We start from the raw sequence: 228,057 nt of genomic DNA, 5'->3' as shown, positions 1-228,057 counted from the left end.
CACCTCCGCCCGGTGGGAGGCGTTCGACAAGCCGATGCTCCAGGCCGCTCTGTCGGCCCAGGGCTTCACCGCCGACATCCAGAACGCCCAGGGTGACAACCAGAAGTTCTCGACCCTGGCCGACGGCTTCATCAGCCAGGGCGTGAAGGTCCTGATCATCGCCCCGTCCGACCCGGCCGTCGGTGCCGCGATCGAGGCCAAGGCGAAGACCGCCGGCATCCCGGTCATCGACTACGACCGCCCGAGCCTCGGCGGTTCGGCCGACTACTACGTCTCGTTCGACAACGAGAAGGTCGGCGAGCTGCAGGCCCAGGGCTTGGCGGACGCGCTGAAGGACAAGAAGGGTGCCGCGGTCGTCCAGATCGAGGGCGCCCCGACGGACAACAACGCGACGCTGTTCGGCGACGGGCACGACAAGGTCCTCAAGCCGCTGTACCAGTCGGGCGCGCTGACGCTGGTCCAGAAGCAGCCGATCAACGACTGGGACCCGCAGGTCGGTGGCACGACCTTCGAGCAGATCTTCACCCGCGTCGGCGGCAAGGTCGACGGCGTCGTCGCGGCGAACGACGAGCTCGCGGGCGCGGTCATCACCGTGCTGAAGAAGAACGGCCTCAACGGCAAGGTCCCGGTGACCGGCCAGGACGCCACCGCGGCCGGCCTGCAGGCCATCCTGCGCGGCGACCAGCTGCTGACGATCTTCAAGCCGATCAAGGAAGAGGCCGACAACACCGCGAAGCTGGCCGCCGCGCTGGCCAAGGGTGACAAGGCCGCGGCCGACGCCATCGCCACGGGCACGCTGCACGACCCGAAGAACAACCGCGACCTGAAGTCGGTTCTGCTCAACCCGACCCTGATCGAGGTCAACGACATCAAGACGGTCATCCAGCAGGGCTACGTCAAGGCCTCGGACGTCTGCACCGGCGACCTCGCCGCCAAGTGCACCGCGGCCGGCATCAGCTGATCCGCACCGCGTAGCACCAACCCAGCAGCCGGGCCGGGACGCGTACCCCGACGACGCGTCCCGGCCCGGTACCCACGCGAAAGAACAGCGAACCCATGAGCGAGCCCATTCTCGACATCAAAGGTCTGAACAAGAGCTTCGGCCCGGTCCACGTCCTCTACGACGTGGACTTCGCCGTGCGTGCGGGCGAAGTCACCGCGCTCGTCGGCGACAACGGCGCCGGCAAGTCGACGATGGTCAAGTGCATCGCCGGCATCTACCCGTCCGACACGGGCACGGTGACCTTCAACGGCAAGCAGGCCCACATCAGCAGCCCGAAGGACGCGGCCGAGCTCGGCATCGAGGTCGTGTACCAGGACCTCGCGCTGGCCGACAATCTCGACATCGTGCAGAACATGTTCCTCGGCCGCGAGCGCGGCAGCCAGTGGCTGCTCGACGAGGCCAGCATGGAGAAGGCCGCGCGCGAAACGCTGGCCTCCCTGTCGGTGCGCACCGTGAAGTCGGTGCGCACGCCCGTCTCAGCGCTTTCCGGTGGACAGCGCCAGACCGTGGCCATCGCCAAGTCGGTGCTGTGGAACAGCAAGGTCGTGATCCTCGACGAGCCGACCGCCGCCCTCGGTGTCGCGCAGACCCGTCAGGTCCTCGACCTGGTCCGCCGCCTCGCCGAGCAGGGCCTCGGTGTGGTGCTGATCAGCCACAACATGGCCGACGTGTTCGAGGTCGCCGACCGCATCGACGTGCTGTACCTGGGCCGTCTGGTGGCCGAGGTGCAGACCAAGGACGTGACGACCAACCAGGTGGTCGAGCTGATCACCTCCGGCCGGTCCGGTGACCTCGGCCTGGCCCGCCCCGAACACGTCGTGCTGTGAGCAACGAGAAAGAACCGGACAATGACTGAGACCCCTGCCAAGCCCGCCAAGCCGGACTCGGCGAACGCGATCGCCGACTTCGGCATCGACACCACGTCGATGTCGACCGGCGAGGCGATCAAGGACTACTTCGCGCGGCTCAAGGACGGCCAGCTCGGCTCCGTTCCCGCCGTGCTCGGCGTGATCGTGCTGGCGATCCTGTTCAGCTCGCTCTCGAGTGACTTCTTCACCCTGCGCAACATCGCGAACCTGCTCGCGCAGGGCGCGGGCCAGACGATCATCGCGATGGGCATCGTCTTCGTGCTGCTGCTCGGCGAGATCGACCTGTCGGCCGGTACCGCTTCCGGTGTGGCCGCCTCTCTGATGGCGCTGCACTACGTGCGCAACGGCAACCTGCTCGGCTCGATGGGCGGCGGCGTGTTCGTCACGTTCATCGCGGTGCTCGCGATCGCCGTGATCCTCGCCCTGCTGCAGCGGATTTGGGCCGGGGCCGCGGTCTCGCTCATCGGCATCATCGTGATCCTGATCGGAGCTCCGCAGAACGCGTGGCTCGAGATGGTCATCGCGATCACCACGGGTACCGCGATCGGCTGCATCACCGGTTTCCTCGTCTCGAAGATCGGCATGCCGTCGTTCGTCGTGACCCTGGCCCTGTTCATCGTGTGGCAGGGCGTGATCCTGCAGTTCATCGGTGAGGGCGGCACGCTGCCGATCAGCACGAGCGACACCCTCAACGCGGTGGCCAACGGCAACCTGTCGGTGCTGGGCAGCTGGATCATGTTCATCGCCGCCGCCGGTGGTTACGCGCTCATCGCGCTGGGGCAGCACTTCACCCGGCTCAAACGCGGCCTCGTGGTGCAGCCGACGCCGATCGTGCTGTTCAAAGTCGGCGTGGTGGTGGTCATCTCCGCCGTCGCCACGTACCTGCTGACGATCAACCGCTCGTCCAGCCAACTCGTGGTGATCGACGGTGTTCCGTACGTGGTCCCGATCGTGCTGGTGCTGCTGTTCGCGGGCACCTACGTGCTCAACCGCACGCGTTACGGCCGGCACCTCTACGCCGTCGGTGGCAACCAGGAAGCGGCCCGCCGCGCCGGTATCAACGTGGCGAAGCTGCGCACCAGCGTGTTCGTGATCAGCTCGACCTTCGCGGCGATCGGCGCGATCGTGTACTCGTCGAAGATCGGCTCGGTCAACCCGCAGTCCGGTGGTCTCAACACACTGCTGTTCGCGGTGGGCGCGGCGGTCATCGGCGGTACGTCGCTGTTCGGCGGCAAGGGCCGGATCATCGACGCGGTCATCGGTGGTGCCGTGCTGGCCATCGTGAACAACGGCCTCGGTCTGCTCCAGCAGACGGCGGCCGTGGTCAACATCGTGACCGGTCTCGTCCTGCTGCTCGCGGCCACCGTCGACGCGCTGTCACGGCGCCGAGCGGCTGCGTCGGCACGCTGACGCCCGATGCCACGTTCAAGCCCGTGACGAGCTCGTCCGTCGCACGACCCGACGAGGTGCGCCGGCACAACCGCACGACCCTGCTCCGGCTGCTGCACGTCGGCGGGCCGAGTACCCGGGCGACCCTGGCCGCGGAGCTGGGGCTCAATCGGAGCACGATCAAGACCCTCGTCGACGGGCTCGCGGAAGCGGGCGTCGTCGAGGAGAAGGTGCCGAGGCCGGGACGAGGGGCGGGCCGCCCCTCGCTCCTGGTCCTGCCCCAGCCGCACGCGGCGGTCGTGCTCGCGGTCGACCTGCAGGTCGAGCACGTGGCGATCGCGCTCGTGGGGCTGGGCGGCCAGATCCTCGGCCGCAACAGCTGGAACCTGCGCGGCCGGATGCGCGAGGCCGACGAGGTGATCACGCACGTGATCGAGTCGACCGCCGTGCTGGCCGGCGACCTCGGGGTCACGCCCGTGGCCGTCGGGGTGTCGGTGCCCGGGGTCGTGCGGCGCGCCGACGGTCACGTGCACGAAGCACCCAACCTGCGCTGGACCGACGTCGCCCTCGGTGAGCGCCTGTCCAGCGTGCTGCGCATCCCCGTGCTGGTCGGCAACGACGCCGAGCTCGGCGCCCTCGCCGAGCACCTGCGCGGCGCGGCCCGCGGGTCGTCCGATGCCGTGTACGTGTCCGCCGACGTCGGTGTCGGTGGCGGTGTCATCTCCCAGGGCTCGTCGCTGCGGGGCGGCGCGGGCTACGTCGGGGAGATCGGCCACATGGTCGTCCGCCCGGGCGGACGCGCCTGCTACTGCGGCAGCAGCGGCTGCTGGGAGACCGAGATCGGCGAGGCGGCCCTCTGCCGGGCCCTGGGACTGCCGGAGGACACCGCACGGGGCGCGATCCTGTTCGAGCTGCGGGAGCTGGCCCGCGACCCTGAGGCGGCGCTCTCGCGGCTCGAGGAGTTCGCCGAGTGGCTCACCCTCGGGCTCGTCAACGTGGTCAACCTGCTGGGCCCGCAGCTCGTCGTGCTGGGCGACCTGCTCACGGTGCTGCCGGACTCGGTGATCCGCGCCGTGGCCGCGGAGGTCCGCCGGCGCAGCCTGGTGAGCCGGGCCGTCGGCGGGACGCGGATCGTGAGCTCGGCGCTGGGCGCGGACGTGAAGCTGCTGGGCGCCGCCGAGGTGGCGTTCGAGGTTGTCCTCGACACGGTCTAGGCAGTTCTGTGAAGGGCACTTTGCCGGACTCGGAGTCCCTTGAGGTGCCCTTCACGGACTCCCCGGCGATTGCCCGCGGACAATAACCGAGTGTGGCGTTTGCCACGGAAGTACCCGGTATTCGGTTTCACCGCGGTTTCTTCTCCGGTGCGAACCGGACAGGAATTGTCAATTCAGCACCCGGTGCAAAACGTGAAGTTGCAAGTCACGAAGTCGCTGTGGTCTCGGTTTCACCGCGAATGAGTCTCGATACGCCGAAGGCGGCAGGTGCATCGGGCACCTACCGCCTTCGGGCCGAGTCGTGTGTCTCGGCGTGGTCTTCGAGACCCCTTACTTCTGGATCTCCGCGGCCAGTTCCTTGAGCTTGGCCTCGTGCTCACGGGCGTGGTGCCCGCAGAAGAGCAGCTCACCTCCGGAGCTGAGGACGGCGCGTACCTGAGCCGCAGCCCCGCACCGGTCGCATCGGTCGACAGCGGTCAATTCGGGGCGGGTGAGCGTGGGTGATGTCATGGGGGTCTCCCTCCGTCCCGGTACTGGTTGCCCAGTACCTCGATCCAGCTACGCCCACTTCGGAAGTGATGCCCTCGGCGGGATCGCCTCCGGCTCCGCGGTGTTCGTGCTTCCACTGTTCCAGACGTTTCGCGGCCCGCAAGTGTTCCCGCACCGGTGGGACCTGTGTCACGCCGAATTACCCCAGTTGCCGTAGTCCCGTCCCGCTCCTTAGGACAAGGGTGCCCGTGCGTAGCCGTTTTCCGAGGTCAGGCACCATGCGGGAGTGGGTTCTGTGCTATCCGGAAAACGTGCGACGGCCATTCCGGCCCCGGTCTTGTTCGTTCTCAGCGGAATTTCGATGTATGCCGGGGCGGCCATCGCGGTCGGGCTTTTCGGGCACGCCTCCCCCGCGGGGGTGGCGTGGCTGCGCTGCCTGGGCGCCGCCGTGGTGCTGCTCGCCTGGCGCCGGCCCGCCCGCGCCGCGTGGCGGGGACGGCGGTTCCTGCTCGCCGCCGCGTTCGGCGTGGTCACCGCGGTCATGAACGTGGCCTTCTACGAGGCCATCGCCCGGCTCCCGCTCGGCACGGTCGTGGCGCTGGAGTTCGCCGGGCCCGTGGTCGTGGCGGCCGTGGGGCCGCGTACGCGCCGCGACCTCGGCACGCTGGCACTGGTGGCCGTCGGTGTCGTCGCGATCGCGGACGTGCGGCTGGAGGGCAGCGCGCCGGGCGTCGTGTTCGCCCTGGCCGCCGCGGCCGCGTGGGCCGGGTACATCGTGCTCGGCAAGCGCGTCGCGGTGGCCGGCGACGGCGTGGACAGCCTCGCGGTGGGCTTCGCCGTGGCCACGGTCGTGCTCTCGCCGCTGGCGCTCGGCACGGGTGAGGTGTGGTCTTCGCCACGTATGCTGCTGCTCGGCATCGGCGTGGGCGTGCTGTCGACGGTGGTGCCCTACGTGCTCGACCAGTTCGTGCTGCGGCGCGTGGGCCAGGCCGGGTTCGCGGTGCTGCTGGCGCTGCTCCCGGTCACGGCCGGCGTCACGGGCTACGCGCTGCTCGCGCAGGTGCCGAGCCTGCCGGAGGCGCTGGGCACGCTCGCGGTGGTCGCCGGGGTCGCGCTGCGCCGCAGGGACGAGCCCGAGCCGGCATTCGCCGATGCCTCGCCCGAGCCGCGATACTGACCCGAACCCCCGGAGGTGGCGATGACCAAGGCGGCGGCGGCAGTCGCGAAGGACCTGGCCTTGTCCGGGGTGCGCGGGGTCCACCTCTCCTGGGCCGACAACAACGGCATCCCGCGCTCGCGCGTCGTGCCCATCCACGGCCTCGCGGGCGCTGCAGCCCGCGGCGTGGGCGCGACTTCGCTGTTCGCCGTGTTCGACAGCCACGACGCCATCACCTACGGCCACGCGGGCCTGGCGACGCCGTCGGGCGACATCCGGCTCGTTCCGGTGCTGGACCGCCTGCGCCGCCTCGCCGGCCAGCCCGCGCTCGCCTGGGCGCCCGCGCGGCAGGTCGCCGCCGACGGCTCGCCCTGGCCGTACTGCCAACGCTCGGTGCTGGAGCGCCAGGTCGCGGAGGCGGGCCGGCGCGGGCTGGAGTTCCGGGCCGGCTACGAGCTCGAGTTCGCCGTGGCACCCGCCGGCAGCACCGACGTCGTCGCGGCTCCCGGGCACCCCGGTCCTGCCTACAGCCCGCACGCGCTCGTCGGCCTCGACGGGTTCGTCGCCGCCCTGCTGCACGACTTCGCCGCCAACGGCCTGGAGATCGGCCAGCTGCACGCCGAGTACGGCGTGGCCCAGCTGGAGCTGTCGCTGGCGGCCACCGACCCCGTATCGGCCGCCGACGACCAGCTCCTGGCCCGCCAGACCATCCACGCCGCCGCGCACGCCCACGGACTCGCCGTGAGCTTCGCGCCGCTGGTCAGCCTCGCGGCCGCCGGCAACGGCTGGCACCTGCACACCTCCGTGCGCCGCCGCGGCCGCAACCTGCTCGCGGGCGAGGGCAGTCCCGTCGATCTCGCCGGTGAGGGCGCGGCCTACCTCGGCGGCCTGCTGCGCGACCTGCCCGCCCTGACGGCCGTCACGGCCCCGAGCGTGCCCTCGACACTGCGGCTGCGCCCGGGCTACTTCGCCGGCGCGTACGCGTTCTGGGGCGTGGAGAACCGCGAAGCGCCCCTGCGCTACGTGCCGGGCTCGGCCCTGCTCGGCCCGGACCACGCGAACGTCGAGCTCAAGACCTCCGACGCGTCCGCCAACCCGTACCTCGCGCTGGCGGTCGTGCTGGCCGCCGGGATGGCCGGCATCGAGGACGGCGCGCCGCTGCCCGAACCGATCGCCGAGGACCCGGGCGGCTGGACGGCGGGCGAGCGGGAGACCCGCGGCGTCCTGCCGCTGCCCGCGACTCCCGCCGACCAGGCCGCGGCGCTGCTCGCGTCGCCCCGCGTGTCCGGCGCCCTCGGCGACGAGCTGCTGGGCGCCTTCCGCGCGGTCCGCGCGTCCGACGCGGCGTGGGCAGCGGACCGCACGCCGGAGGAAATCGTCGCGGCCCACGCTTGGCGGTACTGACGGCGTGGCCGAGCTCTCCGCCGTGCACTGGCTGCCCGGCGCCGCGCGGCTCATCGCCGAAGCGCGCGCCGAGCTGCCGCAGAAAGACGGGCTCTCGGCTGCCTTCGCGGCGCTGGCCGTGCTGCGGGCGGCCGGCTGCGCCGTGGCGGACCAGGACGAGGTCGCCGTGGCCGCCGGCACCGTCCGTGCGCCGGGCGGACCACCGGCCGGGGCGGAGAACCGTGCCGACTTCCGGCTGCCCGTCCCGTGCGACGCCGCGACGGCGGGTACTGAGCCGGAGGCACTGGCCGCGGCCGTGGAAGCGTTGTCGGACAAGCGGTTGCGGGTTGTCCCGGCGACGGGGGAGTGGTCCCCCCAGGCGCTGGTCGACCTGCTGGTGGCGCTGTGGGACCTGCCGCGCGTGGCGGTGCTCGCGCGCCTGGACCCGGCCGAGCTGGGCTCGCCCGACACCCCGGAACGCGCGCTGCTCGACTACCTCCACACCGGCGTCCCTCCCTTGTGGACGAACCGGTGGCGCCCGCCGGGCCACCACCACGTGCTGGTGGCCGGCGTGCGGATCGGCGCCGAAGGCACGCTTCTGTCCGTTGTGGACACCTACGCCGCCTTGGGGGACAACGGGATCCACGACCAGCCGGTGGAATGGGTCACGGCCGCGCTGGCCGGATCGGGCGTGCTGCTGCTCGTCGCGGACGCGGCCCGCGCCGGTGAGCTCGCCGAAGCGGTCGCCGGCGCGGGCCTGCGGCCCGGCTTCGCCTAGAGCACGTCTGACAAAGCCTTGGTCCAGGTGATCACGGCGTGGAGGAGTACGGCGGAGCGGTAGACGATGGCCAGCTTGTCGAAGCGGGTGGCCAAGCCACGCCATTGTTTGAGCAGGTTGAAGCCGCGCTCGACGACGTTGCGGCCGCGGTAGTCGAGGACATCGAACGCTGGTGGGCGGCCGCCGCGTGAACCCCGGCGTGTGCGGTGCCCGACCTGATCGGCAGGTTCGGGGATGACGGCGGTGATGCCGCGGGTGCGCAAGTGCCCGCGGATCGCTCGCGAGGAGTAGGCCTTGTCGCCCCGGACCCGGTCGGGACGAGTACGTGCCCGACCACGCCCAGCCCGACGGATCCGCAGGTGCCGCATCAGGTGCGGAAACATCGGTGCGTCGCCGGCCTGACCGGGACCGACCAACGTCACCAGTGGTCGGCCGTTCCCGTCGACGAGGTGGTGGACCTTCGTGCTCCAGCCGCCGCGCGAGCGGCCGATCGCATGATCAGGCGGCTCGGCGAGCAGATCCGTGTAGTTCGACCCAGCCCCCTGTGACACGCCTGATGTTGGTGGCGTGCTGATGCGCCCGCGCGATCGTGGAATCCACCGACACCGCCCAATCCACCATCCCGGCCGCATCCGCAGCGGTCAGCAGCCGCTGCAACACGGTGTCCCACGTGCCGTCACCGGCCATGCGACGGTGCCAGGTCCAGATCGTCTGCCACGGACCGAACACCGCCGGCACATCCCGCCACGCGATCCCGCACCGATACCGGTAGATGATCCCTTCCACCATCGCCCGCGCGTCCGAAAACGGACGACCCCGCTTACCGGTACGCACCGGCAACAGATCCTCGATCAACACCCACTGCTCATCCGACAGCAACTCAAACCGCGACACGACCGACAGCATCCCAGCCGCCACACACGACGTTTGTCAGACACGCCCTAGGTGGTCGTCTCGGTCCGGTTGCCCGGCGCGAGGCGGGAGTGCTTTCGGCCGTAGAAGAAGTAGATCAGCAGGCCCAGCACGAGCCACGCGGCGAACCGGATCCAGGTGAGCACGTCGAGGTTCAGCATGAGGTAGAAGCACGCCACCGCGGCGATGATCGGCACCACGGGGGAGAACGGCACGCTGAACGGCCGCTTCAGGTCCGGGCGGCGCTTGCGCAGCACCGGCACGGCCACCGCCACGATGATCATCGCCGAGAGGGCGCCGATGCTGACCATGTCGGACAGCGCGGAGATCGGCACGAACGCCGCGAGCACCGCGATGAGAATGGCGCCCAGGATGGTCATGCGGTGCGGGGTGCCCCAGCGCGGGTGGGTTTCGCCGATGGCCTTGGGCAGCAGGCCGTCGCGGCCCATCGCGAAGCCGATGCGGCCGATGGTCACCAGTTCCACCATCATCACCGACGTCAGGCCGGTCACGGCGCCGAGCGAGATCAGCGCGCCCACCCAGTGCTGGCCGACGCTGTCGAACGCGGCCGCGAGCGGGGCGCCGGTGTCGATGTCGGTGAACGGGATCATGCCGGTGAGCACGATCGAGACGGCGATGTAGAGCACGGCGCACACGGCCAGCGCGCCGAGGATGCCCACGCGCAGGTCCTTGCGCGGGTTGATGGTCTCCTCACCGAGGTTGGCCAGCGCCTCGAAGCCGGTGTAGGCGAAGAACACCACGGCCGCGGCGGTCACGACACCCGCGATGCCGTACACCGACTGCTCGAGCCCGAGCGCGGCCTGCACCACCGGCTGTTCCAGCACGCCCGAGCCACCCGCGGGCGGCTGCGCCGGCGGGATGAACGGCGTGAGGTTGGCGCCCTTGATGAAGAACACACCCACCACGACGATGAGCACGCACACCGCGACCTTCACACACACCAGCAGGTTGGTGAGCCACGCGGATTCCTTGATCCCCAGCACGGCCACCACCGTCAGCACGGCGATGATGATCACCGCGCCGATGTTGACCTTCGCGTCCTCGCCGAACCACGTGGGCGACAGCCCGAGCAGGTTCGCCAGGTACCCGGACCACCCGCGCGACACCACCGCGGCGCCGAGCGCGAACTCCAGCAGCAGGTCCCAGCCGATGATCCACGCGAACACCTCGCCGAGCGTGGCGAACGCGTAGGTGTAGGCGCTGCCGGCCGTCGGCACACTGGAGGCCAGTTCGGCGTAGCAGAGCGCAGCGAGCCCGGCCACGATCGCGCCGATCACGAACGACAGCGTGACCGCCGGCCCCGCGTGGGTCTTGGCTTCCACGCCCGCGAGCGTGAAGATCCCGGTCCGGATGATGATCCCGACGCCGAACCCCACCAGGTCGCGGCCCCTGAGCCGCCGCTTCAGCTCGCCCGAGTCCTGGCGCTTCAGGACCTCGTCCACGTCCAACGTTCTCCGCACACCCATGGAAGAACGTTAGAAGCTCACGGGCCGGCCTGCAGATCGGCAGCTCGGCGCCGAATTCAGTCCAGCGCGAGCCCGGCTTCCCGGGCGAGGATGGCGGCCTGCTCGCGCGAGCGCAGGTCGAGTTTCGTGAGCGCGCGCGACACGTGCGTCTTCACCGTCGTCTCGCCGATGTGCAGGCGGGTGCCGATCTCCGTGTTGGACAGGCCGGCGCCGAGGCAGCCCGAGCACTTCGCGTTCGCGGTCGGTCAGGTCGTCGAGGCCCGAAGGCGCGGTGACGGGTTTCCCGGCCGACTGCGCGAACGCCGTGATGAGCTTGCGCGTCACCTGCGGCGCCAGCACGCCCTCGCCCGCGGCGACGAGCTTCCCGGCCTCGATCAGCCGCGGCGCCTCGACGGACTTGAGCAGAAAACCCGCGGCACCCGCGCGCAGGGCGGCGTGCACGTACTCGTCGAGGTCGAACGTGGTGAGCACGAGGACCTGCGCCAGCCCTTCGGCGACGAGCTCACGCGTGGCGGTGATGCCGTCGGTGCCGGGCATGCGCACGTCCATCAGCACGACGTCGGGCCGCAGCGCCCGCGCCGGCGGCCCCGTCGGCGGCCTCGCCGACCACCTCGATGCCCTCGGCGTTGCCGAGGATCAGCACGAGGCCCGCCCGGATCGCCCCGTGGTCGTCGGCCACCAGCACCTTGACCGTCACGCGTGTCCCTCCACCAGTGGCAGCTCGGCGCGGACCACCCAGTCCGAGCCCGACGGGCCCGCGCTCAGCGTCCCGCCCACGGCACTCGCGCGTTCGCGCATGCTCAGCAGCCCGTGGCCCGTGCCACCGGTGCGCGTGGCCGCGGAACGCAGCTCGTTGCCGATCTCGACGGTGAGTATGCCGCCGTCGCAGCGCAGGTCCACGAGCACCCGCCCGCCCGGCGCGTGTTTCACCGCGTTGGTGAGTGCTTCCTGCGCGATCCGGTACGCGGTGAGGTCGACCGCCGCGGGCAGGCCGGCGGAGGAGTCCACTGTGGATTCGACGACGACCTCCATTCCCGTGGCCCGCGCGGATTCCACGAGCCGCGACAGCTCGGCGAGCCGTGCGGGTGCGATGGTCTCGTACTCGTCGAGGCCGGATTCCGGGCCGGCCTCCGACGCGGCGCGCAGCAGGCCAATCATCGTGCGCATCTCGTCGAGCGCGCTCACGCTGTTCTCCCGCACTGCTTCCAGCACCGCGCGGGACGTCTTCGGGTCCTCGGCCATCGACAGCGCCGCCTCCGACTGGATCGCGATGGCCGAGAGGTGGCCCGCGATCACGTCGTGCAGGTCGCGCGCCATCCGCGCCCGCTCGGCGGCCACGGCGGCGCGCCGGTCGAGCTCGGCGATCTTCGCCAGCTGGTCGGCGTTGGCGCATTCGGTCGACGCGATGTCGCGCTGCTGGCGCACGTTCGCCGCCCACCACACCGGCACCAGCAGGAACGGCAGGATCCCGAGCGCGCCGATCACGGCCACGCGCCACTGCGCGGACACGGCCAGCGCGGCGACCAGCACACCCAGCGCGGCCGTGGCCGCCACGCCGATCATCACGCGGCTCATTCGCCGCGAGCCGTAGAGCGTCGCCGCGTAGAGGAAGTCGGTGTACACGGCCACGACCGGCAGCGACGGGCCCAGCACCAGGTCGACCGCGAGCACGCCCGTGGCCAGCAGCAGGCCGCCCGGCACCCAGCGGCGCAGGAACGACAGGCCGCACAGCACCGCGAGCTCGACGAGCCGCACCCACAGCCCGAAGTGGTCGGGGCCGGGGATCAGGCGGTAGACGTCGGTGAGGTAGAGCGCGAGGCCCACGACGAAGACGAACAGGGCGATGAGGCCGTCCTGCTGCCACGGGGGCAGTTCCCGGGGCTTGAACAGGGCCGGCGCGCGGGTTCCTCGCAGCGGCACGACCCCATGGAAGCACAGGGCGTACTGGTCGGCGTCCTACCAAGTGATGACCCCCCGATCGTGCCCTTCACCGATTCGCCCCAGTGTTCTTCGCGAGACAGTGGGGATCATGAACGCTATCGGGAACTACCTCGTCGACAACCCGGCGACCTGTTCATCGTCGGTGGTGAAGTGGCCTTCTGGGTCGTCCTCGTGGGCGGTCTGGTGGCGCGCTACCCGCTGAAGCTGAAGAAGTTCAGCACCGTGCTGCTGGCCGCCGTGCCCGTGATCGACCTGGTGGTACTGGTCGCCACCGTCGTCGACCTCGCGAGCGGCACGACCCCGAACCTCTCGCACGGCCTCGCCGCCGTGTACCTGGGCTTCAGCATCGTGTTCGGCCCGAGCATGGTCCGCTGGGCCGACGTGCGCTTCGCCCACCGCTTCGCCGGCGGCCCGCCGCCCACGCCGAAGCTGCGGGGCAAGGCGAAGGTCCGCCACGAGTGGCGTGAGTGGTACAAGTGCGTGCTGGCCTGCGTGATCGCCGCCGTGCTGCTGCTCGCCGCGATCTTCCTGATCGGCCGCCCGGGCCAGGTCGGGCCGCTGTGGGACTGGCTGCCGCGCCTCGGCGGTCTCGTGGGCATCTGGCTGTTCGCCGGCCCGCTGTGGACCGAGCTGTTCGGCAAGAAGGACGAGTCGGCTCAGCAGGAGAAGGTTACTTCGTGATCGAGCTCCTCGGCCTCCTGCTCGTGATCCAGGGGGCCGGCGGGCTCATCAACCGGCTCGCCGGCTCCACGAACCCCAGCTGGTTCGTGCAGCTGCACCTGCTGCCCCCGCAGCAGCACATCGCGGCCAGCGCCGTGCTGCTCGCGGTGGGCGCGGCCGTGCTGTTCGCGGGACAGGCCCGCAAACGCCGGCGCGATCACCTGTGACGCGGCTTACACTGGATGCGTGGCCGACGCGACCGGCAGCGTGGCCGGGCCTCTCGTCCTCTTCGCCGTGGTCAGTTTCGCCCCCTCGGCGCTCTTCTGGTGCGCGCTGCGCGTGCCCGCCCTTTACCGCTGGCTGCGCGAACGCCACCGCGGACAGCCGCAGCCAGTGGGCCCGCCCGTCGAACGCCTCTCCGCGGACCTGCGCCGGGTGCACCGCGTGCTCGCGTCCTACCCGCCCGGCACTCCGGCGGCCCGCCGCATCGGCACCCGCCAGGCCTACGACGAGCTGCTCCAGACCGCCTGCCGCGCGGTCGGCGTCGAGCACCGGCTCGAATCGCTGCCCGAAGGCATCGACCGTGACCTCGAACGGCTTCGCGTCGAAGAGTCGCTGAGGCGCGAAGGCCTGGCGGTGCCCTAGTGCTCGCGGGGCCTGCCAGGATGAGCCATGGACTTCCGCCCCCTCGACCGCCCGATCGGGGCGTTCCAGCAGCAGCTCGGCCCCGAGCAGATCGAAGCGGTGTGCCGGCGCGTGTTCGGCCCCGCCACCGTGGTCCGCGGCGCCACCGAGCTGGGCTGGGGCGGCTACAACACGACCTACCGCGTAGAGCTCGCCGACGGGCCGGTGATCCTGCGCGTGGCACCCGAGCCCGCGCGCCAGATGCGGACCGAGTGGCAGTTCATGCGCAACGAGTACGTCGCGGCGCCCTACTTCGCGCCCATCGCGCACCTGCTGCCGCGCACGATCGCGGCCGACTTCACCCACGAGGTGCTCCCGCGTGACTACGTGGTGCAGGCCGTGCTCCCCGGCCGCGCCGGGCCCGAGGTCCTCCCGGCGTACCCGCCGGCCGAGCGCGGGCCGTTCTACCGCGAGCTGGGCCGCCTGACCCGCCTGGTGCACGACGTGCGCGGGCCCGGCTTCGGCCCGGTCGCGGGGCCGCACTTCGCCACGTGGAGCGAAGCGCTGGTCGCCTTCTTCGCCGACAACGCGCTCGACCTGGCGGACCGCGACCTCGACGCCACCGACGTGCGGGAGATCGGCAAGCTCGCCGCCCGCGACTCGGCGCTGCTCGACGAGGTCACCGAACCGCGCTTGCTGCACGGAGATCTGTGGACGATCAATGTGATGCTCGCCGACGATCTCCGCGTCACCGGCGTCTACGACCACGACCGCAGCTGGTGGGGCGACCCGGCGGCCGACTGGCCGATCCACATGGCGCTGGCCAAACCCGGCGCCGAACGCGACGAGTTCTGGGAGTCCTACGGCCCGCTCGACGATTCACCGGCGGCCTGCCGCCGCGCCCTCTACTACCGCGCCCGCCACCTCGGCGCGCTGCGCCTGGAACGCCACCGTCTCGACCAGGCGGAGAAGCTCGCGGACTCCTACGACGAGCTGGCCGCCGTCCTCGCGGAGCTGGGCTCTTAGCGGCTTCCGCCCCAAGCACCCCACGCGGCGTTGGGTGCGTTGGGCGCAACCAACGCCGCATGGGGGGAGTCAGAGTGACGGATCGGAGCCGCGCAGCGCGGCCCACCAGAACCCGAACGCGGCGACGAGCACGGTGACCACGAGCCAGCCGTCGAAGCCGCTGCCGTCGACGAAGGCCCAGAACGCGCCGACGACGGGCGCGACGGCCAGCACCGGCAGGTCGGCGCGGAACTGGCGGAGCAGCGACACCGGGCGCGCCGCGGCGAGGGCGCGTTCCTCGTCCGGCTCGGCGGGGTTGTCGGTGCGGCGGCCACGCGGCTCGGTGGCCCGCACGGAGCCGGCCGAGTACAGCAGCTCGTCGCCCACCTCGACGGCGACGAGCCGGTCGCGGCGCACGTCGCCGCGGACCACGACCTTCGTCGGCGCGGGCAGGCCGATCAGCGTGGGGGAGAAGTACACCGGGATCCACCGCGGCGACGCCGTCTCGGTTTCGAGCCAGGACCGCGTGAGCACCCCGCGTTGCACCTTCACCCGCCGCACCGCGATCGGGGAACCGGCCGCCGCGGCCCGTGCGGGTCGGACGAAGCGCGTGAAGAACAGGAAGAGGTCCACGGCCAGCACCGCCGCGGCCGCGACCACGGTCACCGTGGCGTAGGTCGTCGCGCGGTCGGCGGTCACGATCGGGGTGGCGTCGCGGATCAGCGCGCGCGAGGGCCGCGCGGGGTCGTACAGCACGGGCACGCTCGTGCCGGTCTTCGGGGCCGAGCTGTCGAGCGTGGTCTCCGCCGTCGCGAGAGACCCACCGGCCACCGGGAAACGCACGGTCGCCGAGCCTCCGCCGCCGCGCACCACCGTGCCGGTGGCTTGCGCCGTGATGCCCCGGACGTCGGCCTGCGCGTGGGAGAACTCCAGCAGCTGCACCACGAACACCACCGCGCACGCGAGCAGCACCACGGCGCTCGTCACGAGGATGTGGCGCACCGGCCGCAGCCGCAGGAAACTCCGCATGAGTTCCACCTTAGGTGTCTACAAAGGAAAGAGCGGCGCGGGCCGGGGCCCGCGCCGCTCTCCCCGGGGGTATCGCGTTACTTAACGAAGCCGATCTTGGTGTAGTCGTACGGGGTGTTCGCGTAGCCGGGCGAACCGAAGTTGCCCAGGGTCTTGCGCACGGCGAAGGCACCCGGCGACTGGAAGATCGGGAGCTGGTGGCCCAGGGCCCAGATCTCCTTGTCGGCGGCGTTGATGTCCGCGGCCCGCTTGGTGTCGTCCAGTTCCTGCGCCGCGGTGTCGAGCAGCTGGTTCAGCTTGTCGTCACCGATGCGGCCGTAGTTCTGGTTGATGTTCTTCGGGTCGAGGTAGTAGATGCCCTTGCTGCCGCCGATCGGGAACGAGTTCGACAGCCAGCGGAACAGCGTCAGGTCGAAGTTGCCCACGTTGACGTAGTTCTTGAAGAACTCGGTGCTCGGCACGGCCTGGATGTCCAGCCCGACACCGATCGCCTTGAGCTCCGACTGCATGATCTGGCCGGTCTGCTGGCTGATCGGCGTCGCCGAGGGGATCACCAGGCGCAGCTTGAGCTGCTTGCCGTCCTTGGCGCGCAGGTCACCGGACTGCTTCCAGCCCAGCTTGTCGAGCTCGGCCTTCGCGGCAGTCGCGTCGAACTTGTACGGACCGGAGTTGTCCTCGTAGGTCTTGGAGCCCTTGAGGTACAGGTGGTTACCGATCGGGGTGGTGTCCTTCTGCATCTGCCCGAGGATCGCCTTGCTGATCCCGACGGTATCGATACCCTTCATGATCGCCACGCGCAGATCCTTGTCGGCCAGGATCGAGCTCGGCGCGCCGTTGAACGTCACGTGCGTGTAGTCCGGGTTGTTGGACTGGCGGATGACCGTGTTGGGGTCGGCCTGCGCGCGCTTGAAGGCGTTGATGTCGTTGTTCAGGTTGTAGAAGTCGATCTGGCCGTTGGCGAAGGCGTCCGGCAGCGCGGCGCGCTCCACGACCTTGTAGGTCACGGTGTCCAGCTTCGGCTTCGGGCCCCACCAGTTCGGGTCACGCTCGAAGACCGCGGTCTTGCCGGTCTGGTCGATGCTCTTGACCTTGAACGCGCCCGCGGTGATCGCCGGCTTCTGGGCCCAGGACTTGTTGAACGTGTCCGGGTCGGCGTTCAGTTCCTTCGGGTACAGCGGGCTGAACAGCGACTTCCACTCCGCGAACTTCTTCGCGAAGGTGATCTTCACGTCCTGGTCGTCGGTGCCCTTTTCGACCTTGGCGATGTCCTCGTACCCGGTCGTGCCCGACACCTGGTAGGCGGGGTTCTTGCCGTTGAGCACGTTGGCCTGCGCGGCGTAGTCCTCCCACGAGAACTGCCGGCCGTTGCTCCACTTGGCCTTCGGGTTGATCTTCAGCTCGACCACCTGCGGGTCGGTGCTGATCACCTCGGCCGAGGTGAGGTAGCTCGGGTCGACACCCACCGTCGCGTCCGCGTTCTGCGGGAACGGGTAGGGAATGATGGCGCCGAACATCCAGGCGCCGTCGGCGACCGTGCCGTCGACCTCGTTGTAGTTCCAGTTGTCGGGCAGCTGGTCGACCGGCCACTTGAAGTCGCCGCCGTCCTTGAGCTGGTCGACCGGCATCGCGTTGATGTCCGCGTTCTTGACCTGCTGGGTGCCGGCGTCCTGCAGTCCGCTGTTGCCACCACTGGAGGAGCCGCCGCCACAAGCGGCGAGCAGGAGCCCCAGAGCGGCAACGGGAGCCACGATCGCGGCCATTCTCCGTCGCATCATGTTTACCTTTCTTTCCCTGTGTGCCAACGGATGCGTGGCTACACGACTTCGCGGGTCTTGGCGTAGTGGCAGGCGACGTCGTGGTCGTCCGCGCGCGACTCGCGCGGCGGCTCGATGTCGATGCACTTCTGCTTGTCCTGTTCGGACAGTTGCGAGAACACGAAACAGCGCGTGCGGAACCGGCAGCCCGAAGGCGGATTCGCCGGGCTGGGCAGGTCACCGGTGAGGATGATCCGCGTCCGCTCGCGTTCCTTGACCGGGTCCGGGATCGGGATCGCGGACAGCAGCGCCTGCGTGTACGGGTGCTGCGGCGCGTCGAAGACCGTCTCCACGTCACCGATCTCGACGATCTTGCCGAGGTACATCACGGCCACGCGGTCGGCGATGTGCCGGATCACCGAGAGGTCGTGGGCCACGAACAAGTACGACAGGCCGAGTTTCGCCTTCAGCTCGTCGAGCAGGTTGATCACGCCGGCCTGGATCGACACGTCCAGTGCGGACACCGGCTCGTCGAGCACGATCAGCTTCGGCTCGAGCGCGAGCGCCCGGGCGATCCCGATGCGCTGGCGCTGCCCGCCGGAGAACTCCGCCGGGTACCGGTCGGCGTGCTCCGCGCGCAGGCCCACGAGCCCGAGCAGCTCCGGCACGCGCTTGGCGATGCGCGCCCGGTCGTAGCCGTGGGTCACCATCGGTTCGGCGATGATGTCGCCGATCGGCAGCCGCGGGTCGAGCGCGGCCATCGGGTCCTGGAACACCACCTGCAAGTCGCGCCGGATCTCCTTGCGCCCCTTGCCGTTCAGCTTCGCGACGTCCCGGCCGAGCACCGCCACCGACCCGTTCTGCGGGGCGGACAGCTCGAGGATCTCCATCAGCGTGGTCGACTTGCCGCAGCCGGATTCGCCGACCAGGCCCAGCGTCTCGCCCTCGACGATGTCGAAGCTGATGCCGTCGACGGCCTTGACCACGCCGGCCTTGCGCTTGAGCACCGCGCCCTTGGTGATCTGGTAGTGCTTCTGCAGGTCCTGCACGTCGAGCACGGTGGTGCGCTGGGTGCGCGGCAGCTTCGCGACCGGCGCCTCCTCGATCACCTCGGCGCCGTAGACCTCGGCCGCGTCGGCCTTGGGGCCGGCCAGCTCCTCGGTGCGGATGCACGCGGCCCGGTGCGTGGTGTCGACCAGCGCGTTCGGGTTGCCCGGGGTGATCGTGAACAGCTCGGGCTCGGCCTGGTGGCACGCGTCGATCGCCAGCGGGCAGCGCGGCGCGAACGGGCAGCCCGAGGGCAGGTTCACCAGCGAGGGCGGCTGGCCCTCGATCGGCACCAGTGGCTGCTTCTCGTGCGCGTCGACGCGGGGGATCGAGCCCAGCAGGCCCAGCGTGTACGGCATCCGCGGCTGGGCGTAGATGGTCTCGACCGGGCCCTGCTCCACGGCGCGCCCGGCGTACATGACCATCAGGCGGTCGGCGAACCCGGCGACCACGCCGAGGTCGTGGGTGATGATCACGATGCCGGCGCCGGTCACTTCCTGCGCGGTCTTGAGGACTTCCAGCACCTGGGCCTGCACGGTCACGTCGAGCGCGGTGGTCGGCTCGTCGGCGATGATCAGGTCCGGGTCGTTGGCGATCGCGATGGCGATCACCGCCCGCTGGCGCATGCCGCCGGAGAACTCGTGCGGGAACGCCTTGGCGCGCGCGGCGGCGTTGGGGATGCCGACGAGGTCGAGCAGCTCCACGGCCCGGTTGTTGGCCTGCTGCTTGCTCATCGAGCCCTTGGCGTGCACGAGCAGCGCTTCGGCGATCTGCGCGCCCACGGTGTACACGGGTGTCAGCGCCGAGAGCGGGTCCTGGAAGACCATCGAGATCTTCTTGCCGCGCAGCTTGGACAGCTCGGTGTCGGACTTGCCGATGAGCTCGCTGCCCTGGAACCGGATCGAGCCGGAGATGCGCGCCTGCGGCGGGAGCAGCCCCATGACCGCGAGCGACGACACCGACTTGCCGGAACCGGACTCGCCGACGATGCCCAGCACCTCGCCGGCCGCGACTTGGTAGGAGAGCCCGCGGACCGCGTGCACGCGGCCGGATTCGGACGGGAACGACACGTCGAGGTCGGAGACCTCCAGAACCGTGCCGGTGGGCTTCTCGGTCTCCGCGCCCAGCGCGAGCGAGGCGGTCATGCTGTGGCTCCTGTGGTGCTGGACGCGGAAGAGGTCTTCTCGGCTGTGTTTTTCAGAATGCGCTTGCGTTCCTTGCGGCGCGACCGGCTCGACGACGGGTCGAGCGCGTCCCGCAGGCCGTCACCCGCGTAGTTCACCGCGAGCACGGTGACCACGAGGAAGCCCGCCGGGATGTAGAACAGCCAGGGGAAGGTGCGCACCGCGTCGGTGCCGCTCGCGATGAGCGTGCCGAGCGAGACGTCGGGTGACTGCACGCCGAAGCCGAAGAACGACAGCGAGGTCTCGGTGATGATCGCGACGCCGACGTTGATCGTCGCGTCGATGATCAGCAGCGAGGCCATGTTCGGCACGATGTGCTTGGCGATGATCCGCCACGACGGCTGGCCCATGAACTTCGCGGCCTTCACGAACTCGCGTTCGCGCAGCGTCAGCGTCATGCCGCGCACGATCCGGGCGGTGATCATCCACTGGAACAGTGCGATCAGGCCGACCAGGATCAGCCACGTCTTGCCGCGGAAAGCCGGCGAGAGGATCGAGATGATCAGGAACGGCGGCAGGATCAGCAGCAGGTCCACGACCCACATGGCGATGCGGTCGGTCCAGCCGCCGAAGTAGCCGGCGGCCGCGCCGACGATCGAGGCGACACCGGTGGAGAACAGCGCGGCCAGCAGACCGATCGTGAGCGACTTCTGCAGCCCGCGCATGGTCTGCGCGAACATGTCGCCGCCGATCTGGTTCGTGCCGAACCAGTGGTTGCCGCCCGGCGGCAGCAGGTTCGACAGCGGGTCGAGCTCGTCGTACGACCACGGCGAGTACCAGGTGTAGGTGAAGGCCAGCACGTAGAACAGCACGATCACGGCCAGCGAGACGACCGCGAGCTTGTTGCGCAGGAAGCGGCGCAGCACGAGCTTGCCGCGGCTGGAGGACTTGCTCTCGGCCTCGTTGCCCGGGTCGACCGCCAGCACGGCGGAGTCGGCGATGTCGGCCTCGTTCACGGGAGCGGCCATCAGATCCTCACCCTCGGGTCGAGCGCGGCGTAGAGCACGTCGGCCAGCCAGCCGGCCAGCAGCACACAGATCGCGATGAACAGCGTCACGGTCGCGACGATGTTGGTGTCCTGCTTCTGGATCCCGGTCACCAGCCAGTCGCCCATGCCGTACCAGCCGAAGATCCGCTCGGTGAAGATGCCGCCCGTGATGAGCAGGCCGAAGCCGAACGCGAACAGCGTCGCCATCGGGATCAGCGCCGTGCGCAGGCCGTGCTTGAACAGCGCGCGCCGGCGCGTGAGGCCCTTCGCCTGGGCGGTGCGCAGGAAGTCGGAGCCGAGCACGTCGAGCATCGCCGAGCGCTGGTAGCGGCTGTAGTACGCCACCTGGGTCAGCACGATCGCCAGTGTCGGCACGATGATGTGCTGCAACCGGTCGACCAGCACGTTGCCGAAACTGCCGTCGATCCCGCTCGTCTCGCCCTGCACGATGAAGAACTGGTACCCGCCGAGCAGGTTGTCGTTCACCGACTGGGCGCCCGCCTTGAGGATCGTGGCGATCACGAAGACCGGGGTGGACAGCACGACGAACGAGAACGTGGTGGCCACGTAGTCGCTGATCTTGTACTGCCGGATCGCGCTCACCACACCCACGAGCACGCCGATGATGATGCCGATCGTGATGCCCAGCAGGAACAGCCGAAGGCTCACGCCGGCCCGGCGGAAGAGCTCGTCGGTGATCGGCTGGTCGGCGACCGTGCGGCCGAAGTTCCCCTGCAGCACTCCGCCGAGCCAGGTTAAGAAGCGCTCGGGGATGGGCTGGTTCAGGTAGAGCTCGGCCGCCTTGGCGTCGATAGTGGACTGCGGAGCCGGTGGGTTCCGCAGCTTCAGCGCGTCGAGCGGGCTGAAAGCCAGCGACGCCAAGGAAAAGGCCGCGAAGGTGGCGACCAGGCACAATGCCACGTAGTTGACAAGGCGGCGGAGGAGGAAGCCGATCACGGATTCCTCGATTCACCGGGAACGGAGGTTCCACTCCGTACCGACGGCCACGCCTGACTCTCGCCCGATTGAGTTTTCGTCGAAAACACTAGCCGGTGCTGCCTTCCGAATGCTGCTGACGCTCGTTGTCGGCGCAGCATAATCCGGAGAAGGCCCTCCGATCTTCGTTCTCAGGCAACCAAATAATCACGATTTTCGCGGCGGGCACGTGAAGGACCGACTTTCGGGTGTTGCGGTGGGCGGTGTCCGAGAGGTATTCACATCTGGCGGCTCGTCGCGGTGGGTGCGTGGGCGAATACCGCGGATCACGTTCCGGAAATGTTTCCGGGGCGGACGGAAATGGCGGGAACGGCCGCGGAACACTGGAAACGGACATACCGGTCATGGTTTGGACCTGTCCCCGGTGTCGCGACCCCGCCGGCGGAGGTCCAGTCCTGCGCGGGCCCTCTTCGTCCACAGTGGCCGGTCGGACCAGTGCTCCATCGATCCGTGCCCCATCGATCAGCGACCAGTGGATCTTCGCGCACAGCAAAGAACCCCGCCACCGGAATACCGGCGACGGGGTTCCTCGTCGAGACTGAGTGATCAGTCCAGGTAGTCCCGCAGGACCTGGGACCGCGACGGGTGCCGCAGCTTCGACATCGTCTTCGACTCGATCTGGCGGATACGCTCACGCGTGACGCCGTAGACCTGGCCGATCTCGTCGAGCGTGCGCGGCTGGCCGTCGGTGAGACCGAAGCGCAGCCGGACCACGCCCGCCTCGCGCTCGGACAGCGTCTGCAGCACCGACTGGAGCTGGTCCTGCAGCAGCGTGAACGACACCGCGTCGACCGCGACGACCGCTTCGGAGTCTTCGATGAAGTCACCGAGCTGCGAGTCGCCCTCGTCGCCGATGGTCTGGTCCAGCGAGATCGGCTCACGCGCGTACTGCTGGATCTCCAGGACCTTCTCCGGCGAGATGTCCATCTCCTTGGCGAGCTCCTCGGGCGTCGGCTCGCGGCCGAGGTCCTGAAGGAGTTCGCGCTGTATACGGCCGAGCTTGTTGATGACCTCCACCATGTGCACCGGGATGCGAATGGTGCGGGCCTGGTCGGCCATCGCGCGGGTGATCGCCTGGCGGATCCACCACGTGGCATACGTCGAGAACTTGTAGCCCTTGGTGTAGTCGAACTTCTCCACCGCGCGGATCAGGCCGAGGTTGCCTTCCTGGATGAGGTCCAGGAACGCCATGCCACGGCCGGTGTAGCGCTTGGCCAGGGAGACCACGAGCCGGAGGTTCGCCTCCAGCAGGTGGTTCTTGGCGCGCTCGCCGTCGCGCACGATCCACTTGAGATCGCGGCGCATCTGGGTGACGAGCTTCTCGCCTTCCTCCTCCGCGGTGCGCACGCGCTCGGCGGCGTAGAGACCCGCCTCGATGCGCTTGGCGAGCTCCACCTCCTCCTCGGCGTTGAGCAGCGCGACCTTGCCGATCTGCTTGAGGTAGGCGCGCACCGAGTCGGCCGAGGCGGTGAGCTCGGCGTCCTTGCGCGCCTGGCGCAGCGCCTCGGACTCCTCCTCGTCCCAGACGAAGTCGGGGTTGTCCGAGGCGGACTTCGGCCCCTTCTCGGCGGCTGCGTTGCTCCGGCGGCGCGCGGCGGGTGTCTCCGTCTCCTCGGCTTCTTCTTCCGAGTCGTCGGAGTCGTCGTCGGCGACCTCGTCGTTGACCGTCTCGTCGACGACGTCGACCTCGACCTCTTCCAGGTCGGACAGGTCCGGGCTGTCGAGTTCGGCCTCGTCGAGGTCGACCGGGCCGTCCGGGTCGCCGTCTTCGGTCTTGGACGCCTTGGTGGTGGCCTTCTTGGCCGGCGCCTTCTTGACCGGAGCCTTCTTCGCGCCGGCAGACCTGGTGGCGGTCTTGGGTTTCGCCGCGCCGGTGGCTGCCTCGTCGGCCGGCTCGCCGGCTGCGGTCGCTGTCTTCGTCCCGCTTCGGGTTGCGGTTCTTGCGGCTGCCACTTACGCCCTTTCGCAGCGGTCGATCATGACGAGCCGAGGTATCGCCACCTCGGCTGCCTCACATTCGGGGAACACGCCTCGGCCTGCGGTTTTCACTCCCGCAGCCGTGGGCCGCGTTCCATTGTAACGACGGCCGGGCAGTGCGTCGCGAAGCGATCACCCTCCGGCCTGCCGCACGGTACCCGCACGTGACCTTCCCGTGACCCGCGCGTGTGTTTTGCGGAGTTCACGGACGTGCGGAGCTCAGTGCTCGATGCCCTCGACCGCGGCCGCGGCGGCGCCGACGATGCCCGCGTTGTTCTGCAGCGAAGCCACGATCACCGGAGTCCGGACGTCCAGCAGCGGCACCCACTTCTCCGCCTTCTTGCTCACGCCGCCGCCGACGATGAACAGATCCGGCCAGATCAGGTTCTCCAGCACGGTCAGGTAACGGTGTACCCGCTTGGCCCACTGGTGGTAGCTCAGGCCCTCGTTGTCCTTCACCGACGCCGCGGCGCGCTTCTCCGCGTCGTGGCCGTCGACCTCGAGGTGGCCGAACTCGGTGTTGGGCACGAGCTTGCCGTCGTGGAACACGGCGCTGCCGATGCCGGTGCCGAAGGTCAGCAGGGCGGTGACGCCGGTGCGCGCGGCCTCGTCGCCGAAGCGGATCTCGGCCATGCCGGCCGCGTCGGCGTCGTTGAGCATCGCCACGTCCGCGACGCTCTTGCCGAGCCGCTTGGCGAACAGCGCGTCGGCGTCCGTGCCGATCCAGGCGTGGTCGATGTTGGCCGCGGTGTGCGCGACGCCCTTCTTGACCACCGCCGGCAGCGTGACGCCGACCGGCCCGTTCCACTCCGCGATGCGCACGATCTCGGCCACCACGTCCGCGACCGCTTCGGGGGTGGACGGCTGCGGGGTCTCGATCCGGTGTCGCTCGCCGATGAGCTGTCCCGTTTCCAAATCGACCAGCGCGCCCTTGATCCCGCTGCCGCCGATGTCGATTCCGAAACCTCGGGTCGCCGTCACTGACGTGGTCCCTTCTCGCACGATTCAGAAGTCTGCTGCGGAGACTTTAACCGGGTGTGGTGACATGTCGGACGTGGGAGCTGACGAGTCGTTGCTGAAAAGCGTTGCGGAGCAGGTGGCGGTCGAGGCGGCCGGGCTGGTGCGGGCGGCCTGGACCGCCATGCAGGCGGGCCGGGTGGTCCGCGTGGACACCAAGTCGGCGGACACCGACGTGGTCACCGCGATCGACAAGGAGTCCGAGGAGCTGGTGCGCGAGCGGCTGGCCGAGCTGCGCCCGGGCGAGCCGGTGCTCGGGGAGGAGGGCGGCGGCGCCGCGGCCGGGTCCGGCGTGACGTGGGTGGTGGACCCGATCGACGGGACCGTCAACTTCCTCTACGGGCTGCCGGCGTTCGCGGTGTCGCTGGCCGCCCAGATCGACGGGGTGTCGGTGGCCGGCGCGGTCGTGGAACCCGTCAGCGGCCGCCGCTGGACGGCCGCGCGGGGCCAGGGCGCCTGGCTCGACGGCCGGCGCCTCTCGGCGTCCTCGCCGACCCGCCTGGACCTGTCACTGGTCGGTACCGGGTTCGCCTACGCCCGCGACCGTCGCGTGCGCCAGGGCGCGCTCGCGGGCGAGCTGCTCGGGCACGTGCGGGACATCCGCCGCGGCGGAGCGGCGTCGCTGGAACTGTGCGCGGTCGGCGCGGGCTGGCTCGACGCGTACTTCGAGCACGGCCTGCACCGCTGGGACTGGGCCGCCGGGGCGCTGGTCGCGGCCGAGGCCGGCGCGACGATCCTCCTGCCGGGTTCGGCCGCCGACCTGGGCGAGGACGTGACCTTCGCGGCGGCGCCCGGCATCGCGGAGCCGCTGCGGCAGGTGCTGGCTTCGCTGGACGCCAAGAGCGTCTGACGCGCGCCCTGGACTCCCGCCCGGGGGTCCAGGGTCAGCAGGCGACGTCGCGGGCCGCGGCGAGCAGCGTCTGGTCGATCACCGGCGCGCCGGGGCCCGAGGACTGCTCGTTGCCGCCTCCGCCCTGGTGGGACTTGGACCAGTCGGCGAGCTCCTGGAGGATCTGGCGTGCCTCCGGGCGCGGGCGGATGTCGTCGAAGAGCGTGCCGGTGACGAGGTCGACGCTGGCGTCCTTGCGGTTGTCGCGCACGAGCTCGGCGCACGGCACCACGAGGCTCACCGTGCGGGCGGCCGCGGCGCCGTTCTCGCCGTAGCGGATCTGGCCGCGGCACTTGGCGTCGCCCTTGGGGTACGCCGGGTCGTTGGCCGGGTCGCCGACGGCGGTGAAGCCGAGCTCGCGCAGGGCCGTGGTCGTGATGCCGCCCTGGCCGCGCGTGGTGCTGGCGTTGAGGACCTTCAGCGCCACCTTGTCGGGTGGCACGGGGGAGCGGTCGTCGAGGCCGTTGTGGGCCACGGTCGTGTAAGTGGTGCCCGGTGGTGCGGTGGGAGCCGGCGTGCAGGCCACGGCCTCGTCGACGTCCCCTCGGCCGACCACGGCGTTCACCCACACGAACACCGCACCGAGAGCGAGCACCCCGATCACGATGAGCGCGGGCAGCGGCCGGTGCTTGCGATAGGGCCGCGCACCACGGTCCCCCGAGCCGTTCCCCGACGCCACCCTGCCCCGTCCCTTCCCGAACGCGGAAACCCCGTCCGCGGACCCCTCGCCGCGGGAACCTCACGACCCGTGGCGCCGCGCGCCCCGGTCGGTGTCGTCCCCCGGTGTCGTCCCCGGATCACCAGGCGACACCGTGCGGGCCGCCGTGGCGGCCCAGCCTAGGCGTTCCGTGCCGCGCCCGGTGGCGCGGGTCACCCTGTGCCCGCCCCGCCCCCGCCGAGGCCGGGCCGCGAATCCCCGGTCCGCCGATCGCACCACGGAGACCTCCGGGGGAGCAAGCGGACACCGCTGCCGGGTGATCTTCGCGACGCGCGGGCAACCTGACCGGACCGCAACCGTCTCACCTGCGGGTTCCCCCTGTCGGGTGACGAAATTCAAGCAATGTGCGACTCGGTGCGGAGCTCGGCGAACGGTGAGCTACCCTTCCCGGGCTCCGGCCGCAGGAAGAGGGGCACCTGGCTGAGACCTCGGTCACTGCGGGCGCCGGGCACAAACATGGGCGCTGGAACGTTGACCAGCGGCACGACCGGCTCACGGGCACGCCCGCGGGACCGGAAGAACAAGACAAGCTGATTCGCAGGGGTGAGGGACACATGGCTACCGACTACGACGCTCCGCGCCGCAGCGAAGCCGACGAGCTGGCCGAAGACTCGTTGGAGGAGCTGAAGGCCCGGCGGAACGAGAACCAGTCCGGCGTCGTCGACGTCGACGAGGACGCGAACGCCGAGAACTTCGAGCTTCCTGGTGCTGACCTTTCCGGGCTTTCCGGTGAGGACATGACCGTGAAGGTCGTGCCGAAGCAGGCTGACGAGTTCACCTGCTCGGTCTGCTTCCTGGTGCACCACCGCAGCAGGCTCGCCGAAGACAACGGCGGCCGGCTGATCTGCCGCGACTGCGCCTGAGCACAGCCTGCGCCTGACGGCGTACGGGGATCTCGTACAGGACTTCAGGGAAACACAGGTTTTTCAGGGGAAACACAGTCGCTGCGGTCCGGGGAAGCTCGCTCGCGAGCTGGGTAAAGGGGGTCGGCCCACCAGGCCGGCCCCCTTCCGCGTTCGCGGGACCGGTTCCGCGGGTTCACCGGGCGCGCTCGCTCAGGAACGGGCGCGCAGAAGTTCGGCGACGCGCTTCGGCTTGCGCGTGCTGAACAGCCAGTACGGCGTGGGGTCGGCCGGGTCCGTGAGCTGCACGCGGACCGCCGGGCCCACCCAGCCGCGGTGCAGGACGAACGCGGCCGGGTCGCCGTCGCGCCCGAGGGCGCGGCGCTTGTCGTCCTTCTCGAGGATCTCGACCACGCCGGCGAAGCGCAGCGGCAGGTGCGCGTCGCCGACCCACAGCTCCGGGTCGTCACCGCCCGTCACGCGCACGCGCGAGCGGCCGAGCGACAGGATCAGTGCCCCCATCACGACGATGGCGATGGGCAGCGGGATCCACACCGGGATCGAGGGGTACCCGAGATGGATCTCCACGCCGAGCAGGATCGCGCCGAGCATCGGCAGCGGCCAGCCCCACCACGGCACGTACAGCCGTTCGGAGTGCGCCAGTCCGCGCTTCACGGCGGTGTTCACGGTGTCAGCCACGCGACAAGGGTAGTCTCGCCGCCCGTGTCCAGCGTTCAGGTACTCCTCACCCGGCTCGACCCCGGCGTCCCGTTGCCCGCGTACGCGCGGCCCGGCGACGCGGGCGCCGACCTCGTCACCACCTCGGATATCGTGCTCGGGCCCGGCGAGCGCGGGGTGGTGGGAACCGGCGTCGCGATCGCGCTGCCGCCGGGGTTCGCGGGGTTCGTCCACCCGCGCTCGGGGCTCGCGGCCCGCGTGGGGCTTTCAGTGGTGAACACTCCCGGCACGATCGACGCGGGGTACCGCGGTGAGATCCGGATCTGCCTCATCAACCATGATCTTCACGAGCCGGTGGTGCTCGCGCGCGGCGACCGGATCGCGCAGCTGGTGATCCAGCGGGTCGAGCAGGCCGTGTTCGTGGAGGTCGCCGAACTCGGCGACACCGAACGTGGCGCCGGTGGTTACGGCTCGACGGGCGGGCACGCCACACTGGTCCCGGACGTGCCCGGCGCGGACGCGGGCACTGGGGAAGGAACGGAGAAGTAGTGGGGATCTTCGGACGCAAGCGCAAGTCCGACAGCACGGTCGACGGGGCGACCGAGCCCGGCGGCGGCGCGGCGGGTGGCACCCGGGCGGACGCCGACGACGCGATCGAACCCGAGAACCAGCTGTCGGAGACCGAGCAGGGGCCCTTCGACGTCGCCGACGCCGAAGAGGACGGCATTCCGCGCATCGACCTCGGTTCGGTGCGGGTCCCGGTCCCGGACGGCTCGCAGGTGCAGGTCGAGATGGACCCGGAGGCCGGTGGTGTCCGCGCGGTCCACGTGGTGACCGAGCAGGGCCAGATCACGGTCAGTGCCTACGCGGCGCCGCGCTCCGGCGGCCTGTGGCGCGAGGTCGGCACCGAGCTGGGCGACCAGCTGCGCGCCGACGGCGCGAAGGTCACGGTCGGCCGCGGCGAGTGGGGCCTGGAGCTGTCGGCCATCGTCGGTGACGTCGCGCTGCGCTTCGTCGGCGTGGACGGCCCGCGCTGGATGCTGCGCGGCGTGATCGCCGGCCCGCAGTCGCAGTCCGCACAGGCTCCCGACGTGCTGCGCATGATCGTGCGCCACACGATCGTCGACCGCGGCGACTCCCCGATGCCGGTGCGCACCCCGCTCCCCATCACACTCCCGGACGCCGTCGCGCAGCACATCGCCGAGCAGCAAGAAGGCTGACCGCCACGCGAGGACGGCCCCGGCACTCACCCGTGCCGGGGCCGTCTTCATTTCTTTTCACTACCACCGGCGGCGGCCGACTTCAGGAACGTGAACAGGGCCGCCCGGCCCAGTACTTCCCGGTGCCGCCCGAAGTCCGCCAAGCGCACAACTTGCAGCGCACCGCGCGGCAGTGCTGCGGCCCACTCCCGCGCCACCGCCACGGGATGCACCAGATCCCCGGCGCACCCGCCGATGCCGGCCGGCACGCCGACCGTCGCCAGCTCCGTCAGCGACGGCGCGCGCCGCTCCGCCGCGACCCGCAGCCCCGCCACCAGCTCGTCGCCGTGCCGTCGCCAGGCCCGCGACAGCTCGTCGACGAGCCACCCCGGGCTGCCGGCCGCCACCGCGGCCAGCGCGCCGTCGACCCCCTGGGAAGCCACCAGATCCGCTGAGGCGCGCGCCGTGACAGCGGCGGCCGCTGACCCGGGTTCGCCGTTCCAGGCCGGGAGCGCGCACACCAGCCCCTCGCAACGGCCCGGGTTCGCCACCGCCCATTCCGCGGCCAGGTGCGCGCCGAACGAGATCCCGCCGACGATCAGCGAACCGTGCACCCGCGCGAGCCGGTCTAGCTCCTCCAGGTACCCGTCCGCCAGCGCGGCGCCGGGCGGTGGGGGAGGCGCGATCAGCCGGGCGCCCACCAAGGCCAACGGACCGGTGAACACCGACTGAACGAACGTTTCGTCGGACCCCGTTCCGGGCAGCAGGACGACGGGGATGTTCGGGATTGCGGACGTCACGTTGCGATCTTGGCGCAAACCCGTTTCGCTGACGTGAACCACAGCTACGCTTGTTTACGCACGGGCCGCGAAGTCGGGGGCCCCGGAGCACAGGAGCACACCATGCCCGCCAAGGACGGCGGCTACTTCAGCCGGTTGGTTCGCAAGCTGACCAGCGACGTCGAGGACCTCGACGCCGACGAGATGTCCGAGAGGTCCGGGGCCGAGGGTGCTCGCCGCGCCTGTGACTGCCGGTCCGGCGAAGAGGCGACAGTGCTCGGCCGGCTGCGCAGCGTCGAGCTGTGCCCGAGCGAGGGAACTCCGACGCTCCACGCCGAGCTGTTCGACGGGACACAAGGCGTGACGCTAATCTGGCTGGGCCGACGCCGGATCCCCGGTATCGAGCCGGGTCGGACCATCAAGGTCCGCGGCCGGATGGCAGAGCGTGACGGCCAGAAGGTGCTGTACAACCCGTACTACGAACTCCAGAGCCCGGTAGGTTGATCGACTCCCGTGACTGAACCCGCTCCCCGCGACGAGAAGCACGTGCCCGAAGGCGGGGACGAAAAGCAGGACAGCGACCAGCACCACACCGACGACGGAACCGACACCGGAACCGACGCCGAGAAGCCCGAACCCACGTTGCTGGAGCAGATGGGCGGCGTGTCCGGTCTGTTCTACTCGTCGGTGCCGGTGATCGTGTTCGTGTTGGTGAACGCCTTCTTCGGGCTCACCGCGGCGATCTGGGGCTCGGTCGGCAGCGCCGTGGCGATCACGGTGCTGCGGGTCGTGCGCAAGGAGCCGCTGCAGCCGGCGATCTCGGGGTTCTTCGGGGTCGCGATCGCGGCGTTCATCGCGTTCCGCACGGGTTCGGCCAAGGGCTTTTTCCTCTTCGGCATCTGGGCGAGCCTCGCCTACTGCGGCGTGTTCGTGCTGTCGATCCTGGTGCGCTGGCCGATCGCCGGCGTGGTGTGGAGCGCGCTCAACGGCACCGGCCAGGCCTGGCGCAAGGACAAGCCCTCGCGCTACGGCTACGACGTCGCCACGCTCGCGCTGGCCGTGATCTTCGCCGCCCGGTTCGTGGTGCAGCGCTGGCTCTACAACAGCGACTACACCGGCTGGCTCGCGTTCGCGAAGATCGCCATGGGTTACCCGCTCTACGCGCTGGGCCTGCTCGTGGTCGTCTGGGCGGTCCGCCGCTCGGACAAGCGGCTCAAGGCGCTGGCCGAGACGGAGCCGAAGCCGGAGACCGACGCGGAGGTCGAGGCCCGGCTTCGCGAGAAGTACGCGCAGACGCCGACCCCGGAAGTCTGACCCGACCTTCCCCCAGACGCCGGAAAGGCCCCTCACACGCTCGTGAGGGGCCTTTCCCGTGTGGTCAGTATCCCAGGGCCGTGCGGATCTCCGGCTCGACGTCCGACGTCGCCACGAACAGCAGCTCGTCGCCGGCTTCCAGCGGGTCCTCCGGCTGCGGCACGATCACGCGGTCGCCGCGCAGGATCGTCACGAGCGCGGCGTCGCGGGGCAGTGCGATCTCGCTCACCGCCTTGCCGGCCAACGGGGTCTCCTCGGGCAGCGTGAGCTCCACGAGGTTCGCCTGGCTCTGGCGGAAGGTCATCAACCGCACGAGGTCGCCGACGCTCACGGCCTCCTCGACCATCGCGGCGAGCATGCGCGGGGTCGACACGGCCACGTCCACGCCCCAGGCGTCGGTGAAGAGCCATTCGTTGGCGGGGTTGTTCACGCGCGCCACCACGCGGCGCACGGCGAACTCCGTCTTCGCGAGCAGCGACACCACGAGGTTGGACTTGTCGTCGCCGGTCGCGGCGATCACCACGTCGCAGCGCTCGATCCCCGACTCCTCGAGGATCGACACCTCGCACGCGTCGCCGAGGACCCAGTCGGCCTGCGGCACGGTGTCGGGTTCGAACTGGTCCGCCTCGCGCTCGATCAGCATCACCTGGTGCCGTCCGTCGATCAGCTCGACGGCGATGGAGCGCCCGACGGCGCCGGCACCCGCGATCGCGACCCGCATCAGTTCTCCTCCTCCGGAGCGCGAGCGGCCACGCTCGTCACGTCGCTGACGGTGCCGGAGCGGGCTGCGACGTACACGACGTCGTCGGCCTGCACCATGGTCTTGTTGTCCGGCAGCACGCCGTTGCCGAACCGCATGATGAACGCGACGCGCGCGCCGGTGGCTTCCTGGAGCTCGCGCACGCTGCGCCCGACCCAGCCCTCGTTCAGCGGCAGCTGCAGCAGCGCGACGTTGCCCGAGGGGTCACGCCACACCGAGGCGACGCCGTCCGGCAGGAGGGTGCGCAGGAAGCGGTCGGTGGTCCACGGCACCGTCGCGACGGTGGGGATGCCGAGCCGCTCGTACACGGCGGCGCGCTTGTGGTCGTAGATCCGCGCGACCACGTGCTCGATGCCGAAGTTCTCGCGCGCGACCCGCGCGGAGATGATGTTGGAGTTGTCACCGCTCGAGACCGCCGCGAACGCGCCGGCCTGCTCGATACCGGCCTCGATCAGCACCTGCCGGTCGAACCCGACGCCGACGATCTGCTGGCCGTGGAAGTCGCTGCCCAGCCGGCGGAACGCCTGGGGGTTCTTGTCGATGACGGCCACCTCGTGGCCGAGACGCTCCAGCGCCGCGGCCAGGGATGCGCCGACCCGGCCGCACCCCATGATCACCACGTGCACGCCCTGCCTCCTCGTAGGTGGGGGTAAACCCGTCCGTAGGTACCCTCGCGCACCAGCGCCGAACCTACCGTGCGGGGTGGCAGTTAGTCTTCCGTGGTGTCGAAGTTCCCGACCGTGCTGAAGCGCCTGGTGCTCGGACGTCCGTTCCGCAGTGACAGCCTCGGCCACACGCTCCTGCCCAAGCGCATCGCGCTGCCGATCTTCGCGTCGGACGCGCTCTCCAGCGTCGCGTACGCGCCGGAGGAGATCTTCCTGACCCTGAGCTTCGCCGGGCTGTCGGCGTACGCGTTCGCGCCGTGGATCGGGGTGGCCGTGGCGCTGGTCATGCTGACGGTCGTGGCGTCGTACCGGCAGAACGTGCACGCCTACCCGAGCGGTGGCGGTGACTACGAGGTCGCCGGCACCAACCTGGGGAGCAAGTTCGGCCTCACGGTGGCGAGCGCCCTGCTCGTGGACTACGTGATGACCGTCGCAGTGTCCACTTCGTCCGGTGTCGCCAACATCGGCTCGGCCATCCCGTGGGTCGCCGAGCACAAGGTGATCACCGCTGTGGTGATCGTCGCGGTGCTGACCGCGCTGAACCTGCGCGGAGTGCGCGAATCGGGCAAAGCCTTCGCAATCCCCGTCTACGGCTTCATCATCGGCATCCTGGTCATGGTCGTGTGGGGGCTGATCGAAGCCGCGACGGGCACGACGATGCGGGCGGAGAGCGCCGGGTTCACGCTGCACTCCGAGGGCACGTGGACGGGCTTCGCGTTCGTCTTCCTGATCCTGCGGTCGTTCTCGTCGGGCGCCGCGGCGCTGACCGGGGTCGAGGCGATCAGCAACGGCGTGCCGGCGTTCCGGAAGCCGAAGTCGAAGAACGCGGCCACCACGCTGCTGCTCATGGGCGTGCTCGCGGTGGTCATGCTCATCGGCATCATCACGCTCGCCGTGATCACCAAGGTGAACTTCGCCGATAATCCGGCCGAACAGCTGCAGGGCGCCCCTGCGGGGTACCAGCAGAAGACGATCGTGACGCAGATCGCCCAGGCGGTGTTCGCCAGCTTCCCGCCGGCGTTCTACTACATCTCCTTCGCCACCGGCATCATCCTGCTGCTGGCGGCCAACACGGCGTTCAACGGTTTCCCGGTGCTCGGCTCGATCCTCGCGCAGGACCGGTACCTGCCGCGGCAGCTGCACACGCGCGGCGACCGGCTGGCGTTCTCCAACGGCATCCTGTTCCTCGCGATCTTCGCGCTGGTGCTGATCATCGCGTTCGACGCAGAGGTCACGCGGCTCATCCAGCTCTACATCGTCGGTGTGTTCGTGTCGTTCACGATCAGCCAGACCGGCATGGTCCGGCACTGGAACCGCCTGCTGGCCAAGGAAACCGACGGCGCGGTGCGGCGGCGGATGCGGCGTTCGCAGACGGTGAACGCGATCGGCCTCACGATGACCGGCACCGTGCTGATCATCGTGCTGATCACCAAGTTCCTGCTCGGCGCGTGGATCGCGATCGCGGCCATGGTGGCGATTTTCGTTTTGATGACGGCGATCCGGAAGCATTACGATCGCGTGGCCGAGGAACTGAAGGAACTCGGTGACACCCCGACGGTGCTGCCCTCGCGCAACCACGCGATCGTGCTGGTGTCCAAACTGCACCGGCCGACGCTGCGCGCGCTGGCCTACGCCAAGGCGATGCGGCCCGACGTGCTCGAGGCCGTGACCGTGAACGTCGACGACGCCGACACCCGCCGGCTCACCGCCGAGTGGGAGGCGCACAAGTTCAAGGTGCCGCTGAAGGTCGTCGAGTCGCCCTACCGGGAAATCACGAAGCCGGTGCTGGACTACGTGAAGCGCGTGCGCGGCGACAATCCGCGTAACGTGGTCACCGTGTTCATCCCCGAGTACGTGGTGGGCCACTGGTGGGAGCAGGTGCTGCACAACCAGAGCGCGTTGCGGCTCAAGGGAAGGCTGCTGTTCCAACCTGGTGTCATCGTCGCGAGCGTGCCGTGGCAGCTGGAGTCTTCGGCGAAAGCGGCCGAGCGCGAACGCCGGGCCCGACCCGCGGCCGGCGACGTGCGACGTGGATTCGCGGCGAGCGCCGGTGGTGCCGCGAAGCCCGTGGAAACCCCCAAACCGGCCAAGGAAACTGCTGAATGACGGAGAACTGGCTCGGCCGCGTGCTCGAGCTCGAGATCGGCCCGGTCGCCCACGGCGGCCACTGCGTGTCGCGTGTGGACGGACGAGTGGTGTTCGTGCGCCATGGGTTGCCGGGCGAGCGCGTGCGCGCCGAGGTGACCGAGGACAAGGGCGGCTCGTTCTGCCGGGCGGATGCGGTGGAGGTGCTCGACGCCTCGGAGCACCGCGTCACTCCACCGTGCCCGCTGGCTACGCCGGGTGGCTGCGGCGGCTGCGACTGGCAGCACGCCGACCCGGCGTACCAGCGTTCCCTGAAGGCGGCCGTGGTCGCCGAGCAGCTGGAACGGCTGGCGGGCATCACGCGCGACGTCGTGGTCGAGCCGCTCGACGGTGGCCCGCTCGGCTGGCGCAGCCGCGTGCGGCTCGTGGCCGGCCGTGACGGCCGCGCCGGGCTGCGCGCGCACCACAGCCACCGCGTCGTCGCGCTCGACGCCTGCCCCATCGCCGTGCCGGGCACGCTCGACGTGGCGCTGGCCAAGCGCTGGCGCCCGGGCACCGAGCTGGAGACGACCACCGACGGCGACGGGCACACGCACCTGCGGGAGCTCTCCACCGTCCACGGCCGCAACAAGTCCCGCCAGCTCTCCGGCGGCCTCGCCGTGCAGCACGCCGCCGGCCGCGACTGGCGCCTCGACGCCCACGGCTTCTGGCAGGTGCACCCCTTCGCGGCCGACACGTTCGCACAGCTCGTGCGCGAGTGGGCCGAGGCCCCGCGCGGCGGGGTGGCATGGGACCTCTACGCCGGCGTCGGGCTGTTCGCGTCCGTGCTGGCCGAACAGGTCGGCCCCGACGGGCGCGTGCTCGCCGTGGAGTCCGGCCGCCAGGCGGTGACCGACGGCGAGCGCAACCTCGCCGACCTGCCCCAGGTGTCGTGGCGCGCGGGTCGCGTCGAACACGCCCTGGAAGACGCCCCGAAGCCCGTCGACGTGGTCGTCCTCGACCCACCGCGCAAGGGCGCCGGCCGCGCCGTCGTGGACGCCATCGCGGCGGGCTCGCCCGACCGGATCGTGTACGTCGCCTGCGACCCCGCCGCGCTCGCCCGGGACCTGGCGACCTTCGCCGACCACGGGTACTCGCTCACCGACCTGCGGGCGTTCGACGCGTTCCCGATGACCCACCACGTGGAGTGCGTCGCGCTGCTGCAGTGATTTTGGCCCCGGCTCCGCCGGGGCGTGCGAGATCGCCTTTGAGCAGGCGATCTCGCGCTGTGGTGGCGTTGGTGCGGAGCCGAGCGAGATGCTGAGCGTGCTCAAGCTTTGATCGCGCCCGAGATCTTGGGCACGACCTCGTTCAGGCCGTAAGGCACGCTGAGCGCCGAGGGGAACGCCAGCGCGAGCGCGGTGGTCAGGTCGAGGGCGACGTACGAGCCGCGGCGGACGGCGGGGAGCTGCTGGAACAGCGGCAGCGCCTCGGTCTGCGCGCGGCTGCCCGGCGTGGTGTAGGTGAGCACGAGGACGTCGGCGTCGATGAGGTCCAGGCGTTCCGGGCTGATCTGTGAGCGGCCCGGGATCGAGGTCTGGGGCAGCGCCGTCACCTTCGGCGAGAGCACCAGGCCCAGCTGCGCGAAGAACAGGGCGGACGCGTCCTGGGCGCTGCTGATCGTGGTGATCGTGCCGTCGCCGGTGACCGGGCCGATGGTGAACGTGCGGCCGGCGAAGCTCGGGCTGGCGTCCTTCGCGGCCTTGATCTGGGCCTCGACGTCGGTGACGAGCTTCTCGGCCGCGTCGACCCGGCCCAGCGCGGTGGCGACGCGGCGCGTGGTGACCTGCCAGGTGTCCTTGTTGTAGCCGGATGCGGACGACAGCGTCGGGGCGATCGCGCTGAGCGTCTTGTAGTCCTGGGCCAGGGTGGATCGGTCGGTGCCGAGGATCAGGTCGGGCTTGAGCGCGGCGATGCGCTCGAACGGCAGCTGCGTGTCGGCGAACAGCTCGGGCGGGTGGGCGCCCGCCTTCACCTTGAGCCACGGCGACATCCCGCCCGGCAGGAACTTGCCCAGGTCAGGGGTGATGAGCGGCACGACGCCGAGCGCGATGGCCGCGTCCGAGTCGCGGTACTGCCCCACCGACACCACGCGCTGCGGCGGCCGGGGGATCGTCGTGGTGCCTTCGACGCCCTTCACGTCGACCGGGAAGCCGGGCGCGGCCGGACCGCTCGCGGCTGGGGTCTCGCCGGAGCTCGAACAAGCCGCCAGGGCCAGCCCCGCGGACACCCCCACCGCGGCTTTGAGTACCCCACGCCGCCCCACCAGAGCAGAAGTCATGCGCGGGATATTAGGTAAGCATTGCCTATTTTTGCAACGGCGTCAGCGGGCCCTGAGCGCGAAGCCCGCTGCGAGCCCCGTCACCGTCAGCAGCCCGCCGACACCGAGCAACAGCCACGCGCCCAGCGCCGGCCCGATGCCCGCGGCCGGGAACTCGTCCGCGAACGCCGGCAGCGTCCGCACGAGGTAGCGCACGGCGATCCCGGCGATGACGAGCCCGGGCAGCATCGCGAACGCCAGCGGCTCGTCGCTGTGGCGCTTGAGCGTGACCCACGCGAGCGCGAACGCGGCCGCCAGCGCCACCGCGCAGACGATCCTCAGCGCCAGGCTCAGCTCGGGGCCGAGGTCGTCGGCGGGCAGCCTGCCGGGCAGGGAGTGGGCCGTCGGCAGGACGAGGGCCACTCCGCCCGCCACGGCCGTGCCGGCCACCAGCACCGCCCGCGTCCTGCGCAGCGACCCACCGCTCACGACACCTCCACCAGGCCCGGGGACCCGAGTGTAGGGCGCCGTGACCGGTTCCACTGCCTCCGGACGGACGCTTGTGGTCGGGGCCCGCTCACCGGAAACCCGGCTCGCATGGTGATCTCAGGCGCGGTCCTGCTTGATCAGGTCCGCACATTTCTCGCCGATCGCCATCGTGGTGATGCATGGGTTCACCGTCACCAGGAACGGCATCACCGACGCGTCCGCCACGCGCAGGCCCTCGACGCCACGCACGCGCAGGCGAGCGTCGAGCACCGCGTCCGGGTCGCCGTCCGGGCCCATCCGGGCGGTGCACGCGGGGTGGTAGACGGTGTTGTGGGTCTTGCGGAGGTAGTCGGCGATCTCGTCGTCGCTCACGCAGTCGCGGCCCGGCGAGAGCTCGACGCCCGCCCACTCATCGAGCGCCGGCTGCGCGGCGATCTGGCGGGCCAGCTTCACGCCGTGGGTCATCACGCGCAGGTCGTGCTCGTCGGTGAAGTAGCGCGGGTCCACGCGGGGCTTGTCGCGGAAGTCGCGCGTGCGCAGGCGGACGGTGCCGCGCGAGCGGCTGCGCGTGACGTTCGGCGTGAGGCAGAAACCGTTCTCCGTGGTCGGGTAGCCGTGGCGCAGCGTGTTCAGGTCGAAGGGCACCGAGCCGTAGTGGAACATCAGGTCCGGCCGGTCCAGACCTTCTTCGGTGGTGGTGAAGATGCCGATCTCCCACCACTGCGTGGACTCGGTGACCATCGGCTGCAGCGCGTCCCACTGGACCAGGCCCTCGGGGTGGTCCTCCAGGTTCGAGCCGACGCCGGGGGAGTCCACGAGCACGTCCACGCCCACCTCGCGCAGGTGCCCGGCGGGCCCGATGCCCGAGAGCATCAGCAGCTTCGGCGTGTCGATCGCGCCGGAGCTCACGATCACCTCGCGTCGCGCGGTCACGGTCGTGTGGTGGATCAGGTCCGGGTGCTGCAGCTCGACGCCGGTGCAGCGACGGCCGTCGAACAGCAGCCGCTTGGCCCGTGCGCCGGTGCGCACCTCGAGGTTCTTGCGCGTGTCCAGGATCGGGTGCAGGTACGACACCGAGGCCGAGGACCGCACGCCGTCCTCGCGCGCGTTGATCTGGAACCAGTTGGCGCCGTGCGTGACCGTCTTGCCGGAGTTGAACTCCATGGTCGGGATGCCGGCCTGCTCGCACGCGGCGAGCATCGCGACACCCGCGGGGTCGCGCGGCGGCACGGACCGGATCGTCACGGGCCCGGAGCGGCCGTGGTGCTCGCCGGGGCCGTCGTTGGTCTCGAGCCGCCGGTACAGCGGGAAGATGTCGGCGGCCGACCAGCCCGGCAGGCCGAGTGACGCCCACTCGTCGAGGTCTTCGGCCGGTGCCCAGAACGCGATGCACGAGTTGTGCGACGAACACCCGCCGAGCACCCGGGCGCGAGCCTGGCGCAGGAACGAGTTGCCGGCCTCCTGCGGCTCCACCAGGTAGTCCCAGTCGTAGCCGGATTCCAGCAGCGCCATCCAGTTCGTCAGCTCGAGCACGGCGGCGTCGTCCACATCGGACGGTCCGGCTTCCAGCAGGCAGACGGTGACGTCCGGGTCCTCCGAAAGTCTCGCCGCCACCACCGAACCCGCCGTGCCGCCGCCGACCACCACGTAGTCGAACTCGTTCACCTGGACTCCTCCTTCTGAGACGACGGCACCGAAGCGTGGCCCGCGAGCACCCCGATGCGGTGGCGCTGCACGAACCAGTAGTAGGCGAACCCGCCGGCCGCGAACACGCCGACGAACAGCACCGAGCTCCAGCGCAGGTACCAGTGGAACGGCGGCGACGCGTTGTAGATCTCCGTGCGCGGCCACGCGAGGTTCACCGTCATCCCGAGGCCCCACAGCACCGCGAGCACGTTCACCGGCAGGCCCCAGCGCCCGAGCGAGAACCGCCCCGGCGGACAGTCCTTGCGCGGCCACTGCCCGCGCAGCCGCTTCACCAGCATCGGCACGGTCACCAGCAGATAGGCCACGTAGATCAGGATGATCGCGAGACTCGTCACCGCCGAGAAGATCTGCGACGAGTTGATGTTGACCAGCAGCAGCGCGATGGCGATCACGCCGATCACGATCGCCGGCAGCACCGGTGTGCCCGTCTTCTTGTTGACCCGTGCGAGCTTCGAGCCGCCGGGTAGCGCGTTGTCCCGCGCCATCGCGAACGCGATGCGGATCGCCGCCGTGTGCACGGCCAGCACGCACACCGTGATCGCGATGAACACCACGAACAGGAAGATCCGCCCGATCGCCGGCCCGAGCGCGTCGGTGAGCACGAACTGCAGGCCGACCGTGCCGAGCTCGGGTGCGTGGATGTTGCCGACGGCCATGAGCGCGAACAGGATGATCAGCCCGCCGAGCAGGAACGACGCCACCAGCGCGCGCATGATCGCCTTCGGCGCGTTGCGGTGCGGGTCCACCGACTCCTCGCCGAGCGAGGCCGCCGTGTCGAACCCGTACATCACGTAGGACGACGCGATGGCCGCGATGAGGAACGCGCCGAGGTAACCGCCCGCGTGCCCGGCGCCGGTGCCGTTCGTCTCCGTGACCACGCCGGGACCGCGCACGAAGTGGAACGCCAGGAACACCACCAGCAGCACCGCGAACAGCAGCTCGATGAACACGCCCGCGCTGTTGATCCGGGCCATCAGCTTCACGCCGAACGCGTTGACCAGCGTCGTGAACACGATGAGGCAGGCGGCGAGCAACACGCCGTTGGCCGCGTCGCTGGTGCCCGAACCGTCGCCGATGAACTGGAAGAACGAGGTGATCTGCGGCAGCGTGCGCTGGTAGGCCAGCGCCGTCGCGGAGATGGACACGATCGAGGCCAGCAGCATCATCCAGCCCGCCAGCCACGCCACGTGCCCGTTGCCGAGCTTCTTCGCCCAGTTGTAGACCGACCCGGCCACCGGGTACTGCGCGGCCAGCTCCGCGAAGCTCAGCGCCACCATGAGCTGCCCGGCGAACACCATCGGCCACGACCACCAGTACGCCGGGCCGCCCTCGGAGATCCCCAGGTAGGAGAGCTGGAACACGCCCGTGAGCACCGAGATGTAGCTGATGCCGGCGGCGAAGGTGTGGAAGCTGCCCAGCGTTCTCTTGAGCTGGTTGGTGTAGCCGAACTCGCCGAGTTCTCGGTCGCCGCTGTCGCTGGTGTCCGCGCCGGCGCGGCCGCCGGTGTCGGTGCTCACGGGCACTGGTCCTTTCGGTGGTTCTCGATCGGACTAGGGCTTGAAGGCGCTTCTCGAGGGCGCGGGTGTCAGCCTGCGAACCACTTCTGCGGGCCGGGACGCAGGTTCTGGTATATGTGCTTGGCCTCCGTGTACTCGGCCAGGCCCGTCGGGCCCAGCTCGCGGCCGAAGCCGGACTGCTTGTAGCCGCCCCACTCGGCCTGCGGCAGGTACGGGTGGTAGTCGTTGATCCAGACCGTGCCGTGGCGCAAGCGGTTCGCCACGCGCTGTGCCTTCGCCGCGTCGTAGGTGAACACGCCGCCGGCCAGCCCGTAGTGGGTGTCGTTCGCGATGCGCACGGCGTCGTCCTCGTCGGTGAAAGTCTCGACGGTGAGCACCGGTCCGAACGATTCCTCGACCACGGCGTGGCTGCCTTGGGCGACGTTGTCGAGGATCGTCGGCAGGTAGTAGAAACCGTTCCGCAGCTCGGGGTCGTCGGGCCGGTTGCCACCGGTGCGCAGGACGGCGCCCTCGGCCAGGGCCGTGGCGACGTAGCGCTCGACCTTTTCACGGTGGGCGGCCGAGATCAGCGGTCCCGTCTCGGCGTGCTCGTCGAACGGCCCGCCGAGACGGATCCGCTCGGCGCGGCGCACCAGCTCGTCGACGAACTCGTCGTGCCACTCCCGTTGGACGATGAGCCGCGCTCCCGCGGAGCAGACCTGGCCGGAGTGCAGGAACACGGCCGTGAGGGCGTAGTCCACGGCGGTCTCGAAGTCGGCGTCGGCGAACACCACGTTGGGGTTCTTGCCGCCGAGCTCCAGGGCCACCTTTTTCACCGTCGCGGCGGCGTTGGCGGCGATCACGCGGCCGGTGGCCAGACCACCGGTGAACGAGACCAGGTCCACGTCCGGGTGCTCCGAAAGCGGCGCGCCGGCTTCCGGGCCCGCGCCGAGCACGAGGTTGGCGACGCCGCCGGGCAGGCCGGCCTCGGTGAGCAGCTTCATGAGCAGGATCGACGTGTGCGGCGTCAGCTCGCTCGGCTTGAGCACGAACGTGTTTCCCGCGGCCAACGCGGGCGCGACCTTCCAGATGGTCTGGAGCAGCGGGTAGTTCCACGGCGTGATGAGCCCGCACACCCCCACCGGTTCGTGCACGATCCGGCTGAACGCCTCGGCGCTGCCGGTGTCGACCACCCGGCCCGCGTCGTTGGCCGCGAGCTTGCCGAAATACCGCAGGCAGGCGGCGATGTCGGCCATGTCGTAACGGCTCTCCACCAGGCGTTTGCCGGTGTCGAGCGACTCGGCGCGGGCGAAGGTCTCGGCGTCGCGGTCGAGCAGGTCGGCCGTGCGCAGCAGCAGGTCACCGCGGTGCGCGGCGGGCGTCGAGGGCCACGGGCCGGTGTCGAACGCGCGCCGGGCGGCGGCGATCGCGGCCTCGGTGTCCTCGCGCGTGGCCTCGGCCACCTCGGCGACGAGCGAGCCGTCGGCCGGGCACCGGATTTCGCGCCGGCCACCTGCCTTCGCGTCCACCCATTCGCCGCCGATGTACAAGTCCGCCATGAGGTCCTCTCGATCTTGGTCCGGTTCGGATTATCGGGGCCACTCGCGGTAGCCGCGACTTGGCCGAAGACTCCATGTTCACACCCGACCGTGGAGTTGCGCGGGGCGTCGGCGTGTGATCCGGGACGCGGGCGGCGCGGCGGTGGTGGCGCGGATCCGTAGACTGGCCCGAACTGGCGGGAGCGAAGGGAACCAGGCGAGGTGGAGCTGTGACGATGCTGGACTCCGTGCACGGACCGGCGGACCTGAAGCGCATGAGCGTCGAGGACCTCGACGAGCTGGCCGCCGAGATCAGGGATTTCCTCGTCGAGAAGGTGCGGCGGTCCGGGGGTCACCTCGGTCCGAACCTGGGTGTCGTGGAGCTCACGCTCGCGCTGCACCGGGTGTTCGATTCGCCACGCGACGCGATCGTGTGGGACGTCGGTCACCAGGCGTACGTGCACAAGATCGTGACGGGCCGGCACAGCGAGTTCGACAAGCTGCGCCAGCTCGGCGGGCCGACGGGGTACCCGTCGCGTGCCGAGAGCGAGCACGACCTGGTGGAGAACAGCCACGCGTCCACCGCGCTGTCCTATGTGGACGGCCTGGCGAAGGCGTTCGAGCTGTCCGGTGGTGCCCCGCGCCACGCCGTGGCGGTGGTCGGCGACGGCGCGCTGACCGGCGGCATGTGCTGGGAGGCGCTCAACAACATCGCGGCGAACCGGGACCGCCCGGTCGTGATCGTGATCAACGACAACGGCCGGTCCTACTCGCCGACCATCGGCGGGCTCGCCGACCACTTGGCGGCGCTGCGGCTGCAGCCCGGTTACGAGCGACTGCTCGACGGCGGGCGCGAGATCCTGCGCAACACCCCCGTGGTGGGCCGGCCGATCTACGCCGCGCTGCACGCCGCGAAGGCCGGCATCAAGGACGCGCTGAGCCCGCAGGTGATGTTCTCCGACCTGGGCCTGAAGTACCTCGGCCCGGTGGACGGCCACGACCTGGTGGCGCTGGAGAAGGCGCTGCAGAGCGCCCGCGCGTACGGCGGCGCCGTGATCGTGCACGTGGTCACCGAGAAGGGCCACGGGTACGCGCCCGCGGTGAACCACCAGGCCGACCAGATGCACCAGACCGACCCGATCGACCCGGAGACCGGCCTGCCGCCGGTGAAGGGTCCCAGCTGGACCGGCGTGTTCGGCGACGAGCTGGCGAAGATCGGCGCCGAGCGTGAGGACGTGGTGGCGATCACCGCGGCGATGCTGCGGTCCACCGGCCTGGAGAAGTTCTCCGAGAAGTTCCCGGACCGCTGGTTCGACGTCGGCATCGCCGAGCAGCATGCCGTGACGTCGGCGGCGGGTCTCGCGATGGGCGGCTACCACCCGGTGGTGGCGGTCTACTCCACGTTCCTCAACCGCGCGTTCGACCAGGTCCTGATGGACGTCGCGCTGCACCGCCAGCCGGTGACGTTCGTGCTCGACCGCGCCGGCATCACCGGCCCCGACGGCCCCAGCCACCACGGCATGTGGGACCTGTCCCTGCTCGGCATGGTGCCTGGCATGCGCGTGGCCGCGCCCCGAGACCCGGGCACGCTGCGTGAGGAGCTACGCGAGGCCGTCGCCGTGCAGGACGGCCCGACCGCGCTGCGCTTCTCCAAGGGCACCGTCGGTGCCGACCTGCCCGCCGTGGAGCGCCTCGGCACGGTCGACGTGCTGCGCCGCCCGCGCGAGTCCTGCACCCCGGACGTGCTGCTCGTCGCTGTCGGCTCGTTCGGCAAACTGGGCCTCGCGGCCGCCGACCGCCTGGCCGACCAGGGCATCGGCGTCACGGTCGTCGACCCGCGCTGGGTCGTCCCCGTGCCGGCCGAACTGGTCGCCCTCGCGGAACAGCACAAGCTCGTGGTGACGGTCGAGGACAGTGGCCGCCACGGCGGCTTCGGCTCCGCCCTGGCCGCCGTCCTCCGCGACGCCGACTGCGACGTCCCGCTGCGCGACCTGGCCGTGCCGCAGAGCTTCCACGACCACGGCTCGCGGGACGAGGTGCTGGACCGCGTCGGCTTGACCGCCCAGGACGTGGCGCGCCGCATCACGGAGTGGGCGTCGGGGCGGTTGGGTGTGGCGCAGGATGTACCGCTGGAGAATCCGCGGGGCTGAGTTTTTCTGGCCTGGTTTCAGGCGGTGGTGTCACGGTGATCTCCGTGGCGCCACCGCTTTTTTGTTGTCGCAACGACAAAATCGCCGGGTGAGGTTAGGGCAATCGGCTCATTGCACGAGCTCATTCGGGTCCACTTCGTCGGCCGCCGGTTGCCTTCCGCAATTGCTTCACCACAAGGCTAAGGTCCACCCCACACGGAGAGATCGCGAAGAACGTGATCGCCGTGAGCAGCGACAGGAACGAGCCGACGCAGCTGCCCACCACGCCGAAGTGCGCGCCGGAGGACACCGCGTTGTTCGTGCGCGTCACCGGGCCGTACACAACGCCATCGGCGCCAGCACGAGCCCGCCCAGTACCACGCCGGCCGCAGTCGCGGTGAGCGCGGCCCAGAAGCGCAGGCCGTACGCGTTGGGCAGTGTGCCAAGGATGATGTGGCGAACGTGTCGGCCCGCTCATCCGCACCTCATTGGAACCGGGTCATCACGTGCTTCACGCGGGTGTACTCGGCGAGCGCGTACGCCGAGAGGTCCAGCTCGCGCCGGGGTGGCCGAAGCCGCCGTGGGGCATTTCCGCGGTGAGCGGCCCGTAGTCCACACCGGACAGTGGTCATCGCTTTGTCGACTTCAGGGCGTGGGTCACCGCTTCTCCAGGTGGGTCGGGGCGAACATCTTCAGCACGGCCGGCAGCACGACCACCGACGGCCCCGGCGTGCGCACGGCCTTCGCCAGATCGGCGCCGACGGAGTCCGGTGTGGACCGCACGGCCGGAACCCCGAACGACTCCGCCAGCGCCACGAAGTCGGGCCGCGCCAGCTCGGTCGCGGTGGTCTCGCCGAACGCGCCGGTGAGGTACTCGCGCAGGATGCCGTAGCCGCCGTCGTCGATCACGAGCCACGTGACGTCGAGGCCGTGCTGCTTCGCGGTGGCCAGCTCGGCCAGGCCGTACATCGCACCGCCGTCGCCGGAGACGGCCAGCGCGGGGCTGCCGGTGGCGGCCGCGCCGAGCGCGCCGGGCAGCCCGTAACCGAGGCCGCCCGCACCCTGCGCGGTGTGGATCGGCGCGCCGTCCGGCGGCCACGCCGACCACGCCCAGTAGGCGGCGATCGTCATGTCCCAGAACGTCTGCGTGCCCTCCGGCACTGCCGCGCGGATGTCGTCGACGAGCTTGCGTTCGGCAGCCAGGTCCTGACTGTCCAATCGGGACTCGACCCGCGCGAGCAAATCGGCCACGGTGGCTTCGGCCCGTCCGTCCGCGGCCCTCGGCGGGACTTCCAGCGCCCGCAGGAACAGCCGTACGTCGGCGTGGATGCCCAGCGCGGGGTAGTTCGACTCCAGTTTCCCGAGGTCGGCCTCCACCTGGATCACCCGCCCGCGCGGCGCGAACTCGCGGTAGTTGCTCGACAGCTCGCCGAGCCCCGACCCGAGCACCAGCAGCACGTCCGCGCCGGCCAGGAACTCCGTGGTGTGCCAGTCCTCCAGCCACGAGCGCGCGGACAGCTCGTGATCCCACCGGAACACACCCTTCCCGCCGAACGTCGACACCACCGGCGCCCGCAACGCCTCGGCGAGCGCCGGCAATGCGGCGTGCGCACCGGATCGCAGCGCGCCACCACCGGCGAGGATCACCGGATTCTCCGCCGCGGCCAGCAGTTTCGAAGCTTCCGCGACCAGCTCCGGCAACGGTTCCAGCGGCACCGGCGTCGCGGTCACCTCGCGCAGGGGTGGCAACGAAGCCGGTGCCAGCAGCACGTCCTGCGGGATCTCCACCCACACCGGTCCGTACGGCGCGGTGGCCGCCACAGTCCACGCTTCACGCAGCGCCGTCGGGATCTGGCTGACGGTCCGGACCACGTGCACCGACTTCACGATGTCGCGGAAGCTCGCCTGCTGGTCGGGCAGTTCGTGCAGGTAGCCGTGCCGCCCGCCGCCGAGCCCGGCGACGGGGATCTGGCTGGAGATCCCGAGCACCGGCACCGATGCGGCCCGCGACTCCTGCAGCGAAGCCAGCGTCAGCAAGGCACCCGGGCCGGTCGACACGATCATCGGCGTGACCGGCACCGGGCCGCGGGGGTCCGCCGCCAGCCGCGCGCGGGCGAACCCGTCCGCGGCGAACGCCAGGTTGTTCTCCACCCGCGAGCTCAAAACGCGCACGTCGTCCGCGCGCCGCAGCGCCTCGAACAGCCCCAGCGCGTGCTGTCCCGGCAGCCCGAACACCGTGTCCGCGCCGAGTGCCCGCAGCGTCTCGACGACGACGTCGCCCCCGATGCGCGTCATTCGCTCTTCCCCAGCGCCAGCAGGCTCACGAGGTCGTAGGCCACGTGCGAGGCGGCGATGGCGGTGATCTCGGCGTGGTCGTAGGCCGGGGCCAGCTCGACGACGTCGGCGCCCACCAGGTGCAGCTCGCGCAGCCCGCGCAGGATCTCCAGCAGCTCGCGGCTGGTCATCCCGCCCGCCTCGGGCGTGCCGGTGCCGGGCGCGTGCGCGGGGTCGAGCACGTCGATGTCCACCGAGACGTACAGCGGCCGGTCGCCGATCCGCTGCCGCAACGCGTCCACGGTCTCGTCGATGCCGCGGCGCAGCACGTCGCCGGAGGTGACGATGCCGAAGCCGAGCCGGCGGTCCTCGTCGAGGTCGCGCTTGCCGTACAGCGGGCCGCGCGTGCCGACGTGCGAAAGCGCTGCGGTGTCGAGGATTCGTTCCTCGACGGCGCGGCGGAAGGGGGTGCCGTGCGTGTAGGGCTCGCCGAAATAGGTGTCCCACGTGTCGAGGTGCGCGTCGAAGTGCAGCAGCGCGACCGGGCCGTGCTTCTTCGCCGTGGCCCGCAGCAGCGGCAACGCGATCGTGTGGTCGCCGCCGACCGTCACCAGCCGCGTGCCGCCGGCCATCAGCGCTTCGGCGTCCTGCTGCACCTTTTCGATGGCTTCGCCGATGTGGAACGGGTTCGCCGCGATGTCCCCCGCGTCCACAACCTGCCGCTCGGCGAACGGCGACACGTCCAGCGCCGGGTGATACGGCCGCAGCAGCCGGCTCGCCTCGCGCACGGCGGCGGGACCGAAGCGCGCGCCCGGCCGGTAGGACACGCCGGAGTCGAACGGGACGCCGACCACGGCGACGTCGGCGTGGTCCACCTCGTCGATCCGCGGCAGCCGCGCGAAGGTCGCGAAGCCGGCGAAGCGCGGGACGCGCGACGAGTCGAGCGGGCCGATCGGGGGCAGGTCACTCACTGCGGTGTGCTCCTCGTGGTCGGGGGTGTTCAGGCCTGCGCGGCGGCGGGGGTCTCCCGCGCCGCGGCTTCTTCCTCGGAACCGTTCAGGCGCCGCGTCCAGACGGACAGGATGCTTTCGGGGGTGCGCCGCGTCGCGAGGCTCACCGCGACGTACACGATCAGGCTCGCGCCGAGGCCCCAGTAGATCGGGCTGTTGGCCGCGACGCCGTCGATGATCATGAACGCGACCACGAACACCGTGCCGGCCACCATCGACGCGTACGCGCCCTGCCGTGTGCCGCGCTTCCAGAACAGGGCGCCGATGATCGTGACCAGCAGGCCGCCCACCAGGATGTCGTAGGCGATGGTCAGCGCATTGACGACGTCGTCCACGATCATCGCGATACCGATGGCGACGATGCCCAGGATCAGCGTGGTGACGCGGTTGCGCAGCACCTCACCGCCCTTGAGACGATCTTGCGCAGCAGGTCCGACGTCGTGGTGGTGGCGCACGCGATCAGCGCGCCACTGGAGGTCGACATGAGCGCCGACAGCGCCGCGGCCAGCACCAGCCCACGCACGCCGGTGGGCAGCAGCCGCTCGGCGATGGTGGCGAACGCATCCTGCGCGCTGCCGAGGTCGGGGTAGAGCACCTTCGCGGCCGTGCCGATGAGCGCGCCGGCCACGCCGTAGACGAGGCAGTAGACGCCGGAGATGATGCCGCCGCCGGTCGCGATGCGCGGGGTGCGGGCGGTGAACACGCGTTGCCAGATGTCCTGCCCGATGAGCAGCCCGAAGGTGTAGATCAGGAAGTACGTGAGGATGGTTTCGCCGCCGATCGAGGTGAACTCGAAGTAGGTGGCGTCGAGCTTGTCGGCCATCCCGCCGAAGCCGCCGGCGGAGACGAGCGCGATGGGCAGCAGCACGAACAGGATGCCGATCGTCTTGATCACGAACTGCGCGATGTCGGTGAGCGTGATCGACCACATGCCACCCAGCACCGAGTAGAGCACCACGATCGAGCCGCCGATGGCGATGCCGGCCCAGCTCGGGATGGAGAACAGGACCTTGAAGATCGAGGCGAACGCCAGCGTCGAGGTCACGGTGAGCATGAGCGTGTAGCCCCACATGACGACCCCGGACACGGCGCTGGTGCGGCCGCCGTAGCGCAGGTCGAGCATCTCGCCGACGGTGTACACACGCAGCTTCACCAACCGCCGCGCGAACACGGCGTGGAGCACGAGGATGCCGACGCCGATGGTGACCACGAGCCACGCGCCCGAGACGCCGTAGGTGTAGCCGAGCTTCACGCCGCCGACCGTGGACGCGCCGCCGAGCACGACGGCCGACATCGTGCCGGAGTACATGAACCAGCCGAGCCGCCGGCCCGCCACGAGGTAGTCGGACTTCGTTTTCGCCAGGCGCAGGCCGATCCAGCCGACTCCGATCATGCCCGCGATGTACAGCGTGATCACCGCGTAGTCGCCGCCCACGGGGTCCTCCTCGGTTCTCTGCGGGGTTGTTCGGGCCACCGTAGGTTCGGGTGCCACCGCTGCGGCATGGGACGATCCATCCAGGAACCGTCGAAAGGCGGGATGAAATGACCCAGAACCTCGAGCGCGAGTGCGCGGAAGTGAATGTTCCGTTACGGACGGTCGTCGGCAACCCGGAGCTCGCGCTCGACGTCGTGCGGGAGACGCTGGTGCCGGGCGCGCTCGACGCGCCCGTGCGCTGGGCCCACGTGAGCGAGCTCGACGATCCCGCGCCCTACCTGCTCGGCGCCGAGCTGGTGCTCACCGCCGGCGTGAACCTGCCGCGCGAGCCCGGGCACTACGTTCGCCGCCTGCGCGACGCCGGCGTGACTGCGCTGGGCTTCGGCCTCACGCCGACCGTGTCCGAGACGCTGCCGAAGCCGCTGCGCGACGCGTGCGTGCGCCACGGCCTGCCGCTGGTGGTCGTGCCGCCGCGTACGCCGTTTCTCGCGATCAGCCGGGCCGTGGCCGTCGCGCTCGCCGAAGCGGGCCAACGTGAACAGCGCCGCACGGCGATCGCGCGGGAGGCTCTCACGCGCGCCGCGGGCGACGGCATGGGTGCGCTCGTGACGGCGCTGGCCGAGCGGCTGCGGGGCTGGGTGGCGCTCGTCGGGCCCGCGGACGCGCTCGTGGCCAGCCACGACGCACCGCAACCGCTGCCGCCCGAGGTCGCCGACCTGCTCACGACCTTGCGCGCGGGCACCGGCGTCCGCAGCGCGACCACCGAGCTGCCGGACGGTACGTACGTGGTGGCGCAGCCGGTGTACCCGCAGGCGACGGCGGCGCACCTGCTCGTGCTCGGGCGCCGGCGCCGGTTCGGCGGCGGGGACCGCGCGATCCTCGCCGTCGGCGCGGCGTTGCTCGGGCTCGTCGGCCGCGCCGGCTCCGACACCGCGGAGCTCGGGGCGGCGGCCACCGGTCTGCTGCTGGGGCAGGGCGGCGCGGACGTGCTGACGACGTTGCTGGGCACGGGGGAGTGCCGGCTCGTGGCCGGGGTCGCGCACCGCCTGGGCCCGGACGAGGTCGCCGTGCGCCACGACTGGCTGCGCGCGCGGCTCGACACCCCGCTCGTGCAGGTGCTGCCGGGGCCGCGGTTCCTGGCGGTGGTGGGTGCGTCGCCGGAGCTCGGCGGGCTGCGCGAGCACGGCTGGCTCGCGGTGGCGGGCTCGCCCGTGACCGCGGACGGGCTGCCGGGCGCCCTCGCGGAGGCGCAGCTGCTGCTGGCCCGGGCACAGGCCCTCGGCCGGCCGGTGGCGGCGGCGGATCCGCTGGGTTTCGACGCGCTCGTCGCGCCCGGTGCCGCGGCGGGGTTCGCCGAGCGGGTGCTGGCGCCGTTGCGGGAGCTGGACCGCGCGCACGACCGGGAGCTGGTGCCGACGCTGCGGACGTGGCTCGCGCACCACGGCGGCTGGGACCGCACGGCCGCCGAACTCGGGGTGCACCGCAACAGCGTCCGGCACCGGATCGGGCAGGCCGAACGGGCGTTGGGCGTGGATCTTGCGGACCCGGAGACGAGGATGCGGTTGTGGTTCGCGCTGCGCTGGTCGTGAGGTTTGGCGTGAGCTGCGCGTGAGGTGGCCCGGAGTGTCCATTCAGGTCTCTCAGGTGCTCTCAGGAAACTGTGGGATTGTGGTCTCGTGCGTGTTCTGGTAGTCGAAGACGAAGAGCCCTTGGCCGATGCGATCGCGCGCGGCCTGCGCCGTGAGGGCATGGCGGTGGACGTCGCGTTGACCGGTGACGACGGGCACGAGAAGTCGTCCGTCACCCGCTACGACGTGGTGCTGCTCGACCGCGACCTGCCCGGGATGTCGGGTGACGAGCTGTGCCGCGAGATCGTCGCGTCGGGTGAGCTCACTCGGGTGCTCATGCTCACCGCGAGCAGTTCCGTCTCCGACCGGGTCGACGGGCTGTCCCTCGGTGCGGACGACTACCTCGCGAAGCCCTTCGCATTCCCCGAGCTGGTCGCCCGCGTGCGCGCGCTCGGCCGCCGGGCGACCCCGGCCGCGCCGCCGCTGCTCACGGCCGGCGACGTGGAGCTGGACCCGGCGAAGCGCATCGTGCGCCGCGCGAGCGGGCCGATCGACCTGACGCGCAAGGAGTTCGGCGTGCTCGAGGTCCTGCTGTCGGCGTCGGGGTCGGTGGTCAGCAGCGAGGAGCTGCTGGAGCGTGTGTGGGACGAGAACGCCGACCCGTTCACCACGACGGTGCGGGTCACCGTGATGACCTTGCGCAAGAAGCTGGGTGAGCCGGGGATCATCGAGACCGTGGTGGGCTCGGGCTACCGCGTGCCGGTCGCGGACGCCGGCGCGTAGTGAACCTGCCCGGCATACGCAGCCTGCGGGCCCGGGTCACGATCCTCGCGACCGTGCTGGTGGCCGCGGCCGGGCTGCTCCTGCTGTGGCTGGCGTGGTCGCTCGTGGGCGACGCGGTGGACGCCGTGCCGCACATGCCGCCCGGCACGATCGTGCGGGTCGACGGGGTCGACGTCGACGCGTCCACGCTCGCTCAGCACCTGCGTACGCACGCCGTGAACCGGGTGCTGATCTTCGGCTCGCTGGCGTTCTGCTTCGTCGTCGCCGCGGCGGCGATCCTCGCGTGGACCTTCACCTCGCGCGTGCTGCTGCCGCTGCGCGAGATCACCGGCACCGCGCGGCGGCTGTCGGTGGAGTCGATGGGCGAACGCATCGGCGAGATCCGCTCGCGCGACGAGCTGGCCGAGCTGGCCCAGACCTTCGACGACATGCTCGACCGCCTGCAGGCCGCGTTCGACGCGCAGCGCCACTTCGTCGCCAACGCGAGCCACGAACTGCGCACGCCCCTTTCGGTCATCCGCACCGAGCTCGACGTCACGCTGTCCGACGAGGAAGCCGACGAAGCCGAGCTGCGCCGCATGGGCGGCGTGGTCCGCGACGCCACCGAACGCGCCGGCCAGCTCGTGAACTCCCTGCTGCTGCTGGCCCGCACCGACGGCGCCGGCTTGGTGATGCGCGAGCCGGTGGACCTGGCGGTGCTCGTCGGGCGCGCGTGGGCGGCCGTGCGCGCGGAGGCTTCGGCTCGTGGCCTGCGGGCCGAGTTCGCCACCGTCGCCGCGCCCGCGTTCGGCGACCCCGCGCTGCTCGAACGCATCGCCGGCAACCTCGTCGAGAACGCCGTGCGCCACAACGTCGAGGGCGGTTGGCTCGAGGTCACCACGACACCGGGCCCCCAGTGGTCCACCCTGCGCGTGCGCTCGTCGGGCGGCTTGCTCGACCCGGCGGCCGTACCCGAGCTGTTCGAGCCGTTCCGCCGCGCCGGCGTCGCCCGCACCGCGCGTTCGGGGGCGGGTTTGGGGTTGTCGATCGTGCGGGCCGCCGTCCAGGCCCACGGCGGCGCCATCTCCGCGGAACCGGTGGTGGGCGGCGGCTTGACGGTGACGGTGCACCTGCCGGCGGGACCGCAGGGGATTCCGGCGCTTTGAGCTCGTAACGTTCCCGCCCCGCCGGATGATGATCGTGCGTGGGGATTCGTTTGTGGCGCTGGCTGGCGCCGGTTCTCGTGGTCGCGCTCGGCGCGGGCGTCGGTTTGGCTTTCGTGGTCGGGATGGCGGTGCGGCCGGACCCGCTGCCGGTGGACCGCACGCCGGTGCCGCTCGCCGCGCACCAGCCGTGCCGGGATGTGCAGGTCTACTTCGACACCGACGAGCAGATGCGGCGCGCCGCGGCCTCGTTCCACGACGACCCCGACGCGCGGCTTGTCTTCGTCGAGACCAAACACGAGTCCTTCCTCGCACTGCGCGACGGCTTCAAGGACCACCCGGAGATGCTGAACGGCCTGGGCGGCGAGGAGAGCTCACCCGCGGTCGTCACCGTCCTGCCGCCGCCCGCTACCGACCTCGTCGCCTATACCGCCCGGCTGAAGGCCCGGTTCCCGCAGGCGCAGGAGGTCTACTCCATGGACGTCAACGCCTTCAACAAGATGTTCGGCAAACCCCGCGACGGCCGGACCTGCCCGCGCGCGGGCGAGTACTGATCAGGGCTGGGTGAAAATCAGGTGATGGGGAACCGCCTGTGGCGCTGGCTTGCTCCCGTGCTGGTGCTCGCGCTGAGTGCGGGCGTCGGTTTGGCGTTCGTCTTCGGGGCGGCCGTGCGGCCGGACCCGCTGCCGGTGGACCGGACACCCGTGCCGCCGGCCGGGCACAAGCCACAGGTGAAGCCGGTGGCATGCCGGCGGTGATCACCGTGATCCCGGTTCCGCACACTGCCTTGAGCGCCTATGCCGCCGAGCTGAAACAGCGGTTCCCGAACGCCGACGACGCGACTCCATACGACGTCGACTCGCTCGCGAAGACCCTGCCCGCGGACAAACGCGGGCCCGCCTGCCCTCCGGCCGGCGAACGCTGACCCCGGCTTCCGGGGCGAGAGGAAAAGACCGTGAGGATTCGTTTGTGGCGCTGGCTGGCGCCGGTTCTGGTGGTCGCGCTCGGGGTGGGGGCCGGGGCCGCTTTCCTGGTCGCCGGGTCGGTGCGGGCCGTGGCATTGCCGGTGGCCCGGCCATCGGCGCCGTCGACCGGGCGCCAGCCGTGCCTGGCCGTGCAGGTGTACTTCCGCGACGACGATTCGATGCGCCGCGCCGCCGCCGAGCTCGGGAACGACCCGAAAGCCCGCCGGGTCGACCTCGACCCCCAGGCCCTGACCTGGACGGAGTTCAAGAAGATCTACAAGCAGGACCCGGCGAAAATCGCCGCGACGAGTGAAAGTGCCATGCCGGCGACGGTGGTGGTGATTCCGGTTCCGGGCACCGATCTCAACGGTTACGCCGCCGAGTTGAAGCAGCGGTTCCCGGACGCCCGGAAGGTCCAACAGCTCGACGTCGAGGCCACGTGGAAGAAGTACCACCCGGGGGTGCAGGGCTTCGTCTGCGCGTAGCCACACCGCGAACGCTGACCGGGGACCAGTCCCGGCTCGGTGTGTGATGATCTGTCCATGGGGATTCGCATCTGGCGCTGGCTCGCCCCGGTGCTGGTCGTCGCACTGGGCGCGGGCGTCGGGCTGGCCGTTGTCGTCGGGGCGGCCGTGCGGCCGGATCCGCTGCCGGTGGACCGCACGCCCGTGCCGCTGGCCGGGCACCGGCCGTGCGCCGCGGTGGAGGTGTGGTTCGACGACGACCAGGCGATGCGGTTCGCGGCCGACCAGGTGCGGAACGACCCGAAGGCCCGGCGGGTGTACACCGAGACGAAGGCTGCAGCCTGGGTGCGCTTCAAGGAGATTTTCAAGGACGAGCCCGACCTGCTGGCGACGACGGATCCGAGCGCCATCCCCGGCTCGGTGACCGTGGTTCCGTTTCCGGGCACCGACCTGAAGGCCTACGCGGCCGAGCTCGGGCGGCGGTTCCCGAACACGCGACGGGCCGAGGACCTCGACGTCAACGCCCTGCGCGACAAGGTCCCAGGACAAGCGCGGCCCGGTCTGCCCGCGCGCGGGGGAGTTCTGATCGGGTGACGGGAAACCGAATGTGGCGCTGGCTGGCCCCGGTGCTGGTCCTCGCCCTCGGTGCGGGGGCCGGCCGGGCCTTCCTCGTCGGCGGCGCCGTGCACTCGGACGCGGTGCGGAAGACGTGTCACCGATGATCACCGCGTTTGCGCGACCGGGCACCGACACGAGCGCGTTGGCACGGCAACTGCAGGCGCAGATCCCCGCCGCACACAATGTGCAGGCCGTGCCGCCGGATTTCTTCCGGCAGATCTTTCCATCGGGCACTCGCGGCCCGTCCTGTCCGTGAAAAACAGGGCGGTGTGTCCACATCGGACACACCGCCCTCGGCCTTGATCAGGCGACCGGCACCGAAGCGACACCCGGTGCCAGGAACGGCTTCCCGTTCACCCGCTCCGACACCCCGGCCCGGTCCAGGTACGGCGTGATGCCGCCGTTCCAGAACGGCCAGCCCGCGCCCAGCAGCAGGCACAGATCGATGTCCAGCGCCTCCGCGACCACACCCTCGTCGAGCATCAGGCGGATTTCCTGGGCGATGGCGTTCAGCGCGCGGTCCCGCACCTGCTCGGCCGTGGACGGGTTGTCCCCTCGGGTCCACAGGGCGTCGACCTCCGGGTCGACGGACGCGGTGCCCGAGGAGTCCCAGGTCCACACGCCCTTCTTGCCCGCCTTCACGAACTTGGCGAGGTTCTCGCTCACCGTGAAGCGGTCCGGGAACGACCCGTGCAGCGTCTCACCCACGTGCAGGGCGATGGCCGGACCGACGAGCTGCATCAGGTTCAGCGGCGACATCGGCAGGCCCAGCGGCTCCAGCGCCGAGTCCGCGACCTCGAACGGCGTGCCCTCGTCCACGGACACCAGCACCTCGCCGAGGAAACGCAGCAGCAGCCGGTTGACGACGAACGCCGTGGCGTCCTTCACCAGCACGCTCGACTTCTTCAGCTGCTTGCCGACCGAGAACGCCGTGGCGAGCGTGGCGTCGTCGGTCTTCTCGCCGCGCACGATCTCCAGCAGCGGCAGCACGGCCACCGGGTTGAAGAAGTGGAAACCCACCACGCGCTCGGGGTGCTGCAGCTTCGAGGCCATCGCGCTGATCGACAGCGAAGACGTGTTCGTCGCCAGGATCGCCTCGGGCGACACGTGCTGCTCCAGCTCGGCGAACACCGCCTGCTTCACATCCAGTTCTTCGAACACGGCCTCGATCACGAAGTCGGCGTCGGAGAACGCGGCCTTGTCGAGCGAACCGGTCACCAGTGCCTTGAGCCGGTTGGCGCCGTCCGGCGACACGCGCTTGCGGGCCAGCAGCTTGTCGATCTCGTCGTGGACGTAACCCACGCCCTTGTCGACGCGCTCCTGGTCGACGTCGGTGAGCACCACCGGCACCTTGAGACGGCGCACGAACAGCAGCGCGAGCTGGCTGGCCATCAGGCCCGCGCCCACGATGCCGACCTTGTTCACCTTGCGTGCCAGCGACTTGTCCGGTGCACCGGCCGGCCGCTTCGCGCGCTTGTTCACGAGGTTGAACGAGTACAGCCCGGCGCGCAGCACGTCGGACATCAGCAGCTCGGCCAGCCCGTCCGTCTCGGCCGCGTAACCGCGGTCGAGATCGTTGTCCCGCGCCAGCTCCAGCAGCTCCACAGCCTTCGTCGCGCCCGGCGACGCGCCGTGCGTTCGACCGTCCACGATGGCCTTCGCGCGCGCGATCGCCGCGTCCCAGCCCGCGCCGCGGTCGATCTCGCGGCGCGCCGGCGTGATCTCACCGTTGACGACCTTCGCGAGCCACAGCAGCGACTGCTCGAGGTAGTCGGCCGAGCCGAACACCTCGTCGACGATGCCGAGTTCCGCCGCCTGCTTCACGTTGAGCATCTTGTTCTGCGCCAGCGCGTTCTCGATGATCACCGTGACGGCGGCGTCGGCTCCGATGAGGTTCGGCAGCAGCTGCGTGCCGCCCCAACCCGGGAACAGGCCGAGGAACACCTCGGGGAACGCGATCGCGGCAGTGTTCTCCGAGAGCGTCCGGTAATGGCACGACAGGGCCAGTTCGAGCCCGCCGCCCATCACCGCGCCGTTGACGAAGCCGAACGTCGGGATCGTCGATTCGGTGAGCCGGCGGAACACGTCGTGGCCGGTCTGCGCGATCTTCCGGGCCAGCGCCGGGTCCGACACGGCCTCCACACCGGACAGATCCGCGCCGACGGCGAAGATGAACGGCTTGCCGGTGACCGCGATCGCCGCGGGCTCGGCCTCGAACGCCACGTCCAGCGCCGCGTTGAGCGACACCAGGCCCTGCGGGCCGAAGGTGCTCGGCCGGGTGTGGTCGTGGCCGTTGTCGAGCGTGATCAGCGCGACGGGCTTGGCCAGCCCGGGCACCTTCACCAGGCGCGTGACGGCGGTGGTCACGACCTCGTCGGGGAACGCGGCCTTGGCCTCTTCAGCGGTGAAAGTCATTTACTTCGCCCCCTCGAACGCCGGGTTCTCCCAGATCACGGTGCCGCCCATGCCGATGCCGATGCACATGGTGGTCATGCCGTAGCGCACGTCGGGGCGCTCGGCGAACTGGCGCGCCAGCTGCGTCATCAGCCGCACGCCGGACGAGGCCAGCGGGTGGCCGCACGCGATCGCGCCGCCCCACTGGTTCACGCGCGGGTCGTCCTGGTCGATACCGAAGTGGTCGAGGAAGGCGAGCACCTGCACGGCGAACGCCTCGTTGATCTCGAACAGGCCGATGTCGTCGATCGACAGGCCGGTGCGCTTGAACAGCTTCTCCGTGGCCGGCACCGGGCCGATGCCCATGACCTCCGGCTCGACCCCGGCGAACGAGTAGCCGACCAGCCGCATCGCGGCGGGCAGGCCCAGCTCACGGGCGGTTTCCTCGTCGGCGAGGATCGACGCGGTCGCGCCGTCGTTCAGGCCCGCCGCGTTGCCGGCGGTGATGCGGCCGTGCGGCCGGAACGGCGTCTTCAGCTTCGCCAGCTGCTCCACGGTCGTGCCCGGCCGCGGCGGCTCGTCCTCGGTCGCCAGGCCCCAGCCCAATTCCTTCGACCGGATCGCGACCGGCACCAGCTCGGGGCCGATCTTGCCGGTCTTCACGGCCTCGGCGTAGTGCTCCTGGCTGCGCGCGGCGTAGGCGTCGGTGCGCTCCTTGGTGATCTCGGGGAACCGGTCGTGCAGGTTCTCCGCGGTCTGGCCCATGACGAGCGCGGTCGGGTCCACGAGCTTGTCGGCGATGATGCGCGGGTTGGGGTCCACGCCCTCGCCCATCGGATGGCGGCCCATGTGCTCGACGCCGCCGGCGATCGCGATGTCGTACGCGCCGAAGCCGATGCCGCTCGCGACCGTGGTCACGGCCGTCATCGCGCCCGCGCACATACGGTCGATGGCGAAGCCCGGCACGGACTTCGGCAGCCCGGCCAGCAGCGCGGCCGTGCGCCCGATGGTGAGGCCCTGGTCGCCGATCTGGGTCGTCGCCGCGATGGCGACGTCGTCCACCCGCTCGGGCGGCAGCTCGGGGTGCCGCCGCAGCAGCTCACGGATGGCGTTGACGACCAGGTCGTCCGCCCGGGTCCCGGCGTAGATGCCCTTGTCGCCCGCCTTGCCGAAGGGGGTGCGTACCCCTTCGACGAACACGACGTTGCGCACCCCACGCGCGGTCGGCGCAAGGGGCGGCGTTGCTGGTGCGGCCACGAATGCTCCTGAAGTAGACAGAAATCCTGTCCGCACGATAGCCCTTGTTACCCACGGGTAACCAGGGGAGTGGCCCGGACGAGTGGGCGACGGCACACTGCCGGGCGGCCCCGGCCCTCAGGAACGCAGGTGGGCGAGCCAGCCCCCCTTCGCGGAGATGTCCTCGGCGGCGGCGAGCGCCGCCGGCTCGCACAGGAAGCCCGAGACCTCCGAACCGGCGCGCAGGCGCACCCGCCCGATCGCCAGCGGCGCCGGGACCGCCGCCACGAACGCGCCGAAGCCGGCCACCGGGAGGTCCCACACCTCGGCCGCGATCGCGACGCCGCCTTCGGCCACGCGCACGAGCCCGGGTTTGGGCGGGGTCGTGGCCAGCGCGTGCAGCCGGTACTCGGGCGCGGTCTCGGTTTCGGCGACGAAGCGGCCGCCACGGGAGGTCAGCTCGTGGTTGAGCGGCTGCCCCCGCAGGTGCGCCCCGACGACGGCGAGACGGACGCGGTCCTCAACGCCGCGGGCCAGCGCGGCCAGCTTCGCGTCCGCGTTCGCCGGGCCGACGAGCATCACCCCGAACGGCCGCCCGCCGACCGTCCCGGCGGGCACGGCGAGTGCGGACAGGCCGAGCAGGTTGGCGAAGTTGGTGAAGCGGCCGAGCGCGGCGTTCGCGCCGACCGGGTCCGCGGCCACCTCGGCGAGCGTCGGGTGGCCGGTGGTGGTCGGCAGCAGCAGGGCGTCCACTGTGGAGAGCACGGCGTCGGCCTCGCGCTTGAGCTCGGCGAGCGTGGCCTGGTCGGCGAACAACCGGTGCGCCGGGAGGTCGCGGGCCGCGGTGATGATGGCGGAGACGGTCGGGTCGACGTCGTCGCGGTGCTTCTCGACGAACTCGCCGACGGCGGTGTAGCGCTCTGCGACGAACGAACCCTCGTACAGCAGCCGTGCCGCGGCGAGAAAAGGCGACAAGTCCACAGTGGTCACCACCGCACCGGCCGCGGCGTAGTCCGCCACGGCGGCGGCGTAGGCCTCGGCCCAGCCGTCCCGCAGCGGGCCCAAGGCGGCCGGGACGCCGATCCGGAACGCGCCCTCGTCCGACAGGCACCGCAGCGCGAGTTCCGCCTCGCCCACCGTGCGCGCGAAGATCGACACACAGTCGATGCTCGCGCACGCCGGCACGACGCCGTCCGTGGGCAGCAGCCCCGGCGTCGGCTTCAGCCCCACGATCCCGTTGAACGCCGCCGGCACCCGGCCCGAGCCCGCCGTGTCCGTCCCGAGCGCGAGATCCGCGATCCCCAGCGCGACGGCGACCGCGGACCCCGAGCTCGACCCGCCCGACACGTACGCCGGGTCGACGGCGTTGCGCACCGCGCCGTACGGGCTGCGCGTGCCGACCAGCCCGGTCGCGAACTGGTCGAGGTTCGTCGTGCCGAGCACCAGCGCACCCGCCGCTTTCAGTCGGGCGACGACGGGGGCGTCCGCCGCGGGCTCGTAGGCGTAGGCCGGGCATCCGGCCGTGGTGGGCAACCCGGCGACGTCGATGTTGCCCTTGACCGCGGCGAGCCGCGCGTAGAGCGGGAGCGGTTCCCCGGCGGCGAACCGGTCTTCGAGCGCCGCCGCTTCGGCCAGCAAGTCGGCCTCCGGCCGCAGGTCCACCCAGATCTCGGGCCGGTCGACCTGCTCGATCCGGCGGTAGGCGGCGCGCACGCGTTCGCGGATCATCCGAGCACCACCAGCGGGGTGCCGGGCGCGACCTGGTCGCCGGGGGACACGAGCACCTCGAGCACCTTTCCGTCGGCGGGCGCGGGGATGCGCGCCTCGGTTTTCATGGCTTCCAGCGTGACCAGCGACTGCTTGTGGTCCACCCGCGTGCCCGCCTCGACGTCCACCCGCCAGACGGTGGCGGCGAACGGGGCCTCGACGACGTGCCCGCCCGGCGGTGCCTGCACGCGGGCCGGCGGCCTTGTGACCGGCTCCGGCTTCGGGTCGAACTCGCCCGCGGCCGCCCAGGCGCGGCGTTCCGCCTCGAACGCCGCCGACTGCGTCGCGCGGAACCCGGCGATGCTCTCGGCGTTGTCGGCGAGGAACCGCTGGTAGTCGGCGAGGCGGAACTCGCCGTCGGCGATGTCGAGCTCGAGCTGCCCGGCCGAGCCGCGCGCCCGCAGGTCCAGCAGTTCGTCGGCCGACACCGGGTACCACGAGATCCGGTCGAAGAACCGCAGCAGCCACGGCGAGCCCGGCTCGAACGCGCCGCGCTGGTGCCAGCCGCTCCACACCTGCACGGTCCGGCCGACGAACTGGTAGCCGCCCGGCCCTTCCATCCCGTAGATGCACAGGTAGGCGCCGCCGATGCCGACCGAGTTCTCGGCCGTCCACGTCCGGGCCGGGTTGTACTTCGTGGTCACCAGGCGGTGGCGCGGGTCCAGTGGGGTCGCGACGGGCGCGCCGAGGTAGACGTCGCCGAGCCCGAGCACGAGGTACTCGGCGTCGAACACGGTGCGGTAGACCTCGTCCACAGTAGACAGACCGTTGACGCGGCGGATGAACTCGATGTTCCACGGGCACCACGGGGCGTCGTCGCGCACGCCCGTCATGTACCGCTCGATCGCCTCGCGCGTCGCCGGGTCGTCCCACGACAGCGGCAGTCGCACACCGCGGCTGGGCACCACCAGGTCCGCGGTGACCGGCAGGTCGCCCTCCAGCTCACGCACCAGGCCGAGGGCCTTGCCGACCGGCAGCGCGTCCGGGTCGACGTGCACCTGCAGCGACCGGATACCCGGCGTGAGGTCGACAATCCCCGGCACGCCCTCGGCGGCGAGCCGCTCCGCCAGCGCGTGGACGCGCATCCGCAGCGCGAGGTCGAGAGTCATGTCGCCGTATTCGACGAGCAGGTTGTCGTCGCCGCTGCGCCGGTAGGTCACCGACGGCTCGCCGTCCGCCGCGGTCCGCCGGGCGAGCACGCCGCCGTCGTCGAGGACGCCCCGGCTGGGGAGCAGCGGCACCGCCGGCCGCCGGCGCAGGGCCGCGGCATGGTCGGGATCGATCGGGACGAAGCGCACGGTGTCACCCGGGCGCAGCTGGCCCAGCTTCCAGCGTTCGCCGGTGGCGACCGTCGCCGGGCACACGAACCCGCCGAGGCTCGGGCCGTCGGGACCGAGCAGGATCGGCAGGTCGCCGGTGTAGTCGACGGCGCCGATCGCGTACGGCGTGTCGTGGATGTTGGACGGGTGCAGCCCGGCCTCACCGCCGTCCTCCCGCGCCCACTCGGGGCGCGGCCCGACGAGCCGGACGCCGGTGCGCGCGGAGTTGAAGTGCACCTGCCAGTCGGTGCGGTAGAAGGTCTCGATGTCGGCCTGCGTGAAGAACTCCGGTGCGGCGTGCGGGCCTTCCAACGCACCGATCGTCCACTGTGAACTCATCAGGGGTCGGTCCCCGATGGCACCGGCGACCGGGTCCGCGGGCTCCGGCCCGGGGGTGAGCACGTCGCCCGCCGCGAGCGCCCGGCCGCCGTGGCCGCCGAACCGGCCGAGCGTGAACGTCGCCGCGCTGCCGAGGAACTCGGGCACGGCGAGTCCGCCCCGCACGAGCACGTAGCTGCGCAGTCCGGCCGTGCCCGCGCCCACGTCGAGCGTGCCGCCGGCCGGGACCACGATCGGCGTCCACGTGGGAGCCGGGGCGCCGTCGAGGAGCACGGGTGCGGTGGCGCCGGTGACGCAGACGGTGGTGTCGGTGGAGAACCGCAGTGTGACACCGTCCACAGTGCACTCCAGGCCGGCCGCGCCCTCGGGGTTGCCGAGCGCCAGATTGCCGAGCCGCAGCGACAGGTCGTCCATCGGGCCGGACGGCGGCACTCCGACGTGCCAGAACCCGGTGCGGCCCGGCCACTCCTGCACGGTGGTCATCGTGCCGCCGCGCACGACGTCGATCCGCGGCTCGTCGTCGGTGACGCCGTCGAGCGTCGCGGTGTCGTGGGTGGCGCTGGTGAACGCGGGATCTCCCGCCGCGGCGCGGAGCTGACCGAGGTTGGTGCGCACGCCGCCCACGGAGGTGACCGCGAGCGCCGCCCGCAGGTTCGCCAGTGCGTCCGCGCGGTCGGTGCCCGTGCAGATCACCTTGGCCAGCAAGGGATCGTAGTGCGTGGTGACGGTGGTGCCGGCCTCTATCCACGTGTCCACGCGGACGTCCGGTGGCAGAGTCACGCCGGTGACCAGGCCGGCGCTCGGGCGGTGGTTCGCGCTCGGGTCCTCGGCGTAGACGCGGGCCTCGAACGCGTGTCCGCGCGGCTCGGGTGCGGTGGTGAACATCCCGCGGTCGCCCTGCGCCAGCCGCAGCATCCAGCCGACCAGGTCGACGCCGTACACCGCCTCGGTCACCGGGTGCTCGACCTGCAGCCGGGTGTTGACCTCGAGGAACGCCGCCTCCTCACGCACGGGGTCGTAAACGAACTCGACCGTGCCGGCCGAGCGGTAGCGCACCGACGAGCACAGCGCCACCGCCGCGTCGGCGAGCTGCCTGGGCACCGCGTCCGGCAGGCCCGGCGCCGGGCACTCTTCCACGACCTTCTGGTTGCGCCGCTGCAGCGAGCAGTCGCGCGTGCCCAGCGCGAGGACCTCACCGGCGCCGTCGCCGAACACCTGCACCTCGACGTGCCGGGCGCTCGTCACCAGCCGTTCCAGGAACACTCCGGAGCTGGCGAAGCTCTTGGCCGCGACGCTGCGCACGGTCTCCCATGCGTCGGACAGCTCGTCGGCCGACGCGCACGCGCGCATCCCGATCCCGCCGCCGCCCCCGGTCGCCTTGAGCATCACCGGGTAGCCGATCCCGGCCGCTTGGGCCAGGGCTTCGTCGAGGTCGGCCAGAAGCCCGGTGCCGGGCAGCAGCGGCACTCCGGCCGCGATCGCGGCCTCGCGCGCGGTGTGCTTGCTGCCGAACACCTCCAGGTGCTCCGGCGCCGGGCCGATGAACGCGATCCCGGCGTCCTCGCACGCGCGGGCGAACGCGGTGTCCTCGCTGAGGAACCCGTAACCCGGGTGGATCGCATCCGCACCGGTGTCGAGTGCGGCCCGGATGATCGCGTCGGCCCGCAGGTAGCTCTCGGCCGCGGGCGCCGGGCCGAGCCGCACCGCCTCGTCGGCCAGGCGGACGTGCGGTGCGGTGCGGTCGGCGTCGGAGTACACCGCGACGGTCGGGATACCCAGCTCCCGGGCGCCGCGCAACAGGCGTACCGCGATCTCGCCGCGGTTGGCGACCAGCAGTTTCACGCCGCACGCTCCGGTTCGGTCACGACCATCCGCACCGGCGTCGGGTCGAAGCCGTTGCAGGGGTTGTTGATCTGCGGGCAGTTGGACACGAGCACGAGCACGTCAGTCTCGGCGCGCAGCCGGACTTCCAGGCCCGGCGCGGAGAGGCCGTCGACGATACCGAGCGTGCCGTCGGCCTCGACGGGCACGTTCATGTACCAGTTGACGTTGCTCACCAGGTCGCGTTTGCCGAGTCCCCACTTGCTGCCCTCGATGAGGAAGTTGTCGGCGCAGGCGTGCTGAAACCGGGTGTGCTGGCCGTAGCGGAGGCTGTTGGACTCCTTGCTGCACGCGCCGCCGAGCGTGTCGTGGCGGCCGCAGGTGTCGGCGACGACGGTGACCAGCGGCGTGCCCTCGCCGGTGCGCAGCACGCTGCCAGTGGTGAGGAAGATGTTGTGCTGTGCGGCGACTGTCGCGGCGGCGCTGTAGCGCTTCGCGGTGTCCGCCGCGTCGTAGCAGAGGAAGTCGACGGCCTGGTTGCCGCCGAGGTCGATGATCGAGAGCTCCTGGCTGCGGCGCAGCACCGTGGAGAACGGCGCCCGCGCGGGGACTTCGACGTCGAGCACGGTCGTGGTCATGCGAGCCCCCGGGCGGTGAGGTAGTCGGCGGTGTTCTCGAAAGCCCGCTGCGCTTCCGGCGTGTGAGTCCACTCCGGACTGTCCGGAGTGGTGGGCCGGTCGCGCCAGGCGAGGACCCGCAGTGGGCTCACGGTGTAGTCCTCGCGAGGGTCGAGCGGGTGCGCGGTGTTGGCGAGGAGCACGACCACCGGCAGTTCGATCCGCAGGTCCACGGAAGCCCCGGCGCCCGCGGCGCCGGTGAACTCGAGCCCACCCTCCGCGTCGACCCGCACGCCCTGGAAGAACGACAGACTGGGCGGCAGATCCCGTGGCCCCAGGCCGTTTTTCGCCGCCGCCAAGGTGAACAACGGCATCCCGGCCGGAGAGGGGCCCTCGGGCGCGCCGTCGCCGTAGCGCTCGGTGTTGTGGTCCACAGTGGACGTTCCGCACAACGCGTCGTGCCGGCCGCTGGTGTCGGCCACGACGGTCGCGAGCACCCGCGCCTGGTCCGAGAGCAGCGCGACGGACTCGCCGAGGTAGGCGTTCCACTGCACCTTCACCGTGTCGGCGACATTGAGCCGTTCCCACGGCCCCTCGGCGTTGAACAACAGCAGGTGTGCGCAGGCGTCACCCTCGAGGTCGGTGAGCCGCAGCCGCGTGCCGCGGGCGAGGACCTTGTGCGTGTAGCCGCCGCCGGCCACGGTCTCGGCCCAGGTCAGCGCGGCCGGATCGACGCCGGGCGGTGCGGGCGCCCCGGTCGCCGGGATCGTCGGCATCGTGTCGACGACCGTGCCGGCTTGGGCGCGGGCGTGGTCGCGCGCGCCGTAGGTGGTTGCCGTGGTGCTCATGGACGTCCTCTCAGACCGCGGGTTCGAGGGCGGGGGCGGTGGTCTGGCGCAGCCGCAGCCAGCAGCACCAGCCGATCAGCAGGGCGGCACCGACGAACTCGACGGGGAACAGCAGCAGCCAGGGCGAACCCGAGCCGGCGAGGTCGTAGATCTCCGCCCGGGGCCAGGCGATGTTGACGATCATGACCACGCCGTAGGCGACGGCGGCGACGTTCACCGGGAGCGCCCAGCGTCCCAGCGAGAACAGGCCGGGCTCGGCGGGGAAGCGCCCCCGCAGCCGGCGCACCAGCAGCGGGCCGGTGACCAGCAGGTACGCGAGGTAGACCACGACCACCGACGTGCCGGTGATGGTGCTGAACAGGGTCGGGTTGCCGACGTTCACCCCGAGCAGCGCGATCGCCAGCGCACCGGAGACGACGGCGGGCCACAGCGGGGTGCCGGTGCGCGGGTTGACGCCGGACAGTCGTGCGGAGAACGGCAGCGCGTTGTCGCGGGCCATCGCGTAGATCAGCCGGATCGTGCCGGTCTGGATGGTGAGCGTGCAGACGATCACGGCGATCGCGACGTCGGCGAGGAAGATCCGGCCGAAAGTGTCGCCGAAGACCGCCGTGATCACGTACGGCAGGCCGTGCCCGGCGAGCTCGCCGTCGGTGAGGCTCGGGGCGGCCATGAGCGCGGTGAGCACCACGGCGAGGCCGCCGAGTCCGGAAACCAGGACCGCGCGCAGCACGGCTCGCGGGGCGGCCCGGCGGGCGTCGCGCGTCTCCTCCGCGACGGAGGCCGCGGTGTCGAACCCGTACAGCACGTACGCGGCCATCAGCGCCGAAGCGAGCACGCCGCCGATCCCGGCCGCGGAGGCACCGTCGCTCACCGGCACGCTGTGCACCACCACCTGCGGCCCGCGCACGGCGAACAGCGCCAGGCCACCGATGAGCACGGCGACGCCGATCAGCTCCGCGGCGACCCCGACGTCGTTGATCCGGGCCATCACACGGACGCCGGCGGCGTTGACCACCGTGGTGAACAAGATCAGCAGCGTGCCGAGCAACACGGCGTTGGTGGCGCCGGTCGGCGACGTCACCGACGGGTCGCCGCCGACGAGCTGGAACCCGCTCCACACCGAGGGGAGCACGATCTGCAGCGCGATCGCCGCGGCGGCGAGCGCGACCACGCAGCCGAGCAGCATCATCCAGCCCGCGAGCCAGCCGGCGAAACCGCGCGCCAGCTGCTTGGCCCACTGGTAGACGGATCCGGCGAGCGGGTAGCGGGCGGCCAGCTCCGCGAAGACGAGCGCGACGAGGACCTGTCCGGCGAGCACGAACGGCCACGACCAGAAGAACAGCGGGCCGCCGAAGGTGTAGCCGAAGCCGAAGAGCTGGAACACGGTGGTGAGGATCGAGACGAAGGAGAAGCCGGCCGCGAAGGCGGAAAAGCCGCCCAAGCTGCGGCGGAGCTCCTGGCGGTAGCCGAACTCGGTGAGGTCGTCGGAGGGGACCGGTGGCGCGGGCATGCGGGGCTCCCGTCTGCTGGCGGGGATTTCGATCGGTTGACCGAAATTAAGCCGCCGGTGGGTCGGTGCCGTCTCGCCCTCGTAAGGCGAGTGTTAACGGGTGTTTCCGGAAGGGGTGCTGGCGCGTAACACGGCCGGGCGCCTGGCAGGATCGGCTGCGTGGACGGGAAGGCGACGGGAGTGGGGCGCCCCCGCGCGAGCGGCGCGGCGGCGAGCCGTCAGGACGCGCGCGAGGCGGTGCTCGACGCGGCGGGGGAGCTGTTCACCGGCGCGGGGTACGCGGCGACCACCACCCGCGCGATCGCCGAGCGCGCGGGCCTGCGGCAGGCGTCGCTGTACTACCACTTCCCGGCCAAGGAGGACATCCTCGCCGAACTGCTGGCGGCCACCGTCCGGCCGTCGCTGGCGGTCGCGGTCGGCCTGGTCTCCTCGCCCTCGCTCGAGCCGGCGAGTGTGCGGCTGTGGGCACTGGCTTACGCGGACGTCCGGCTGCTGGGCGGGGCGCGGCACAACATCGGCGCGCTGTACCTGCTGCCCGAAGTCTCGTCGCCGAACCTCGCGGGGTTCCGCGCGGAGCGCGCCGAGCTCAAGGCCGCGTACGGCACGCTCGTGGCCGCCGCCCGGCAGAGTGTTTCGGCGATCCGCACCGACCTGGTGTTCGGCCTGGTGGAGAGCACCGCGATCACGCGCCGCGACGACCCCGCGCTCGACGTCGAGGCCCACGCCCGCGAAGCGGCCGACGCCGTCCTCCGCCTGGCCGGCGCGGGCGAGCCCGACGACCCGCTGCGGGCGGCGGCCCGCTCGCTGCTGGAAGTGGCTGGTCGGACATAATGCGCATTGTGGACACGTCGCTTCGGTGGTGCCGGTGAAGTTCTTCCGTTCGCGACCGTTCGACGAGGCAGCCGCGCTGCGCGGCTCGGCGGCGTGGTCGCGCGGCCGCGAAGGCGCGCGTGACCTGCTCCAGCGGTTCGGGATCGCTGTCCGCTTGGGCGAGCTCGGCGAATGGCGGGACGCGGAGCCGGTCTTCCGTGAGCTGATCCCGCCGATGACCGCGGAGTTCGGTCCGCGCAGCAAGGAAACGCTGGGCGCGTGGGTGCACCTGGCGCTCTCGTGGTCCGGTCAAGGCCGCCCCGACGAGGCCGTGCCGCTGCTGGCCGAGACCGAGGACGTCTACGAGCAGACCTGGGGCGCCGAGGCCGCCACGATCTGGTGCCGCCGCATGCTCGTCGAGGCCCTGAGCGTCGCCAACCGCGTGGACGAGCGCGTCGCCGCGTCGGCCTCCCTGGTCCGCTACTGCGCCACCGAACTCGGCGACGCGGATCCGCTGACGCGCGAAGTCCGCTTCGGCGACCTGATCGCGTTGTGCGACGCCGACCGCCAGGACGAGGCGCTGCGCGAGCTGGCAGAGAAGATCGTGCCGTTTTTGCGCAAACCGTTCGACCTCGACTGGGCGGAAGCCGCGCGCCTGGAAATCGGCGCCGAACAGGGCGACGCTGTTCTTGCGGTGCCACCCCTGCGCGAACTCGCCGCCCGGCACCCCCGGCACGGCTTCTTCCGCCAATGCCTCGCCGACGTGCTGGTCCTGACCGACGACCACACCGAGGCGGCCGCCCTGCTGACCAACCTGGTCGCCGAGTCGTGGAGCGGCTGGCGCCAGACGCTGCGCAACCGCGGCACGCTGGCCCAGATCCACCCGGACCCTCAGGTGGCGGCGTTCCATGCCCGCGCCGTGCTCGCGGCAGTGGCGTGGCCGGTGGGGCACCCGGAAGTGCTTGCTGCGCAAGAGGTTCTGGGCCGCTGGGGCTGACGCCCGGCAGACTGCTGCAGTGCCCAGACCGAGCGGCGGCGGCCTTGCTCCGCGCGGGGCGAAGCCGAGAAACCGCCGCCGTTCTGTGCTCGATCCTCGCCGGCCGCCCGGAACACTCCCGCGAGTCTCTGCTGGTTCGCACCTCGCTCGCCCGCGCCTGGCTGGAGACGGGCAACCTCTACGCCGCCGAACACGAAGCGGGCGTTGTGCTGACCGCCGGTGTCTGGCCGGCCGACCTTCCTCGGGCGCAGGCGACCCTCGCGCGCGTGGCCGCGCGCCGCGGCCACCACGAGGAGGCCCTTCGCGACCTCGAACCCGTGGTCGCCGCCCTCACCGCAGCCCTGGGCCCCCACCCACTCGCGGACATTCGAGGCCGCCGCCTGGCTCAACGAGATGTGACCCGCCGCAAGACCAAGGCGCGATGCTGCGAGGGGCCGCAGATACGGGAGCGGCCTTGGCCGGCCGCGCCAAGCCGGCGGAGGTGGTTCTCCTCGGCAAGCCGCGGGCGAATCGGGTGCCGCAGCCGCTGTCGACTCATACGGGTGTGTTCGATCCGGTGGGGAACCTGGACTTCCGGCGGTCTGGGTCCTGTTCCCGAACCGGTGCCGTCAGGCCGTGGCCGTCGTGTGCAACGCCTTGCTCAGCGCCCCCACTGTCAGCTCCACCTGCCACGGCCGAGCCCCGCCGGCCCGCAGCACTTCCTCCACCCCGTCTTCCGACAGGTCGGCGGGCGGGCGCCAGCAGGTGCGGCGGACGAGGTCGGGCAGCATGAGGTTCTCCACCGGCAGCCGGCGGTCCTCGGCGATGGCGGCCAGGGCCGCGCGCGCCGCGGAGAGGCGGGCGGCGGCGTCGGGGTCTTTGTCGGCCCAGCGGTTGACCGGGGGTGGGCCGTCGGAGGGCTGGGTGGGGCTGGGGAGCTCGCTCGCGGGCAGCGCCTTGGCCGCCTGCAGGTGCCGCAGCCAGCTGGCCGTGTACTTGCGCTGCACGCGGCCGCTGAACACCGGCAGGGCCTGCAGCTCCTCGACGGTTTTCGGGTCGGCGGTCACGGCGTTGACGATGGCGCTGTCGGGCAGGATGCGGCTGGGCGCGCGGTCGCGTTTGCGGGCGAGCTCGTCGCGGGCCTGCCACAGCTCGCGCACGGCGGCGAGGCCGCGCGGGCTGCGGATCTTGTGCACGCCCGACGTGCGGCGCCACGGCTCGGCCCGCGGGGCGGGCGGCGGCGCGGTGCGCACGGCCTCGAACTCCTGCCGCGCCCATTCGAGCTTGCCCTGGGACTCCAGCTCGACCTCGAGCCGTTCGCGCAGCTCGTTGAGGAGCTCGACATCCAGGGCCGCGTAGTTGAGCCAGTCGACGGGCAGTGGCCGCTTCGACCAGTCGGCGGCGCTGTGGCCCTTCTCGAGCGTGTAGCCGAGCAGCAGCTCGACGAGAGTGCCCAGCGCCACGCGCTCGTAGCCCGCCAGGCGGCCGGCCAGCTCGGTGTCGAAGAGGCTCTTGGGGTGCAGGTCCAGCTCGGCCAGGCACGGCAGGTCCTGGGATGCGGCGTGGAGCACCCACTCGGTGTCGTTGAGGACTTCGCGCAGGGGCGCGAGGTCGTCGGCCAGCGCTATCGGGTCGAGCAGCACCGTGCCGGATCCTTCGCGGCGCAGCTGCACGAGGTAGGCCTTGGGCCAGTAGCGGTAGCCGGACGCTCGTTCGGTGTCCACGGCCACGGCGCCGGTTCCCGCGGCGAGCCGCGCGCACGCCTCGGCGAGCGCCGCCGGATCGGTCACCACGGGGGGTGTGCCTTCTGCGGGCTCGCGTAGCAGCACGGGCGATCCGGCGTCCTCGGTGGTGGTCTCTCCGGTCCGGGCGCCGTCCGCCTGTGCACTTCCCATAGCTGACGACCCTACGGGACGGGCGTACCGCGCCTGGTCCGCCCGCCCCGCAGGGCCTCTGTCTGCCTTCGTCAGCGGATCACACCAGCGCGCATAGCCAATGCGACCATCTGTGCCCGGTCACCCGTGCCGAGCTTGCGCCCGATGCGGGAGAGGTGCGACTTCACGGTGAGCGCGGAGAGGGAAAGTTCCTCCCCGATCTCCTTGTTCGACTGCCCGTCGGCGACGAGCTGGAGCACCTCGACCTCACGGGCCGAGAGCTCACGCGGGGTGTTGTCGGTGCCCGCGACCCGCGTTCCGGTTGCCAGAACCGGAGCCACGCTCGGGTCGGCGTACACGCCGCCTTCCAGGACCCTGCGCACACCGTCGGTGACAACCACCGGCGAAGCGGACTTCAACAGGTACGCCTGGGCACCGGCCTGGAACGCCGACCGAACCGCGTACGGGTCGTCGGACGATGCGAGCACCACCACGCGCGGCCACCCGTGGCTACGGAGTTCCGTAACCAGCTCGATGCCGCTGCCGTCCGGCAGTCCGAGATCGAGGATCGCCAAGTCGCACGGGCCGGTGGCCTGTGCTCGCGCCCTCGCCTCGGCCACCGTGGCGGCCTCGTGAACCGTGCCCGCACCCATTTGTGCGAGTCGTGCTGCGATTGCCTCCCTCAACAGCGGGTGGTCATCGACCACCAACACGGAAAAAAGCTCTTCCCGCGGGTGCGGAACCATGCTCGCCGGCAAAGCACCGGCTGGCGTGGATCGAACGGCCTGAGATAAGCCGACGGTAGCCACGTCACTACCTCCCTGGAGTCGGTCGTGCCCCCCGACCGGCACCGGGACCTTCGGCCGTTCAGCCGCGCCAGCTTTAGACCGAAAGTGGTGTCGTCGAAGGCACTGTAGCCGCCCCAGGGCTGTTTCGGGGGGATCGAATGGGTATCTATCTGAAACGACTCGTCACTCAGGGCGTTCACCGTCACACGATCGGGCTAGTGCTGAGCCCGTTGTTAACGGAACGGCTTCCGGAGGCGATGCAACAGAGTTATCGAACCCGAAACGCCCGTGCAGGTGGGCCGTGCACCTGCGGGTGCTTCCGCCTGGACGTCTCGTGAGCAGTCCACCAGACGTCGGAAATCGGCCTCCGCCGGGGCAAGATCAACTTTCTTCACGTTTGCACAGTGGGGCTTCAAGGGGGTCTCCGTGGGGTCCGATGGGGTCCGTGGGGGTGCCCCGGGCACCTTGGGTGGCTTTGCGGGCGTGACCAGGGCATGACAGCCCGTGATCATGGGGTCTTCACGAACGTGGGCATCCGCGCGTGCTAGCGCGTGCGGTCCCAGGTGGACGGACGTGAACGGCTCTCAGAATCGCGTTCGGTCGACCGCCGGTGCCGTCAGTTGTCCAGACCACCCCAGGCGCTCCTGGGCGTGCTGAGGGCGCGGGAAAGCCCCGGACGGGCGGCCCGTCCGGGTGAACTTCGGTGGATCAGGAGCTCTGGCGCTGTTCGAACAGCGTGACGCCGACCGGCGGCAGCCCCACGACGCTCGCCATCACCTGGCAGAACGCGTAGCCGTGGGTGCGCAGCGCGGCGTCGGTGGGCGTCCAGGACGCCCGCAGCTCGAGGTCGTCGGTGCGCGAGGGCCCGGAGATGTCGCCGAACCGCGCCGACGAGGTTTCGGTGACCGTGCCGCCCAGCGCCGTCCACGAGGCGCCGGACGCTTCCAGCGCGTCGGTGAGCCACGACCAGCCGACGGCCGGCAGGAACGGATCGGTGGCCAGCTCGCGGTCGAGCTCCGCCCGCACGTACATGACCAGCCGTAGGACGCCGTCCCAGCCTTCTTGCCCGTCGGGGTCGTGCAGCAGGACCAGCCGCCCGGACGCCAGCACGTCGGACGGCCCCTCCACCTCACAGCTCACGGCGAACGACCACGGCGCCAGCCGCTGCGGCGCCCGCATGGTCTCCAGCCGCACCTCGGGACGCGGCCGCACGGACTTCAGCGCCGCGACGGCTTCGCGGAAGAGCTCGGGCACTGGCGTCATCGCGGTCACGCAACGACTGTAGGGCGGCGACGCCCCGTTGCGGACGCAGGCGCGCCGAGGGACGACCCGACCGGCCCAGTGGTCCACTGCCCGCCCGCCGACGGGACGCAGGGCCGGGCGAATCGGACGCGGAGGCTTGATCAGGCCGCTCGTGTGTGGGAGCGCTGGTCGCGGCTCCGACGGTCCAAGCGGCGGGCCGGGGCAGCGGCGGAGCCGACCCGGCGCGGGCGGAACGGAGCCGGGCGTTCGGGATCCGGAGGGCTGGGCACCGCGGTCACGGAGTGGCCCGCGGGCAGCAAGTCAGCCTGGCTTGAGCCGCCGTCTGCGGTGGGACTGCTGGCGACAGGGCCTGGCCCTCAGCCCACCGAGTGGCCCGCGGGCAGCAAGTCAGCCTGGCTTGAGTCGCCGTCTGCGGTGGGGCCGCTGGTCCCTCGGTGACAGGGCCTGGCCCCGAGCCCACCGACCAGCCCGCCACCCACGAGCGAAGAAGGACGAATACGGCCGAAGCGGGCGCGGGCACCGCCCCGGCCAGGCGGGAGCACCAGGCGTGGGACGATGGGCTTCGTGCCTGAGCTTTCGTCTGTGTCTGAGTCCTCCGCGTCCGAAACCGCCCCCGCTGCGCGGCGGGTGCTGGCCGAGTCGCCGTTCCTGGCTGCGGCGCGCGGGGAGAAGCCCGTGCGCACGCCTGTGTGGTTCATGCGCCAGGCCGGGCGGTCGCTGCCGGAGTACCGGAAGCTGCGCGAGGGCGTCGCGATGCTCGACGCGTGTTTCGACCCCGAGATGCTCGCCGAGATAACGCTGCAGCCGGTGCGCCGGCACGGGGTGGACGCGGCGATCCTGTTCAGCGACATCGTGGTGCCGCTGAAGGCGGCGGGCCTGGACATCGACATCGTGCCCGGCACGGGGCCCGTGGTGGCCAAGCCGGTGCGCGACGTCGCGGCCGTGCGGGCCGTGCCGCTGCTGGAAGCCGAGCAGGTCGAGCGCGTGGCCGAGGGTGTGGGCCTGCTGGTGGAACGCCTGGGCGACACGCCGTTGATCGGCTTTGCCGGAGCGCCGTTCACGCTGGCCAGCTACCTCATCGAGGGCGGCCCGAGCCGCAACCACGAGCACACCAAGGCGCTCATGCACGCCGAGCCCGAGCTCTGGCACGAGCTCGCCGGCCGCCTCGCCGACATCGCGCTCACCTTCCTGCGCGCGCAGCTCGACGCGGGCGCCGACGCCATCCAGCTGTTCGACTCGTGGGCGGGCGCGCTGTCCGAGCGCGACTACCGCGAGTTCGTCCAGCCGCACTCGGCGAAGGTGCTGGCCGGCGTCGCGGGCTACGGCGTGCCGCGGATCCACTTCGGCGTCGGCACGGGCGAGCTGCTCGTGGCGATGCGCGACGCGGGCGCCGACGTCGTCGGGGTTGACTGGCGCGTGCCGCTCGACGAGGCCGTGCGCCGGCTCGGTGGCAAGGCCGTGGTGCAGGGCAACCTCGACCCGGCGCTGCTTTACGCCGGCTGGCCGGTGCTCGAGGCCGAGGTCCGCCGGATCGTCGACGAGGGTCGCGCGGCCGACGGGCACATCTTCAACCTCGGCCATGGCGTGCTGCCGAGCGTCGAGCCCGAGGTTCTCACCCGCGTCGTCGAGCTGGTGCACTCGCTGTGAAGCACGTCGCCGTCGTCGGCGGCGGCATCTCCGGCCTGACCGCGGCCTACCGCCTGCGGACGCTGCTCGGCGACGCCGTCGCGATCACCGTCTTCGAAGCCACCCCAGACCTCGGCGGCAAGCTCCGCACCGCCGAGGTCGGGGGCGTGCCCTACGACGTCGGCGCCGAAGCGTTCCTCGCCCGCCGTCCCGAGGTCACGGCGCTGGTCGCCGAGGTCGGGCTGGGTGAGCACCTCGTCCACCCCACGAAGGCGCGCGCGAAGATCCACGCCGGTGGCACCGTCACGGGCCTCCCGCCCGGCACGGTCATGGGCGTGCCCGCCTCCGCCGACGCCGTGGCCGGCGTGCTCTCGGAAGACGGCCGCCTCGCCGTCGAAAAGGAACGCTCCCTCGGCCCCGTCGAGCTCACCGCCGCCGACCTGGCCCTCGGCCCGCTGCTGCGGGCCCGCTTCGGCGACGAGCTCGTCGACCGGCTCGTCGACCCGCTGCTCGGCGGCGTCTACGCGGGCGGCGCCGACGGACTGGGCCTGCGCGCCACCATGCCCGGCCTGGCCAAGGCCGTCGCCGAGGGCGCCGGCTCGCTCACCGACGCCGCGGCCTCCCTGCTGCCGAAGACCCCCGGCACCGCGCCCGTGTTCGGCACGCTGACCGGCGGCCTGACCACCCTGCTGGACCGGCTGCTGACCCTGTCGAAAGCAACTGTGCGCACCGCCGCCACCGTCCGCGCGCTGACCCGCACCGCGAACGGCTGGCGCCTCGACGTCGGCGCCGCCGCCCCGGCCCACGCCCCCGAGGACACCCCGGTCGACGTCGACGCCGTCGTGCTCGCCGTGCCCGCGCCCGCCGCACGCAAGCTGCTCGCCGACGTGGCTCCGGCCGCGGCGCAGGCGTTCGGCGAGGTCGAGCTGGCCTCGATGGCCGTGATCGCCCTGGCGCTGCCGCCCGGCACCGAATTGCCCGACGCGTCGGGGATCCTCATCGGCGCGGGCGAGCAGGACGCCGAGGGCGTGCCCTACGCGTCGAAAGCCTTCACCTTCTCCGCCAACAAGTGGGCTCACTACGGCGCCGCCGGGCCGGTGCTCGTCCGCGGCTCCGTCGGCCGCTTCCGCGAGCCGGGCGCGCTCAACGGCGACGACGAAGCCTTGGTGCACGCCGTCCGCGACGACCTCGCCCGCCTCACCGGCGTCACCGCCGAACCGCTCGACACGCTGGTCACGCGGTGGGGCGGCGGCCTGCCGCAGTACGGCGCCGGGCACCTCGAGCGCGTGACGCGGATCGAAACCGCCGTCGACGAGCTCCCCGGCCTCGCCGTGGCGGGCGCGACGCTGCACGGCGTCGGCCTCCCGGCGTGCGTCGCCACCGCCGATGCCGCCGCGAAGCGGATCGCGGCGAGCTTCACAGTGTGACGTGACGGAGGCGCTTGGCGCCCGAATGCCGTGCGGTGCGAGGATGGAGCCATGGCGCGGCTGAACTACAACGAGCTCAACGACAGCATCCGCTACACCGCCTGGTCGGTCTTCCGGGTCGAGCCCGGCCGCCTCGGCGAGGACCGCGGGACCGCGGGGCAGGAGACGGCGGAGTTCCTCGACGGGCTCGCCGACAAGGGCGTGGTGGTGCGCGGGGTCTACGACCTGTCGGTGCTCCGGGCCGACGCCGACTACATGGTGTGGTGGCACGCCGAGGAGATCGAGCAGGTCCAGGCCGCCTACAACGGCTTCCGGCGCACGCCGCTGGGCCGCGCGTCGACCCCGGTGTGGAGCCAGGTCGCGTTGCACCGCCCGGCCGAGTTCAACAAGAGCCACATCCCGGCGTTCCTCGCCGGTGAGGAAGCGCGCAAGTACATCTGCGTGTATCCGTTCGTCCGCTCCTACGAGTGGTACCTGCTGCCGGACGAGGAGCGCCGCAAGATGCTCGCCGACCACGGCAAGGAAGCCCGCGACTACCCGGACGTGCGCGCCAACACCGTGGCGTCGTTCGCGCTCGGCGACTACGAGTGGATCCTCGCGTTCGAGGCCGACGAGCTGCACCGCATCGTCGACCTCATGCGGCACCTGCGCGCGACGGAGGCCCGCCGCCACGTGCGCGAGGAGATCCCGTTCTACACCGGCACGCGCGTGGCGCCCGCCGAGCTCGTCGCGGCACTGCCGTAACCGCCGTGCAGGACGTGCTGGCCGGGGTGTGGCAGACGCTCACCGGCGAATCCCTCCCGGCCGTGTCGCTGACCGGCGACGAATCCTTGCTGCCCGGCACTTTCCGGGTCGAGGCCGCCGCGGCGGCGGGCATCGCGGCCGCCACCCTGGCGGCCGGCGAGCTGCTGCGCCTGCGCGGCATCGACCCCGGCACGGTGGGCGCCGACACGCGCCACGCCGCGGCCGCCGTGCGCAGCGAAGCCTTCCTGCGTGTGGACGGCGAGCTGCCGCCGAGCCCGTGGGGGCCGATCGCCGGCGACTACCTCGCTTCCGACGGCTGGGTCAAGCTCCACGCGAACTACCCCCGCCACGAGGCCGCCGTGTGCTGGTCGCTCGGCGTGCCCGCGCAGCGCGACGCCGTGGCGAAAACCGTGGCCGCCAAGACGGCCGCCGAGGTCGAGTCGGCCGTGGTGACGGCGGGCGGCGCGGCCGCGCTCCTGCGTTCGCGCGACGAGTGGCTCGCGCACCCGCAGGGCCAGGCCGCCGCGGGCCTGCCGCTCGCCGAGCTCCGGCAGATCGGCGACGCGCCGAAGAACACGCTGTTCGACTCCGACCGGCCGCTGGGCGGGGTCCGAGTGCTGGAGCTGACGCACGTGCTCGCCGGGCCCGTCGCCGGCCGCGTGCTCGCGGCCCACGGCGCGAACGTGCTCCACGTCGGCGCCGCGCACCTGCCGCGCATCCCCGCGCTCACCATGGACACCGGCCACGGCAAGCGGTCGGGGTTCGTCGCGCTCGACACCGAGGGCGGCCGCGCGCGGCTGAAGAAGCTCATCGCGCGTGCCGACGTGGTGCTGCAGTCGTTCCGTCCCGGCGCGCTCGCCCGAATCGGATTCGGCCCGGAAGAGATGGCGGAGCTGCGCCCCGGTCTCGTCACGGCCGACCTGTCGGCCTACGGCTGGGCCGGCCCGTGGGCCCGCCGCCGCGGCTTCGACAGCCTGGTGCAGATGGCTTCGGGCATCGCCGAGGAAGGCGCTCGCGTCGCGGGCACCGACCGGCCGACACCGCTGCCCGCGCAGGCGCTCGACCACACCACGGGCTGGCTCGCGGCCGCGGCGATCATGACGGCGGTGCGCCGCACGGTCGTCGAGGGTGGCAGCTGGCACGTGCGGTTGTCGCTCGCGGGTACGGGCCGGTGGCTGGATTCCTTGGGACGCAAGGAGCCGGCTGTGTCGAGTGAAGACACAGTAGATTTCAGTGACCTCGTCGAAGAAGTGGACAGCGACTTCGGCAAGCTCACGCGCGTGAAGATGTCCGGCGACCTGCCGGGCGCCCAGCCGCACTGGGACCACGCCTCGCACCTGCCCGGGGCGGACAGCGCGGTGTGGCACCCGGTCAGCTCCTGAACCAGCGCCGGCGCTTCGCGGGTTCTCGGTCGCCGACCCAGACAGCGAACGCGTCGGCGTACTCGCGCGCCCGGATCGTGTCGGTTTTCGGGTGCGCGGCGGCATAGGCGGCGAAGAGCGGGGCGAAGCGGTCACCCAGGCGTTCGGCCAGGTCAGGCCGCAGGTACGCCATGAGCCGGCGCCGTTTGGTGAGCAGCACGTCGGCCTCCACGCGCAGCCGGTCGGGCGCGAAGCCCGGCGGGGGCGGGGCGCCGGTGAGCAGCGCGTCGAGCAGCGCGGCCTGCCGGGCGGCGAGCTCCTCGCGGCTCACACCGTCACCGTCGCGCGCAGGGCCGCGAGCTCCGCGGCCAGTTCGGTGTCGGTGGGGTAGTCGTCGTCGCGCTCCAGCAGCACGCCCGGCGGGTCGGTGCGGCGGCGCAGCTCGGCGAGCAGGTCGAGCACCTCGGGCAGCACCGGGTGCGCGTGCGTGTCGTGGTAGACGCCGTCGCGCTCGACCCCGCCCGCCATGTGCACGTAGGCCAGGCGCTCCCACGGGATCCCGTCGAGGAACGCCACCGGGTCGGTGCCGACGTTGCGCGCGTTGGCATACAGGTTCGCCACGTCGATGATCAGCAGGCAGCCCGTGCGCTCGGTCAGCTCGGTGAGGAACTGCTCTTCCGACAACGTGTTCTCCGGCCACTGGAGCACCGCCGCGATGTTCTCCAGTGCCAACGGGACGTCCACAATGGACTGCGCCAGGCGGACGTTGGCCACGAGCACGTCGAGCGCCTCGCGCGTGCGGGGCAGCGGCATGAGGTGCCCGGAGTCGAGCCCGCCCGCGCGGACGAAGCACACGTGGTCGCTCGCGAGCGGCGCGTCGAGCGCCCGCGCCAGCTCGGCGAGGTGCTCCACGCGGTGGGTGTCCAGCGGTTCGGCCCCGCCGAGTGAGAGCGACACGGCGTGCGGCAGCACCGGCATGCCGCGCTGCCGCAGCGCCAGCAGGCTCTCGGGCAGGTGCGGCGCGTGGAGGTTCTCGGCGACGACCTCGACCCAGTCGACGCCCGGCAGCCGCGCGATCGACAGGTCCAGCTCGGCCCGCCAGCCGATGCCGACACCCAGCCGGTCAACCACCACAACCCCCGCCACCGCACGAAGAACCGCAGGAGGACCCGCTGCTGCAGGAGGATCCGCTGCTGCACGACGAGCTGCTGCTGCACGACGAGCTGCTGCTGCAGGACGAGGAGCCGCTGGACGACGAGCCACCGCCGGAACCGGAGAAGGGCTGCAACGGCGGCACCAGTGCCGCGCTCAGCTCGTGGTCCGGGTACATCGCGAGCCCGCCCAGCGCCACGGCCCCGGCTGCGCCGGCGAGCAGCAGGCCCAGCTGCCCCGGGTCCTGCGAGCGGCTCAAGACCCGCGCGCGTGTCAGAGCCGCGTGGCCCAGCGGCGAGATCCGCACGCGCCGGCGGCCGAGTACGACGCCGACGACGATCCTCAGCGCGATGGCGGCCAGGAGCAGCAGGACAAGCCAGCCGACCGGCCGGTCGCGCACCAGGCCCGTCACGAACCGCGCGACGCCAACCGCCAGGAGAGCCAAGTACACCAGGGAGATCGTGCGATCGAAAGCGCGCAGGTCCTCGCCGCAGGTCAGCAGGCCGCGGAGTCGGAGGTCGGCCTCGAGGTCGCTCATCGCCTTCGACCGCGCGGCCTTGGCCCGCAGGCTGCGAGTGGTGCCGCCGGTGGCACCCTTGGCGCCTTCGTGCATGGAGCGTTCGATCTTGTGCCACGGGCGTTTCCCCGCGGCGGTCACGAGCCCTTCGCTGTTCACCCGCAGCAGGCCGCGGTCCACCAGCGCCGCGATCGCCGTGTCGGCTACGCGCTCGGGCCCGCCGGCGAGGTACGCGAGCTGGTAGACGTCCGGCAGCTCACCGGTGTGCTCGACCGTCCGCGTGCGCGCGACACGCGGCCCCACCACCTGCACCACGAACACCACAGCCAGCGCGATTCCGTACCACGCCAGGAACTGCGGTCCCGAAATCCCCCAGGTTTCGTCCACGGTGTGCCTCCCTCACCCTCGCAGTCGCCGGACCCTACCGACCCGGTTCACCGGGTGGGTCGGCACAACTGACGCCGTCCGCGGCGCCTCGGTTCCGTCAGCAGCTGCCGGAGCCGCCGCCACATCCCGAGCCGCCACCGCAGCTCGACCCGCCGCCACATCCCGAGCCGCCGCCGGCCAAGCCTGGATAAAGCCAGCCACCGGCGGAGCCGGCTCCGCTGTGGTGCTGACCGGACCGGGTTTTCCGGCCGCTGCTGAAGGCGATCCGCGTCTCGCGGTCGGGATGGCTGCCCAGCCCACCGACCGCGACGGCGCCCGCGGCTCCCGTCACGAGGCTGCGGTCGGCCCACGCCGCGCGCACGGCTTCGTGACCCGCGTCGGTGCGCCCAGGCGCCTGCCAGGAACGCATGACCGCCAGCACCCCGAGAACGGCGACCACGGCCACGGCCGCGGCGACGGACCAGCTCCCGGAAGCCACGCCCAGCACCACACCACCGACCGCGAGCGCGGCCTGCGCGGTGGCCGCCCACCACCACCGCCCGCGCAGCTTGGCGGTGTCGACGACGAGTCCCCGCGCCACGAGGTCCCCGGCGAGCTCGGCCATCACGTCGGTCGTGGACAGCCGTCGGACGACGTCGGCGAAGTCCGGTGCCCGGACGCCCACGAGCTCGGCCGCCGCCACGCCCAGCGCGTCGGCCGGCGCCAGCGGAGTGCGGTACAGCCGGCCGCTGCTGTCGAGCCGCAGCTGCTCGCGTTCGATCATCGCCGCCACCACGGTTTCGCCGGTCCGGCGCGGGCCGCCGGTGGAGGAACGCGACCTGCGCGAGGGAAACCAGGCGGGCGGCGCCGCGGAAGCCGGCCCGGGCCCGGCGGTCGCGACGGAGGCCGTCGAGGAACCCGAGCACGCCGAGAAGAGTCCCGGCGATGGTGGCGATGAGTGTCATGGCGCCTCCCCGGTGCGTCGTGCCTGGTGCACGCGGGAGAAGGCGCTGTGGTTGCCTGGAGTTTCCCGAGAACCGTGTTTGCCGAAAAGAAGGCGCCCTCCCGGTGGGGGAGGGCGCCTTCTTGGTGAACGTCGGTGTTACTCGGACTCGGGAACGAGCTTCAGCGAGATCGAGTTGATGCAGTAGCGCTGGTCGGTCGGCGTGTCGTAGCCCTCGCCCTCGAAGACGTGGCCGAGGTGGCTGTGGCACGAGGCGCAGAGCACCTCGATGCGCTTCATCCCGAGCGTGCGGTCTTCGCGCAGCAGCACGGCGTCGGAGTCCGCCGGGTCGAAGAACGACGGCCAGCCACACTGGCTCTCGAACTTCGTGTCGCTGCGGAACAGTTCGGCACCGCAAGCCCGGCACTCGTACGCGCCGGTGGTTTTCGTGTCGGTGTACTCGCCGACGAACGGCCGCTCGGTGCCGGCCTGGCGAAGCACCGCGTACTCCTCGGGGCTGAGCTGCTCGCGCCACTCCTGCTCGGACTTCACCACACGGGGCGTGGTGCCGACCACGGGTTTCATACCTTTCACTTCGCCCACGTTACCCCGCCAGGAAAGCGATGGCGTGGGTCACGATCTGCCATGCGGTCACGATCACCCCGAACACGATCAACGCCGCGATGAGCGCCGAAACCCAGTAGCGCAGCCCGCCCGCGCGGCTGCTGGAATCGGCGAAGTCGGAGACCTGGTCGAGGCACGCTTCGACGGTGAACGTCGGCCCCGTGCGCTCCATCCGGTCGAGGTGCGCGGCGAACGCGCGCGCCTCCGGGTCGTACGGATCCAGCCCGACGAGATCCTCGTGGAACCGAGGATTCCAGCCCGGCTGTACAGCTCCGCTCTCGGCCATGGCTCCACGGTAGGCCATCACCCCTGCTCACCACACTCCCCGCGCGGCGAGTCTCACTGGTTCGCAACAGAGGCGTCGCTCCAGGTGACGGCGGGTGGTCGGCGCGTCAAGGACACTGCGCGCCTACGGGCATGCCGCCCAGAGAATCACCTTTGAGGTAAATGGCACTGATGAAAAAGGAATGCACGCCGTTCTCGACGCCGGTGGAAACCCAGATGTCATTTCTCACGACACCATTGTCCGAAATGGGTCCCCCATCTGCCCAGCAGATGCCGAGCACCGTGTAGTCGGCGGGGTAACTGCCTTGTTTCTTGCTGGTCGACCACGGAGTTTGCCGGATGTTGGCGGCCTCGTAGGTGGTCACCATCGCGCCCGGCGCTCCGCTGGTCACGGCACGGGGCGACGCGTCGGCCTGGTTGCGTAAGGCGTCGGACGGGTGACAATTCCGATTTGTGTCGCGGTGAGCGGGATTCCGTGTCGACGCGGGCGCGAGTCAGCCCTGAGTGGCGTCCTTCTGGCTCTTCGTGTTCGAGTCGATGAGGATCTGCCCGCCGGAGTTGACGACGCGGAACACGCGGCTCTCCGAGTGGTCGGGGAACACCACGGTGACCGATATGGTCACCGAGTTGTCGGCGTTGTAACTGCCTCGGGCGACCCTGCTGCTCACGTTGCCGAACTGCTGCCAGTACTGGTCGAACGCCGCCTGGCTGCCGTAGACCTGCTGGGCGGCCGGGGTGAGCATCGCCCACGCCGCCGCCGTGTCCTGCGGGAAGCTGTAGAAGTCGATCACCCGCTGGCCGGCGGGTGAGAGCGCGAGCTTGCCGCCGTCGTTCGGCGTCTGGCCGAGGTCGGCAACCGGCGGCGATGCGGACGGACCGGTGCTGGGGGTGTTCGGCGCGCCGGTCGAGTTCGTCTGCTGCGGCTGGTTCGCGGTGTTCGAACCACCAGAGTCACCGTTGCCAGAGCTCAGCACCAGGAACACCACCACCGCGATCACGACCACGGCCGCGGCACCGCCCGCGAGCAGGGCGAACTTGCGCTTGTTGTCCGACGGCGGAGGCGGCGTGCTCGACGCGTTCCGATAGTTCGGCGCGGCGGCCGTCGGGGCCGGGCGGGGCTGCTGCTGCGTCGGCCGGGCCGGGGGAGCCGGCTGGGCGGGCTGGGGCCGCGGCGGCGTGTTGGGCGGTGCGGCGGGCGAGCGCATCGGCATGAACGCCGCCGTCGGGGTGCGCGGCGGGTTCGACGGGGCCTTCTGTGCGGGGATCGGGGCGCTGGGCTTCGGGCCGTCGACGCGCTGCCACGGCGGGCGTGAGCCGCCGCGGTCGAGGCGTTCGGTGGGGCCCGACGACAGCAGCTCGGGGCCCGCCGGTTCGCCGGACGCGAGCTTCGCCAGGCCTTCGCGGGCCTCGGCCATGCTGGGGCGCTCGCCGGGTTCGCTGCGCAGCAGGCTCATCAGCAGCGCGGTGGCGGGGCCGGCCTGGGTCGGCGGGTTGATCTGGCCGTTGGCGGCCGCGTAGAGCAGCGCGAGCTGGTTGGTGGTGTTGCCGTAGGGCGTCTGGCCTTCGATGGCCTGGTAGAGCGTGGCGCCGAGGGCGAACACGTCGGAGCTGGGCACCGGGTCGGCGCCGCGCGCCAGCTCGGGCGCGAGGTACGCGGGCGTGCCGCCGATGAGGCCGGTCTGCGTGAGCGTCATGTCGCCGGCCGCGCGCGAGATGCCGAAGTCGGTGATCTTCGCGGTGCCGGTCTCGTCGATGAGGATGTTGCCGGGCTTCACGTCGCGGTGCACGATCCCGGAGCGGTGCGCGGCGACGAGCGCGGCGGCTACCTGCTCCCCGATGCGCGCGACCTGGCCCACGGGCAGCGTGCCCTGCTCGGCCAGCACGGCCGAGAGGCTCGGGCCGTCGAGGAACTCCATCACGAGGCAGGGATCGCCGCCGTGTTCGGCGATGTCGAAGACGACGATCGCGTTCGGGTGCTGGAAGCGGGCCGCGTTCTTGGCCTCGCGCATGGCGCGCTGGCGCATGTTGTCGCGTTCGGCCTCGGAGACGCCCGGCTGGGGGAGGATCTGCTTGATCGCCACCGACCGTTCCAGGCGCACGTCGACGGCGCGCCACACCACACCCATGGCACCGCTACCAATGTGCTCGACGAGGCGGTAGTGCCCCGCGATCAGCTGACCGGTGTCGATGGCGACCGCTCCTGACGAAATCCCGGTGATCGTGGCCTTACTCAGCGCGGATACCCCTCGCGCACCCGAACGAGTGTAGCGGTCGAGTGGATGTTGCCGCCGTCAGCCAGCCGGTGCGGAGGCGGCGGGCTCTTCCTCCTAGGCAGCGGGAGTGCGCTTCTTCAGCACCTTGACCAGGCCGACGGCTCCGGCCGCGGCGAAAACGGCGTAACAAGCCAGGAGCACGGGCGGCGTGTCGCCCGTCAGCGCGTCGGCCAGCACCACCACGGCGACCGTGCCGGGGATGCTCCCCAGCAGCGTGCCCACGAGGTACGGCACCAGCTTCACCGTCGACACTCCGCACAGGTAGCTCAACGGCGCGAAGGGGACCACGGGGATCAGCCGCAGCGACGTGATCGCCAGCACACCGCCGCCGGACAGCCGTTCGTTCACGATGCGCACGGGGGCGCGGTGCAGGTGCCGCAGCACCAGGTCCCGGCCCAGCAGCCGCGCGAGCCCGAACGACAGGCCCGCGGCGATCGTCGTCGCCACCAGGCCGATCGCGATCCCCGCGACGCTGCCGACGAGCAGCCCCGCGGCGAGGTTGAACACGGTGCGCGGAATGGGCGCCACGGTGAGCAACGAGTACCCGACCAGCAGCACCAGCGGCGTCGCGGGACCGGTCGCCTGCGCCCAGCGGCGCAGGTCGGATGGGCCGGGGATCGGCAGGAACACCGCGGCCGCCGCGAGGAGGGCGAGCACGATGAGCGCGAGGATCAGCTTGGTTCTGCCGGACACGCTTTCCAAGGTAGGGCACGGCGTGATCGGCGGGCGATCGGCGTGGATCCGGCTACGGTGGGCCCATGCCCAAGAACGGCGATCCGGTCGAGTACCAGGTGGGGGAGCGCACCGTCAGGGTCACGAGCCCGGACAAGGTGTACTTCCCGGAGCGCGGCATCACGAAGCGGCAGGTGGTGGAGCACTACCTCGCCGTGGGCGAGCCGCTGCTGCGCGCGATCGGCGAGCGGCCCACCACGCTCAAGCGCTACGTCGACGGCGTGGCGGGCGAGTGGTTCTACGCCAAGCGCGTGCCCAAGGGTGCGCCGGAGTGGGTCCAGACCGCGCGGATCACGTTCCCGTCCGGGCGCACCGCCGACGAGGTCTGCCCGACCGAACCCGCCGTGTTCGCGTGGGCGGCGAACCTCGGCACGTTCGACTTCCACCCGTGGCCCGTCCGGCGGTCCGATGTGGACCATCCGGACGAGCTGCGCATCGACGTCGACCCGCCCGACTCGGCCGGCTTCGACGACGCCGTCGTGGTGGCGCGCGTGGTCCGCGAGGTGCTGGCCGACGCCGGGCTCACCGGCTACCCCAAGACCTCCGGCGGACGCGGGGTCCACGTGCTCGTGCGCATCCGGCCGGAGTGGGACTTCATCGCCGTGCGCCACGCGGTGATCGCGCTGGGGCGCGAGGTCGAACGCCGCATCCCGGACAAGGCCACCGTTTCCTGGTGGAAGGAGGAACGCGGCGGCCGCGTGTTCCTCGACTACAACCAGGCGGCGCGCGACCGCACCGTCGCGTCCACGTGGTCGGTACGCGGCACTCAGCGCGCGACCGTGTCCACGCCGCTGACCTGGGCGATGCTCGACGACGTGCACCCGGACGACTTCGACGTGCTCACCGTGCCGGCCTTCCTGGCCGAGCACGGCGACCTCCACGCGCCGATGGACGAAACGGCGTTCGGCCTCGAAACCCTGCTGGAGTGGTACGAACGCGACGACCGCGACCTCGGCGGCGCGGAGCTGCCGTATCCGCCGGACTATCCGAAGATGCCGGGCGAGCCCAAGCGCGTGCAGCCGAGCAAGGCGCGGCCCGACACCGAGTGATCGCCCGGTTGCCGAGGGTGCTCACTGTCCGTGATCAACTTCGACGAACACGAAGAATTCCCACCTTTACGGCTGTGTAACGTTCCCGCAGGTCAGACTGGGAGCGGAGTAGCGTGCTGCGGGCTCGGGGTGCCCCTGGTGGCACCTCCGGCGCGTAACGCCCCGGCGCCGCGCGGCGACTACCCCGCGCCGGAGGGGCCCGGCTCGAGGAGGGAGGCCTTTCGTGGACGACCTGATCGCGTTCCTCGCCGCGCGGGTGGGTCAGCGGCAGGCGCTGATCATGCAGGCGGTGCAGAAGGCGAAAACCGGCGAGGCGCTCAACCGCGGCGAGGCGAAGGTCGCGGTCGAACAACGTGTGCGCGCCCTCGGCGACATCGAGCTCGACGTCGTGAACCAGATGATCAACGAGGTCGAGGTCACGCGCCGCATCATGCTCGCCCACCGCACCACCGTGTCCGAGAAGGTCCCCGGTTTTCCGTTGTACGGCAGCGAATACTGGTGCGAGACCTGTCACGTCCCGGCCGATGAGGCGGGGTCGAACTGGTGCCTGACGCTGCGGCTGCTCGCCCTGCCGTACGCGGACCACCCGGACTACAGCGAACGCTGGCGTCCGTAGCGCGGCACGCCGGGTGCGGCGGTACGGCTCGCCGCTTCGCCCGCGGCTAGCGGAAGATCACAGGTGCGTGGCCGATCTGACGCCCGGCGTCGGGGAATCCGCGGCCACACGGTCGTGTTGATCCTGGGGTGACGTTCCGGATCTCCGTGCTCGACCGGTCGCCCGCCAGGCGCGGGCGGGGTAGTGCGCAGGCGCTGAGGGACACCGTCGCGTTCGCGCGGGACATCGAGGGGCTCGGGTACCACCGGTTCTGGGTGTCGGAGCACCACAGCGTGCCCGGGGTGGCCGGGTCGGCGCCGACGGTGCTGGCGGCGGCGGTCGCGTCGGTGACATCGCGGATCCGGGTGGGCACGGGCGGCGTGATGTTGCCGAACCACCGGCCGCTGGTGGTGGCAGAGCAGTTCGGGGTGCTGGAGTCGCTGTTCCCGGGCCGGATCGATCTGGGGCTGGGGCGATCGGTGGGCTTCACCGACGGCGTACGGCAAGCGCTGGGGCAGGGGCGCGAGGCGGCCGCGGACTTCGGTGACCAGGTGCGCGAGCTGCTTGCCTTCTTCAGTGGTGACCAGGCCGCCTACCCGGGCGTGCACGCGATCCCGGCCGAAGGGCTGAGCCTGCCCACATTCCTGCTGGCCACCGGCTCCGGGGCGGACCTCGCCGCCGAGCTGGGCCTGCCGCTGGTGATCGCGCCGGCGCGCGGGGAGCGGGCGATGGTCGAGGCCATCCGCCGTTACCGCGACACGTTCACCGGAACCGAGCCGTATGTCGTCGTGTCGACCTCGGTCGCCGTCGCGGACACCCGCGAACAGGCGCGCCGGCTGCTGGTGCCCGAGGCGTGGTCGACGGTGTACTCGCGCAGCCACGGCATCTTCCCGCCGCTCTCACCCGTCGACGACATCCTGGCCCTGCCCAAGACCGACCGCGAACGCACGCGCCTCGACGACATCGTCGCGAGCCAGATCGGCGGCACCCCCGCCGAAGTGACCGACCGGCTCGGCGAGCTGGTCGAGGCCACCGGCGCCGACGAGCTCCTGGTCAGCACGAGCACCTACGACCAGTCCGCCCGCGTCGAGTCGTTCGCCGCGCTCGCCGAGCTGGCGGGGCTCTCGGTCTCGGCCTAAAAACGCTGCTCCGCGGCGAAACACACTGCTACGGTGAACGCATGACTGCCGGGTCGGCCGAGAGCCGTGAGCAGACGGGGTACCCGGCCTTGCCGTGACCCCCCGGCGGGCCCGTGGCCCGCCCCTCCTCAGCGAACTTCCGAGGACACTCCTGCGGTTCGCGAAGGGAGGTGAAATCGTATGTCCACATCGGAACCCAGCGCCGCGGAAACCACCTGGCGCTCCTGGCTGTCCGAGCGCGCCGCGGGCGGAGTGCTCGACGGTGTGGTCGTGCAGCAACTGCCGTTCGGCGCGTTCGTCGAAGTGGCCCCCGGCATCCACGGCCTGCTCGTGACCAACCGCGGCGCCGCCCCTGAAGCCGGCACGCGCCTGTCGGTGCGCATCGAGCGGATCGACGTCGAACGCCGTCGCTTCAGCCTCGTCACGGCGTGACACGCGGGGGCTGGGGCAGAAGCGCTGCTGCCCCAGCCCTCACACCCCATTCGCAATCGCGCGCGCCACCTCGGCCGGCGGCGTGCCCATCGTGTCCAGCACGGTGCCCGATTTCTCAAGCCAGGGCAGGGCTTTCTCGTACGCGTCGAGGTGATCCAGGCGCCACTGCCGAATGTTCGGCTCGCCGGCCTGAATGCGGCGGTGCAGCTCGTCGCGGTCCGCGTGCAGCACGAAGTGGTGCACGGTGATGCCGCGCGTCTCGAGACCGTCGAAGATCTCCCGCGCGTAGTGCTCGACGAGGATCGTCTGAGGTGCCACCAGCGGTCCGCCGGTGTGCGCGTGCACGCGCGCCATGGTCTCGACCACCAGTGGACGCCACAGGTCGAGGTCCTGGAAATCACCCTCGGGCTCGGGAAACGGCACGCGCAGCAGGTATCCGACGTACTCCGGGTCGAACACCCTCGCACCCAGCAGGCCGGTGAGCTCACGCGCGGTCGTGGTCTTGCCGGAGCCGAACGTGCCGTTCAGCCAGAAGATCATCCCAACGCCACCGGAGTGAACCCCGCGGGAGCGGGCAGCCGGCCGGTGGCGAGCACCAGCGCCTCCCGGTCGTCGTCCGACGGCAGCGGCCGGCCGGCGACGCCCTCCACGATCGCCCGCGTCGCAGCCAGCGTCGACGCCGGCGGACCGTCCACACCGGACAGGTGCAAAGTCAGGTCGAGGTGGTGCAGCGTCGCTTCGACCACGTACGTCGTGAGGAAGTCCGTGATCGTGAGCACCTGGTCGCGAGTTTCCACGCGGGCGGCGGGATCCGCGGCCGCCGCGGCTTTCCCGGCGGCGACGGCCAGGTCGTCGAAGTGGTGTGTGAGCGAGGCCGGCCCGGAGTACGCCCCGGCGCTGCGGCGGATGAACGCCGACTCCGCGTCCGTGCCGTCACCGGGTTCGCCGGGCTCCCAGTAGGTCACGGCGTCGCGGGTCGCGGGCGCGTCGGTGGTCGTCACGAGCGTGATGAGGATGTCCTGCGCGCCGATGATCAGGTGGAACACGAGGTCCTGCACCAGCCAACCGGCGCAGCCGGACGGCTGGACCCACTGCGCGTCGCCGAGGGAGTGGACGGCTTCCTGAAGGGCGCCCCAGGCCCGGGGGAAAAGATCCATGCCGCACCCTAGCGAGGCCGCACTCCGGTCCGCACAAGGTTTCTACAGCCGCAGCTGCAGCTGCGTGAGCAGCCGCTGCGCCGGATCCCCGAGATCGACACCGGACACCTCCGCCGCCCGCCGCACGCGGTACCGCACGGTGTTCGGGTGGATGTTCAAGGCCTTCGCGGCCGCGCGCACATCCCCGAACGCGTCGAGGTACGCGAGCACCGCCGGCACGAGGATCCCGCCGTGGTCGACGTCGTGCGCCAGCAGTTCGGTCAGCCGCGGGTCGCGGATGCGCGGCTGGTCCGCGAGGTACGCCAGCACCTCCGACAGCAGCACGTCGGCGCGGACATCCGCCAGCGACGCGACGGCATCGGGCCAACGCCCGCGCGCCATCGCGAGCAGCACGCGGTCCGCGTCGCCCCGGGAGGCCGCCGCGTCGGACAGCCGGGGGACCACACCGCCGAGCGCCGCGCGCACGGGCACGTCGAGGTGCCGCTCCGCCGCCGTCACGATCTCCTTGGCCAGAGCCAGGACTGCCGCGTCCGAATGCTCCGGCAGGTCGGGCAGCAACGCGTAGACGCGCCCGCCCAGCACGCTCACCAGGGCACTGCGCCGGTACGCGGCGGTGTGCACCGCGATCAGGTGCACCAGCTCCGCGCGTCGCAGCAGCCGATCCGACGCGGCGGGGCCGGCCGACGACAGCGCGAACGTCAGCACCTGGGCCGGCCGCGCGGGATCGGCGCCGATGTCGTCGGCCACCGACTCGGCGTCGACGCGGCCCTCCAAGAGGCCGGCCAGCAGGTCTTCACGCAGCCGCAGCTGAGGGCTGGGCAGCGTGCGGGCGCGGATGAGCTGCGGCGCCAGCGTGCGGCTGGCGCCGAGCAGCGCGACTTCGGCCTGCTCGGTGAGCGGCGTGGCGCCCTCCTGCACCCAGATCGTGCCCAGCGGCTGCGACCCCGCGTGGATGCCGGCGGCGATGCGCCGGCGGATGCCCAGCTCCGGCCGCTCGTCGATCCGCACGATGCCCTCGCCCGCGCGCAGCCGCTGGTAGACGCCCCATTCCCGCAGCATCGCCAGGTACCGCTCGGGTCCCTCACGCCCGAGGATCGACAGCCGGCGCAGCTCGTCGACCTCGTCCGACGAGCGCGAATACGCCAGCACGCGGCTCGCGGTGTCCTCGATGCTGACCAGGCCGCCGGTGAGCGTCGCGACCGTCTGGGCCAGGGCGAACAGGTCGCCCAGCACCTCGCCGGTCTCCGCCTCGCCACCCGCGCGGGCCGCGTCGACGACCCCGCGCGCCAGCGCCTCCACCTGCTCCCACCGCGCCTCGGCCCCCACGGTGAGCAGCGCGACGCCGGCGTCGGCCGCCACGTCCGTGCCGCCCTCGCCCTTCACGGCCACCGCGGTCGCTCCGCCGCGCCCGGCCGCCCGGATGGCCGCGGCCGCCGCCCGGCCGCGCGCGCCGATCACCAGCACGAGGTCGCCCGGGTGCGCCTCCGGCGGGTCTTCGGGGTCGAGGATCACCACGTCGTCGACCCGCACGCCCAGCCCTTGGGGCGCCACCAGCACGCGCACGAGCGGCTCGCCCAGGGTCGCCAGCACGTGGCGCAGCGAGGTGGCGGGCAGGCCGTCGGACGCTTCGGCAGTCACCGGATCACCTTCATCCGATCGAACAAGTTCATCACCCTGATTCTAGCCGGTCGGACAAACCTGCCGGCGCTTTCCGGAGTTACCGTTCGGGCATCCCAGCAGTACAGAGCACCAGTACCTAGAAGCACTGCAGAAGAAAGACCAGAGGGAGCCGCCGTGGACGCCGTGACCCAGACACCCACCCCGAAGAACGAGCCGGTGTACACCTACGCACCGGGCAGCGCCGAGCGCGCCGAGCTGGAAGGGGCGCTGAAGAAACTGGGTCAGGCCGGTCCGGTCGACCTGACCGTGACCGTCGGCGGCGAGCAGCGCGCCGGGGGCGGCGAGAAGATCGACGTCGTCGAGCCGCACAACCACGGCCACGTTCTCGGCACCATCTCCAGCGCGTCGAAGGAAGACACCCGCGACGCCATCGCGGCCGCCGGCAAGGCCGCGCCGGAGTGGCGCGCGCTGTCGTTCGACGACCGCGCAGCCGTGCTGCTGCGCGCCGCCGACCTGCTCACCGGCCCGTGGCGCGCCACGCTCAACGCCGCCACCATGCTCGGCCAGTCGAAGACCGCGACGCAGGCCGAGATCGACGCCGCGTGCGAGCTGGCCGACTTCTGGCGCTTCAACGTCGAGTTCGGCCGCCGCATCCTCGCCGAGCAGCCCGCCAGCTCGCCCGGCGTGTGGAACCGCATGGAGCACCGCCCGCTCGAGGGCTTCGTCTACGCGATCACGCCGTTCAACTTCACCGCGATCGCCGGCAACCTGCCCACCGCGCCCGCGCTGATGGGCAACACCGTGCTGTGGAAGCCCTCGCCGACGCAGAGCTTCGCCGCGCACCTGACGATGCGGGTGCTCGAAGAGGCCGGCCTGCCGCCGGGCGTGATCAACCTGCTGCCCGGTGACGGCAAGGCCGTGTCCGAGGTGGCGCTCACGCACCGCGACCTCGCGGGCATCCACTTCACTGGTTCCACGCCGACGTTCCAGCACCTGTGGAGCACCGTCGGCGCGAACATCGCCGGTTACCGCGGCTACCCGCGGCTCGTCGGCGAGACCGGCGGCAAGGACTTCGTGCTCGCGCACCCGTCGGCCGACCTCGACGTGCTGCGCACCGCGCTGGTCCGCGGCGCCTTCGAGTACCAGGGCCAGAAGTGCTCCGCCGCTTCGCGTGCGTACGTGCCGCGCAGCCTGTGGGAGCAGCTGAAGGACGGCCTGGTCAGCGAGACCGAGGCCATCACCTACGGCGACGTCAGCGACCTGTCGCACTTCGGTGGCGCCGTGATCGACCGCCGTGCGTTCGACAAGCACGCGTCGCTGTTCGAGCGCGTGAAGGGCGACGCCGAGGTGGAGATCCTCACCGGCGGCACCGCCGACGACAGCGTGGGCTACTTCGTGCAGCCGACGATCCTCGTGTCGGGCAACCCGAAGCACGAGATCTTCAGCACCGAGTACTTCGGCCCGATCCTGTCGGTCCACGTGTACGAGGACGCGCAGTTCGACGAGATGCTGAAGGTCATCGACGAGACGGCGGCCTACGCGCTCACCGGTTCCGTGATCGCCAACGACCGCACCGCGGTCGCCAAGGCCTCGCAGGCGCTGCGCTACACGGCGGGCAACTTCTACGTCAACGACAAGCCGACCGGCGCCGTTGTCGGGCAGCAGCCGTTCGGCGGGGCCCGTGCTTCGGGCACCAACGACAAGGCCGGCTCGGTCTTCAACCTGCTCCGCTGGACGAGCCCGCGCTCGATCAAGGAGACGTTCGTGCCGCCGACCACCGTGCGCTACCCGCACCAGGGCTGAGGGAGAGACCGCCATGCTTCGTGCCCCGTTGCTCGCCGCTGCTCGATCGAAGCGGATGCGTGCGCTGATCGAAGCCGTGCCCGCGACGCGATCCGTCGTGCGCCGCTTCGTCTCCGGGTCCACGACCGCCGACGCCGTGCGCGCCGCGCGGGAGCTGGCTGCCGACGGCCGGTCGATCACCATCGACCACCTCGGCGAGGACACGACCGACGCCACGCAGGCGGCCGGCACTGTGCGGGCGTACGAGGAACTGCTCTCGGCGCTCGCCGACCAGGGCCTCGCCGCCGGCGCGGACGTCTCGGTGAAGCTCTCGGCTGTCGGGCAGTTTCTGCCCGGCGACGGCGAGGGTGTGGCGCTGGAGAACGCGCGGAAGATCTGCGCGGCGGCCGAGGCCGTCGGCGCGACGGTGACGCTCGACATGGAGGACCACACCACCACGGACTCGACGCTGCAGATCCTGCGGGAGCTGCGGGGCGAGTACCCGTGGGTGGGTGCGGTGCTGCAGGCCTACCTCAAGCGCACCGAGCAGGACTGCCGCGAGCTGTCCGGCCCGGGGTCGCGCGTGCGGCTGTGCAAGGGCGCCTACGCGGAGCCCGAGGAGGTCGCCTTCCAGGACAAGGCCGAGGTCGACAAGTCCTACGTGCGCTGCCTGCGCGTGCTGATGGCGGGCGAGGGCTACCCGATGGTGGCCTCGCACGACCCGCGGATGATCGCCATCGCCCGGCGCCTGGCCGCCGACAACGGCCGCAAGCCCGGCGACCACGAGTTCCAGATGCTCTACGGCATTCGCCCGGAGGAGCAGAAGAAGCTCGCGGCCGAGGGGCGCACCATGCGCGTGTACGTGCCGTGCGGCGACGAGTGGTACGGCTACTTCATGCGCCGGCTCGCCGAGCGTCCGGCCAACCTGGCGTTTTTCCTGCGGGGGCTCATCACCCGATCCTGAGCGCCGAGAACATGCGAAGGCCCCCTCGACCACGTCATCGGTGGTTGAGGGGGCCTTCGTCGTTGGTCGGCCCCTGCTCCGGGGTGGTGCGTCAGGCCTGCTCCTGGGTGGCCTGCTCGGCCTGCTCGGCGGCGGCCTTCTTGACCTCGTCCATGTCGACCTCACGGGCCTGGCGGATGAGGTCCTCCAGCGCCGACTCCGGCAGCGCGCCCGGCTGCGCGTAGATCAGCGTCTTGTCGCGGATCACGGCGAGCGTCGGGATGGAGCGGATGTCGAACGCGGCGGCGAGCTGCTGCTCGGCCTCCGTGTCGACCTTGGCGAAGACGATGTCGGAGTGCTTCTCCGACGACTTGTCATACACCGGCGCGAACTGGCGACACGGCCCGCACCAGCTCGCCCAGAAGTCGATCAGGACGAACTCGTTGTCGGTCACGGTCTGGTCGAAGTTGGCGGTGGTCAGCTCAACGGTGCTCATGCTGTGCTCAACGGACGGCGCCGGGCGGGAATTCCCCGGCGGCGGGTAGCGTCATGGGCCGGTAGTACGAGGTGAGGAGGACACCCATGGCGAATGGCGAGATCCTGGGCCGGATCGACGAACTGATCGCGGAGGAGCACCAGCTGCGCTCGCGGTCGGTCGGTACCGGGTTGTCGGGCGACGACCAGGCGAAGCTGACGACGGTCGAGCAGGAGCTCGACCAGTGCTGGGACCTGCTGCGGCAGCGACGCGCGCGGGTGGAGTTCCATGAGAACCCGGATGACGCGAAGGTGCGGCCGGTGGGCGAGGTTGAGGGGTATCGGCAGTAGGGTTTTTGTGTTTTGTTCTTGTTTGGCCGGCTCGGCGCGCGGGGCGCACCATTGCCGGATATAGGGGTGGGTGGTGGGGCACCCCGATTAATGATTGTCACTACGGTCCGGGTCGGTTTGCCAAGGCGGGAAAGAGTACCTTGACAAACCGACCCGGACCGTGTTGTGGAAAAGAATCGGGGGGCCGGCCGGGGGAAGGTTGCGGGGAGGGGATAGTGGGGTGGTGAGTTGTGTTGCCGGGTGGGGGTTGAGTGGTGGCAAGGGCGGCGTAATTCGGGTGGGTTTGTGGGTTTGAAATCGCTGGCTGCTCAGGTGGTCCCGGTTTGCCCAAGTGTGAGTGGTTTCGCCACTCCTGCAGGCGGCGCCCTTTCGGCTGGGCAAGGCCCAATCCCAGACGCTGACTCAGAGTCCTACAACCTGCGCCCCAATGCGGCGTTCGTTGCGCTCAATGCACCGAACGCCGCATTGGGGCGCTTTGCCGCTACCCGGCCGCCGCCCGCCTGCGCCGCGGCAGCACGCGACCCGCTTCCGCGCTCTCGTGTGACTCTCCAGCCGCCGACCGCTGCCTCGCCTCAGCTTGCGACCGGCCTGCGAGTGCTCTCGCCCCAGCCAACCCCCGCCCGGCAACGCAACTCGCCGCCCCACTCACACTCCCCGTGCTCTTGCCGCTCGCCAGCCGCCACCCGCCCGCATCACCCGGCGCGCACCCACCTCCGCGCGTCCTTGTGGCTCGCCAACGGTCACCCGGCAACGCACCTCACCACCCAACTCGCCGCGGCGTTCTCTTGCCCCCACCCAACTCCCACCGGCAACGCACCTGAACCTCTCCCCACCCCTCCCGCAACCTTCCCCCGGCCGGCCGGCCCGATTCTTTTCCTCAACACGGTAGAGATCGGCTTGTCAAGGTACTCTTTCCCGCCTTGACAAGCCGATCTCTACCGTCGTGACAATCAAAAATCGGGGTGCCCCACCACCGACCCCGTATATCCGGCAATGGTGCGCCCCGCGCGCCGAGCCGTACTACTTCAATCGACGCGAAACCATCTCGGCAATCCAAACCGGCGCATACGGCGACGTACAGTTAGCCGGCGTCGGATAATCCTTCAAGACCCCCAACCTCTCCCCAATGCCCACCGCACGCTCCCGCAACTCCGGATACCTAATCCCAACCTCAGCAAGACAATGATTCATCGCCCACTGCAACCGCTCAGGGGCATCCTTCATCTCACCCTCGATGAGATCAAGCAACCCACCCAGATCCAGCCCATCAGAAGCCTTCACAACCCGATCAGTAGTCAACGCCCACCCAGCACTGGCCACAACTGGATCCGAATCACCGAACCAAGCAACCCGCAACTCCTCGACATGGGGGCTCTTCTTCACCACATACCCCACCAGCCAGTCCTGCACCTTAGGCGTCCGAGCCTCACGCAACATGGCATCCAACTCACCACGCTCGAACAACTTCGGCCGACAGATCAAGATGGCAAGCAACTTGGCATCCGTCAGATCCGTACCCCAGAGCTCACCAGCAAGCTCATGTTGCGGCTTCAACCTCTTCGCCAGCGCACGCAACTTGCTCAGATTCACCGCGTGGTCATCACCGTGCTTCTCGTTCACCGCACGAGACCTCGGGTCCTCCAGGGCGGCCAGTTCGGCCAGCACCTCGGCCACAGCATTGCCGGTCACACCGAACCCCCTGTCAAGCCGGGCACAGAGTCCCGTCGGTAGGAACCTTCCCATCGATCAAAAACGCCTGAACGGCCGACGTCACACACGGCGACTGTCCCACAGCCCCATGCCCGGCCCCCTGCCACGAAACCGTCACCGCACTAGGCATCTGATCCGCAGCGCGCGTGGTCCCGATCTCCGGCGTCACCGGATCAGCAGCCGTCGCGGCAACCAGAATCGGCGGAGCCCCGGGCGCACCAGCGGCAGGCAACGGCTCCCGCCGCACCGGCCAAGCCCCACACCACGCCAGCTCCTGCGCCACGGCCGACCCGAACTGCGGATACTTCGTCCGCATCCCCTCGTCGACCTTGTTGATCTGGTCAGCAGGCAACCGCGTAGCCGCGTCATTGCACCGGGTCGCCATCACGCCACCGATCCGCGACGTGCGCCCCTGCGCATCCACGATCACCGGATCCGCGAACGACTCCAAGGCAGTCACATCACCGGACTTGGCCGCGGCCAGCGCATCGGCAAGCGCCGGCCACCGCGTCCGGTCGGCCAACCCCAGGTACACCGCATAAGTCGCGATACCGGGAGTCACGGTGACCCCATCCGGGGTCGTCTCCGGCGCAGTGCGCAACCGATCGGTCACGGCTTTCAGCGCCGCCTTCGGATCACCCATCGCGCATCCACGAGCCGCGCAATCGGCCCCGAACGCATCCAACGTCGCCTGCGCACCCGCAGCGACTGCGTCCAGCACTGCAGCACGGTCCTGACCAGGGTCAGGCAAGCCGTCCAGAACCATGCGCCCGACCTGCGCCGGATAGCGCACGGCGTACTCCGACAGCACCTTCGAGCCATCACCCCGGCCGAGGGCGTTGAGGTGCGGCACGCCGAGCTGGGTCCGCAGCTCCTCCAGATCACCCGCGGTGCGCCAGCTGTCCAGCGCCGTTTGGGCCGTGTCGAGGTCGATGGCGCACTGCTGGCCGGCGCGGCGGGACGCGTCGAGGACGTCGGTGAGGTCGCCCTGGGCCGGGTCGGCGCCGAGCAGGGCTTCGCGGGCCTCCGGGGGCACGCACTGCACGCCGCCCGAGAGTCCGGTGCCGCGGCGGTCGACGCCGATCAGCGAGAACTTCTGCAGGAACGCGGGGGGCAGCTGCGAGGCCAGGCGCGCGGCGAAGACGGAGCCGGGTTCGCCGCCGACGTCGTTCACGACCACCAGAGGGATCGGGCCGTCGCCGGCCTTGAGTACGAGGATGCGGGCGAGCAGGTGCTGTGTGTCGTCGGGCGCGTCGAGCGGGCTGGTCAGGCGCGCGCACGTGAAGTGCAGCGAGTCCGGCGCGGCGGGGGAGCCCATGCGCTGGCGGGTGTCCTCGTCGCAGTCGGTCCAGCGCAGGCTGGGCGACTGCGGTTGCGCGAGGGGCGGCAACGGCACGGGCGCGGCGCTCGACGCGGGCGGCTGGGTGACCTGACCGTCGTTGTCCACCACGGCCGGGCGCACCGACGGGCCCGTGGTGCAGCCCGCGACGGTCAACGCACCCACGAGCACCGCCACCAGGGCACGCAGACGGGGGCGGCTGGTGGAACGGCGGCGCACGGGCTGATCCTCACGTGGTGTCGATGGAGCTGTCCGACGAGCTTGGCACGCCGGGTGTGACGCGGAAGTTAGCGGGTCCGCACGACCTCGCCGCGGAACACGGCCGACAGGTCGTACCGCGCGGGTTCGTCCAGCTGCGCGTAGCCGCACGACGCCGGTTCGCGGTCCGGGCGCCACCGCTTGAACTGCGCGGTGTGCCGGAACCGCGCGGGCTCGCCGCCCTCGGTGTGCTCGTAGCCGACCTCGACCACGCGCTCCAGCTTCAGCGGCACCCATTCGTGCTCGGTCGAGCGCCAGCGCGTGATGCCGCCGGGGATCCGCTGGCCCTCGCGTACGGCGTCGCCCACCCACGGGTGGCCCTCGCCGTCGGTGATCAGCGGGGCCAGCTCCTCGGCCAGCTCTCGGCGCCGCTTGACCGGGAACGACCCGACCACGCCGACGTGGTGCAGCAGCCCTTCGGGGTCGTACAGCCCGAGCAGGAACGATCCGACGGCCTCACCCGGCTCGCCGTCGACGTGCCAGCGCAGTCCGGCCAACACGCAGTCCGCCGTGCGGGAGTGCTTGTACTTGAACAGCACGCGCTTGCCCGGCGAGTACGGCTCGTCGAGCGGCTTGCCGATCACGCCGTCGAGCCCGGCGCCCTCGAACAGCTCGAACCAGTGCCGCGCGGTGTCCGGATCGGTCGTGGCCGGCGTCAAGTGCACGCCCTCGCCCGCGATGCCTTCCAGCCGCGCGCGCCGCGCCGACGTCGGTTCGTCCACGAAGGACTCCGAGCCCAGCGCGAGCACGTCGAACGCCACGAACTCCGCGGGCGTCTCCTTCGCCAGCAGCTGCACGCGGGAGTCGGCCGGGTGGATGCGCTCGGTCAGCGCGTCGAAGTCGAGCTTGCCGCCGCGGCCCACGACCAGCTCGCCGTCGAGAACGACCTGCTCGGGCAGCGTCGCCAGCAGCCGCTCCACAACTTCGGGGAAGTAGCGGTTGAGCGGCTTTTCGGCGCGCGACTGCAGGGTGAGCTCGTCGCCGTCGCGGAAGACCAGGCAGCGGAACCCGTCCCACTTGGGCTCGAACAGCAGCCCGCCGGAGTCGGGGATCGCCTTCGCCGGTTTGGCGAGCATGGGCTTGATCGGAGCCTGCACGGGGAGGGCCATGCGGGCATTCTGTGCGAAACGCGCGGTCAGCGCACGCGTGCCGGGCCCGTCGTGTCGAGTTCGAGCCGCACGGCCGTGGGCAGCGAGTCGAGCCCGAGCGCCTCGCGGGCGCGGGTGAGCACGTACGTGTCGAGGTCGGTCCAGATGCGCCGGACGTCGGTGCCTTCGCTCAGCCACAGCGTCACGCGCAGCGCCGGCTCGGCCGACGTGCCGACCGCGCGCGCCCTCGCCCGGGTGACGCCGGCGATGGCCTCGGCGTCGGTCTGCACCGCGCCCGCGAGCGCGTCGGCGGTCACCGTGAGCTCGGCGCCCGGTGTCTCGTCGAGCGCCAGGTCGGGACGGCGTTCGGGGCGCAGCGAGCGGAAGAACCACCACAGCCCCAGCACGAACAGCAGCACACCGAGCACGACGGCGCCGATCCGCGCGTACAGCTGGTGCCCGGCCAGCCAGCTCACGGCCATCGGGTCGAGCAGCGGCCGCTGCGCGCGGAACTCGCCGAGCCAACCCTGCCCGACCACGAGGGCGGCCGCGCCCGCGAGGACCGCGACCAGACCGGTCAGGAGCGTCAGCGTGCGTTCGGCGCTGTGTGAACGGCCCAGGGCGCGGCGGGCGGTGGAGCGGCTCATCGGCGGTCCTTCGGTGAGTCGACGACCACGGACACCTTCGGCCGGCGTTCGAGCGGGACGTCGTCCAGCACCGTCGCGACGGTCTCCAGCAGCCGCGGCCGCAGCTGGTCCTCGTTCTCCAGCCGGCTGGTGGCGCGCACGCGCACCTTCCGGGCGCTTGCGGTCACACTCGCGCCGGTGACGTTGGCCTGCGCGCGCACGGCGAGCCCGACCAGGCGCGCGAGCGCCCGCGGCGACGTGCTCACGCAGATCCCGTCGGCCGGGTCGGTCATCCGCACGGCGCGGCTGCCCGCGGTGAGGGCGAACAGCACGAACAGCAGCCCGGCCACGAGCACGATCACCGCTGTGACCCGCACGGACGTGCTGGTCCACGGCAGCCCGGCGAGGTCTTCGCGCCAGCGTTCCCACGGCACGATCAGCGGCGCGCGGCCCGGCTGCCACGAGCGCCACCCGACCTCGATCGCGAGCAGGGCCCCGCCGGCCGCGACGGCCAGACCGAGCACAGTGGACAGGAACCGCACGAGGAACCGCATCAGTGCACCCGCGGCCGGACGTCGGGCAGCAGCGCGGAAACCGTCACCGCGATCGAGCGCACGTGATACGCCGTGATTCGCTCGACCTCCTCGGTCACTTTCGCACGCACGTCACCCGTCACGGTCCGGACCGGCGCCGGGTACTGCAATGCCAGCTCCAGCACCAGGTCCACGTCGTTGTCCTCGCCGCCGACCTTCGCGCTCGCCCCCGAGCGGCCGCGCGTGAGGCCGGCGACGCGGCGTTCGGTCTGCACGGTGCCGGGCACGAGGTCCGCGGCGTGCTGCGCGACCTTGCGCACCACCGCGTGCGCGATGCTCAGGCTGCCGCGCTCCTCGGGTTCGGCCAGGTCGCCGCGGGGCAGGTCGACCTGGAGCGGCCGGCCGGTCACTTGTCGCGGCCCCGGCCGAAGAGGTCGCCGAGGTCGAGCTCACCGTCGACGACGCGGCCGATGACCAGCCCCACGACCCCCACGGCGAACGTGACCAGGAAGGCGGTGAACCCCTGGGTTGCGGCGAGGCCGAGAATCAGTCCGGCGAGGATCCCGGTCTGCGTTGCGTTCAACGTTTCCTCCTGGTGCTGGCTAATCGGAGAGCTATGCAGTGCTACTCGACGCGGGAGGACTCGGGTTCGTCGTCCTCGTCGGGCAGGTGGACGTCGTTGACCGCGATGTTCACCTCGATCACCTCGAGCGCGGTGATCTGCTCCACGGCCTCGATCACGTTGCGCCGCACGGCTCGCGACACCTCGACGATCCGCGCGCCGTACTCCACGACCAGGTCGAGGTCGATCGCCGTCTGCTTCTCGCCCACCTCGACGGCGACGCCGGCGGTGGACGTCGTGCCGGAGCCGGGGATCCGCTCCTTCAACGCGCCGAACGCGCGGGACACCCCGCCGCCCAGCGCGTGGACACCGGCGATCTCGCGCGCCGCGAGCCCGGCGACCTTCTGCACCACCAGCGACGAGATCGTGGTCCGGCCCGCGGACCCCTCCTCGTTGAGCGGCGTGGTGATCGCGGTTCCCGGAACATCGGTCCGGCGGGGGCTCGGCTGCACCATGGAGTTCGCTCCTCGCTGTCGGTGGGGGACGGCGCCGCTGGTGTCGGCGCCGGAAGCTTGCCCACTCCTACGATGTCCGAACCGGGGAAAAGCTCACGGCGGGTCACTCGGACGGGTGAGTTCGACCCGGTGAGCGGTCGGTTCGGTGCGAGGAAACGACCGTGGCCGCGGTGTGGACGCGGCCGGGTGAGTCGGAAATTTTGCTGCGCCGGCTGGGCGCGACTGGTGGCCGACGCCGAGGACGACATCGCTGCCGGCGGCCACACTTGGGCTCCGAGTGGAACCGCGCAGCGGACTGCGCGAGGAAACGACCGTGGCCGCCAGGAGGTGCGGCCTCAGAGATTCAGAGCTTGCGCGCCACGCCGCCCGCGATGATCTGCTGCGCGATCGTCGCCTTCGTGAACCGCGGGCCGTCGGGCCACCACTCGGCCACGGGCACGACGTCGGCGTCGCCGGCGGCGCCGGACGGGATGATCTCCAGCTCGTGGAACAGCTCGCGGATCTCGGTCTTGGTGCGCGCGGTGATGTCGCGCATGGAGCCGCGGCGGATGACCTCGAGGGTCGCCTGCAGCGTGGAGTCGTACTCGGAGCCGTCGTCCGGGTCGAGCACGTGGCTGATCACCACGAACGAGCCCGGCGGCAGGCGGTCGATGAACTGCTTGGTCACCTCGGCCGGCCGGCTCCGGTCGCCCGTGTAGTGGTGCAGTGCGGCCACGAACAGCAGCGCGATCGGCTGCGACCAGTCGAGCGCGCCGAGCACCTCGGGGTTGTCGAGGATGGTTTCGGGCTCGAAGATGTCGGCCTGCACGAACTTCGTGTTGTTGTTCTCCTCCAGCAGCGCGCGTCCGTGGGCGGCCACGACCGGGTCGTAGTCGATGTAGACGACCTTCGCCTCGGGGTGGAAGCGCTGCACCACCTGGTGCACGTTCTCGGCGGTCGGCAGGCCCGAGCCGCAGTCGAGGAACTGGCGCACCTCGGTGTTGTTCGCGAGGAAGCGGCACACCCGGGTCAGGAAGTTGCGGTTCTCCCAGGCGACGTCGGGTACCTCCGGCATCGCGGCGATGATCCGCTCGGCCTCGTGGCGGTCGACGTCGAAGTTGTCCTTGCCGCCCAGCAGGTAGTCGTACACACGCGCGACGAACGCTCGGGTCGGGTCCACTCCCACGGGGGTGTTGTCCGATTCGAGCACCACGCGATCCTCCTGATAGCGAGACAGGCAAGACACTGTGACTGACGCGGCACCGAGGGTAGCGCCACCAGGTCCAGGGCCGAAAGCCGACCGCGCGGGGTTGCTCCGCTTGGCCGGTGAGGGCGGGTTCTTCAGCCGGGACGCACGTCGACGACGTGGACGTTGACCCGCGGCGGCCGCGCCCGCAGCAGCCGGGTGAGCTCTGTGGTCAGGCAGTGCTGCAGCACGCGCGCGGCTTCGTCGGCGATCACGCCGAACCGGATCGTGGCCAGGATCTGCAGCTCGCCGTCGGCCAGGGCGACGGCGGAAATCGTGACCCCGTCGACGTCTTCGGCCTGATCGGCGGCCACGGTGCCGGCCAGGCGGAGCAACGCGGCTGCCGAAACGGTCAGCACGCCGTCGTCACCGGGCAGCTGGAGCGGTGGGCCCTGGCGGACCACGGTCAGTGAGCGGAGCACGCGGTCGACCAGGCCGGGCGGCGTCGCGACGTGGCGGCGGGCGGTGGCGCGCACGAGGTCCCAGCGAGGATCCCGTTCGGGGTCCTCCGGGCCGCCGGCGCCCTCGTCCGTCATCACCGCTCCCTCAGCTGGCCGAGCAGCGCCACCCTGGCCCGGTGCAGGCGCGAGCGCAAGGCCGGGACCCCGACTTCGAGCACTTCGGCCACTTCTTCGTAGCTGAGCCCCTCGAGTTCGCGCAGCACCAGCGGCACGCGCTGCGCCACGTCGAGCCGGGCGATCGCCCGCAGCACGGCGTCCACCTGCTCGGCGTGCACGACCTGGCGTTCGGGTGTGCCGTCGGCGACGAGGCCCGGCGCCTCGGCGATCGACACGCTTTCGATCGACACGGTGGGGCGATGGCGGCGCAGCAGGTCGAGGGCGCCGTTGGTGACCACGCGGTAGAGCCACGTGGACACCGCCGACTCGTGGCGGAACGTCGCGAGCGACCGCCACGCGGCCAGCCACGCCTCCTGCACCACGTCCTCGGCTTCGGCCGGACGGCCGGTGATCCGCAGCGCGACGCGGTACATCATCGGCGTGTGCCGGCGCACCAGCGCGTCGAACGCGGCGTGGTCACCCGCCGCCGCGGCCGCGACGAGGGCCTCGCTGTCGGCCATCAGCCGCTGCCCCGCCGGTAGCGCAGCAGGGTGAAGCCGTCGTCCACGAGGATCGACGCGAGCTCCATCCGGCGCGGCGGCCGCGCGGCCGGTCCCGCCGCGATCCGGCCCGCGTCGCCGCCGACGAGCAGCGGGGCGACGGTGAGGTTGAGCTGGTCGACGAGGCCGGCCGCGATCATCGCCGCGAACAACGCAGGCCCGCCTTCGCAGTCCACGCGCCGCAGGCCGCGTTCGGCCAGCATCGCCAGCGCTCGCGGCAGATCCACGTCTTCGTCACCGGCCACGAGCACTTCGGCGCCGGCTTCCCGCACCGCCGCGGTGTCGGCGCGCGAAGTGGTGACGACCAACGGCGGCACGTGCGAGTCCGTGAACAACGGGCCCGCCGGATCAAGTGCACCCGTGCGCGTGACGACGGCGATGGGCGGCACCGGCGCCAGGCCCAGCCGCGCGCGCCGGGCCGAACGCACCGCGTTGGTCCGGGCCCCGCGGTAGTTCTCGGCGCGCGCGGTGCCGGCGCCGACGAGGATCACGTCGGCGAGGTCGCGGGCGAGCAGGAACACACGGCGGTCGGCCGGGTGCGAAAGGCCCTTCGACAGCTCATCCACGGCCACCGCGCCGTCGGCCGACGCCACGAAGTTGACCTGCACGAACGGGCCGGTCAGGTCTTCGGGGTAGCCGTAGACGCGCTCCAGATCCTCGTCGGACAAGGGCCCGGTCCCGCCCGGTGATGGTGGCCACACGCTCCGCACGTCCGCTATCCCAGCACGGGCACCGACCCCGCCCCGACCGGGGGATACGCGGGTGCGGACACCCGGACCGGCCCCACGTGGGCGCTGGCTAGGCTCTGCAGCCATGCCCCCAGCTGCCCTGACGGACCGGTTTCCCGAGCTCGGGGCCGACGAGCTGATCTCCTCGCTGGTGCCGCCGCCGCGGTTCGGCGAGGCTCGGTTCTCCACGTACCTCCCGAACCCCGACGAGCCGAGCCAGGCCGCGGCCGTGAAGTCGTGTTCGGCGTTCGCCGGGCGCATCGGGGACCGGCCGGCGAAGAAGTCGCGCCTGCGTTCGCTCTTCGGCGGCGGCGAGGCCGCCCCGGCCGGGCCGATGGGCCTCTACCTCGACGGCGGGTTCGGCGTGGGCAAGACCCACCTGCTCGCGTCGGCCTGGCACGACGCGCCTTCGCCCAAGGCGTACGGCACCTTTGTGGAACTCACGCACCTCGTCGGCGCGCTCGGGTTCGCCGAGGCCGTGCGGCGCCTGTCGGAGCACCGGCTGCTCGCGATCGACGAGTTCGAGCTCGACGACCCCGGCGACACCACACTCGTGAGCCGGCTGCTTCAGGAGCTCACCGACGCGGGCGTGTACATCGCCGCGACGTCCAACACGCTGCCCGACAAGCTCGGCGAGGGCCGCTTCGCCGCCGAGGACTTCCTGCGCGAGATCCAGGCGCTCTCGCGCCGCTTCGAAGTGGTGCGCGTGGACGGGCCGGACTACCGCCACCGCGGCTTGCCCGACGCGCCGCCGCCGGTGAGCGACGAGGAGCTCGACGCGTCGGCCGCCGCGCACGAGGGGTCCACTGTGGACGAATTCGACGCGCTCGTGGCGCACTTGGCGAAGCTGCACCCGTCGCGCTACGGCAAGCTGCTCGACGGCGTGCGGCGCGTGCACCTCAAGCACGTGACGCCGGCGCCGGACCAGAACGTGGGGCTGCGGCTCGTGGCGTTCGCCGACCGGCTCTACGACCGCGCGATCCCCGTGGTGGTGTCGGGCGTGCCGCTGCCGGAGCTGTTCACCGAGGAGATGGTGAACGGCGGCTACCGCAAGAAGTACCTGCGCGCGGTCAGCCGGCTGACGGCGCTGGCACGCGACGCGGTGTGACGGCCCGCAGGCCGGTCACGACGGCGGTGGCGAAGAACGTGCCGCCGACGATGTCCGTGAGGTAGTGGTAGCCGAGGCCGATCATGCCGATCGCCGCGCAGCACAGGAGAACCACGCCGAGCACGACGGTGACCACCTTCGGGCGCGCCAGCAGGACCAGCACGACGAGCACCGTCACCAGGCTCACCGTGTGGCCGCTGGGGTAGACGAGGATGTCGTTCTTCCAGCGGTCGAACAGCGGTTTGAGCACCCAGGTGTTCAGCGCGACGGCGAGCGCCGGGCCCGCGGCGGCCAGCAGCGCGTCGGTACGGCGGCGCAGGTACAGGCAGGTGCCGGCGATGACCACGATGGCCGGGATCAGCACGTACGGCTCGGTCGGCAGCACGAGCACGTTCAGCGTGGTGTGGCCCAGGCCGGCGATCGCTTGCGCGGCCCACGCGTCGAGCGCGCCGGGGGAGTGCCCGCCCGCGTAGGCGAGTCCCAGTGCGACGGTCGCCAGCGCACAGAGCACGGCGACGAGCGCCAGAACACGGCTCACGGTTCTCCCCTCCCCGGAGCGAGCCTACGCGGATGGCGGGTGGCGCCGATGACCCGGCTTCGGCCACGATCACGGGCGGGAGCACGAGCGGAGGGAGCGGCATGCGGATCACCGTGGCCGGCGGCGGGGTCGTCGGGCTGAGCTGCGCGTACCGGCTGGCCGAGGCGGGCCACAGCGTCACGGTCGTGACGGCGGGCAAACCGGCGGAGACGACGTCGGCCGTGGCCGGCGGGCTGATCTACCCGCCGGTGGCGCGGCCCGACGAGCGCGTGGTGCGCTGGACCGAGACCACCGTCGGCGTGTACCGCTCGCTGCTCGCGGCGCCCGGGATCCGGTTCCTGCCGGGCTGGATCCGTGTTGCCGAAGACGTGCCCGATCCCCGCTGGCTCACCGCGATGACCGACGTGTCGCGCGAGGGTTCGGTGCTCGCCTTCACCACGGCGCTCGTGGACACGCCGGTGTACCTGACGTGGCTGGCCGAGCAGGTCGCCGCGCTGGGCGTGCGGACCGAGTACCGCACGGTCACCTCGCTGGCCGACGCCGACGTCGTCGTCAACGCCACCGGCCTCGCCGGGGGCACCCTCGCGGGCGACGACACCCTCGTGCCGGTGCGCGGCCAGGTCGTGCACCTCGCCGACCCGGGCCTCACGTCCTGGTCGGTGGAGGAAGCCGACGGCGACCTGACCTACGTGATCCCCCACGGCCGCCACGTCGTGTGCGGCGGCACTGAAGAGATCGGCCGCAACGACCTCGAACCGGACCCCACCGTCGCGGCGGCGATCGTGCGCCGGTGCCGCGACCTGGAACCGCGCCTGGCCGACGCCGCCGTCCTCGGCACGCGCGTGGGCCTGCGCCCGGGCCGTCCGAGCGTGCGTCTGGAACGTACCGGCGACGTCATCCACTGCTACGGCCACGGCGGCGCGGGGATCACGCTGGCGTGGGGCTGTGCGGAGGATGTGGCTGAACTCGTCGGCTAGGTGTGGGTCAGTCGGTCGCGGTCAGCTCGTGAACTCCGCGTGATCCGCCTCCGTCTGATCGGCGTAGCGCACCGCATACGCGCCGATCGCCTCGTCCAGGTCCTCGTCGTCGGCGAAGTAGCCGGCGAGCAGCTGCGGGTGCAGCGAGCGCGTGTGAGCGCGGGCGAGGAGGGCGCCCGCGAGGCGGCCGTAGTCGTCGAGGTGGTCCTTGCGCAGGGCGGCCGGGTCGATGGCGCCCTTGAGGTTGCGGAACTGCCGTACCACGAACGGGATTCCGTCGATCGTCGTCCAGCCCAGCAGGATGTCGGTCTCGGCTTGGACGAGGCGGGCGCCGTGGACGATGCGGCGGCCCTCGTGCTCGACCGGTGCCACGTCGAGGTACGGCGCCAGCGCCGACGGCTGGGCCTGTTTCACTTGCAGCACCAGGTCTTCGTCCTCGTTGCCGTGCAGTAGCACGACGTAGCTACGCAGCCCGACGCTGCCCGTGCCGACCACGCGGAACGCGACGTCGGCCACGCGGTAGCGCGACACGAGCGTGCGCCGTGACTCGCGCAGGGTGTCCACATAGGACTCCAGCCCGGCAATGATCGAGGAGGCCGCGGCATCGTCCACGTGCGTGAGCACGGGCGGGTCCTCGACGAACCGGTGGCGCGCCAGGCCGGTCTCGTGGTCGTCGACGTGGCGGGTCCACTTGGCCACGACCTTGGCGCTGGTGTTGCGGCGCGCCTTCTCCTCGGCTTCGGCGAAGTCGTCGATCAGCTCGTCGGCGCGCGCCCGCGAAACGGCCGACGCGTCGGGCAACGCGTTCCACGACTGCAGGAACGGCAGCTCCGCCAGAGCGCGGATCGTGCGCCGGTAGGACTTCACCGCGTCCTCCGCGGCTTCGCGGCACGCCGCGGAGCCGATCCCGCCTTCGCGCCCGGCGAGCACGAGGCTCGCCGACAGCCGCTTGAGGTCCCACTCCCACGGCCCGGGGGCGGTTTCGTCGAAGTCGTTGACGTCCATCACGATCCGGCCTTCAGGCGTGCCGTACAGCCCGAAGTTGGCCGCGTGCGCGTCGCCGCACAGCTGCGCGGTGAGCCCCGACGACGGCGACCCCGCGAGGTCCGCCGCCATCAGCCCGGCCGCGCCGCGGAAGAACGTGAACGGCGACGCCGCCATCCGCTCCCGCCGCAGCTCCACCAGCTCGGGCAGCCGCCCGGCGTTGCTCGCCTCGAAGTACTCCCGCACACCCGGCCGGCCGGCGCCCGCCGCCGCGTGGTCGTGCGCCTCGACCGGCGCCCGCTCCCGCAGCGTCTTGCCCCGCGCGTACAGCTGCGCCGGGTCGACGTCGTCCGTGCCGACCAGCGGGCGTTCCACCCAGTCCCCTCGTCCCATACCGGACCCAACGAGCGAACCGGGCGAAACGCTCCCGCGAACGGACTAGCGGCGCACCACCTGGGCGATCGCGTCGATGCCGCGGTCCAGCTCCGCGCGGCTGATCACCAGCGGCGGCGCGATGCGCAGCGTGTGGTCGTGCGTCTCCTTGCACAGCACACCCAGCCCGGCGAGCGCCTCGGACGCAGCGCGCCCCGTGGGCCCACCCGGCGCGATGTCCACGCCCGCCCACAGGCCGCGGCCGCGAACCGCTGACAGGCCGTGGCCGACCAAAGCCGACAGCCGTTCGTGCAGGTGCGCGCCCAGCTCGGCCGAGCGCTGCTGGTACTCACCGGTCTGCAGCAGCCGCACCACGGCGCGCCCGACGGCGCAAGCCACCGGGTTGCCGCCGAACGTCGAGCCGTGTTCGCCCGGCTTCAACACGCCCAGTACGTCGCGGCTGCCGACCACGGCGGACACGGGCAGGATGCCGCCGCCGAGGGCCTTGCCGAGGGTGTACACGTCGGCGCGCACGCCCTCGTGGTCCAGAGCCAGTACGGTGCCCGTGCGGGCGAGGCCGGACTGGATCTCGTCGGCGATGAGCAGCACGCCGTTCTCGTCGCACGCGCGGCGCACGTCGGCGAAGTAACCGGCCGGCGGCACGATCACGCCCGCCTCGCCCTGCACCGGTTCCAGCAGCACCGCGGCCGTGCGCGGGGTGATGGCGGCGCGCAGGGCGGCCGCGTCGCCGTAGGGGACCGTGACGAAGCCGGGCGTGAACGGCCCGAAGCCGGCGCGCGCGGTGTCGTCGGTGGAGAACGAGACGATCGTGGTGGTGCGGCCGTGGAAGTTGGCGCCGGCGACCACGATCTCGGCCGTGCCGTCGGGCACGCCCTTGACCTGGTGGGCCCACTTGCGCGCCACCTTCACCGCCGACTCCACGGCCTCGGCGCCGGAGTTCATCGGCAGCACCATCTCGGTGCCGGTCAGCTCGGCGAGCTCGCGGCAGAACAGCCCGAGCTGGTCGTGGTGGAACGCGCGCGAGGTCAGCGTGACCCGGCCCAGCTGCTCCACGGCCGCGGCGATCAGCGCGGGGTGGCGGTGGCCGAAGTTCAAGGCGGAGTAACCGGACAGGAAGTCGAGGTAGCTCTTGCCCTCGACGTCGGTCACCGTCGCGCCCTCGGCCTCGGCGATCACGACGGGCAGCGGGTGGTAGTTGTGCGTGCTCCATCGCTCGTCGAGCTCGATGAAGCCGTCGGCGGAGGCAGGGCTGGCGGTCTCCCGACCGGCGAGCGTCGTCATGCGTTCAGGCTAGATCCAACGAGCGGGGACTTCAGCCGGGAAACGTTGCTTTAACCCGCCGTTTGTTGCGCAGTCTGGTGGTCTGACCGGCGAAACGATGCGTGGCGTTGACCGCCGTCCTTGGTAAGCTGTAACTTACCGTTCGTGGCGACTTACGGAAGCGACCAGCTCTCCGCCCTGGCCGACCCGTCCCGGCGCGCGATCTTCGAAGCGCTCCGCGAAGGGCCGCGTGCGGTGGGGGAGCTGGCCGCGACGTTGCCGATCAGTCGTCCGGCGGTCTCGCAGCACCTGAAGGTGCTCAAGGAGGCGGGCTTGGTTCTCGACCAGGCGGCCGGGACGAAACGGCTGTACCGGCTGCGCCCCGAAGGGATTGCCGCGCTGCGCGCCTACCTCGACGAGATGTGGTCGGACGCGCTGAGTTCGTTCGCCAGGAAAGCCGAGGAAACCGTCTCAGGAAGCGAAGAGCCATGACACTGGAACCGGTCCGCAAGACGATCACCGTCGCGTGCTCGCGCGAGCACGCGTTCAAGGTCTACACCGAGGGGTTCGACAGCTGGTGGCCGAGGGAGCACCACCTGGGCGAGGGCGAGCTCGCCGAAGTGGTCCTCGAATCGAAGGAAGGGGGACGCTGGTACGAGCGGCTCACCGACGGGTCCGAGTGCGTGTGGGGTCACGTGCTCGTCTGGGAGCCACCCGGCCGAGTGGTTCTGTCGTGGCACATCGACGGGGACTGGAAGATCGATCCGGACCCGGCGCGCGCGAGCGAGATCGAGGTCGTTTTCACCGCGGAGGGGCCCGGGACCACGCGAGTCGCCATCGAGCACCGCGCGTTCGAGCGGCACGGCGCCACCGCCGAGAAGGTTTACGACGGTGTGGACACCGAGGGCGGTTGGCACGGACTGCTGAAACTCTTCGCCGCGAAGGCCGCTTCCTGAGGTTATCGTCGCCGGATGGCGAAGAACGACAACGGAACCCGGGTCCGCGACGCGCTCCGTGCCACGGCGGAGCTGCCGGACCCGGGGTCCTCACCGGTCGGGCCGGGCAAGAAGGGCAAGGGCGAGAAGAAACTCGCCACCGCCGGTGAGCGGCTCGACGCCCTGCAGGAGGCGCTGTACGCCGAGGGCACGAGCGGAGGCGGCCGCAGCGTGTTGCTGGTGCTGCAAGGCATGGACACCTCCGGCAAGGGCGGCACCGTCCGGCACGTGCTGGGCCTGGTGAACCCGATGGGCGTGCGCTACAAGGGCTTCAAGGTGCCCACGCCCGCCGAGCGCCGGCACGACTTCCTGTGGCGCATCCGCAAGGAGCTGCCGGCGTCGGGCCAGATCGGGGTGTTCGACCGGTCGCACTACGAGGACGTGCTCGTGCCCCGCGTGTCCGGCCTGCTCACTGCGGCCGAGCGGCGCAGCCGGATCTCGCAGATCAACGCGTTCGAGAACGAGGTCGTGGCGGGCGGCACCACGATCGTCAAGGTGTTCCTCCACATCTCGCCCGAGGAACAGCTGCGCCGGCTCGTCGCGCGGCTGGAACGGCCGGAGAAGATCTGGAAGTTCGCGCCGTCCGACGTCGAGGCCCGCGGCCATTGGGACGCCTACGCGCAGGCGTACGCCGACCTGCTCGCGCGTACGTCGACCGAGCACGCGCCGTGGTACGTCGTGCCGGCCGATCGCAAGTGGTACCGCAACTGGGCCGTCGCCGAGCTGCTGATCGAGACGATGACGGAGATGGCGCCGCGGTTCCCGGAGCCGCAGTTCGACGTCGCCGAGCAGCTGGCGAAGCTGAAGGGTGATGGCGTGCCGGCCTGATCGTCTGGAAGAGTGCGGGCGTGACCGACTCTGCTCTCGACGACGTTCCGTTCCTCCGCCGCCAGGCCCGCACGCAGCGCTTCACCCTCGGCGCCCCCAAGCAGTTCCGCGTGGCCCCGGACGGCTCGCGCGTGCTGTTCCTGCGCAGTGAGACGGGCACGGACCCGCGGAACAGCCTGTGGTCGCTCGACCTCGCGACCGGTACGGAGGTCAAGCTCGTCGACGCCGCGGAGCTGCTGCCTGGCGAGGAGGACCTGCCGCCGGAGGAGCGGGCGCGGCGCGAACGCGCGCGGGAGACCGGCGGCGGCGTGGTGGCTTACGGCGTGGACGACGCGTTCACCGTCGTCACCTTCACGCTGTCCGGCAAGCTCTACACGCTCGACCTGGCCACCGGCGCCACCGCGGTGCTCGTCGACGGCTCGGTCGTCGACCCGCGCCCCAACCCGACCGGCACGCACGTCGCCTACGTCCGCGACCGCCGCCTGCGCGTGATCGAGCTGGCCACGGGCACCGACCGCGCACTCGTCGAGGAAGAGGGCAGCGACGCGGCGGACATCGCGTGGGGCCTCGCGGAGTTCATCGCCGCCGAGGAGATGGACCGCACGCGCGGCTACTGGTGGGCGCCGGATGGGCAAAGCCTGATCGTGGAGCGCTCCGACCGCGGCCCGGTGCCGCGCTGGACGATCGGCGACCCCGCGAACCCGGACCACCCGGCCAACGTCGTGGCCTACCCGTCGGCGGGTTCGCCCAACGCCGTGGTGTCGCTCGCGGTGCTGGGGCTGGACGGCAGTCGCGTCGACGTCGAGCGCGGCGACTGGGAGTACTTGGTGACGGTGCACTGGTCGGCCGGCGGCGCGCCGCTGCTCGCGGTGCAGCCGCGCGACCAGAAGCGCCTCACCGTGCTGGCCCTCGACCCGGCCGACGGCTCCGTGACCGAGCTGCACACCGAGACCGACGACCACTGGGTCGACATCGTGCAGGGCGTGCCCGCGTGGACCTCCGACGGCCGGCTCGTCACCACGAGCGCAGCCGACGGCGACAACCGGCTCGTGGTGGCGGGGGAGCGCGTCACCCCGCCGGGCCTGCAGCTGCGCGCGGTCCTGCACGCGGGCGAGCAGGTGCTCTTCACCGCGTCGGAGGCCGACTCCACGCAGATCCACGTCTTCCGTACTGAAGCCGGCGGCGTCCAGCGACTGTCCACTCAGGACGGCGTGCACGTCGGCGCCGGCAGCACGGAGCTGACCGTGCTCACGGAGTGGAGCCTCGCCCACAGCGGCCCGGTGGTCACGGTCCTGCGCGATGGTGTTCAGGTGGGGGAGATCACCTCGTCCACTGTGGACCCCGAGATCGAGCCCAACCTGACGTGGCTCACCCTCGGCGAGCGCGGCCTTCGCGCCGCACTGGTGCTGCCGCGCGGCTACGAACCCAGCGAAGGCAAGCTCCCGGTCCTGCTCGACCCGTACGGCGGCCCGCACGCCCAGCGCGTGCTCCAGAGCCGCAACGCATTCCTGACCCCGCAGTGGCTCGCCGACCAGGGCTTCGCCGTCCTCGTCACCGACGGCCGCGGCTCGCCCGGCCGCGGCCCGGCCTGGGAACGCGAGATCGCGGGCAAACTCGCCGACGTCACCCTCGCCGACCAGGTCGACGCCCTGCACGCCGCCGCGGCCGACCACCCCGAGCTGGACCTCGAACGCGTCGCCATCCGCGGCTGGTCCTACGGCGGTTATCTCTCGGCGCTGGCTGTCCTGCGCCGCCCGGACGTCTTCCATGCCGCCGTCGCCGGCGCCCCGGTCACCGACTGGGCCCTCTACGACACCCACTACACCGAGCGTTACCTCGGCAAACCACAGGACGCCCCTGAGATCTACGAGCACAACTCCCTCATCGCCGACGCCGGCGAACTGTCCCGCGCGCTGCTCATCGTCCACGGCCTCGCCGACGACAACGTCTTCCCGGCGCACTCACTCCGGCTTTCCGGCGCCCTGCTCGCCAAGGGCCGCCCCCACGTCTTCCTCCCGCTGGCCGGGGCCACCCACATGACCCCGCAGGCCGAGGAGGTCGCGGAAAACCTGATGCGCACGCAGGTCGACTGGATCCTGCGTGAGCTCGCCGCCGTCACCGTCGACAAGGAGAACGCATGAACCGGTGGGGCCTGACCATCCCGCTCACGGGGGTGCCGCTGCTCGAGCACCGCGCCCTCGTGGAACAACTGCCCGACCTGGGCTACACCGACGCGTGGACGGCCGAAACCGCCGGCACCGACGCCTTCACGCCTCTGGTGCTGGCGTCACAATGGGCTCCGCAGCTACGCCTCGGCACCGCCATCGTGCCCGTGTATACGCGCGGCCCCGGCCTCCTGGCCATGAGCGCCTCGACCCTCGCCGAACTCGCCCCGGGCCGCTTCGTCCTCGGCATCGGCGCCTCCTCCCCGGTCATCGTCGAAGGCTGGAACGGCGCCGCGTTCGAAGAGCCCTTCGCCCGCACCCGCGACACCCTGCACTTCCTCCGCAGCGCCCTGGCGGGCGAGAAGGTCACCGAGTCCTACGACACCTTCTCCGTCAACAAATTCCGCCTCGAACGCGCCCCCGACCCCGCCCCGTCGGTCATGCTCGCCGCCCTTCGCCCCGGCATGCTCCGCCTCGCCGCCACCGAGGCGGACGGCGCCATCACCAACTGGCTCGCCGCCACCGACGTCCCGAAGGTCCGCAAAGTCATCGGCCCCGACGTCGAACTGGCGGCCCGCATCTTCGTCTGCCCCACCGAAGACAAAGACGCCGCCAGGGCCCTCGGCCGCATGATGATCTCCAGCTATCTCACCGTCCCCGTCTACGCCAAATTCCACGACTGGCTGGGCCGCGGCGACGAACTCGCCCCCATGCACCAAGCCTGGGCCGCCGGCGACCGCAAAAAAGCCAACGCCGTCATCCCCGATTCCGTCGTCGACTCCCTCGTCATCCACGGCTCCGTCGACTCCTGCCGCGACCAAGTCCAGTCCTATGTAGACAACGGCCTCACCACCCCCATCATCGCCCGCCTCCCCACCGGCACCGACCCCTTCGACCTAGCCAAGGGCCTAGCCCCCCGCCGCTGACCCGACCCCACCCACCGCCCCAATGCGGCGTTCGTTGCACTCAACGCACCCAACGCCACATTGGGGCGCTTCGGCCCGTCCTCGACCGCCACCCGCCTGCATCACCCAGCGCGCACCCACCTCTGCGTGTCCTTGCGGCTCGCCAACGGTCACCCGGCAACGCACCGGGCAATGGTGCGCCCCGCGCGCCGAGCCGCCCGCGATCACCCCAAGATCCCTCGCGCCGAGCGACCCCCTGAATCTCGCCCCGAGCCCCCAAATGGCCGACGCATCAACCCCTCCACCCCCGCCATCCTGAACACAGAGGACCCCCACCCCATCCACCTTGCGGTGGGTGTCCGTATTGTTGCGTAGGGTAGGCAAGGTTACCCTAAGAAAGGCGGCTCTGTGGGCGCATCGGATGGAGATTCAGCAACCTGGCTGGCCGGCGGCCGCCACGGCGCATCCCGGCTGGCCACCCTGATCCCCACAGCCCTCCACGGCATGGCAGCAGGCATCACCGAACGCAACGGCCCCATCCCCTCCGGCGGCCCCGCCTCCGTAGCCGCATCCTTGGCCGCGGCCGGCGGCACGAAACGCCTTCCCAAAACCGGCATCGGCGCCGAACAAGCCCTGGAGCACTACTCAACCCTTCTGGCCGCAGGCACCGCCGACCCAGCAGATCCCTCCTGCGCCGCCCACCTCCACTGCCCGCCCCTCGCCGTCTCCGTCGCAGCCGACGTAGTAGCCGCGGCCATGAACCCCTCCATGGACTCCTGGGACCAAGCCCCCATGGCCAGCGAACTGGAAGCGGAATTCCTCACCGGCATCGCCCACCTCTGCTTCCCGGCCAATCCCACCGCCGACGCCGTAGTCACCTCCGGCGGCACCGAATCCAACCTCCTCGGCCTCCTCTTGGCCCGGGAAACGACCGCCAGCACCATCCGCCCCGTCTGCGGCGCCAACTCCCACCACAGCGTCTCCCGCGCCGCCTGGCTCCTCGGCCTCCCCGCGCCTGTCGTCGTCCCCTGCCAAGACGACCGCATGATCCCGGAAGCCCTCGCCGAAGCCCTGGCCCCGCTCGGCGCCTCCGCCGTCGTCGTCGCCACCGCCGGCACCACCAACACCGGCCGCATCGACCCTCTCGGCGAGATCGCCCGCATCTGCCGCCTCTCCGGCGCCCGTCTCCACGTCGACGCGGCCTACGGTGGCCTGCTCCTCTGCAGTCAATCCCTGGCGCCCCGCATCGCCGGTCTCGAACTCGCCGACTCCGTCGCCCTCGACATGCACAAGTTCGGCTGGCAACCCGTCGCCGCCGGCCTCTTCGCCGCCCGGAACGCGGCCGACCTCTCCGCGCTGACCGTCCGCGCCGAGTACCTCAACGCCGACGACGACACCGAAGCCGGCCTCCCCGACCTCCTCGGCCGCTCGATCCGCACCTCCCGGCGCCCCGACGCCTTCCGCATGGCCGTCACCGTTCGCGCGCTCGGCACCCAAGGCCTCGGCGCGCTGGTCGAACGCTGCTGCACCACCGCCACCGAGGTCAACGAGCTGGTCGAACGCCACCCCGCACTGCAGTCCTGGGGCAAACCGGAGCTGTCCACGGTCGTCTTCCGCCCGCGCGGCGCCGACGACGACCTCGTCGCCCGCGTCCGCCGCACGCTGCTGGAAGCCGGCACCGCGGTGATCGGCCGCGGCGCCCTGCCGACCGGCCCGGACGGCACCTCGCAGCTGTGGCTCAAGCTCACCCTGCTGCACCCGCACACGACGGCCGAGGACTACGTCGAGCTCCTCGACCGGGTCGTCGCCACGGCCGCGGCCGAGCGCGGCGTGCCCGCACCGCAGAGCCCGGTCGCCTCGTGAGGCGCTTCGACCTCGCGGGGGTGGGGATCGGGCCGTTCAACCTGTCGCTCGCCGCGCTGGCCGACCCGCTCGACCAGCTCGACGTGGTGCTCTTCGACGCGCGCCCGGAGTTTCGCTGGCACCCCGGGCTGCTGGTCGACGGCGCGACGTTGCAGGTCCCGTTCCTCGCCGACCTCGTGTCGCTCGTCGACCCCACCAGCCGGTACTCGTTCCTCAACTACCTGCGCGAACGCGGCCGCCTGCTGCCGTTCTACTTCGCCGAGCGCTTCCACCTGCCGCGCGCGGAGTACGACGACTACGGCCGCTGGGCCGCCGCCCGCCTGCCCGCGTGCCGCTTCGGCCACGAGGTCACGGGCCTTCGCTGGGTGGCGGCGGAGGAGGCGTTCGAGCTGAGCGTGACGGCCGGCGAACCGGTCCTCGCGTCGTCGGTCGTGCTCGGCGTCGGCACCCGGCCCAGCGTGCCCGGACCGTTGCGGGACCTCGTCGCGGCCCCGGACGTGCTCGCGCTGCACTCGGCCGACTACCTCACCCACCGCGCCGAGCTGCTGACGGCGGAGACGGTGACCGTGGTCGGCTCGGGGCAGTCGGGCGCCGAGGTGTTCCTCGACCTCCTGCGCTCACGGTCCACTGTGGACGGCCTGCGCTGGCTCGCACGCACGCCCGCGTTCGCGCCGATGGAGTACTCGAAGCTGGGCCTGGAGCAGTTCACGCCGGACTACACGGCCTACTTCCACGGCTTGCCCGAGGCGGTGCGCGACCGGCTGCTGCCGTCGCAATGGCAGCTGTACAGGGGGATCGACACGGAGACCATCGCCGCGATCCACGACGAGCTCTACCGCCGCAGCATCGGCGGCGGCTGGCCCGGCTCGGCGCTCACGCCCGGCGTCGAGGTCGTCTCGGCCACGGCCGGCGAGCGCGGGATCGAGCTGGGCCTGCGGCACGCCGAGCAGGGGAGCACCGCCACGCACCGCACCCACGCCGTGGTCGCCGCGACCGGTTACGCCGAAACGCCGACCGCGCCCTTGCTGCGGGAGCTCGCCGTGCGCCGTGACGGCCACGGCCGGCTCGTCGTCGGCGCGGACCACCGGCTGGAGCTGCGCGGCGGTGTCACCGGCTCGGTGTTCGTGCAGAACGCCGAGCGCCACACCCACGGCCCCGGCGCACCCGACCTCGGCCTCGGCGCCTGGCGGGCCGCGGCGATCCTCAACGCGGTGTGCGGCAAGCCGGTCTACGACCTGCCCGAGCGCACCGCGTTCACCACGTTCGGCCTGAACACCGGATCAGAACCCACGGAGGAGCAGTGACCCTGACCGACGCCGCCGCCTGGCGGGCCGCGGGCTCGCTCGTCACGCACAAGATGCTCGGCGAGCTGTCCTACGAGGCGATGCTGCGCCCGCGGCCCGGCGAACCGACCCGCGACGGCCACCGCACCTGGCTGCTCGACCTCCCCGGCGGCGTCTCATACCGCTTCGAGGCCCGCCGCGGCGCGTTCGAGTCGTGGACGGTGCTGGCCGGCAGCGCCGTCCGGCTGGCCGACGGCGCCGAAACGCCCGCCGACGACCCGCGCACCCTGGTCGTCGACGCGCGGGAAACGCTGGGCCTTACGAAGTTGCGCCTGGCCGACGTGCTCGCCGAGCTCACCGCCACCGTCACCAACGAGGCCGCGCGCCTGCGCCGCGCCCCGACCGCCGCCGAACTGTCCACGATGGACTACAACCTCGCCGACGGCCACCTCACCGGCCACCCGCGGCTCGTGCTGAACAAGGGCCGCGTCGGCTTCTCGGCTCCGGACCGCGCCCGCTACGCGCCGGAGGCGGGTGAGGACGTCCGCCTGCGCTGGTACGCCGTGCACCGCGACCTGGCGCAGTTCCGCTCGGTCGCGGACCTCGACGCCGCCACTCTGCTCCATCACGAGCTGGACGACGCCCAGCGCGCGGAGTTCACCGCACGCGTCGCCGCGGTCGGCGACCCGGCCGACTACGCGTGGGTGCCCGTGCACCCGTGGCAGGCCGACGAGATCCTCGGCACCCTGTATTCCGCCGAACTCGCGACCGGCCGGATGATCGAGCTGGGGGAGAGCGCCGATGCCTACCGGCCCCACCAGACGGTGCGCACGCTCGCCAACCGCAGCCGGCCCGAGCGCCACGACGTGAAAACCGCCGTCTCGGTGCGCAACACGCTGGTCTACCGCGGCCTGAACTCCGCGGCGACGCTGGCCGGGCCGTCGGTCACCGAGTGGCTGCGCCGCGTCGACGCGGCCGACCCGCTGCTGTCGGAGAAGTACCGGTTCGCGCTGCTGGGCGAGGTGGCGAGCGTGTCCGTGCGTCACCCGCTGTTCGGCGCGCTCGAAGAGCTGCCCTACCGCTTCCACGAGACGCTGGGCGCGCTCTGGCGCGAGCCGCTCGTCGCAACGCTGGCCGAGGGTGAGCGCGCGATCTCGTTCGCCGCCTTGCCCTACCGCGACGCTTCGGGTGAAGCCGTGCTCACCCGGCTCATCACCCAGGCCGGCGACGGCGCCGAGGTGTGGCTGTCGTGGCTGTTCGACCTGCTGCTCACGCCGCTGCTGCAGTGGCTGCTGCGCTATGGCGTCGGGTTCTGCCCCCACGGTCAGAACCTGATCCTCGTAGTCGACGCCGACAGCCGGCCCGTGCGCGTGGCCATCAAGGACTTCGCGCAGGGCGTGGATCTGATGGACGAGGAGCTGCCGTGTTACGCCGACCTCCCGCCCGAGGCCGACGCCGACATGCTGCGCTGGCCCGCCCACCTGCTCGCGCAGTCGCTGTTCAGCTCCGTGTTCTCGGGCCAGCTGCGGTTCTGGGCCGAGGTCCTGCTCGACGACGTCGGCCTGGCGCGCGGCGACTTCTGGGCCCTGGTGCGCGAGGTCGTCGGCCGCTATCGCGACGAGAACCCCGACGTGGCCGAGCGCTTCGACGCGTGCCGGCTGTTCGCGCCCGACGTCGAGCGCGTCACGCTCAACCGTGAGCACTTCGCCGGGCAGGGCTTCGACAAGGTGGATCGCGACGACGAGTTCGACGTCCGCTGGGGCCGCGTGCCCAACCCGTTGCACGCGCCCGACCCGGACGGCGCGTGGTGACGCCGTTCGACCGGCCCGTCGGCGCGCGCTCGCTCACCGTGCGCGCGGAGGCGGGCTCGGCCGCGGCGGCCGTGCTGCGGCACGTGCTCGCCGAGGAGGGCACGCGGCTGGTGCTGCTCGTGCCCGACCCGCACGCGCGGTTCGCCGCGGTGGAGCTGGAGGCGCCGTTCGCCGCGTCGGTGCTCGACGACGGCTACGGCGTGTGCAGCTACGTCTTCGCCTGGACCCCGGAGCGGGAACCATTGCCGGACAACGGTTCCCTGGGCGCCTACCTCGGCGGCTTCGGCGATCTGCGCCTGCGCGTGGACGCCGCGACGGCCGTGCCCCTGGGCGACCGCACGTGGGCCGTGGTGTGCGACGCCGAGCTGCCCGCGGGCGCGCCGGCGGGCCTCGCGCCGCGCACGGTACTGCGGACGCAGCTGGCCGCGCTCGAAGAGTTCGGGCTCGTGCCGTCGATCGGCATCGAACACGAGGTCGTGTTCCGCGACGGCTCCGGCACCCCGCTGACCGGCCACGGCGTGGACTACGCGGTGGGCGGCACCGAACGCCTGGCCCCGCTGCTGGCCGACCTGCGCTCGGCCGCCTCGGTCCTGGGCGTGGAATCCGCCCGCGCCGAATGCCACCCCGGCCAGTACGAAGTGGTGCTGCGCCACCGCGACGCGCTCGCCGCGTGCGACGACGCCCTGCTGCTGCAGCTGCTCACCCGCCGCGTCGCGACCCGGCACAACACGAGCGCCGACTACCTCGCCGCGCCGGAGACCGGCCAGGGCAACTCGTGCCACGTGCACCTGTCACTGTCCACTCCAGACGGTCCGGCGGGCTTCCCCTTCGGCCTCGGCGCGTTCCTCGCGGGTGTGCTGCGCGACGCGCGAGCGCTGACCGCCGTGTGGGCACCGACGTGGAACAGCTACGTCCGCCTGCGCACCGCGTCGTTCTCCCCGCGCGTGCTGCGCTGGGGCCCGGACGACCGCACCGCCGCCGTCCGGCTGTGCGGCACCTCCGCGTCGTCCCGGCTGGAGTTCCGCTTCGCCGGCGCCGACGCTCAGCCGCACCTCGTCGTGGCCGCCCTGGTGGCGGCCGGTTGCGCCGGCGTGGCCGACGGCCTGACGCCGCCGGATCCGGGCACGGTCGTCGGCGAGCTCGCGCCGACGCCGTGGGAAGCGCTGGCGGAGCTGGAAAAGGGCCGCCTGGGCGAGCTGCTGGGAGAGGACGTCTCCACCCAGCAGCTCGCCTTGCTGCGTCAGGAACTCCACGCCGCCCTGGATACCGTCACCGACTTCCAGCGCCGACGCGGCTCCCTCCGTTCCTGACCGCGGAGTGCTGCGGTGCGGCCCCGACCGCCGCGCCGCAGCCACCCGGCCGGGCCGCTCACGAACCGGACGGCCGGATGTTCTGGTTGATGTGGAAGAGGTTCTCCGGGTCGTAGCGGTTCTTGACCTGCGCCAGCCGCTCGTAGTTGTCGCGGTAGGCGGCCCGGACGCGGTCGTCGCCCTCCTCCATCATGAAGTTGACGTACGCACCGCCGGCCGAGGTCGGGTGCAGCTCGGTCCAGTAGTCCTTCGTCCAGCGGGTGATCTTCTCCCGGTTGTCGGGCGAGGGGTCCACGCCCACGATCACGCCGGACCAGCCGCCGTCGCGGTAAGGGAACGCCGTGGCGTCGGCGGCGACCCGAGCGGCGGCGCCGTCGATCGGGTACATGTGCATGGACGAGTGCATCGTCGGCAGCATTTCACCGAAGCGGCGGTGAATGGCGATCGCGTCGTCGGAGATCTCCGTGGTCACGTCGGCGCGCCAGTACCACTGCAGACCCGGCGGGTAGAGCCCGTCGAACGCGCTCTGCAGCGCGGTGAACGGCATCGGCTGCAGGCCCACCACCAGCGGTGCGCCGAACGAGCGCACCGGCTCGAGGACCTCGTCGGCCCGCGCGTGGTCACCCGTGTAGCACCAGACGATGCCGCACGCCTTGCGGTTCCACAGCTCCTCCGGGAACGGCGGGACCGGCGGGATGGTGAGCAGGCCGAACCAGCCGCTGAGCTCCTCGGGCAGCGAGGGCAGCAGCTCGCGGTACCAGCGCAGCACGTCTTCGGTGTCCTCCAGCGCGTAGAGCACCGGGCCGCCGATGATCGTGCCGTGATCGCCGATTTCGTGGCAGCGGAAGGTGAACGACGTGACCACGCCGAAGTTCCCGCCACCGCCGCGCAGCGCCCAGAACAGGTCCGGGTGCGACTTTTCACTGGCGTGCACGAAGCTGCCGTCCGCGAGGACGACGTCCGCGGAGAGCAGGTTGTCGACCGTCAGCCCGAAGCGCCGGGCCAGGTAGCCGATCCCGCCGCCGAGGGTGAGCCCTGCGACGCCGGTCGATGAGATGATCCCCGACGGCGTGGCCATGCCGAAGCCCACGGTCGCATGGTCGACGTCGCCCCAGGTGCACCCGGCGTCGACACGCACGGTGTGCGTCTCGGGGTCCACGGTCGTGCTGCGCATCGCCGAAAGGTCGATCACCAGCGCGTCGTCGGCGATGCCCAGCCCGCCGGCGTTGTGCCCGCCGCCGCGCACGGCGAGGTCGATCCGGTTCTCCCGTGCGAAATTCACACACGTGACGACGTCCGCGGTGTCCGCGCACCGCGCGATGGCGGCGGGATGCTTGTCGATCATCCCGTTGTAGACCGCGCGAGCGTCGTCGTAGCCGTCGTCGCCGCGCGTCACGAGCTCGCCCCTCAGCGCGAGCGCCAGCTCGGGGAACGGTGCGGTGATGGTGGTCATGCGATTTCTCCCTGATGTGGAACGGCCTCCCGGTCGGGCTGCCTGCCCCGCCGAAGCTAGGTACGGGGCGTTCGCGCAGCGTTCGGGTTCACCGCGAGGTCCGTTCGGGCGACGAGTTTTTTGCCGGGAACGCAGGCGTGGTCGCCGAGCTTTTCGGCGTTCTGCAAGGACTTCTCCGCGGCACCCACGGCGGGCTGACGAGCCGGCCCGGCGGGGGAGTCGTCCGGTGCGCCCACCGCCGGCGTGCGCCCGACTACCGTGCCTGGGCAGGAGGCACCCCGGGATGCTCTACGTGTCGCTGCTGGGCGAGCAGTCGGTCACCCACGGTGCGACCGGGCGGGCGGTGACCCGGTCGCCGCGGGCGATCGCGCTCGTCGGCTACCTCGTGACACACGCGGGGCTGCCGCAGCCGAGGCAGCGGATCGCGTCGCTGTTCTGGCCCGATTCCTCCGACGCGCAGGCCCGCACGAACCTGCGCCGCGAGCTGCATCACCTGCGCCAGGTCCTCGGCGAGGACTCGGCGCTGCTCGCGACCGCGACGGATCTGTCCTGGCAGGACACTCCCCGCTGCCGCGTCGACGTGCGCGTGTTCGACGCCGAACGCCGGGCCGCCCTGGCCGCCGGCGAAGACGAGGAAGTGCGCGTGCACGCCGGCGCCGCGCTGGCCGAGTACCGCGGCGAGCTGATGCCCGGCCTGGGCGACGACTGGCTCTTCGAACCCCGCAACGAGCTGGAACAACAGTGCGTGTCGCTGTGCGACCTGCTCGGCGACGCCCAGTGCCGCCTGGGCGACCTCGCGGGCGCCGCCGAGACCGCCCGCCGTCGCATCCGCCTGCGGCCGCTGGAGGAGCTGGGCTACCGCACGCTCATGGAGCTGCAGGCCGACCTCGGCGACCGCGCCGGAGCCGTGAGCACGTATCACCAGTGCGCGGCGGTGCTCGAACGCGAGCTGGGTGTGGTGCCCGACCGCGCGACGCAGGCGGCGTTGCGGCGGCTGCTGGCCGACGCCGTGCCCAGCCGCGAATCCCGCCTCGTCGGCCGCGCCCGCGAGTTCACGCGGCTGCGGGAACGGTGGCAGCAAGCCGCGCGCGGCCAGCCGTCCGTCGCGCTCGTGCGAGGCGACGCCGGCGTCGGCAAGACCCGGCTCGTGATCGAGCTGGCCCGGCTCGCCCGCAGCCAGGGTGCGGTGGTGGCGGGGACGCAGTGCTTCGGGACGTCGGGCCGGCTCGCGCTGGCGCCGGTGGCGGACTGGCTGCGCAACCCCGTGCTCCAGCCGTCTCTGGCGACGCTCGCGCCGGTGTGGCGGGCCGAAGTGGACCGGCTCGTCCCGGCCGGCAAGGACACTGGCCCGGCGCCTGTGGTGCGTGCGGTGGCCGACGCGTGGCAGCGGCACCGCTTCTTCGAAGGCCTCGCTCGCGCCCTCACCGGCGCCGGGCGGCCGACGCTGCTCGTGCTCGACAACGCGCAGTGGTGCGATCAGGAGACCCTGGCGTTCTTGCTCTTCTGCCTCGGCCTGGAACCGCGCGCTCCGCTGTTGCTCGCCGCCACGCAGCGGTCGGATCCCGGCGACGGCACCCTGGCCGGCTGGACGGAACGCCTGCGTGCCACCGGCCGGCTGTCCGAAGTGGATCTGAGCCCGCTGGACCTCGACGACACCGCGCGGCTGGCCGAGTCCGTCTCCGGCCTCCTGCCCTCGGGCGACGAGCTCACTCTCCTGCACATCGCGACCGGTGGTTTCCCGCTGTCGGTGGTCGAGGCGCTGCGCTCCGGCGGCCCGCCCGGCGACCTCGACGCCGTGCTCACCGAACGCCTGCGACAGCCGACCCCCGACGCTCGCGAGATCGCTGGCCTGGCCGCCGCCGTCGGCCGCGATTTCTCGCTCGACCTGCTCACCGAGGCCAGCGACCTCGACGCCGAAGCCGTGGTGCGCGCCGTCGACGAGCTGTGGCGGCTGCGGATCCTGCGCGACTTCCGCGACGGCTACGACTTCTCCCACGACCTGCTCCGCGACGCCGCCTACCGGGAGGTGACCCGCGCGCGGCGCTGGCTGCTGCACCGCCGGCTCGCGCAGAGCCTCGAACTGCTGCACCCCGGCGACACCGGTGCCGTCTCCGCGCAGCTGGCCGAGCAGTACGCCCGCGGCGGCCGGCCGGACCGCGCCGTGGAGTTCTACCGCCGGGCCGCCGAACTCGCGGCCGGCACCTTCGCCCACGGCGAGGCGATCCGGCTGCTGCGCGAAGCCCTGTCGTTGCTCGCCGGTGCCCCCGCCGGACCGGAGACGGACCGGCGTGAGCTGGAGGTGCTCGAAGCCCTTTCCGGACCCCTCAACGCCCGGCTCGGCTACGCGTCTCCCGATCTCCAGCGGGCCCTCGAACGTTCGATCGTGCTCGCGGAACGCCTGGGGCAGCAGGATTCCACACTCGTCGGCTTGGTCGGGCTGTGGACGTCGCGGTTCGTGCAGGGCCGCACCGCCCGCGCGCACGAGGCCGCGAAACGCGCCCTCGAACTCGTCGACGACGACCGCACCAAAGACGAGCTCAACGGCTCCGCACACTTCGCGTTCGCCGGCTCCTCGGTGAGCCTCGGCCGGCCCGGGGAGGCGCTGCGCCACTTCGACCTCGCCGCCCGCCTCACGCGCGGCGCGCCGTCGCTGCCCATCGGCACGCGGCCCGAGGTGCACAGCCTGGCCTGGGCCGCGCACGCGCACTGGCTGCTGGGCCACGAGGACGAAGCGCTCCGCAGCAGCCGCGAAGCCGTGAGCCTGGCCCGCACCATGACGCACCCGTACAGCCTCGCCGTGGCCCTCGCCTACGCCGGCATCACCCACCAGATGCGCGGCGACCTCGACGAGGTGACGGAGCATTCGGCCGAGCTGCGTGAGCTCTGCGACCGCTACGGCTTCGCCTACTACCGCGAATGGGGCCTCGTCCTGGGCGGCTGGGTCCGCGGCGACGCCGACGGCCTCGCCGACATCCGCCGCGGCGTCGCCAACCTCAAGGCCGAGGGCTCGCTCGCCCGCATGCCCTACTGGCTCGCGCTGCAGGCCGACCTGCTGGCCCGCCACGACCGCCCCGGCCCGGCCCGCGCCGCCCTCGACGCGGCCCTCGTCGTCGGCCAAGCCCGCGACGACCTCTGGTGGCTCCCCGAGGTGTTGCGCCTGCGCTCCGCCTACGACGGGCGCGAACAGGGCCGGGTCCGCCTGAAGACGGCGGTGGAGCTGGCGGCCGCGCAGGGGAGCACGACGCTTCGGCTGCGCTGTGAACGGGACCTCGACCGGTTCTGACATGCCAGGATCTTCAGCCGCGTTCACCATCCCGCTCGACGACAACGCCCGGCACTTCTCAAGGGGGTCGTGGAGCGTCGCCGCTCGCTCCAGCACGAGTTCGAGTTCCAGGACCGTCGGCACCGTGGTTTCCCTCAGCCGCCACACGATTCCGGACAGCCCGAGCGTCCCGGGACGTGGAGGCCCTGCCGCCACCCGACGTGGCGGCAGGGGTCTGGGCGCGAGCAGGCATGGCTCAGCACCTCACTTTCGGCCGCTGACGGTCCTCGTAGTCCTCCAGCACGAGCGGCTCCGCGTCGGCCCGCTGTGCCAGCGGGATCCAAGGAAGCGGCGGAACAGCTCCGCCGTGATGCGATGAGTCCTGACGATTCGGTCACGCTGATCGGCGAGTTGATCGAGGAGGCGGAAACAAGAGAGGACAAGTGACTTCCACTGGCGGAAGTCGTCGTTCTCAGGGAACCCGCAGCAGGAATTTGTGGAGGTCGGGTTCCCTGTGACGGGTCCGCTGGATGAGGTGGCTGCCCGGGCCTCCAAGGATCCCGAAGGGGGCCACTTCGCGCTCTCGCCGGCCGGCTGGCGAGGTTCCCGGCGAAGCTGACCCAGAACGCGTCCGTCCGCTAGACGTCATCGACAGTGGTGCCCCAGCTTCCCGAGGATGCTGGGGACCGCTGTTTCCGGCGCCGCGTGCGAACACGGCGTCAATGCGGCGTGGCGGGCGCGGGCCAGGGCTTGCGGTGCGCGGGGTGAGTGCGCAGGCTCACACCGTGAGCGAACACGACTACGACCTGATCGTCATCGGCTCGGGCCCGGGTGGGCAGAAGGCCGCCATCGCGGCCGCGAAGCTGGGGAAGAAGGTGGCGGTCGTCGATCGCCACGACATGGTGGGCGGGGTGTGCGTCAACACGGGCACGATCCCGTCCAAGACGCTGCGCGAGGCGGTTCTCTACCTGACGGGGATGAACCAGCGCGAGCTCTACGGCGCGAGCTACCGCGTGAAGCAGGACATCACCATCGCCGACCTCATGGCGCGCACCCAGCACGTGGTGGGGCGCGAGGTCCAGGTGGTCCGGGCCCAGCTGCTGCGCAACCACATCGACCTCGTGCCGGGCACGGCGTCGTTCGCCGATCCGCACACGGTGCTGGTCGAGGGCAAGCACGTCGGCGACCGGCGCACGGTGTCGGGCGACCACATCGTGATCGCCACCGGCACGCGGCCCGCGCGCCCCGCGCACGTCGACTTCGACGCCGTACGCGTGCTCGATTCGGACGAGATCCTGCGGCTCGAGGCGATCCCGTCGTCGCTCGTGGTGGTGGGGGCGGGGGTGATCGGGATCGAGTACGCGTCGATGTTCGCCGCGCTCGGCTCGCGCGTGACGGTAGTGGAGCAGCGTGACCAGATGCTCGACTTCTGCGACCCGGAAATCGTGGAGTCGCTGAAGTTCCAGCTGCGGGACCTCGGTGTCACGTTCCGGTTCGGGGAGAAGGTGGCGAACGTCGCGGTCTCCGACGAGACCACCGTGACCACGCTCGTGAGCGGCAAGCGCATCCCGGCCGACGGCGTGATGTACTCCGCCGGCCGCCAGGGCATGACCCGCGAGCTCGCGCTGGAGAACGCCGGCCTGCTGGCCGACGAACGCGGCCGCCTGTCGGTCGACGAGCACTACCGCACCGACGTGGAGCACATCTACGCCGTCGGCGACGTCATCGGCTTCCCCGCGCTCGCCGCCACCTCGATGGACCAGGGCCGGCTCGCCGCCTACCACGCGTTCGGCGAACCCGCGAACGGCCTCGGCGCCCTGCAGCCCATCGGCATCTACACGATCCCGGAGATCTCCTACGTCGGCGCCACCGAGGCCCAGCTGACCTCCTCCTCGGTGCCCTACGAGGTCGGCATCTCCCGCTACCGCGAGCTCGCGCGCGGCCAGATCACGGGCGACAGCTACGGCATGCTGAAACTCCTGGTGTCCACAGCGGACCGCAAACTGCTGGGCGTCCACGTCTTCGGCACGGGCGCCACGGACCTCGTCCACATAGGCCAGGCCGTCATGGGCTGCGGCGGCACCGTCGACTACCTGGTGGACGCGGTGTTCAACTACCCGACGCTCTCGGAGGCGTACAAGGTCGCGGCCCTGGACGCGACGAACAAGATCCGGGCGTTGGACCGGTTCCCGATCTGAGCCTCTTCGCCGGAAACGCGCCGCCGGGGTCCACTCCGGCGGCGCTGTGCTGCCGGGGCCGATTCGCCTGGCCACTTCGGTCGGCCGCGTCATCGGAGTGAGCGTTCGAACACCTGTTTGACACTCGATAGAACATGTGTTCGACTGAATGGGTGCGATGGGAACGACAACGAGCGGGGGAGGGCGAGCCGATCCTGCCTGGCCTGGACGGCTTGCTGCGGTCCGTGCGGTCACCGGAGTTCGACGGCGTCACCTTTCACGAGGTGCACGCCAAGTCGGTGCTGAACCGGGTGCCCGACGGGTCGCAGGTGCCGTTCCGGTGGACCGTGAACCCGTACCGCGGGTGTTCCCACGCGTGCACGTATTGCCTTGAAGGCGGCACGCCCGTGCTGCTGGCCGACGGGCGGGCCAAGCCGATCGCCGACCTGCAGGTGGGAGAGCGGATCCTCGGCACGCGCGGCCACGGCGTCGCGCGGCGGCTGGTGCCCACGGAGGTCCTGGCGCACTGGACGACGGTGCGCGAGGCGTATCGCGTGACGCTCGACGACGGCACCGTCCTCGTCACCGGGCCCGACCACCGGTTCCTCAGCGCGCGCGGCTGGAAGTACGTCACGGGCAGCAAGCTGGGCGCGGCGCAGCGGCCGCACCTGGTCGAGGGCACGGAGCTCGTCGGCGGCGGCAAGTTCGTGCGCACGCCCGACGACACACTCGGCTACCGCGCCGGCTACCTGTGCGGCATGTTGCGTTCCGGCGGCTTCGCGGCGGAGAAGGATGCGGCTGCGCGGGCGTTGCGGTACCTGCCCGATTTCGGTTCGTCCGTCGGGTTCATGAGCCTGCCGCCAAAGCCCGACGCGCACTGGGCGCGCGGGTTCCTCGCGGGGCTGTTCGACCTGGCGGGCGGGTACCGGCGCGGGGTGCTCTCGATCGCGCACGACGAGACCGACGTGGTCGACGCGATGTTCGCCGCGCTGGATCGGTTCTCGTTCGAGTACGAGACCGTCGGCCACCGCGAGTACGCGGGCCGGCGCCAGGCGCGGCTGACCGGCGGGGCCGGGGAAGTGTTGCGGTTCCTGCATTTGACCGATCCGGCCGTCGTGTGGAAGCGCTCTCTCGACGGCACGACGATCGGGTCCGTGCGGCGCGTGGTCACCTCCGTCGAGTCGCTCGGCCTGGAGCTGCCGCTGTTCGACATCACCACCGGCACCGGCGATTTCGTGGCCGATGGCATGGTGTCCCACAACTGTTTCGCCCGCAACACCCACACCTACCTCGACTTCGACGCGGGCCACGACTTCGACACCCAGGTCGTGGTGAAGGTCAACGCCCCGGAAGTCCTTGCCGCGCAACTGAAACGGCCCAGCTGGCAGCGCGAGCACGTCGCCATGGGCACGAACACCGACCCGTACCAGCGCGCCGAAGGCCGCTACCAGCTCATGCCCGGCATCATCCGCGCCCTGGCCGATTCGGGCACGCCGCTGTCGATCCTGTCGAAGGGCACGGTCCTCACCCGCGACCTCCCGCTGCTGGAATCGGTCGCGAAGGACGTGCCGGTCAGCCTGGCCGTGTCCATCGCACTGCTCGACCGCGAGCTGCAACGCCGCCTCGAACCCGGCACGCCGAGCCCGCAAGCGCGCCTCGACCTCGTCCGCAAGGCGCGCGCGGCCGGCCTGCCGTGCTCCGTGCTCGTCGCCCCGGTGCTGCCGTACCTCACCGACTCGGTCGAGGCCCTCGACGCCCTGTTCACCGAGCTCGCCGACGCGGGCGCCGACAGCGTCACCGTCATCCCGTTGCACCTACGCCCCGGCGCGCGCGAGTGGTTCGCCGCGTGGCTCGGCCGCCACCACCCCGCGCTGGTGCCGCGCTACAAACGCCTCTACGCGCGCGGCAGCTACGTCGACCGCGCCTACCGCCAGCAGCTCGGCGAACGCGTCGGCCCCCTGCTGCGCCGCCACGGCCTGGCCCCCAAAACGGGCTACAACCCCCGCACGGCCGCCGAACCGGAAGTCCCGGAGCCCCGGGTGGAAACCCCACCACCCGCCGAACAGCTCCGCCTGCTCTGACCGCGCCACCCGGCCTTCCCCGACCGGCGCGCTCAGCAGCGGTGACCCGGCCGCCACGCCCCCCGAGCGGCCGGGTCACCGTCCCTCAGTGAACCCTCGCCGCAGCGTTCCGGGCCGCAGCGCCACTGCGCGGCCACACCCACGCACAGACCGACTCAAGCCTGGTCGCCGCCCTCTCCCCGCCATTCGTTAGCCTCTGTGTTCGGCGAAAACCCGTCGACGAACCCGTGGGCTAAGGAGAGCAGTCGCAGTGCTCCGCACTCATCAAGCCGGCACCCTGCGTGCCGGGCAGGCCGGTCAGACCGTCACCCTCACCGGCTGGGTGGCGCGGCGGCGCGATCACGGCGGAGTCATCTTCATCGACCTCCGCGACGCCAGCGGGGTCGCCCAGGTGGTCTTCCGCGAGGGCGAGATGGCCGAGCGCGCGCACGCGCTGCGGTCGGAGTTCTGCGTGAAGATCGTCGGCGAGGTGTCGAAGCGCCCCGAGGGCAACGCGAACGCCGAGATCCCCACAGGCGAGATCGAGGTCCTCGTGACCGAGCTCGAGGTCCTCTCCGAGGCCGCGCCGCTGCCGTTCCCGATCGACGACCGCGTGGACGTCGGCGAAGAGGTGCGCCTGAAGTACCGCTACCTCGACCTGCGCCGCAGTGGCCCGGCGGCCGCGATGCGCCTGCGCAGCCAGGTCAGCCGCGCCGCGCGTGCCGTGCTGGACGAGCAGGACTTCGTCGAGGTCGAGACGCCGACGATGACCCGCTCCACCCCCGAAGGCGCCCGCGACTTCCTCGTGCCGGCGCGTCTCAAGCCCGGGTCCTGGTACGCGCTGCCGCAGTCGCCGCAGCTGTTCAAGCAGCTGCTCATGGTCGGTGGCCTCGAGCGCTACTACCAGATCGCGCGCTGCTACCGCGACGAAGACTTCCGCGCCGACCGCCAGCCGGAGTTCACGCAGCTCGACATCGAGATGAGCTTCGTCGACCAAGACGACGTGATCAAGCTCGGCGAGGACATCGTGTCCGCGCTGTGGAAGCTGATCGGCCACGAGATCCCGCGCCCGATCCCGCGCATCACCTACCACGAGGCCATGGCCAAGTACGGCTCCGACAAGCCGGACCTGCGCTTCGACCTCGAGATCACCGACATGACGGAGTTCTTCGCCGACACTCCGTTCCGCGTGTTCCAGGCGCCCTACGTCGGCGCGGTCGTGATGGCCGGCGGCGCCGGCCAGCCGCGCCGCCAGCTCGACGCGTGGCAGGAGTGGGCCAAGCAGCGCGGCGCCCGCGGCCTCGCCTACATCCTCGTCAACGAGGACGGCACGCTCGGCGGCCCGGTCGCCAAGAACCTGTCGGAGACCGAGCGCGAAAACGTGGCCGCGGCCGCGGGCGCGAAGGTCGGCGACTGCATCTTCTTCGCCGCCGGCAAGACCGCCACGACCCAGGGCCTGCTCGGCGCCGCGCGCGACGAGATCGGCAAGCGCCTCGGCCTCATCGACGAGGACGCCTGGTCGTTCGTGTGGGTCGTCGACGCACCGCTGTTCGCGCCGGTCGAGGACATCGGCGACGACGTGGCCGTCGGCTCGGGCAAGTGGACCGCCGTGCACCACGCCTTCACCTCGCCCACGCCGGAATGGGTCGACAAGTTCGAGCAGGACCCGGGCGCCGCACTGGCCTACGCCTACGACATCGTCTGCAACGGCAACGAGATCGGCGGCGGCTCCATCCGTATCCACCGCGGCGACGTGCAGAGGCGCGTGTTCGCGCTGATGGGCCTCGGCGAGGCGGAAGCGCAGGAGAAGTTCGGCTTCCTGCTCGACGCGTTCGCCTTCGGCCCGCCGCCCCACGGCGGCATCGCGTTCGGCTGGGACCGCATCGTGATGCTGCTGGCGAAGGCCGACTCGCTGCGCGATGTCATCGCCTTCCCCAAGACCGGCGGCGGCTACGACCCGCTCACGGCCGCGCCCGCGCCCATCACGGCGCAGCAGCGCAAGGAAGCCGGCATCGACGCCAAGCCCCAGAGCGCGAAACCGGCCCAGCCTCAGAGCTGATGCTGCACCTGAGGGCCGTGTGCCCGCCGGAACAGACCGACCAGGCGATCGAGCTCCTGCGGGCCCACGCCGGGACCGCGCACCTCATCGTGCACCGGGGCGCCGCCGTGGCTCCCGAAGGTGACCTCATCGAGGTCGATCTGGCCCGCGAGGCCGCCGACGAGGTCGTCGACTCGCTGTGCGCGCTGCGTCTCGACCGCACCGGCGGGATCACGCTCGAGGCGCTGGACACCGCGCTGTCCGACGCGGCCGATGCCGCGGAGGAGGCCGCTCCCGGAGAGGGCGCCGACGCCGTGGTCTGGCAGGAGCTGCTGGGCCGGACGGGCGAGGAGTCGCGCTGGAACGCCACGTTCCAGGCTTTCCTCGTCATCGCGTGCCTGCTCGCGGCGGTCGGGGTGATCACCGACTCTCCGGTGACCGTGGTCGGCGCGATGGTGGTGGGGCCGGAGTTCGGCCCGCTCGCCGCGCTCGCCGTCGGCGCGGTCCTGCGGCGCTGGGACCTGCTCCGCCAGGCCGCGGCGGCGCTGGCCGTGGGGTTCCCGGTGGCGATGGTGTTCACGGGCGCGATCGTGCTGCTGGGAGACGCGGTCGGGGTCTTCGACACGGCGGCCATCGTGGGCAACCACGAGGTCGATTTCGTGTACCAGGTCGGCGAGGCGTCGTTCGTGGTCGCGCTGCTCGCGGGCGCCGCCGGGATGCTCGCGATGACGTCGGCGAAGTCCGCCGCGCTCGTCGGCGTCTTCATCTCGGTCACGACCGTGCCGGCCGCCGGGTACGCCATGGTGGCGGCGGTGGCCGGGAGCTGGGACCGTGCCGGTTACTCGATTCTGCAGCTGTTCGTGAACCTGGTCGGGATCGTGCTCGCTGCGGCCATTGTGCTGATACTTCGCCGACGCAAGCAACGTTCCGGGGACCTGTTACGTCCGCTTTCACGTGGGTGAAGCGGTTCGCTGCTTCTTGCCCGGATCACTGTGGTCATGGTTGCTCAGTCACGAGTAGGGTCGGTGCCAATGACAGTCGACACCTCCTCCGCCGGCGACGCGGGCGTCGGGGCAGGAGCCGGGCAGCACGCTGTCGCCGCGGCGATCGCGGCGGGCGAGGCGGTGCTCTCGCGCCGCTTCGGCAGCGCGATCACCCTGGTGTCACCGGAAGGACTCGAGGGCAGCGGACCGGCGACGGTCGTGCGGGCCCGGGTCGTGTCGTCGTCGTTCGCGCTGCCACGAACGCTGGTCATCAAGCACTATCCCGATCCGCCAGAGCCCGGTGAGGCCGACCCGTTCGCGCAGGAAGCCGTGAGCTACCAGCTCTTCACGGCGTTGTCGCCCGACGAGCGCATGTGCCCCGAGCTGCTCGCCCACGACGGGCGCCACCGCGTGCTCGTGATCGAGGACCTCGGCCGCGCGCCGACGTTGCAGGACAAGCTCGTCTCGCGCGATTCCCGCGCGGCCGAGCGCGCGCTGCTGTCGTGGGCCCGCTCCCTCGGGCGCCTGCACGCGAGCACCGCCAGCCGCGAAGCCGACTTCAACGCGCTGCTGCGCCGCCTCGGCGGCCCGGTGCGCAACCAGGACGCGGGCGTGGCCGACCTCACCGCCGAGGTGCCGCCGATGCTCGCGGACCTGCTCGACGTGGTGGTCTCCGAGCCGGTCCACGACCGCGTCGCCCAGGCGGTGGCGCAGGCGCGCTCGGCGTCGTTCCGCGCGTTCAGCCCCGTGGACCTGAGCCCCGACAACAACCTCGTGACCGGTTCCGGCGTGCGGTTCCTCGACTTCGAACGCGGCCGGGTGCGCACGGCCCTGGTCGACGCCGCGTACTTGCGCCTGCCCTTCGCTTCCTGTGACGACGCGCTGGCCCTGCCCGCGGGCATGAGCGAGGCGATGATCGCGGCCTGGCGCGCCGAAGTCGTGTCCGTGTGGCCCTCGTTCGCCGACGACGAGGAGCTCGCCGCGCAGCTCACGATCAGTGAGCTGCTCATGGTCTGGCTCATCACGCGCGAGACGCTGCCCAAGCTCGACCTCAGCCGCCACGCCACGCCAGTGAGCCGTGAGGCGGCGCTCGTCACGTGGTGGCGTGAGCTGGCGAAGCACGCCGGTTACGCGCGGCTCACCGACATCGCCGAGCACGCACAGCGCGTGGCCGCGGCGCTCGGCGCGCGGCTGGGACCGCACGCGGATCTCGCGTTCTACCCCGCTTTCCGCTAGCCGGTTTAGTCCGGAAGATCCCGGTCCGCGCGGGTGAACACGGGAAACCGGCAATCCCGACCCCGCCGGGCGGACAGGACATGCCAAGAGTTTCAGCCCCCGTCCATGCCGCTTTACCTGGTCATCACCGCAGGTGAGTTTCGGTGCCGGATGGTCTGCTGCGTGACCGTGATCAGCGTCGAAGTCACCCGCTTCCCCGAACCCGCCGATCCCGCGCCGCAGCGGCAGACCACCGACGCCGCGCCGGCCGACGAGCCGCGCCGCGCGCGCCGGCTGGCCATGCTGGGGGACTCCACCGCCGTGGGTCTGGGCGACCCGCTGCCGAACCGAGGAGGCTGGCGCGGCGTGGGGCCGCTCGCCGCCGCCGCGCTCGGAGTGGACGAGGATGGGTACCTCAACCCGTCGTTCGAAGGCGCACGGATGAAGGACGTGCTGACCCGGCAGATGCCGGCGGTGCTGGAGTTCCAGCCCGAGATCGCACTGCTCGTGGTCGGCATGAACGACACGCTGCGGCCCGATTTCAACGCCGAGCAGATCTCCGCCGACCTCACCGAGCTCATCCGCATGCTCGCCGCCCACGGCACGCTGCTGGTGCCGGTGCGTTTCCACGACCACGGCAAGGTGTTCCGCCTCCCGCCGTCGATCAAGCGCGCGCTGAGCGCCCGCGTCGCGGAGCTCAACGAGGTCATCGACGCGGTCGTGGCCGCCGAAGGCGTGCCGTGCCTGGACCTCGACGCGATGCCCGGCGCCTACGACCTGCCGTCGTGGAGCGTCGACCGGCTGCACCCGTCGGAGCTGGGGCACCGGATGCTGGCGCTCGGCTTCACCGCACTGCTGGCCGAAGCCGGGTTCGCCGTGCCGGAACCGGTGAGCCTGACCTGCTCCGGCGGCGTCCGGCCGAGCACCGCGAGCCACGTCGGGTGGCTCGTCGCGCGGGGCCTGCCGTGGCTGTGGCGCCGCGGGCGCGAGTTCCTGCCCTACGCGGTGGCGATCATGTGGCGCTCGTTCCGCGAGCGCGTGGACTGAACACGCGCAACGCTTCCGCATCGGACGCCGGATCGCGCACGAAGTAGTCGGCCCATTCTTCGATGTCGGCGTACCCCGAAGCAGCCAGCTCCTCGCACGCTTTCCCGGTGTCGTAAGGGGTTCGGCGCAGCTGCACGCCGGGGCCGAGCAGGGCCCAGTGCGCACCCGTTGTGCCGTAGGGCATTCCGACACTGCCGGGGTTGACGATCCGCGTGCGGTCCGCCAGCCGCACGAACGGCATGTGCGTGTGCCCGCACACCACGGTTTCCGCCGTGACGCCGCCGAGCACCTCCGCCCAGCGGGACAGCGGGCTGTCGACGAGGGCGACTTCCTCGTCGTCACGCGGGGTCGCGTGGCAGAACAGCACTTCGCCGAGGCCGTCGACGTCGAGCGTGACGGTCAGCGGCAGCCCGGCGAGCAGCTCGACCTGGTCCGGGCGCAGCTGAGCCGCGGCCCACGGCGCGATCGGGTCCGGGATCCGCGTGGTGCCGCCGCCGGCGAGTGTCACGAGTTCGCGGTCGGCGTTGCCGCGCACCCACACCGCGCGTTCGCCGAGGGCCCCGAGCCGGTCGAGCGTCTGCCGCGGCAGGGGACCGGCGGCGTGGTCGCCGCACAGCACCACCACGTCGGCCGCCGCGACGTCCGGCTCCGCGAGCACGGCGTCGAGCGCGGGCAGCACCCCGTGGATGTCCGAAAGCACGGCTACCGAGGAGACCATCTCCCCAGTCTGCCCGCCGCGACGCCGCCGGCGACGGGTGTTCGCCGGCGGCGCAACGGTTCAGCCGCGCCGATCGTCACACGCTCAGCGGCAGCTTCGTCACGCCCGTCATCGCCGGGTTGGGCTGGAACGCCGGCGGCTCACCGGGAATCGTGCGCAGCGAGGGGTAGCGGTCGAGCAGGATGTTCAGCGCCGTGCGGCCTTCGAGCCGCGCGAGCGGCGCGCCGATGCAGAAGTGGATGCCGCGCCCGAATGCCAGGTGCGCGTGGGTGATGTCCTCGCGCGTCGGGTCGAACGAGTCCGGCTCGGCGAACACCCGCGGGTCGCGGTTGGCCGCGGCCACCCAGACCATCAGCATCTGGTCGGCCGGGATCGTGGTCACGCCGACCGTCACCTCGCGGTTGGTCACGCGCGCCACGGCCCCGAACGGCGACAGGTAGCGCAGCGACTCCTCGATCACCGGCGCCAGCAGCGCACGGTCGGCCCGCACGCGCGCGTCCCACTCGGGGAACGCGTCGAGGCACAGCACCGTGTTGCCCAGCAGCATCGTAGTGGTGATGTGCCCGGCCAGCAGCAGCACCTGCGCGAAGTTCACGATCTCCGAGCGCGTGAGCCGTTCCCCGTCGACCTCCGCCTCGACGAGCTTGGTGAGCAGGTCTTCGCGCGGGTTGCGGCGGCGCTCGTCCGCGTGCTCACCGAGGTAGTCGGTGAACTTGCGGCTCACGGCCAGCTGGTCCTGCAGCCGCTTCTGCTGTTCCTCGGAATCGTCGGTGAGCGAGAACTGTTCCGGGCTCTCGAACAGCCGGTCCACCCACTCGCGGAACAGATGGCGGTCGCTGGCCGGCACACCGAGCAGCTCGGCGATCACGATCACCGGCAGCGGGTAGGCGAGGTCGGCGACCAGCTCGAGGTGATCGCGCCCGGCGGCCTCGTCGAGCAGCTCGTGGGTCAGCTCGGCGATGCGCGGCTCGAGGTCGGCGACCACCTTCGGCGTGAAGGCGCGGCTCACGAGCTTGCGCATCTTGTTGTGCAGCGGGGGATCCAGCTGCAGCAAGTTGCCGGCCGAGAGCTCCTTGGTGTCGCCGAGGGTCTTCTCGGGCAGCAGCCGCGCGGTGTCGGAGGAGAACGTGGCCGGGTCGGACAGGATTTCGTGGGCCTCCGGGTGGCCGTAGACGTTCCACGTGCCCAGCTCGGGCTTGAACTCCACGGCGTTCGCGGGTCGTTCGCCCCGCAGCCAGAACTGTCCTTCGTGGATGGTCCAGGCTTCGGGAAGTGCGGTGCTCATGGTGCGACAGCCCCAATCTGTCGGACGGGGCCGGGATCAGCCGGCCTCGACGGTGGATTTCCCTGGGTAGATCGCCGCGTGGCACGCCGAGACGTAGGTCTCGAGCACCACCCGGAGTTCGGTGGCCGTCCGCTCGACCACGGCCGGGTCGGGTCCGTGCGGTGGTTCGAAACCGGCGCGGATCACGTGGGCGAGCGAATCGGCCTTGGCCTCGAGCGCCACGTCCGCGTATTCCGGGTTGACGTTGCTGTAGAGGTAGAAGCCGCTGGCCGCGGCGGCGAGGGAGAACCGCAGGTTCTCGACGTCTTCGCGCAGGAAACCGTTGTCCGTCCAGAGGCCCCAGGTGCGTTCGGTCGTGTCCGCGGCGGCCGCCCGGGTCTCCGTCGCGGTGAGCGCGTAGTGACCCAGCAGCTCGGTGTCGTTCGTGAGCATGGCCGACAGCAGCGGGTCGCGGACGGTCAGCAGGAACGTGGAGCGGAAGTAGCGGTGCGGAACGACCGTGCGCGGGTCGGCGCGCAGCTGTGCCGCGGAGTTTTCGAGCAGCGTGATCGACGCTCGCATCAGCAGGGCCTCGAACAGTGCGTCCTTGGTGCGCCAGTGCAGGTAGACGGTGCCCTTGCCGATGCCGGCGCGGCGCGCGATGTCCTCGATCGTGACCTTGCGCGAGCCCCAGCGCACCAGCAGCTCGGTGGCTGCGTCGAGGATCCGGTCCGCGCGTTCGCGGTTCGGCTCGTCCGGCACGTTCGTCTCCCTTGGTCCTTGACCCTGTGACCGGATTTGCTCATCCGGTCACAGGGTCAACGGTAGCGCGGGTACGCGGGCCGGGCAAGCGGAGTTGTCGGGGTAGTCGGTTAACGTCAACGGTGTGGCACAGGACGAACTCTTCACGGTGAACCCCGACCTGGGGCCGCCGCCGGAACCGACCCGCGCGAGCGGCGGTGAATCGCGCGCGGAACCGCAGGCCGACCCGGCGAGCTCGCCGCTGGCCGTGCGGATGCGGCCGCGCACGCTCGACGAGGTGGTCGGGCAGCAGCACCTGCTGCGCGAGGGCGCGCCGCTGCGGCGCCTCGTGGAGGGGGCCGCGCCGGCGTCCGTGCTGCTCTACGGCCCGCCGGGTACGGGCAAGACCACGCTGGCGAACCTCGTCTCGATCGCGACCGGCCGCCGGTTCGTCGCGATGTCCGCGCTGTCGGCGGGCGTCAAGGAGGTGCGCGGCGTCATCGAGGAGGCGCGACGGCGGCGCCAGTACAACGCCGAGAACACCGTGCTGTTCATCGACGAGGTGCACCGCTTCTCCAAGACGCAGCAGGACGCGCTGCTGGGCGCGGTCGAGGACCGCACGGTGCTGCTCGTGGCGGCGACGACCGAGAACCCGTCGTTCTCCGTGGTGTCACCGCTGCTGTCGCGGTCGCTGGTGCTGCAGCTGCGGCCGCTGACCGACGAGGACATCGTGAAGCTGCTCGACCGCGCACTTACCGACGAGCGCGGCCTGGGCGGCGAGCTGACGTTGACCGACGAGGCGCGCGACCACCTCGTGCGCCTGGCGGGCGGCGACGCGCGCCGGGCGCTCACGGCACTGGAGGCCGCCGCCGACGCCGCGTCGGCCACCGAGGCCAAGACGATCGACCTCGCCACCGTCGAGTCCACTGTGGACAAGGCGGCCGTGCGCTACGACCGCGACGGCGACCAGCACTACGACGTGATCAGCGCGTTCATCAAGTCGATCCGCGGCTCCGACGTCGACGCCGCGCTGCACTACCTGGCCCGCATGATCGAAGCGGGGGAGGACCCGCGCTTCCTCGCGCGCCGGCTCGTGGTCCACGCGAGCGAGGACGTCGGCCTGGCCGACCCGACCGCGCTGCAGGCGGCGGTGGCGGCCGCCCACGCCGTGCAGTTCATCGGCATGCCCGAAGGCCGCCTCGCCCTCGCCCAGGCGACCATCCACCTCGCCACGGCGCCGAAGTCCAACGCCGTGGTCACCGCCATCGACGCCGCCCTGGCCGACGTGCGCGCCGGCCTGGCCGGCACCGTGCCTCCGCACCTGCGCGACGGTCACTACGCGGGCGCCAAGAAGCTCGGCAACGCGCAGGGCTACCGCTACCCCCACAACGTTCCGGAAGGCGTGCTGGCCCAGCAATACCCGCCGGACGAGCTCGTCGGCCGCGACTACTACGAACCCACCCAGCGCGGCGGCGAACGCCCCCTCGCCGAGCGCGTGCCCCGTCTCCGCCGCACGATCCGCGACGAGCGACAGTAGCGCTCACTCCGTCCGGATGGAGTCGGGCCGCATCGCGGTGCGCAGGGCGGGCAGTGCGAGGGCGGTCACGAGGAAGACCAGGGCGACGCCGGTGCCGGCGAGCGCGCCGGTGGTGGCCCAGTCGACGGTCACCGGCGCGCCCAGCAGCCGCGTCACCAGCGCGGCGAGGCCGATGCCCGTGCCGGTCGCGGCGAGCACGGCCGGCACGAGCGGGACCGCCGTCTGCCACAGCAACGACTTGGCCAGCATCGACCTCGGCACGCCCGCCGCGGCGAGCAGGGCCAGCGGACGGCGGCGCTCGCGGACCTGTTCCAGCGCGAGCACCAGCATGCTGACCCCGGCCAGCAGCAACGTGAACAGCGAAGCGGCGTCGAGTCCACTGCGCACGGTCGCGAACGACTTCCGGTCGGCGGTGAGCAGGTCGCCGGTGCTGTCGGACACGAAGGCCTGCCAGGTCAGGTTTCCGACGGCGTTGGCGATCCGCTCGGTCGCGTCGGGATGGCCGGGGGCGATGCGCACCCAGGCTTCGGCCCCAACGTCCGCGGGCACCCTCAGGTCCACCGCCGCGGCCGGGGTGAGCACGACGTCGCCGGGGTACGGGCCGCGCGAAACCCGTGATGTCGCAGGCAAAAGACCGCCCGGCACGGGGTAGGTGCCCTGCGAGAGCGGGTGCGCGCCGGTGTCGTAGGCGCCGACCAACGTCAGCACACAGCCAGGCCGGACCTGACCCGGCAGGAAGCCGTCGCCATCAGTACACCGGGGCACTTCGAGGACCCGCTGGTCGTCGCGCACGACGCGACCGTGATCGTGCGTCGCGCCGAACGACTTGGTCAGGCCCGTGCCGCGCAGCAGCACCTGAGGGTCTGCGGTCGCGTTCATGCTTGTCCTCCCTCGGGTGATCCGTGCGAAGTGTGCGCGGCGGCGAGCTTCCCGGCGAGCCGGTCGAGTCGGGCCGCGGCCAGCTCCAGCCAGCGCAGGTCGGCTTCGAGGTGGAACAGGGCGTAGTCGCCGATCAGCGCGTCGACGAGGTCGCCCGCGCGCTTGCGCCGGGTCAGCTCGCGCATCACACGCAGGTGCTCGGCGCGCTGGACGTCGAGCACGTCGGCGGCGTCACGGCCGGACAGCAGCGCGAGCACGACCTTCGTGTAGAGGATGTTCTGCAGGTGCGCGACCGGCTCTTCCGGCGTGCGCAGCCACGTCTCGACGTCAGTGATCCCCGCGTCGGTGATCGTGTAGCGCTTGCGGTCCGGCCCGCCGCCGGCCTCGACACCCGCGGCTTCGACGAGCCCGTTTTTCAACAGCCGCGACAACGTCGAGTAGACCTGCCCGTAGCGCAGCGGCCGGTCCTGGCCGAACTGTTCGTCGTAGGTCCGCTTGAGGTCGTAGCCGTGCCGCGGGCCGGCCTCCAGCAGCCCGAGCAGAGCGTGACTGATCGACATGCCGGCGACTACACATGGCAAGTATACTCGCAGTGCATAGCCGAGTTTGCGCACTTCATCGCGCGTGGGGTGATCATCTGCCCTGCCAGGGCAGTGTTCGTTCCCCCTTGGAGCCCGCTCGGTGAAACTCCCGTGAACGTCGCCACTTTCTTCCGTATAACGGCGGGAGCGGGAATGTCCGGCCGTCGGACCGGTTGATTCCCGGCGACGGAGGGGGTGGCGATGACGCTGCTGACGGTGTGGCCCGACGACCAGCCCGGGCACGTGCTGCTGCGCACCGAGGACCCGGGGACGATCACGGCCGAGCTGGCCCGCATCGTGGTCGAGTTCGGCCGCTGGCCGGTGGACGGGCCGCTGCCCGGCGCGAGTGAGTCCGAGGTGCTCGCCCGGTTCCAGGACCGCATCGACTCGCGCACCACGGCCGTGGGCTACCACGCCGTCGACGTGCTGACGGGCGACTTCGGCGCGGCCGAACGCAGCCTGCCGCGCGACGAGGACCGGTTCTTCGTCACCGGCTCGGCCGTCTGGTACCTGCACGCGGGCCGCCAGGTCCACGCCGTGCTGTGCGAGCCCGGCGACCTGCTCGGCATCCCCGCGCACACCCGCCACTGGCACGACGGCGGCTCGAACCCCGGCCACGTGACGATCCGCGTGCGCCACCCGGCCTCAGGCTCGGCGACACCCTGGGCCGAGCCGTTGCGGACCGGCGACTTCCCCGGGTTCGACGAGCTGGTGGCCGGGCGGGCGTCGACCTGGCCCGCGCTGAGTCACTGACGTCACCGGCCCCGCCTGCGGGCCGGGGTGCCGACGGGCACGATGGGACCATGACCACTGTCGCTTTCCTGGGCACCGGAATCATGGGCCACCCGATGGCCGCCAACCTCGCCCGCGCCGGAGTCTCGCTGCGCGTGTGGAACCGCACCCGCAGCAAGGCCGAGCCGCTGTCCGCCGACGGCGCCAAGGTCGCGGACACACCGGCCGAAGCCGCGGCGGGCGCCGACGTGCTCGTCACGATGCTGTCCGATGGGCCCACGGTCGCGGCGGTCTTCGCCGCCGCGGAAGTCAAGGCCGGCACGGTCTGGCTGCAGATGAGCACGGTCGGCACGGAGTGGATCGCCACGCTCGGCGAGGCCGCGGAGAAGGCGGGTGTCGTGTTCGTCGACTGCCCGGTGATGGGCACGAAGGTCCCCGCCGAGCAGGCTCAGCTGCAGGTCCTGGCCGCCGGCCCGGACGACGTGCACGAGCTCGCCGCGCCGGTCTTCGACGCCGTCGGCTCGCGCACGCGCTGGCTCGGTACGGAGCCCGGCACCGCCACGCGGCTCAAGCTCGTGATGAACGCCTGGGTGCTGGCGCTGACCAACGGCACGGCCGAGAGCCTCGCGCTCGCCCGCGCCCTCGGCATCGACCCGCAGCTGTTCTTCGACGTGATGGAGGGGACCGGCTTCGATGTCGGCTACGCGCGCATGAAGGGCCCGCTCATGCTCTCCGGCGACTATCCGACGAGCTTCCCCGCCGCGCTGGCCGCCAAGGACGCGCGGCTCGTGGTGGAGGCCGCGGGCGACGCCGTAGACGTGGGCGGTGCCGCGGCGACGCTGGCCCACCTGCAGGCCGCTGTCGACGCCGGCCACGGCGAGGAGGACATGGCGGTGCTGTACCGGGCCGTGGCCAAACAGGACGACTGACCGCCACCACCCGGACCCTTCGCCGGCTCGCCCGGCGAAGGGTTCGGGTCGGGGCACAACCGCAGGTCGGAACCGGTTCGGCTGCGCTGAGTGACCGACCGGCGGGGCGACACCGCCGAACGGCTGGCCAGGCGGTAACCTCACTGGCACCGAAGACCCGTGCAACCCCGAGGAGGGCCCGTGTCGGCAGGGCAGATCGCCGCGCTGATCGCCGCAGGAGCATTCGTGGTGCTGGTCTTGCTGCTGGCGATCCCGCTGCTCAAGCTCGGCCGCACGCTCGACGAGGCGACGATCGCGATCCGCAAGGCCCACGAGAACACCGACCCGATCCTGCTGGGCGCCAACGAGACGATCACGCACGTGAACACGCAGCTCGAGCGCGTCGACGGGATCACCGCCAACGCGCAGGCGGTCACGGGCAACGTCTCCGCCCTGTCCTCGGTGTTCACCGCGACCCTCGGCGGCCCGCTCGTGAAGACCGCCGCGCTGTCCTACGGGATCAGCAAGGCGATCCGCGCGCGCCGCAAGAAGCAGGAAGCGAAGGCCCAGCGGCCCGCTCGCCGGAGGAAGAAGTGAAGCGTCTGTTCTGGCTCGGCGTCGGCGTGCTCGCCGGCGTCGCGCTCACCCGCAAGGCCGGGGAAACGGTTCGTCAGGCCACTCCCTCGGGGTTAGCATCGAACCTGGGCGAGGCCGTGCGCGAGCTGGCCGGCGCCGTCGGTTCGTTCGGCGCCGAGGTGCGCGCCGGGATGAGCGAACGGGAACAGGAGCTGCACGACATGGTCGAGGAACGGACCGCGTACCCCGCGCCGCAGGGTGGCGCGGGCCGGCACGCCGCCGCGCGCCCCGTCCGGCGAGCTCGCCGGGCGGAAGGCTGAGCTTCTCGCGCCCGCGAGCAGCGCCCTTCCGCCGTCGCCGCCTCCCCCTTTTTCCCGGTCCGATCTTCGCGCCGAGCGGTGCGCGGACCCCAGCCCGAGGACACACCCGTGGACACACACGAGATCACCGAACGATTCCTGCGCCACTACGAGGCGAAGGGGCACACTCGCGTGCCCAGCGCCTCGCTGATCCTCGACGACCCGAACCTGCTGTTCGTCAACGCCGGCATGGTGCAGTTCAAGCCCTACTTCCTCGGTGAGGTGCCGCCGCCGTACTCGCGCGCGACCTCCGTGCAGAAGTGCGTGCGCACGCCCGACATCGACGAGGTCGGCAAGACCACGCGGCACAACACGTTCTTCCAGATGGCCGGCAACTTCTCGTTCGGCGACTACTTCAAGGAAGGCGCGATCGAGTCGGCCTGGGAGCTGATCACCGGGCCGCAGTCCGAGGGCGGCTACGGGCTCGACCCCGACCGGATCTGGGCGACCGTGTTCGAGGACGACGCCGAGGCGGCGGGGCTGTGGCGCAAGCTCACCGGCCTCCCGTCCGAGCGCATCCAGCAGCGCGGCATGGAGGACAACTTCTGGTCCATGGGCATCCCCGGCCCGTGCGGACCGAGCTCCGAGATCTACTACGACCGCGGCCCCGACTACGGCCGCGAGGGCGGGCCCGTCGCGGACGAGGACCGCTACATCGAGATCTGGAACCTGGTGTTCATGCAGAACATCCGGGGCGAGGGCGCGGGCAAGAAGAACTTCCCGATCCTCGGTGACCTGCCGGCCAAGAACATCGACACCGGCATGGGTGTCGAGCGCGTCGCGACGATCCTGCAGGGCGTCGAGAACGTCTACGAGACCGACCTCGTCCGCCCGGTGATCGGCCGCGCCGAGGAGTTCTCGGGCCGCCGCTACGGTGCCAACCACATCGACGACGTCCGCTTCCGCGTGATCGCCGACCATGCGCGCACCGGCGTGCTGCTGATCGGCGACGGTGTCACGCCGGGCAACGACGGCCGCGGCTACGTGCTGCGCCGGCTGCTGCGCCGCATCGTCCGCTCCACGCGCCTGCTGGGCGTGCAGGAGCCGGTGCTGCAGGCGTTCGCGGAGGTCGTGCGCGACACCATGGGCCCGACGTACGCGAACCTGGTCACCGACTTCGACCGCATCTCCGAGGTCGTGCGCGTGGAGGAGGAGGCGTTCCTCGCCACCCTCACCAGTGGTTCGCGCATCTTCGACCTGGCGGCGGCGGAGACGAAGAACTCCGGTGGCGACGTGCTCGCGGGCGACAAGGCGTTCCAGCTGCACGACACCTACGGCTTCCCGATCGACCTCACGCTGGAGATGGCGGCCGAGCAGGGCCTGACCGTCGACGAGGACGGCTTCCGCACGCTCATGGAGGAGCAGCGCACCCGGGCGAAGGCCGACGCGGCGCAGCGCAAGCACGGCCACGGCGACCTGTCGGAGTACCGCAAGCTGCTGGAGCAGAACGGCGAGACGGAGTTCCTCGGCTACACCGAGCTGCAGGCGTCGGCGAAGGTCGTCGGCCTGATCGAGGACGGGCGGCCGGTGCGCAGCGTCGCCGCGGGGCACAAGGCGGAGCTGGTGCTCGACCGGACCCCGTTCTACGCCGAAAGCGGTGGCCAGGTCGCCGACATCGGCGTGCTGCTCGGCGACGGCGTGAAGCTGAACGTGCTCGACGTGCAGAAGATCGTGCCGGGCCTGTTCGTGCACCGCGTGGAGGTCACCGACGGCGAGGTCGGGATCGGCACCGAGCTCACCGGCTCGGTCGACGCGGCGCGGCGCCTGTCGATCGAGCGGTCGCACTCGGCGACGCACCTGGTGCACGCGGCCGTGCGCGGGGCATACGGCAAGCGCGCGGCGCAGGCCGGTTCGCTCAACTCGCCGGGCCGGATGCGGTTCGACTTCACCACGCCCGCCTCGGTGTCGACCGACCTCCTCACCGAGGTCGAGGAAGAGGTGAACGACTACCTGCAGACCGACGTCGAGGTGCAGAGCTACATCACCACCAAGGACAAGGCGCTCGAGCTGGGCGCGGTCGCGCTGTTCGGCGAGAAGTACGGCAACGACGTGCGCGTGGTCGACATGGGCGACTACTCGCGCGAGCTGTGCGGTGGCACGCACGTGGACCGCATCGGCCAGCTGGGCCTGGTGAAGCTCGTGGGCGACTCGTCGATCGGGTCGGGTGTGCACCGCGTCGAGGCGCTGGTGGGCCCGGACGCGCTCAAGCACGTGCGCAAGGAGCAGCTGCTCGTGTCGCAGCTGGCGAACACGTTCAAGGTGCCGACCGACGAGCTGCCGGGCCGCATCGAGGACGTGCTGTCGCGGCTGAAGAACGCGGAGAAGGAGATCGAGCAGCTGCGCACGCAGCAGGTGCTCGGCTCGGCGGGCGCGCTCGCCGACAAGGCGCAGGACACCGGCGGCGTTTCGGTGGTCGCGGAGGTCGTGCCGGACGTCGACGGCAACGGGCTGCGGGCGCTCGCGTCCGACGTCCGCGGCCGCCTGGGCGACCGGCCCGGCGTGGTGGCGCTGTTCTCGCCGTCGGGCGACAAGGTGGCGTTCGTCGTGGCGACCACTTCGGCGGCGCGCGACCAGGGCATCGCGGCGGGCAAGCTCGTGCCGTCGTTCGCCGAGGCCATCGGCGGCCGCGGCGGCGGCAAGCCCGACATGGCGCAGGGCGGCGGCAGCAACCCGGCCGGCGCGCAGCAGGCCGTCGAGGCGCTGCGCGCAGCGGTCGCGGGCATTGGGCGCTAGCTCCCGGCGGGACCCGGATCGGCCCGGTGAGTCCGATCCGGGCCGCGGCAGGCGGCTCGGAGTCGATGTCGGGTCTGTCCGGGTGGGGGTGGCGCTGAGCGATCCCGCCCCCATCCTCGCGAGCCCGCTCGTTACCCTCTCCCGTGATGCGAAGGACGACAGCGATCTGGACAAGCTTGCCGAACTCGTCACCGAACACGAGGTGGTCGAGGTGATCGTGGGCTTGCCGAAGACACTGGCGAACCGAGCCGGACCCGCCGCGCAGATCGCGGTGGAATACGCCGACAAGCTGGCCACGCGGGTCGGCGACGTGCCGGTGCGCCTCGCCGACGAACGGTTGACGACGGTCACGGCCTCCCGAATGCTGTCCCAGCGGGGGGTCAAGGGACGCAAGCAGCGGGCGGTGGTCGACCAGGCCGCCGCCGTCGAGATCCTGCAGGCCTGGCTCGACGCCGCCGCCGCGCAGCGCGCCCGGAAAGGCGAGTCATGACCGAGCCCCGCGGCCCCGAGAACCCGGGCGGCCGCCGACGGTTGCGCGACCCCGGCACCCCACCCCCGGACGGTCCCCGCCGCGCCCGCCGCACGCCACCGCCGTCCGGCGGCGCCCACGAAGCGCCGCCGAATTCCCACCACGCCGCCGAGCCATACGACGAGGCCCCGCCACCCCCACCGAGCGGCGGCGGCCGCCGCCGTCGGCGCGAGGCCGCGGACGAGGTCCCGCCTCCTCCGCCGGGCGCTTCTGGACCTCCTGGACCTCCTGCGCCTCCGCCGGGCGCTCCGCCCGCCACCGGCCGTCGCCGTCGCCGCGAGCCCGCCGACGTGCCTCCGCCCGACCTCCCTCAGCCTTCCGCCGACCCTCGCCGTGGCGATCTGCCGCCGTCTTCGGGCCCGCGCGGTGCTGATTTGCCGCAGCCTTCGGCCGACCCTCGCCGTGGCGATCTGCCGCCGTCTTCGGGCCCGCGCGGTGCTGATTTGCCGCAGCCTTCGGCCGACCCTCGCCGTGGCGATCTGCCGCCGTCTTCGGGCCCGCGCGGTGCTGATTTGCCGCAGCCTTCGGCCGACCCTCGCCGTGGCGATCTGCCGCCGTCTTCGGGCCCGCGTGGCGCCGATCTCCCGCAGCCTTCCGGTGACCCGCGGGGTGCCGGCGACGTGCCGCCTCCTCCGCCGGGCCCGCCGCCCGCCGCGCCGCGCCGCCGTCGCCGGGCGGAGCCGGGCGAGGCGCCTCCGGCACCCCCGCGCCGCCGTCCGCGCTCGGACACCGGCGACCTGCCGCTGCCCGGCGACCCCGGGCCCTCACGCGCGGTCCGCCGCCCTACCGGCCCCCCGGACGGCTCCATGCCGCCCGACCCGCGTTTCGCCGGTCCGGTGGACGGTTCTATGCCGCCGGATCCGCGGTTCGCTGGTCCCGTTGACGGTTCGATGCCGCCCGACCCGCGCTTCGCTGGTCCGCCTGACGGCTCCATGCCTCGCGACCCGCGCTTCGCTGGCCCTGTCGATGGTTCGATGCCGCCGGACCCGCGGTTCAACGGCCCGGCAGATGGCTCCATGCCGCCCGACCCCCGTTTCGCCGGCCCGCCCGACGGCTCCCTGCCTCGGGACCCCCGTTTCGCCGGTCCCGTTGACGGCTCGATGCCGCCCGACCCGCGGTTCAACGCCCCGGCAGATCGCTCCATGCCGCCCGACCCGCGCTTCACCGGTCCCGCCGACGGCTCCCCGGACCCGCGGCTCGGCCGGCCGGGCCCGTCGCCGAGGCGCCGGACGCAGCCGGTCGAGCACCCGACCGACGTGATCCCGACGGTGCCGGACTCGGCGCCGCCGGAGCGTGAGCAGCTCGACGAGCTGTTCGGCGACGACGACTACGACGACGAGTACCGCGAAGACGGCGACTACGACGAGGCGTACGACGACGAGGAGTACGGCGACTACGAGGACGCCGACTACGAAGACGAGGAATACGCCGAAGAACCCGCGCCCGCCAAGAAAAAGAAGAAGCGCAAGCGCAGCAAGCGCGCGCTGGGCTGGGTCGCGGCGCTGCTGGTCCTCGTGGTCTTCGCCGGTGGCGCGTACTACGGCTACCACAAGCTCTTCGGCTACAACGACTTCGACGGCACCGGCGAAGGCAGCGCGCTCATCCAGGTCGAGGACGGCGACACCACGTCGGCGATCGGCGGCAAGCTGGTGGACGCGGGTGTCGTCGCGAGTACCACGGCGTTCGTGAAGGCCGGCGCGCAGAACACCGCGCTGAGCCGGATCCAGCAGGGCTACTACCTGCTCAAGCAGCACATGTCCGGCGAGAGCGCGGTTTCGATGATCACCTCGCCGGCCGCACACGTCGGCCGGTTGGAGATCCGCCCGTACATGCAGCTCGACGACGTGAAACAGCCCAACAACACGGTTTCGCCGGGTGTCTACTCGCTGATCTCCAAAGCCTCGTGCGCCGAACTCGACGGCAAGAGCACCTGTGTCTCCACCGACGCGTTGCGCAAGACCGTCGCGGACGCCGACCTCAAGACGCTCGGCGTGCCCGACTGGGCGGTGGACCCCGCGCAGAAGGCCTTGAGCAAGGACAAGCGCATCGAAGGCCTGATCGCGCCGGGGCTCTACGACGTGAAACCGGGCTGGACCGCGTCGGAGCTGATCACGAACCTCGTGAAGCAGTCGGCCGCGGCGATCCAGGCCGCCGGCCTCACTTCGGAGAGCACCGGGCCCAAGCAGACGCCGTACGAGACGCTGGTCGTCGCGTCGCTCATCGAGCGCGAGGCGATCACCCCCGACTTCCCCAAGATCGCGCGGGTCATCTACAACCGGCTCGACCAGCAGATCAAACTCGGCTTCGACTCGACCGTGAACTACGTGGTCGACAAACCGACCCTGCTCACGAGCAAGGCGGATCGAGAAGCCCCGGGGCCGTACAACACGTATCTGAACTATGGCCTCCCGCCGACCCCGATCGGGGTGCCCAGCACCGACGCCATCAAGGCGGCGCTCAACCCGCCGGACGGCGACGAGCTGTACTTCGTGAAGTGCGAGAAGGACGGGCACTCCTGCTTCGCCTCGACCAACGCCGAACACAACAAGAACCGTGATCTGGCGCAGTCCCGTGGCGTCTTCTGACGGGCCGCGCAAGGCCGCGGTGCTCGGCAAGCCGATCGAGCACTCACTCTCGCCGGTGCTGCACCGGGCGGCGTTCGACGCGCTCGGGCTCACCGACTGGACCTACGAGCGCGTGGAGACCGGCGCCGAGGAGCTGCCCGGGTTCGTCGACGGGCTGGGCCCCGAGTGGGTCGGCCTGTCGGTGACGATGCCGGGCAAGCGCCGGGCGCTCGACCACGCGGTCGAGGTCACGCCGCGCGCGGCGGCCGTCGGTGCGGCGAACACGCTGGTGCGCGTCGAGGGCGGCTGGCTCGCGGACTGCACCGACGTCGACGGCGTCACGGGCGCGTTGCGGACGGCGGGTGGGTACACACCTTCGCCGGGTGACCGGGCCGTGGTGCTCGGTGCCGGCGGGACGGCGGCGGCCGCCGTCGTCGGGCTCGCCGCGCTGGGTGTGGCGGCCGCGAGTCTCGTGGTGCGCGAGCCGGCGCGGGCGGGGGAGACGCTCGACGCGGCCCAGGCCGCGGGCCTCGACGTCGAGGTGCTCCGGTGGTCCGAAGTGGACTTCCCGGCGCTGGCGGCGCGCACGGCCGTGCTGGTGAACACCGTGCCGCCGGAGGCGGTGCTGGCTCACATCGCCGCGCTCGCGGGCGTGCCCAGCGTGCTGGACGTGATCTACCACCCGTGGCCGACACCGCTGGCCGAAGCTGTTGCCGCTCGGGGCGGCCGGCTCGCGACGGGGCTGGACATGTTGCTGCACCAGGCGTTCGGCCAGGCGGAGCACTTCACGGGCCGGCCCGCGCCGCGTGCGGAGATGCGCGCTGCGCTGCGAGCGGCGACCGGGGACATTCTGCCGCTGCCGATTTCCTGAGGTAGGCCTCGCGCGACGCTGTTATTCTGGCCGACTGCCCGTTTGCCGAGTCCAGGGGGACGCATGTCGGAAACCAGCCAGCAGCCGCACAGCGACGAGGAGATCCGGGACGCGTGGGTCGACGAGCCGCCGCGCCTCGACACCACGGTGACGCTCGCCGAGTACGACTCACGGTGGCCGGTGTTGTTCGAACACGAGGCTGAGCGGATTCGCACAGCGCTGGGCGAGAGAGTGGTGCTACTCGAACACGTCGGGTCCACTTCGGTCCCCGGTCTCGCCGCCAAGCCGATCATCGACATCCTGCTGGAAGTCCCGGATTCCGACGACGAGGACGCCTACGTGCCGGCCCTCGAAGCCGCGGGCTACCGGCTCGTGATCCGTGAGCCGGACTGGGAGAAGCACCGGTGTTTCACCGGGACCGATCCGAAGGTCAACCTCCACGTCCACTCGCCGGGCAACGGCCAGACCGAGCGTTACCTGCTCTTCCGTGACCGGATGCGCACACATCCTGAGGAACTGGCCACATACCTTGCGAAGAAACGCACACTGGCTGCGAAAACCTGGACGTACATCCAGCACTACGCGGACGCCAAGAGTGCGGTCATCGACGAGATCGTCGGCCGCGCTCGCGCCGCGCGGCTCGAAGCCGCGCAGTACGACGAGTTCAGCCAGGCGTATGCCGAGCACGCGGCGAAGAGCGTCACGAACGCGTTGTACGACCGGCCGGCGATCGTGGAGCTGGCCGGTGACGTGGTGGGCAAGCGTGTGCTCGACGCCGGATGCGCGGCGGGTCACCTGAGCGCGTTGCTCGCCGGCCGCGGTGCCGACGTGCTGGGTGTCGATGTGAGCGAAGGCCTGATCTCCCTGGCTCGCAAGGAGTTCGGCGACCTGGCGAAGTTCGAGGTCGCCGACATCGCGAAGCCACTGTCCCTTGAGGATGGTTCGATCGACGTCGTCACCGCGTCCTTTGTCCTCCACTATCTGGAGGATTTCGGACCGACGTTGTCCGAATTCCACCGCGTGTTGCGCCCAGGCGGCCAGCTCGTGTTCTCCGTGCACCATCCCGGTGAGGACTGGCACTGGTTCGAACGCGAGAACTACTTCGAGACCGAGCTGCTCGACGACGAGTTCCTGCTCGGTTCCTACCGTCAGGCGGTGCAGTACTACCGTCGGCCGCTCAGCCGGACGTTCGACGCGGTGCGCGACGCCGGGTTCACCGTCGACCGGCTGGTGGAACCGATGGCCGTGGCCGAGGCCGACGAGGCCGACCCGCGGGTCGTGAAGGGGCTGCGGACGAAGCCGCGGTTCTTGTACTTCCGTTGTGTGGCAGGAAAAGCATGATCGTGGAATGCCGTGCGGTGCTGTTCGACGTCGACGGGGTGCTGGTGGATTCCGCGGCGTCGGGCGAGCGGTCGTGGACGCGGTGGGCACATGAGTACGCGCTGGACCCGGCCGTCGTGCTCGACGGCGTGCACGGCCGCCGGTCCACGGAGACGGTGCGGCTGCACCTGCCCGAAGACCAGGCCGAGAAAGGCCTGCGCCGGATCGACGAGCTGGAGATCGGCGACGCCGGCACCACCGTCGCGATCCCCGGCGCGGCCGAGCTGCTCGCGAGCTTGGCGGGTGACTGGGCCGTGGTCACGTCGGCGTCGCGGTCGTTGCTCGAAGCCCGCCTCGCCGCCGCGGGGCTGCCGCTCGCGCCCGTGGTTGTGACGGCGGCCGACGTGTCGCGGGGCAAACCGGACCCCGAGGGCTACCTGCTCGGGGCGCGGCGGGTCGGCGTGCCGATCGGCGAGTGCGCGATCTTCGAGGACAGCGGCAACGGCCTGGCCGCGGCGGTCGCCGCCGGTCCCGCCGCCGTGGTGGGCGTGGGCCGCGGCGCGCTGGACTCGCCCGCCGCGCCCGTGGTCCGGGACCTGACCGGGATCCACTGGACCGCCGCCGGGTTGCGGGTGGACGCTGTTCTGCGCGCGTGAGCGGACTACGGTGGGGCGCATGAAGATCGCGATTCTCGACGACTACCAGAACGTCGCGCTCACCTATGCCGACTGGGACTCCCTCGGTGCCGAAATCGAGGTCTTCACCGAGGCCTTCACCGACGCCGACGACGTGGTGCGGAAGCTGGCCGGCTTCGACGTCGCCGTGGCGATGCGTGAGCGCACGCGGTTTCCGGCGGAGGTTTTGGACCGGTTGCCGGATTTGCGCCTGTTGGTGAGTACTGGGCGGCGTAACGCGGCGATCGATGTCGCGGCGGCTAAGCGCAATGGCGTTGTGGTGTCGGCCACGGGGTACCTCGGGCCGCCGACGTTGGAGCACACGTGGGCGTTGATCCTGGCCGCGGCGCGGAACCTGCCGGCGGATGTGCGGTCCATGCAGGAGGGTGGGTGGCAGGTCGGGGTCGGGACCGTGTTGAGCGGGAAGACGCTGGGCCTGCTCGGTTTGGGGCGGCTGGGGAGTGCGTCGGCGCGGATCGGGCAGGCGTTCGGGATGGAGACGATCGCGTGGAGCCCGAATCTGACGCCTGAGAAGGCTGCGGAGCACGGGGTTGCTGCGGTTTCGAAGGACGAGCTGTTCGAGCGTAGTGATGTTTTGTCCGTGCACGTGGTGTTGTCGGAGCGTAGCCGTGGTTTGGTCGGGGTGGGGGAGCTCGGTCGCATGAAGCCGACGGCGTTGCTGGTGAACACGTCTCGGGGGCCGATTGTGGATGAGGCCGCGTTGCTGGATGCGTTGCGTTCGCGGCGGATTGCGGCGGCGGCGTTGGATGTGTATGACGTGGAGCCGTTGCCGACTGATCATCCGGTTCGTGGCCTCGACAATGTGATTCTGACGCCGCATGTCGGATACGTGAGCCGGGAGACGTACGAGATCTTTTATCGGGATGCGGTGGAGGATATTGCGGCTTTTCGGGCTGGGGAGCCGATTCGGGTGATGGAGTAAGAGTTTTCGGCTTTGGGGCGGTTCTCGCGGTGCTGCCCGGTTCTTGCGGTTCTCGCGGGAGCGTGTTGCGTGGGGTAAGCACCCCGAAGCCGCTTTACGGCCGGTGACCGTGTGTCATGGCGGGAAAGCGTGCGCCCGGCTGTGGCGTCAAACTGTCGGCGAGCCGCAAGAACACGGTGTACAAGGACACCGCGGAGCGACGCGCAGTGTAATTCTGCAACAAGCCGCCGAGTGGTCGCCGTCGTCGACCATGCCGCCAAGCAGCTCATATCCCCACTGCTCCGTGGCGAGCCGGTAGCGGCCAGAGCATCAGCGTGTCCTCCCGGTCGTTCACGATCAGCGCAATTAGCTATCCGGCCAGGTGCACCACGTGGTACTCCCAGCGCTCGCCGTTCGGCGCCTCGACGTCCGTCAACCCGACCATGACCCGCCGGTTGTCGTAGATCAGCCGCTCACCGAACGTCTTCCACGACCCATGCTCGTCAGCCACGCTCGCAGCCTACGGAGCGGAGGATCTCCACAGCAGGTGTAGCGGGGTGCCTGCGTGCGCCGGGATTCCCCAGGTCAGCGGCATGATCGGATCGACCTGCGAAGTTGCACGGTTCGCCGGACACATTGTGGCCAGTTGGTTACTATCGGTGTTGGTCATGCAGGTTGATCGGCGGAGGGGCCAAGGGGGACGCAGTGGGGAAGGCCCGGCAGCCAGCAGACGGCGGGGGAAACCAGCCTCCACACCGCAGGCCCAACCACGGTTCCGGTGTGGACTCCGGTTCCGGGGAGGGATCCGGATCGACCGCTGTGCTCGGCGGTGGCGCTGCGGGCGGCACAGCACGGCCAGCCGGACCTGGCATGGGTGGCGGGGCTATCGGACGCGGGGGCAAGGGTGAAGGGACTGAAGACTCCGAGCGCAAAGACCGCGGACTACCTGCTGGAAGACGATCCGGACGACGCGCTGATCGGCGAGCTGCTGAAGGCGACACCGCCGGTCATCGGTCTGGAGGGGGCGTACCCAATGCTCGTGATCCCCGTGAACTTGTCCTGCCCGTGGATTGTCTCCATGTCGGTGCGGACGCGGCCGGGGTGTCCCTGCCGGCCACGCTCGCCCCGGAGCCGATGTGGCGAGACCCCAACGAAGCCCAAGCCCATCGAGACATCAGTCAAGAGCTGCTGGCGGACCATGGGGTGTGGCGTGCTGGGCGGCCGGGCGAGGAGTTTCTCCGCACGATGACCGTGCTGGGCCGAGCTGCCCAAGAATTCTCGGCCGGCGTCGAGCCCTCGACCGGCCGGTACCACCTGCATGTCGCCACCAGCGGCAACGATGCCATGCTCGCCTGTCACGTGCCGTCGTCGGGAAATGTGGTGCTGCGCCCGGCCCGGTTCGACGCACTCGTCGGGGACCTGGAGGTGGAGCTGCGCGACGTGCAGCCAGGTCCGGGCCCGGCGCTGTCGGTACCGGAGTCGGACCTGCGGCAAGCCCTCGGCGGCTCACCCGCTCGCCGGGATGTGCGCCGTGGCTGGGCATTGTCGGGCTGCCCCGGGTCAGTGGCGGCCAGATCCACGCAGGGTTGGCGCGACGGTGTCGGTGGCTACCGCACCAGCGGTGGGCTCCTGCTGCACGTACTACGACACCGACCACGGCCAGACCTATTCTCCTTCACCGAAGAACCTGGCTACGACCGGGTACGTCAACGTCGCACTCGGTCGTGCAGACACGGTGATCAGCAAAACCTACGACCTCCTGAAGCAGCTGCGCTCACCACGCCAGGACGTGCCGACTCAACCGGCGGACGGTGCTCAGTGCCGACGGATGTGACGAACAACCCGAGCTCGACGAGGAGCGTGTCCATAGTGGATGACAACAGGTGGGGCTTCGAAGAAGCAGAAGACTGGGAATGTGATCAGTCACCTATACAGGCTGAGGAAACAGCTCCGGATAGCGAGCGGCTCACAGGGCAGGACCCTGATCGGATCGTCTCGGTCACGGTCTCACCTGCCGCAGAAGTACTGTCGGTAGCGCTTGACCGCAACTGGACAAGAGCTGTGGATCCACGTGGCCTTCACTCAAGTGTGCTCGCGGCGGCGAACGCGGCAACGATCGCGGCTCTCGCTCGCCAGGTGGAGGATGTCCAACGCAACGTACCCGCGCCTCCTGCATTCGGCGGAAGGCAGGAGGATCAGGCTGACGAGTCGCCTCTTGGGCCGGATGACATGCTGCGCCTCGTGGATGCGGCGACCACCGAGATGGCGCGCTTCATTGAGCAAGCGGCGACGGTGGTCGATCGCCGTATAACCGTGGAGAGCGTTGGTGGCCATCTGACTGGTTCAGGGATCAATGGCCAAGTCGTCGAAATATCCATCGATCCGACGTGGGCCGGCAGTGTCCGTTACACCGAGATCGAAAGTGAAATCACGGATGTGCTACGGCAACTTCACGCCGCGAACACTCCGCCTGAAATCGTCAACGGGCCGCAAGGGCCTGCCATCGCCGAAATCATGGGGATGCTCTACGACCCGCAACGGCTGTCACGCCGGGTCGGCCTCGCGCTACCACTCAACGGAGAAAACGACAGGGAGTAAGGACAGTGACAGATGTAGTCGTAGCATTGGAAGCTCTCCGCTCGGACGCGGCGATCTGGGATCACGCCGCTGATGGGCTCAACCCACCGAAAGGCGCGATTGACCCGCTCGGCCTCACGCCTGCCGACGTAATGTCGTATGCCGCCTCACATGGCTTCGATCGGCTCTACAATCAGACCAGTGCCACCATGCAGGACATGATCAATCAGGCGGAGAGCAATTTCCGAAACCTTGCTGGAGCGCTACGCAAGGCAGCTGACCTGTACGAACGAGATGAAGAGCAGAATCAACATCACATCACCCGTGCAGGCGGGCATTGACAGCGCTTTGATAAGGAGGGGTTTCACAATGACAACCGCAACAGGAGAGAACCCGCTCATTGACCAGGCGATCGGTAAGCTCAACGAGATCGAACGCCAAGTTGAGGAATTGTTCAACAAGGTAAATGATGTGATGAGTTGGGTTCCTGGTTTCCTTTCAGACTTGATTGAGCCTGTTCGTAAGGCCATGGATGATCTCAACAAAAAAATGGCCGAATTCTGGACTGCATGCAAGCACTTTGCCACCGACCGAGGGAACCCCGGCAGGCTCAAGGCTGCTGCGGCTATGTGGTCGGACGCTATCGGGAATCCCATTGGCGATATTGCCGGCGCCATATCGATCGATAAGCTCAAGACGGAAATCGAATGGCAGGGACGCGCAGCGGAAGCTTACAAGACCACAGTTCCAGCCCAGATCAGCGGACTGAATTCACTTAAAGATTTGGGTTTGCAGATTCGAAATTCCCTGGTTGCCCTCGCGAATGGAATTGACAGCTTCTGGACTCAAATTATTGGGATTGTCGCAGGTCTACTGATCGCATTTGGAATTGCCATCGTGAGTGCATGCACTGTAGTGGGCATTCCGGCCGCGATCGTCATCCTGCTCGGCGCACTGGGAGCGAGTATTGCTGGAATTTTCGCGACCATCTCGGCTGTCGACTCCCTGACCGGCACCGTTGCCAGCGAGCAGCAAGCAATTCTGGACAAGGTTAATGCACTTGGCTCCACGTGGTCCGTATCCGACACGGGAGCTATGTCGAATTCGTCGGATTGGCGAGTCCAGTAATGGCAAACCCCTACGCATTCTCAATGTCGCCCGATCGTTGGGTTCCCCCGGATCTGGTCGGGAGGATTCGGGCGATCTCAATCCGATGGGGTTCGATTAGCATCACCCTTGGACTGCTCTTGATCATTGCTATTCCTATTTTCGGCTACAGTCTTCCCACGTTCTACGATCCCTCTACCGTGCTTACCGTAGGATTGGGAGTTATATCTGCTTGCTGTTTGGTGATATCGGGAATCGGCTTAATTGTGGCACGCTCGTACGTATCAACAGGATATCTTAAGCAGAGAAAAGAGTACACCGCGATCGGAGTGCAACTGGGCACACTTATTCCAGCCTGGTTGGCGACCATTGTATTCGTGCCTTGGTACGCCCTGTCTGTGACAACATCGGGCAACTATTCCGACCAAGAGCAGCTGCACTTTACGGCGACGATTGTGCTCTACATTTTACTTCCCGTAATTGCGGCGCTCGGTGTCACTATCAATCTTGCAATCGCCTACTTTCTCTTCTTTTCATCGCGTCACAGGTCGCAGTTCAGGTCTGCGCCGCAAGCTTGACCTGTCACCTCGTAACTATCTGAACTGTCACCCGACGAGGTTGGCGTTCATTGCCCAGAGCGCACGCGAAGAGGCCAACCTGCACATCACGAAAGCGCGCTCCTTTGCAGTCAACATTGGCTCGGTCCGTCCGCTCCAACAGCAAAAGGTCTACGCGCAGCCAGCCTCGGCGCGGGCGAATGTCGGATCGAGGCGATCCAGCGCCGACGCGAGTACGTCGACCGCGCCTCGATGGCGCGGTGTATGTGTGGGACACCGACCGGCACCGCTGGGACTACCGGTCCTCGGTCGACGCGTCGGCGCGCGTGCGCCGGGAAGTGATCACCTGCCTCGGTCCAGGCCGCTCGACGTACGTGGCAGTGCGCTCACGATGGGGTTAGCACCTTGTCGCCCTCATGGCCGTCGAGCGGAACGGGTGACGGCGTGCCAGCTGCCCCTTTCAAAGCCACGTACGCCGGGTAATTCTGCTGGTGGAAGGCTATCTGTAGCTGTCCCGGCTCGGAACAGGTGCGTCACGTGCTCGACGCCGACCCGTCCCCCGGACGTCAGCTAACACTTGTGCAACCAAATGTGAGTTCGCATTGGGTGCGTTGAGCGCACCGAATGCGGCGTTGGGGCGGTGTGAGTCAGCCCTTCAGGTCGGCCAGTACCGCGTCGGTGAACGGGGGCCATGCTTCGGCGGCCCAGGGGCCGAAGGAGCGGTCCGCCAGGGCGACGCAGGCGTGGCCGGCCTCGGGGTCAACCCAGAGGAAAGTGCCGGACTGGCCGAAGTGGCCGAAGGTGCGCGGGGAGCTTGCGGAGCCGGTCCAGTGTGGAGACTTGTGGTCGCGCAGTTCGAAGCCGAGGCCCCAGTCGTTGGGTTTCTGGTAGCCGAAGCCGGGGAGCACGCCGTTCAGCCCGGGAAAAGCGACGTCCGTGGCGGCGGCGAGGGTGGCGGCCGCGAGGAGTTTCGGGGACTGCAGTTCGGCGGCGAACACCAGTAAATCGTCCACAGTGGACGCGGCGCCGGAGGCGGGGGATCCGTCGAGCACGGTGGCGGTCATGCCCAACGGGTCCAGCAGGGCTTCGCGCTGGTAGTCGGCGAAGGGGATGCCGGAGTGTTCGGTGAGGGTGTCGGCCAGGACTTCGAAGCCGGCGTTGGAGTACAGGCGGCGAGTGCCGGGCAGGGCCATCTCCTTGTGCGCGTCGAAGGCGAGGCCGGAGGTGTGGGCGAGCAGATGGCGCACGGTCGAGCCCTCGGGACCGGCCGGGGTGTCCAGCTCGACCACGCCCTCCTCGAGCGCGATGTGCGCAGTGTAGGCGGTGAGCAGCTTGGTCACCGACGCCAGGCGGAACACGCGGGCGGGATCGCCGTGGCGGTCGCGCACCTCACCGTCGGCGGAAACCACCCCGGCCGCGGCGTTGTCCACCGGCCACTCGTCGATCAGGCGCAGGCTCTTCATACCTCACACTTTAACTGTGCTGCTTGTTGCCGATCCGACCACAGTCACGGCGGAAACCGTTGGCACGCGCGGTGACCTCCCGTTGGGTATCCGCCTCCTTTCGGCCGGATCGGGCAAGCGGCCGATGCATGAGCGAAGGGGCCACCCACCACCGGTTTCCGGCGATGGACGGCCCCTTCGGCTGCCCCTGGAGTGGTACCTACTGAGCGTCGAGATCCGTGGCGACGAGCTCCGCCACCGCGTCGATCGCGGCGTCGGCGCCCTCGCCCTCGGCGCTGATGACGACCTCGTCGCCGAACGCGGCGGCGAGCGTCATCAGGTTGAGCACGCTGCCGGCGGCCACCGGGTCGCCGCCGGCCTTGGCGATGCTCACCGCGACGGACTGCGCCGCGGCCGCCTTGGCGACCAGCGCGGCCGGCCTGGCGTGCAGGCCCACCTTGCTGGCCACGGTGACTCGTTTCTCCGGCATGGTCGTCCTCTCTCGAATACTGCTGGTGATCTTACTTCGCGGCCGTGCGGTCGAGGTCGGCTTCGATCGTGTCGTCTTCGCGGCCGGGGGTGCGCATGTTCCACTTCGTGATCACGAACCGGAACACCACGTAGTAGATGACGGCGAAGACCAGGCCGATCGGGATCAGCAGCCACGCCCGGTGCGCCGTGTCCAGCGACGAGTTGAGGGCGAAGTCGATCGCACCGCCCGAGAACGAGAAGCCGAGGTGGATGCCCAGCGCGTTGCAGACGGCCAGCGAGACACCGGTCATGATCGCGTGGAAGATGTAGAGCGGCCACGCGACGAACATGAACGCGAACTCGATCGGCTCCGTGACACCCGTGATGAACGAGGTCAGCGCCGCCGAGATCATGATCGAGCCGACGATCTTCTTCTGGCCCGGCTTCGCGGTCTGCCAGATCGCCAGCGCCGCGGCGGGCAGGGCGAACATGAAGATCGGGAAGAAGCCGGTCATGAACGTGCCGGAACCCTGCACGTGGCCGAAGAAGTTGTTGAGGTCACCGCCGCCGAAGATGAACCACACCGGCACGTTCAGCAGCTGGTGCAGACCGATCGGGATGAGCAGGCGGTTGAGCACGCCGTAGATGCCGCCACCGATCACCGGCGAGCCGACGACGGCCTGGCCGATCGAGTTGATGCCGTGGTCGACGTACTTGAAGACCAGGCCGAAGATCACGCCGAGGATGATCATCGAGAACGCGGTGACGATCGGCACGAACCGGCGGCCGCCGAAGAAGGCGAGCCAGCTCGGCAGCTTGATCCGGTAGTAGCGCTGCCACAGCAGGGCGGCGACGATACCGCTGATCACACCGGTCAGCACGCTGTAGGGCCAGTGGATCGGCGCGCCCTCCCAGCCGGGCTTGTAGCCCTCCTGGCTGCTGATCGGCGCGATGGCCTGGATGACCTTGTTGAACACGACCCAGCCGACGACCGCGGCCACGGCCGTCGAGCCGTCGCCCTTGCGCGCGAAGCCGACCGCGATACCGATGGCGAACAGCAGGGGCAGCCAGTCGAACAGGCCACCGCCGGCCGCGCCGATCACGGCCGCGACCTTGTCCCAGCCGAGGCCGGTCTTGCCGAACACGTCGTCCTGGCCCAGCCGGTTGAGAAGACCGGCAGCGGGCAAGACGGCGATGGGCAGCATCAGGCTGCGGCCGAAGCGCTGCAGCCCGGCGAGCCCGCCGCCGCTCTTCTTGCCCTTCGCCCCCTCTGTGGTGGTGGCGCTCATCGTCGGGTACCTCCGTAGTGGGGTTGGTGGCCGGAATCCGGGGTGTTCCGGTCCAACTGCATGGTCACCTGGTAGTGGTCTCCCCGGTACCAGGACGTCATGTCCTCCACCGGCTCTCCGCCTGCGCTGGAGACCCGGCGGAAGACGAGGAGCGGAGTGCCGGTGCGCATGCCGAGCAGGCGCGCCGTCTCGCGATCCGCGGACTCGGCCCACACCGTCTGGTACGCCTGGTCCGGCCGCAGGTCGTAGGCCTCGGCCAGCCGGGCGTACAGGGAACGGGTGAGGTCGAGGTCGAGCAATCCGGGCGTGCGGCCCGCGTGGTACCAGCCGCGTTCCACGGCCAGCGGCACGCCGTCCGCGCGCCGCAGCCGCACCAGCCGGTGGGCCGCCACGCCTTCGGTGAGGCCGAGTGCGTGCGCCGAGGTCACGGGCGGGACCTCGAGCGACGTGGACACCACCTCCGTGGTGGGGGTGAGCCCACGCCGGCGCATGTCGTCGGTGAAGGACATCAGGTAGAGCTGCAACTCCATGCGGCGCGCGGCGGTGAACGTACCCTTGCCGCGCACCCGGGCCAGCAGGCCCTCTTCGACGAGCTTGCCGATCGCCGAGCGGACCGTGAGGCGCGAGACACCGTAGCGCTGGGCGAGCTCCCGCTCCGACGGGATCGGCGAACCGGGCGGGAGCTCGCGCTCCACGGACCGGCGCAGGATCTCGCGCAGCTGAGCGTGCTTGGGCGTGGGCCCGTTGATCACCCGGTCCACCCGGTCGACGCCGTCGGGCGGCGGGACGTGCGCGGCAGCGCTCATCGGTGTCACCCTCCTTCTGTCGTCGCACCGGGCGACCGGTGCTCGCGTCTTCGCCGGAAGATTGGTACGTTCCGGTCTAGACCAATAATTCCGATGGGGCAGAATGCTCCGCCTCGCGAGCGGGTGTCAACCACCGTTATGCGTTCGTGGCCTGCGGCGACGTGCATGCCGACGAACGGCGTAGTAGTGGTGGAGCGCACTGGCTCACGTGGGGAACCAACGGGAAACGAGGAGGCCGCGATGGCGGATGACAGGCCTGAAAAGATTCTCGCGGCGCTCGGCGGCGTGGACAACGTCGTCGAGATCGAAGGCTGCATCACGCGCCTTCGCTGCGAGCTGGAGGACACCAGCCTGGTCGACGAGGCGGCGCTCAAGGCCGCCGGCGCGATGGGCGTGGTGAAGATGGGCTCCGCGGTGCAGGTGATCGTCGGCCCCGAGGCGGACACGATCGCCAGCGACATCGAGGACCTGATGTGAGCCTCGAGATCCTGAGCCCCGTCGCGGGCGAGGTCGTCGCGATCACCGAGGTGCCCGACCCGGTGTTCGCCGAGGCGATGGTCGGCCCCGGCATCGCCGTGAAGCCGAGCGGCGGGCGCTCCGACGCCGTCTCGCCGGTCGACGGCACCGTCGTGACCCTGCACCCGCACGCCTTCGTGGTGGCGACCGAGGACGGGCGCGCCGTGCTCGTGCACCTCGGCATCGACACGGTGAAGGAGAAGGGCGAGGGCTTCACCCTCCACGTGGTCAAGGGCGAGTCGGTGCGCGCCGGCCAGCCGGTGATCGGCTGGGACCCCGAGGCCGTGGCGGCCGCCGGCTACTCGCCGATCGTGCCCGTGGTCGGGCTCGACGCCCAGGCCGACGTGCTCGCGGGCCTCGAGACCGGACGCACGGTCGCGGCGGGCGACCCGCTGTTCGGCTGGAACGGCTGAGGCTTTCTCGGCTTTCCTGGCTTTCCTGGCCTTCGACGCAGAAGGGCCCCTTGTGGACGGTGATCGTCCACAAGGGGCCCTTCGCGTGCGTTGGGTGGTTCAGGGCGTCAGGCGGTGACGACCTCTCCGTTGTCGACCTTCACGTTGATCTTCGGCAGCGGCTTCTCGGCGGGACCGTTCTTCACCGCGCCCGTGAGCGAGTCGTACACCGAACCGTGGCACGGGCAGTGGATCTCGGCGCCCTGCGGCGGGTTCACGGTGCAGCCCTGGTGGGTGCAGATGGCGCTGAAGCAGTTCACAGTTCCGGCGGTCGGCTGGGCCACGATCACGTCCTGGCCGTCGGGCGTCTTGGCGGACTTCGCCTGGCCGACGGGCACGTCGGACAGCGCGATCACCTTCCCGCCGGGCTTGGGGGCGTCGCCGCCCGAGGAGCCCGAGTCCGAGCCGGCGCCACAGGCCGCGAGGGCGACGGTGCCCACGGCGACGCCGGCGACGGCGGCCCCGGTGGTGAGAACGGAGCGGCGGGTGTGCAGTTCGGCAGTCATGCCCCTACTAACGAGATGATCGCCCGGCTGGTTCACCCGTTCACCGCAAAGCGTTGTCCGGTGAACCGGATCGCCCCTGCTTCCGTGTAGTGGGGGAGAGGGATTCGGACGGGGTGAAGGAGAACATCATGCTGGCCAACTGGATGCGAGGGTTGGGCGCGATCGGGCTGGTGGGGTCCGCCGCGGTCCACCTCTACCTGTACTTCGGCAGTGGCTACTCGGACATCGCGGTGGTCGGTCCGCTGTTCCTGGTGAACGGGATCGCCGGGATCGTGATCGCCGTCGCACTGCTGTTCTGGCGCCACTGGGTGCCGCCGTTCCTCACGTTCGGCTTCGGCGGCGTGACGCTGCTCGCGTATCTGCTGTCGGTGACCGTGGGCCTGTACGGCGTGCATGACCAGTTCAACAGCCAGTTCGAGTACTGGGGTGTAGTCACCGAGGCGCTGTGCGTGATCTGCGGCCTGGTGCTGCTGGTGCAGGAGGTGCGCGCCAGGCAGTCTTCCGGCGCGCACGCGGTGCCGGCCGGACGCTGACCGGGGCTTGCCGTGGGGAGGAGCGACGTCGAGGACCAGCTGATGCGCGCGCTGCACGAGGAACACGCGGCCGCGCTCTGGTCCTACGCCCTGCACCTGACGGGCGGCAACCGGAACCATGCGGAGGACGTGGTGCAGGAGACGCTGCTCCGGGCATGGCGCCACACTCACGTGCTGGACCAGTCACAGGGTTCGGCCCGCGCGTGGCTGTTCACGGTCGCCCGCCGCATCGCCATCGACGGCTGGCGGTCGGCGACCTCGCGCTCGGAGGTCGTCACCGACGCTCCGCCCGAGCGCGCGGTGGCCGACGGCACCGAGCGGGCCGTGCAGGGGTGGCTGGTGGCCGAGGCGCTGGGCGAGCTCTCCGTCCGCCACCGCGAAGTGCTCGAACTGTGCTACTTCCAGGGGTACTCGGTGGCCGACGCCGCCCACCGCCTGGGAATCGCCGAGGGGACGGTGAAGTCCCGCACGCACTACGCACTACGGGCGCTTCGCCTGGCTTTGGAAGAGCGGGGGGTGACGCAGTGACCGCCGACGAGTTCGCGACCTACGACGCCGCGTACGTGCTCGGTGCCCTGTCACCGGAAGACCGGCAGGCGTTCGAGCAGCACCTCCAGGAGTGCGACCGGTGCGCCGCCGCCGTCCGCGAACTGGCCGGGCTGCCGGGCTTGCTCGCACAGACCAGGGGTGGTTCGCCGGGGGGAGCCTTCGGGCCCGGCACCGGTGAGGGAGACGGTGCTGGGACGCCGTGGGATCCGGGGCTGGTGCCCGATCTGGTGATCGTGCCGGGGTCGGAGCCGGGGCTGCGGTCGGATTTGCCGGTGTGGGGTGGACCTGGGCCGGATGGGCCGGGGTCGGGGCCCGATGCGGCGGGTTCGCCGAGGCCGGTCGCGGATGCGGCGGGCTCGCGGTCGGTGCCCGACCTGTCGGCGGTGGGGGGTGTGCCGGGACCGGATGTACCTGGGCCGGGACCGGAGGTGCCGGATTTATCGGTGCGGGCGGCAGTGGCGGGTGCACCGTCGGTGCCTGACCTGCCGGCTGTGCCGACGGCATCGGGTCCGGATTCGGTTCCGGAGCCCGGCCTGTCGGCGGTGTCGCCGATGCCGGGCTCTCCGCTGATGCCGGTCTCGCTGCCGGTACCCGATCTGCTGCCGGTACTGATGCGGAAGGTGCGCCGCCGCCGGCGGATCCGGAACGGGGTGACCGGGGGCGTGGCCGCGCTGGCCGTCGCGGCCGGGGTGGCTCTGGCGGTGTCGGTTTCGCTGCCGGATGTGTCGCCGCCGCCCGCCGCGCCCGCTGTCGCCGCGCCTGCGCCTGCACTCGCGATGTCGGCCCTCGGCGAATACCCGATCCAGGCCGCGGCCCGCATCGACCCCCAGTCGTGGGGCACCGAGGTCGAAATGTCCTGCAGCTACCGCGGCGGCAAGGGCGGGGACTACTCCCTGGTCGCCCTCGGCCGCGACGGCACCCAAACCGAGCTCGCCACCTGGAAGGCCCTGCCGGAGAACACGGCCAAGGTCGTGGTGGGCACGCCCATGAAGTCCCAGGAGATCGCCTCGCTGGAAATCCGGAGCGTGCGTACGGGGAAACCCTTGATGCGCCTGGTTTATCCATGACTCGCTGACGCGCGGCTTCTCTTCGGCCCACCCCAATGCGGCGTTGGTTGCGTTGAACGCACCGAACGCCGCATTGGTTGCGTTGAACGCACCGAACGCCGCATTGGGTGCGTTGAACGCACCGAACGCCACATTCGGGCGCTTGGCGGGGCGTCCGGGCGCGTGGGTGGCCGGTCGGACTGTCGGCGCGCGGCCGCAGGCCGGGTGGGCCCGGTTTGCTGTGCGCCTTCGCTTGGCTCGGGTTACCGCCGATCTGAGTCGCTGCGGTCGGGGGCGGCTGGGTTGCCCGCCGGTCGTGGCCGCGGCGGAGGGGCGCGGCGGCGATCCTGGCGTGGGCGATCTGAGCGGGTTGTGGTCGCAGCGCTGTCGGCCGGGGGTGGTGTCAAGCGGTGCGCGTGGCCTGAGCCGGCGGTGGTTTGCGTTGCCGCGCGGGCAGTTTGGATGCACGGTCGGGTGAATCGAGGCGGTTTTCGGCGCGAGGGGTCCACTCGCGACAGGCGCGGCTTGGCGTGGTGGGCGGGCGCTGTCAACGTGGGTGCATGTCCTGGGGATTGGTCGTGGCAGGTGGGGCGGTGGTGCCCCTCCTCGTGTGGTTGCTGAGGCGGGCAGGTGCGCCCGTGTCGCCGGCGGTGGCTGTCGGCGTGGTGGTGGGTGCGCTTGTCGTCGTCGTGTGGCGGTGGCGGGAGGGGCGCTGGGAGGAGTGGTGGTGGCCGGTGCCGTGGGTGCTCACGGTGGTCGGGGTGCCGTTGTGCTTGGCGGATGTCCGGCATCGGAGGTTGCCGGATGTGTTGACCCTGCCGGCGTATCCCGTCATGGCGACCGCGCTGACCGTTGCCGCTCTCAGCGGAGGCGGGGTGACGCTGCTCGTGGGCGCGGTGGAGGGCGCGCTCGTGTTCGGTGGTGTCCACCTCGTCGTTCACCGGGTCAGGCCGGCGCAGCTCGGGGCGGGTGACGTGAAGCTCGCCGGCGTGCTGGGAGCGGTGCTGGGTGCGCTGGGTTGGGCGTCGGTGGCCGTCGCGGCGATAGCGGCCGCCGGGCTGAGTGCCGTGGTGGCCGCCGGAGCGCAGGTGCCGGCCATCGCCGGGCGGCGGCGCTGTACCGAACCGGCGAGCGGGCATCCGGTATCAGCCGGCTCACCAAAACGCGTATCCCGCGCAGGCGGGCGTGCGGCATCGGTCGCGTCGCCGAGAGGCGCATCCCGCGCCGACGGGCATCCTGCATCAGCCGCCTCGCCGAAACGCGCATCCGGCGCATGCGGGCGTCGTGCATCGGCCGGCCCACCAAACGGCGCATCCCAGCCAAACAGCCTTCCGGCACCCACCGCGACACACCCACCTCAACCCAGGGCAGGCCCTCGCCCCCATCGGGCGATTCGGCGTGGTGTTCCCCACGGCCCGGCGTTGGTGGTGGCGGCCTGGACGTGCGCGGTCTTCCCCGGGGTGGGTTCGGGGGTGGTGCCGAGCTGAGGGGCTGCTGGTCAGGCGCCCCGCAACGCGTGACAGGATTGGCTGGTGTTGCGCTGGATCACCGCAGGAGAATCGCACGGACCCGCCCTCGCCGCTGTGCTCGAGGGCCTGCCCGCTGGTGTGGAGGTGACCACCGGAGACCTCACCGCGCAGCTCGCGCGGCGCCGTCTCGGGTTCGGTCGCAGCCCGCGCATGGGGTTCGAGACCGACCACGTGCAGTTCCTGGGCGGCGTCCGCCACGGGCTCTCGCAGGGCGGCCCCATCGCGGTGCAGATCGAGAACGCCGAGTGGCCCAAGTGGGAGCAGGTCATGGCGGCCGACCCCGTGGACCCGGAGGTGCTCGCCGGCCTGGCGCGCAACGAGCCGCTCACGCGGCCGCGCCCCGGCCACGCCGATCTGCCCGGCATGCAGAAGTACGGCTTCGACGAGGCTCGTCCCGTGCTGGAGCGCGCGAGCGCCCGCGAGACGGCGTCGCGCACGGCGCTGGGCACGGTGGCGCGCAACTTCCTGCGCCAGCTGCTGGGCGTGGAGGTGCTGAGCCACGTCGTGTCGATCGGCGGCGCCGACGCGCCCGAGGGACCGCTGCCGCGGCCGGGTGACCTGGACGCGATCGACGAGAGCCCCGTGCGGGCGTTCTCGGCCGAGGGCACCGAGGCGATGGTCGCCGAGGTCGACGCCGTGCGGAAGGCGGGCGACACCGTCGGCGGCGTGATCGAGGTGCTCGCCTACGGGCTGCCGCCGGGCCTCGGCTCCCACGTGCACTGGGACCGCCGCCTCGACGCGCGCCTCGCGGGCGCGCTCATGGGCGTGCAGGCCATGAAGGGCGTGGAGGTCGGCGACGGCTTCACCACGGCGCGGCGCTGGGGCAGCCAGGCCCACGACGAGATCGACCGCGGCACCGGTCCGGTCGGCGTCACGCGTCGCTCCAACCGCGCGGGCGGCCTCGAAGGCGGCATCACCAACGGCGAGCCCCTGCGGGTGCGCGTGGCGATGAAGCCGATCTCGACCGTGCCGAAGGCGCTGTCCACGGTGGACGTGCGCACCGGCGAGCCGGCCGTCGCGATCCACCAGCGCTCGGACGTGTGCGCCGTGCCGCGGGCGGGCGTCGTGCTCGAGTCCGTGGTGGCGCTGGTGCTGGCCGACGCCGCGCTGGAGAAGTTCGGCGGCGACTCGCTGGCCGAGAGCAAGCGCAACGCCGAGGGCTACCTGAAGGCGCTCGAGGAGCGCTGGTGAGCCCCCGCGCCGTGGTCGTGGGACCGCCGGGCTCGGGCAAGAGCACGGTGGGCCCGCTGCTCGCCGAGGCGCTCGGGGTGGCGTTCCGCGACACCGACGACGACATCGTCGAGCGCGCCGGCCGCGCGATCTCCGACATCTTCGCCGAGGACGGCGAGCAGGCGTTCCGCGCGCTCGAAGCGCAGGCCGTCGCCACCGCCCTCGACGAGCACGACGGCGTCCTCTCCCTCGGCGGCGGCGCGCCGCTGACCCCGGAGACCCGGGCGGTGCTGGCGAAGCACACGGTGGTGTTCCTGAACGTCGGCCTCGCCGCCGGCGTGCAGCGCACCGGCCTGTCGAGCGCACGCCCGCTGCTCGCGGGCGTGAACCCGCGCGCCACGTTCAAGTCCCTGCTCGACGCGCGCCTGCCCGTGTACCGGGAGGTGGCGACCGTCGAGATCGAGACCGACCACCAGTCACCCGCCGAGGTGGTGGCCGCCGCGGTCGCCGCGATCGAGCCCGCCGAGGCCCGCGAGCAGTAAGACCGGCAAACCAGGAGTAGTGAGGAAAACCCGTGTCCCAACCCGTCCGGATCAGCGTCGCGACCGCGCACCCGTACGACGTGATCGTGGGCCGCGGCCTGCTCGCCGAGCTCACCGCTCAGCTCGCCGACGCGTCGAAGATCGCGCTGATCCACCCGCCCACGCTCACCGCCACGGCCGAGGCCGTGCGCGACGAGCTCGCCGAATCGGGCCTCGACGCGCACCGCGTGGAGATCCCCGACGCCGAAGACGGCAAGGCCTACTCCGTCGCGAGTTTCTGCTGGGAGGTCCTCGGCCGGATCGGGCTCGACCGCCAGGGCGTGGTCGTGGGCCTCGGCGGCGGCGCCGTGACGGACCTGGCCGGCTTCGTCGCCGCCACCTGGATGCGCGGCGTGCGCCTGGTCAACGTGCCGACCACGCTGCTCGGCATGGTCGACGCGGCCGTCGGCGGCAAGACCGGCATCAACACCGAAGCCGGCAAGAACCTCGTGGGCGTGTTCCACGAGCCGAGCGCCGTGCTCGTCGACCTCGCGACGCTGGAAACGTTGCCCCGCAACGAACTCGTGGCCGGCATGGCCGAGGTCGTGAAGACGGGCTTCATCGCCGACCCGCGCATCCTCGAGCTGATCGAACAGGATCCCGAAGCGGCCCTCGACCCGACGGGAGACGTGCTGGCCGAGCTGGTCCGCCGCTCGATCCAGGTGAAGGCCGACGTCGTCGCCGCCGACCTGCGCGAGTCCGACCTGCGCGAGATCCTCAACTATGGCCACACCCTCGGCCACGCCATCGAGCGCCGCGAGCGCTACCGCTGGCGCCACGGCGCGGCCGTGAGCGTCGGCCTGGTGTTCGCCGCCGAGCTCGCCCGCCTCGCCGGGCGCCTCGACGACGAGACCGCCGCGCGCCACGCATCCGTGCTGAAGCTGATCGGCCTGCCGACCACCTACGACGCCGACGCCCTGGGGCAGCTCATCGAAAGCATGAAGGGCGACAAGAAGACCCGCTCCGGCGTGCTCCGGTTCGTGGTCCTCGACGCGCTCGCCAAGCCTGGCCGCCTCGAAGGCCCGGACCCGGCGCTGCTGGCCGCCGCCTACTCCGCGGTCGCGGCCGACGCCCCCAAGAGCGGCGGGAGCGTGCTGCTGTGAAGGTCTTCGTCTTCAACGGCCCCAACCTCGGCCGCCTCGGCAAGCGCGAGCCCGCGGTCTACGGCTCCACGACCCACGACGACCTCGCCGCCCTCTGCGTGAAGACAGGTACCGAGCTCGGCCTCGACGTCGAGGTGCGCCAGACCGACCACGAGGGCGAGCTCGTCGGCTGGCTCCACGAGGCCGCCGACGGCGGTAACCCGGTCGTGCTCAACGCCGGCGCCTGGACGCACTACTCGATCGCCGTACGCGACGCCGCCGCGCAGCTGTCCGCGCCGCTGATCGAGCTGCACATCAGCAACGTCCACAAGCGCGAGCAGTTCCGCCACCACAGCGTGCTCTCCGACGTCGCAACCGGCGTGATCGTGGGCCTCGGCGTCGACGGCTACGACCTCGCGTTGCGCTGGGTGGCAGCGAACGCGAAGTGACCCCGGAGCTCACCACCGACCGGCTCCGGCTGCGGGCCCTGACCGAAGCCGACACCGACGCCGTGGTGGCGGTGTTCGCCGACCCGGAGATGAGCCGGTTCTTCGCCGCCGACTTCTCCGACCCCGCCCAGGCCCGCGCCATGGTGGCCCGCCGCCTCGCCTACGACGGGCCCGAAGGCCAGGGCCACTGGGTGGTCGAGCACGAGGGTGAAGTCGTCGGCGTCGCCCACCTTCGACCGTCGTCCGAGCTGCCCGGCGCCGTCGCCGAGCTGGGCTACTACGTCGCCGCGAAGCACGCGGGGAAGGGCTTCGCCACCGAAGCCGGCCGTGCGCTCGTGGCCCACGGCCTCACCACGCTCGGCCTGCCCGCCGTGTGGGCGCTTGTCCACGAGGGCAACGCGGCCAGCCTCGCGATCACCCAGCGGCTCGGCTTCCTCGACGTCGGCTCCGGTGTGCACTACGGCGACGGGCACCGCGTGCTCGTCGCGCTCCCCACCGCACACGGGCGGCCGCACCACATCGAGCTCTGGGTGCCCGACCTCGCGCGCGCCGAACGCAGCTGGGGCTGGCTGCTGGGGCGGCTGGGCTGGCGCGAGTTCCAGCGCTGGCCCGACGGCGTCACCTGGCGCCTCGGCCCCACCTACCTGGTGGTGGAGGCCTCGCCCGCGATGGCCGCCGGACCGCACGAACGCTTGCGCCCCGGCCTCAACCACCTCGCCCTGCACGTCGCCACCCGCGCCGAAGTCGAGGAGTTCGCACAAGGCGGGCCCGGCTGGCGGCCGCTGTTCGCGGACCGTTTCCCCTACGCGGGCGGGAAACCGCACTACGCGGCCTACCTCGAGAACGAGGATGGCTTCGAGGTCGAGCTTGTTGCCCTCGAACACTCGGGAGACGGGGACGCGTTCACCCAACCGGGTTAGGACTGGTTAGACTCGGCCATCATGCACCCGTTTCGTGGCGGGGTTCGGCGACCCGCGCGAGCCCTGTTCGCCCTGGCATTGTCGGGGGTCGTGGTGGCGGGCTGCAGCGACAGCTACGCGCAGACCCAGGCCGACGGACCCGGCCACGGCGGTATCGCGGGCGGCAAGCCGGCTCCGGCGAAACCCCCGCGCCCGGCGAACGTCCCGCTGGAGACCGCGAAAGCCCGCCAGAGCAACGGAGTGGTCGCGGCCGGAGCCGCCGACGCGGTGTACAACTACGGCCCCACCGCGATGGTCGAAAACGGCAAGACTCGCCTGTGGTGGTGCAGCCAGTACGGCAGCGCGGCCCCGCCCGGCGACGACATCCTCTACGCCGAAGCGCCTTCGGCCGACGGTCCGTTCACGGGACCCGGTGGCGGCGCGCCGATCGCGGTCCTGTCCGGTTCGCCCGGCGCGTTCGACGGCGTGCACACGTGCGATCCGTCCGTGCTGCGTGTCGGCGGTACCTATTACCTGTACTACACGGGCGCGGCGGGCGACCACGCGCTCGGCAACGCCATCGGCCTCGCGACGAGCCCCGACGGCATCCACTGGACCCGCGCGGCTGGCGGGCGCCCGATCCTCGGTCCCTCGCACGACGTGCACCGCGACAACGTCTACGGCGCCGGCCAGCCCTCGGTCGTGTTCCTCGACGGCTGGTACTACCTCATGTTCACCGACACCACCGGCCGCGCCGCCGGCTGGAACGGCGCCGGCCAGTTCGTGATCCGCTCGCACGACCCGGCGTTCCGCAGCGGCGTGGAAGCGTTGGGGGACCAGGGTTTCGCGCCCGTAGCGGGCACCGCCGCGCCGCGCGAGCGCTCGGTGGTCGACGGGTTCAGCGCCGACCTCGAATGGGTCGGCGCGCTCGACGCGTTCGTGATCGCCCACGAGACCGCGGACGGCACCTCGCTCACCTTCTGGGACAAGGACTTCACGCTCCAGCCCTACACGCCGGTGGTGATCCCCGGTGCCTGGAAGGAAGGGCCCGGCCTCATCCGGCGCCCGGACGGCCACGCGCCGACGTCGGTCACCGACCCGTGCGACACCGTCTCGTTCGACGTCGTGCGCGCGACCGCGATCGGTTCCGCGAGCGCGCCGACGGGCCTGAAGCACTTCGGTCTCGACGTGCAGGGAGCCGGCGGCTGCTCGAGCCCCGACCGCGTGACCACGACGTTCGACGGCGTCGCGATGCCGTCACCGGACCGCCGGATGGACCTGTTCCGCCGCGGCGTGCGCATCCGCGTCGACCGCCGCTCGGTTGCCGCCGCCCTCGCGGGCGAGGTCGTGGACCGGCCGCTCGCGCCCGTCGCCGGGCTGCCCGTGAAGACGACGCTGAAGTCGGGCACGAACGTGGTCCACTCGGACGGTCACGGGTACGGCGTGGTGCTCGGAAATGAGCTCTACGGCCTGCCCGACACCACGATCGTGGACCTCAACGGGGCCGAGGTGACGGAGATCGACCCGCGACAGTGGGACGCCTACGCCCCCGGGCTCCCGCTGGGCGGCTGACCGGCGACGGCTTCGGCCGCGGCGCGCAGGCCGGTTCGGCCTCGGGTTCCGGCAGCTCCAGCTGACCCGACTGGCTGCCCGAACCGTCGTCCTCGTCGTCCTCGGGCTCCGGCTCGTCGTCCTCCGGTGCCGGCCGCCGCACGCGCGAGCCGACGAACAGCCCCAGCCCGGCCGGCACCAGCACCAGCAGCGCCGAGAACGCCGCGCCTCCGGTGAGCGCCGCGCCCAGCTCCGAGGTTCCGGTCTGGTCGACGAACACCGCGCGGCCGATCACGTACAGGATGCCGGAGACGACGCCGGCGACCAGCGACGCGATGAACCAGGCGCGGCCGCGGTCCGGCTTGCCGCGCCAGCCGTCGACCGCGCTCCACAGCGCCGCGACGCCCACCAGCACGGCGAGGGTGACGGACGTGATCACCGTCTGGTCGGTCGGGTGGAACACGGACCACTTGGCGAGCAGCGTCATGGCGGCGGCGTGGACGGCGGCCATGACCAGCCCGCGAGTCAACCAGGCACCCAGCATGGACGGAGTGTAGGTGCCACCGGGTGAACGCCGTGTGGTCCGCCCCAATGCGGCTTCGGGCGCGTTGAATGGGGCTTGGGCGGGCAGCGCCTCCGTTGAGGGTGGCGGGGGCATGGATGGAGCATCGAACGCCGCATTGGGGTGCGGGGTCGCGCGGCTGGCGGGGTGGCGGATCCGCGTGGCTAAGCTGGCCGGGTGCCTGAAACCCATGCTCACCGTCGCGGCGCGCTGCGGTCCCTGATCACCGAGTCCGGGGTCGACGCGCTGCTGGTCACCGACCTGCTCAACATCCGCTACCTCACCGGGTTCACCGGGTCGAACGCTGCGCTGCTCGTGCACGCCGGCGGCGAGGCGCAGACCGTGTTCTGCACCGACGGCCGCTACACGACCCAGTCGGCGTCCGAGGTGCCCGATCTCGAACGCGTGATGGGCCGCGCCAGCGACCGCGTGCTCGCCGACTTCGCGGCCCGCGCCCACTCGACCTACGGGCGCACCGGGTTCGAAAGCCAGCACGTGAGCGTGGAAGACCACGAGGCGCTCAAGGTGCGCTTCGACAAGGTGACGCTGATCCGCACGCCCGGGCTAATCGAGCAGCTGCGCGCGGTGAAGGACGAGGTCGAGGTCGCGGCCCTGCGCTCGGCCTGCGCGGCGGCCGACCGCGCGCTCGCCGACCTGCTCGCGGCCGGCGGCCTGAGCGCCGGGCGCACCGAGCTGGAAGTGGCGCGCGACCTGGAGAACCGCATGCTGGAGCACGGTTCGTCGGAGCCGTCGTTCGCCACGATCGTGGCCGCCGGGCCCAACTCGGCGATCCCGCACCACCAGCCCACCGGCGCCGAGCTGCGCGAAGGCGACTTCGTGAAGCTCGACTTCGGCGCGACCGTCGACGGGTACCACTCCGACATGACCCGCACGTTCGTGCTCGGCAAGGCCGCCGACTGGCAGCGCGAGCTCTACGACCTGGTCCACCGCGCCCAGGCGGCCGGTACGGCGGCCGTGTTCCCGGGCGCCGACGTGTCCGAAGTGGACGCCGCGGCGCGCTCCGTGATCGCCGCCGCGGGCCGCGCGGAGGAGTTCGCGCACGGCCTCGGCCACGGCGTCGGGCTCGAGGTGCACGAGGCGCCCAGCCTCGCTACCACGGGCGTCGGTACACTGTCCGCCGGTATGGCGGTCACCGTCGAGCCCGGCGTCTACCTCGCGGGGCGCGGTGGCGTGCGCATCGAGGACACGCTCGTCGTGCGGGACTCCGGGCCCGAACTCCTCACCCTGAGCACCAAGGACCTCGTGGCCGTCTGAGCGGCCGCGGACGAAGAGATCGACACAGGAGACCGAAAGCTCGTGGCCACCACCAACGACCTGAAGAACGGGCTCGTCCTCAACCTCGAGGGCCAGCTCTGGACCGTCACCGCGTTCCAGCACGTCAAGCCGGGCAAGGGCGGTGCGTTCGTGCGCACCACGCTCAAGCACGTGCTGACGGGGAAGGTCGTCGACAAGACCTTCAACGCCGGCACGAAGGTCGAAACGGCCACCGTGGACCGCCGGAACATGACCTACCTGTACAAGGACGGTCAGGACTTCGTGTTCATGGACGGCGACACCTACGACCAGATCACGGTTCCGGCCGAGGTCGTGTCGGACAACGCCAACTACATGCTCGAGAACACCGAGGTCCAGGTCGCGGTGCACGAGAACGAGGCGCTGTACGTCGAGCTCCCGACCTCGGTCGAGATCCTCATCCAGCACACCGACCCGGGCCTGCAGGGCGACCGCTCCACCGGCGGCACCAAGCCGGCGACGCTGGAGACCGGCGCCGAGATCCAGGTCCCGCTGTTCGTCTCGACCGGCGAGAAGATCAAGGTCGACACGCGTGACGGCCGGTACCTCGGCCGCGTCTCCGGCTGATGGCGGACAAACAGAAGCCGCACCCGAACCGCGGCGGTGCGATCAGCAGGCGGCAGGCCCGCCGGCGTGCCGTCGAGATGCTGTACGAAGCGTCGCAACGCGGCACCGACCCGGTCACGCTGCTGGCCGACCGGGTCGGGTCCACCGATGTCGACCCGGTCGCCGACTACACGATCACCGTCGTGGAGGGCGTCACGACCCATCGCGAGCAGGTCGACGAGCTGCTCGCCGAGCACTCGCAGGGCTGGACCCTGGACCGCATGCCGCCGGTCGACCTGGCGGTGCTGCGGGTGGGCGTCTACGAGATGCTCTGGTCCTCCGACGTGCCCGACCCCGTCGCGATCGACGAGGCCGTGGGCCTGGCGAAAGAGCTCTCCACCGACGACTCGCCGCGCTTCGTCAACGGCGTGCTCGGGCGCATCGGGACGATCGCCGACCGCCTGCGGGCCGTGCTCTGAGCCGCTGACGCCCGACGTCGAAAACCGGCGAACACAGCCGGCGAACACAGTCGAAAAATCCGCCGAAGGCCGCGAGCTCCGTGAAGGAGCCGCGGCCTTCGGCGTTGTGCGGGTGCCCCCAGGAAGCCTCACGAGTGGGGTCCGGAAGAGGTCTTCGTCACACCGAGCGGTCTCCGGCCTGCGCCGGGCCGTGCTCGGGCCCGCCCGGGTGTCGCCCGGTGAACCGGGTTCACCGTCACGGCAATCCGGAAGCGCTAGCCCGAACGGGTCACGCGCCGGAACGGCGGACGTGGGTGCGAGGGGACGGCCGGGGCGATGTTGATCACCGTCCGCAGCCGGTCCGGCGGTGTCCGAAGCTCGGTGGGTGTTTCCGGTGCCCCGCCGAAAACACCCACCGCGTCGGGCAACCGCCGCCCATCAGTCTTCTTTGGACGGACGAGCCTCGGGCGGCAGGACGCCCCAGTCGATGAGCTGTTCGGTGAGCTCACCGGGGGTCATGTCGTAGATGATCGCGAGCGAGCGCAGGTCCTCGGTGCGGATGGAGAGCACCTTGCCGTTGTAGTCGCCGCGCTGGCTCTGGATCGTGGCCGCGTACCGCGCGAGCGGGCCGACCTTCTCCGCGGGCAGCTGCTGGAGCCGCTCGAGGTTGATCACGATCTTCGTGGCGGGCTCGGCACCCGAGGGCACACGGCCCTCCGGCAGCAGTTCGACCACCGGTACACCGTAGAAGTCGGCCAGTTCGGCCAGCTTCTGGACGGTGACGGCGCGGTCGCCACGCTCGTACGAGCCGACGACGACGGCCTTCCAGCGGCCGCCCGACTTCTGCTCGACCCCGTGCAGGGAGAGTCCCTGCTGCTGGCGGATCCCGCGGAGCTTGGCCCCGAGCGCCTTGGCGTAATCGCCCATCTGGTGGTTCTCCGTTTCCTCACCCCCACGCCGGTCGGGGTGACCGGTCAGGGGACTCCTCGAGTCGAATACTCAGAGTAATGGTTACGCATAGTTGTCACCAGGTCAAGCAGAAGGTCTTCCTACCTGGTCGCGGACGTGGGCACACCACCCGGAAGGCTGATTGACCACTCCTGCTACTGTCGGTGCGATTTCCCCGCACGAGCTGGGAATCGACGTCCTTTAAGGACCCGTCCAGAGAGGCGGGGAAGGAGGTCCGCCTTGTCGTCACGTCCGCGTGGCGCGGCGGAACCGGTCGGGGAGCGCGAGCTTCTTTCGGCCGGCGATGTCGCGCGCACGATAGCCCGGATGGCCCATCAGGTCATCGAGAAGACCGCAGTCGGTGCGGGTGCTTCCGGTGACCTCGGCTCACCCGGTGATCAAGCCCCGCCGGTGTTGCTGGGCATCCCCACCCGCGGTACTCCGCTGGCCACCCGGCTCGCCGGGAAGATCGGTGAGTTCTCACGCGTCGTCCCCCCGACAGGGGCCCTCGACGTCACCCTGTACCGCGACGACCTGCGCCGCCGTCCACCGCGCGCGCTCGAACAGACGCAGCTGCCGCCCGGCGGCATCGACGACCGGGTGGTGATCCTGGTCGACGACGTGCTGTTCTCCGGCCGCACCATCCGCGCCGCGCTCGACGCCCTGCGCGACCACGGCCGCCCGCGCGCCGTGCAGCTGGCCGTGCTCGTCGACCGCGGCCACCGCGAGCTGCCGATCCGCGCCGACTACGTCGGCAAGAACGTGCCCACCGCGCGGGCCGAGGGCGTGTCCGTGCTGCTGTCCGAAACGGACGGGCGCGACGCGGTCCTGCTCCGCGCGCCGGAAGGAGAATCCCGGTGAAGCACCTGCTCGCCACCGACGGGTTGGACGCCGACACCGCCACGGCCGTCCTCGACACCGCCGACGAGCTGAAGCACACGCTGCTCGGCCGGGAGGTCCGCAAGCTGCCGACGCTGCGCGGCCGCACGGTGATCACCCTGTTCTACGAGAACTCCACCCGCACGCGCGTGTCGTTCGAGATCGCCGGGAAGTGGATGAGCGCCGACGTGATCAACGTCTCGGCGTCGAGCTCCTCGGTGAACAAGGGCGAGTCGCTGCGGGACACCGCGCTCACCCTCGCCGCCGCGGGCGCCGACTGCGTGATCGTCCGGCATCCCGCCTCGGGCGCGGCGCACCGGCTGTCGGGCTGGCTCGCCGAGGCCGGCACCGCGGTGGTCAACGCGGGCGACGGCACCCACGAGCACCCCACGCAGGCGCTGCTCGACGCGGCGACCCTGCGCGAGCGGCTCGGGTCGCTGAAGGACCGCCGGGTGGCGATCGTCGGCGACGTGCTGCACAGCCGCGTCGCCCGGTCGAACATCCACCTGCTGAGCACCCTCGGCGCGGAGGTGGTGCTCGTCGCGCCGCCGACGCTGCTGCCGGTCGGCGTGGAGACGCTGCCGGTCACGGTCTCGCACGACCTCGACGCCGAACTGCCGGCCGTCGACGCCGTGATGATGCTGCGGGTGCAAGCCGAACGCATGCACGGCGGGTTTTTCCCGAGCTCGCGCGAGTACTCGATCTCCTACGGCCTGTCCGAGCGCCGCCAGCGGCTGCTGCCGGACCACGCCGTGGTGCTGCACCCCGGCCCGATGCTGCGCGGGATGGAGATCGCCTCGGCGGTCGCCGACTCCCCGGCCTCGGCCATCACCGAACAGGTCCGCAACGGCGTCCACGTGCGCATGGCGGTCCTCTACCACCTCTTGGCCAGTGAAGGAGCCGCTGCGTGAGCCTCGTGATCAAGGGCGCCCGCCCGTACGGGGAGGGCGAACCGGTGGACGTCCTCGTCGAGGACGGCGTGATCACCGCGATCGGTGCCGTCGAGGTCCCGGAAGACGCCGAGGTGGTCGAGGCCGAGGGCCAGGTGCTGCTGCCCGGGTTCGTCGACCTGCACACCCACCTGCGCGAGCCCGGCCGCGAGGACACCGAGACGATCGAGACCGGCTCGGCCGCCGCGGCGCTGGGCGGCTACACGGCCGTGTTCGCCATGGCCAACACCGACCCGGTGGCCGACAACGCGCTCGTGACCGACCACGTGTGGCGGCGCGGGCAGGAGGCCGGGCTGGTCGACGTGCACCCAATCGGCGCCGTCACTGTGGGCCTCAAGGGCGAGAAGCTCGCCGAGCTCGGCACGATGGCCAAGGGCACCGCCGCGGTGCGCGTGTTCTCCGACGACGGCGTGTGCGTGGCCGACCCGCTGCTGATGCGCCGCGCGCTGGAGTACTCGACCGCGCTCGACGCCGTGATCGCCCAGCACGCCGAGGAACCGCGGCTCACGGTCGGCGCGCAGGCCAACGAGGGCGAGAACTCAGCGCGCCTGGGCTACCCGGGCTGGCCGGCTTCGGCCGAGGAGTCGATCGTCGCGCGCGACTGCCTGCTCGCGCTGCACGCCAAGGCCCGCCTGCACGTCTGCCATGTGTCCACTTCGGGCACCGTCGACGTGCTGCGCTGGGCGAAGGAGCGCGGAACCAAGGTGTCGGCCGAGGTCACGCCGCACCACCTGCTGCTCACCGACGAGCGCCTGGCCACCTACGACCCGGTGAACAAGGTGAACCCGCCGCTGCGCACGGGCGGCGACGTCGAGAAGCTGCGCGCGGCGCTGGCCGAGGGCGTGATCGACTGCGTCGCCACGGACCACGCGCCCCACGCCGTGCAGGACAAGGACACCGAGTGGAGCGCCGCGCGCCCGGGCATGCTGGGCCTGCAGACCGCGCTCTCGGTCGTCGTCCGCGCGATGGTGGAGCCGGGCCTGCTCGACTGGCGCGGCGTCGCCCGCGTGATGAGTGAGCGGCCCGCCGCGATCGGCAACCTGCCCGACCACGGCCGCCCGCTCGAGGTCGGCGAGCCCGCGAACCTGACTCTCGTGGACCCGAGTGCCGAGTGGACGGTGCGCGGCGCGGAGCTCGCCAGCATCTCGGCGAACACCCCGTACGAGGGAATGCGGCTGCCCGCCGTGGTGACGGCCACCGTGCTGCGCGGGCGGATCACCGCGCGCGAAGGGAAGATCTGCTGATGGACCGGTTCTTCCTCACGCTGGGGATCGTCGTCTTCTTCCTCCTGTGCCTGTGGGGCATGTGGGTGGGCTGGCGGCGCAAGTCGCGCTCGCAGAGCGCGCAGGTGCCGCCGTTCCCGGGAATTCCCGGGGATCCCGGTGAGATCCTGCTGGAGTCGACCGGGCTCTACGTCAGCACCACCACCGCGGGCAACTGGCAGGACCGGGTCGTGACGCGGGGCGCGGGGCTGCGCACCGGCGCGGTCTGGCGCCTGCACCCCGGCGGCATCGCGGTGGAACGCGGTGGCGCGCCCGACTTCTGGATCCCGCGCGAGGCGGTCACCGGGATCCGGCGCGACTCGAAGATCGCCGGGAAGGTGATGGGCACCGACGCGCTGCTCGTCATCACCTGGCGAGCCGGAGACGCCGACCTCGACACCGGCTTTCGCGGCGACGAACTCGACGACTATCCACAGTGGATCGACCAGCTTTCCCCCGACAACTCGGATCACGACATCAAGGGAGGTGCCCAGTGAGCACCGCGAACGGCACCCGCGTCCCCGCCGCCCTGGTTCTGGAAGACGGCCGGGTCTTCCGCGGCGCGGCCTACGGCGCGCGCGGGCGGACGCTCGGCGAGGCGGTGTTCTGCACCGGCATGACCGGCTACCAGGAGACGCTGACCGACCCGTCCTACCACCGGCAGATCGTGGTGCAGACCGCACCGCAGATCGGCAACACCGGCTGGAACGACGAGGACGACGAGTCGGCCCGCATCTGGGTCTCGGGCTACGTGGTGCGCGACCCGGCCCGTACGCCGTCCAACTGGCGCAGCAAGCGCGGCCTCGACGAGGAGCTGGCCCGCCAGGGCATCGTCGGCATCGCCGAGGTCGACACCCGCACGCTCACCCGCCACCTGCGCGAGCAGGGCGCGATGCGCGCCGGGGTGTTCTCCGGCGACGCGCTGGGCAGCGACGAGCAGATGGTGGCCGAGGTCCTGGCGAGTCCGCAGATGAAGGGCGCCGACCTCGCGGGCGAGGTCTCCACGGACAAGCCCTACGTCGTCGAGGCGCAAGGCGAACGGCGCTTCCGCGTCGCCGCGCTCGACCTGGGCATCAAGTCCAACACCCCGCGCCTGATGGCGCAGCGCGGCATCGAGGTCCACGTGCTGCCCGCCGCGACCACGGTCGAGGAGCTGCTCGCGGTCGAGGCCGACGGCGTTTTCCTCTCCAACGGCCCGGGTGACCCCGCGACCACCACGCACGCCACCGCGTTGACGAAGGCCGTGCTGGAGCGCGAGATCCCGCTGTTCGGCATCTGCTTCGGCAACCAGATCCTCGGCCGCGCGCTGGGGCTGGGCACCTACAAGATGCGCTACGGCCACCGCGGCATCAACATCCCGGTGATCGACGTGGCCACCGGCCGCGTCGCGATCACGGCGCAGAACCACGGCTTCGCGCTCGAAGGCGAGCCGGGCCAGCGGTTCGAATCGCCCTACGGCGCCGCGCAGATCAGCCACTACTGCCCCAACGACGACACCGTCGAGGGCGTGCGCGCCTTCGACGTGCCGGCGTTCTCGGTGCAGTACCACCCCGAAGCCGCGGCCGGTCCGCACGACGCGGCGCCCCTGTTCGACGAGTTCGTTGAGTTGATGGAGAAGAAGGCCTGATGCCGAAGAGGACGGACATCCAGCACGTGCTGGTGATCGGCTCCGGGCCGATCGTGATCGGGCAGGCCGCCGAGTTCGACTACTCGGGTACGCAGGCCTGCCGGGTGCTGCGGGCCGAGGGTCTGCGCGTGAGCCTGGTGAACTCGAACCCGGCCACCATCATGACCGACCCCGAGTTCGCCGACGCCACCTACATCGAGCCGGTCACGCCGGACTTCGTGGAGAAGGTCATCGCGGTGGAGCGGCCGGACGCGATCCTCGCGACCCTCGGCGGGCAGACGGCGCTCAACTGCGCGGTCGCGCTGCACGAGCGCGGCGTGCTCGAGAAGTACGGCGTGGAGCTGATCGGCGCCGACATCGACGCCATCCAGCGCGGTGAGGACCGGCAGAAGTTCAAGGACATCGTGCGCACGATCGGCGCCGAGGTCCCGCGCAGCCGCGTCTGCAACACGATGGAAGACGTGCGCGCGACCGTCGCCGAGCTCGGCCTGCCGGTCGTGATCCGGCCGTCGTTCACCATGGGCGGTCTGGGTTCCGGCCTGGCCTACACGCCCGAGGAACTGGAGCGCCTGGCGTCCACCGGCCTGAGCGAGTCGCCGGTCACCGAGGTGCTCATCGAGGAGAGCGTGCTCGGCTGGAAGGAGTACGAGCTCGAGCTGATGCGCGACAAGAGCGACAACGTCGTGGTCGTCTGCTCGATCGAGAACGTCGACGCGATGGGTGTGCACACGGGTGACTCCGTCACCGTCGCGCCCACGATGACGCTCACCGACCGCGAGTACCAGGTGATGCGCGACGTCGGCATCGCCGTGCTGCGCGAGGTCGGCGTGGACACCGGCGGCTGCAACATCCAGTTCGCGATCAACCCGGACGACGGGCGCATGGTCGTGATCGAGATGAACCCGCGCGTGTCGCGGTCCTCGGCGCTCGCGTCGAAGGCCACCGGTTTCCCGATCGCCAAGATCGCCGCGAAGCTCGCCATCGGCTACACGCTCGACGAAATCCAGAACGACATCACCGGCGAGACCCCGGCTGCCTTCGAGCCGACGCTGGACTACGTCGTGGTGAAGATCCCGCGCTTCGCGTTCGAGAAGTTCCCCGGCGCGGACCCGACGCTGACGACGACCATGAAGAGCGTCGGCGAAGCGATGTCCTTCGGCCGCAGCTTCCCTGAGGCGCTCGGCAAGGCCATGCGGTCGATCGAGACGAAGGCGACCGGGTTCTGGACCCTGCCGGACCCCGAGGGCGCGACGATGGAGTCCACTTTGGACGCCCTGCGCGTGCCGCACGAGGGCCGGCTGTACGAGGTGGAGCGGGCGCTGCGCCTGGGCGCCACCGTCGAGCAGGTGCACGAGGCCAGCGGCATCGACCCGTGGTTCGTGGACCAGATCGCGCTGATCGGCGAGGTCGGCTCCGAGGTGCGCGACGCGCCGGTGCTCGACGGCGAGCTGCTGCGCCGCGCCAAGCGCACGGGCCTGTCCGACCGCCAGATCGCCGCGCTGCGCCCGGAACTCGCGGGTGAGGACGGCGTGCGCACGCTGCGCCACCGTCTCGGCGTGCGGCCGGTGTTCAAGACCGTGGACACGTGCGCGGCCGAGTTCAAGGCGGACACGCCCTACCACTACTCGGCCTACGAGACCGATCCCGCGGCGCAGTCGGAGGTCGTGGCGCAGGGTGACAAGCCGAAGGTGCTCATCCTCGGCTCCGGTCCGAACCGGATCGGGCAGGGCATCGAGTTCGACTACTCCTGCGTGCACGCCGCGATCGCGTTGCGCGAGGCCGGGTTCGAGGCCGTGATGGTCAACTGCAACCCCGAGACCGTCTCCACCGACTACGACACCTCCGACCGCCTGTACTTCGAGCCGCTGTCCTTCGAGGACGTGCTCGAGGTCGTGCACGCGGAGCAGCAGTCGGGCACCGTCGCGGGCGTGATCGTCCAGCTCGGCGGCCAGACCCCGCTGGGCCTGGCCAAGCGCCTGGCCGACGCCGGTGTCCCTGTGGTCGGCACGCCGCCGGAGGCCATCAACCTGGCCGAAGACCGCGGCGCGTTCGGCGAGGTGCTCGGCGACGCCGGGCTGCCCGCGCCGAAGTACGGCACGGCGACGTCGTTCGAGGGCGCCAAGCGGATCGCCGACGAGATCGGCTATCCGGTGCTGGTGCGCCCGTCCTACGTGCTCGGCGGGCGCGGCATGGAGATCGTCTACGACGAGGAGTCGCTCGCCGGCTACATCCGCCGCGCCACCGAGGTCACGCCCGAGCACCCGGTGCTCGTCGACCGCTTCCTCGACGACGCGATCGAGATCGACGTCGACGCGCTGTTCGACGGCGAGGAGCTCTACCTCGGCGGCGTGATGGAGCACATCGAGGAGGCCGGTATCCACTCCGGCGACTCCTCGTGCGCGCTGCCGCCGATCACGCTCGGCGCGACCGACCTCGAGGAGGTGCGCCGTTCCACGGAGGCGATCGCCCGCGGTGTCGGCGTGCGCGGCCTGCTGAATGTGCAGTACGCGCTCAAGGACGACGTGCTCTACGTGCTGGAGGCCAACCCGCGCGCCTCGCGCACGGTGCCGTTTGTCTCGAAGGCCACCGCGGTGCCGCTCGCGAAGGCGGCGGCCTTGGTCATGACCGGCTCGACGATCAAGGACCTGCGCGCCTCGGGCGTGCTGCCCGCCAAGGGCGACGGCGGCCGGATGCCGGCCGACTCGCCGGTGGCAGTCAAGGAGGCCGTGCTGCCGTTCCACCGCTTCCGCACGCCGGAAGGCCACGGCGTGGATTCCTTGCTGGGCCCGGAGATGAAGTCCACGGGCGAGGTGATGGGCGTGGACGTGTCCTTCGGGAAGGCGTTCGCGAAGTCGCAGAGCGGCGCGTACGGCTCGCTGCCGACGTCCGGGCGCGTGTTCGTGTCGGTGGCCAACCGCGACAAGCGCTCGATGGTCTTCCCCGTGAAGCGCTTGGCGGACCTCGGGTTCGAGATCCTCGCGACGTCCGGCACCGCGGAAGTGTTGCGGCGCAACGGAGTCGACTGCACCGTGGTGCGCAAGCACTACGAGGGATCCACCGAAGCCGAGCCCAACATCGTGGACGTGATCCTGGCCGGCGGGGTGGAGATGGTCATCAACACGCCGTACGGCAACAGCGGCCCGCGCATCGACGGTTACGAGATCCGCACCGCGGCGGTGTCGCGCGACATCCCGTGCATCACCACCGTGCAGGGCGCCGCGGCGGCCGTGCACGGCATCGAGGCGCTCATCCGGGGTGACATCGGGGTGCGGAGCCTTCAGAGCCTCCAGGCGGCGCTGAAGGCCACGTCGTGAGCGGGCCCGAGCGGTTCGGCGCGCGCCTGGCGAGAGCGGTGGCGGCCCGCGGGCCGCTGTGCGCCGGGATCGACCCGCATCCGGGCCTGATCGAGTCCTGGGGCCTGCCCCTGGACGTGAGTGGTCTGGAACGGTTCGCGCTGGGCGCCACGGAGGTCCTGGCAGCCGTCACGGCGATCGTGAAGCCACAGTCCGCGTTCTTCGAGGCGTTCGGCCCGCCCGGCGTGGCGGTGCTCGAACGCGTCGTGGACGCGGCCCACGACGCCGGTGCGCTCGTGCTGCTGGACGTGAAGCGCGGCGACATCGGCTCCACGATGGCGGCCTACACGGCCGCCTACGTGGCCGACAAAGCCGCGTTCAAGGCCGACGCGGCCACAGTTTCGCCGTACCTCGGGTTCGGCGCGCTCGATCCCGCCGTGGCGGCCGCCACGGCGGCGGGCAACGGCTTGTTCGTGCTCGCGCGGACGTCGAACCCGGAGGCCCACGCGCTGCAGAGCGCGCGGCTGGCGGACGGGCGCACGGTGGCCCAGAGCATCGTCGACGCGGCCGCGGACCACAACGCCGGTGCCGAGCCCCTCGGCGACGTCGGCGTGGTCGTGGGAGCCACGATCAGCCCCGGTGAGCTGGACCTTTCCCGGCTCAACGGACCGGTGCTGGCACCCGGTTTCGGCGCCCAGGGGGCAACTGTGGCGGACTTAAGGGCAGTCTTCGGGCCTGATCTGCCGGGGGTGCTGCCGGCGTCTTCGCGCGACCTGCTGCGCCACGGTCCGGACCCCGAGGCCATGCGCCGCGAGGTCGTCCGGGTCGCCGCGCTGCTGGGCCACACAGCCGAAAAAGACCAATAGCAGGCCCCGGAATCGGCTTCCACCAGCCACCCCCGCATTGTGGCGCCTGCTCAAGGGTGGGTACCGTCGCGTCACCCACCCAGATTTGAGAACTACCGGAGGAAAACGTGGCACTTCCCCAGCTGACAGAGGAACAGCGTGCTGCGGCGCTGGAGAAGGCCGCCGCCGCCCGCCGCATCCGTGCTGAGCTGAAGGAGCGGCTGAAGCGGGGCGGTACCACTCTGGTCGACGTGCTGAAGCAGGCCGAGGAGAACGAAGTCCTCGGCAAGATGAAGGTTTCGGCCCTGCTCGAGGCTCTCCCCGGCGTCGGCAAGGTTCGTGCCCAGCAGACCATGGAACGACTGGAGATCGCGCCCAGCCGCAGGCTCCGCGGGCTCGGCGACCGGCAGCGCAAGGCGCTGCTGGCCGAGTTCAGCGGAGAGTGAGCGGCGTCGGTCAGGACTACCCGGTGATCCGGGACACCGACCGCGACGGTGAGCCGGTGGCGGGGGACACCTCCCGCCACCGGCTCACCGTCGTCTCGGGGCCTTCCGGTGTCGGGAAGTCGAGCGTGGTGGGGGAGCTGCGCAAGCTCGAACCGGACATCTACTTCAGCGTCTCGGTCACGACGCGGAAGCCGAGGCCCGGCGAGGTCGACGGAAGCCACTACCACTTCGTGGAGCGGGCCGAGTTCGACCGGATGGTCGCCGACGGGCGGCTGCTGGAGTGGGCGGAGTTCGCGGGCAACTGCTACGGCACGCCGCGCGAGCCCGTGGAGCGGGCCCTGGCGGCCGGCCGGCCCGCCGTGCTGGAGATCGAGCTGCAGGGCGCGCGGCAGGTCCGGGCGGCCATGCCGGAGGCCCGGCTGGTGATGCTGATGCCGCCCTCGTGGGACGAGCTGGTCGGTAGGCTCACCGGGCGCGGCACCGAATCGGAGGCCGCCGTGCAGGCCCGGCTCGCCGAGGCGGAACGCGAACTGGCGGCCGCGGGCGAGTTCGACGTCCGGCTCGTGAACGCCGACGTGGGGACCGCCGCGGCGAGGTTGCTAGACTTGATTACCGGTGGCGATTCCTCTGCCGCCGATATCCTGGACGATACGGAGTAGCACGAGTGGCTGTTCAACAGGCGATGCTGGAAGAGCTCGAGGGCATCACCAACCCGCCGATCGACGACCTGCTCGAAAAGGTCTCCTCGAAGTACGCGCTGGTGATCTACTCGGCCAAGCGCGCGCGTCAGATCAACGACTACTACGCCCAGTTGGGCGAGGGTCTGCTGGAGTACGTCGGCCCCCTCGTGGAGCCGGGCCCCCGCGAGAAGCCGCTGTCGATCGCGCTGCGCGAGATCCACGGTGGTCTGCTCGAACACACCGAGGGTGAGTGACACCAAGCCCAGGATCGTCCTGGGCGTGGGCGGCGGCATCGCCGCCTACAAGGCCTGTGAGGTCCTGCGGGGCCTCACCGAGTCCGGGCACGACGTCCGCGTGGTGCCCACCGAAGCCGCGCTGAACTTCGTCGGCGCGGCCACCTTCGAGGCCCTCTCGGGACACCCGGTGCACACCGGGGTGTTCACGGAGGTGCCCGAGGTGCAGCACGTGCGCGTCGGCAAGGAAGCCGACCTCGTGCTGATCGTCCCGGCGACCGCCAACCTGCTGGCCAAGGCCGCGCACGGCATCGCCGACGACCTCCTCACCACGACCCTGCTCACCGCCCGGTGCCCGGTCGCCTTCTTCCCGGCGATGCACACGGAGATGTGGGAGCACCGGGCCACGCAGGACAACGTGGCGCTGCTGCGGTCGCGCGGTTTGGTCGTGACCGAGCCCGCCGCCGGTCGCCTCACAGGTGTCGACACCGGCAAGGGCCGGCTGGCCGACCCGGCCGAGATCGTGGACCTGGCCCGCCTGCTGCTCGACGAGCCCCGCGCGTTGCCGCGCGACCTCGAGGGCCTGCGCGTGGTCGTCTCCGCGGGCGGCACGCGGGAACCGCTGGACCCCGTCCGTTACCTGGGCAACCGTTCGTCGGGCAAGCAGGGTTTCGCGCTCGCGCGCGTGGCCGCCCAGCGCGGTGCCGACGTGACGTTGATCGCGGCCCACACCGTCGAGCTGCCCCAGCCCGCCGGCGCGCACGTGGAGCGCGTGTCGAGCGCGGAGGAGCTGCGCAAGGCCGTGCACGCGGCCGCCGCGGACGCCGACGTGGTCGTGATGGCCGCCGCCGTCGCCGACTTCCGGCCGGCCACCAGGGCCGATTACAAGATCAAGAAATCTGACGACTCGCCCGACCCGGTGATCACCCTCGACCGCAACGCCGACATCCTCGCCGAGCTGGTCCAGGGCCGGCGCGAGGGCCAGACGGTGGTTGGGTTCGCCGCAGAGACGGGCGACGAGCACGGCAGCGTGCTCGACCACGCGCGCACGAAGCTGCGGCGCAAGGGCGCCGACCTGCTGGTGGTCAACGCGGTGGGCGACGGCAAGGCGTTCGGCACGGAGGACAACTCCGGCTGGCTGCTGGCCGCCGACGGCACCGAGCAGGAGATCTCGCTCGGCGCGAAGGCGCGGCTCGCGGCCACAGTGTGGGACGCTGTAACAAGCTTGCGCGAACGTCGACTCCAGCACTAGGCCTTCTGGGTAATGTAGGGCCGTGTAAGGGGTACCTAAGTTCGCGGGTACCGAGCCGAAACCGAGGGAAGTGACGAGGTCGTGACTGCGTCCACCAAAAGGCTGTTCACGTCGGAATCGGTGACCGAGGGCCATCCCGACAAGATCTGTGACGCCATCAGCGACTCGATCCTCGACGGCCTGCTCACCAAGGACCCGCGCAGCCGGGTCGCCGTGGAGACGCTCATCACCACGGGGCAGGTGCACGTGGCCGGTGAGGTGACCACCGAGGCCTACGCCGACATCCCGACCATCGTGCGCGACGTGATCCTGCGGATCGGCTATGACTCGTCGGCCAAGGGCTTCGACGGCAATTCGTGCGGCGTCAACGTCGCGATCGGCTCCCAGTCGCCGGACATCGCGCAGGGCGTCGACACCGCGTACGAGTCGCGCGTCGAATCCGACGAAGACGAGATCAACCGCCAGGGCGCCGGCGACCAAGGCCTGATGTTCGGCTACGCCTGCTCGGACACGCCCGAGCTGATGCCGCTGCCGATCGCGCTGGCCCACCGCCTGTCGCGCCGGCTGACCGCGGTCCGCAAGGACGGCGTGCTGCCGTACCTGCGCCCGGACGGCAAGACCCAGGTCACCATCGAGTACGCGGGTGAGCAGCCCGTGCGCCTCGACACGGTGGTCGTGTCCACGCAGCACGCCGACGGCATCGACCTGGAGCAGATGCTCGGCGTCGACGTGAAGAAGCACGTGGTGGAGCCGGAACTGGCCGAGCTGGGCCTGGACACGTCGAGCACCCGCCTGCTGGTGAACCCCACCGGCCGCTTCGTGATCGGCGGCCCGATGGGCGACGCCGGGCTGACCGGCCGCAAGATCATCGTCGACACCTACGGCGGCATGGCCCGCCACGGCGGCGGCGCCTTCTCGGGCAAGGACCCATCCAAGGTCGACCGCTCCGCGGCGTACGCGATGCGCTGGGTGGCGAAGAACGTGGTCGCCGCCGGGCTGGCCGGGCGCGTCGAGGTCCAGGTGGCCTACGCGATCGGCAAGGCCGCGCCGGTGGGCCTGTTCGTGGAGACGTTCGGCACCGAAACGGTGGATCCGACGAAGATCCAGGATGCAATCAGCGAGGTCTTCGACCTCCGTCCGGCCGCGATCATCCGCGACCTCGACCTGCTGCGCCCGATCTACGCGCCGACCGCCGCGTACGGCCACTTCGGCCGCACGGATCTCGACCTGCCGTGGGAGAGCACCGCGCGGGCCGACGCACTGCGTTCGCTCGCGGGCGCCTGAGTTTCCGGCTGTCCTGTTGTTCGTGAAGGGCACGCCGAGGGAATCCGCTTCCCTCGGCGTGCCCTTCACGGCTTTCCGGCGGCAGCCCGCTCGACCCAGCTGAGTGCCGCACCCCAGTGTGGCGTTGGTTGCTCCATCCATGCCCCCGCCGCCGCCCTCAACGGAGGCGCTCCGCGCCCAACGCACCGAACGCCGCATTGGGTGCGTTGGGCGCACCGGACGCCGCATTGGGTGCGTTGGGCGCACCGGATGCCGCATTGGGTGCGTTGGGCGCACCGAACGCCGCATCGGGTGCGTTGGGCGCACCGAACGCCACATTGGGGCGTTCTGGCGGTGGGACCGTCGGCGGGGTCTGGTAGAGATCTCGGGGTGAGCAGTTCCGAACCCGCCCCGCTGTGGGACCTTCCGGAGCCTTCGCGCTCCGCCTCGGAGCCGAAGGCCTCCGCGCCGCGCGCCCGGAAGCCGGCCGCCGGTGCCGGGAAGGCTGCGGCGGCCCGGAAAGCCGGGCCGCGCAAGGGGGCGCAGCAGCCGGCGCCCGAGCTGCCCGTGGCGAAGATCGTGGTGGACATCCCGCTGGCGCACCTGGACCGGACGTTCGACTACCAGGTGCCGGACAAGCTGCACGAAGCCGCGGTGCCGGGCTGCCGCGTGCGCGTGCGGTTCGCGGGACAGCTCGTGGACGGTTACCTCCTGGAGCGCACGGACACCACGGAGTACGAGCGGAAGCTGGCGTACCTGGAGCGCGTCACGTCGAGCGAGCCCGTGTTGCCGCCTTCGCTGCACGCCGTGTGCCGGTCGGTGGCCGATCGCTACGGCGGCACCCTGTCCGACGTGCTGCGCCTGGCTCTACCGCCGCGGCACGCCAAAGCCGAGGCCGAGCCTGCTTCGGAGCCGGCGCCTCCGCCGGAAGTGCCGGACGTGTCGGCATGGTCGAAGTACCAACGGGGTCCGGCGTTCCTGGACGCCGTGGCCGACGGTAAACCGGCCAACGCGGTGTGGCAGGCGCTGCCGGGCGAGGACTGGCCGCGCCGGCTCGCGGAGGCCGCGGCGGTGGCGGCGTCGTGCGGCCGGGGCGCGGTGCTCGTGGTGCCGGACCATCGTGACCTCACGCGGGTGCACGACGCGTGCGTAGCGCTGATGGGCGAATCCTCGGTGGTCGCGTTGATCGCCGGGCTCGGGCCGGCGGAGCGGTACCGGCGCTGGCTTGCCGTGCTGCGCGGCGGCGTCCAGGTCGTGGTGGGCACCCGCGCGGCGATGTTCGCACCGGTGGCCGACCCGGGCTTGTTCGTGGTGTGGGACGACGGCGACGACCTGCATCTTGACCCGCACGCGCCCTACCCGCACGTGCGCGACGTGCTCATGGACCGCGCGCACGCCACGAAGTCGTCGCTGCTCGTGGGCGGTTTCGCGCGGACGGCGGAGGCGCAGCTGCTCGTGGAGTCGGGCTGGGCGCAGGCCGTGCTGGCCGACCGCACCGAGCTGCGCGCGGCGGCCCCGCGCGTGACGCCGGTGGGGGAGGACTTCGACGTGGCCCGCGACGAGGCCGCCCGCGTCGCCCGCCTGCCCGCGGTGGCGTTCGAGGTGGCGCGCCAGTCGTTCGCCGCCGGCCTCCCGGCTCTGGTCCAGGTGCCCCGGCGCGGCTACGTCCCGGGCTTGGCCTGCGGCAACTGCCGCACGCCCGCGCACTGCCGCCGTTGCGCCGGCCCGCTGGCGCTGCCCGGCGGCTCGGTGGACGGCGCGCCGAAGCCGCCCGCGTGCCGCTGGTGCGGCGTGCCGGAGACCGCGTTCCGTTGCCAGGCTTGCGGTTCGGTGCGGCTGCGCGCGGTGATCGTGGGCGCGAAGCGGACGGCGGAGGAGCTGGGCCGGGCCTTTCCCGGCATTCCCGTGCGCACTTCAGGCGCCGCGGAGGTCCTGGCCACCGTGCCGGGCCACCCCGCGCTGGTGGTCTGCACGCCCGGCGCCGAACCGGTCGCCGAAGGCGGCTACGGCGCCGCCCTGCTCCTCGACGGCTGGGCCCTGCTCGGCCGCCAGGACCTGCGCGCCGCCGAGGAAACCCTGCGCCGCTGGATGGCCGCCGGCGCCTTGGTCCGCCCCGGCGCTTCGGGCGGCCGCATCGTGGTCGGTGCCGAGGCCGGTCTGTCCGTGGTCCAGGCCCTCGTCCGCTGGGACCCGGCCTGGCACGCCTCCCTGGAGCTCAGCCAGCGTCGCGAACTGGGCTTCCCGCCCGCCATGCGCATGGCCAGCGTCGAAGGCACGCCCGACGCCGTCGCCTCCGTCCTCGACGACCTGCCCCTGCCCGACACCGGCGAAGTCCTCGGCCCCGTCCCCCTCGGCGACTTCGACCCCGACGGCAACACCTCCCGCGAACGCGCCCTGGTCCGCGTGGCCCGCCCGGAGGGCAAAACGCTCGCCGCCCTGCTCCACGACGCAGCGGCCCGGCGTGATGCGCGTAAGGCGGCGGAGCCGGTGCGGATTCAGCTGGACCCGTTGGAGCTGATCTAGCGCGGTTTGGGTTGGTGGGTGGACGGCTTTGTCCTGCACCGCGGCTGCGCGGTCCGGCGTAGCTCGCTGAGGGGCAACGCGATCTGAGGTGTTCCACGACGCGGCGCAGGACGCGCGTAAGGCGGCCCGAGCCGCCAGCGGCTCCAACTGGATCCGATCTAGCGCGGCTTGGGTTGGTGGGCGGGCGGCGTTGCCCTGTCTGGCGGCCGCGCGGTCTGGCGGTGGTGGTTGTGCAGGGGCAGCTCGGTCTGCCGTGTTCCACGGCGCGGCGGCCCGCTGGGATGCGCGTAAGGCGGCCGAGCCGGTCCGCGTTCAGCCGGATCCGCCGCAGCCGATCCAGCACCGCTCGAACCGGCCAGGGTGGTGCAGTCCTTTCCTTAGCCCGGAGCGGAAGCCGCCGGACGACGGCCGAAACGCCGAGCTCGCCGATGTTGTCCGGACCAATACAGCCTTCGACCCGTTTCGTTTCGGTCTTGATCGGGCATGTGGAAAGCGGTCGGGGGAGGGCCCGGCGGGATGAAGCACGCCCGCGGCACTGCTCCGTGCGCGCGCCGGGACTGCTCCTTTCGCTGGCTGCGCGCTTCCGCCGGGTCCCCCTACGCTGGAGGCGCGATGTTCAGGACCGATCCGCGCGACGCCGACGGCTGCCCGTCCGGCGAAGGGGAACCCGCGGCCGAGGCGACGATCCGGGCCGCCGAACCGACCGACGTCAAGGCGCTGAGCATCGTGCTCGGCGCGGAAGAGTACTTCGCCGACCGGCTGGCGCGGCAGGCCGAGGGGCTGGGTGTCCTGTTCACCGCGTGGTGGGCGGATCGGCCGGTCGGGGACCTGTACCTGTGGCTGGAGGACGCCGAGGAGCCGCCGATCCGCAGCCGGCTGCCGGGCGTCCCATTGCTGACGCACCTGGAAGTGCTGCCGGCGGCGCGCAACCGCGGGGTCGGCCGGGCGCTTGTTCGCGTGGCCGAGGGCCGGCTGGCGAGTCTCGGGCACCGGCGCGCCGCGCTGGCCGTGCGCACGGACAACGCGGACGCGGCCCGGCTGTACCGCCGCCTGGATTACCGGGACTGGGGGCACGGCACGGTCGTCTGCTACGCCGAGCACTTCCTCCCGGATGGCCGAACCGTGTCCGAAGCCGAGCTGTGCCACGTGCTGGTGAAGACCCTCTGAATCAGCTCCGCAGCACCAGGTCGGCGATCCCGAGGACCTGGAACGCCGTGTCCACGTCGCCGTTCACGTGCCCCTCGTGCAGGTTGGCCACGTGCTCGCACCACGTTTCCCGGTCGTCCTGCCACGCTCGCAGGTAGTCCGCGCACAGCTTCGGCGTGATCATTTCCTCGTTGCGGCGCAAAGCCGTACGCAGCGCTTCGGTCATGTTGTCGCGTCTGTCGAAATCCAGCCCGGCCGCTTCGGAAACCTGGAGCAGCGCCGTGCGGATGAAGTTCCGGCGGACCTCGAGGAACCTCGTCCAGTAGCTCTCCGTCGCGGCCGACAGACCGAGGCCCTGGTCGAGCAGACCGTAGACGCCCTCGGCGAGCGTGTCGCCCAGCTCCTCGGACTCGGCGCGGACCTGGTTGTACGGGTCGTACTCCGCCTGGTGCGCGCTCCCGGTGAGCGCGGTCGACCGCAGCCCGCTGTCGCCCAGCAGGAAGAACCAGTCCTCGTTGTAGAGGTCCGGGAAGAACGAGTCGAAACACCGCTCGCCCACGACCAGCGCACCGCCGCCGACGAACGTGTCCTGCCGGCCGCCCGACTCGCGGTAGGCGTGGCACACCACGGAGTTGTCCGGCATCCCGGTGTTCGTCAGGCCCACGGCCGCGTGATCGCCGAGCAAGCCCGCGGCCTCGCGCAGGTCGGCGGGCCGGGGCAGGGTGATGTCGTCGTCGAGGAACAGCACCCGCTGCCAGCCCGCGAGGCCGGCGACGAGCAGGCCCAGGTTGCGCTTGAGGCTGGTGTCGGCGCCGCGGAGCAGCTTGTGCTCCCGCAACAGCCGAGACGCGGCGAAACGGGGCAGGACGCCCGGCGGGAGACCGTCGGTGTCGATCGCGAAGGCCCGCACCCGGGCTTTCTTCGCCGCCAGCACGACCCGGTCGGCGCTCGCCTTTTGGCTGCACAGCAGCAGCACCGGCGCGTCGAGCTCTCGTGCGATGGTCCAGGTGTGGTCCAGCGCGTGCTCGTCGCGGCCGTTGGGCACGACGATCGCGTCCAGCTCGGCCTGGGGAGTCCGCCCGGCACCGACCTCGGCCAGCAGGCGCCGGTGGGTGGTGTGCTGCGCCGGCGCTCCGACGGCAGTGGTCATCTCAGCTCGTTTCTGGCCATTCGTGCAGCCGGTGCTCCGCCAGCGTCCAGTCGGGGGTGAGCCCCTGGTTGTTGAAGATGGGCACGCGGCTGATGATGCTGAAGGAGTCCGCGTGGGCGAATCGGGCGTCCAGGTGGGCCTGGTTGCGATCGCGGAAACGCGGGTCGGTCAGCGCTCGCACGGCTCCGAGGGTTCCCCGGCCGTACATCCCGTTGCACACGGTGACGGTGCGTTTGCGGTTGAGCGGGTTGACTCCGTGGTAGAAGAGCGCGACGTCCGCGACGAGGTTGCCATCGAATGACGTCTGAGCGTTGAAGCGTTCGGTCGTGCCGTCCGTGCGGGTCACTTCGAAACTGCCCGGCACGTCCTCGCCCGGGCCGCCTCGGCCGATCTGCCGCACCGGTGCGTCGATCAGGTTGAGCAGCTCACGGGTCTGCGGGTTGAAGTCGACGCCGCCGAGCAGCACGAGGTGCGCCGTGTAGTCCTTCGGGCGCAAGGGGACGCGGGGGTTCGCGGTGCGGAAGGAGACGTTGCTGGTGGGGTTGCAGGCCCGGATGTGGCCGTACAGCTCGATCAGCGCGTCCGGGTCGGCGTAACTGAAGAGCCGCGAGTAGTCGGGGCTGGCGGGATCGGCGTAGCCGATCCGCATCTCTTCGGGCAGCTGCGCGTCGACGATCACGACGTCTTCGTTCGGCGGGAACCGCCAGACGTTGCCGGGCGCGAACTCGGCCGAACCCGTTGCCTCGTGGGAGCCGCCGCGCCGCTCGGTCAGCTCGGCGAGCAGGTCCTCGCGCCGGCGCTGCTCCTCGTCGGTGAGCTGCTCGGCCGCCAGCAGGCGGAAGGACGGCCCCTCGATCGAGCGGCGGGTGGCGAAGAACGTGGCGTACGCGTCGAGCCGCAGCATGGGGGGTGACACCGGGTTGCTGGTGTTCTCCCACGACGAGAGCAGCGTGTTGCTCACCCCGAACACGTCGGCGAGCTGGCGTTGGGTGATCTGCACCCCGGGCCAGGTCTCCTTCCGCAGCGCGCGGAGGCGTCCGGCGAGGGCGGGGCTCGGCTGGGACACGACTTCAGACCTTTCAGTGAAGTCCACTGGAACGCGAGTGACGGAGATTGTACACGGAGAGTGCTGGGTCGGCCTGAGAGACTCGACGGAACGGGTCCGGGCGGGGGATTGAGGGGTTGTTCAGTTCGTGGATCGGCAAAAGTCTTAGGGAGAACTTAAGTCTAAGGCTCTGTTCAGGTTCAGTCGCAGCCTTTATAGTTCGATCTATGGAAGTCTACTGAATTTCAGGAACCACCTGAACAGGGGGTCGGCCATGGACACCACCGTTCTGCACGTGCCACTGCATCGAGCGATCGTGGTGGTCGACATCGAAGGGTCGACCACCCGCACCAACCCCGCTCGCGCCCGGCTGCGCGCGATTCTGTTCGACCTGCTCGACGAGGCGTTCCGCGCCGGCGGCATCGCGGAGGGGTTCCGGGACCCCTTCGTGGACCGCGGTGATGGCGCGTTGTGCCTGGTCCGGCCGGTCGACGAGGCGCCGAAGACGGTCCTGCTCGCCGAGGTGGTACCCGCACTGGCGGAGCTGCTCGCGCGGCACAACGCCGAGAGACCCGGCGAGGCCTTCCGGCTGCGGGTGGCGATCCACGCCGGCGAGGTGCACTACGACCTGCACGGCCCCTACGGCGAGGACGTCGACCTCGCCTGCCGGCTGCTCGACGCCGCCGAGCTTCGGCGCCGGCTGCGCACCACCGACGGGCCGCTCGCGCTGGCGGTCTCCGAGGCCATCCACTGGTCGGTGGTCCGCCACGACTACGACGGCATCGACCGCGCCGCGTTCACCGACGCGTTCCACGTGCGGGTGGGCGGCAGGCGGATGCGGGGCTGGCTCCGCACCGCCGACTGGGCCGGGGCCGGCAGCCCCAGGACGGGGCTCACCGCCTGACGAGCCGGAGGTGACCCGTGGAGACGACCGGATTCTGGCCGGCGCTGGGCGAGGCCGACCGCGGCAAGGTGGCGGAGCTGGCGGTCCGCCGCAGCTACCGCCGGGGCGACGTGGTGTGCCGCGAAGGCGACCGCGCCGCGGTGGTGGTGCTCCTGCTCTCCGGCCACGTCCGGATCACCAACGCGACTTCCGACGGCCGCGAGATCGTGATCGCCGTGCGCGGCGCGGGCGACGTGGTCGGCGAGCTCGGCGCCATCGACGGCGGCCCGCGGTCGGCGACCGTGGCGGCGCTGGACGACCTCGACGCGCTCGTTCTGCCCGCCGCCCGCTTCGCCGCGCTGTGCCGGCGCGAAGCGGCGATCTCCTGGGCGTTGCTGCTGGTCCTGGCCGACCGGCTGCGCGACATCGGCCGGCAGCGGCTCGACGTCGGCGGCGGCACGATCACCCGGCGCGTCGCGGCGCAGCTGATGCAGCTGGCCGTGCAGCACGGGGTGCGCCGGGGCGACGACATCGTCATCGCGATCCCCGGCACGCAAGCGGAACTCGCGACCACCGCGGCGGTTTCGCGCGAATCGTGGGCCCGGGTGACGCGGGAACTGCGCCGGCTCGGCGTACTCAGCACCGCCCGCGGACAGGTGGTGATCCACCGGTTCGCGGAACTGAGCCGGCTTGCCCGCTGAACTTGTCCGAACGTCCTGGCCGGCGCGGATTTGCCTGCGCCACGGCCGGTTCGGTGGTGTGCGGCTGGGGATTTCCCCGTGTCGTGGGAATTTCTGTGCGGTCGACGCCGAGCTCGGTCGGGAATGAGGTCCGTGATTTTCTCCCGAACGTGTCTCCAGACACAGATTTCCCTGCCCCGCAGGGGAATTCTGGAAGCACGCACCCACCACGGAGGTAGTCATGGACCCGTTTCTTCCTGCCCCGCAACCGATCCGCTGGCGTCGTGGGGTCTACGCGGCCGCGATCGTGATTCCGTTCACCGTGCTCCAGCTGTGGGCGCTGCTCGTGCTCCTGAGCGTCGCTGACCTCAGCGGCCTTGTCGCACAAGCGGTTCTGGTGCTCGTACTCGGCTCGGTCATCTCGCTCGCCGTCGGGTGGCGCTGGGCCTGGCGCCTGGGTTCCGAACGCCGCCGCGCCCTCGAAACCCGCCGCGAGTTCGAGGCCTGGCGTGATGCCGCACGCGAAATCCCGCCGGTCGAACGGATCGGCGCCGGGCGAGGCCGTCGATGAACGCGCTGGCGGCCGCCGCCACCGAAACCGGCCCGGACACGTCGACGGTCGTGCTGGTGCTCGCCCTCGTCGTGTTCATCGTCGCGGTCCGGGTCGTGCGGCGGATCGTCGGCTTCGTCGTGAAGATCGCCGCGTCGGCCGCCGCGCTCGCCGGCGTCGTCATGGCGGTCGGCGGCCTCGGCGGACTGACGACGCTGGCCGTCCTCGCGCTTCAGTAGGTCGTCTTCGTTCTCCTTGGCACACCACGATTCCCGGGCGGCCGGGAACCCGGTCCCGCACACGGCGGGGACCGGGTTTTCTCTTTTCGGTGGCAGACTCCGCCCGACCAGCTCGCCGGCCCGCACAGCGTTCGCCGGTGGCAGCCGCTCAGCCGGCCAGCTGCTTCTTCACCTCTGCCGCGACCCGGCCGCCCTCCGCGCGCCCCGCCACCTTCGGCTGCACCGCCTTCATCACCGCGCCCATGCCCGCCATCCCGGAAGCGCCGGTGCTCGCCACGGCGTCCGTCACCAGGGTCGCCAGCTCGTCGTCCGAGAGCTGCGCCGGCAAGTAGCCCGTGAGGACCTCCGCCTCGGCGCGCTCGCGGTCGGCCGATTCGGCGCGGCCGGCGCCCGCGAACGCTTCGGCGGCGTCGCGGCGCTTTTTCACCTCGCGGGTGATGATCTTGCGCACCTCGTCGTCCGAGAGCTCGCGGTGGGTGTCGCCCGCGGTTTCCTCGTAGCCGATGGCCGAGAGCGTGAGGCGCAGGGTCGCGGAGCGGAGCTGGTCGCGCGCCTTGATGGCGGTGGTGAGGTCGTCGTGGAGGGTCTGCTTGAGCGTGGTCATCCCCCGATCCTGGCACCACCGCCGCGGCGACGCGCGGGTCTTCTAGACTCGACCGTGATGTCCAACCAGTACGAATCGCTTCCGGAGGTGCGGTGATGAGGCTCGTTTTCGCCGGTACCCCCGAACCCGCGGTGCCCTCGCTGCGCGCTCTGCTCGAATCCGGCCGCCACGAGGTCGTCGCGGTGGTGACGCGGCCCGACGCCCAGGCCGGGCGCGGCCGCCACGTCGTGCGCTCGCCCGTCGGGGCGCTCGCGGACGAGCACGGCATCGAGGTGCTCACGCCCGCGCGCGCCGGGGACCCCGCGTTCCTCGCGCGCCTGACGGAGCTGGCGCCCGACGCGTGCCCCGTCGTCGCGTACGGGGCGCTGCTGCCGCAGTCCGCGCTCGACATCCCGGCCCACGGCTGGGTGAACCTGCACTTCTCGCTGCTGCCCGCGTGGCGCGGCGCCGCGCCGGTGCAGTCGGCGATCCGCGCGGGTGACGAGATCACCGGCGCCAGCACGTTCCGCATCGTCAAGGAGCTCGACGCGGGGCCCGTCTTCGGCGTCGTCACCGAGAAGATCGGCCCGGCGGACACCTCGGGCACGCTGCTGAGCCGGCTCGCCGAGTCCGGCGCGCACCTGCTGCTGTCCACCATGGACGGCATCGAGGACGGCACGCTGCGGGCCGTGGAGCAGGCAGGCGACGGCATGACCTACGCGCCGAAGGTGACGGTCGAAGACGCTCGCGTATCGTTCGCGGACCCGGCCGCGGCCGTCGACCGGCAGATCCGCGCGGTGACGCCGGAGCCGGGCGCGTGGGCGGAGTTCCGCGGCGAGCGCTTCAAGCTGGGGCCCGTCACGGTCGTCGACGAACCGGGCCCGCCGCCGGGCGAGCTCGTGGTCGAGCGCAAGCGCGTGCTCGTGGGCACGGCGACGAAACCGGTGCGGCTGGGCGAGGTCCAGGCATCGGGCAAGAAACGGATGGCGGCCACCGACTGGGCGCGCGGTACACGGATCGAAGAGGGAGAGCGCCTGCGGTGAACGAGCGTGGGGAACGGCGGCCGTCCAGGCCGCAGCGGGGCCGGCCGGCTCCGCGCAAAGAAGGACCGCGCCGTCCGCCGGAGATCGATCCGGCCCGCCAGGTCGCGTTCGACGTGCTGCGCGCGGTGCGCGAGAAGGACGCATACGCGAACCTCGTGCTGCCGCAGCTGCTTCGCGAACGTCGCATCACTGGCCGCGACGCGGCGCTGGCCACGGAGCTCACGTACGGCGCTTCGCGGGCCCAGGGCCTGCTCGACGCCGTGATCGGCGCCTGCGCCGAGCGGCCGATCGAGAAGACGGACCCGGTGGTACTCGACGCGCTGCGCCTCGGCGTCTACCAGCTGCTGCGCACGCGCATCCCGGAGCACGCGGCCGTCGGGTCCACTGTGGACCTCGTCCGCGCCGAAGCCGGTTCGTGGGCAACGGGATTCGCCAACGCGATCCTGCGCTCGGTGTCCGCAAAGGACGAACAGACCTGGCTCGACGAGCTGGCGCCCGACGAGGCGACCGACCCGATCGGCGCCTACGCGATGCGCACGGCGCACCCGCGCTGGGTCGCGCGGTCCTTCGCGGAAGCGCTGGGCGACAAGGGCGCGGAGCTGAAGGCGGCGCTCGAAGCCGACGACGCCCGCCCCGAGGTGCACCTGGTCGCGCGCCCCGGCGAGATCAGCGCCGACGAGCTGGCCGCGATCACGGGCGGCGACGTCGCCCCGTACTCGCCCTACGGCGTGCGCCTGCCCGCCGGAGCCGGTGACCCGGCCGACGCCGAGCCGGTGCGCGAACGCCTCGCCGCCGTGCAGGACGAGGGCAGCCAGCTGTGCGCGATCGCCGCCACAGAGGTGCCGACCGAGGGCTCCGACGAACGCTGGCTCGACCTGTGCGCCGGCCCCGGCGGCAAGGCCGCGCTGCTCGGCGCGCTCGCGGCGATCAGCGGTGCCCGGGTGGACGCCGTCGAGAAGGCCCCGCACCGCGCGAAGCTCGTGGAGAACACCACGCGCGGCTTGCCTGTCACGGTGCGCGTCGCCGACGGCCGTGAGTCCGGCCTCGAACCGGGCTACGACCGCGTGCTCGTCGATGCGCCGTGCAGCGGCCTCGGCGCCCTGCGCCGGCGGCCGGAAGCCCGCTGGCGCCGCAAGCCCAGCGACGTCTCCGACCTGACGAAGCTGCAGGGCGAGCTGCTCACGGCCGCGCTGGACCTGGTCCGGCCGGGCGGTGTGGTCACCTACGTCGTGTGTTCGCCGCACCTCGCCGAGACCGAGGGTGTGGTGGGCGAGATCGCCCGCCGCACCAAGGCCGAGGTCCTCGACGCGCGCGAGTTCTTCCCGGGCGTGCCGCAGCTCGGCGACGGCCCGTACGTGCAGCTGTGGCCGCACCGCCACGGCACCGACGCGATGTTCTGCGCCACCCTGCGCAAACCGTGAGGGACCTCGGCCTGGTCGCGAGCTCGTGCGGTGGGCTGGACAGCCGGTTCACCGCCGAGCTCGCCCGCCCCGCCGCCACGCGCGGCTGGCGCCTCGCGGTCACGCTGACGCCCGTCGCCCACCGCTGGCTGGAGGCGACGGGCGGGCTGACCGAGCTGGCCGCGACCACCGACCTGCCGGTCCGCGCTGTCTCGCGCCTGCCCGGCGAGCCGCGCCCGCACCCGGACCCGTCGGTGTTCCTCTTCGCTCCCGCGTCGGCCAACTCCCTGGCCAAGCTCGCCCTGGGCATCGCCGACAACCAGGCGCTGACCCTGCTCGGCGACGTCCTCGGCGCGCCCGGGATCACGATCGTGGTGGCCTACCAGATCCAGGACACCCGGGTGCACCACCCGGCCTGGCAGCGCCACCTGGACACGCTGAAGTCGGCCGGCGTGCGCCTCCACCGCCTGGATCCCCGGCGGCCGTGGTCGGAAGTCCTGGACCTGCTGCCCGGCGCATGACCCCAATGCGGCGTTCGGTGCGTTGATCGCAACGAACGCCACATTGGGGTGTTCGGGGCAGGGTGATCAGCGCAGGCGCAGAGCGCGCTTCAGCGTCGAGAACAGGTCGGTCTGGTTGGTCAGCCCGACGATGTTCGCGGCCTGCGGTCCGTAGCCCGCGATGCGGACCTGGGTGCCGGTGTGCGACTGCGAGCCGCCGGTCTCGGCGGTGCCGTAGGCGAGGGTCATGTTCGAGCCCTCGTTGGTGACCAGCGTCGCGGTCAGGCCCGGGGTGGCGGTGGGCTCCACGATCTGGCTGCTGTGGCCGTGGTCGGCGGTCACGAGCACGAGGGTGTCGCGGTGGCTGCGGGCGTACGCCAGGCCCGCGGCGATCGCGGAGTCGAAGTCGATCGTCTCGCCGATCTGACCGCACGGGTCGGCGGAGTGGTCCTGCTTGTCGATGCTGGCGCCCTCGACCTGGAGGAAGAAACCCTTGTCGCTGTGGCGGTCGTCGAGCAGCTCGATCGCCTTGCGGGTCTGCTCGGCCAGCTTCGGCTGGGTCTTCGGCAGCGCCGGGTTCGGGGTGCAGCGGGCCGGCTGGGTGCCGCCGTGGACCGCGGCCGGGCCGGTCCAGTTCACCGGCATGTTGTTCGGGGCGAACAGGCCGAGGACCGGCTTGTCCTTCTTCGCCTTGGCCAGGTCGGCCGCGGTGTTGACGACGTTGTAGCCGGCCGCCTTCGCCTGGTCCAGCACGGTCTTGCCCTTGAACTTGCCCGCCGTCACCTTCTGGTCGAAAAACGTCGCGCCGCCGCCCAGCAGCACGTCGGGGCGGGTCTGCACCAGCTGCTCGGAGATCGAGCCGGCGCCGCCGTTCTCCTTGGCGTTCTGCGCGCACTTGGCGGTCGTCTCGACCGGACCCTTGCAGTCGCGGCTGACCACGTGGGAGCCGAGCACGGCGGGGGTCGCGTCCTGGATCTCCGCGGTGGTGACGTCACCGGTGCGCAGACCGCCGCGCTTGGCCAGCTCGAGGATGGTCGGCACTGCGTTGCCGTACGCGTCGACCGAGATCGCGCCGTTGTAGGTCTTGGTGCCGGTGGCCCAGCCCGTGCCGGACGCGGCCGAGTCGGTGACGTAGTTCGGCTTGCCAGGGTTGTTCTGCTCCACGGCGTACGTGGTGTAGTCGCCGGTCAGCGGCAGCTCGTCCATGGCGAGCCGCCCGGCCGCGCCGCGCTCGTAGTTGCGCGCCGCGGTGATCTCCGACTGGCCCATGCCGTCGCCGATGAACAGGATCACGTTGCGCGCGGTGCCGCCCTGGATCGCGTTGCGGACGTCCTGCGTGCGGTCACCCGCGGAGGCGGTGCGCGACGTCGCGGTGTCCGAAGTCGCCAGGGCGACCGGGGCCGCGGCGATCAGCGCGGCGCCGAGCGCGCCCGCGGTCAGCCACTTGCGGCGGCCGGCGAAGAGCGTTCTCATGCAGTTTCTCCTCGGATGGGGATTAATCCGGAAACTCCGGCTCGGGCCATTAGTCCCTGTGCATGTGTTCCGCACGTATCATCCGGATGATCAGTGAATGTCCGAAAGGAGAACAGCGAGCCGCCGCAGCCGGTTCACGACGGTTAACCGGGCCGACCTAGACTCGGGGCGTGGCCGATCGACCCCTCATCGCACCCAGCATCCTGTCCGCGGACTTCGCCCGGCTCGGCGAGGAGATCGCGGCGATCGCGCACCCGGGGGAGACCCGCGCGGACTGGGTCCACGTGGACGTGATGGACGCGCACTTCGTGCCCAACCTGACGCTCGGGCTGCCCGTGGTCGAGGCGCTGCTGAAGTCCACCGACGTGCCGCTCGACTGCCACCTGATGATCGACGACCCGGACCGCTGGGCGATCGGCTACGCCGAGGCCGGCGCCTACAACGTCACCGTCCACGTGGAAGCCGCGAACGACCCGGTGAAGCTCGCGAAGAACCTGCGCGCCGCCGGAGCGAAGGCGGGCCTTTCGGTGAAGCCCGGCACCCCGCTCGAGCCCTGCATCGAGGCCCTCAAGCACTACGACACGCTGCTCGTGATGTCCGTCGAGCCCGGGTTCGGCGGCCAGTCGTTCATGCCCGACGTGCTGGAGAAGGTGCGCACCGCGCGCCGCCTCGTCGACACCGGCCACCTCAAGCTCGTGGTCGAGATCGACGGCGGGATCAACGCCGAGACCATCGAGCAGGCCGCCGAAGCCGGCGTCGACTGCTTCGTGGCCGGGTCCGCCGTCTACGGTGCGGACGACCCCGGCCGGGCGGTCGCGGCCCTTCGTGAACAGGCCGCGCGCCACCGCGCGAACTGACCCCGCGCCCCGGGAAGCACCGGGGTACGGGCGGGTGTTGGATGGAGGGATCACCGGGTTCGGACGGTGACGGCGGCGAGGAGGCAGCAGCAGTGTTCACCGGGATTGTCGAGGAGATCGGCGAGGTCACCGCGGTCGAGCAGGGCACGAACATGGCGCGGCTCACGGTGCGTGGCCCCCTGGTCACGTCCGACGCGAACCACGGCGATTCGATCGCCGTCAGCGGCGTGTGCCTGACGGTCGTGGCCGTCTCGGATGGCGGGTTCACCGTCGATGTGGTGAACGAGACACTCGCGCGCTCCAGCCTCGCCAAGGTCGCCGTGGGCGACGCCGTGAACCTCGAGCGCGCCACCCCCGCGGGCGGCCGGCTCGGCGGGCACATCATGCAGGGCCACGTCGACGGCACGGGGGTCTTCCTGTCCCGCGACGACACGGGTGTGACCACGTTCGCCCTGCCCACGGGCCTGGCGAAGTACGTCGTCGAGAAGGGCTCGATCGCCGTCGACGGCGTGTCGCTGACCGTGGCGTCGATCACCGACGAGCAGTTCTCCGTGGCGCTGATCCCGACCACGCTCGAGGCCACGACGCTGGGGCGCCGCGAAGCCGGTGACCTCGTGAACCTCGAAGTGGACGTGGTCGCGAAGTACGTCGAGAAGCTGGCGACCCCACATCTGGCCGCGAGCGCGCACAATGTGTGACGTTCGGTCGGACGGTACGAAGGAGCAGCCGTGAGCGAGACGAAGGCGGCCGAGCCGCGGACGGGCTGGACGCCCTGCGGTGCCGGCACGATGTTCGACGCGGACGCCATCGAGGCGGCGGTCGCGGACATCGCGGCGGGCAAGGCCGTGGTGGTCGTCGACGACGAGGATCGGGAGAACGAGGGCGACCTCATCTTCGCGGCCGAGAAGGCGACGCCCGAGCTGCTGGCGTTCATGGTCCGCTATACCTCGGGTTACGTGTGTGTCGCGTTGACGGAGGCGGAGGCCGATCGGCTGGACCTGCCGCCGATGTATCACACGAATCAGGATGTGCGGGGGACCGCGTACAGCGTCACGGTTGATGCCGCCGAAGGCATCACTACCGGTATTTCGGCTGCGGACCGCGCCCACACCATGCGGCTGCTGGCTGACCCGGCCGCGTCGGCGAAGGACTTTCGCCGCCCCGGGCATGTGGTGCCGTTGCGGGCGAAGGAGGGTGGTGTGCTGCGCCGCCCGGGTCACACCGAGGCCGCGGTGGACCTGGCTCGCATGGCCGGGTTGAACCCGGCCGGTGTGCTGTGCGAGATCGTGTCGCAGAAGGACGAGGGCGACATGGCGCGCCGCGACGAGCTGGAGGTGTTCGCCGCCGATCACGACCTGCGCGTGATCTCGATCGCCGATCTGATCGCCTACCGGCGTCGGACGGAGAAGCAGGTCGAGCGGGTCGCTGAGGCCCGGATCCCGTTGTCGGCGGGCACGTTCCGCGCGGTGGGGTACGACAGTTTGCTGGACGGGATCGAGCACATCGCGTTCGTCTACGGTGAGATCGGCGACGGTGAGGACATTCTGGTGCGCGTGCACTCGGAATGCCTGACCGGCGACGTCTTCGGCTCCCTGCGCTGTGACTGCGGTCCCCAGCTCGAAGCCGCGCTGCAGGCCGTGGCCGACGAAGGCCGCGGCGTCGTCCTCTACATCCGCGGCCACGAGGGCCGCGGCATCGGGCTGCTGCACAAGCTGCAGGCCTACCAGCTGCAGGACGCCGGCGCGGACACCGTCGACGCCAACCTCGCGCTCGGCGTCCCGGCCGACGCCCGCGACTACGGCACCGGCGCCCAGATCCTGTGCGACCTCGGCGTGCGGTCGATGCGGCTGCTCACGAACAACCCGGCCAAGCGCGTCGGTCTCGAGGGGTACGGCCTGCGGGTCACCGGCCGCGTGCCGCTGCCCATCTCGCCCAACCCCGAGAACCTGCGGTACCTGCGCACGAAGCGTGACCGCATGGGGCACGACCTCGCGCAGCTGGAGCACTACGAACAGGTGGGTGCCGCCGAGCAGGCGGAGAAGGGGACAGCACCCGATGAGCGGTGAGGGACGGCCCGAGTTCGAGCTCGACCTGAGCGACTGCAAGGCGCTGAAGCTCGGCATCGTGGCCACGCGGTGGAACGCGAACATCACCGACACGCTCCTGGAGCGTGCGCTGGCCGCCGCGAAGGCGGCCGATCTCGAAGAGGAGCCCACCGTCGTGCACGTCGCCGGCGCCGTCGAGCTGCCGGTGGTCGCGCAGGCACTGGCCCGCCACCACGACGCGGTCGTGGCGCTCGGCGTGGTGATCCGCGGCGAGACCCCGCACTTCGACTACGTGTGCGACTCGGTCACGGCCGGCCTCACGCGCGTGGCGCTCGACGAGAGCACGCCCGTCGGCAACGGCGTGCTGACGGTCAACGACGAGCAGCAGGCGCTCGACCGTTCCGGCCTTCCCGGGTCGAAGGAAGACAAGGGCTACGAGGCCACGGTCGCGGCGCTCGACACCGCCCACGTGCTGCGCGGGCTGCGCCAGCCGTGGACCGAGCGGGGATTCGTGTGAGCCCCGCCGTGACCGACCAGCAGGAAACGACCCTGGTGATCCGCCCCCGGCGGGCGCTGGTGATGTGCAGCGTGCTGGCCGTGCTGCTGCTCGCCGTGTTCATCGTCGTGGCGATCCTGCTGCGCAACTCCCACACCGGCGTTGTGTTCGAGAAGTCGGACCAGGTCGCGATGATCGGCATCGGTGTGCTGCTCTCGCTCGGCACGATGTTGTTCGCCAACGCCCGCGTGCGCGCCGACGCGACCGGCATCGAGGTCCGCAACGTGATCACGACCCGCCGGTTCCTGTGGAGCGACGTGCTGTCGGTCAGCTTCCCCGACGGCGCTTCGTGGGCCCGGCTGGAGCTGCCCGACGACGAGTACTTCTCCGTGATGGCCGTGCAGGCCGTGGACCGCGACCGTGCGGTCGCCGCCGTGCGCGCGCTGCGCAAGCTGCACAAGGCGGCCACGGCTTCCTGATCATCGAGTGAGAAAGCCGCCCGGACGATCGTCGTCCGGGCGGCTTTTCTCGGTGGTGCGTCAGAGTTCCAGGTCGACGACGATCGGGGCGTGGTCCGAAGGGCCCTTGCCCTTACGGGCCTCACGGTCCACATAGGAATCGCGCACGGCCGTGGCGAACGGCTCGTTGCCGTACACGAGGTCGATACGCATGCCGCGGTTGTTGGGGAAGTTCCCGGCGCGGTAGTCCCAGTACGTGAACGGGTGGTCGTACTTCAGCGGGCGCGGGAACACGTCCGCCAGCCCGAGGTCACGCAGGCGGGCCAGCGCCGCGCGTTCGGGTTCGGTGACGTGCGTGGAGCCGTCGAACAGCGACCGGTCCCACACGTCGGCGTCGGTAGGGGCGACGTTGAAGTCGCCGAGCACGGCGAACGGTGTCTCCGACAGCTCGGCCGCGAGGGTCGTGCGCAAGGCTTCGAGCCATTCGAGTTTGTACGCGTAGTGCGGGTTGTCGGGCTCCCGGCCGTTGGGCACGTACACCGACCACACGCGCACGCCGCCACAGGTGGCGCCGACGGCGCGCGCTTCCGAAGCGCCGTCGAACTGTGGTTCGCCCGCGAGGCCGCGGACCACGTCGTCAAGGCCGACGCGCGAGACGATCGCGACCCCGTTCCACCGGCCGAGTCCGTAGGCGGCGACGTCATAGCCGAGCGCCTTCACCTCCTCCGCCGGGAACGCTTCGGTGGTGTTCTTCAGCTCCTGCACGCACAGCACGTCGGGTGCCGCGTGCTCGAGCCAGTCGAGCACGCGCGGCAGCCGCGGCACGATCGAGTTGACGTTCCACGTCGCGATCCTCACGACCGCCAGGATAGGGGTGCGTGGCCCGGGGCACCCGGCCACGCACCCCCGGTTCTCGGATCAGACGCCCGCGGTGCTGCGGATCCACGAGCGGCTGGTGGCGACGCTCGCGTAGTTGTTGGTGCCGCGGGTGTTCGTGCCGCTCTGGTTCTGCACAGTCGACGCGACGCCGACCTGCACGCCGCCGGCGACCTCGGGGCCGCCCGAGTCGCCCTTCCACGCGGCGCCGTTGATCCCGACGCTCTGGATCGCGCGGCCGCCGAACGCGTCGGTGGAGCGGCCCGTGACCTGCACGTTCGTGACCTTCAAGGCCGACGCCGGCGGGCCGGTCGGGGTCGTGCGGCCCCAGCCGTAGAGCTGGTTGGTGCTGCCGGTGGCCGGGTCGGCGCTGCCGAGGGTGATCGGTGCCGCCGAGGTGGCCTGGGCGAGGTGCAGGAGGGCGATGTCGCCGTTAGGCGACTGCTCCTCACGGTCGACGGCGATCTTGGTGCCGCCGAAGAGCGTGTTGGTGCCCACGCGCACGTACATGCCGCTGCCGTCTTCGTCGAGACAGTGCACGGCCGTCATCACCCAGCGCGACGCGACGACCGTGCCGGAGCAGTTGAAGCCCTGGAAGTCGCGGCCCGGCGTGTTGACGTAGACCTGGGCGCCCCAGCTGACGGCGGGCGCGGTGCCACCGCCCACGATGTTCGTCTGCGCGGTGGCGGCGGTGCCGCCGGCCAGGGTCAGCGCGGCCGCTGAGGCCAGTAAGGCCACTAAGGCCACTGTCGCCGTGGCCGTGCCGGCGAAACGGGTGCTTCTCAAGTGAGGATCCTTTCGGTGGGGACCGGAAGAGCCGGGTCTCGGCTGGGACGGACCGTAATCAGCGCGTCACCCGGCCGGGAACCGACGAAGGTCGCTCGCGTCCGAATCACCCGACTTCCGTCGGGTTCGGGGCACGCACCAGGCCCCAGGCGGGCACCGCACACCGGGGCCCCGCAGAACTGTCAGACCGGCGCCATAGTCTTGACGTGTGGCTGACCCGACCACCTACCGTCCCTCGCCGGGGAGCATCCCGGACGCCCCTGGCGTGTACAAGTTCCGCGACGCCGCCAAGCGGGTCATCTACGTCGGCAAGGCCAAGAGCCTGCGCAGCAGGCTGAACTCCTACTTCGCCGACCTCATGGGCCTGCACCCGCGCACGCGCCAGATGGTCACCACGGCCGCGAGTGTCGAGTGGACCGTGGTCACCACCGAGGTCGAGGCGCTGCAGCTCGAGTACAACTGGATCAAGGAGTTCGACCCGCGGTTCAACGTCCGCTACCGCGACGACAAGAGCTACCCGGTGCTCGCAGTGACGTTGAACGAGGAGTTCCCGCGCCTGCACGTCTACCGCGGGGCGCGCAAGAAGGGCGTGCGCTACTTCGGGCCGTACTCCCACGCGTGGGCCATCCGCGAGACGCTCGACCTGCTGTTGCGTGTCTTCCCGGCGCGCACGTGCTCGGCCGGTGTGTTCCGCCGCCACGGCCAGATCGGCCGGCCCTGCCTGCTCGGCTACATCGACAAGTGCTCGGCGCCGTGCGTCGGGCGGGTCAGCGCCGACGAGCACCGCGGGATCGTCGAGGACTTCTGCGACTTTCTCGCGGGCCGCACCGACGCGATGATCCGCCGCCTCGAACAGGAGATGGCCGCCGCGTCCGACGAGCTCGAGTTCGAACGCGCGGCGCGGCTGCGTGACGACCTCGGCGCTCTGCGCCGCGCGATGGAGAAGCAGGCGGTGGTGTTCGGCGACGGCACCGACGCCGACGTCGTCGCCTTCGCCCACGACGATCTGGAAGCGGCCGTGCAGGTCTTCCACGTGCGCGGCGGACGCGTGCGCGGGCAGCGCGGCTGGGTCATCGACAAGGCCGAGGAAATGGCCGTGCCGGACCTCGTCGACCAGTTCATCACGCAGTTCTACGGCGAGGAGTCGGAGCGGGCCCAGCGCGACGGCCTCGACGCCGGCCCGGTCGTGCCGCGCGAGGTGATCGTGCCCGAGCTGCCGGCCGACGCCGAAGCGCTCAGCGAGTGGCTTTCGGGTCTGCGCGGCTCGCGGGTGCGCGTGCGCGTGGCCCAGCGCGGAGACAAGAAGGCGCTCGCCGAAACCGTGGAGCGCAACGCGGGCGAAGCGTTCACCCAGCACAAGCTGCGCCGTGCCGGCGACCTCACGGCGCGGTCGGCGGCGCTGCAGGAGCTGCAGGACTTCCTCATGCTCGACAGCGCGCCGCTGCGCATCGAGTGCATCGACATCAGCCACATCCAGGGCAGTGACGTGGTCGCGTCGCTCGTGGTCTTCGAAGACGGTCTCGCGCGCAAGTCCGAGTACCGCCGGTTCGCGTTGCGCGAGGCCGCGGAAGAGGGCGATGTCGCGTCGATCGCGGAGGTCGTGCGGCGCCGGTTCCACCGCTACCTCAAGGAAACCGCCGAGGCGAGCGCACCCGAATCGGACGGCGAGAGCACCGACGACAACGCCGGCAGTCTCGTTGACGGTGAGGCGATCGAACCCGCCCGCCCGGGCATCGACCCGGACACGGGCCGGCCGCGCAAGTTCGCCTACCCGCCCAACCTGCTCGTGGTCGACGGCGCGGGCCCGCAGGCCACGGCGGCGGCCGACGTGCTGGCGGAGCTGGGGATCACCGACATCGCGGTGGTGGGGCTCGCGAAGCGGCTGGAGGAGGTCTGGCTGCCCGCCGACCCCGACCCGGTGATCCTGCCGCGCACGTCCGAAGCGCTGTACCTGTTGCAGCGCCTGCGCGACGAGGCTCACCGCTTCGCCATCCGCTACCACCGCGAGAAGCGGTCCAAGCGGCTGTCGGCGTCCGAATTGGACAGTGTGCCCGGGCTGGGGCAGGCTCGGCGCACCGCGCTGATCAAGCACTTCGGCTCGGTGAAGAAGCTCAAGCAAGCCAGGGTCGAGGAGATCGAGGCGGTGCCCGGCTTCGGCAGGCGCACCGCGGAAGCCGTGGTGGCGGCACTGGCCGGGGAGACCGGTGCCGGCTCGGGAGGGGACAAGGGGTCGTGATCGGGGAAGGAACCATCGTGAGTGCGCAAGAGGACAACCGGGGAACCGGAATGGAGGTCGCCGTCGTCAGCGGCCTCTCGGGAGCGGGCCGCTCCACGGCGGCGAAGTGCCTGGAGGACCTGGGCTGGTTCGTCGTGGACAACCTGCCGCCGGAGCTCATCGCCACCATGGTCGAGCTCGGCGCGCAGGCGCGCGGCGCGATCACCAAGGTGGCCGTGGTGATGGACGTGCGTTCGCGCGCGTTCACCGACGACCTGGCCTCGGTGATCAAGGACCTCGACGCGCGCGGGTACAAGCCGCGCGTGCTGTTCCTGGAGGCCACCGACGCGGTGCTCGTGCGCCGCTTCGAAGCCGTCCGCCGCGGCCACCCGATGCAGGGCGACGGCCGGCTCGCCGACGGCATCACCGCCGAGCGCAAGCTGCTCGCGCCGCTGCGCGAGGAAGCCGACCTGGTGCTCGACACGTCGGCGCTGTCGGTGCACGACCTGCGGGCGAAAATAGAGGACGCCTTCGGCTCCGAGGCGAGCACGCAGACGCGCGTGACCGTGCTGTCGTTCGGCTACAAGTACGGTCTGCCGATGGACTCCGACCTGGTGATGGACGTGCGGTTCCTGCCGAACCCGTTCTGGATCCCGGAGCTGCGCGAGCACACCGGGCTCGACGGCGAGGTCCGCAACTACGTGCTGTCGCAGGAAGGCGCGGAGGAGTTCCTCGACCGCTACCACCAGCTGCTGCGCCTCATCGGCGCCGGCTACAAGCGCGAGGGCAAGCGGTACCTCACGCTCGCCGTCGGCTGCACGGGCGGGAAGCACCGCAGCGTCGCGATCTCGGAAGAGCTCGCCCATCGACTGTCCAAGGAGGACGGAATGGCCGTGAAGGTGGTGCACCGCGACCTTGGCCGTGAGTGACGTGCGCGCGGTCGCGCTCGGCGGTGGACACGGCCTGCACGCGACGCTCACCGCGTTGCGGCGGGTCACCCGGGAAGTCACGGCGGTGGTCACCGTCGCCGACGACGGGGGCTCGTCCGGGCGGCTGCGGCGCGAGCTGGGCCTGCTGCCGCCGGGCGACCTGCGCCAGGCCTTCGCGGCGTTCGCGGCCGAAGACGGCGGCACGCTGTGGGCCGAGGTGTTCCAGCACCGCTTCGGCGGCGATGGCGCGCTGGCCGGCCACGCGGTGGGCAACCTGCTGCTGGCCGGCCTGTTCGAGGTGCTCGGCGATCCCGTGGCCGCGCTCGACGAAGCGAGCCGCCTGACGGGGATTTCCGGACGGGTGCTGCCGATGTCGCCGGAGCCGCTGGAGATCGAGGCCGAGGTGAGCGGCCTCGACAGCGAGGACCCGGGCGCGGTCCGCCGGATCCGCGGGCAGGTCGCGGTGGCGAGCACACCGGGCCAGGTGCACCGCATCAGCCTGCACCCGGTCGGGCGCCAGGCGCGGCCGCCGCAGGGCTGTCCGCAGGCGATCGAGGCCGTGCTCGGCGCCGACGTGGTGTTCCTCGGGCCGGGCTCGTGGTTCACCAGCGTACTGCCGCACGTGCTCGTGCCGGATCTGTACGACGCGCTCGTGCGCACGAAGGCCACCAAGGTGGTGGTCCTCAACCTTGTCCCCCAGCCGGGGGAAACTGCCGGGTTCTCGCCGGAGCGGCATCTGGACGTACTCTTCGAGCACGCCCCCGCGCTGCGGGTCGACGCCGTGATCGCGGATCGCGATTCCGTGCCGGACCCGGCAAGTCTGCGCCGGGCGGCGCAGCGGCTGGGTGGTCGCGCCCATCTGGGGGCGGTGGCCGACCCGGTCGTGGAGGGACGGCATGATCCTGATGCGCTCGCCCGGTGCATGCGAGAGGCTCTCGGCCTCGATGGGGGACACAGCGGGCACCGTGGCTGACGGCGGGCGCGCAGCGGAAGGCAGGAGGGGCAGTACATGGCGATGACCGCCGCGGTGAAGGACGAACTGAGCAGGCTCGAGATCACGAAGATCGGGCCACGCCGGGCGGAGGTCGCGTCGCTGCTTCGCTTCGCCGGCGGGCTGCACATCGTGGCCGGCCGAGTGGTGGTGGAGGCCGAGCTCGACACGGGCTCGGTGGCCCGGCGGCTGCGCAAGGAGATCCACGAGCTCTACGGCCACCAGTCCGACGTGCACGTGATCACCGCCAGCGGCGGCCTGCGCAAGGGCACGCGGTACGTCGTGCGCGTGGTGAAGGACGGCGAAGGCCTCGCCCGTCAGACCGGGCTGATCGACCAACGTGGGCGACCCGTGCGTGGCCTGCCCGCGGCCGTGGTGTCCGGCGGGGTCGCCGACGCGGAAGCCGCGTGGCGCGGCGCGTTCCTCGCCCACGGTTCGCTGACGGAACCCGGCCGTTCGTCGTCGCTCGAGGTCACGTGCCCGGGCCCGGAAGCGGCGCTGGCTCTTGTCGGCGCGGCCCGGCGCATGGGCATCCAGGCGAAGTCGCGTGAGGTCCGCGGCGCCGACCGGGTCGTGGTGCGCGACGGCGACGCCATCGGCGCGCTGCTGACGCGCCTCGGCGCCCACGCGAGCGTGCTGCAGTGGGAGGAACGGCGGATGCGCCGCGAGGTCCGCGCCACCGCCAACCGCCTCGCCAACTTCGACGACGCCAACCTCCGCCGCTCGGCCCGCGCGGCCGTCGCGGCGGCCGCCCGCGTCGAACGCGCCCTCGACATCCTCGGCGACACCGCCCCCGACCACCTCCTCGCGGCCGGCAAGCTGCGGCTGTCCAACCGCCAGGCGTCGCTGGAGGAGCTCGGCCAGCTGTCCGACCCGCAGATGACGAAGGACGCGGTCGCCGGCCGCATCCGGCGCTTGCTCGCGATGGCGGACAAGCGGGCTAAGGACCTGAACATCCCGGACACGGAGTCCGCGGTGACGCCGGAGATGCTGGAGGACGAGGAGGCTTAGGCCGTTCGTGGCCGGGTTCGGGGCAGCTTGAGCTCGGTCACCAGGGCCCGCAGCCACGGCTGCGCGATCGCCGGTTCCTTCACGATCTCGCGCACCATCCGGTCCCGCACCTCGGCCGTCCGTCCCGCCGCGACGACCGCCAGCGCTTCGGCAAGGGCTTCGCGCGCCTTGTCGTCGTGCTGCGGCGCGCGGGCGTCCTCGGCGCCCCAGCGCACGCGTGTGAACGAGCGCGTGAGCTTCGGTTGCCAGTTGCCGAAGTAACTCCAGACGTTCGCGTCGAGGGAGACGTTATGGATGGCGCCGGCGGGCAGGCCGGCGGTCCAGTCCGCGTGCTGGTGCCAGCGCCAGGTCTTGGGGCTCGTCGCGCGGCGCAACGTGATGCCCAGGAACCGCAGGCGTCGCCGGACCTCCGGCCACGCGACTCCGTCGTCGTCCGCCCACTGCCGAAGGATGCGGGCCAGGCATCCGAACGTGCCCCCGGACGAGACGAGGTCCGTGAGCACCACCGGTGGCCCACCATCCGCGATCGCCGCGGGGGAGAGCCCGGCGTCGGCGAGATTGGCGCGCAGCTGGGCCGTTTCACCGGGCCGCATCGGTCCGAGCAGGGAGTGGTCGACCATCCCCAGCGACAACGGCAGCAACCGCAGCCGGCTCCGGTCGGTCAGCGCTCCGCTCAACAGGTCGTACACGCTGTCGGCAGACCGCCCGACGAAGTAGAGATCGCCGTCCTCGCTGCGCGCCAGCACCTTCGCCGCACACGCCGTGAGCTCGTCCAGGAACCACAGCACGGGCGCCCCGGCGGGCAGACTCCCGAGCTGGTCCGGGCGCACGAGATCCCAGCGATGCGGGCGATTCGGTTCGGTCACCTCTCCAGAACACCATGCGACGCAACCGAATTCGCCCGCGAAAACCGGTTGCGAGTCGACAGTGGACTGCGGGATCCTCACGCCTGTGTCGTAGTAACCGTCGCCCCGGGGTGCGGGCCGACGCCGGCCGGGAACGCTACGGCCCCACCACTCCCGCGGGGTTCGCCGCGCCCGGCTCGTCGGCAAACTCGTGGCGGGGTGACCAGCCCGGCGGTCCGAACACGTACCCTGCCCGCTCCCGCCACGAAGCCGCGCCGCGAAGGTCTCGCAGGATCGAGCCGTACTCGTGGAAGCCGACCTTCAGCAGGTTGTACGTCCCGATGTTCGTGGTCAGCCCGTACGTCGGCCGCCTGCCCTCGGGGACGAAGCTGCGGAACAGCCGGTCCCAGACGATCAGGATGCCGCCGTAGTTCGCGTCGAGGTACTCGGCGTCGCTGCCGTGGTGCACGCGGTGGTGCGACGGGGTGTTGAAGACGTACTCGAACCAGCGCGGCAGCTTCCGCACCTTCTCCGTGTGCACGAAGAACTGGTACACGAGGTCGATCGACAGGCCGGTGAGGATCATCCACGGCGGGATCCCGCACAGCGCGAGGACGGACCAGAACGGCAGCTGGAAGTACGGGGTCCACTTCTGGCGCAGCGCCGTCGAGAAGTTGTAGTGCTCGCTGGAGTGGTGCACCTGGTGCCCGGCCCACAGCAGCCGCACGCGGTGGCTCGCGCGGTGGTAGGCGTAGAACACGAGCTCCTGGCCCAGCAGCATGAGCACCCACGTCCACCAGTCGCGCGGGTCGAACTTCACCGGCGCCAGCTCGAAGAGCACGGCGAACACCACCAGCATCACGAGCCGGAACAACGCGTTCACGCCGAGTGCGACGGTGCCCATCAGCATGCTCGTCCGGGTGTCGGCGGGGCCGTAGCCGACCACGTCGTCGTCGTGGCCGAGCACGTGCACCGCGACGATCTCGACGGCCACGAACAGCAGGAACACCGGGATCGCGTACAGCACCGGGTCACGCAGGTGCGCCAGGAAGCCGGCCACGTCGTCTCCTCCCGAAGGGAACTAACTCTGAGGTAACTTACTCAAGGGTCACTTACGGTAGGCTCAACCTCGTGACAGGGTCAAGGGCCGTCGGGACGAAGGGTGTGCCGCGCGGCGAGCGCGAGACGCAGATCCTCGCGGCGGGCACGGAGGAGTTCGGCCGGACGGGGTACGCGGGCGCGTCGATGGTGGAGATCGCGCGCCGCGTGGGTGTCACGAAACCCTTGCTGTACCAGTACTTCGGCTCGAAAGAAGGGCTGTACCTCGCGTGCCTGCACCGCGCGGGCGACCGGCTGACCGAAGGCGTGGCCGCGACCATGGCGGCCGGCGGCGACCCGGAGCGAATGCCGCTCGCGGTCCTGGCGGCGATCTTCGCGACCTTCGACCACGACCGCTACGCCTGGAAGCTCCTGCGCGACCCGACGGTCCCCGCGACGGGCGACATCGCGACCGCGGCCGGCGACTACCGCGAACGCCTCGACGCGTTCGCCCTCGTCGGCGCGGGTCAGCTGCTGGGTTCGCGCGGGCTGTCCGACGCCCTGGACGTCGAGGCCCTCGCCCACGTCTGGACCGGTGTCGTGGACTCCCTGATCAACTGGTGGATCGATCGGCCCGGCGAGACCGCCGTGGCGATGACCGACCGCTGCGCCCGCATGATGGCCGCGCTCTTCGGTTGGTGACGAGTCCGTTGTAGACACCGGCGCGGCCGGGACAACCGGCGCCGCTCCGGTCGTCCCGGCCGCGGTCCGGGGTGTACGCCGCCGGGGAGCGGCGACGCTGGTGTGCGCCAGGGTGACCGGCGCCGCTCCGGTCACTCCTGGCGCAGTCCTGGGTTCCGGCACGAGCACGAGTGCGCCGCCGAGGGGCGCCGCGCCGGGGAACCCCTGCGGGGGCCGGGGATCCGGTGGCTGCGGTGCGGCCGGGAGGGCGGAGAGGTGCCGGCGATGGGGTCGGGGACTGGTCGAGATTGATAGTTAGGAAACTTTCCTATCTATTACGGAAATGACACCATCCCGGATGGGGCGGTGTCAATACCGGACCACTCGATCACTGTCCGTGAGTCGGGTGCCCGGCAGGCCGGTCCGGACGGCGCGCAACGGGGACCAAGTGCTCAGGCGAACTCGCGGCAGTGGCCCAGCTCCGCGGCCGGCGCCGGCGAGCGCGACGTGCAGCGGCATACCTCGGTCCGCGACCTGCGCCCAGACGACGTCGCCGAGGTTTCGGGCAGGACCATCGGACCGCTCACACCGCCCCTGTGTCTCGCCCCGGCGGAGAAGGACCTCAGCCGGCGATGTCCGCCCGCGCGATCACCTTCGTGATCTTCGCCCGAACGAGCGATTCCTCCGGCACGGCGTTGCGCTTGCCGTACGCCTCGGCCTGGTCCGCGCCCATGTAGCGCCCGCCGAGCCGGATCGCCCATTCGAGCATCTCGTCGAGGTCGTGGTGCAGCGTCGCCTCGGCGGTGAACTGCACGTAGGAATAGGGCGGCTTCTGGTCGTCGACGGCCAGCGACAGCCGCGGCTCGCGGCGCAGCGCCTTGCCCTTCAGCGTGTCCGTGCCCGTGGTGAACACGATTTCGTCACCGTCGGGGCCCTCGTTCAGCAGAAACCAGATCGGCGTGACGATCGGGGCACCGTTGGCGCGCACGATCCCCAGCATCCCCGTCCGCGTGCCTTCGGTCGCGAACGCCCACCACTCGTCCCTGCTCATCTCACGCATGTGGGTCACGCTAGCCGTCCGCGTGTGCGGGCGCCTGAGCAGGCCGACTAGCCTGGCCTGCTGTGCGAGACGACGAGATGGGGTTCGCGGGCCTGGCCGACGAGGGGCTGACCCGCCGGCTGAAGGCGCTCGCGTGCACCGCGCCGCTGCACGACCTCGACGCGCGCAAGGCCAAGCTCGACTGGGCCGACGCGACGATCTACCAGATGGCCGAGATCGCGCTGCACACGATCGACCAGGTCACCATCGCCATGGACTTCGACACCGGCGCGGGCCACGCCCGGGTCATCGACCGGCTGCTGCCGTTCATCGCGCAGCAGGCGCCTTCGCGCATGCCCGAGGAGCACGTGCGCGTGGCGAAGTGGGTGCTCGACAACCTGATCAACGTCGGCACCACCGACCGCGGCTTCCGGCGCGTCTACGGCTCGATAGGCCCCGGCGGCTACCAGCGCCGCCAGTTCGACTTCAAGCTGCTCGTCGAGCTGGCCGCGCCCGACGGCGAGGTCTACCTGCGCGCCACCGACGAGGCCATCAACGTGCTCGTCGGCGCGCTGGACACCGACGTCGAGTCGGCCCAGATCGCGGCCGAGGTGAAGCTCGAGAACCTGATCAACCGCGGCCGGCTCGCCGACGCGAAGCTCGCGGCCGAGCAGGCGCGCTACCGCACCGTGCAGTACGGCGAGACCTTGCGCGCCAAGCTCGACGCCACGCGCCGCGACGTGCGCGCCGTCGACTGGGAGCTCGAGGTGCCGGATCTGATCGACTCGGCGCTCGGGCACATCGAGTCCCGTTTCCGCGCGGAAAACGCGATCCTCAAGAACATCACCACGGCGCGCGACGAGTCGGAGGAGCTGGATCACAAGCGGCGTGCGGCCGAGCTCGTCGACATCGTCGCCGACTGCATCCGCCGCCACACGCGGCTGCAGTCGCGCCTGGCCGCGGCCGGCGCGGTGTTCCGCGCCGAGCAGGACCGCCAGCAGTTCTCCGGGCCGCCGCAGCGCGCGACGATCGACCTGTTCGGCCAGCTGCTCGTCCCGACGCTCGGGCTGCCGCTGGCCGACGCCGTCGCGCCCGCCGAGCATTTCTTCCACGCGGTCGCGGGCATCACACCGCCCGTGGTGCCCGCGTTGTCCTCACTCGTGTCGCTGCTGCTGCGGCCCGCGCCGGAGCGCGACCAGCTCGTCGGCGAGATCCCCGAGCCCGAGCTGATGCCGGCCGAGGACACCGACCGCTTCGGCGACGACGTGTGGCGCCTCGCCGACGACCTGCTCGACCTGCCCGACGTGCCGCGCCGCCTGTCCGGGCTGCTGGACGACGCGCGCCGCACGAAGCAACCCGGTCTGGCGACCCTGGTCGCGCTGCGCGCCCTGCACGCCTACAGTCCCGAGGTCGGCGCCGCGCGCCGCCAGGGGGAACGCCACGTGCTGCTGGCCGTCGACGACGGCACGCTGCTGAACGACCCCGAGTTCGGCGGTGCCGACCTGCTGCTGTCCACCGCCGAGGTCGAGCGCGCCGAAGAGAACACCGAAAATGCCGAAGACAGCGAGGAGGTCGCCTGATGCCCGTGACCCACACGAGCGTCGACGCCGAGGCCGCCGCGCGCCTGGTCGCGTTCGGCATGCGCCCGAAGCAGCTGCCCGCCCGCGACGTCGTCTACGGCGAGCTGGTGCGCCGCTACGCCGAGGACAACGCGTTCAAGGCCCTGACCCACGCCGTCGCGTCGGGCCTGGGGCTGATGGTGCTGGAGGTCAACCAGCAGGCGGGCGCCGTGCTGGCCGCCGTCGACGAGTCGATCTTCGAGATCAAGATGGACAGCTACGCGCGCCAGGCCAAGATCCGCGAGCGCCGCGAGACGGAGAAGGTCATCCACGGCCTCATCCACCTCGCCGCCGCGGCGCTGGCCTACCCGCGGCCCGACGACCTCGCCAACGACACCTACATCGGCCGCGTGAGCGTGGAGCAGGTCGACGCGATGGTCCGCGAGGCCGCGCGCATGCTCGACGAGCGCGCGCAGCAGGCCGAGGCCAACAACGACCCGCTGGCCGACGCGCCGGAGCTGGAACAGGCGTGGCGCGCCTACGCCAGGCGCCCCGCCGCGGCGGCCACGAAGGACGGCCGCATGGCCGCCGACACCACCCGGGGCATGGTCGCGCGCGCCCTGCGGTTCCTCGCCGACCAGGGGTTCCTGGTGCCGGTGAGTGACGAGCAGGGCGGCACCTACCGCACCACGCCGCGGTACCAGATCCAGGTGCGCGAGCTGGCCGCCGACGCGGCGTTCGACGACCTGCTCGCGCTCGACGTCGTCGCGGTCGCGAGCGCGGGGGAACGCTGCGCGCGGCCTCTTCGGACACGTTGCAGTAGAGGGGATTCGATGTACGAGCTTTCGCGGGTCCGCCTGCACTCGGTGGGCCCCGCGGGCGCCCGCTACCAGGACGTGGTGCTGGACTTCAGCGGCGTCGGCGCCACCATCACCGCGCCGAAGCAGGACGCGTTGTTCAGCGCCGGCATCCACGCCGGGGGACCGGTGCGCCGGCCATCGCCCGCGAGCGTGCTGTTCCTGGAGAACGGCGGCGGCAAGTCGGTGCTGATCAAGCTGATCTTCTCCGTGATGCTGCCCGGCCGCCGCCAGGTGGTCGGGACCACGAGCACGAAGGTGCTGGAGAAGTTCGTGGCGGCCAAGGACGTCTCGCACGTGGCGCTGGAGTGGCTGCACGTGGAGACCGGGCACCGCGTGATCACCGGCAAGGTCTCGGAGTGGCGCGGGCACGTGACGTCGGCGGACTCGGAGAACCTCGTGGACTCCTGGTACTGCTTCCGCCCGACGCAGGAGCTGGGCCTCGACTCGTTGCCGCTGACCGAGGACGGCCGGCTGCTCACGATGTCCGGCTTCCACGACCGGATCGCCGCGGCCGCGATGGCCGAGCCGGAGCTGGAGCTGTCCTGGACGCGTCGCCACCACGAGTGGACCGGCCGGCTCGACTCGCTCGGCCTCGACACGGAGCTGTTCCGCTACCAGCGCGCGATGAACGCGGGCGAGGGCGAGGCGGCCGACGCGTTCCAGTTCTCCACCGACGAGGCGTTCGTGGAGTTCCTGCTGCGCGCCGTGCTGTCGGAGGACGAGCCGAAGGACCTCGCCGAGGTCGTGTCGACGTATGCGCACAACCTCGCGCAGCGCGGCGATCTGCTGGCGGAGAAGGACTTCGTGGAGGGCGCGCTCGAGCTGCTCGGCCCGCTCGCCGACGAGGAGGGCGTGGCCGCCGCGTCGCGCCGGATCGCCGAGTCGGCCCGCGCGGACCTGCGTGAGCTCGCCGGCCGCATCCACGCGCGCAACGAGCTGGAGAACGCGCGGCTTTCCGGGCTCGAAGAACACGTCGACGAGGTGAAGTCGGCCGAGAAGCTGGCCGAGGGCGACCACCGCCGGCTGGCCGCGGGCGTCACGGAGCTGCGCCGGCTCGTCGCCGTGCTGCGGCTGGAAGAGGCGCAGGAAGCGCGTCAGCGCGTGGACGCCGAGCTGGCCGACGCGAAGACGGCGGCCGAGGCGTGGCGCGAGACCGCGACCGTGCTGAACCAGCTCAACGCCTCCCGCAAGGCGAAGGACCTGCGTGAGCTCGTCGGCAACCGCGAGGAGAAGGCGAAACCCGCGCTGGCGGCGCGCAACTCCGCGGCGTCGGCGCTGGCGCGCGGTCTGACGGCGCTGGCCCGCGATGCGCAGCGGCAGGCGGACAAGGCCGAGGCCCACGCCGACGCGTTGCGTGCGGAGGCGGAGAAGGCGCAGACCGATCGGGACGAGGCCGCGAACCTGGCCGCGTCGAGGCGAGCTGAGGCGCGCGGGCTGTCGTCGCGGATCGCGGAGCTGCGTGAGGAAATCTCGACGTCCGTCCGAAGTGGACTTTTGACGGCCGGTGCGGACGTCGCGGAGGCTTCGCGAGCGGCTCGCGTCGAGGCCGACGAGTCGGCGGCCGAGCTGGGCCGGCGGGAGCAGGAGCTCGACCGCGCGGCGGAGGATCTGCAGGCGGCGCAGCGGGCCGTGAACGAGGCGAACCAGCTCGCCGGGTCCACTCAGGACCGTCTCGTGCGCGCGGCGGAAGACCTCGACCGGGCCCACCGGCGGACGGACGCCCTCGCGGTCGAACCCCGACTAGTCGAGCTGCTCGGCGCCGACGACGTGCGCCTCGAAAGCGACCTTCCCGTTCTGCTGCAACGCCTTCGTGAGGCGAGCGCCGCCGTCGAGAAGGAGCAGACGGCGCTGCGGATGGAGGAGTCGGCCGACGAGCGCGCCCTGGCCGCGCTCGGCTCCGGCGGGCTGCTCCCGCCGCCGCACGACGTGCAGGCGGCCCTGGACGCCCTGGAAGAAGCCGGGATCACGGCGTGGTCCGGCTGGCGCTACCTGTCCAAACTGGACGCCGGGCGCCGCGCCGACGTGCTGGAGCGCCTGCCGCAGCTCGTCGCGGGCGTGCTGCTGAACGACGCCGCGCAGGTACCGCGAGCGCGTGAGGTGCTGGCGGCCGGGCGGCTGCTGCCCAGCGCGGTGATCGCGGTGGGCACCACCGAGGCGTTCCAGAGCGACGACGGCGAAGCCGCGGCGGGCGTGGAGTTCCTCGTGCCGCCGAACCCGGCGATGTACGACGAGGAAGCGGCCGACACCGAGCGCGAGGCCGTGGCGCTGCGGCACGCCGAACGCCAGCGGCGGCTGGAGCAGCTGGCCGGCGCGCTCGCGACCGACGGCGCGCTCACGTGGAAGCTCACGACCTGGCGCGAGGACTACCCGGCCGGCGCGATCGCCACGCTCGCCGAACAGGCCGAAAGTGCCCGCGTGGCACGGGAAACCGCGCAGACCGCGCTGGGCCAGGCGGAGGCGGAGTTCGCGCGGCTGAGCGAAAAGGCGGCAGCCCTGCGCGAGCGCGTGCCGGCTTTGCGGCTGGCCGTGGCGGAGGGCGAAGAGAAGGCGCGCCGGCTGGGTGAGCTCACGACCCGGGCCACGCGCGTCGCCGAGTGGACCGAGGAGGTCGAGCGGGCCACGGAGATCGCCGAGCGCGCGGAGGCCACGGCGGCCGACGCCGCGGCTCGCGCGGCGCGGCTGCGGGAGCAGGCGGGGGAGGAGCAGCGGACCGCGGACGGGCACCGCCGCACGGCGACCACCGCGAGGTCCGAGCTGTCCGAGGTCCCGGGCGCCGCGGAGGTGACCGAGGACTCGGAAGACACGGCGCCGCCGGCCGAGCCCGTGGACGCGCTGCGGCGGACGTTCGCGTCGGCCTCGGACGCCTACGCGAAGGTGGAGGTCGGCAGCGACCTGCGCGCGGAGCTGGAGCAGGCCGAGTCGGCGGAAGCCGCGGCGGGCTCGGCGCTCGAAGCGCTGGACGAAGCCGTGCGCACGCGGGCGGCGGAGCTGCTGGAGACGCCGGACGGCTCCGACGCTTCGGCACGCGCCGCCGCGTTGGCCCGCGCGCGCCGCGTCGTCGACTCCGTCGAGGAGGACCGCACCGAGGCGATCGGGCAGGTGTCCACGCGGCGGGCGGAGCTGGACGTGCTGCCGCTGCAGACGGGCGCTGCCTCGCCCGCCGAGCGGCCGCGCGACATCGAGCACGGCCTGGAGCTGATCGACGCCGCTTCGCTGGAGGTCTCAGCGGCGGCCCGCACGTGGGAAGAGCTGCAGGAGCGGCGCGCGGCGGCGGAGGCGACGCTGGACGCGGCGAAGGCGTCGGCGTCCGGCTTCGGGCTGCTCGGCGAATCGCTGGCGCACCTGTTGCCGGAGGACCCGGCCGAGGCGTACGACGGTGACGTCGAATCGGCCCGCACCAAGCATTCTCAGCTCAACACCGTGCTGACGACCGCGCAGGAAGCCGCCGACGCGGGCGACCGCCGGGTGCGCGCTGCGGCCGACCAGCTGGCCCAGTACGCCACGGAGAAGCGCTTCGAGAAGCTCAGCACGCCCGTGCGCCAGCAGGTGATCGCCGTGAAGCGCGACCAGCTGCCCGGCCACGCGGCCGAGTGGGCCGAGGCGCTGCGGCCGCGGCTGCGCACGCTGACCGACGACCTCGCGCAGATCGACCGGCACCGCGGCGGCATCATCACGCGCCTGCAGGGCATGGTCGACGGCGCGCTGCGCACCCTGCGCTCGGCCCAGCGCGTGTCGCGGCTGCCCGACGGCCTCGGCGACTGGTCGGGCCAGGAGTTCCTGCGCATCCGCTTCACCGAGCTCGAGGACAACGTGCTGGCCGAGAAGCTCGGCGAGGTAGTGGACGAGGCCGCGGTGGGCAAGACGGCCGACGGCCGCGACGTGAAGCGCGACGGCCTGTCGCTCGTGCTGCGCGGCGTGCAGGTGGCCGCGCCCAAGGGGTTCCGCGTCGACATGCTCAAGCCCGACTCCGTGCTGCGCACCGAACGCCAGCGCGTGTCCGAGATCCGCGACGTGTTCTCCGGCGGCCAGCAGCTCACCGCGGCGATCATCCTGTACTGCACGCTCGCGGCGCTGCGCGCGAACAACCGCGGCAAGGCCCGCAACCGCCACTCCGGTGTGCTGTTCCTGGACAACCCGATCGGCCGCGCGTCGGCGGGCTACCTGCTGGAGCTGCAGCGCGCCGTGGCGGAGGCGCTGGGCGTGCAGCTGATCTACACGACGGGCCTGTTCGACGCCGGCGCGCTCGCGGAGTTCCCGCTGATCGTCCGCCTGCGCAACGACGCCGACCTGCGCGCCGGGCGCAAGTACCTGTCGGTGGACTCGACCATCCGCACCTCCCTGCAGGACCTCGGCGAGCCGGACGGCGTCGCCCGGCTCTCGGCGACGCGGATGTTCGCGAAGGTGAGCGAGCCGGCCGGGGATGCTGCCGCCGACGAGTCCGCTGTGGACGAACAACCCGCGTGACCCGGAACAACCCTGGCGTTAGCGGAGTTGCGACCGGCATGAGCGAACTCGGCCCGGTGGGCGTCACGATCCCCGCGTTCGGTGTGGCGGACACGGCGGCGGCGGTCGCCGCGGCGGTGCGCGTCGAGGAACTGGGTTACTCCACGGTGTGGCTGCCGGGCGGCCAGGGCAACAACGTGGCGGTTGTGCCCGAACTCGTGCGCGCGACCGAGCGGATCACCGTCGTCAACGGAATCCTGCCGGTGGACCAGGCTCCGGCGGCCGAAGTGACAGCCCTCTACGCCGACCTGGAGTCCGCCCACCCCGGCCGCTGGTTCCCCGGCCTCGGCGGTGCGCACGGGTCTCGTCCGCTCGCGCGGATGAACGCGTACCTGGACGAACTGGACGCCGCTGTGCCCGCTTCCCGACGCGTGCTGTCCGCGCTCGGTCCCCGGATGCTCGAACTGGCGCGCGAGCGTGCTTCCGCCGCGTACCCGTTTCTCGTGACGCCCGACTACGTCGCCTCCGCCCGCGAGCTGCTCGGCCCCGATACCGACCTGGCGGTGCTGGTCACCGCCGTCGCGGAGCCCGACCCGGTCCGTGCCCGCGACCTCGTGCGGGGCGGCTCGCTGCGTTTCCTGGCCGGTGTCCCGGGTTATGCCGCCAACTTCCGCCGCATGGGCTTCACCCCCGCGGACATCGCCGACCTGTCCGACCGGCTCGTCGACGGGGTCACCGTCCACGGCTCTTTCGACACGGTGGTGGCCCGGCTGCGCGAGTATCTGGCCGCGGGGGCCGACCAGGTGGTGGTGCCGCTGGACGGCCTGCCCGAACCGTGGCAGGGCGACCTGGTGGCCGCGCTGGGTTAGTCCTTGCGGCCGGTGAACGCGAGCGTGGCGCCGAGGCCGATCATCACCAGGCCGCCGGTGCCGCCGACGAGTTCGAGGCGGCGGGGTGAACGGGCGAACCACGTGCGGGCCGTGCCGGCGACCAGGGCCCACGCGGTGTCCGACGCGAGCGCGGTCACCGGGAGGCACAGGCCGAGCAGCAGCATCTGCGCGGGCACCGAGCCGGCGGCCGGGTCGACGAACTGGGGCAGCAGCGCGGCCAGGAAGACGATGGACTTGGGGTTCGCGAAGCCGACGATGAAGCCGTCGCGCAGCACCGTCAGCGTGCGGCCCGGGGTGGTGCGCACGGCCGCGGCCATGGCGTCGGCGAGTTTGTGGCGCTTGCGGATGGCCTGCACGCCCAGGTAGACGAGGTAGAGCGCGCCCGCGAGCTTGATGGCGGTGAAGACGGTGGCGGACGTCGTGACGACCGCGCCGAGCCCGAACGCGATGGCCACCACCTGCGTGTAGACGCCGGTGGCGTTGCCCAGCACCGTCAGCAGCGCGTCGCGGCGGCCCACGGTGAGCGCGCGGCTGATGGTGAACAGCACACTGGGCCCGGGGACCACGACCATGAGGAACGTCAGGGCGGCGAAGGCCGCGAAGTGCGCAGGCGTGACCATCTCCCGAGCGTAGAACGCACGGTGGCCTCGGGACGAGACGTTTTTGTCGGACCCCGCTGGTACAACGGGCCCGTGAAGATCTCCCTCGTGCAGCGCCGCGCCCGGCTCGGCGTGCGCCACCACCTCGCGGTTCCCGCGGCCACCGTCGAGGAGGCCGCCGCCGGGGTCGTCGCCCTGCACGCGACCGATCCGGCGTCGGTGTTCCTCGCGGCCTGGGCGCGGGTGGCGGACGTCGGCGTGGCCGAGGTCGAGCGCGCGCTGTACGAAGACCGAACGCTGGTGCGGCTCCTCGGCATGCGCCGCACGATGTTCGTGGCCGAGGTGGCCACGGCGGCGCTCGTGCAGGCCGGCTGCGCGAGCGACATCGCGGTGAAACAACGGAAACTGCTCGAGCAGCACCTCGGCACGGTCGGGCACCCCATCAACGTCGAGGACCCACCGGGCTGGCTCGCCGACGTGGCCGCGAGCGTCGAGAAAGCCTTGCACGCCAGGGGATCCGCGACAGCGCAGGACCTGGTCGCCGACGAACCGCGCCTGCGCCAGCAGCTCCACATGGCCAAGGGCAAGCCCTACGCGGCGATCGGCAACGTCACCAGCCGCGTGCTCTTCCAGCTCGCCGTCGACGGCCGCATCGTGCGCGGGCGCCCGCGCGGCAGCTGGCTCAGCACGCAGTACCACTGGGCCCCGCTCGACGGCTGGCTCCCCGGCGGCCTGCCCCCGGTCCCGCCCGCCGACGCCCGCGCCGAACTCGCGCGGCGCTGGCTGCGCGCCTTCGGCCCGGCTCCGGTCGCCGATCTGCGCTGGTGGACCGGCTGGACGGCCGCCCAGACCAAGCAGGCGCTCGCCGCCGTCGCCCCCGTCGAGGTCGACCTCGACGGCGAGCCCGGCCTCGTCCTGGCCGACGACCTCGAGCCCGTCCCCGAACCGGCCCCCTGGGTCGCTCTCCTTCCCGCCCTCGACCCGACGCCCATGGGCTGGTCCGCCCGCGACTGGTACCTCGGTCCCCACCGCCCCGCCCTCTTCGACCGCAGCGGCAACATCGGCCCCACCGCCTGGTGCGACGGCCGCGTCGTCGGCGCCTGGGCCCAGCGCCCCGCCGGCGCGGTCGCCCTGCGCCTCCTGGAGGACGTCGGCGCCGACCGTGAAGCCGCCCTGGAAGCCGAAGCCGCCCGCCTGACGACGTGGCTGGGGGAGACACGGGTGGTCCCGAAGTTCCGCACCCCGGCCGAACGCGAGCTGTCCACCTGAACGCGCCCCTCGCGGCGGGCCTGACAGCACCGCCGGCTTGACCGGTCACCTCGCGAAGCGCCCGAGAGCTGCAGGCCCGGTCCTCGGCGCCGGCTGAGCCGGCCGGCCGCAACGCCCGGTTTCCGGCGCGCCCCGCCGCGCTCGTGACCGGCGCCCGGCCGCCCCCGTGCCTCGGTGAGCCGGCCGTACACCTGCGAGGCGCGGCCAGTCCCGTGTCTCGGTGGGCTGGCCCCGCTCGTGACCGACGCCCGTCCGGCCCCGTGCCTCGGTGAGCCGGCCGTACACCTGCGAGGCGCGGCCAGTCCCGTGTCTCGGTGGGCTGGCCCCGCTCGTGACCGACGCCCGTCCGGCCCCCGAATCGGTGAGCCCGGCCGCGCTTGTGACCGACGCCGGCCCGGTCCCGCGTCCCGACAAGCCGTCCGCGCACCTGCGAGCCGCACCCGCGCCCGCGACCCGAGGCCGCGACCCGCAGCGCCCGCACGACGCGCCCGACCCGGCCCACCCCGATCCCGACCTTCCGGACTCTGCCCACCCGTCAGGCCACGGCGTGAACCGCGGCACCAAGACCGATCAAGCGCGTGGTCCGCACCCCCTCCTGCGACACCGCCGGATTTCCTGCCGCAAGCTCGTGAGCTGGCTTCTTAATCGATTCTTGACGGTTCGGCGCAGTGGTGGAAGTCTCGTCGGGGCAGTCAGGGTCGGCCGTGCCCGCACGCTAGGGTTGCGCCGAGCCCGGAAGTCTTCCGGGGCGTGGGCCCCGGTTCGGAAACACAGCGATAAGAGGAGTGGCAGCAGTGACCGTTCGCGTAGGTGTCAACGGCTTCGGCCGGATCGGCCGCAACTTCTTCCGCGCCGTGAAGGCGAGCGGTCACGACATCGAGGTCGTCGCGTTCAACGACCTCGGCGACGTCGCGACGATGGCCCACCTGCTCAAGTACGACTCCATCCTTGGCCGCTTCCCGGGCGAGGTCAGCCTGAGCGACGAGGGCATCGTCGTCGACGGCAAGACCATCAAGGCCCTGGCGGAGCGCGACCCGGCGAACCTGCCGTGGGGCGACCTGGGCGTGGATGTCGTCGTCGAGTCGACGGGCTTCTTCACCAACGCCGACGCCGCGAAGGCCCACATCGCGGGTGGCGCCAAGAAGGTCATCATCTCCGCGCCCGCCAAGGGCGAGGACCTGACCGTGGTGCTGGGCGTCAACGACGACAAGTACGACGGCTCGCAGGTCATCATCTCCAACGCCTCCTGCACCACCAACTGCCTCGGCCCGCTGGCCAAGGTCCTGCAGGACGCGTTCGGCATCGAGCAGGGCCTGATGACCACGGTGCATGCCTACACGCAGGACCAGAACCTGCAGGACGCGCCGCACAAGGACCTGCGCCGCGCCCGCGCCGCCGCGATCAACGTCGTGCCGACCTCCACCGGCGCCGCGAAGGCCATCGGCCTGGTGCTGCCGGAGCTGCAGGGCAAGCTCGACGGTTACGCGCTGCGCGTCCCGGTGCCGACCGGCTCGGCCACCGACCTCACCGTGACCCTGACCAAGGCCGCCACGCTCGAGGAGATCAACGCCGCCTACCAGGCTGCCGCCGAGGGCCCGCTGGCCGGGATCCTGCGCTACAGCGACGACCCGATCGTGTCCTCGGACATCGTCACCGACCCGGCGTCCTGCATCTACGACGCGCCGCTGACCAAGGTCATCGGCAACCAGGTCAAGGTCGTCGGCTGGTACGACAACGAGTGGGGCTACTCCAACCGCCTCGCAGACCTGGTCAAGCTCGTCGGTTCGAAGCTCGCCTGAACCCGATGACGGTCAAGAACCTCGAAACCCTGCTGAGCGAAGGCGTTCAGGGCCGCTACGTACTCGTACGCAGCGACCTGAACGTTCCGCTCGATGGGGAACGGATCACCGACGACGGCCGCGTCCGCGCGGCCCTGCCGACGATCGAGAAGCTCGCCGGCGCGGGCGCCAAGGTCGTCGTCACGGCGCACCTGGGCCGCCCCAAAGGCGAACCCGACCCGAAGTACACGCTCGCGCCCGTCGCGAAGTGCCTGGGCGAGCTGCTCGGCAATGACGTGCCGCTCGCGGGTGACGTCGTGGGCGACTCGGCCAAGGCGCTCGTCGGCGGTCTCGCCGACGGCGGCGTCGCGCTGCTGGAGAACGTGCGTTTCGACGCGCGCGAGACCAGCAAGGACGCCGTGGACCGCTCCGAGCTGGCCGCCGAGCTGGCCGCGCTCGTCCCCGGCGGGGCGTTCGTGTCCGACGGGTTCGGCGTGGTGCACCGCAAGCAGGCCTCGGTCTACGAGATCGCCGCGGTGCTGCCGGCCTACGCCGGTGGCCTCGTGCTGGCCGAGCTCGACGTGCTGAAGAAGCTCACCGACGACGTCAGGCGCCCCTACGTGGTGGTGCTCGGCGGCGCGAAGGTGTCGGACAAGCTCGGCGTGATCGCCAACCTGCTGACGAAGGTCGACCGCCTGCTCATCGGCGGCGGCATGGCCTACACCTTCCTCAAGGCCCAGGGCCACGAGGTGGGCCAGTCGCTGCTGCAGGCCGACCAGCTCGACCAGGTGTCGGGTTTTCTCGCCGAGGCCCAGAAGCGTGGTGTGGAGCTCGTGTTGCCGGTCGACGTGCTGGCGGCCACCGAGTTCGCGGCCGACGCCGAGCACGAGGTCGTGGCCGCCACGGCCATCCCGGCCGACCGGCAGGGCCTCGACATCGGTCCCGCCTCGCGCGAGCTGTTCGCGAGCAAGCTGGCCGACGCCGCCACTGTGTTCTGGAACGGCCCGATGGGCGTGTTCGAGTTCGAGGCGTTCTCGGGCGGCACCCGTGCCGTGGCCGAGGCGCTCGTGAAGAGCGACGCGTTCACCGTGGTCGGCGGCGGCGATTCGGCGGCCGCGGTGCGGCAGCTGGGCCTGCCCGAGGACGGCTTCTCCCACATCTCCACGGGCGGCGGCGCCTCCCTGGAGTACCTGGAGGGCAAGGAACTGCCCGGCGTCTCGGCGTTGGAGGAGAAGCACTAGTGGCACGCAAGCCGTTGATCGTCGGCAACTGGAAGATGAACCTGAACCACCTCGAGGCCATCGCCTTGGTTCAGAAGATCGCCTTCGCGTTGCCCGAGAA

General features: G+C 71.3%; 216 protein-coding genes and 6 pseudogenes (2 of these 222 only partly in view). 133 read left to right on the top strand and 89 right to left on the bottom strand.

What is annotated here, in order from left to right:
• The 4 genes from QRX50_RS44085 to QRX50_RS44070 form a co-directional block, all read left to right on the top strand.
• A protein-coding gene (locus QRX50_RS44085) for a sugar ABC transporter substrate-binding protein (RefSeq protein WP_285969004.1) crosses the window boundary here: on the top strand, positions 1 to 961 show its 3' portion. It extends 179 nt beyond the left edge of the window; the window shows 961 of its 1,140 coding nt (coding positions 180–1,140); its start codon lies beyond the left edge, outside the window; its stop codon occupies positions 959 to 961.
• A gap of 95 nt (positions 962 to 1,056) precedes the next feature.
• Complete coding sequence (locus tag QRX50_RS44080) at positions 1,057 to 1,830, top strand: ATP-binding cassette domain-containing protein (protein ID WP_285969003.1); 774 nt, start codon at positions 1,057 to 1,059, stop codon at positions 1,828 to 1,830.
• A 21-nt stretch (positions 1,831 to 1,851) separates the two neighbouring features.
• A complete protein-coding gene (locus QRX50_RS44075; protein ID WP_285969002.1) occupies positions 1,852 to 3,282 on the top strand; it encodes a sugar ABC transporter permease in 1,431 nt (476 codons plus the stop codon).
• 23 nt (positions 3,283 to 3,305) lie between these two features.
• Complete coding sequence (locus tag QRX50_RS44070) at positions 3,306 to 4,475, top strand: ROK family transcriptional regulator (protein WP_285969001.1); 1,170 nt, start codon at positions 3,306 to 3,308, stop codon at positions 4,473 to 4,475.
• A 330-nt stretch (positions 4,476 to 4,805) separates the two neighbouring features.
• Here the strand turns inward: QRX50_RS44070 and QRX50_RS44065 are convergent, their stop codons facing one another.
• Entirely contained in the window at positions 4,806 to 4,985 is a 180-nt protein-coding gene (locus tag QRX50_RS44065) for a DUF7455 domain-containing protein (RefSeq protein ID WP_220238323.1), read from the bottom strand.
• A 340-nt stretch (positions 4,986 to 5,325) separates the two neighbouring features.
• On the opposite strand from QRX50_RS44065, the gene QRX50_RS44060 reads away from it, so the two are divergent.
• From QRX50_RS44060 to QRX50_RS44050, 3 genes are read left to right on the top strand one after another with little or no spacing between them, the layout of a single operon-like run.
• A complete protein-coding gene (locus QRX50_RS44060) occupies positions 5,326 to 6,141 on the top strand; it encodes an EamA family transporter (protein WP_285969000.1) in 816 nt (271 codons plus the stop codon).
• Between the two features lie 21 nt (positions 6,142 to 6,162).
• Complete coding sequence (locus tag QRX50_RS44055; RefSeq protein WP_285968999.1) at positions 6,163 to 7,524, top strand: type I glutamate--ammonia ligase; 1,362 nt, start codon at positions 6,163 to 6,165, stop codon at positions 7,522 to 7,524.
• A gap of 4 nt (positions 7,525 to 7,528) precedes the next feature.
• Positions 7,529 to 8,281 carry a DUF6885 family protein gene (locus QRX50_RS44050; protein ID WP_285968998.1) on the top strand — a complete coding sequence of 251 codons (753 nt, stop codon included), beginning with the start codon at positions 7,529 to 7,531 and terminating at the stop codon, positions 8,279 to 8,281.
• Here the strand turns inward: QRX50_RS44050 and QRX50_RS50555 are convergent.
• The 5 genes and pseudogenes from QRX50_RS50555 to QRX50_RS44030 form a co-directional block, all read right to left on the bottom strand.
• A complete protein-coding gene (locus QRX50_RS50555; RefSeq protein ID WP_285973609.1) occupies positions 8,278 to 8,832 on the bottom strand; it encodes an IS5 family transposase in 555 nt (184 codons plus the stop codon). The genes QRX50_RS44050 and QRX50_RS50555 overlap by 4 nt on opposite strands.
• Entirely contained in the window at positions 8,780 to 9,187 is a 408-nt protein-coding gene (locus tag QRX50_RS50550; protein ID WP_434533174.1) for a transposase, read from the bottom strand. Before QRX50_RS50550 ends, QRX50_RS50555 begins: the two co-directional genes overlap by 53 nt.
• Positions 9,188 to 9,222: 35 nt before the next feature.
• On the bottom strand, positions 9,223 to 10,680 hold the full coding sequence (locus QRX50_RS44040; protein WP_285968997.1) for an APC family permease: 1,458 nt from the start codon (positions 10,678 to 10,680) through the stop codon (positions 9,223 to 9,225).
• Positions 10,681 to 10,736: 56 nt separating this feature from the next.
• Positions 10,737 to 11,377 (bottom strand): annotated as a pseudogene (locus QRX50_RS44035) (response regulator).
• A complete protein-coding gene (locus QRX50_RS44030) occupies positions 11,374 to 12,594 on the bottom strand; it encodes a sensor histidine kinase (RefSeq protein ID WP_434533387.1) in 1,221 nt (406 codons plus the stop codon). Before QRX50_RS44030 ends, QRX50_RS44035 begins: the two are co-directional and overlap by 4 nt.
• Before the next feature lie 177 nt (positions 12,595 to 12,771).
• On the opposite strand from QRX50_RS44030, the gene QRX50_RS44025 reads away from it, so the two are divergent.
• From QRX50_RS44025 to QRX50_RS44010, 4 genes are read left to right on the top strand one after another with little or no spacing between them, the layout of a single operon-like run.
• Positions 12,772 to 13,302, top strand: a complete 531-nt coding sequence (locus tag QRX50_RS44025) for a hypothetical protein (protein WP_285968995.1) — start codon at positions 12,772 to 12,774, stop codon at positions 13,300 to 13,302.
• On the top strand, positions 13,299 to 13,508 hold the full coding sequence (locus QRX50_RS44020; RefSeq protein ID WP_285968994.1) for a hypothetical protein: 210 nt from the start codon (positions 13,299 to 13,301) through the stop codon (positions 13,506 to 13,508). The genes QRX50_RS44025 and QRX50_RS44020 overlap by 4 nt, the downstream gene beginning before the upstream one ends.
• A 19-nt stretch (positions 13,509 to 13,527) precedes the next feature.
• Positions 13,528 to 13,926, top strand: coding sequence for a hypothetical protein (locus QRX50_RS44015; protein ID WP_285968993.1), 399 nt, complete (start codon positions 13,528 to 13,530; stop codon positions 13,924 to 13,926).
• A 27-nt stretch (positions 13,927 to 13,953) separates the two neighbouring features.
• Entirely contained in the window at positions 13,954 to 14,931 is a 978-nt protein-coding gene (locus QRX50_RS44010) for a phosphotransferase family protein (RefSeq protein WP_285968992.1), read from the top strand.
• Positions 14,932 to 15,000: 69 nt separating this feature from the next.
• Here QRX50_RS44010 and QRX50_RS44005 read toward each other — a convergent pair whose 3' ends face one another.
• From QRX50_RS44005 to ppgK, 7 genes are all read right to left on the bottom strand, one after another.
• Complete coding sequence (locus tag QRX50_RS44005; RefSeq protein ID WP_285968991.1) at positions 15,001 to 15,939, bottom strand: DUF3592 domain-containing protein; 939 nt, start codon at positions 15,937 to 15,939, stop codon at positions 15,001 to 15,003.
• A 77-nt stretch (positions 15,940 to 16,016) separates the two neighbouring features.
• A complete protein-coding gene (locus QRX50_RS44000) occupies positions 16,017 to 17,714 on the bottom strand; it encodes an ABC transporter family substrate-binding protein (protein ID WP_285968990.1) in 1,698 nt (565 codons plus the stop codon).
• Positions 17,715 to 17,752: 38 nt separating this feature from the next.
• On the bottom strand, positions 17,753 to 19,885 hold the full coding sequence (locus tag QRX50_RS43995; RefSeq protein WP_285968989.1) for an ABC transporter ATP-binding protein: 2,133 nt from the start codon (positions 19,883 to 19,885) through the stop codon (positions 17,753 to 17,755).
• Positions 19,882 to 20,892: an ABC transporter permease gene (locus QRX50_RS43990; RefSeq protein ID WP_285968988.1), complete on the bottom strand. Its 1,011-nt coding sequence runs from the start codon at positions 20,890 to 20,892 to the stop codon at positions 19,882 to 19,884. The genes QRX50_RS43995 and QRX50_RS43990 overlap by 4 nt, the downstream gene beginning before the upstream one ends.
• Positions 20,892 to 21,869: an ABC transporter permease gene (locus QRX50_RS43985; RefSeq protein ID WP_285968987.1), complete on the bottom strand. Its 978-nt coding sequence runs from the start codon at positions 21,867 to 21,869 to the stop codon at positions 20,892 to 20,894. Before QRX50_RS43985 ends, QRX50_RS43990 begins: the two co-directional genes overlap by 1 nt.
• A gap of 585 nt (positions 21,870 to 22,454) precedes the next feature.
• Positions 22,455 to 23,861 carry an RNA polymerase sigma factor gene (locus QRX50_RS43980; RefSeq protein WP_285968986.1) on the bottom strand — a complete coding sequence of 469 codons (1,407 nt, stop codon included), beginning with the start codon at positions 23,859 to 23,861 and terminating at the stop codon, positions 22,455 to 22,457.
• A 243-nt stretch (positions 23,862 to 24,104) separates the two neighbouring features.
• Entirely contained in the window at positions 24,105 to 24,866 is a 762-nt protein-coding gene (gene ppgK / locus QRX50_RS43975; RefSeq protein WP_285968985.1) for a polyphosphate--glucose phosphotransferase, read from the bottom strand.
• Positions 24,867 to 24,930: 64 nt separating this feature from the next.
• Here ppgK and QRX50_RS43970 point away from each other — a divergent pair, with 64 nt between their 5' ends.
• Entirely contained in the window at positions 24,931 to 25,752 is an 822-nt protein-coding gene (locus tag QRX50_RS43970; protein WP_285968984.1) for an inositol monophosphatase family protein, read from the top strand.
• 34 nt (positions 25,753 to 25,786) lie between these two features.
• Here QRX50_RS43970 and cei read toward each other — a convergent pair whose 3' ends face one another.
• The gene (cei, locus tag QRX50_RS43965) at positions 25,787 to 26,470 is read right to left on the bottom strand and encodes an envelope integrity protein Cei (RefSeq protein WP_285968983.1); all 684 of its coding nucleotides are present in this window, start codon (positions 26,468 to 26,470) and stop codon (positions 25,787 to 25,789) included.
• A 593-nt stretch (positions 26,471 to 27,063) separates the two neighbouring features.
• Here cei and QRX50_RS43960 point away from each other — a divergent pair.
• The gene (locus tag QRX50_RS43960; RefSeq protein WP_204090248.1) at positions 27,064 to 27,372 is read left to right on the top strand and encodes a DUF4193 domain-containing protein; all 309 of its coding nucleotides are present in this window, start codon (positions 27,064 to 27,066) and stop codon (positions 27,370 to 27,372) included.
• A gap of 192 nt (positions 27,373 to 27,564) precedes the next feature.
• On the opposite strand, the gene QRX50_RS43955 is transcribed toward QRX50_RS43960, so the two are convergent.
• Positions 27,565 to 28,050, bottom strand: coding sequence for a DUF3093 domain-containing protein (locus tag QRX50_RS43955; RefSeq protein WP_285968982.1), 486 nt, complete (start codon positions 28,048 to 28,050; stop codon positions 27,565 to 27,567).
• Positions 28,051 to 28,074: 24 nt separating this feature from the next.
• On the opposite strand from QRX50_RS43955, the gene dut reads away from it, so the two are divergent.
• Entirely contained in the window at positions 28,075 to 28,578 is a 504-nt protein-coding gene (gene dut / locus QRX50_RS43950) for a dUTP diphosphatase (RefSeq protein WP_285968981.1), read from the top strand.
• Positions 28,578 to 29,249, top strand: coding sequence for a DUF3710 domain-containing protein (locus tag QRX50_RS43945; RefSeq protein WP_285968980.1), 672 nt, complete (start codon positions 28,578 to 28,580; stop codon positions 29,247 to 29,249). The genes dut and QRX50_RS43945 overlap by 1 nt, the downstream gene beginning before the upstream one ends.
• A gap of 47 nt (positions 29,250 to 29,296) precedes the next feature.
• On the opposite strand, the gene QRX50_RS43940 is transcribed toward QRX50_RS43945, so the two are convergent.
• Positions 29,297 to 30,028, bottom strand: a complete 732-nt coding sequence (locus QRX50_RS43940) for an alpha/beta fold hydrolase (protein ID WP_285968979.1) — start codon at positions 30,026 to 30,028, stop codon at positions 29,297 to 29,299.
• Positions 30,029 to 30,130: 102 nt separating this feature from the next.
• On the opposite strand from QRX50_RS43940, the gene QRX50_RS43935 reads away from it, so the two are divergent.
• Positions 30,131 to 30,511, top strand: coding sequence for an OB-fold nucleic acid binding domain-containing protein (locus QRX50_RS43935; RefSeq protein ID WP_285968978.1), 381 nt, complete (start codon positions 30,131 to 30,133; stop codon positions 30,509 to 30,511).
• A 9-nt stretch (positions 30,512 to 30,520) separates the two neighbouring features.
• Positions 30,521 to 31,321 carry a DUF3159 domain-containing protein gene (locus QRX50_RS43930; RefSeq protein ID WP_434533198.1) on the top strand — a complete coding sequence of 267 codons (801 nt, stop codon included), beginning with the start codon at positions 30,521 to 30,523 and terminating at the stop codon, positions 31,319 to 31,321.
• A 64-nt stretch (positions 31,322 to 31,385) separates the two neighbouring features.
• Here QRX50_RS43930 and QRX50_RS43925 read toward each other — a convergent pair whose 3' ends face one another.
• Together QRX50_RS43925 and QRX50_RS43920 are read right to left on the bottom strand one after the other, a co-directional pair.
• Entirely contained in the window at positions 31,386 to 32,042 is a 657-nt protein-coding gene (locus QRX50_RS43925; RefSeq protein WP_285968977.1) for a potassium channel family protein, read from the bottom strand.
• Positions 32,042 to 32,707, bottom strand: a complete 666-nt coding sequence (locus QRX50_RS43920; protein ID WP_285968976.1) for a potassium channel family protein — start codon at positions 32,705 to 32,707, stop codon at positions 32,042 to 32,044. The genes QRX50_RS43925 and QRX50_RS43920 overlap by 1 nt, the downstream gene beginning before the upstream one ends.
• Positions 32,708 to 32,803: 96 nt before the next feature.
• Between QRX50_RS43920 and QRX50_RS43915 the strand changes: the two genes are divergently transcribed.
• Together QRX50_RS43915 and QRX50_RS43910 are read left to right on the top strand one after the other, a co-directional pair.
• The gene (locus tag QRX50_RS43915) at positions 32,804 to 34,852 is read left to right on the top strand and encodes an APC family permease (RefSeq protein WP_285968975.1); all 2,049 of its coding nucleotides are present in this window, start codon (positions 32,804 to 32,806) and stop codon (positions 34,850 to 34,852) included.
• Positions 34,849 to 36,039, top strand: a complete 1,191-nt coding sequence (locus QRX50_RS43910; protein ID WP_285968974.1) for a class I SAM-dependent RNA methyltransferase — start codon at positions 34,849 to 34,851, stop codon at positions 36,037 to 36,039. The genes QRX50_RS43915 and QRX50_RS43910 overlap by 4 nt, the downstream gene beginning before the upstream one ends.
• A gap of 101 nt (positions 36,040 to 36,140) precedes the next feature.
• Here the strand turns inward: QRX50_RS43910 and QRX50_RS43905 are convergent, their stop codons facing one another.
• The 5 genes from QRX50_RS43905 to QRX50_RS43885 form a co-directional block, all read right to left on the bottom strand.
• A complete protein-coding gene (locus tag QRX50_RS43905) occupies positions 36,141 to 37,151 on the bottom strand; it encodes an iron-siderophore ABC transporter substrate-binding protein (RefSeq protein ID WP_285968973.1) in 1,011 nt (336 codons plus the stop codon).
• A 42-nt stretch (positions 37,152 to 37,193) separates the two neighbouring features.
• Positions 37,194 to 37,619 (bottom strand): hypothetical protein, encoded by a 426-nt coding sequence (locus QRX50_RS43900; RefSeq protein WP_285968972.1) that lies wholly within the window; start codon positions 37,617 to 37,619, stop codon positions 37,194 to 37,196.
• Between the two features lie 117 nt (positions 37,620 to 37,736).
• Complete coding sequence (locus tag QRX50_RS43895) at positions 37,737 to 39,284, bottom strand: GMC family oxidoreductase (RefSeq protein WP_285968971.1); 1,548 nt, start codon at positions 39,282 to 39,284, stop codon at positions 37,737 to 37,739.
• Complete coding sequence (locus QRX50_RS43890; RefSeq protein ID WP_285968970.1) at positions 39,281 to 40,843, bottom strand: APC family permease; 1,563 nt, start codon at positions 40,841 to 40,843, stop codon at positions 39,281 to 39,283. Before QRX50_RS43890 ends, QRX50_RS43895 begins: the two co-directional genes overlap by 4 nt.
• A gap of 68 nt (positions 40,844 to 40,911) precedes the next feature.
• The gene (locus QRX50_RS43885; RefSeq protein WP_285968969.1) at positions 40,912 to 42,381 is read right to left on the bottom strand and encodes an aldehyde dehydrogenase family protein; all 1,470 of its coding nucleotides are present in this window, start codon (positions 42,379 to 42,381) and stop codon (positions 40,912 to 40,914) included.
• 209 nt (positions 42,382 to 42,590) lie between these two features.
• On the opposite strand from QRX50_RS43885, the gene dxs reads away from it, so the two are divergent.
• Complete coding sequence (dxs, locus tag QRX50_RS43880) at positions 42,591 to 44,510, top strand: 1-deoxy-D-xylulose-5-phosphate synthase (protein WP_285968968.1); 1,920 nt, start codon at positions 42,591 to 42,593, stop codon at positions 44,508 to 44,510.
• 199 nt (positions 44,511 to 44,709) lie between these two features.
• Here dxs and QRX50_RS43875 read toward each other — a convergent pair.
• The 4 genes and pseudogenes from QRX50_RS43875 to QRX50_RS43860 form a co-directional block, all read right to left on the bottom strand.
• A pseudogene (locus QRX50_RS43875) lies at positions 44,710 to 44,942 on the bottom strand (cytosine permease); the annotation flags it as partial.
• Positions 44,943 to 45,146: 204 nt separating this feature from the next.
• Positions 45,147 to 46,784, bottom strand: a complete 1,638-nt coding sequence (locus QRX50_RS43870) for a thiamine pyrophosphate-binding protein (RefSeq protein WP_285968967.1) — start codon at positions 46,782 to 46,784, stop codon at positions 45,147 to 45,149.
• Positions 46,781 to 47,725 (bottom strand): agmatinase, encoded by a 945-nt coding sequence (gene speB, locus QRX50_RS43865; RefSeq protein ID WP_285974717.1) that lies wholly within the window; start codon positions 47,723 to 47,725, stop codon positions 46,781 to 46,783. Before speB ends, QRX50_RS43870 begins: the two co-directional genes overlap by 4 nt.
• Before the next feature lie 38 nt (positions 47,726 to 47,763).
• Positions 47,764 to 49,208: pseudogene (locus QRX50_RS43860) on the bottom strand (sodium:solute symporter family protein).
• A gap of 107 nt (positions 49,209 to 49,315) precedes the next feature.
• Here QRX50_RS43860 and QRX50_RS43855 point away from each other — a divergent pair.
• From QRX50_RS43855 to QRX50_RS43810, 10 genes are all read left to right on the top strand, one after another.
• Positions 49,316 to 50,797, top strand: coding sequence for a PucR family transcriptional regulator (locus QRX50_RS43855; RefSeq protein WP_285968966.1), 1,482 nt, complete (start codon positions 49,316 to 49,318; stop codon positions 50,795 to 50,797).
• 87 nt (positions 50,798 to 50,884) lie between these two features.
• Complete coding sequence (locus tag QRX50_RS43850; RefSeq protein ID WP_285968965.1) at positions 50,885 to 51,559, top strand: response regulator transcription factor; 675 nt, start codon at positions 50,885 to 50,887, stop codon at positions 51,557 to 51,559.
• Positions 51,559 to 52,704: a sensor histidine kinase gene (locus tag QRX50_RS43845; protein WP_285968964.1), complete on the top strand. Its 1,146-nt coding sequence runs from the start codon at positions 51,559 to 51,561 to the stop codon at positions 52,702 to 52,704. The genes QRX50_RS43850 and QRX50_RS43845 overlap by 1 nt, the downstream gene beginning before the upstream one ends.
• Before the next feature lie 38 nt (positions 52,705 to 52,742).
• Positions 52,743 to 53,255 (top strand): hypothetical protein, encoded by a 513-nt coding sequence (locus tag QRX50_RS43840; RefSeq protein WP_285968963.1) that lies wholly within the window; start codon positions 52,743 to 52,745, stop codon positions 53,253 to 53,255.
• A gap of 24 nt (positions 53,256 to 53,279) precedes the next feature.
• Positions 53,280 to 53,459, top strand: coding sequence for a hypothetical protein (locus QRX50_RS43835; protein WP_285968962.1), 180 nt, complete (start codon positions 53,280 to 53,282; stop codon positions 53,457 to 53,459).
• Positions 53,447 to 53,626, top strand: coding sequence for a hypothetical protein (locus QRX50_RS43830; RefSeq protein WP_285968961.1), 180 nt, complete (start codon positions 53,447 to 53,449; stop codon positions 53,624 to 53,626). The genes QRX50_RS43835 and QRX50_RS43830 overlap by 13 nt, the downstream gene beginning before the upstream one ends.
• A gap of 30 nt (positions 53,627 to 53,656) precedes the next feature.
• Positions 53,657 to 54,151 (top strand): hypothetical protein, encoded by a 495-nt coding sequence (locus QRX50_RS43825; protein ID WP_285968960.1) that lies wholly within the window; start codon positions 53,657 to 53,659, stop codon positions 54,149 to 54,151.
• Positions 54,152 to 54,208: 57 nt separating this feature from the next.
• Positions 54,209 to 54,724 (top strand): permease-like cell division protein FtsX, encoded by a 516-nt coding sequence (locus QRX50_RS43820; RefSeq protein ID WP_285968959.1) that lies wholly within the window; start codon positions 54,209 to 54,211, stop codon positions 54,722 to 54,724.
• A complete protein-coding gene (locus tag QRX50_RS43815) occupies positions 54,721 to 54,852 on the top strand; it encodes a hypothetical protein (RefSeq protein WP_285968958.1) in 132 nt (43 codons plus the stop codon). The genes QRX50_RS43820 and QRX50_RS43815 overlap by 4 nt, the downstream gene beginning before the upstream one ends.
• Positions 54,849 to 55,004: a hypothetical protein gene (locus tag QRX50_RS43810; RefSeq protein WP_285968957.1), complete on the top strand. Its 156-nt coding sequence runs from the start codon at positions 54,849 to 54,851 to the stop codon at positions 55,002 to 55,004. Before QRX50_RS43815 ends, QRX50_RS43810 begins: the two co-directional genes overlap by 4 nt.
• Before the next feature lie 47 nt (positions 55,005 to 55,051).
• On the opposite strand, the gene QRX50_RS43805 is transcribed toward QRX50_RS43810, so the two are convergent.
• The 7 genes from QRX50_RS43805 to QRX50_RS43775 form a co-directional block, all read right to left on the bottom strand.
• A complete protein-coding gene (locus QRX50_RS43805) occupies positions 55,052 to 57,163 on the bottom strand; it encodes a 3-hydroxyacyl-CoA dehydrogenase NAD-binding domain-containing protein (protein ID WP_285968956.1) in 2,112 nt (703 codons plus the stop codon).
• Complete coding sequence (locus QRX50_RS43800; protein ID WP_285974716.1) at positions 57,164 to 58,354, bottom strand: thiolase family protein; 1,191 nt, start codon at positions 58,352 to 58,354, stop codon at positions 57,164 to 57,166. It abuts the gene before it with no gap.
• Between the two features lie 162 nt (positions 58,355 to 58,516).
• Positions 58,517 to 60,106, bottom strand: a complete 1,590-nt coding sequence (locus QRX50_RS43795) for an allophanate hydrolase (protein ID WP_285968955.1) — start codon at positions 60,104 to 60,106, stop codon at positions 58,517 to 58,519.
• On the bottom strand, positions 60,103 to 63,645 hold the full coding sequence (gene uca / locus QRX50_RS43790; protein ID WP_285968954.1) for an urea carboxylase: 3,543 nt from the start codon (positions 63,643 to 63,645) through the stop codon (positions 60,103 to 60,105). Before uca ends, QRX50_RS43795 begins: the two co-directional genes overlap by 4 nt.
• A complete protein-coding gene (locus QRX50_RS43785) occupies positions 63,642 to 64,262 on the bottom strand; it encodes an urea amidolyase associated protein UAAP2 (protein ID WP_285968953.1) in 621 nt (206 codons plus the stop codon). The genes uca and QRX50_RS43785 overlap by 4 nt, the downstream gene beginning before the upstream one ends.
• Positions 64,259 to 65,089: an urea amidolyase associated protein UAAP1 gene (locus QRX50_RS43780; RefSeq protein WP_285968952.1), complete on the bottom strand. Its 831-nt coding sequence runs from the start codon at positions 65,087 to 65,089 to the stop codon at positions 64,259 to 64,261. The genes QRX50_RS43785 and QRX50_RS43780 overlap by 4 nt, the downstream gene beginning before the upstream one ends.
• A gap of 10 nt (positions 65,090 to 65,099) precedes the next feature.
• Positions 65,100 to 66,599, bottom strand: coding sequence for an amino acid permease (locus QRX50_RS43775; protein ID WP_285968951.1), 1,500 nt, complete (start codon positions 66,597 to 66,599; stop codon positions 65,100 to 65,102).
• Between the two features lie 159 nt (positions 66,600 to 66,758).
• Here QRX50_RS43775 and QRX50_RS43770 point away from each other — a divergent pair, with 159 nt between their 5' ends.
• On the top strand, positions 66,759 to 67,430 hold the full coding sequence (locus QRX50_RS43770) for a TetR/AcrR family transcriptional regulator (RefSeq protein ID WP_285968950.1): 672 nt from the start codon (positions 66,759 to 66,761) through the stop codon (positions 67,428 to 67,430).
• A 34-nt stretch (positions 67,431 to 67,464) separates the two neighbouring features.
• Positions 67,465 to 68,406 carry a tetratricopeptide repeat-containing protein gene (locus tag QRX50_RS43765; RefSeq protein ID WP_285968949.1) on the top strand — a complete coding sequence of 314 codons (942 nt, stop codon included), beginning with the start codon at positions 67,465 to 67,467 and terminating at the stop codon, positions 68,404 to 68,406.
• A 608-nt stretch (positions 68,407 to 69,014) separates the two neighbouring features.
• Here the strand turns inward: QRX50_RS43765 and QRX50_RS43760 are convergent.
• The 3 genes from QRX50_RS43760 to QRX50_RS43750 form a co-directional block, all read right to left on the bottom strand.
• Entirely contained in the window at positions 69,015 to 70,280 is a 1,266-nt protein-coding gene (locus QRX50_RS43760; RefSeq protein WP_285968948.1) for a ribonuclease D, read from the bottom strand.
• A gap of 71 nt (positions 70,281 to 70,351) precedes the next feature.
• The gene (locus QRX50_RS43755; protein ID WP_033291604.1) at positions 70,352 to 71,068 is read right to left on the bottom strand and encodes a response regulator transcription factor; all 717 of its coding nucleotides are present in this window, start codon (positions 71,066 to 71,068) and stop codon (positions 70,352 to 70,354) included.
• A gap of 687 nt (positions 71,069 to 71,755) precedes the next feature.
• A complete protein-coding gene (locus QRX50_RS43750) occupies positions 71,756 to 72,319 on the bottom strand; it encodes a DUF3000 domain-containing protein (protein ID WP_285968947.1) in 564 nt (187 codons plus the stop codon).
• Between the two features lie 546 nt (positions 72,320 to 72,865).
• On the opposite strand from QRX50_RS43750, the gene hemE reads away from it, so the two are divergent.
• From hemE to QRX50_RS43730, 4 genes are read left to right on the top strand one after another with little or no spacing between them, the layout of a single operon-like run.
• Positions 72,866 to 73,957, top strand: coding sequence for a uroporphyrinogen decarboxylase (hemE, locus tag QRX50_RS43745; RefSeq protein ID WP_285968946.1), 1,092 nt, complete (start codon positions 72,866 to 72,868; stop codon positions 73,955 to 73,957).
• On the top strand, positions 73,954 to 75,363 hold the full coding sequence (hemG, locus tag QRX50_RS43740; RefSeq protein ID WP_285968945.1) for a protoporphyrinogen oxidase: 1,410 nt from the start codon (positions 73,954 to 73,956) through the stop codon (positions 75,361 to 75,363). Before hemE ends, hemG begins: the two co-directional genes overlap by 4 nt.
• Positions 75,364 to 75,414: 51 nt before the next feature.
• Complete coding sequence (gene hemQ / locus QRX50_RS43735) at positions 75,415 to 76,107, top strand: hydrogen peroxide-dependent heme synthase (protein ID WP_220238375.1); 693 nt, start codon at positions 75,415 to 75,417, stop codon at positions 76,105 to 76,107.
• A 5-nt stretch (positions 76,108 to 76,112) separates the two neighbouring features.
• Positions 76,113 to 77,489, top strand: a complete 1,377-nt coding sequence (locus QRX50_RS43730) for a CoA transferase (RefSeq protein ID WP_285968944.1) — start codon at positions 76,113 to 76,115, stop codon at positions 77,487 to 77,489.
• On the opposite strand, the gene QRX50_RS43725 is transcribed toward QRX50_RS43730, so the two are convergent.
• The 9 genes from QRX50_RS43725 to QRX50_RS43685 form a co-directional block, all read right to left on the bottom strand.
• Positions 77,479 to 77,799, bottom strand: coding sequence for an SCO6045 C-terminal-like domain-containing protein (locus QRX50_RS43725; protein ID WP_285968943.1), 321 nt, complete (start codon positions 77,797 to 77,799; stop codon positions 77,479 to 77,481). The genes QRX50_RS43730 and QRX50_RS43725 overlap by 11 nt on opposite strands.
• Complete coding sequence (locus QRX50_RS43720; RefSeq protein ID WP_285968942.1) at positions 77,796 to 78,599, bottom strand: MbnB/TglH/ChrH family RiPP precursor modification enzyme; 804 nt, start codon at positions 78,597 to 78,599, stop codon at positions 77,796 to 77,798. The genes QRX50_RS43725 and QRX50_RS43720 overlap by 4 nt, the downstream gene beginning before the upstream one ends.
• The gene (locus tag QRX50_RS43715) at positions 78,592 to 79,524 is read right to left on the bottom strand and encodes a TIGR04222 domain-containing membrane protein (RefSeq protein ID WP_285968941.1); all 933 of its coding nucleotides are present in this window, start codon (positions 79,522 to 79,524) and stop codon (positions 78,592 to 78,594) included. The genes QRX50_RS43720 and QRX50_RS43715 overlap by 8 nt, the downstream gene beginning before the upstream one ends.
• A gap of 97 nt (positions 79,525 to 79,621) precedes the next feature.
• Complete coding sequence (locus QRX50_RS43710; protein ID WP_285968940.1) at positions 79,622 to 80,287, bottom strand: hypothetical protein; 666 nt, start codon at positions 80,285 to 80,287, stop codon at positions 79,622 to 79,624.
• Between the two features lie 318 nt (positions 80,288 to 80,605).
• On the bottom strand, positions 80,606 to 81,031 hold the full coding sequence (gene msrB, locus QRX50_RS43705; protein WP_285968939.1) for a peptide-methionine (R)-S-oxide reductase MsrB: 426 nt from the start codon (positions 81,029 to 81,031) through the stop codon (positions 80,606 to 80,608).
• A 19-nt stretch (positions 81,032 to 81,050) separates the two neighbouring features.
• A complete protein-coding gene (locus tag QRX50_RS43700) occupies positions 81,051 to 81,356 on the bottom strand; it encodes a hypothetical protein (protein ID WP_285968938.1) in 306 nt (101 codons plus the stop codon).
• 106 nt (positions 81,357 to 81,462) lie between these two features.
• On the bottom strand, positions 81,463 to 81,723 hold the full coding sequence (locus tag QRX50_RS43695) for a hypothetical protein (protein ID WP_285968937.1): 261 nt from the start codon (positions 81,721 to 81,723) through the stop codon (positions 81,463 to 81,465).
• A 126-nt stretch (positions 81,724 to 81,849) separates the two neighbouring features.
• On the bottom strand, positions 81,850 to 83,481 hold the full coding sequence (locus QRX50_RS43690) for a serine/threonine-protein kinase (RefSeq protein WP_285968936.1): 1,632 nt from the start codon (positions 83,479 to 83,481) through the stop codon (positions 81,850 to 81,852).
• Between the two features lie 201 nt (positions 83,482 to 83,682).
• Entirely contained in the window at positions 83,683 to 84,321 is a 639-nt protein-coding gene (locus tag QRX50_RS43685) for a TVP38/TMEM64 family protein (RefSeq protein WP_285968935.1), read from the bottom strand.
• Positions 84,322 to 84,386: 65 nt separating this feature from the next.
• On the opposite strand from QRX50_RS43685, the gene QRX50_RS43680 reads away from it, so the two are divergent.
• From QRX50_RS43680 to QRX50_RS43665, 4 genes are all read left to right on the top strand, one after another.
• Positions 84,387 to 85,409 (top strand): DNA polymerase domain-containing protein, encoded by a 1,023-nt coding sequence (locus tag QRX50_RS43680; RefSeq protein WP_285968934.1) that lies wholly within the window; start codon positions 84,387 to 84,389, stop codon positions 85,407 to 85,409.
• Between the two features lie 223 nt (positions 85,410 to 85,632).
• Entirely contained in the window at positions 85,633 to 86,025 is a 393-nt protein-coding gene (locus QRX50_RS43675) for a DUF6221 family protein (protein ID WP_285968933.1), read from the top strand.
• 128 nt (positions 86,026 to 86,153) lie between these two features.
• Positions 86,154 to 87,143 carry an LLM class flavin-dependent oxidoreductase gene (locus QRX50_RS43670; protein ID WP_285968932.1) on the top strand — a complete coding sequence of 330 codons (990 nt, stop codon included), beginning with the start codon at positions 86,154 to 86,156 and terminating at the stop codon, positions 87,141 to 87,143.
• A gap of 180 nt (positions 87,144 to 87,323) precedes the next feature.
• Positions 87,324 to 87,575, top strand: a complete 252-nt coding sequence (locus tag QRX50_RS43665; protein WP_285968931.1) for a hypothetical protein — start codon at positions 87,324 to 87,326, stop codon at positions 87,573 to 87,575.
• A gap of 39 nt (positions 87,576 to 87,614) precedes the next feature.
• Here the strand turns inward: QRX50_RS43665 and QRX50_RS43660 are convergent, their stop codons facing one another.
• Genes QRX50_RS43660 through QRX50_RS43650 form a run of 3 tightly spaced genes read right to left on the bottom strand, consistent with a single transcriptional unit; the run spans position 87,615 to position 90,370 of the window.
• On the bottom strand, positions 87,615 to 88,115 hold the full coding sequence (locus tag QRX50_RS43660) for a P-loop nucleotide/nucleoside kinase family protein (protein ID WP_285968930.1): 501 nt from the start codon (positions 88,113 to 88,115) through the stop codon (positions 87,615 to 87,617).
• A complete protein-coding gene (locus QRX50_RS43655; RefSeq protein ID WP_285968929.1) occupies positions 88,112 to 88,732 on the bottom strand; it encodes a maleylpyruvate isomerase N-terminal domain-containing protein in 621 nt (206 codons plus the stop codon). Before QRX50_RS43655 ends, QRX50_RS43660 begins: the two co-directional genes overlap by 4 nt.
• A gap of 42 nt (positions 88,733 to 88,774) precedes the next feature.
• Positions 88,775 to 90,370 carry a PucR family transcriptional regulator gene (locus tag QRX50_RS43650; protein ID WP_285968928.1) on the bottom strand — a complete coding sequence of 532 codons (1,596 nt, stop codon included), beginning with the start codon at positions 90,368 to 90,370 and terminating at the stop codon, positions 88,775 to 88,777.
• Between the two features lie 156 nt (positions 90,371 to 90,526).
• Here QRX50_RS43650 and pruA point away from each other — a divergent pair, with 156 nt between their 5' ends.
• Together pruA and QRX50_RS43640 are read left to right on the top strand one after the other, a co-directional pair.
• A complete protein-coding gene (pruA, locus tag QRX50_RS43645) occupies positions 90,527 to 92,155 on the top strand; it encodes an L-glutamate gamma-semialdehyde dehydrogenase (protein ID WP_285968927.1) in 1,629 nt (542 codons plus the stop codon).
• A 13-nt stretch (positions 92,156 to 92,168) separates the two neighbouring features.
• Positions 92,169 to 93,098 carry a proline dehydrogenase family protein gene (locus QRX50_RS43640; RefSeq protein WP_285968926.1) on the top strand — a complete coding sequence of 310 codons (930 nt, stop codon included), beginning with the start codon at positions 92,169 to 92,171 and terminating at the stop codon, positions 93,096 to 93,098.
• Between the two features lie 91 nt (positions 93,099 to 93,189).
• Here QRX50_RS43640 and trxA read toward each other — a convergent pair whose 3' ends face one another.
• Positions 93,190 to 93,573: a thioredoxin gene (gene trxA, locus QRX50_RS43635; RefSeq protein WP_285968925.1), complete on the bottom strand. Its 384-nt coding sequence runs from the start codon at positions 93,571 to 93,573 to the stop codon at positions 93,190 to 93,192.
• A gap of 86 nt (positions 93,574 to 93,659) precedes the next feature.
• Here trxA and QRX50_RS43630 point away from each other — a divergent pair, with 86 nt between their 5' ends.
• Entirely contained in the window at positions 93,660 to 93,902 is a 243-nt protein-coding gene (locus tag QRX50_RS43630; RefSeq protein ID WP_285968924.1) for a DUF2630 family protein, read from the top strand.
• 1,020 nt (positions 93,903 to 94,922) lie between these two features.
• Here QRX50_RS43630 and QRX50_RS43625 read toward each other — a convergent pair.
• From QRX50_RS43625 to QRX50_RS43570, 12 genes are all read right to left on the bottom strand, one after another.
• Positions 94,923 to 95,591: a DNA alkylation repair protein gene (locus QRX50_RS43625; RefSeq protein WP_285968923.1), complete on the bottom strand. Its 669-nt coding sequence runs from the start codon at positions 95,589 to 95,591 to the stop codon at positions 94,923 to 94,925.
• Positions 95,592 to 95,604: 13 nt separating this feature from the next.
• A complete protein-coding gene (locus tag QRX50_RS43620; protein ID WP_285968922.1) occupies positions 95,605 to 97,170 on the bottom strand; it encodes an alpha/beta hydrolase in 1,566 nt (521 codons plus the stop codon).
• A 68-nt stretch (positions 97,171 to 97,238) separates the two neighbouring features.
• A complete protein-coding gene (locus QRX50_RS43615; RefSeq protein WP_285968921.1) occupies positions 97,239 to 98,318 on the bottom strand; it encodes an ATP-dependent DNA ligase in 1,080 nt (359 codons plus the stop codon).
• Between the two features lie 26 nt (positions 98,319 to 98,344).
• Positions 98,345 to 98,944: an alkaline shock response membrane anchor protein AmaP gene (locus QRX50_RS43610; protein WP_285968920.1), complete on the bottom strand. Its 600-nt coding sequence runs from the start codon at positions 98,942 to 98,944 to the stop codon at positions 98,345 to 98,347.
• Positions 98,941 to 99,477 carry a DUF6286 domain-containing protein gene (locus QRX50_RS43605; protein ID WP_285968919.1) on the bottom strand — a complete coding sequence of 179 codons (537 nt, stop codon included), beginning with the start codon at positions 99,475 to 99,477 and terminating at the stop codon, positions 98,941 to 98,943. The genes QRX50_RS43610 and QRX50_RS43605 overlap by 4 nt, the downstream gene beginning before the upstream one ends.
• Complete coding sequence (locus QRX50_RS43600; RefSeq protein WP_285968918.1) at positions 99,477 to 99,866, bottom strand: Asp23/Gls24 family envelope stress response protein; 390 nt, start codon at positions 99,864 to 99,866, stop codon at positions 99,477 to 99,479. Before QRX50_RS43600 ends, QRX50_RS43605 begins: the two co-directional genes overlap by 1 nt.
• Complete coding sequence (locus QRX50_RS43595; protein ID WP_220238397.1) at positions 99,863 to 100,039, bottom strand: hypothetical protein; 177 nt, start codon at positions 100,037 to 100,039, stop codon at positions 99,863 to 99,865. The genes QRX50_RS43600 and QRX50_RS43595 overlap by 4 nt, the downstream gene beginning before the upstream one ends.
• A gap of 41 nt (positions 100,040 to 100,080) precedes the next feature.
• Entirely contained in the window at positions 100,081 to 100,533 is a 453-nt protein-coding gene (locus QRX50_RS43590) for an Asp23/Gls24 family envelope stress response protein (RefSeq protein WP_220238398.1), read from the bottom strand.
• Positions 100,534 to 100,876: 343 nt separating this feature from the next.
• Positions 100,877 to 101,698, bottom strand: a complete 822-nt coding sequence (locus QRX50_RS43585) for an SAM-dependent methyltransferase (protein WP_434533386.1) — start codon at positions 101,696 to 101,698, stop codon at positions 100,877 to 100,879.
• Positions 101,699 to 101,853: 155 nt separating this feature from the next.
• Complete coding sequence (locus QRX50_RS43580; protein WP_285968917.1) at positions 101,854 to 102,294, bottom strand: hypothetical protein; 441 nt, start codon at positions 102,292 to 102,294, stop codon at positions 101,854 to 101,856.
• Positions 102,294 to 102,836 (bottom strand): RNA polymerase sigma factor, encoded by a 543-nt coding sequence (locus QRX50_RS43575; protein ID WP_285968916.1) that lies wholly within the window; start codon positions 102,834 to 102,836, stop codon positions 102,294 to 102,296. Before QRX50_RS43575 ends, QRX50_RS43580 begins: the two co-directional genes overlap by 1 nt.
• The gene (locus QRX50_RS43570) at positions 102,836 to 103,585 is read right to left on the bottom strand and encodes a pyrimidine reductase family protein (protein ID WP_285968915.1); all 750 of its coding nucleotides are present in this window, start codon (positions 103,583 to 103,585) and stop codon (positions 102,836 to 102,838) included. Before QRX50_RS43570 ends, QRX50_RS43575 begins: the two co-directional genes overlap by 1 nt.
• Positions 103,586 to 103,688: 103 nt before the next feature.
• Here QRX50_RS43570 and zapE point away from each other — a divergent pair, with 103 nt between their 5' ends.
• Positions 103,689 to 104,711 carry a cell division protein ZapE gene (zapE, locus tag QRX50_RS43565; RefSeq protein ID WP_285968914.1) on the top strand — a complete coding sequence of 341 codons (1,023 nt, stop codon included), beginning with the start codon at positions 103,689 to 103,691 and terminating at the stop codon, positions 104,709 to 104,711.
• Here the strand turns inward: zapE and QRX50_RS43560 are convergent.
• Positions 104,674 to 105,249, bottom strand: coding sequence for a phosphatase PAP2 family protein (locus QRX50_RS43560; protein ID WP_285968913.1), 576 nt, complete (start codon positions 105,247 to 105,249; stop codon positions 104,674 to 104,676). The genes zapE and QRX50_RS43560 overlap by 38 nt on opposite strands.
• A gap of 101 nt (positions 105,250 to 105,350) precedes the next feature.
• Between QRX50_RS43560 and QRX50_RS43555 the strand changes: the two genes are divergently transcribed.
• Positions 105,351 to 106,226, top strand: coding sequence for an FAD-dependent oxidoreductase (locus QRX50_RS43555; RefSeq protein ID WP_285968912.1), 876 nt, complete (start codon positions 105,351 to 105,353; stop codon positions 106,224 to 106,226).
• A 21-nt stretch (positions 106,227 to 106,247) separates the two neighbouring features.
• On the opposite strand, the gene QRX50_RS43550 is transcribed toward QRX50_RS43555, so the two are convergent.
• Both QRX50_RS43550 and rocD read right to left on the bottom strand, forming a co-directional pair.
• Positions 106,248 to 107,603 (bottom strand): DUF2252 domain-containing protein, encoded by a 1,356-nt coding sequence (locus tag QRX50_RS43550; protein WP_285968911.1) that lies wholly within the window; start codon positions 107,601 to 107,603, stop codon positions 106,248 to 106,250.
• A 45-nt stretch (positions 107,604 to 107,648) separates the two neighbouring features.
• Positions 107,649 to 108,884 carry an ornithine--oxo-acid transaminase gene (gene rocD, locus QRX50_RS43545; RefSeq protein WP_285968910.1) on the bottom strand — a complete coding sequence of 412 codons (1,236 nt, stop codon included), beginning with the start codon at positions 108,882 to 108,884 and terminating at the stop codon, positions 107,649 to 107,651.
• Between the two features lie 144 nt (positions 108,885 to 109,028).
• Between rocD and QRX50_RS43540 the strand changes: the two genes are divergently transcribed.
• The 9 genes from QRX50_RS43540 to QRX50_RS43500 all read left to right on the top strand — a co-directional run bounded on the left by QRX50_RS43540 (position 109,029) and on the right by QRX50_RS43500 (position 120,023).
• Entirely contained in the window at positions 109,029 to 109,355 is a 327-nt protein-coding gene (locus tag QRX50_RS43540) for an ArsR/SmtB family transcription factor (protein WP_285968909.1), read from the top strand.
• Positions 109,352 to 109,819, top strand: coding sequence for an SRPBCC family protein (locus QRX50_RS43535; protein WP_285968908.1), 468 nt, complete (start codon positions 109,352 to 109,354; stop codon positions 109,817 to 109,819). The genes QRX50_RS43540 and QRX50_RS43535 overlap by 4 nt, the downstream gene beginning before the upstream one ends.
• 15 nt (positions 109,820 to 109,834) lie before the next feature.
• On the top strand, positions 109,835 to 110,686 hold the full coding sequence (locus QRX50_RS43530) for a PPK2 family polyphosphate kinase (protein WP_285968907.1): 852 nt from the start codon (positions 109,835 to 109,837) through the stop codon (positions 110,684 to 110,686).
• 20 nt (positions 110,687 to 110,706) lie between these two features.
• Positions 110,707 to 112,827, top strand: a complete 2,121-nt coding sequence (locus QRX50_RS43525; RefSeq protein ID WP_285968906.1) for a S9 family peptidase — start codon at positions 110,707 to 110,709, stop codon at positions 112,825 to 112,827.
• A complete protein-coding gene (locus QRX50_RS43520; protein WP_285968905.1) occupies positions 112,824 to 113,777 on the top strand; it encodes an LLM class F420-dependent oxidoreductase in 954 nt (317 codons plus the stop codon). The genes QRX50_RS43525 and QRX50_RS43520 overlap by 4 nt, the downstream gene beginning before the upstream one ends.
• 387 nt (positions 113,778 to 114,164) lie before the next feature.
• On the top strand, positions 114,165 to 115,619 hold the full coding sequence (locus QRX50_RS43515) for a pyridoxal phosphate-dependent decarboxylase family protein (RefSeq protein WP_285968904.1): 1,455 nt from the start codon (positions 114,165 to 114,167) through the stop codon (positions 115,617 to 115,619).
• Complete coding sequence (locus QRX50_RS43510) at positions 115,616 to 116,923, top strand: lysine N(6)-hydroxylase/L-ornithine N(5)-oxygenase family protein (RefSeq protein ID WP_285968903.1); 1,308 nt, start codon at positions 115,616 to 115,618, stop codon at positions 116,921 to 116,923. The genes QRX50_RS43515 and QRX50_RS43510 overlap by 4 nt, the downstream gene beginning before the upstream one ends.
• Entirely contained in the window at positions 116,920 to 118,713 is a 1,794-nt protein-coding gene (locus QRX50_RS43505) for an IucA/IucC family protein (protein WP_285968902.1), read from the top strand. The genes QRX50_RS43510 and QRX50_RS43505 overlap by 4 nt, the downstream gene beginning before the upstream one ends.
• Positions 118,710 to 120,023, top strand: a complete 1,314-nt coding sequence (locus QRX50_RS43500) for a type I glutamate--ammonia ligase (protein WP_285974714.1) — start codon at positions 118,710 to 118,712, stop codon at positions 120,021 to 120,023. Before QRX50_RS43505 ends, QRX50_RS43500 begins: the two co-directional genes overlap by 4 nt.
• A gap of 58 nt (positions 120,024 to 120,081) precedes the next feature.
• On the opposite strand, the gene QRX50_RS43495 is transcribed toward QRX50_RS43500, so the two are convergent.
• Complete coding sequence (locus QRX50_RS43495; RefSeq protein ID WP_285968901.1) at positions 120,082 to 121,476, bottom strand: FAD-binding oxidoreductase; 1,395 nt, start codon at positions 121,474 to 121,476, stop codon at positions 120,082 to 120,084.
• A gap of 283 nt (positions 121,477 to 121,759) precedes the next feature.
• On the opposite strand from QRX50_RS43495, the gene QRX50_RS43490 reads away from it, so the two are divergent.
• The 8 genes from QRX50_RS43490 to QRX50_RS43455 all read left to right on the top strand — a co-directional run bounded on the left by QRX50_RS43490 (position 121,760) and on the right by QRX50_RS43455 (position 134,258).
• Complete coding sequence (locus tag QRX50_RS43490) at positions 121,760 to 124,759, top strand: ATP-binding protein (RefSeq protein ID WP_285968900.1); 3,000 nt, start codon at positions 121,760 to 121,762, stop codon at positions 124,757 to 124,759.
• A gap of 475 nt (positions 124,760 to 125,234) precedes the next feature.
• A complete protein-coding gene (locus QRX50_RS43485; RefSeq protein WP_285968899.1) occupies positions 125,235 to 125,357 on the top strand; it encodes a DUF397 domain-containing protein in 123 nt (40 codons plus the stop codon).
• 166 nt (positions 125,358 to 125,523) lie between these two features.
• Positions 125,524 to 126,936, top strand: coding sequence for a Si-specific NAD(P)(+) transhydrogenase (gene sthA, locus QRX50_RS43480; RefSeq protein ID WP_285968898.1), 1,413 nt, complete (start codon positions 125,524 to 125,526; stop codon positions 126,934 to 126,936).
• 152 nt (positions 126,937 to 127,088) lie between these two features.
• A complete protein-coding gene (locus QRX50_RS43475) occupies positions 127,089 to 128,996 on the top strand; it encodes an intein-containing Rv2578c family radical SAM protein (RefSeq protein ID WP_285968897.1) in 1,908 nt (635 codons plus the stop codon).
• Positions 128,997 to 129,246: 250 nt separating this feature from the next.
• On the top strand, positions 129,247 to 131,034 hold the full coding sequence (aspS, locus tag QRX50_RS43470; RefSeq protein WP_285968896.1) for an aspartate--tRNA ligase: 1,788 nt from the start codon (positions 129,247 to 129,249) through the stop codon (positions 131,032 to 131,034).
• Positions 131,034 to 131,975, top strand: coding sequence for a DUF389 domain-containing protein (locus tag QRX50_RS43465; RefSeq protein WP_285968895.1), 942 nt, complete (start codon positions 131,034 to 131,036; stop codon positions 131,973 to 131,975). Before aspS ends, QRX50_RS43465 begins: the two co-directional genes overlap by 1 nt.
• Positions 131,976 to 132,044: 69 nt before the next feature.
• Positions 132,045 to 133,232, top strand: coding sequence for a phosphotransferase (locus QRX50_RS43460; protein ID WP_285968894.1), 1,188 nt, complete (start codon positions 132,045 to 132,047; stop codon positions 133,230 to 133,232).
• A 150-nt stretch (positions 133,233 to 133,382) separates the two neighbouring features.
• Positions 133,383 to 134,258 carry an SGNH/GDSL hydrolase family protein gene (locus QRX50_RS43455; protein WP_285974713.1) on the top strand — a complete coding sequence of 292 codons (876 nt, stop codon included), beginning with the start codon at positions 133,383 to 133,385 and terminating at the stop codon, positions 134,256 to 134,258.
• On the opposite strand, the gene QRX50_RS43450 is transcribed toward QRX50_RS43455, so the two are convergent.
• The 3 genes from QRX50_RS43450 to QRX50_RS43440 all read right to left on the bottom strand — a co-directional run bounded on the left by QRX50_RS43450 (position 134,224) and on the right by QRX50_RS43440 (position 137,002).
• A complete protein-coding gene (locus tag QRX50_RS43450; RefSeq protein WP_285968893.1) occupies positions 134,224 to 134,976 on the bottom strand; it encodes a metallophosphoesterase family protein in 753 nt (250 codons plus the stop codon). The two genes, QRX50_RS43455 and QRX50_RS43450, sit on opposite strands and share 35 nt — an antisense overlap.
• Positions 134,977 to 135,052: 76 nt before the next feature.
• A complete protein-coding gene (locus QRX50_RS43445) occupies positions 135,053 to 136,261 on the bottom strand; it encodes a cytochrome P450 (RefSeq protein WP_285968892.1) in 1,209 nt (402 codons plus the stop codon).
• A gap of 36 nt (positions 136,262 to 136,297) precedes the next feature.
• Positions 136,298 to 137,002: a TetR/AcrR family transcriptional regulator gene (locus QRX50_RS43440; RefSeq protein WP_285968891.1), complete on the bottom strand. Its 705-nt coding sequence runs from the start codon at positions 137,000 to 137,002 to the stop codon at positions 136,298 to 136,300.
• A 124-nt stretch (positions 137,003 to 137,126) separates the two neighbouring features.
• Here QRX50_RS43440 and QRX50_RS43435 point away from each other — a divergent pair, with 124 nt between their 5' ends.
• A complete protein-coding gene (locus QRX50_RS43435) occupies positions 137,127 to 138,518 on the top strand; it encodes a replication-associated recombination protein A (RefSeq protein WP_285968890.1) in 1,392 nt (463 codons plus the stop codon).
• Positions 138,519 to 138,521: 3 nt separating this feature from the next.
• Here QRX50_RS43435 and QRX50_RS43430 read toward each other — a convergent pair whose 3' ends face one another.
• Together QRX50_RS43430 and QRX50_RS43425 are read right to left on the bottom strand one after the other, a co-directional pair.
• Positions 138,522 to 139,397 (bottom strand): ABC transporter permease, encoded by an 876-nt coding sequence (locus tag QRX50_RS43430; RefSeq protein ID WP_285968889.1) that lies wholly within the window; start codon positions 139,395 to 139,397, stop codon positions 138,522 to 138,524.
• The gene (locus tag QRX50_RS43425; RefSeq protein ID WP_285968888.1) at positions 139,394 to 139,957 is read right to left on the bottom strand and encodes a PadR family transcriptional regulator; all 564 of its coding nucleotides are present in this window, start codon (positions 139,955 to 139,957) and stop codon (positions 139,394 to 139,396) included. The genes QRX50_RS43430 and QRX50_RS43425 overlap by 4 nt, the downstream gene beginning before the upstream one ends.
• A 222-nt stretch (positions 139,958 to 140,179) precedes the next feature.
• Between QRX50_RS43425 and QRX50_RS43420 the strand changes: the two genes are divergently transcribed.
• The 11 genes from QRX50_RS43420 to QRX50_RS43370 all read left to right on the top strand — a co-directional run bounded on the left by QRX50_RS43420 (position 140,180) and on the right by QRX50_RS43370 (position 152,187).
• Positions 140,180 to 140,731 (top strand): cupin domain-containing protein, encoded by a 552-nt coding sequence (locus QRX50_RS43420; RefSeq protein ID WP_285968887.1) that lies wholly within the window; start codon positions 140,180 to 140,182, stop codon positions 140,729 to 140,731.
• Between the two features lie 50 nt (positions 140,732 to 140,781).
• Positions 140,782 to 141,639: an NAD(P)-dependent oxidoreductase gene (locus tag QRX50_RS43415; RefSeq protein ID WP_285968886.1), complete on the top strand. Its 858-nt coding sequence runs from the start codon at positions 140,782 to 140,784 to the stop codon at positions 141,637 to 141,639.
• A 180-nt stretch (positions 141,640 to 141,819) separates the two neighbouring features.
• Positions 141,820 to 142,215 (top strand): DUF948 domain-containing protein, encoded by a 396-nt coding sequence (locus tag QRX50_RS43410; protein ID WP_220238436.1) that lies wholly within the window; start codon positions 141,820 to 141,822, stop codon positions 142,213 to 142,215.
• Positions 142,212 to 142,514 (top strand): hypothetical protein, encoded by a 303-nt coding sequence (locus QRX50_RS43405; RefSeq protein WP_285968885.1) that lies wholly within the window; start codon positions 142,212 to 142,214, stop codon positions 142,512 to 142,514. Before QRX50_RS43410 ends, QRX50_RS43405 begins: the two co-directional genes overlap by 4 nt.
• A gap of 108 nt (positions 142,515 to 142,622) precedes the next feature.
• Entirely contained in the window at positions 142,623 to 145,286 is a 2,664-nt protein-coding gene (gene alaS / locus QRX50_RS43400) for an alanine--tRNA ligase (protein ID WP_285968884.1), read from the top strand.
• The gene (gene ruvX / locus QRX50_RS43395) at positions 145,276 to 145,776 is read left to right on the top strand and encodes a Holliday junction resolvase RuvX (protein ID WP_285968883.1); all 501 of its coding nucleotides are present in this window, start codon (positions 145,276 to 145,278) and stop codon (positions 145,774 to 145,776) included. Before alaS ends, ruvX begins: the two co-directional genes overlap by 11 nt.
• A gap of 1,055 nt (positions 145,777 to 146,831) precedes the next feature.
• Entirely contained in the window at positions 146,832 to 148,400 is a 1,569-nt protein-coding gene (gene mltG / locus QRX50_RS43390) for an endolytic transglycosylase MltG (RefSeq protein WP_285968882.1), read from the top strand.
• Positions 148,401 to 148,419: 19 nt separating this feature from the next.
• A complete protein-coding gene (locus tag QRX50_RS43385; protein WP_285974712.1) occupies positions 148,420 to 149,250 on the top strand; it encodes a shikimate dehydrogenase in 831 nt (276 codons plus the stop codon).
• A gap of 63 nt (positions 149,251 to 149,313) precedes the next feature.
• Positions 149,314 to 150,591, top strand: coding sequence for a GrpB family protein (locus tag QRX50_RS43380; RefSeq protein ID WP_285968881.1), 1,278 nt, complete (start codon positions 149,314 to 149,316; stop codon positions 150,589 to 150,591).
• Positions 150,588 to 151,226, top strand: a complete 639-nt coding sequence (locus QRX50_RS43375; RefSeq protein WP_285968880.1) for an HAD-IA family hydrolase — start codon at positions 150,588 to 150,590, stop codon at positions 151,224 to 151,226. The genes QRX50_RS43380 and QRX50_RS43375 overlap by 4 nt, the downstream gene beginning before the upstream one ends.
• Before the next feature lie 19 nt (positions 151,227 to 151,245).
• A complete protein-coding gene (locus QRX50_RS43370) occupies positions 151,246 to 152,187 on the top strand; it encodes a D-2-hydroxyacid dehydrogenase family protein (protein WP_285968879.1) in 942 nt (313 codons plus the stop codon).
• Between the two features lie 225 nt (positions 152,188 to 152,412).
• On the opposite strand, the pseudogene QRX50_RS43365 reads toward QRX50_RS43370, so the two are convergent.
• Positions 152,413 to 152,677, bottom strand: a pseudogene (locus tag QRX50_RS43365) (NUDIX hydrolase); the annotation flags it as partial.
• A 393-nt stretch (positions 152,678 to 153,070) separates the two neighbouring features.
• On the opposite strand from QRX50_RS43365, the gene QRX50_RS43360 reads away from it, so the two are divergent.
• From QRX50_RS43360 to QRX50_RS43340, 5 genes are read left to right on the top strand one after another with little or no spacing between them, the layout of a single operon-like run.
• Positions 153,071 to 153,415, top strand: a complete 345-nt coding sequence (locus QRX50_RS43360; RefSeq protein ID WP_285974788.1) for a hypothetical protein — start codon at positions 153,071 to 153,073, stop codon at positions 153,413 to 153,415.
• Entirely contained in the window at positions 153,301 to 154,764 is a 1,464-nt protein-coding gene (locus QRX50_RS43355) for an ESX secretion-associated protein EspG (protein ID WP_285968878.1), read from the top strand. The genes QRX50_RS43360 and QRX50_RS43355 overlap by 115 nt, the downstream gene beginning before the upstream one ends.
• 5 nt (positions 154,765 to 154,769) lie before the next feature.
• Entirely contained in the window at positions 154,770 to 155,084 is a 315-nt protein-coding gene (locus tag QRX50_RS43350) for a hypothetical protein (RefSeq protein WP_285968877.1), read from the top strand.
• A 28-nt stretch (positions 155,085 to 155,112) separates the two neighbouring features.
• On the top strand, positions 155,113 to 155,871 hold the full coding sequence (locus tag QRX50_RS43345; protein ID WP_285968876.1) for a hypothetical protein: 759 nt from the start codon (positions 155,113 to 155,115) through the stop codon (positions 155,869 to 155,871).
• Complete coding sequence (locus tag QRX50_RS43340; RefSeq protein ID WP_285968875.1) at positions 155,871 to 156,428, top strand: hypothetical protein; 558 nt, start codon at positions 155,871 to 155,873, stop codon at positions 156,426 to 156,428. The genes QRX50_RS43345 and QRX50_RS43340 overlap by 1 nt, the downstream gene beginning before the upstream one ends.
• A 626-nt stretch (positions 156,429 to 157,054) precedes the next feature.
• Here the strand turns inward: QRX50_RS43340 and QRX50_RS43335 are convergent.
• From QRX50_RS43335 to QRX50_RS43320, 4 genes are all read right to left on the bottom strand, one after another.
• Positions 157,055 to 157,870, bottom strand: a complete 816-nt coding sequence (locus QRX50_RS43335; protein ID WP_285968874.1) for a serine hydrolase domain-containing protein — start codon at positions 157,868 to 157,870, stop codon at positions 157,055 to 157,057.
• A 199-nt stretch (positions 157,871 to 158,069) separates the two neighbouring features.
• The gene (locus tag QRX50_RS43330) at positions 158,070 to 158,339 is read right to left on the bottom strand and encodes an HPr family phosphocarrier protein (RefSeq protein WP_285968873.1); all 270 of its coding nucleotides are present in this window, start codon (positions 158,337 to 158,339) and stop codon (positions 158,070 to 158,072) included.
• 31 nt (positions 158,340 to 158,370) lie between these two features.
• The gene (locus QRX50_RS43325; protein ID WP_285968872.1) at positions 158,371 to 159,609 is read right to left on the bottom strand and encodes a PTS transporter subunit EIIC; all 1,239 of its coding nucleotides are present in this window, start codon (positions 159,607 to 159,609) and stop codon (positions 158,371 to 158,373) included.
• Positions 159,606 to 160,415: a GntR family transcriptional regulator gene (locus QRX50_RS43320; protein ID WP_285968871.1), complete on the bottom strand. Its 810-nt coding sequence runs from the start codon at positions 160,413 to 160,415 to the stop codon at positions 159,606 to 159,608. The genes QRX50_RS43325 and QRX50_RS43320 overlap by 4 nt, the downstream gene beginning before the upstream one ends.
• A 240-nt stretch (positions 160,416 to 160,655) precedes the next feature.
• Here QRX50_RS43320 and QRX50_RS43315 point away from each other — a divergent pair, with 240 nt between their 5' ends.
• Positions 160,656 to 160,892: a PTS sugar transporter subunit IIB gene (locus QRX50_RS43315; RefSeq protein WP_285968870.1), complete on the top strand. Its 237-nt coding sequence runs from the start codon at positions 160,656 to 160,658 to the stop codon at positions 160,890 to 160,892.
• Positions 160,889 to 161,344 (top strand): PTS sugar transporter subunit IIA, encoded by a 456-nt coding sequence (locus QRX50_RS43310; RefSeq protein ID WP_285968869.1) that lies wholly within the window; start codon positions 160,889 to 160,891, stop codon positions 161,342 to 161,344. The genes QRX50_RS43315 and QRX50_RS43310 overlap by 4 nt, the downstream gene beginning before the upstream one ends.
• A gap of 107 nt (positions 161,345 to 161,451) precedes the next feature.
• On the opposite strand, the gene QRX50_RS43305 is transcribed toward QRX50_RS43310, so the two are convergent.
• Positions 161,452 to 161,889 (bottom strand): Rieske (2Fe-2S) protein, encoded by a 438-nt coding sequence (locus QRX50_RS43305; protein ID WP_220238452.1) that lies wholly within the window; start codon positions 161,887 to 161,889, stop codon positions 161,452 to 161,454.
• A gap of 128 nt (positions 161,890 to 162,017) precedes the next feature.
• Between QRX50_RS43305 and QRX50_RS43300 the strand changes: the two genes are divergently transcribed.
• The 10 genes and pseudogenes from QRX50_RS43300 (at position 162,018) to QRX50_RS43255 (ending at position 171,299) form a co-directional block, all read left to right on the top strand.
• The gene (locus QRX50_RS43300; RefSeq protein WP_285968868.1) at positions 162,018 to 162,422 is read left to right on the top strand and encodes a hypothetical protein; all 405 of its coding nucleotides are present in this window, start codon (positions 162,018 to 162,020) and stop codon (positions 162,420 to 162,422) included.
• Positions 162,423 to 162,464: 42 nt separating this feature from the next.
• Positions 162,465 to 162,950, top strand: coding sequence for a sigma-70 family RNA polymerase sigma factor (locus QRX50_RS43295; protein ID WP_285974711.1), 486 nt, complete (start codon positions 162,465 to 162,467; stop codon positions 162,948 to 162,950).
• Positions 162,947 to 163,102 (top strand): annotated as a pseudogene (locus QRX50_RS43290) (anti-sigma factor family protein); the annotation flags it as partial. The gene QRX50_RS43295 and the pseudogene QRX50_RS43290, both read left to right, overlap by 4 nt.
• A 1,553-nt stretch (positions 163,103 to 164,655) precedes the next feature.
• Complete coding sequence (locus QRX50_RS43285; RefSeq protein WP_285968867.1) at positions 164,656 to 165,504, top strand: prepilin peptidase; 849 nt, start codon at positions 164,656 to 164,658, stop codon at positions 165,502 to 165,504.
• Between the two features lie 45 nt (positions 165,505 to 165,549).
• The gene (aroC, locus tag QRX50_RS43280) at positions 165,550 to 166,737 is read left to right on the top strand and encodes a chorismate synthase (RefSeq protein WP_285968866.1); all 1,188 of its coding nucleotides are present in this window, start codon (positions 165,550 to 165,552) and stop codon (positions 166,735 to 166,737) included.
• Positions 166,734 to 167,258: a shikimate kinase gene (locus tag QRX50_RS43275; protein ID WP_285968865.1), complete on the top strand. Its 525-nt coding sequence runs from the start codon at positions 166,734 to 166,736 to the stop codon at positions 167,256 to 167,258. Before aroC ends, QRX50_RS43275 begins: the two co-directional genes overlap by 4 nt.
• A gap of 32 nt (positions 167,259 to 167,290) precedes the next feature.
• A complete protein-coding gene (aroB, locus tag QRX50_RS43270) occupies positions 167,291 to 168,400 on the top strand; it encodes a 3-dehydroquinate synthase (RefSeq protein ID WP_285968864.1) in 1,110 nt (369 codons plus the stop codon).
• Positions 168,397 to 168,828 carry a type II 3-dehydroquinate dehydratase gene (aroQ, locus tag QRX50_RS43265; RefSeq protein WP_285968863.1) on the top strand — a complete coding sequence of 144 codons (432 nt, stop codon included), beginning with the start codon at positions 168,397 to 168,399 and terminating at the stop codon, positions 168,826 to 168,828. The genes aroB and aroQ overlap by 4 nt, the downstream gene beginning before the upstream one ends.
• The gene (locus tag QRX50_RS43260) at positions 168,825 to 169,748 is read left to right on the top strand and encodes a GNAT family N-acetyltransferase (protein WP_285968862.1); all 924 of its coding nucleotides are present in this window, start codon (positions 168,825 to 168,827) and stop codon (positions 169,746 to 169,748) included. Before aroQ ends, QRX50_RS43260 begins: the two co-directional genes overlap by 4 nt.
• Before the next feature lie 21 nt (positions 169,749 to 169,769).
• Positions 169,770 to 171,299, top strand: coding sequence for a glycoside hydrolase family protein (locus QRX50_RS43255; RefSeq protein WP_285968861.1), 1,530 nt, complete (start codon positions 169,770 to 169,772; stop codon positions 171,297 to 171,299).
• On the opposite strand, the gene QRX50_RS43250 is transcribed toward QRX50_RS43255, so the two are convergent.
• Complete coding sequence (locus QRX50_RS43250) at positions 171,223 to 171,822, bottom strand: B-4DMT family transporter (RefSeq protein WP_285968860.1); 600 nt, start codon at positions 171,820 to 171,822, stop codon at positions 171,223 to 171,225. The genes QRX50_RS43255 and QRX50_RS43250 overlap by 77 nt on opposite strands.
• A gap of 195 nt (positions 171,823 to 172,017) precedes the next feature.
• Between QRX50_RS43250 and QRX50_RS43245 the strand changes: the two genes are divergently transcribed.
• Genes QRX50_RS43245 through nusB form a run of 3 tightly spaced genes read left to right on the top strand, consistent with a single transcriptional unit; the run spans position 172,018 to position 174,179 of the window.
• Positions 172,018 to 173,115 (top strand): M24 family metallopeptidase, encoded by a 1,098-nt coding sequence (locus QRX50_RS43245; protein WP_285968859.1) that lies wholly within the window; start codon positions 172,018 to 172,020, stop codon positions 173,113 to 173,115.
• A 42-nt stretch (positions 173,116 to 173,157) separates the two neighbouring features.
• Positions 173,158 to 173,721 carry an elongation factor P gene (gene efp / locus QRX50_RS43240; RefSeq protein WP_285968858.1) on the top strand — a complete coding sequence of 188 codons (564 nt, stop codon included), beginning with the start codon at positions 173,158 to 173,160 and terminating at the stop codon, positions 173,719 to 173,721.
• Complete coding sequence (gene nusB / locus QRX50_RS43235) at positions 173,721 to 174,179, top strand: transcription antitermination factor NusB (protein ID WP_220238460.1); 459 nt, start codon at positions 173,721 to 173,723, stop codon at positions 174,177 to 174,179. Before efp ends, nusB begins: the two co-directional genes overlap by 1 nt.
• A 417-nt stretch (positions 174,180 to 174,596) precedes the next feature.
• Here the strand turns inward: nusB and bldD are convergent, their stop codons facing one another.
• A complete protein-coding gene (gene bldD / locus QRX50_RS43230; RefSeq protein WP_003096372.1) occupies positions 174,597 to 175,085 on the bottom strand; it encodes a transcriptional regulator BldD in 489 nt (162 codons plus the stop codon).
• A 261-nt stretch (positions 175,086 to 175,346) separates the two neighbouring features.
• Between bldD and pyrR the strand changes: the two genes are divergently transcribed.
• The 14 genes from pyrR (at position 175,347) to QRX50_RS43160 (ending at position 191,526) form a co-directional block, all read left to right on the top strand.
• Positions 175,347 to 175,967 (top strand): bifunctional pyr operon transcriptional regulator/uracil phosphoribosyltransferase PyrR, encoded by a 621-nt coding sequence (gene pyrR, locus QRX50_RS43225; RefSeq protein ID WP_285968857.1) that lies wholly within the window; start codon positions 175,347 to 175,349, stop codon positions 175,965 to 175,967.
• The gene (locus QRX50_RS43220) at positions 175,964 to 176,896 is read left to right on the top strand and encodes an aspartate carbamoyltransferase catalytic subunit (protein WP_220238462.1); all 933 of its coding nucleotides are present in this window, start codon (positions 175,964 to 175,966) and stop codon (positions 176,894 to 176,896) included. The genes pyrR and QRX50_RS43220 overlap by 4 nt, the downstream gene beginning before the upstream one ends.
• Entirely contained in the window at positions 176,893 to 178,179 is a 1,287-nt protein-coding gene (locus tag QRX50_RS43215; RefSeq protein ID WP_285968856.1) for a dihydroorotase, read from the top strand. The genes QRX50_RS43220 and QRX50_RS43215 overlap by 4 nt, the downstream gene beginning before the upstream one ends.
• Positions 178,179 to 178,694 carry a PH-like domain-containing protein gene (locus tag QRX50_RS43210; protein WP_285968855.1) on the top strand — a complete coding sequence of 172 codons (516 nt, stop codon included), beginning with the start codon at positions 178,179 to 178,181 and terminating at the stop codon, positions 178,692 to 178,694. Before QRX50_RS43215 ends, QRX50_RS43210 begins: the two co-directional genes overlap by 1 nt.
• A complete protein-coding gene (carA, locus tag QRX50_RS43205) occupies positions 178,691 to 179,824 on the top strand; it encodes a glutamine-hydrolyzing carbamoyl-phosphate synthase small subunit (RefSeq protein WP_285968854.1) in 1,134 nt (377 codons plus the stop codon). Before QRX50_RS43210 ends, carA begins: the two co-directional genes overlap by 4 nt.
• Positions 179,824 to 183,138: a carbamoyl-phosphate synthase large subunit gene (gene carB, locus QRX50_RS43200; protein ID WP_285968853.1), complete on the top strand. Its 3,315-nt coding sequence runs from the start codon at positions 179,824 to 179,826 to the stop codon at positions 183,136 to 183,138. Before carA ends, carB begins: the two co-directional genes overlap by 1 nt.
• The gene (gene pyrF / locus QRX50_RS43195; RefSeq protein WP_285968852.1) at positions 183,135 to 183,983 is read left to right on the top strand and encodes an orotidine-5'-phosphate decarboxylase; all 849 of its coding nucleotides are present in this window, start codon (positions 183,135 to 183,137) and stop codon (positions 183,981 to 183,983) included. The genes carB and pyrF overlap by 4 nt, the downstream gene beginning before the upstream one ends.
• Positions 183,984 to 184,090: 107 nt before the next feature.
• Entirely contained in the window at positions 184,091 to 184,408 is a 318-nt protein-coding gene (mihF, locus tag QRX50_RS43190) for an integration host factor, actinobacterial type (protein WP_003096398.1), read from the top strand.
• Complete coding sequence (gene gmk / locus QRX50_RS43185) at positions 184,405 to 185,067, top strand: guanylate kinase (RefSeq protein WP_285968851.1); 663 nt, start codon at positions 184,405 to 184,407, stop codon at positions 185,065 to 185,067. The genes mihF and gmk overlap by 4 nt, the downstream gene beginning before the upstream one ends.
• Positions 185,068 to 185,090: 23 nt before the next feature.
• Complete coding sequence (gene rpoZ, locus QRX50_RS43180) at positions 185,091 to 185,342, top strand: DNA-directed RNA polymerase subunit omega (protein ID WP_220247522.1); 252 nt, start codon at positions 185,091 to 185,093, stop codon at positions 185,340 to 185,342.
• Positions 185,335 to 186,573 carry a bifunctional phosphopantothenoylcysteine decarboxylase/phosphopantothenate--cysteine ligase CoaBC gene (gene coaBC / locus QRX50_RS43175; RefSeq protein ID WP_285968850.1) on the top strand — a complete coding sequence of 413 codons (1,239 nt, stop codon included), beginning with the start codon at positions 185,335 to 185,337 and terminating at the stop codon, positions 186,571 to 186,573. The genes rpoZ and coaBC overlap by 8 nt, the downstream gene beginning before the upstream one ends.
• 81 nt (positions 186,574 to 186,654) lie before the next feature.
• Complete coding sequence (gene metK, locus QRX50_RS43170; protein WP_285968849.1) at positions 186,655 to 187,857, top strand: methionine adenosyltransferase; 1,203 nt, start codon at positions 186,655 to 186,657, stop codon at positions 187,855 to 187,857.
• 369 nt (positions 187,858 to 188,226) lie between these two features.
• Complete coding sequence (locus QRX50_RS43165; RefSeq protein WP_285968848.1) at positions 188,227 to 190,359, top strand: primosomal protein N'; 2,133 nt, start codon at positions 188,227 to 188,229, stop codon at positions 190,357 to 190,359.
• A 612-nt stretch (positions 190,360 to 190,971) separates the two neighbouring features.
• Entirely contained in the window at positions 190,972 to 191,526 is a 555-nt protein-coding gene (locus QRX50_RS43160) for a GNAT family N-acetyltransferase (RefSeq protein WP_285968847.1), read from the top strand.
• A 1-nt stretch (position 191,527) separates the two neighbouring features.
• On the opposite strand, the gene QRX50_RS43155 is transcribed toward QRX50_RS43160, so the two are convergent.
• Entirely contained in the window at positions 191,528 to 192,655 is a 1,128-nt protein-coding gene (locus tag QRX50_RS43155) for a hypothetical protein (RefSeq protein ID WP_285968846.1), read from the bottom strand.
• A gap of 1 nt (position 192,656) precedes the next feature.
• A complete protein-coding gene (locus QRX50_RS43150; protein WP_285968845.1) occupies positions 192,657 to 193,721 on the bottom strand; it encodes a helix-turn-helix domain-containing protein in 1,065 nt (354 codons plus the stop codon).
• A 253-nt stretch (positions 193,722 to 193,974) separates the two neighbouring features.
• Between QRX50_RS43150 and QRX50_RS43145 the strand changes: the two genes are divergently transcribed.
• The 4 genes from QRX50_RS43145 (at position 193,975) to QRX50_RS43130 (ending at position 196,052) form a co-directional block, all read left to right on the top strand.
• Positions 193,975 to 194,604: a nucleotidyl cyclase domain-containing protein gene (locus tag QRX50_RS43145; RefSeq protein WP_285968844.1), complete on the top strand. Its 630-nt coding sequence runs from the start codon at positions 193,975 to 193,977 to the stop codon at positions 194,602 to 194,604.
• 17 nt (positions 194,605 to 194,621) lie between these two features.
• Positions 194,622 to 195,284 carry a Crp/Fnr family transcriptional regulator gene (locus QRX50_RS43140; protein ID WP_285968843.1) on the top strand — a complete coding sequence of 221 codons (663 nt, stop codon included), beginning with the start codon at positions 194,622 to 194,624 and terminating at the stop codon, positions 195,282 to 195,284.
• Between the two features lie 220 nt (positions 195,285 to 195,504).
• Entirely contained in the window at positions 195,505 to 195,834 is a 330-nt protein-coding gene (locus QRX50_RS43135) for a hypothetical protein (RefSeq protein WP_285968842.1), read from the top strand.
• A complete protein-coding gene (locus tag QRX50_RS43130; RefSeq protein ID WP_285968841.1) occupies positions 195,831 to 196,052 on the top strand; it encodes a hypothetical protein in 222 nt (73 codons plus the stop codon). The genes QRX50_RS43135 and QRX50_RS43130 overlap by 4 nt, the downstream gene beginning before the upstream one ends.
• A 148-nt stretch (positions 196,053 to 196,200) precedes the next feature.
• On the opposite strand, the gene QRX50_RS43125 is transcribed toward QRX50_RS43130, so the two are convergent.
• The gene (locus QRX50_RS43125) at positions 196,201 to 196,656 is read right to left on the bottom strand and encodes a GatB/YqeY domain-containing protein (RefSeq protein ID WP_285968840.1); all 456 of its coding nucleotides are present in this window, start codon (positions 196,654 to 196,656) and stop codon (positions 196,201 to 196,203) included.
• Positions 196,657 to 196,751: 95 nt separating this feature from the next.
• On the opposite strand from QRX50_RS43125, the gene fmt reads away from it, so the two are divergent.
• The 3 genes from fmt to QRX50_RS43110 are packed head-to-tail and all read left to right on the top strand — an operon-like array spanning position 196,752 to position 199,599.
• The gene (fmt, locus tag QRX50_RS43120) at positions 196,752 to 197,678 is read left to right on the top strand and encodes a methionyl-tRNA formyltransferase (protein WP_285968839.1); all 927 of its coding nucleotides are present in this window, start codon (positions 196,752 to 196,754) and stop codon (positions 197,676 to 197,678) included.
• Positions 197,675 to 199,099, top strand: coding sequence for an RsmB/NOP family class I SAM-dependent RNA methyltransferase (locus tag QRX50_RS43115; protein ID WP_285968838.1), 1,425 nt, complete (start codon positions 197,675 to 197,677; stop codon positions 199,097 to 199,099). The genes fmt and QRX50_RS43115 overlap by 4 nt, the downstream gene beginning before the upstream one ends.
• Entirely contained in the window at positions 199,096 to 199,599 is a 504-nt protein-coding gene (locus QRX50_RS43110; RefSeq protein ID WP_285968837.1) for a flavoprotein, read from the top strand. The genes QRX50_RS43115 and QRX50_RS43110 overlap by 4 nt, the downstream gene beginning before the upstream one ends.
• Positions 199,600 to 199,665: 66 nt before the next feature.
• Here the strand turns inward: QRX50_RS43110 and phoA are convergent, their stop codons facing one another.
• Positions 199,666 to 201,051 carry an alkaline phosphatase gene (phoA, locus tag QRX50_RS43105; protein WP_285968836.1) on the bottom strand — a complete coding sequence of 462 codons (1,386 nt, stop codon included), beginning with the start codon at positions 201,049 to 201,051 and terminating at the stop codon, positions 199,666 to 199,668.
• A 170-nt stretch (positions 201,052 to 201,221) separates the two neighbouring features.
• Between phoA and rpe the strand changes: the two genes are divergently transcribed.
• From rpe to QRX50_RS43080, 5 genes are all read left to right on the top strand, one after another.
• The gene (gene rpe / locus QRX50_RS43100) at positions 201,222 to 201,908 is read left to right on the top strand and encodes a ribulose-phosphate 3-epimerase (protein WP_285968835.1); all 687 of its coding nucleotides are present in this window, start codon (positions 201,222 to 201,224) and stop codon (positions 201,906 to 201,908) included.
• 92 nt (positions 201,909 to 202,000) lie between these two features.
• Positions 202,001 to 202,606: a riboflavin synthase gene (locus tag QRX50_RS43095; protein WP_285968834.1), complete on the top strand. Its 606-nt coding sequence runs from the start codon at positions 202,001 to 202,003 to the stop codon at positions 202,604 to 202,606.
• 90 nt (positions 202,607 to 202,696) lie between these two features.
• A complete protein-coding gene (locus tag QRX50_RS43090) occupies positions 202,697 to 203,974 on the top strand; it encodes a bifunctional 3,4-dihydroxy-2-butanone-4-phosphate synthase/GTP cyclohydrolase II (RefSeq protein ID WP_285974710.1) in 1,278 nt (425 codons plus the stop codon).
• Entirely contained in the window at positions 203,964 to 204,470 is a 507-nt protein-coding gene (gene ribH, locus QRX50_RS43085; RefSeq protein WP_285968833.1) for a 6,7-dimethyl-8-ribityllumazine synthase, read from the top strand. The genes QRX50_RS43090 and ribH overlap by 11 nt, the downstream gene beginning before the upstream one ends.
• A 62-nt stretch (positions 204,471 to 204,532) precedes the next feature.
• Positions 204,533 to 204,928 carry a PH domain-containing protein gene (locus tag QRX50_RS43080; RefSeq protein ID WP_285974709.1) on the top strand — a complete coding sequence of 132 codons (396 nt, stop codon included), beginning with the start codon at positions 204,533 to 204,535 and terminating at the stop codon, positions 204,926 to 204,928.
• A 60-nt stretch (positions 204,929 to 204,988) separates the two neighbouring features.
• Here QRX50_RS43080 and QRX50_RS43075 read toward each other — a convergent pair whose 3' ends face one another.
• The gene (locus QRX50_RS43075) at positions 204,989 to 205,765 is read right to left on the bottom strand and encodes an exodeoxyribonuclease III (RefSeq protein ID WP_285968832.1); all 777 of its coding nucleotides are present in this window, start codon (positions 205,763 to 205,765) and stop codon (positions 204,989 to 204,991) included.
• A gap of 60 nt (positions 205,766 to 205,825) precedes the next feature.
• A complete protein-coding gene (locus QRX50_RS43070) occupies positions 205,826 to 206,569 on the bottom strand; it encodes a S1 family peptidase (protein WP_434533195.1) in 744 nt (247 codons plus the stop codon).
• Positions 206,570 to 206,777: 208 nt separating this feature from the next.
• Here QRX50_RS43070 and uvrC point away from each other — a divergent pair, with 208 nt between their 5' ends.
• From uvrC to whiA, 4 genes are read left to right on the top strand one after another with little or no spacing between them, the layout of a single operon-like run.
• Entirely contained in the window at positions 206,778 to 208,805 is a 2,028-nt protein-coding gene (gene uvrC / locus QRX50_RS43065; protein WP_285968831.1) for an excinuclease ABC subunit UvrC, read from the top strand.
• 50 nt (positions 208,806 to 208,855) lie between these two features.
• The gene (gene rapZ / locus QRX50_RS43060; RefSeq protein ID WP_285974707.1) at positions 208,856 to 209,713 is read left to right on the top strand and encodes an RNase adapter RapZ; all 858 of its coding nucleotides are present in this window, start codon (positions 208,856 to 208,858) and stop codon (positions 209,711 to 209,713) included.
• A gap of 1 nt (position 209,714) precedes the next feature.
• A complete protein-coding gene (locus QRX50_RS43055; protein ID WP_285974706.1) occupies positions 209,715 to 210,686 on the top strand; it encodes a gluconeogenesis factor YvcK family protein in 972 nt (323 codons plus the stop codon).
• Between the two features lie 36 nt (positions 210,687 to 210,722).
• A complete protein-coding gene (gene whiA / locus QRX50_RS43050; protein ID WP_285968830.1) occupies positions 210,723 to 211,715 on the top strand; it encodes a DNA-binding protein WhiA in 993 nt (330 codons plus the stop codon).
• Here whiA and QRX50_RS43045 read toward each other — a convergent pair.
• A complete protein-coding gene (locus tag QRX50_RS43045) occupies positions 211,712 to 212,581 on the bottom strand; it encodes a hypothetical protein (protein WP_285968829.1) in 870 nt (289 codons plus the stop codon). The genes whiA and QRX50_RS43045 overlap by 4 nt on opposite strands.
• A gap of 136 nt (positions 212,582 to 212,717) precedes the next feature.
• Positions 212,718 to 213,620, bottom strand: coding sequence for a sterol desaturase family protein (locus tag QRX50_RS43040; RefSeq protein ID WP_285968828.1), 903 nt, complete (start codon positions 213,618 to 213,620; stop codon positions 212,718 to 212,720).
• A 71-nt stretch (positions 213,621 to 213,691) separates the two neighbouring features.
• On the opposite strand from QRX50_RS43040, the gene QRX50_RS43035 reads away from it, so the two are divergent.
• Entirely contained in the window at positions 213,692 to 214,300 is a 609-nt protein-coding gene (locus QRX50_RS43035) for a TetR/AcrR family transcriptional regulator (protein WP_285968827.1), read from the top strand.
• A 601-nt stretch (positions 214,301 to 214,901) separates the two neighbouring features.
• On the opposite strand, the gene QRX50_RS43030 is transcribed toward QRX50_RS43035, so the two are convergent.
• The gene (locus tag QRX50_RS43030; protein ID WP_285968826.1) at positions 214,902 to 215,339 is read right to left on the bottom strand and encodes a PPOX class F420-dependent oxidoreductase; all 438 of its coding nucleotides are present in this window, start codon (positions 215,337 to 215,339) and stop codon (positions 214,902 to 214,904) included.
• A gap of 77 nt (positions 215,340 to 215,416) precedes the next feature.
• Between QRX50_RS43030 and QRX50_RS43025 the strand changes: the two genes are divergently transcribed.
• The 4 genes and pseudogenes from QRX50_RS43025 to QRX50_RS43010 all read left to right on the top strand — a co-directional run bounded on the left by QRX50_RS43025 (position 215,417) and on the right by QRX50_RS43010 (position 223,049).
• Positions 215,417 to 216,898, top strand: coding sequence for a hypothetical protein (locus tag QRX50_RS43025; RefSeq protein WP_285974705.1), 1,482 nt, complete (start codon positions 215,417 to 215,419; stop codon positions 216,896 to 216,898).
• Positions 216,898 to 217,700: pseudogene (locus QRX50_RS43020) on the top strand (hypothetical protein). The gene QRX50_RS43025 and the pseudogene QRX50_RS43020 overlap by 1 nt, the downstream one beginning before the upstream one ends.
• 10 nt (positions 217,701 to 217,710) lie before the next feature.
• Complete coding sequence (locus QRX50_RS43015; protein WP_285968825.1) at positions 217,711 to 222,201, top strand: coiled-coil domain-containing protein; 4,491 nt, start codon at positions 217,711 to 217,713, stop codon at positions 222,199 to 222,201.
• Positions 222,202 to 222,239: 38 nt separating this feature from the next.
• Positions 222,240 to 223,049, top strand: coding sequence for a TIGR03620 family F420-dependent LLM class oxidoreductase (locus QRX50_RS43010; RefSeq protein ID WP_285968824.1), 810 nt, complete (start codon positions 222,240 to 222,242; stop codon positions 223,047 to 223,049).
• On the opposite strand, the gene QRX50_RS43005 is transcribed toward QRX50_RS43010, so the two are convergent.
• On the bottom strand, positions 223,046 to 223,690 hold the full coding sequence (locus QRX50_RS43005; RefSeq protein WP_285968823.1) for a LysE family translocator: 645 nt from the start codon (positions 223,688 to 223,690) through the stop codon (positions 223,046 to 223,048). The two genes, QRX50_RS43010 and QRX50_RS43005, sit on opposite strands and share 4 nt — an antisense overlap.
• A 72-nt stretch (positions 223,691 to 223,762) precedes the next feature.
• Between QRX50_RS43005 and QRX50_RS43000 the strand changes: the two genes are divergently transcribed.
• From QRX50_RS43000 to tpiA, 4 genes are all read left to right on the top strand, one after another.
• Positions 223,763 to 224,938 (top strand): winged helix DNA-binding domain-containing protein, encoded by a 1,176-nt coding sequence (locus QRX50_RS43000; RefSeq protein WP_285968822.1) that lies wholly within the window; start codon positions 223,763 to 223,765, stop codon positions 224,936 to 224,938.
• 794 nt (positions 224,939 to 225,732) lie between these two features.
• Positions 225,733 to 226,737: a type I glyceraldehyde-3-phosphate dehydrogenase gene (gene gap, locus QRX50_RS42995; RefSeq protein ID WP_285968821.1), complete on the top strand. Its 1,005-nt coding sequence runs from the start codon at positions 225,733 to 225,735 to the stop codon at positions 226,735 to 226,737.
• Between the two features lie 5 nt (positions 226,738 to 226,742).
• A complete protein-coding gene (locus tag QRX50_RS42990) occupies positions 226,743 to 227,957 on the top strand; it encodes a phosphoglycerate kinase (protein ID WP_285968820.1) in 1,215 nt (404 codons plus the stop codon).
• A protein-coding gene (tpiA, locus tag QRX50_RS42985; protein ID WP_285968819.1) for a triose-phosphate isomerase crosses the window boundary here: on the top strand, positions 227,957 to 228,057 show its 5' end (the start). It continues 685 nt past the right edge of the window; 101 of the gene's 786 nt are visible here — the first part of the coding sequence; it begins with the start codon at positions 227,957 to 227,959; its stop codon lies beyond the right edge, outside the window. The genes QRX50_RS42990 and tpiA overlap by 1 nt, the downstream gene beginning before the upstream one ends.

Source organism: Amycolatopsis sp. 2-15 (genome assembly GCF_030285625.1).
Taxonomy (GTDB): Bacteria; Actinomycetota; Actinomycetes; order Mycobacteriales; family Pseudonocardiaceae; genus Amycolatopsis; species Amycolatopsis carbonis.
Note: the sequence above shows the minus strand (reverse complement) of the source record. Positions and strands in the feature narration are given on the sequence as shown.

Excerpts from the sequence above, each read along its gene's own strand:
- QRX50_RS44080 (WP_285969003.1), top strand. The coding sequence starts at position 1,057 with ATGAGCGAGCCCATTCTCGACATCAAAGGTCTGAACAAGAGCTTCGGC.
- QRX50_RS44075 (WP_285969002.1), top strand. The coding sequence starts at position 1,852 with ATGACTGAGACCCCTGCCAAGCCCGCCAAGCCGGACTCGGCGAACGCG.
- QRX50_RS44065 (WP_220238323.1), bottom strand. The coding sequence starts at position 4,985 with ATGACATCACCCACGCTCACCCGCCCCGAATTGACCGCTGTCGACCGA.
- QRX50_RS44060 (WP_285969000.1), top strand. The coding sequence starts at position 5,326 with ATGTATGCCGGGGCGGCCATCGCGGTCGGGCTTTTCGGGCACGCCTCC.
- QRX50_RS44055 (WP_285968999.1), top strand. The coding sequence starts at position 6,163 with ATGACCAAGGCGGCGGCGGCAGTCGCGAAGGACCTGGCCTTGTCCGGG.
- QRX50_RS50550 (WP_434533174.1), bottom strand. The coding sequence starts at position 9,187 with ATGCTGTCGGTCGTGTCGCGGTTTGAGTTGCTGTCGGATGAGCAGTGG.
- QRX50_RS44040 (WP_285968997.1), bottom strand. The coding sequence starts at position 10,680 with ATGGGTGTGCGGAGAACGTTGGACGTGGACGAGGTCCTGAAGCGCCAG.
- QRX50_RS44010 (WP_285968992.1), top strand. The coding sequence starts at position 13,954 with ATGGACTTCCGCCCCCTCGACCGCCCGATCGGGGCGTTCCAGCAGCAG.
- QRX50_RS44005 (WP_285968991.1), bottom strand. The coding sequence starts at position 15,939 with ATGCGGAGTTTCCTGCGGCTGCGGCCGGTGCGCCACATCCTCGTGACG.
- QRX50_RS44000 (WP_285968990.1), bottom strand. The coding sequence starts at position 17,714 with ATGATGCGACGGAGAATGGCCGCGATCGTGGCTCCCGTTGCCGCTCTG.
- QRX50_RS43995 (WP_285968989.1), bottom strand. The coding sequence starts at position 19,885 with ATGACCGCCTCGCTCGCGCTGGGCGCGGAGACCGAGAAGCCCACCGGC.
- QRX50_RS43990 (WP_285968988.1), bottom strand. The coding sequence starts at position 20,892 with ATGGCCGCTCCCGTGAACGAGGCCGACATCGCCGACTCCGCCGTGCTG.
- QRX50_RS43970 (WP_285968984.1), top strand. The coding sequence starts at position 24,931 with ATGTCGGACGTGGGAGCTGACGAGTCGTTGCTGAAAAGCGTTGCGGAG.
- QRX50_RS43960 (WP_204090248.1), top strand. The coding sequence starts at position 27,064 with ATGGCTACCGACTACGACGCTCCGCGCCGCAGCGAAGCCGACGAGCTG.
- QRX50_RS43935 (WP_285968978.1), top strand. The coding sequence starts at position 30,131 with ATGCCCGCCAAGGACGGCGGCTACTTCAGCCGGTTGGTTCGCAAGCTG.
- QRX50_RS43925 (WP_285968977.1), bottom strand. The coding sequence starts at position 32,042 with ATGCGGGTCGCGATCGCGGGTGCCGGCGCCGTCGGGCGCTCCATCGCC.
- QRX50_RS43910 (WP_285968974.1), top strand. The coding sequence starts at position 34,849 with ATGACGGAGAACTGGCTCGGCCGCGTGCTCGAGCTCGAGATCGGCCCG.
- QRX50_RS43905 (WP_285968973.1), bottom strand. The coding sequence starts at position 37,151 with ATGACTTCTGCTCTGGTGGGGCGGCGTGGGGTACTCAAAGCCGCGGTG.
- QRX50_RS43885 (WP_285968969.1), bottom strand. The coding sequence starts at position 42,381 with ATGGCGGACTTGTACATCGGCGGCGAATGGGTGGACGCGAAGGCAGGT.
- QRX50_RS43870 (WP_285968967.1), bottom strand. The coding sequence starts at position 46,784 with ATGACGCGCATCGGGGGCGACGTCGTCGTCGAGACGCTGCGGGCACTC.
- QRX50_RS43855 (WP_285968966.1), top strand. The coding sequence starts at position 49,316 with ATGACCCAGAACCTCGAGCGCGAGTGCGCGGAAGTGAATGTTCCGTTA.
- QRX50_RS43835 (WP_285968962.1), top strand. The coding sequence starts at position 53,280 with ATGGGGAACCGCCTGTGGCGCTGGCTTGCTCCCGTGCTGGTGCTCGCG.
- QRX50_RS43830 (WP_285968961.1), top strand. The coding sequence starts at position 53,447 with ATGCCGGCGGTGATCACCGTGATCCCGGTTCCGCACACTGCCTTGAGC.
- QRX50_RS43820 (WP_285968959.1), top strand. The coding sequence starts at position 54,209 with ATGGGGATTCGCATCTGGCGCTGGCTCGCCCCGGTGCTGGTCGTCGCA.
- QRX50_RS43810 (WP_285968957.1), top strand. The coding sequence starts at position 54,849 with ATGATCACCGCGTTTGCGCGACCGGGCACCGACACGAGCGCGTTGGCA.
- QRX50_RS43805 (WP_285968956.1), bottom strand. The coding sequence starts at position 57,163 with ATGACTTTCACCGCTGAAGAGGCCAAGGCCGCGTTCCCCGACGAGGTC.
- QRX50_RS43795 (WP_285968955.1), bottom strand. The coding sequence starts at position 60,106 with ATGATCCGCGAACGCGTGCGCGCCGCCTACCGCCGGATCGAGCAGGTC.
- QRX50_RS43785 (WP_285968953.1), bottom strand. The coding sequence starts at position 64,262 with ATGACCACGACCGTGCTCGACGTCGAAGTCCCCGCGCGGGCGCCGTTC.
- QRX50_RS43780 (WP_285968952.1), bottom strand. The coding sequence starts at position 65,089 with ATGAGCACCACGGCAACCACCTACGGCGCGCGCGACCACGCCCGCGCC.
- QRX50_RS43775 (WP_285968951.1), bottom strand. The coding sequence starts at position 66,599 with ATGCCCGCGCCACCGGTCCCCTCCGACGACCTCACCGAGTTCGGCTAC.
- QRX50_RS43760 (WP_285968948.1), bottom strand. The coding sequence starts at position 70,280 with ATGGGAAGTGCACAGGCGGACGGCGCCCGGACCGGAGAGACCACCACC.
- hemE (WP_285968946.1), top strand. The coding sequence starts at position 72,866 with ATGGGCTTCGTGCCTGAGCTTTCGTCTGTGTCTGAGTCCTCCGCGTCC.
- hemQ (WP_220238375.1), top strand. The coding sequence starts at position 75,415 with ATGGCGCGGCTGAACTACAACGAGCTCAACGACAGCATCCGCTACACC.
- QRX50_RS43710 (WP_285968940.1), bottom strand. The coding sequence starts at position 80,287 with ATGATCGAACGCGAGCAGCTGCGGCTCGACAGCAGCGGCCGGCTGTAC.
- msrB (WP_285968939.1), bottom strand. The coding sequence starts at position 81,031 with ATGAAACCCGTGGTCGGCACCACGCCCCGTGTGGTGAAGTCCGAGCAG.
- QRX50_RS43700 (WP_285968938.1), bottom strand. The coding sequence starts at position 81,356 with ATGGCCGAGAGCGGAGCTGTACAGCCGGGCTGGAATCCTCGGTTCCAC.
- QRX50_RS43695 (WP_285968937.1), bottom strand. The coding sequence starts at position 81,723 with ATGGTGACCACCTACGAGGCCGCCAACATCCGGCAAACTCCGTGGTCG.
- QRX50_RS43690 (WP_285968936.1), bottom strand. The coding sequence starts at position 83,481 with ATGGGTGTGGTGTGGCGCGCCGTCGACGTGCGCCTGGAACGGTCGGTG.
- QRX50_RS43680 (WP_285968934.1), top strand. The coding sequence starts at position 84,387 with ATGCCCAAGAACGGCGATCCGGTCGAGTACCAGGTGGGGGAGCGCACC.
- QRX50_RS43665 (WP_285968931.1), top strand. The coding sequence starts at position 87,324 with ATGTCCACATCGGAACCCAGCGCCGCGGAAACCACCTGGCGCTCCTGG.
- QRX50_RS43660 (WP_285968930.1), bottom strand. The coding sequence starts at position 88,115 with ATGATCTTCTGGCTGAACGGCACGTTCGGCTCCGGCAAGACCACGACC.
- QRX50_RS43655 (WP_285968929.1), bottom strand. The coding sequence starts at position 88,732 with ATGGATCTTTTCCCCCGGGCCTGGGGCGCCCTTCAGGAAGCCGTCCAC.
- QRX50_RS43640 (WP_285968926.1), top strand. The coding sequence starts at position 92,169 with ATGCTTCGTGCCCCGTTGCTCGCCGCTGCTCGATCGAAGCGGATGCGT.
- trxA (WP_285968925.1), bottom strand. The coding sequence starts at position 93,573 with ATGAGCACCGTTGAGCTGACCACCGCCAACTTCGACCAGACCGTGACC.
- QRX50_RS43630 (WP_285968924.1), top strand. The coding sequence starts at position 93,660 with ATGGCGAATGGCGAGATCCTGGGCCGGATCGACGAACTGATCGCGGAG.
- QRX50_RS43615 (WP_285968921.1), bottom strand. The coding sequence starts at position 98,318 with ATGGCCCTCCCCGTGCAGGCTCCGATCAAGCCCATGCTCGCCAAACCG.
- QRX50_RS43610 (WP_285968920.1), bottom strand. The coding sequence starts at position 98,944 with ATGAGCCGCTCCACCGCCCGCCGCGCCCTGGGCCGTTCACACAGCGCC.
- QRX50_RS43605 (WP_285968919.1), bottom strand. The coding sequence starts at position 99,477 with ATGCGGTTCCTCGTGCGGTTCCTGTCCACTGTGCTCGGTCTGGCCGTC.
- QRX50_RS43590 (WP_220238398.1), bottom strand. The coding sequence starts at position 100,533 with ATGGTGCAGCCGAGCCCCCGCCGGACCGATGTTCCGGGAACCGCGATC.
- QRX50_RS43580 (WP_285968917.1), bottom strand. The coding sequence starts at position 102,294 with ATGACGGACGAGGGCGCCGGCGGCCCGGAGGACCCCGAACGGGATCCT.
- QRX50_RS43575 (WP_285968916.1), bottom strand. The coding sequence starts at position 102,836 with ATGGCCGACAGCGAGGCCCTCGTCGCGGCCGCGGCGGCGGGTGACCAC.
- zapE (WP_285968914.1), top strand. The coding sequence starts at position 103,689 with ATGCCCCCAGCTGCCCTGACGGACCGGTTTCCCGAGCTCGGGGCCGAC.
- QRX50_RS43555 (WP_285968912.1), top strand. The coding sequence starts at position 105,351 with ATGCGGATCACCGTGGCCGGCGGCGGGGTCGTCGGGCTGAGCTGCGCG.
- QRX50_RS43550 (WP_285968911.1), bottom strand. The coding sequence starts at position 107,603 with ATGGGACGAGGGGACTGGGTGGAACGCCCGCTGGTCGGCACGGACGAC.
- rocD (WP_285968910.1), bottom strand. The coding sequence starts at position 108,884 with ATGACGACGCTCGCCGGTCGGGAGACCGCCAGCCCTGCCTCCGCCGAC.
- QRX50_RS43535 (WP_285968908.1), top strand. The coding sequence starts at position 109,352 with ATGACACTGGAACCGGTCCGCAAGACGATCACCGTCGCGTGCTCGCGC.
- QRX50_RS43530 (WP_285968907.1), top strand. The coding sequence starts at position 109,835 with ATGGCGAAGAACGACAACGGAACCCGGGTCCGCGACGCGCTCCGTGCC.
- QRX50_RS43520 (WP_285968905.1), top strand. The coding sequence starts at position 112,824 with ATGAACCGGTGGGGCCTGACCATCCCGCTCACGGGGGTGCCGCTGCTC.
- QRX50_RS43495 (WP_285968901.1), bottom strand. The coding sequence starts at position 121,476 with ATGACCACCATCACCGCACCGTTCCCCGAGCTGGCGCTCGCGCTGAGG.
- QRX50_RS43490 (WP_285968900.1), top strand. The coding sequence starts at position 121,760 with ATGCTCTACGTGTCGCTGCTGGGCGAGCAGTCGGTCACCCACGGTGCG.
- QRX50_RS43465 (WP_285968895.1), top strand. The coding sequence starts at position 131,034 with ATGCTGCACCTGAGGGCCGTGTGCCCGCCGGAACAGACCGACCAGGCG.
- QRX50_RS43460 (WP_285968894.1), top strand. The coding sequence starts at position 132,045 with ATGACAGTCGACACCTCCTCCGCCGGCGACGCGGGCGTCGGGGCAGGA.
- QRX50_RS43455 (WP_285974713.1), top strand. The coding sequence starts at position 133,383 with ATGGTCTGCTGCGTGACCGTGATCAGCGTCGAAGTCACCCGCTTCCCC.
- QRX50_RS43450 (WP_285968893.1), bottom strand. The coding sequence starts at position 134,976 with ATGGTCTCCTCGGTAGCCGTGCTTTCGGACATCCACGGGGTGCTGCCC.
- QRX50_RS43445 (WP_285968892.1), bottom strand. The coding sequence starts at position 136,261 with ATGAGCACCGCACTTCCCGAAGCCTGGACCATCCACGAAGGACAGTTC.
- QRX50_RS43430 (WP_285968889.1), bottom strand. The coding sequence starts at position 139,397 with ATGAACGCGACCGCAGACCCTCAGGTGCTGCTGCGCGGCACGGGCCTG.
- QRX50_RS43425 (WP_285968888.1), bottom strand. The coding sequence starts at position 139,957 with ATGTCGATCAGTCACGCTCTGCTCGGGCTGCTGGAGGCCGGCCCGCGG.
- QRX50_RS43420 (WP_285968887.1), top strand. The coding sequence starts at position 140,180 with ATGACGCTGCTGACGGTGTGGCCCGACGACCAGCCCGGGCACGTGCTG.
- QRX50_RS43415 (WP_285968886.1), top strand. The coding sequence starts at position 140,782 with ATGACCACTGTCGCTTTCCTGGGCACCGGAATCATGGGCCACCCGATG.
- mltG (WP_285968882.1), top strand. The coding sequence starts at position 146,832 with ATGCCGCCCGACCCCCGTTTCGCCGGCCCGCCCGACGGCTCCCTGCCT.
- QRX50_RS43380 (WP_285968881.1), top strand. The coding sequence starts at position 149,314 with ATGTCGGAAACCAGCCAGCAGCCGCACAGCGACGAGGAGATCCGGGAC.
- QRX50_RS43375 (WP_285968880.1), top strand. The coding sequence starts at position 150,588 with ATGATCGTGGAATGCCGTGCGGTGCTGTTCGACGTCGACGGGGTGCTG.
- QRX50_RS43370 (WP_285968879.1), top strand. The coding sequence starts at position 151,246 with ATGAAGATCGCGATTCTCGACGACTACCAGAACGTCGCGCTCACCTAT.
- QRX50_RS43355 (WP_285968878.1), top strand. The coding sequence starts at position 153,301 with ATGTGGCGAGACCCCAACGAAGCCCAAGCCCATCGAGACATCAGTCAA.
- QRX50_RS43345 (WP_285968876.1), top strand. The coding sequence starts at position 155,113 with ATGACAACCGCAACAGGAGAGAACCCGCTCATTGACCAGGCGATCGGT.
- QRX50_RS43340 (WP_285968875.1), top strand. The coding sequence starts at position 155,871 with ATGGCAAACCCCTACGCATTCTCAATGTCGCCCGATCGTTGGGTTCCC.
- QRX50_RS43335 (WP_285968874.1), bottom strand. The coding sequence starts at position 157,870 with ATGAAGAGCCTGCGCCTGATCGACGAGTGGCCGGTGGACAACGCCGCG.
- QRX50_RS43330 (WP_285968873.1), bottom strand. The coding sequence starts at position 158,339 with ATGCCGGAGAAACGAGTCACCGTGGCCAGCAAGGTGGGCCTGCACGCC.
- QRX50_RS43325 (WP_285968872.1), bottom strand. The coding sequence starts at position 159,609 with ATGAGCGCCACCACCACAGAGGGGGCGAAGGGCAAGAAGAGCGGCGGC.
- QRX50_RS43320 (WP_285968871.1), bottom strand. The coding sequence starts at position 160,415 with ATGAGCGCTGCCGCGCACGTCCCGCCGCCCGACGGCGTCGACCGGGTG.
- QRX50_RS43315 (WP_285968870.1), top strand. The coding sequence starts at position 160,656 with ATGGCGGATGACAGGCCTGAAAAGATTCTCGCGGCGCTCGGCGGCGTG.
- QRX50_RS43305 (WP_220238452.1), bottom strand. The coding sequence starts at position 161,889 with ATGACTGCCGAACTGCACACCCGCCGCTCCGTTCTCACCACCGGGGCC.
- QRX50_RS43300 (WP_285968868.1), top strand. The coding sequence starts at position 162,018 with ATGCTGGCCAACTGGATGCGAGGGTTGGGCGCGATCGGGCTGGTGGGG.
- QRX50_RS43295 (WP_285974711.1), top strand. The coding sequence starts at position 162,465 with ATGCGCGCGCTGCACGAGGAACACGCGGCCGCGCTCTGGTCCTACGCC.
- QRX50_RS43255 (WP_285968861.1), top strand. The coding sequence starts at position 169,770 with ATGCACCCGTTTCGTGGCGGGGTTCGGCGACCCGCGCGAGCCCTGTTC.
- QRX50_RS43250 (WP_285968860.1), bottom strand. The coding sequence starts at position 171,822 with ATGCTGGGTGCCTGGTTGACTCGCGGGCTGGTCATGGCCGCCGTCCAC.
- nusB (WP_220238460.1), top strand. The coding sequence starts at position 173,721 with ATGGCGGACAAACAGAAGCCGCACCCGAACCGCGGCGGTGCGATCAGC.
- bldD (WP_003096372.1), bottom strand. The coding sequence starts at position 175,085 with ATGGGCGATTACGCCAAGGCGCTCGGGGCCAAGCTCCGCGGGATCCGC.
- QRX50_RS43210 (WP_285968855.1), top strand. The coding sequence starts at position 178,179 with ATGGACCGGTTCTTCCTCACGCTGGGGATCGTCGTCTTCTTCCTCCTG.
- carB (WP_285968853.1), top strand. The coding sequence starts at position 179,824 with ATGCCGAAGAGGACGGACATCCAGCACGTGCTGGTGATCGGCTCCGGG.
- rpoZ (WP_220247522.1), top strand. The coding sequence starts at position 185,091 with ATGCTGGAAGAGCTCGAGGGCATCACCAACCCGCCGATCGACGACCTG.
- QRX50_RS43160 (WP_285968847.1), top strand. The coding sequence starts at position 190,972 with ATGTTCAGGACCGATCCGCGCGACGCCGACGGCTGCCCGTCCGGCGAA.
- QRX50_RS43155 (WP_285968846.1), bottom strand. The coding sequence starts at position 192,655 with ATGACCACTGCCGTCGGAGCGCCGGCGCAGCACACCACCCACCGGCGC.
- QRX50_RS43145 (WP_285968844.1), top strand. The coding sequence starts at position 193,975 with ATGGACACCACCGTTCTGCACGTGCCACTGCATCGAGCGATCGTGGTG.
- QRX50_RS43135 (WP_285968842.1), top strand. The coding sequence starts at position 195,505 with ATGGACCCGTTTCTTCCTGCCCCGCAACCGATCCGCTGGCGTCGTGGG.
- QRX50_RS43130 (WP_285968841.1), top strand. The coding sequence starts at position 195,831 with ATGAACGCGCTGGCGGCCGCCGCCACCGAAACCGGCCCGGACACGTCG.
- QRX50_RS43125 (WP_285968840.1), bottom strand. The coding sequence starts at position 196,656 with ATGACCACGCTCAAGCAGACCCTCCACGACGACCTCACCACCGCCATC.
- fmt (WP_285968839.1), top strand. The coding sequence starts at position 196,752 with ATGAGGCTCGTTTTCGCCGGTACCCCCGAACCCGCGGTGCCCTCGCTG.
- phoA (WP_285968836.1), bottom strand. The coding sequence starts at position 201,051 with ATGAGAACGCTCTTCGCCGGCCGCCGCAAGTGGCTGACCGCGGGCGCG.
- QRX50_RS43090 (WP_285974710.1), top strand. The coding sequence starts at position 202,697 with ATGTTCGACGCGGACGCCATCGAGGCGGCGGTCGCGGACATCGCGGCG.
- ribH (WP_285968833.1), top strand. The coding sequence starts at position 203,964 with ATGAGCGGTGAGGGACGGCCCGAGTTCGAGCTCGACCTGAGCGACTGC.
- QRX50_RS43080 (WP_285974709.1), top strand. The coding sequence starts at position 204,533 with ATGTGCAGCGTGCTGGCCGTGCTGCTGCTCGCCGTGTTCATCGTCGTG.
- rapZ (WP_285974707.1), top strand. The coding sequence starts at position 208,856 with ATGGAGGTCGCCGTCGTCAGCGGCCTCTCGGGAGCGGGCCGCTCCACG.
- whiA (WP_285968830.1), top strand. The coding sequence starts at position 210,723 with ATGGCGATGACCGCCGCGGTGAAGGACGAACTGAGCAGGCTCGAGATC.
- QRX50_RS43030 (WP_285968826.1), bottom strand. The coding sequence starts at position 215,339 with ATGCGTGAGATGAGCAGGGACGAGTGGTGGGCGTTCGCGACCGAAGGC.
- QRX50_RS43025 (WP_285974705.1), top strand. The coding sequence starts at position 215,417 with ATGGGGTTCGCGGGCCTGGCCGACGAGGGGCTGACCCGCCGGCTGAAG.
- QRX50_RS43015 (WP_285968825.1), top strand. The coding sequence starts at position 217,711 with ATGTACGAGCTTTCGCGGGTCCGCCTGCACTCGGTGGGCCCCGCGGGC.
- QRX50_RS43010 (WP_285968824.1), top strand. The coding sequence starts at position 222,240 with ATGAGCGAACTCGGCCCGGTGGGCGTCACGATCCCCGCGTTCGGTGTG.
- QRX50_RS43005 (WP_285968823.1), bottom strand. The coding sequence starts at position 223,690 with ATGGTCACGCCTGCGCACTTCGCGGCCTTCGCCGCCCTGACGTTCCTC.
- QRX50_RS42990 (WP_285968820.1), top strand. The coding sequence starts at position 226,743 with ATGACGGTCAAGAACCTCGAAACCCTGCTGAGCGAAGGCGTTCAGGGC.